General features: G+C 65.4%; 210 protein-coding genes, 2 tRNA genes and 1 pseudogene (2 of these 213 cut by a window edge). 102 read left to right on the forward strand and 111 right to left on the reverse strand.

What is annotated here, in order from left to right:
• The 3 genes in view from GO606_RS19550 to GO606_RS19560 are tightly spaced (at most 55 nt apart) and all read left to right on the forward strand, a layout consistent with a single transcriptional unit that may run on beyond the window.
• Window positions 1-852, forward strand: the end of a protein-coding gene (locus tag GO606_RS19550; protein ID WP_169116746.1) for an efflux RND transporter permease subunit. It extends 1,521 nt beyond the left edge of the window; 852 of the gene's 2,373 nt are visible here — the last part of the coding sequence; its start codon lies off the left edge, out of view; the stop codon is at window positions 850-852.
• Between the two features lie 55 nt (window positions 853-907).
• The gene (locus GO606_RS19555) at window positions 908-2,518 is read left to right on the forward strand and encodes a DUF1302 family protein (RefSeq protein ID WP_169116745.1); all 1,611 of its coding nucleotides are present in this window, start codon (window positions 908-910) and stop codon (window positions 2,516-2,518) included.
• A gap of 19 nt (window positions 2,519-2,537) precedes the next feature.
• Window positions 2,538-3,800 (forward strand): DUF1329 domain-containing protein, encoded by a 1,263-nt coding sequence (locus GO606_RS19560; protein WP_169116744.1) that lies wholly within the window; start codon window positions 2,538-2,540, stop codon window positions 3,798-3,800.
• Between the two features lie 91 nt (window positions 3,801-3,891).
• On the opposite strand, the gene GO606_RS19565 is transcribed toward GO606_RS19560, so the two are convergent.
• Window positions 3,892-4,908, reverse strand: coding sequence for an AraC family transcriptional regulator (locus GO606_RS19565; RefSeq protein ID WP_169116743.1), 1,017 nt, complete (start codon window positions 4,906-4,908; stop codon window positions 3,892-3,894).
• A 251-nt stretch (window positions 4,909-5,159) separates the two neighbouring features.
• Here GO606_RS19565 and mobB point away from each other — a divergent pair, with 251 nt between their 5' ends.
• Window positions 5,160-5,726: a molybdopterin-guanine dinucleotide biosynthesis protein B gene (gene mobB, locus GO606_RS19570; RefSeq protein ID WP_169116742.1), complete on the forward strand. Its 567-nt coding sequence runs from the start codon at window positions 5,160-5,162 to the stop codon at window positions 5,724-5,726.
• Between the two features lie 54 nt (window positions 5,727-5,780).
• Here mobB and GO606_RS19575 read toward each other — a convergent pair whose 3' ends face one another.
• From GO606_RS19575 to GO606_RS19620, 10 genes are all read right to left on the reverse strand, one after another.
• Entirely contained in the window at window positions 5,781-7,325 is a 1,545-nt protein-coding gene (locus GO606_RS19575) for an AMP-binding protein (RefSeq protein WP_169116741.1), read from the reverse strand.
• A 184-nt stretch (window positions 7,326-7,509) separates the two neighbouring features.
• Entirely contained in the window at window positions 7,510-9,453 is a 1,944-nt protein-coding gene (locus tag GO606_RS19580; protein ID WP_246979764.1) for an oxidoreductase, read from the reverse strand.
• A gap of 85 nt (window positions 9,454-9,538) precedes the next feature.
• Window positions 9,539-11,302 (reverse strand): acyl-CoA dehydrogenase, encoded by a 1,764-nt coding sequence (locus tag GO606_RS19585; protein ID WP_169116739.1) that lies wholly within the window; start codon window positions 11,300-11,302, stop codon window positions 9,539-9,541.
• Window positions 11,303-11,385: 83 nt separating this feature from the next.
• Window positions 11,386-12,951, reverse strand: coding sequence for a class I adenylate-forming enzyme family protein (locus tag GO606_RS19590; protein WP_169116738.1), 1,566 nt, complete (start codon window positions 12,949-12,951; stop codon window positions 11,386-11,388).
• A 2-nt stretch (window positions 12,952-12,953) separates the two neighbouring features.
• Entirely contained in the window at window positions 12,954-13,631 is a 678-nt protein-coding gene (locus GO606_RS19595) for a hypothetical protein (RefSeq protein ID WP_169116737.1), read from the reverse strand.
• Window positions 13,628-14,029, reverse strand: coding sequence for a cobalamin B12-binding domain-containing protein (locus GO606_RS19600; protein ID WP_211166438.1), 402 nt, complete (start codon window positions 14,027-14,029; stop codon window positions 13,628-13,630). The genes GO606_RS19595 and GO606_RS19600 overlap by 4 nt, the downstream gene beginning before the upstream one ends.
• Before the next feature lie 16 nt (window positions 14,030-14,045).
• The gene (locus GO606_RS19605) at window positions 14,046-15,692 is read right to left on the reverse strand and encodes an acyl-CoA mutase large subunit family protein (RefSeq protein ID WP_169116736.1); all 1,647 of its coding nucleotides are present in this window, start codon (window positions 15,690-15,692) and stop codon (window positions 14,046-14,048) included.
• Window positions 15,689-17,440 (reverse strand): hydantoinase B/oxoprolinase family protein, encoded by a 1,752-nt coding sequence (locus GO606_RS19610; protein ID WP_169116735.1) that lies wholly within the window; start codon window positions 17,438-17,440, stop codon window positions 15,689-15,691. The genes GO606_RS19605 and GO606_RS19610 overlap by 4 nt, the downstream gene beginning before the upstream one ends.
• Window positions 17,437-19,545, reverse strand: coding sequence for a hydantoinase/oxoprolinase family protein (locus tag GO606_RS19615; protein ID WP_169116734.1), 2,109 nt, complete (start codon window positions 19,543-19,545; stop codon window positions 17,437-17,439). Before GO606_RS19615 ends, GO606_RS19610 begins: the two co-directional genes overlap by 4 nt.
• A gap of 50 nt (window positions 19,546-19,595) precedes the next feature.
• On the reverse strand, window positions 19,596-20,801 hold the full coding sequence (locus GO606_RS19620; RefSeq protein WP_169116733.1) for a thiolase family protein: 1,206 nt from the start codon (window positions 20,799-20,801) through the stop codon (window positions 19,596-19,598).
• Between the two features lie 328 nt (window positions 20,802-21,129).
• Between GO606_RS19620 and GO606_RS19625 the strand changes: the two genes are divergently transcribed.
• From GO606_RS19625 to GO606_RS19645, 5 genes are all read left to right on the forward strand, one after another.
• Window positions 21,130-21,690, forward strand: coding sequence for a winged helix DNA-binding protein (locus GO606_RS19625; RefSeq protein ID WP_169116732.1), 561 nt, complete (start codon window positions 21,130-21,132; stop codon window positions 21,688-21,690).
• 135 nt (window positions 21,691-21,825) lie between these two features.
• Window positions 21,826-23,841: a 3-hydroxyacyl-CoA dehydrogenase/enoyl-CoA hydratase family protein gene (locus GO606_RS19630; protein WP_169116731.1), complete on the forward strand. Its 2,016-nt coding sequence runs from the start codon at window positions 21,826-21,828 to the stop codon at window positions 23,839-23,841.
• 244 nt (window positions 23,842-24,085) lie between these two features.
• Window positions 24,086-26,824, forward strand: a complete 2,739-nt coding sequence (locus tag GO606_RS19635) for a molybdopterin-dependent oxidoreductase (RefSeq protein ID WP_169116730.1) — start codon at window positions 24,086-24,088, stop codon at window positions 26,822-26,824.
• Window positions 26,821-27,468: a 4Fe-4S dicluster domain-containing protein gene (locus tag GO606_RS19640; protein ID WP_169116729.1), complete on the forward strand. Its 648-nt coding sequence runs from the start codon at window positions 26,821-26,823 to the stop codon at window positions 27,466-27,468. Before GO606_RS19635 ends, GO606_RS19640 begins: the two co-directional genes overlap by 4 nt.
• Complete coding sequence (locus GO606_RS19645) at window positions 27,465-28,325, forward strand: dimethyl sulfoxide reductase anchor subunit (protein WP_169116728.1); 861 nt, start codon at window positions 27,465-27,467, stop codon at window positions 28,323-28,325. Before GO606_RS19640 ends, GO606_RS19645 begins: the two co-directional genes overlap by 4 nt.
• A gap of 500 nt (window positions 28,326-28,825) precedes the next feature.
• Here the strand turns inward: GO606_RS19645 and GO606_RS19650 are convergent, their stop codons facing one another.
• Both GO606_RS19650 and GO606_RS19655 read right to left on the reverse strand, forming a co-directional pair.
• On the reverse strand, window positions 28,826-29,341 hold the full coding sequence (locus GO606_RS19650) for a DUF4411 family protein (RefSeq protein ID WP_343316348.1): 516 nt from the start codon (window positions 29,339-29,341) through the stop codon (window positions 28,826-28,828).
• Window positions 29,338-30,219, reverse strand: a complete 882-nt coding sequence (locus GO606_RS19655) for an ImmA/IrrE family metallo-endopeptidase (RefSeq protein WP_246979766.1) — start codon at window positions 30,217-30,219, stop codon at window positions 29,338-29,340. Before GO606_RS19655 ends, GO606_RS19650 begins: the two co-directional genes overlap by 4 nt.
• Window positions 30,220-30,947: 728 nt before the next feature.
• Here GO606_RS19655 and GO606_RS19660 point away from each other — a divergent pair.
• The 3 genes from GO606_RS19660 to GO606_RS19670 all read left to right on the forward strand — a co-directional run bounded on the left by GO606_RS19660 (window position 30,948) and on the right by GO606_RS19670 (window position 33,763).
• Entirely contained in the window at window positions 30,948-32,081 is a 1,134-nt protein-coding gene (locus GO606_RS19660) for an ATP-binding protein (protein WP_169116825.1), read from the forward strand.
• A 114-nt stretch (window positions 32,082-32,195) separates the two neighbouring features.
• Window positions 32,196-33,161 (forward strand): DUF4351 domain-containing protein, encoded by a 966-nt coding sequence (locus GO606_RS19665; RefSeq protein WP_169116725.1) that lies wholly within the window; start codon window positions 32,196-32,198, stop codon window positions 33,159-33,161.
• Between the two features lie 80 nt (window positions 33,162-33,241).
• Window positions 33,242-33,763: a DUF4351 domain-containing protein gene (locus GO606_RS19670; protein WP_169116724.1), complete on the forward strand. Its 522-nt coding sequence runs from the start codon at window positions 33,242-33,244 to the stop codon at window positions 33,761-33,763.
• Between the two features lie 275 nt (window positions 33,764-34,038).
• Here the strand turns inward: GO606_RS19670 and GO606_RS19680 are convergent, their stop codons facing one another.
• Window positions 34,039-34,545 carry a type II toxin-antitoxin system YhaV family toxin gene (locus GO606_RS19680; protein ID WP_169116723.1) on the reverse strand — a complete coding sequence of 169 codons (507 nt, stop codon included), beginning with the start codon at window positions 34,543-34,545 and terminating at the stop codon, window positions 34,039-34,041.
• Window positions 34,542-34,871: a type II toxin-antitoxin system PrlF family antitoxin gene (locus GO606_RS19685; RefSeq protein ID WP_169116722.1), complete on the reverse strand. Its 330-nt coding sequence runs from the start codon at window positions 34,869-34,871 to the stop codon at window positions 34,542-34,544. The genes GO606_RS19680 and GO606_RS19685 overlap by 4 nt, the downstream gene beginning before the upstream one ends.
• A gap of 467 nt (window positions 34,872-35,338) precedes the next feature.
• Here GO606_RS19685 and GO606_RS19690 point away from each other — a divergent pair, with 467 nt between their 5' ends.
• The 3 genes from GO606_RS19690 (at window position 35,339) to GO606_RS19700 (ending at window position 37,203) form a co-directional block, all read left to right on the forward strand.
• On the forward strand, window positions 35,339-36,328 hold the full coding sequence (locus GO606_RS19690) for a DUF4351 domain-containing protein (protein WP_169116721.1): 990 nt from the start codon (window positions 35,339-35,341) through the stop codon (window positions 36,326-36,328).
• Window positions 36,329-36,352: 24 nt separating this feature from the next.
• A complete protein-coding gene (locus tag GO606_RS19695) occupies window positions 36,353-36,604 on the forward strand; it encodes a DUF4351 domain-containing protein (protein WP_169116720.1) in 252 nt (83 codons plus the stop codon).
• Window positions 36,605-36,681: 77 nt separating this feature from the next.
• Window positions 36,682-37,203: a DUF4351 domain-containing protein gene (locus GO606_RS19700; protein ID WP_169116719.1), complete on the forward strand. Its 522-nt coding sequence runs from the start codon at window positions 36,682-36,684 to the stop codon at window positions 37,201-37,203.
• A 216-nt stretch (window positions 37,204-37,419) separates the two neighbouring features.
• On the opposite strand, the gene GO606_RS19705 is transcribed toward GO606_RS19700, so the two are convergent.
• Entirely contained in the window at window positions 37,420-38,085 is a 666-nt protein-coding gene (locus GO606_RS19705; RefSeq protein ID WP_169116718.1) for a hypothetical protein, read from the reverse strand.
• A 328-nt stretch (window positions 38,086-38,413) separates the two neighbouring features.
• Window positions 38,414-38,848: a tetratricopeptide repeat protein gene (locus GO606_RS19710; protein ID WP_169116717.1), complete on the reverse strand. Its 435-nt coding sequence runs from the start codon at window positions 38,846-38,848 to the stop codon at window positions 38,414-38,416.
• Window positions 38,849-39,076: 228 nt separating this feature from the next.
• Here GO606_RS19710 and GO606_RS19715 point away from each other — a divergent pair, with 228 nt between their 5' ends.
• The 11 genes from GO606_RS19715 to GO606_RS19765 all read left to right on the forward strand — a co-directional run bounded on the left by GO606_RS19715 (window position 39,077) and on the right by GO606_RS19765 (window position 48,761).
• Window positions 39,077-41,188: a flagellin N-terminal helical domain-containing protein gene (locus tag GO606_RS19715; protein ID WP_169116716.1), complete on the forward strand. Its 2,112-nt coding sequence runs from the start codon at window positions 39,077-39,079 to the stop codon at window positions 41,186-41,188.
• Window positions 41,189-41,266: 78 nt separating this feature from the next.
• On the forward strand, window positions 41,267-41,695 hold the full coding sequence (locus GO606_RS19720) for a flagellar protein FlaG (protein WP_246979768.1): 429 nt from the start codon (window positions 41,267-41,269) through the stop codon (window positions 41,693-41,695).
• Window positions 41,696-41,725: 30 nt separating this feature from the next.
• Entirely contained in the window at window positions 41,726-43,114 is a 1,389-nt protein-coding gene (fliD, locus tag GO606_RS19725) for a flagellar filament capping protein FliD (RefSeq protein WP_169116715.1), read from the forward strand.
• Window positions 43,115-43,142: 28 nt separating this feature from the next.
• Window positions 43,143-43,547: a flagellar export chaperone FliS gene (gene fliS, locus GO606_RS19730; RefSeq protein WP_169116714.1), complete on the forward strand. Its 405-nt coding sequence runs from the start codon at window positions 43,143-43,145 to the stop codon at window positions 43,545-43,547.
• A 13-nt stretch (window positions 43,548-43,560) separates the two neighbouring features.
• On the forward strand, window positions 43,561-43,896 hold the full coding sequence (locus tag GO606_RS19735; RefSeq protein WP_246979770.1) for a flagellar protein FliT: 336 nt from the start codon (window positions 43,561-43,563) through the stop codon (window positions 43,894-43,896).
• Window positions 43,897-43,944: 48 nt separating this feature from the next.
• Window positions 43,945-45,144 (forward strand): flagellar hook-length control protein FliK, encoded by a 1,200-nt coding sequence (gene fliK, locus GO606_RS19740; protein ID WP_169116713.1) that lies wholly within the window; start codon window positions 43,945-43,947, stop codon window positions 45,142-45,144.
• Window positions 45,131-45,481, forward strand: coding sequence for an EscU/YscU/HrcU family type III secretion system export apparatus switch protein (locus tag GO606_RS19745; RefSeq protein WP_169116712.1), 351 nt, complete (start codon window positions 45,131-45,133; stop codon window positions 45,479-45,481). The genes fliK and GO606_RS19745 overlap by 14 nt, the downstream gene beginning before the upstream one ends.
• A 28-nt stretch (window positions 45,482-45,509) precedes the next feature.
• Window positions 45,510-46,286, forward strand: a complete 777-nt coding sequence (locus GO606_RS19750; RefSeq protein WP_169116711.1) for a flagellar brake protein — start codon at window positions 45,510-45,512, stop codon at window positions 46,284-46,286.
• A 221-nt stretch (window positions 46,287-46,507) separates the two neighbouring features.
• Window positions 46,508-46,855: a helix-turn-helix domain-containing protein gene (locus GO606_RS19755; RefSeq protein ID WP_246979772.1), complete on the forward strand. Its 348-nt coding sequence runs from the start codon at window positions 46,508-46,510 to the stop codon at window positions 46,853-46,855.
• Window positions 46,856-46,857: 2 nt separating this feature from the next.
• The gene (locus GO606_RS19760) at window positions 46,858-48,192 is read left to right on the forward strand and encodes a type II toxin-antitoxin system HipA family toxin (protein ID WP_169116709.1); all 1,335 of its coding nucleotides are present in this window, start codon (window positions 46,858-46,860) and stop codon (window positions 48,190-48,192) included.
• A 236-nt stretch (window positions 48,193-48,428) separates the two neighbouring features.
• Window positions 48,429-48,761: a helix-turn-helix domain-containing protein gene (locus GO606_RS19765; RefSeq protein WP_169116708.1), complete on the forward strand. Its 333-nt coding sequence runs from the start codon at window positions 48,429-48,431 to the stop codon at window positions 48,759-48,761.
• A gap of 94 nt (window positions 48,762-48,855) precedes the next feature.
• On the opposite strand, the gene fliE is transcribed toward GO606_RS19765, so the two are convergent.
• From fliE to GO606_RS19780, 3 genes are all read right to left on the reverse strand, one after another.
• Window positions 48,856-49,176 (reverse strand): flagellar hook-basal body complex protein FliE, encoded by a 321-nt coding sequence (gene fliE, locus GO606_RS19770; protein WP_169116707.1) that lies wholly within the window; start codon window positions 49,174-49,176, stop codon window positions 48,856-48,858.
• 85 nt (window positions 49,177-49,261) lie between these two features.
• Complete coding sequence (locus GO606_RS19775) at window positions 49,262-50,683, reverse strand: sigma-54-dependent transcriptional regulator (RefSeq protein WP_169116706.1); 1,422 nt, start codon at window positions 50,681-50,683, stop codon at window positions 49,262-49,264.
• The gene (locus GO606_RS19780; RefSeq protein WP_169116822.1) at window positions 50,680-51,843 is read right to left on the reverse strand and encodes a sensor histidine kinase; all 1,164 of its coding nucleotides are present in this window, start codon (window positions 51,841-51,843) and stop codon (window positions 50,680-50,682) included. Before GO606_RS19780 ends, GO606_RS19775 begins: the two co-directional genes overlap by 4 nt.
• Window positions 51,844-52,004: 161 nt before the next feature.
• On the opposite strand from GO606_RS19780, the pseudogene fliF reads away from it, so the two are divergent.
• The 13 genes and pseudogenes from fliF (at window position 52,005) to fliR (ending at window position 63,482) form a co-directional block, all read left to right on the forward strand.
• Window positions 52,005-53,653: pseudogene (gene fliF / locus GO606_RS19785) on the forward strand (flagellar basal-body MS-ring/collar protein FliF).
• Window positions 53,650-54,651, forward strand: coding sequence for a flagellar motor switch protein FliG (gene fliG, locus GO606_RS19790; protein WP_169120895.1), 1,002 nt, complete (start codon window positions 53,650-53,652; stop codon window positions 54,649-54,651). The pseudogene fliF and the gene fliG overlap by 4 nt, the downstream one beginning before the upstream one ends.
• A gap of 256 nt (window positions 54,652-54,907) precedes the next feature.
• Entirely contained in the window at window positions 54,908-55,399 is a 492-nt protein-coding gene (locus tag GO606_RS19795; RefSeq protein WP_246979774.1) for a FliH/SctL family protein, read from the forward strand.
• On the forward strand, window positions 55,399-56,796 hold the full coding sequence (gene fliI / locus GO606_RS19800; protein WP_169119973.1) for a flagellar protein export ATPase FliI: 1,398 nt from the start codon (window positions 55,399-55,401) through the stop codon (window positions 56,794-56,796). Before GO606_RS19795 ends, fliI begins: the two co-directional genes overlap by 1 nt.
• A 113-nt stretch (window positions 56,797-56,909) precedes the next feature.
• Window positions 56,910-57,371, forward strand: coding sequence for a flagellar export protein FliJ (fliJ, locus tag GO606_RS19805; RefSeq protein ID WP_169119975.1), 462 nt, complete (start codon window positions 56,910-56,912; stop codon window positions 57,369-57,371).
• 589 nt (window positions 57,372-57,960) lie between these two features.
• Entirely contained in the window at window positions 57,961-58,881 is a 921-nt protein-coding gene (locus GO606_RS19810; protein WP_246979776.1) for a flagellar hook-length control protein FliK, read from the forward strand.
• A 97-nt stretch (window positions 58,882-58,978) separates the two neighbouring features.
• The gene (locus GO606_RS19815) at window positions 58,979-59,542 is read left to right on the forward strand and encodes a flagellar basal body-associated FliL family protein (protein ID WP_169119978.1); all 564 of its coding nucleotides are present in this window, start codon (window positions 58,979-58,981) and stop codon (window positions 59,540-59,542) included.
• 14 nt (window positions 59,543-59,556) lie between these two features.
• Window positions 59,557-60,564, forward strand: coding sequence for a flagellar motor switch protein FliM (gene fliM / locus GO606_RS19820; protein ID WP_169119980.1), 1,008 nt, complete (start codon window positions 59,557-59,559; stop codon window positions 60,562-60,564).
• Window positions 60,557-61,033 (forward strand): flagellar motor switch protein FliN, encoded by a 477-nt coding sequence (gene fliN / locus GO606_RS19825; RefSeq protein ID WP_169119982.1) that lies wholly within the window; start codon window positions 60,557-60,559, stop codon window positions 61,031-61,033. Before fliM ends, fliN begins: the two co-directional genes overlap by 8 nt.
• A 179-nt stretch (window positions 61,034-61,212) precedes the next feature.
• Window positions 61,213-61,635: a flagellar biosynthetic protein FliO gene (fliO, locus tag GO606_RS19830; RefSeq protein WP_246979779.1), complete on the forward strand. Its 423-nt coding sequence runs from the start codon at window positions 61,213-61,215 to the stop codon at window positions 61,633-61,635.
• Complete coding sequence (gene fliP / locus GO606_RS19835; RefSeq protein WP_169119984.1) at window positions 61,625-62,389, forward strand: flagellar type III secretion system pore protein FliP; 765 nt, start codon at window positions 61,625-61,627, stop codon at window positions 62,387-62,389. The genes fliO and fliP overlap by 11 nt, the downstream gene beginning before the upstream one ends.
• 16 nt (window positions 62,390-62,405) lie before the next feature.
• On the forward strand, window positions 62,406-62,675 hold the full coding sequence (gene fliQ / locus GO606_RS19840; RefSeq protein ID WP_053422432.1) for a flagellar biosynthesis protein FliQ: 270 nt from the start codon (window positions 62,406-62,408) through the stop codon (window positions 62,673-62,675).
• Window positions 62,676-62,702: 27 nt separating this feature from the next.
• On the forward strand, window positions 62,703-63,482 hold the full coding sequence (fliR, locus tag GO606_RS19845) for a flagellar biosynthetic protein FliR (protein WP_169119986.1): 780 nt from the start codon (window positions 62,703-62,705) through the stop codon (window positions 63,480-63,482).
• A gap of 13 nt (window positions 63,483-63,495) precedes the next feature.
• Here fliR and GO606_RS19850 read toward each other — a convergent pair whose 3' ends face one another.
• The 12 genes from GO606_RS19850 to flgB form a co-directional block, all read right to left on the reverse strand.
• Window positions 63,496-63,942, reverse strand: a complete 447-nt coding sequence (locus tag GO606_RS19850) for a hypothetical protein (protein WP_169119988.1) — start codon at window positions 63,940-63,942, stop codon at window positions 63,496-63,498.
• A 6-nt stretch (window positions 63,943-63,948) separates the two neighbouring features.
• Window positions 63,949-64,851 carry a flagellar hook-associated protein FlgL gene (gene flgL, locus GO606_RS19855; RefSeq protein ID WP_169119990.1) on the reverse strand — a complete coding sequence of 301 codons (903 nt, stop codon included), beginning with the start codon at window positions 64,849-64,851 and terminating at the stop codon, window positions 63,949-63,951.
• Between the two features lie 14 nt (window positions 64,852-64,865).
• Complete coding sequence (gene flgK / locus GO606_RS19860; RefSeq protein WP_169119991.1) at window positions 64,866-66,281, reverse strand: flagellar hook-associated protein FlgK; 1,416 nt, start codon at window positions 66,279-66,281, stop codon at window positions 64,866-64,868.
• A 75-nt stretch (window positions 66,282-66,356) separates the two neighbouring features.
• Window positions 66,357-67,343 (reverse strand): flagellar assembly peptidoglycan hydrolase FlgJ, encoded by a 987-nt coding sequence (flgJ, locus tag GO606_RS19865; protein WP_169119992.1) that lies wholly within the window; start codon window positions 67,341-67,343, stop codon window positions 66,357-66,359.
• 2 nt (window positions 67,344-67,345) lie between these two features.
• Window positions 67,346-68,410 carry a flagellar basal body P-ring protein FlgI gene (locus tag GO606_RS19870; protein WP_246979854.1) on the reverse strand — a complete coding sequence of 355 codons (1,065 nt, stop codon included), beginning with the start codon at window positions 68,408-68,410 and terminating at the stop codon, window positions 67,346-67,348.
• 97 nt (window positions 68,411-68,507) lie between these two features.
• Window positions 68,508-69,200 (reverse strand): flagellar basal body L-ring protein FlgH, encoded by a 693-nt coding sequence (locus GO606_RS19875; RefSeq protein ID WP_246979787.1) that lies wholly within the window; start codon window positions 69,198-69,200, stop codon window positions 68,508-68,510.
• The gene (flgG, locus tag GO606_RS19880; protein WP_169119993.1) at window positions 69,197-69,979 is read right to left on the reverse strand and encodes a flagellar basal-body rod protein FlgG; all 783 of its coding nucleotides are present in this window, start codon (window positions 69,977-69,979) and stop codon (window positions 69,197-69,199) included. Before flgG ends, GO606_RS19875 begins: the two co-directional genes overlap by 4 nt.
• Before the next feature lie 139 nt (window positions 69,980-70,118).
• On the reverse strand, window positions 70,119-70,859 hold the full coding sequence (gene flgF, locus GO606_RS19885) for a flagellar basal-body rod protein FlgF (RefSeq protein ID WP_169119994.1): 741 nt from the start codon (window positions 70,857-70,859) through the stop codon (window positions 70,119-70,121).
• A gap of 80 nt (window positions 70,860-70,939) precedes the next feature.
• The gene (flgE, locus tag GO606_RS19890; protein ID WP_169120648.1) at window positions 70,940-72,265 is read right to left on the reverse strand and encodes a flagellar hook protein FlgE; all 1,326 of its coding nucleotides are present in this window, start codon (window positions 72,263-72,265) and stop codon (window positions 70,940-70,942) included.
• Between the two features lie 25 nt (window positions 72,266-72,290).
• Window positions 72,291-72,968: a flagellar hook assembly protein FlgD gene (locus GO606_RS19895; protein ID WP_169120650.1), complete on the reverse strand. Its 678-nt coding sequence runs from the start codon at window positions 72,966-72,968 to the stop codon at window positions 72,291-72,293.
• A gap of 19 nt (window positions 72,969-72,987) precedes the next feature.
• Window positions 72,988-73,392, reverse strand: a complete 405-nt coding sequence (flgC, locus tag GO606_RS19900) for a flagellar basal body rod protein FlgC (RefSeq protein WP_169120652.1) — start codon at window positions 73,390-73,392, stop codon at window positions 72,988-72,990.
• 16 nt (window positions 73,393-73,408) lie between these two features.
• A complete protein-coding gene (gene flgB, locus GO606_RS19905) occupies window positions 73,409-73,813 on the reverse strand; it encodes a flagellar basal body rod protein FlgB (protein ID WP_169120653.1) in 405 nt (134 codons plus the stop codon).
• A gap of 337 nt (window positions 73,814-74,150) precedes the next feature.
• Here flgB and flgA point away from each other — a divergent pair, with 337 nt between their 5' ends.
• From flgA to GO606_RS19925, 4 genes are all read left to right on the forward strand, one after another.
• Window positions 74,151-74,798, forward strand: a complete 648-nt coding sequence (gene flgA / locus GO606_RS19910) for a flagellar basal body P-ring formation chaperone FlgA (RefSeq protein WP_246979788.1) — start codon at window positions 74,151-74,153, stop codon at window positions 74,796-74,798.
• A gap of 146 nt (window positions 74,799-74,944) precedes the next feature.
• A complete protein-coding gene (gene flgM, locus GO606_RS19915; RefSeq protein WP_169120657.1) occupies window positions 74,945-75,247 on the forward strand; it encodes a flagellar biosynthesis anti-sigma factor FlgM in 303 nt (100 codons plus the stop codon).
• The gene (locus GO606_RS19920; RefSeq protein ID WP_169120659.1) at window positions 75,244-75,717 is read left to right on the forward strand and encodes a flagella synthesis protein FlgN; all 474 of its coding nucleotides are present in this window, start codon (window positions 75,244-75,246) and stop codon (window positions 75,715-75,717) included. The genes flgM and GO606_RS19920 overlap by 4 nt, the downstream gene beginning before the upstream one ends.
• Before the next feature lie 253 nt (window positions 75,718-75,970).
• Entirely contained in the window at window positions 75,971-76,483 is a 513-nt protein-coding gene (locus GO606_RS19925; protein ID WP_169120661.1) for a retropepsin-like aspartic protease family protein, read from the forward strand.
• 177 nt (window positions 76,484-76,660) lie between these two features.
• On the opposite strand, the gene tnpA is transcribed toward GO606_RS19925, so the two are convergent.
• Entirely contained in the window at window positions 76,661-77,074 is a 414-nt protein-coding gene (tnpA, locus tag GO606_RS19930; protein WP_169118628.1) for an IS200/IS605 family transposase, read from the reverse strand.
• Window positions 77,075-77,096: 22 nt separating this feature from the next.
• On the opposite strand from tnpA, the gene GO606_RS19935 reads away from it, so the two are divergent.
• A complete protein-coding gene (locus tag GO606_RS19935) occupies window positions 77,097-77,597 on the forward strand; it encodes an RNA-guided endonuclease InsQ/TnpB family protein (protein WP_281503932.1) in 501 nt (166 codons plus the stop codon).
• Window positions 77,598-77,599: 2 nt separating this feature from the next.
• On the opposite strand, the gene GO606_RS19940 is transcribed toward GO606_RS19935, so the two are convergent.
• The 3 genes from GO606_RS19940 to GO606_RS19950 are packed head-to-tail and all read right to left on the reverse strand — an operon-like array spanning window position 77,600 to window position 80,801.
• Window positions 77,600-78,610 (reverse strand): site-specific integrase, encoded by a 1,011-nt coding sequence (locus GO606_RS19940; RefSeq protein ID WP_169120826.1) that lies wholly within the window; start codon window positions 78,608-78,610, stop codon window positions 77,600-77,602.
• On the reverse strand, window positions 78,607-79,554 hold the full coding sequence (locus GO606_RS19945; RefSeq protein WP_169120824.1) for a tyrosine-type recombinase/integrase: 948 nt from the start codon (window positions 79,552-79,554) through the stop codon (window positions 78,607-78,609). The genes GO606_RS19940 and GO606_RS19945 overlap by 4 nt, the downstream gene beginning before the upstream one ends.
• A complete protein-coding gene (locus GO606_RS19950; RefSeq protein ID WP_169120822.1) occupies window positions 79,551-80,801 on the reverse strand; it encodes a tyrosine-type recombinase/integrase in 1,251 nt (416 codons plus the stop codon). Before GO606_RS19950 ends, GO606_RS19945 begins: the two co-directional genes overlap by 4 nt.
• 153 nt (window positions 80,802-80,954) lie before the next feature.
• Here GO606_RS19950 and GO606_RS19955 point away from each other — a divergent pair, with 153 nt between their 5' ends.
• The 5 genes from GO606_RS19955 to GO606_RS19975 are packed head-to-tail and all read left to right on the forward strand — an operon-like array spanning window position 80,955 to window position 84,013.
• Window positions 80,955-81,974: an RNA-guided endonuclease InsQ/TnpB family protein gene (locus tag GO606_RS19955; protein WP_281503937.1), complete on the forward strand. Its 1,020-nt coding sequence runs from the start codon at window positions 80,955-80,957 to the stop codon at window positions 81,972-81,974.
• A 53-nt stretch (window positions 81,975-82,027) separates the two neighbouring features.
• Entirely contained in the window at window positions 82,028-82,519 is a 492-nt protein-coding gene (locus GO606_RS19960) for a hypothetical protein (protein WP_169119350.1), read from the forward strand.
• Between the two features lie 21 nt (window positions 82,520-82,540).
• Window positions 82,541-83,110, forward strand: coding sequence for an RNA polymerase sigma factor (locus GO606_RS19965; RefSeq protein ID WP_169119349.1), 570 nt, complete (start codon window positions 82,541-82,543; stop codon window positions 83,108-83,110).
• The gene (locus tag GO606_RS19970) at window positions 83,103-83,558 is read left to right on the forward strand and encodes an anti-sigma factor family protein (RefSeq protein WP_169119348.1); all 456 of its coding nucleotides are present in this window, start codon (window positions 83,103-83,105) and stop codon (window positions 83,556-83,558) included. Before GO606_RS19965 ends, GO606_RS19970 begins: the two co-directional genes overlap by 8 nt.
• Window positions 83,555-84,013 (forward strand): periplasmic heavy metal sensor, encoded by a 459-nt coding sequence (locus GO606_RS19975; RefSeq protein WP_169119347.1) that lies wholly within the window; start codon window positions 83,555-83,557, stop codon window positions 84,011-84,013. Before GO606_RS19970 ends, GO606_RS19975 begins: the two co-directional genes overlap by 4 nt.
• A 192-nt stretch (window positions 84,014-84,205) precedes the next feature.
• Here GO606_RS19975 and GO606_RS19980 read toward each other — a convergent pair.
• The 4 genes from GO606_RS19980 to GO606_RS19995 all read right to left on the reverse strand — a co-directional run bounded on the left by GO606_RS19980 (window position 84,206) and on the right by GO606_RS19995 (window position 87,392).
• A tRNA-Pro gene (locus GO606_RS19980) sits at window positions 84,206-84,282 on the reverse strand.
• A 14-nt stretch (window positions 84,283-84,296) separates the two neighbouring features.
• Window positions 84,297-85,265, reverse strand: a complete 969-nt coding sequence (ispB, locus tag GO606_RS19985) for an octaprenyl diphosphate synthase (RefSeq protein WP_169119346.1) — start codon at window positions 85,263-85,265, stop codon at window positions 84,297-84,299.
• 53 nt (window positions 85,266-85,318) lie between these two features.
• A complete protein-coding gene (gene ugpQ / locus GO606_RS19990) occupies window positions 85,319-86,119 on the reverse strand; it encodes a glycerophosphodiester phosphodiesterase (protein ID WP_169119345.1) in 801 nt (266 codons plus the stop codon).
• Between the two features lie 16 nt (window positions 86,120-86,135).
• Complete coding sequence (locus GO606_RS19995) at window positions 86,136-87,392, reverse strand: extracellular solute-binding protein (RefSeq protein WP_169119352.1); 1,257 nt, start codon at window positions 87,390-87,392, stop codon at window positions 86,136-86,138.
• Between the two features lie 223 nt (window positions 87,393-87,615).
• Here GO606_RS19995 and GO606_RS20000 point away from each other — a divergent pair, with 223 nt between their 5' ends.
• The 4 genes from GO606_RS20000 to GO606_RS20015 all read left to right on the forward strand — a co-directional run bounded on the left by GO606_RS20000 (window position 87,616) and on the right by GO606_RS20015 (window position 92,128).
• Window positions 87,616-88,020 carry a hypothetical protein gene (locus tag GO606_RS20000; RefSeq protein WP_246979793.1) on the forward strand — a complete coding sequence of 135 codons (405 nt, stop codon included), beginning with the start codon at window positions 87,616-87,618 and terminating at the stop codon, window positions 88,018-88,020.
• Between the two features lie 101 nt (window positions 88,021-88,121).
• Window positions 88,122-89,228: a 23S rRNA (cytidine(2498)-2'-O)-methyltransferase RlmM gene (rlmM, locus tag GO606_RS20005; RefSeq protein ID WP_169119344.1), complete on the forward strand. Its 1,107-nt coding sequence runs from the start codon at window positions 88,122-88,124 to the stop codon at window positions 89,226-89,228.
• A gap of 221 nt (window positions 89,229-89,449) precedes the next feature.
• Window positions 89,450-90,925 (forward strand): DEAD/DEAH box helicase, encoded by a 1,476-nt coding sequence (locus GO606_RS20010; protein WP_169119343.1) that lies wholly within the window; start codon window positions 89,450-89,452, stop codon window positions 90,923-90,925.
• A gap of 87 nt (window positions 90,926-91,012) precedes the next feature.
• Window positions 91,013-92,128, forward strand: a complete 1,116-nt coding sequence (locus tag GO606_RS20015) for a PAS domain-containing protein (RefSeq protein ID WP_169119342.1) — start codon at window positions 91,013-91,015, stop codon at window positions 92,126-92,128.
• A 105-nt stretch (window positions 92,129-92,233) separates the two neighbouring features.
• Here GO606_RS20015 and GO606_RS20020 read toward each other — a convergent pair whose 3' ends face one another.
• From GO606_RS20020 to GO606_RS20030, 3 genes are read right to left on the reverse strand one after another with little or no spacing between them, the layout of a single operon-like run.
• The gene (locus GO606_RS20020) at window positions 92,234-93,607 is read right to left on the reverse strand and encodes an NAD(P)(+) transhydrogenase (Re/Si-specific) subunit beta (RefSeq protein WP_169119341.1); all 1,374 of its coding nucleotides are present in this window, start codon (window positions 93,605-93,607) and stop codon (window positions 92,234-92,236) included.
• Window positions 93,604-93,906 carry an NAD(P) transhydrogenase subunit alpha part 2 gene (locus GO606_RS20025; RefSeq protein WP_169119340.1) on the reverse strand — a complete coding sequence of 101 codons (303 nt, stop codon included), beginning with the start codon at window positions 93,904-93,906 and terminating at the stop codon, window positions 93,604-93,606. Before GO606_RS20025 ends, GO606_RS20020 begins: the two co-directional genes overlap by 4 nt.
• 15 nt (window positions 93,907-93,921) lie before the next feature.
• Window positions 93,922-95,046: an NAD(P) transhydrogenase subunit alpha gene (locus tag GO606_RS20030; RefSeq protein WP_169119339.1), complete on the reverse strand. Its 1,125-nt coding sequence runs from the start codon at window positions 95,044-95,046 to the stop codon at window positions 93,922-93,924.
• Between the two features lie 277 nt (window positions 95,047-95,323).
• Between GO606_RS20030 and corA the strand changes: the two genes are divergently transcribed.
• The gene (gene corA, locus GO606_RS20035; RefSeq protein WP_169119338.1) at window positions 95,324-96,421 is read left to right on the forward strand and encodes a magnesium/cobalt transporter CorA; all 1,098 of its coding nucleotides are present in this window, start codon (window positions 95,324-95,326) and stop codon (window positions 96,419-96,421) included.
• On the opposite strand, the gene GO606_RS20040 is transcribed toward corA, so the two are convergent.
• Window positions 96,309-97,253, reverse strand: coding sequence for a PP2C family protein-serine/threonine phosphatase (locus GO606_RS20040; RefSeq protein ID WP_343316350.1), 945 nt, complete (start codon window positions 97,251-97,253; stop codon window positions 96,309-96,311). The two genes, corA and GO606_RS20040, sit on opposite strands and share 113 nt — an antisense overlap.
• Before the next feature lie 71 nt (window positions 97,254-97,324).
• Here GO606_RS20040 and GO606_RS20045 point away from each other — a divergent pair, with 71 nt between their 5' ends.
• The gene (locus tag GO606_RS20045; RefSeq protein ID WP_169119337.1) at window positions 97,325-97,768 is read left to right on the forward strand and encodes a MaoC family dehydratase; all 444 of its coding nucleotides are present in this window, start codon (window positions 97,325-97,327) and stop codon (window positions 97,766-97,768) included.
• A 21-nt stretch (window positions 97,769-97,789) separates the two neighbouring features.
• Here the strand turns inward: GO606_RS20045 and glcF are convergent, their stop codons facing one another.
• The 5 genes from glcF to GO606_RS20070 are packed head-to-tail and all read right to left on the reverse strand — an operon-like array spanning window position 97,790 to window position 102,531.
• Complete coding sequence (glcF, locus tag GO606_RS20050; protein WP_169119336.1) at window positions 97,790-99,034, reverse strand: glycolate oxidase subunit GlcF; 1,245 nt, start codon at window positions 99,032-99,034, stop codon at window positions 97,790-97,792.
• A gap of 2 nt (window positions 99,035-99,036) precedes the next feature.
• Entirely contained in the window at window positions 99,037-100,119 is a 1,083-nt protein-coding gene (gene glcE, locus GO606_RS20055; RefSeq protein ID WP_169119335.1) for a glycolate oxidase subunit GlcE, read from the reverse strand.
• Window positions 100,103-100,249, reverse strand: a complete 147-nt coding sequence (locus GO606_RS20060) for a hypothetical protein (RefSeq protein WP_169119334.1) — start codon at window positions 100,247-100,249, stop codon at window positions 100,103-100,105. The genes glcE and GO606_RS20060 overlap by 17 nt, the downstream gene beginning before the upstream one ends.
• A gap of 18 nt (window positions 100,250-100,267) precedes the next feature.
• Window positions 100,268-101,779 (reverse strand): FAD-linked oxidase C-terminal domain-containing protein, encoded by a 1,512-nt coding sequence (locus tag GO606_RS20065; protein WP_169119333.1) that lies wholly within the window; start codon window positions 101,777-101,779, stop codon window positions 100,268-100,270.
• The gene (locus GO606_RS20070) at window positions 101,776-102,531 is read right to left on the reverse strand and encodes a FadR/GntR family transcriptional regulator (RefSeq protein ID WP_169119332.1); all 756 of its coding nucleotides are present in this window, start codon (window positions 102,529-102,531) and stop codon (window positions 101,776-101,778) included. Before GO606_RS20070 ends, GO606_RS20065 begins: the two co-directional genes overlap by 4 nt.
• A 170-nt stretch (window positions 102,532-102,701) precedes the next feature.
• Between GO606_RS20070 and GO606_RS20075 the strand changes: the two genes are divergently transcribed.
• From GO606_RS20075 to GO606_RS20100, 6 genes are all read left to right on the forward strand, one after another.
• Window positions 102,702-104,408 (forward strand): SulP family inorganic anion transporter, encoded by a 1,707-nt coding sequence (locus GO606_RS20075; RefSeq protein ID WP_169119331.1) that lies wholly within the window; start codon window positions 102,702-102,704, stop codon window positions 104,406-104,408.
• A gap of 113 nt (window positions 104,409-104,521) precedes the next feature.
• Window positions 104,522-104,734, forward strand: coding sequence for a 30S ribosomal protein S21 (rpsU, locus tag GO606_RS20080; RefSeq protein WP_011238288.1), 213 nt, complete (start codon window positions 104,522-104,524; stop codon window positions 104,732-104,734).
• A 94-nt stretch (window positions 104,735-104,828) separates the two neighbouring features.
• Window positions 104,829-105,275, forward strand: a complete 447-nt coding sequence (locus tag GO606_RS20085; protein WP_169119330.1) for a GatB/YqeY domain-containing protein — start codon at window positions 104,829-104,831, stop codon at window positions 105,273-105,275.
• 37 nt (window positions 105,276-105,312) lie between these two features.
• Window positions 105,313-107,142 (forward strand): DNA primase, encoded by a 1,830-nt coding sequence (gene dnaG / locus GO606_RS20090; protein WP_169119329.1) that lies wholly within the window; start codon window positions 105,313-105,315, stop codon window positions 107,140-107,142.
• 49 nt (window positions 107,143-107,191) lie between these two features.
• Complete coding sequence (rpoD, locus tag GO606_RS20095) at window positions 107,192-109,183, forward strand: RNA polymerase sigma factor RpoD (protein WP_169119328.1); 1,992 nt, start codon at window positions 107,192-107,194, stop codon at window positions 109,181-109,183.
• 43 nt (window positions 109,184-109,226) lie between these two features.
• Window positions 109,227-109,302, forward strand: a tRNA-Ile gene (locus GO606_RS20100).
• 249 nt (window positions 109,303-109,551) lie between these two features.
• Here GO606_RS20100 and GO606_RS20105 read toward each other — a convergent pair.
• From GO606_RS20105 to ffh, 13 genes are all read right to left on the reverse strand, one after another.
• Window positions 109,552-109,770, reverse strand: coding sequence for a hypothetical protein (locus GO606_RS20105; protein WP_169119475.1), 219 nt, complete (start codon window positions 109,768-109,770; stop codon window positions 109,552-109,554).
• A gap of 613 nt (window positions 109,771-110,383) precedes the next feature.
• Window positions 110,384-112,477, reverse strand: coding sequence for an AAA family ATPase (locus GO606_RS20110; protein ID WP_169119498.1), 2,094 nt, complete (start codon window positions 112,475-112,477; stop codon window positions 110,384-110,386).
• Window positions 112,474-112,644, reverse strand: a complete 171-nt coding sequence (locus GO606_RS20115) for a hypothetical protein (RefSeq protein ID WP_169118142.1) — start codon at window positions 112,642-112,644, stop codon at window positions 112,474-112,476. Before GO606_RS20115 ends, GO606_RS20110 begins: the two co-directional genes overlap by 4 nt.
• Before the next feature lie 96 nt (window positions 112,645-112,740).
• The gene (locus tag GO606_RS20120) at window positions 112,741-113,085 is read right to left on the reverse strand and encodes a hypothetical protein (RefSeq protein WP_169119497.1); all 345 of its coding nucleotides are present in this window, start codon (window positions 113,083-113,085) and stop codon (window positions 112,741-112,743) included.
• Between the two features lies 1 nt (window position 113,086).
• Entirely contained in the window at window positions 113,087-113,272 is a 186-nt protein-coding gene (locus GO606_RS20125; protein ID WP_169119496.1) for a DNA-binding protein, read from the reverse strand.
• A 151-nt stretch (window positions 113,273-113,423) separates the two neighbouring features.
• Window positions 113,424-114,233 (reverse strand): hypothetical protein, encoded by an 810-nt coding sequence (locus GO606_RS20130; protein WP_169119495.1) that lies wholly within the window; start codon window positions 114,231-114,233, stop codon window positions 113,424-113,426.
• Window positions 114,234-114,335: 102 nt separating this feature from the next.
• Window positions 114,336-115,751, reverse strand: a complete 1,416-nt coding sequence (locus GO606_RS20135) for a tyrosine-type recombinase/integrase (RefSeq protein ID WP_169119494.1) — start codon at window positions 115,749-115,751, stop codon at window positions 114,336-114,338.
• 297 nt (window positions 115,752-116,048) lie between these two features.
• Window positions 116,049-117,236 (reverse strand): cyclopropane fatty acyl phospholipid synthase, encoded by a 1,188-nt coding sequence (gene cfa, locus GO606_RS20140; protein WP_169119493.1) that lies wholly within the window; start codon window positions 117,234-117,236, stop codon window positions 116,049-116,051.
• Window positions 117,237-117,465: 229 nt separating this feature from the next.
• The gene (gloA, locus tag GO606_RS20145) at window positions 117,466-117,849 is read right to left on the reverse strand and encodes a lactoylglutathione lyase (protein WP_169119492.1); all 384 of its coding nucleotides are present in this window, start codon (window positions 117,847-117,849) and stop codon (window positions 117,466-117,468) included.
• A gap of 9 nt (window positions 117,850-117,858) precedes the next feature.
• Window positions 117,859-118,635 carry a M48 family metallopeptidase gene (locus GO606_RS20150; RefSeq protein ID WP_169119491.1) on the reverse strand — a complete coding sequence of 259 codons (777 nt, stop codon included), beginning with the start codon at window positions 118,633-118,635 and terminating at the stop codon, window positions 117,859-117,861.
• On the reverse strand, window positions 118,632-119,381 hold the full coding sequence (locus tag GO606_RS20155) for a competence/damage-inducible protein A (RefSeq protein ID WP_169119490.1): 750 nt from the start codon (window positions 119,379-119,381) through the stop codon (window positions 118,632-118,634). Before GO606_RS20155 ends, GO606_RS20150 begins: the two co-directional genes overlap by 4 nt.
• Window positions 119,382-119,391: 10 nt before the next feature.
• Window positions 119,392-120,156, reverse strand: a complete 765-nt coding sequence (locus tag GO606_RS20160) for an EI24 domain-containing protein (RefSeq protein ID WP_169119489.1) — start codon at window positions 120,154-120,156, stop codon at window positions 119,392-119,394.
• A 16-nt stretch (window positions 120,157-120,172) separates the two neighbouring features.
• The gene (gene ffh / locus GO606_RS20165; protein WP_169119488.1) at window positions 120,173-121,531 is read right to left on the reverse strand and encodes a signal recognition particle protein; all 1,359 of its coding nucleotides are present in this window, start codon (window positions 121,529-121,531) and stop codon (window positions 120,173-120,175) included.
• A 42-nt stretch (window positions 121,532-121,573) separates the two neighbouring features.
• On the opposite strand from ffh, the gene GO606_RS20170 reads away from it, so the two are divergent.
• From GO606_RS20170 to nudB, 11 genes are all read left to right on the forward strand, one after another.
• The gene (locus GO606_RS20170; RefSeq protein WP_011238276.1) at window positions 121,574-122,398 is read left to right on the forward strand and encodes a cytochrome C assembly family protein; all 825 of its coding nucleotides are present in this window, start codon (window positions 121,574-121,576) and stop codon (window positions 122,396-122,398) included.
• 116 nt (window positions 122,399-122,514) lie between these two features.
• Complete coding sequence (gene pilB / locus GO606_RS20175) at window positions 122,515-124,236, forward strand: type IV-A pilus assembly ATPase PilB (RefSeq protein WP_169119487.1); 1,722 nt, start codon at window positions 122,515-122,517, stop codon at window positions 124,234-124,236.
• A gap of 16 nt (window positions 124,237-124,252) precedes the next feature.
• Window positions 124,253-125,488 carry a type II secretion system F family protein gene (locus GO606_RS20180; RefSeq protein ID WP_169119486.1) on the forward strand — a complete coding sequence of 412 codons (1,236 nt, stop codon included), beginning with the start codon at window positions 124,253-124,255 and terminating at the stop codon, window positions 125,486-125,488.
• A gap of 70 nt (window positions 125,489-125,558) precedes the next feature.
• Window positions 125,559-126,410 carry a prepilin peptidase gene (locus GO606_RS20185; protein ID WP_169119485.1) on the forward strand — a complete coding sequence of 284 codons (852 nt, stop codon included), beginning with the start codon at window positions 125,559-125,561 and terminating at the stop codon, window positions 126,408-126,410.
• Window positions 126,411-126,543: 133 nt separating this feature from the next.
• On the forward strand, window positions 126,544-126,810 hold the full coding sequence (locus GO606_RS20190; RefSeq protein WP_169119484.1) for an FmdB family zinc ribbon protein: 267 nt from the start codon (window positions 126,544-126,546) through the stop codon (window positions 126,808-126,810).
• A gap of 15 nt (window positions 126,811-126,825) precedes the next feature.
• A complete protein-coding gene (locus tag GO606_RS20195; protein ID WP_169119483.1) occupies window positions 126,826-127,452 on the forward strand; it encodes a DUF502 domain-containing protein in 627 nt (208 codons plus the stop codon).
• A gap of 44 nt (window positions 127,453-127,496) precedes the next feature.
• Entirely contained in the window at window positions 127,497-129,296 is a 1,800-nt protein-coding gene (gene aspS, locus GO606_RS20200) for an aspartate--tRNA ligase (protein WP_169119482.1), read from the forward strand.
• A gap of 169 nt (window positions 129,297-129,465) precedes the next feature.
• Complete coding sequence (locus GO606_RS20205; RefSeq protein ID WP_169119481.1) at window positions 129,466-131,088, forward strand: response regulator; 1,623 nt, start codon at window positions 129,466-129,468, stop codon at window positions 131,086-131,088.
• Window positions 131,089-131,152: 64 nt separating this feature from the next.
• The gene (locus GO606_RS20210; RefSeq protein ID WP_169119480.1) at window positions 131,153-131,518 is read left to right on the forward strand and encodes a guanyl-specific ribonuclease; all 366 of its coding nucleotides are present in this window, start codon (window positions 131,153-131,155) and stop codon (window positions 131,516-131,518) included.
• On the forward strand, window positions 131,515-131,958 hold the full coding sequence (locus GO606_RS20215; RefSeq protein ID WP_169119479.1) for a barstar family protein: 444 nt from the start codon (window positions 131,515-131,517) through the stop codon (window positions 131,956-131,958). The genes GO606_RS20210 and GO606_RS20215 overlap by 4 nt, the downstream gene beginning before the upstream one ends.
• A complete protein-coding gene (gene nudB / locus GO606_RS20220; protein WP_169119478.1) occupies window positions 131,958-132,428 on the forward strand; it encodes a dihydroneopterin triphosphate diphosphatase in 471 nt (156 codons plus the stop codon). The genes GO606_RS20215 and nudB overlap by 1 nt, the downstream gene beginning before the upstream one ends.
• Here nudB and GO606_RS20225 read toward each other — a convergent pair.
• The gene (locus GO606_RS20225; protein ID WP_169119477.1) at window positions 132,425-132,649 is read right to left on the reverse strand and encodes a cysteine-rich CWC family protein; all 225 of its coding nucleotides are present in this window, start codon (window positions 132,647-132,649) and stop codon (window positions 132,425-132,427) included. The genes nudB and GO606_RS20225 overlap by 4 nt on opposite strands.
• Before the next feature lie 129 nt (window positions 132,650-132,778).
• Between GO606_RS20225 and GO606_RS20230 the strand changes: the two genes are divergently transcribed.
• The 3 genes from GO606_RS20230 (at window position 132,779) to GO606_RS20240 (ending at window position 135,504) form a co-directional block, all read left to right on the forward strand.
• Window positions 132,779-133,198 (forward strand): Hsp20/alpha crystallin family protein, encoded by a 420-nt coding sequence (locus tag GO606_RS20230; protein WP_169119476.1) that lies wholly within the window; start codon window positions 132,779-132,781, stop codon window positions 133,196-133,198.
• A gap of 161 nt (window positions 133,199-133,359) precedes the next feature.
• The gene (gene argB / locus GO606_RS20235) at window positions 133,360-134,211 is read left to right on the forward strand and encodes an acetylglutamate kinase (RefSeq protein WP_169116703.1); all 852 of its coding nucleotides are present in this window, start codon (window positions 133,360-133,362) and stop codon (window positions 134,209-134,211) included.
• A 126-nt stretch (window positions 134,212-134,337) separates the two neighbouring features.
• Window positions 134,338-135,504: a right-handed parallel beta-helix repeat-containing protein gene (locus GO606_RS20240; protein ID WP_169116687.1), complete on the forward strand. Its 1,167-nt coding sequence runs from the start codon at window positions 134,338-134,340 to the stop codon at window positions 135,502-135,504.
• Window positions 135,505-135,524: 20 nt separating this feature from the next.
• On the opposite strand, the gene GO606_RS20245 is transcribed toward GO606_RS20240, so the two are convergent.
• From GO606_RS20245 to cysD, 6 genes are all read right to left on the reverse strand, one after another.
• A complete protein-coding gene (locus GO606_RS20245; protein ID WP_169116686.1) occupies window positions 135,525-136,673 on the reverse strand; it encodes an acyl-CoA dehydrogenase family protein in 1,149 nt (382 codons plus the stop codon).
• Entirely contained in the window at window positions 136,673-138,241 is a 1,569-nt protein-coding gene (locus GO606_RS20250; protein WP_169116685.1) for an amino acid adenylation domain-containing protein, read from the reverse strand. The genes GO606_RS20245 and GO606_RS20250 overlap by 1 nt, the downstream gene beginning before the upstream one ends.
• Window positions 138,242-138,247: 6 nt before the next feature.
• Entirely contained in the window at window positions 138,248-138,505 is a 258-nt protein-coding gene (locus GO606_RS20255) for an acyl carrier protein (protein WP_169116684.1), read from the reverse strand.
• A 22-nt stretch (window positions 138,506-138,527) separates the two neighbouring features.
• Window positions 138,528-141,065, reverse strand: coding sequence for a membrane-bound O-acyltransferase family protein (locus GO606_RS20260; RefSeq protein ID WP_169116683.1), 2,538 nt, complete (start codon window positions 141,063-141,065; stop codon window positions 138,528-138,530).
• 266 nt (window positions 141,066-141,331) lie between these two features.
• Entirely contained in the window at window positions 141,332-143,239 is a 1,908-nt protein-coding gene (gene cysN, locus GO606_RS20265; RefSeq protein WP_169116682.1) for a sulfate adenylyltransferase subunit CysN, read from the reverse strand.
• Window positions 143,239-144,138, reverse strand: a complete 900-nt coding sequence (gene cysD / locus GO606_RS20270; RefSeq protein ID WP_169116681.1) for a sulfate adenylyltransferase subunit CysD — start codon at window positions 144,136-144,138, stop codon at window positions 143,239-143,241. The genes cysN and cysD overlap by 1 nt, the downstream gene beginning before the upstream one ends.
• A gap of 117 nt (window positions 144,139-144,255) precedes the next feature.
• Between cysD and cysQ the strand changes: the two genes are divergently transcribed.
• Together cysQ and GO606_RS20280 are read left to right on the forward strand one after the other, a co-directional pair.
• Window positions 144,256-145,059 carry a 3'(2'),5'-bisphosphate nucleotidase CysQ gene (gene cysQ / locus GO606_RS20275; protein ID WP_246979797.1) on the forward strand — a complete coding sequence of 268 codons (804 nt, stop codon included), beginning with the start codon at window positions 144,256-144,258 and terminating at the stop codon, window positions 145,057-145,059.
• Window positions 145,060-145,093: 34 nt separating this feature from the next.
• Window positions 145,094-146,821, forward strand: a complete 1,728-nt coding sequence (locus GO606_RS20280; RefSeq protein WP_169116679.1) for an SLC13 family permease — start codon at window positions 145,094-145,096, stop codon at window positions 146,819-146,821.
• Here GO606_RS20280 and GO606_RS20285 read toward each other — a convergent pair.
• Complete coding sequence (locus GO606_RS20285) at window positions 146,773-147,102, reverse strand: acyl carrier protein (RefSeq protein WP_169116702.1); 330 nt, start codon at window positions 147,100-147,102, stop codon at window positions 146,773-146,775. The genes GO606_RS20280 and GO606_RS20285 overlap by 49 nt on opposite strands.
• 159 nt (window positions 147,103-147,261) lie before the next feature.
• Between GO606_RS20285 and GO606_RS20290 the strand changes: the two genes are divergently transcribed.
• From GO606_RS20290 to GO606_RS20355, 14 genes are all read left to right on the forward strand, one after another.
• Complete coding sequence (locus tag GO606_RS20290; RefSeq protein WP_169116678.1) at window positions 147,262-148,857, forward strand: acyl-CoA ligase (AMP-forming), exosortase A system-associated; 1,596 nt, start codon at window positions 147,262-147,264, stop codon at window positions 148,855-148,857.
• A 45-nt stretch (window positions 148,858-148,902) separates the two neighbouring features.
• Window positions 148,903-149,217, forward strand: coding sequence for a nucleotidyltransferase domain-containing protein (locus tag GO606_RS20295; RefSeq protein ID WP_169116677.1), 315 nt, complete (start codon window positions 148,903-148,905; stop codon window positions 149,215-149,217).
• Window positions 149,210-149,638, forward strand: coding sequence for a HEPN domain-containing protein (locus GO606_RS20300; protein WP_169116676.1), 429 nt, complete (start codon window positions 149,210-149,212; stop codon window positions 149,636-149,638). Before GO606_RS20295 ends, GO606_RS20300 begins: the two co-directional genes overlap by 8 nt.
• A 59-nt stretch (window positions 149,639-149,697) precedes the next feature.
• Window positions 149,698-150,942 (forward strand): pyridoxal-dependent decarboxylase, exosortase A system-associated, encoded by a 1,245-nt coding sequence (locus GO606_RS20305; protein ID WP_211166426.1) that lies wholly within the window; start codon window positions 149,698-149,700, stop codon window positions 150,940-150,942.
• 196 nt (window positions 150,943-151,138) lie between these two features.
• Complete coding sequence (locus tag GO606_RS20310; RefSeq protein ID WP_169116674.1) at window positions 151,139-152,329, forward strand: hypothetical protein; 1,191 nt, start codon at window positions 151,139-151,141, stop codon at window positions 152,327-152,329.
• Window positions 152,330-152,395: 66 nt separating this feature from the next.
• A complete protein-coding gene (locus tag GO606_RS20315) occupies window positions 152,396-153,865 on the forward strand; it encodes a lipopolysaccharide biosynthesis protein (protein WP_169116673.1) in 1,470 nt (489 codons plus the stop codon).
• Between the two features lie 162 nt (window positions 153,866-154,027).
• Window positions 154,028-154,891 carry a class I SAM-dependent methyltransferase gene (locus GO606_RS20320; RefSeq protein WP_169116672.1) on the forward strand — a complete coding sequence of 288 codons (864 nt, stop codon included), beginning with the start codon at window positions 154,028-154,030 and terminating at the stop codon, window positions 154,889-154,891.
• Window positions 154,892-154,935: 44 nt separating this feature from the next.
• Window positions 154,936-156,579, forward strand: coding sequence for an MBOAT family O-acyltransferase (locus tag GO606_RS20325; RefSeq protein WP_246979799.1), 1,644 nt, complete (start codon window positions 154,936-154,938; stop codon window positions 156,577-156,579).
• Entirely contained in the window at window positions 156,579-157,646 is a 1,068-nt protein-coding gene (locus tag GO606_RS20330; protein WP_169116671.1) for a hypothetical protein, read from the forward strand. Before GO606_RS20325 ends, GO606_RS20330 begins: the two co-directional genes overlap by 1 nt.
• An 88-nt stretch (window positions 157,647-157,734) precedes the next feature.
• Window positions 157,735-158,544, forward strand: coding sequence for a polysaccharide deacetylase family protein (locus tag GO606_RS20335; RefSeq protein WP_169116670.1), 810 nt, complete (start codon window positions 157,735-157,737; stop codon window positions 158,542-158,544).
• Window positions 158,541-159,494 carry a glycosyltransferase family 2 protein gene (locus GO606_RS20340; protein WP_169116669.1) on the forward strand — a complete coding sequence of 318 codons (954 nt, stop codon included), beginning with the start codon at window positions 158,541-158,543 and terminating at the stop codon, window positions 159,492-159,494. The genes GO606_RS20335 and GO606_RS20340 overlap by 4 nt, the downstream gene beginning before the upstream one ends.
• Window positions 159,495-159,685: 191 nt before the next feature.
• Window positions 159,686-160,579: a sulfotransferase domain-containing protein gene (locus GO606_RS20345; protein ID WP_169116668.1), complete on the forward strand. Its 894-nt coding sequence runs from the start codon at window positions 159,686-159,688 to the stop codon at window positions 160,577-160,579.
• 220 nt (window positions 160,580-160,799) lie between these two features.
• The gene (locus GO606_RS20350; protein ID WP_169116667.1) at window positions 160,800-161,726 is read left to right on the forward strand and encodes a glycosyltransferase family 2 protein; all 927 of its coding nucleotides are present in this window, start codon (window positions 160,800-160,802) and stop codon (window positions 161,724-161,726) included.
• Window positions 161,680-162,516 (forward strand): TylF/MycF/NovP-related O-methyltransferase, encoded by an 837-nt coding sequence (locus tag GO606_RS20355; protein ID WP_169116666.1) that lies wholly within the window; start codon window positions 161,680-161,682, stop codon window positions 162,514-162,516. Before GO606_RS20350 ends, GO606_RS20355 begins: the two co-directional genes overlap by 47 nt.
• A gap of 42 nt (window positions 162,517-162,558) precedes the next feature.
• Here the strand turns inward: GO606_RS20355 and GO606_RS20360 are convergent, their stop codons facing one another.
• A complete protein-coding gene (locus GO606_RS20360; RefSeq protein WP_169116665.1) occupies window positions 162,559-163,656 on the reverse strand; it encodes a glycosyltransferase family 4 protein in 1,098 nt (365 codons plus the stop codon).
• A 167-nt stretch (window positions 163,657-163,823) separates the two neighbouring features.
• On the opposite strand from GO606_RS20360, the gene GO606_RS20365 reads away from it, so the two are divergent.
• From GO606_RS20365 to GO606_RS20375, 3 genes are read left to right on the forward strand one after another with little or no spacing between them, the layout of a single operon-like run.
• Entirely contained in the window at window positions 163,824-164,783 is a 960-nt protein-coding gene (locus GO606_RS20365) for a sulfotransferase family protein (RefSeq protein WP_169116664.1), read from the forward strand.
• A complete protein-coding gene (locus GO606_RS20370; protein WP_169116663.1) occupies window positions 164,776-165,672 on the forward strand; it encodes a glycosyltransferase family 2 protein in 897 nt (298 codons plus the stop codon). The genes GO606_RS20365 and GO606_RS20370 overlap by 8 nt, the downstream gene beginning before the upstream one ends.
• Window positions 165,673-165,703: 31 nt before the next feature.
• Entirely contained in the window at window positions 165,704-168,850 is a 3,147-nt protein-coding gene (locus GO606_RS20375; protein WP_169116662.1) for a sulfatase-like hydrolase/transferase, read from the forward strand.
• A gap of 45 nt (window positions 168,851-168,895) precedes the next feature.
• Here GO606_RS20375 and GO606_RS20380 read toward each other — a convergent pair whose 3' ends face one another.
• The 6 genes from GO606_RS20380 to GO606_RS20405 form a co-directional block, all read right to left on the reverse strand.
• Window positions 168,896-172,138 (reverse strand): fibronectin type III domain-containing protein, encoded by a 3,243-nt coding sequence (locus tag GO606_RS20380; protein WP_169116661.1) that lies wholly within the window; start codon window positions 172,136-172,138, stop codon window positions 168,896-168,898.
• Between the two features lie 32 nt (window positions 172,139-172,170).
• On the reverse strand, window positions 172,171-173,445 hold the full coding sequence (locus GO606_RS20385; protein WP_169116660.1) for a hypothetical protein: 1,275 nt from the start codon (window positions 173,443-173,445) through the stop codon (window positions 172,171-172,173).
• A complete protein-coding gene (locus tag GO606_RS20390; protein ID WP_169116659.1) occupies window positions 173,442-174,677 on the reverse strand; it encodes an NHL repeat-containing protein in 1,236 nt (411 codons plus the stop codon). The genes GO606_RS20385 and GO606_RS20390 overlap by 4 nt, the downstream gene beginning before the upstream one ends.
• Window positions 174,678-174,785: 108 nt before the next feature.
• On the reverse strand, window positions 174,786-175,604 hold the full coding sequence (locus GO606_RS20395; RefSeq protein ID WP_169116658.1) for a tetratricopeptide repeat protein: 819 nt from the start codon (window positions 175,602-175,604) through the stop codon (window positions 174,786-174,788).
• Between the two features lie 10 nt (window positions 175,605-175,614).
• Complete coding sequence (locus GO606_RS20400; protein ID WP_169116657.1) at window positions 175,615-176,766, reverse strand: glycosyltransferase family 4 protein; 1,152 nt, start codon at window positions 176,764-176,766, stop codon at window positions 175,615-175,617.
• Entirely contained in the window at window positions 176,763-178,046 is a 1,284-nt protein-coding gene (locus GO606_RS20405; protein WP_246979802.1) for a hypothetical protein, read from the reverse strand. The genes GO606_RS20400 and GO606_RS20405 overlap by 4 nt, the downstream gene beginning before the upstream one ends.
• Window positions 178,047-178,206: 160 nt before the next feature.
• Between GO606_RS20405 and GO606_RS20410 the strand changes: the two genes are divergently transcribed.
• On the forward strand, window positions 178,207-180,066 hold the full coding sequence (locus GO606_RS20410; RefSeq protein ID WP_169116656.1) for an asparagine synthetase B family protein: 1,860 nt from the start codon (window positions 178,207-178,209) through the stop codon (window positions 180,064-180,066).
• On the opposite strand, the gene GO606_RS20415 is transcribed toward GO606_RS20410, so the two are convergent.
• The 16 genes from GO606_RS20415 to GO606_RS20495 form a co-directional block, all read right to left on the reverse strand.
• The gene (locus GO606_RS20415; protein WP_169116655.1) at window positions 180,014-181,360 is read right to left on the reverse strand and encodes a putative O-glycosylation ligase, exosortase A system-associated; all 1,347 of its coding nucleotides are present in this window, start codon (window positions 181,358-181,360) and stop codon (window positions 180,014-180,016) included. The genes GO606_RS20410 and GO606_RS20415 overlap by 53 nt on opposite strands.
• Complete coding sequence (locus tag GO606_RS20420; RefSeq protein ID WP_169116699.1) at window positions 181,348-182,724, reverse strand: phenylacetate--CoA ligase family protein; 1,377 nt, start codon at window positions 182,722-182,724, stop codon at window positions 181,348-181,350. Before GO606_RS20420 ends, GO606_RS20415 begins: the two co-directional genes overlap by 13 nt.
• A gap of 8 nt (window positions 182,725-182,732) precedes the next feature.
• On the reverse strand, window positions 182,733-183,032 hold the full coding sequence (locus GO606_RS20425) for a hypothetical protein (RefSeq protein WP_211166424.1): 300 nt from the start codon (window positions 183,030-183,032) through the stop codon (window positions 182,733-182,735).
• Window positions 183,025-184,278 carry a glycosyltransferase gene (locus GO606_RS20430; RefSeq protein ID WP_169116654.1) on the reverse strand — a complete coding sequence of 418 codons (1,254 nt, stop codon included), beginning with the start codon at window positions 184,276-184,278 and terminating at the stop codon, window positions 183,025-183,027. Before GO606_RS20430 ends, GO606_RS20425 begins: the two co-directional genes overlap by 8 nt.
• 1 nt (window position 184,279) lies before the next feature.
• Complete coding sequence (gene xrtA, locus GO606_RS20435; RefSeq protein ID WP_169116653.1) at window positions 184,280-185,875, reverse strand: exosortase A; 1,596 nt, start codon at window positions 185,873-185,875, stop codon at window positions 184,280-184,282.
• Complete coding sequence (locus tag GO606_RS20440; protein ID WP_169116652.1) at window positions 185,872-187,077, reverse strand: TIGR04063 family PEP-CTERM/XrtA system glycosyltransferase; 1,206 nt, start codon at window positions 187,075-187,077, stop codon at window positions 185,872-185,874. Before GO606_RS20440 ends, xrtA begins: the two co-directional genes overlap by 4 nt.
• 3 nt (window positions 187,078-187,080) lie before the next feature.
• Window positions 187,081-189,009: an XrtA/PEP-CTERM system amidotransferase gene (locus GO606_RS20445; RefSeq protein ID WP_169116651.1), complete on the reverse strand. Its 1,929-nt coding sequence runs from the start codon at window positions 189,007-189,009 to the stop codon at window positions 187,081-187,083.
• 16 nt (window positions 189,010-189,025) lie between these two features.
• A complete protein-coding gene (locus GO606_RS22005; protein ID WP_343316354.1) occupies window positions 189,026-191,443 on the reverse strand; it encodes a TIGR03087 family PEP-CTERM/XrtA system glycosyltransferase in 2,418 nt (805 codons plus the stop codon).
• Between the two features lie 2 nt (window positions 191,444-191,445).
• Window positions 191,446-192,483, reverse strand: coding sequence for a FemAB family XrtA/PEP-CTERM system-associated protein (locus GO606_RS20460; RefSeq protein ID WP_169116650.1), 1,038 nt, complete (start codon window positions 192,481-192,483; stop codon window positions 191,446-191,448).
• A gap of 2 nt (window positions 192,484-192,485) precedes the next feature.
• A complete protein-coding gene (locus tag GO606_RS20465) occupies window positions 192,486-193,349 on the reverse strand; it encodes an XrtA system polysaccharide deacetylase (RefSeq protein ID WP_169116649.1) in 864 nt (287 codons plus the stop codon).
• A complete protein-coding gene (wecB, locus tag GO606_RS20470) occupies window positions 193,346-194,500 on the reverse strand; it encodes a non-hydrolyzing UDP-N-acetylglucosamine 2-epimerase (protein ID WP_169116648.1) in 1,155 nt (384 codons plus the stop codon). The genes GO606_RS20465 and wecB overlap by 4 nt, the downstream gene beginning before the upstream one ends.
• Complete coding sequence (locus tag GO606_RS20475; RefSeq protein ID WP_169116647.1) at window positions 194,493-195,572, reverse strand: XrtA/PEP-CTERM system-associated ATPase; 1,080 nt, start codon at window positions 195,570-195,572, stop codon at window positions 194,493-194,495. The genes wecB and GO606_RS20475 overlap by 8 nt, the downstream gene beginning before the upstream one ends.
• 11 nt (window positions 195,573-195,583) lie before the next feature.
• A complete protein-coding gene (locus GO606_RS20480; protein ID WP_169116646.1) occupies window positions 195,584-197,125 on the reverse strand; it encodes a TIGR03016 family PEP-CTERM system-associated outer membrane protein in 1,542 nt (513 codons plus the stop codon).
• Window positions 197,094-198,089 carry an XrtA-associated tyrosine autokinase gene (locus GO606_RS20485; protein WP_169116645.1) on the reverse strand — a complete coding sequence of 332 codons (996 nt, stop codon included), beginning with the start codon at window positions 198,087-198,089 and terminating at the stop codon, window positions 197,094-197,096. Before GO606_RS20485 ends, GO606_RS20480 begins: the two co-directional genes overlap by 32 nt.
• A 13-nt stretch (window positions 198,090-198,102) precedes the next feature.
• Complete coding sequence (locus GO606_RS20490) at window positions 198,103-199,647, reverse strand: XrtA system polysaccharide chain length determinant (RefSeq protein ID WP_169116644.1); 1,545 nt, start codon at window positions 199,645-199,647, stop codon at window positions 198,103-198,105.
• A gap of 78 nt (window positions 199,648-199,725) precedes the next feature.
• Entirely contained in the window at window positions 199,726-200,358 is a 633-nt protein-coding gene (locus tag GO606_RS20495; protein WP_425532228.1) for an XrtA/PEP-CTERM system exopolysaccharide export protein, read from the reverse strand.
• A gap of 33 nt (window positions 200,359-200,391) precedes the next feature.
• Here GO606_RS20495 and GO606_RS20500 point away from each other — a divergent pair, with 33 nt between their 5' ends.
• A complete protein-coding gene (locus GO606_RS20500) occupies window positions 200,392-201,354 on the forward strand; it encodes an N-acyl amino acid synthase FeeM domain-containing protein (protein ID WP_246979805.1) in 963 nt (320 codons plus the stop codon).
• 253 nt (window positions 201,355-201,607) lie between these two features.
• Here the strand turns inward: GO606_RS20500 and GO606_RS20505 are convergent, their stop codons facing one another.
• Entirely contained in the window at window positions 201,608-202,711 is a 1,104-nt protein-coding gene (locus GO606_RS20505; protein ID WP_169116643.1) for a porin, read from the reverse strand.
• Between the two features lie 441 nt (window positions 202,712-203,152).
• Between GO606_RS20505 and rpoH the strand changes: the two genes are divergently transcribed.
• Window positions 203,153-204,004, forward strand: coding sequence for an RNA polymerase sigma factor RpoH (gene rpoH / locus GO606_RS20510; protein WP_169116642.1), 852 nt, complete (start codon window positions 203,153-203,155; stop codon window positions 204,002-204,004).
• Window positions 204,005-204,046: 42 nt separating this feature from the next.
• On the opposite strand, the gene GO606_RS20515 is transcribed toward rpoH, so the two are convergent.
• From GO606_RS20515 to GO606_RS20535, 5 genes are read right to left on the reverse strand one after another with little or no spacing between them, the layout of a single operon-like run.
• Window positions 204,047-204,634, reverse strand: a complete 588-nt coding sequence (locus GO606_RS20515; protein ID WP_169116641.1) for an SCO family protein — start codon at window positions 204,632-204,634, stop codon at window positions 204,047-204,049.
• Window positions 204,635-204,666: 32 nt separating this feature from the next.
• Window positions 204,667-205,581, reverse strand: coding sequence for a heme o synthase (gene cyoE, locus GO606_RS20520; protein WP_169116640.1), 915 nt, complete (start codon window positions 205,579-205,581; stop codon window positions 204,667-204,669).
• A complete protein-coding gene (locus GO606_RS20525; protein ID WP_169116639.1) occupies window positions 205,547-206,584 on the reverse strand; it encodes a COX15/CtaA family protein in 1,038 nt (345 codons plus the stop codon). The genes cyoE and GO606_RS20525 overlap by 35 nt, the downstream gene beginning before the upstream one ends.
• 37 nt (window positions 206,585-206,621) lie before the next feature.
• Window positions 206,622-207,191: an SCO family protein gene (locus GO606_RS20530; RefSeq protein WP_169116638.1), complete on the reverse strand. Its 570-nt coding sequence runs from the start codon at window positions 207,189-207,191 to the stop codon at window positions 206,622-206,624.
• Window positions 207,188-207,880, reverse strand: a complete 693-nt coding sequence (locus tag GO606_RS20535) for an SURF1 family protein (RefSeq protein WP_169116637.1) — start codon at window positions 207,878-207,880, stop codon at window positions 207,188-207,190. Before GO606_RS20535 ends, GO606_RS20530 begins: the two co-directional genes overlap by 4 nt.
• A 60-nt stretch (window positions 207,881-207,940) precedes the next feature.
• Here GO606_RS20535 and GO606_RS20540 point away from each other — a divergent pair, with 60 nt between their 5' ends.
• Window positions 207,941-208,141, forward strand: coding sequence for a twin transmembrane helix small protein (locus GO606_RS20540; protein WP_169116636.1), 201 nt, complete (start codon window positions 207,941-207,943; stop codon window positions 208,139-208,141).
• On the opposite strand, the gene GO606_RS20545 is transcribed toward GO606_RS20540, so the two are convergent.
• The 6 genes from GO606_RS20545 to coxB form a co-directional block, all read right to left on the reverse strand.
• The gene (locus GO606_RS20545) at window positions 208,136-208,987 is read right to left on the reverse strand and encodes a cytochrome c oxidase subunit 3 (protein ID WP_169116635.1); all 852 of its coding nucleotides are present in this window, start codon (window positions 208,985-208,987) and stop codon (window positions 208,136-208,138) included. The genes GO606_RS20540 and GO606_RS20545 overlap by 6 nt on opposite strands.
• A gap of 18 nt (window positions 208,988-209,005) precedes the next feature.
• Window positions 209,006-209,257: a DUF2970 domain-containing protein gene (locus GO606_RS20550; RefSeq protein ID WP_169116634.1), complete on the reverse strand. Its 252-nt coding sequence runs from the start codon at window positions 209,255-209,257 to the stop codon at window positions 209,006-209,008.
• Window positions 209,254-209,811 carry a cytochrome c oxidase assembly protein gene (locus GO606_RS20555; protein WP_169116633.1) on the reverse strand — a complete coding sequence of 186 codons (558 nt, stop codon included), beginning with the start codon at window positions 209,809-209,811 and terminating at the stop codon, window positions 209,254-209,256. Before GO606_RS20555 ends, GO606_RS20550 begins: the two co-directional genes overlap by 4 nt.
• A complete protein-coding gene (locus GO606_RS20560) occupies window positions 209,808-209,921 on the reverse strand; it encodes a cytochrome oxidase small assembly protein (RefSeq protein WP_210147504.1) in 114 nt (37 codons plus the stop codon). The genes GO606_RS20555 and GO606_RS20560 overlap by 4 nt, the downstream gene beginning before the upstream one ends.
• An 8-nt stretch (window positions 209,922-209,929) precedes the next feature.
• Window positions 209,930-211,507: a cytochrome c oxidase subunit I gene (ctaD, locus tag GO606_RS20565; protein WP_169116632.1), complete on the reverse strand. Its 1,578-nt coding sequence runs from the start codon at window positions 211,505-211,507 to the stop codon at window positions 209,930-209,932.
• A 65-nt stretch (window positions 211,508-211,572) separates the two neighbouring features.
• A complete protein-coding gene (gene coxB / locus GO606_RS20570) occupies window positions 211,573-212,451 on the reverse strand; it encodes a cytochrome c oxidase subunit II (protein ID WP_244856955.1) in 879 nt (292 codons plus the stop codon).
• Between the two features lie 442 nt (window positions 212,452-212,893).
• Here coxB and rfaE2 point away from each other — a divergent pair, with 442 nt between their 5' ends.
• On the forward strand, window positions 212,894-213,382 hold the full coding sequence (gene rfaE2, locus GO606_RS20575; RefSeq protein ID WP_169116630.1) for a D-glycero-beta-D-manno-heptose 1-phosphate adenylyltransferase: 489 nt from the start codon (window positions 212,894-212,896) through the stop codon (window positions 213,380-213,382).
• Between the two features lie 83 nt (window positions 213,383-213,465).
• A complete protein-coding gene (gene recQ, locus GO606_RS20580) occupies window positions 213,466-215,298 on the forward strand; it encodes a DNA helicase RecQ (RefSeq protein ID WP_169116629.1) in 1,833 nt (610 codons plus the stop codon).
• 29 nt (window positions 215,299-215,327) lie between these two features.
• On the opposite strand, the gene GO606_RS20585 is transcribed toward recQ, so the two are convergent.
• Window positions 215,328-216,704 (reverse strand): fused MFS/spermidine synthase, encoded by a 1,377-nt coding sequence (locus GO606_RS20585; RefSeq protein ID WP_169116628.1) that lies wholly within the window; start codon window positions 216,702-216,704, stop codon window positions 215,328-215,330.
• A 349-nt stretch (window positions 216,705-217,053) separates the two neighbouring features.
• Between GO606_RS20585 and GO606_RS20590 the strand changes: the two genes are divergently transcribed.
• Entirely contained in the window at window positions 217,054-217,569 is a 516-nt protein-coding gene (locus tag GO606_RS20590; RefSeq protein ID WP_169116627.1) for a hypothetical protein, read from the forward strand.
• 21 nt (window positions 217,570-217,590) lie between these two features.
• Here the strand turns inward: GO606_RS20590 and GO606_RS20595 are convergent, their stop codons facing one another.
• The 5 genes from GO606_RS20595 to GO606_RS20615 form a co-directional block, all read right to left on the reverse strand.
• Window positions 217,591-218,544, reverse strand: a complete 954-nt coding sequence (locus GO606_RS20595; protein ID WP_486187737.1) for a cation diffusion facilitator family transporter — start codon at window positions 218,542-218,544, stop codon at window positions 217,591-217,593.
• Between the two features lie 107 nt (window positions 218,545-218,651).
• Window positions 218,652-219,689 carry an SWIM zinc finger family protein gene (locus tag GO606_RS20600; RefSeq protein ID WP_169116626.1) on the reverse strand — a complete coding sequence of 346 codons (1,038 nt, stop codon included), beginning with the start codon at window positions 219,687-219,689 and terminating at the stop codon, window positions 218,652-218,654.
• A gap of 9 nt (window positions 219,690-219,698) precedes the next feature.
• Window positions 219,699-222,398: a DEAD/DEAH box helicase gene (locus tag GO606_RS20605; RefSeq protein WP_169116625.1), complete on the reverse strand. Its 2,700-nt coding sequence runs from the start codon at window positions 222,396-222,398 to the stop codon at window positions 219,699-219,701.
• Between the two features lie 140 nt (window positions 222,399-222,538).
• Window positions 222,539-223,591: a Glu/Leu/Phe/Val dehydrogenase dimerization domain-containing protein gene (locus GO606_RS20610; protein WP_169116624.1), complete on the reverse strand. Its 1,053-nt coding sequence runs from the start codon at window positions 223,589-223,591 to the stop codon at window positions 222,539-222,541.
• Between the two features lie 180 nt (window positions 223,592-223,771).
• Window positions 223,772-227,416 carry an indolepyruvate ferredoxin oxidoreductase family protein gene (locus tag GO606_RS20615; protein WP_169116623.1) on the reverse strand — a complete coding sequence of 1,215 codons (3,645 nt, stop codon included), beginning with the start codon at window positions 227,414-227,416 and terminating at the stop codon, window positions 223,772-223,774.
• A 382-nt stretch (window positions 227,417-227,798) separates the two neighbouring features.
• Between GO606_RS20615 and GO606_RS20620 the strand changes: the two genes are divergently transcribed.
• A protein-coding gene (locus tag GO606_RS20620; protein WP_169116622.1) for a type I restriction endonuclease subunit R crosses the window boundary here: on the forward strand, window positions 227,799-228,402 show its start. 2,177 nt of this gene lie beyond the right edge of the window; only the first 604 of its 2,781 coding nucleotides appear in the window; it begins with the start codon at window positions 227,799-227,801; its stop codon lies off the right edge, out of view.

A 228,402-nucleotide genomic window follows, 5' to 3' on the forward strand; every position in this document is an offset into this window, starting at 1 on the left:
CCGGTCGTCAATAGCACGCTGCGGGAAGGCAACCCCCGCTATCTCGAGTTGGGCGACACGCAGCAGGTCAACGGCAGCCTGATGGGGATCCTCGACTCGGTGTCGGAGCCGGGCGACATCGACCGCTTCGCCGACAACCAGTACGCGAACGGCGCGGTGACCATGATGTTCCGCGACCGCCAGGGCGAAACGATCCGCACCGCAGTCGCCCGCGTGAAGGAGTTCATCGCACAGAACCCGCTGCCCGAAGGCCAGTGGCAGCTGGCCGGCGGGCTGATCGGCGTCATGGCCGCGGTCAACGAGGTGATCCTGTCGAGCCAGATCGAGGCGGTCGCGCTCGCACTGCTGGTGCTCGTCGTGATCTGCACCGTCGTCTATCGCTCGACTGTCGCGGGGATGCTGTTCATGGTGCCGGTGATCATCTCGAACACGCTGACTTTCAGCTTCATGGCGTGGAAGGGCATCGGCATGAACATCAACACGGTGCCGGTCGCCGCGCTCGGCATCGGGCTCGGCGTCGATTACGCGTTCTACATTGCCGACCGCATCAAGGAGGAAATCGCCGCGGGAAGCACGCCCGAGCACGCGATCCACCAGGCGCTTCATTCAGCAGGGATGGGCGTGATCGTCACCGCGAGCGTGCTGATCTTCAGCACGCTGTTGTGGTGGGGATCGTCACTGCGCTTCCAGGCGGAAATGGGCCTGTTGATGGCGATCTGGCTCGGCGTCTCGGCAATGTCGGCGCTGTTCGTGATGCCTTCGGTGATCTACGTGTTCCGTCCCGCGTTCATCTTCGGCCACCGCGAAGCACCGGTACTGGGCAGGCTGCGCCCGGCGATCCAGCCGGTTTGATGCGGGAGGGACGGTTTCTGTGCGCTGCGCCTCTTCGATATACAAGGGAGAAAACATGAAAAACAAGGAAGAGTTCGGGGCGCGCAAGCGTACCCGCCTGAAAAGACTTGCGGCCGCGGTGGCAATCGCCACGGCAGGGGTGCCGGCGTATGCGCTTGACGAGAGCATCCGCGTCGACGGCTACCTGCGCCAGGAGCTGTCATGGAATACCGAGAACTGGGTCGACACGCCCGGCTACGACGACCGCGGCAAGCTGTCGATGGCGCGCACGACCGCAAGGCTGAACATCGACTGGAAAGCAACCCAGGACGTATCGGTCGTCGCGAAGCTGCGCGCAGTCGGCGAGTTCGAAACCGGCTTTCTCGAGCATCTCGAGAAGATGGGCGCGAACAATTACCACTCGGGCGCGCGCGGCGACATCATGAAGCTCTACAACCGCAACGACATCGGCGACGTCGTGCGCGAGCTGTATATCGACTTCCCGCTTGGCGAGCGCACGCGGATGCGATTCGGCAAACAGCAGATCGCGTGGGGCGAGACCGACTTCTTTGCCGCGAACGACATCGTTCACGGCTTCGATTACACGTGGCGGACGTTCCTCGAGCCAGCCAACGAAGAACTGCGCAAGACCAACATCATGTTCAAGCTGAACATCGACGTCCCCGAACTCGACGGCGGGGTCGAGATGTTCCTGCGCCCCGGCTGGGACCGCAAGGAAGATATCGGCACCGAACTCGACATCTACGGCGGACGGTGGTCCGGCCATCCGTACGCCGGCGTCGATTTCCGCAACATCGACCCGTACGACTTCGACAACAAGGAAGGGGACTACCGCGACCCGACCGGCGGCATCCGCTGGAGCGGGCTGGCCGGCGACATCAACTATTCGGTGTCGTACCTGAAGACGTTCTGGCCGAGCCCGATCATGAACGGCACGAGCAAGTTCAACGGCATGCCGGGCACGAGCCCTGTCGACACCGTCGGGCGGGCCGACACGACGGGCCTGTTCGGCAACGTGATCTATCCGATGGTCGACGTATTCGGCTTCACCGGCAGCGGCTACGCCGAGTGGGCGGATGCGGTATTCAGCACCGAGGTCGCGTACGTCAAGGACTTGCCGTACCAGATCTCGCTGATCCCCGGCTCCTTCGCGTCGCAGGTCGTCGCGCCCGGTTTCGACGGCATCGAGCGCAAGGACGTGCTGACGTGGATGCTGCGCATGGACAAGAACATCGCGGCGACGCAAAGCCTGCTTGGCACCGAGAAGCCGATGTTCTTCTCGCTGCAGCTGTTCGACAAATGGATCCAGAACTACGACCGCGACGACCGGCTGCTGAACAGCGTCGGCTGGGGCGCACGGACGAAGGAACACTCCTTCCTGCTGACCGGCATCTTCGGCCTCAGCTACGACAACGGGCGCGTGAAGCCCGAGCTCGTCGTCGGCAAGGACCTGACCTACGGCGGCGGTTTCGCGGTCCCGTCGGTGACGATGGAGCTTGCGAAGGACTGGCGCTGGAAGGTCGAGTACGACGCATTCTGGTCGGACAAATGGCGCGACACGCGCGACTGCGCGCCGCCGAACGCCGGCCTCTGCGACGACACCGGCCTTTTCGGCGTCTTCCACAAGCGCGACCAGTTCTACACCAGCCTGACCTACCTCTTCTGACAGCGGACGGACAACGACGATGACTTTGCACACCCCCCTGCGCGGCGCACTCGGCGTCGCACTGATGACGGCAACGTTCGCGGCCGGTGCCGCGGAGCTCCCCGAAGGCACGGTGATCTCGGCCGAGAACATCGACAAGATCAAGAGCGATACCTTCGAGGGCCACACGATCGGGAACCTGCTGTCCGAGCGCATGGAATGGCGCATCCGCAACAACGGCTGGAAGCTGCCGCTGGCGAAGTCGAAGGCAGTCCCGCTCGACGCGAAATGGACCAAGGCCTCACAGGCGAACGCCGGCAAGACGAAGATCAACGCCGACACCTGCCAGGTTGACGGCTGGGCGGCCGGCCAGCCGTTCCCCGACATCGACATGAAGGATCCGCAGGCCGCCGAGAAGGTCGTGTGGAACTGGCACCTCGGCCAGCTCTCCGGCGACGTCGCCTATGTGCCGTACTTCACTCAGGTGCTGATCGACGGCGAGAAGGGCGTGCACGCCGAGCCGGTCGCCGAATTCACGCGCTACGCGATGAAAGGGCGGCTGTCGGGCGAGCCGGTCGAAGGCGACGGCGCCGAACGCAGCCGACAGCTTCTCTACTTCAAGGCGCCGTCCGACATGAAGGGACTCGGCACCTTCAGCATCATGTACGACTCGACCAAGGTCAATGACGTCTGGGCGTACATCCCGGCAGTGCGCCGCGTGCGCCGGCTGTCGGGAGGCGCGTGGATGGACCCGATCGGCTCGTCCGACCAGTTGCAGGACGACCTCGAGATCTTCAACGCGCGACCGTGCTGGTACCCCGGCTACAAAATGCTAGGCAAGCGCTGGGTGCTCGCGGTCGCGAACAGCAAGACGCCGCTGTGGAACAAAAATGGCAAGGACTTCGCCGAGAAATACCCGGTGCTCGAAAACGCCGTGCCGTACTGGAACATGAACCACAACCGCTTCGAGCCGCGCGAAGTGTACGTTATCGAAGCGACGACGCCGTCCGAACATCCGTACAGCAAGAAGGTGCTGTATGTCGACACGAAGTACCCGCGCATCTATTACGGCGAGGCGTACAATCGCAAGGGCGAGTTCTGGAAGTTCATGGAGTTCCATTCGTACGCGGCGCAGGCCGAGGACGGCTTCACCGACGTGCGCACGAGCGGCGGCGCGATCATCGACTTCCAGCGCAACCACGCGACCGTGTTCCTCGTTGATTCGCCGTCGTGGAAAACGAACATCCCGAGCGTGAGTTCGAAGGACTACTCGCTGCAGACCCTGCAGGCGGCGGGACGCTGATCCCCAGGGAGTGCCGGCCCTCCGGTTCTCCCCGCCTCCCCGGCCGGTCGTTGACGGTCGGGGAGACGACGAGAAAAAGGGAGTGGACGGCTCATCGACCCAGCGTTGCCGACGGACTCTCGCCGAACGCGCGTTTGTAGTCCGAGGTGAAATGGCCGAGATGCGAAAACCCCCACTGCATTGCGACGTTGGTCACCGTGGTCGAGTCCGGTGAAGCCTGCAGCAGCACCTCCCGGACCCGCTGCAGCCGCACGTCCTTCAAATAGTGCATGGGCGTCGTGCTGCGGTACTTGCGGAAGCCGGCGAACAGCGAGCGCGTGCTGACGCCGGCGTGCTCGGCGAGTTCGCCGATCGTCAGCGGCTCCTGCGCGTTCTCATCGATGAACCGTTCCACCTTGCGGATGAAATGCGGCGCGATCGACGGTCCGTTATCTTCGAGACGCTCCGAGTAGTTGTGCGGCTGGCTCAGCAGCAAAGTCGCGATGACCATCTGCTCGATCTGCGCCGAAAAGAGCGGCGAGTCGAGGATCGTGTCCTCGCCGCTACGCTCCTGCCCGACCTCGTCGCACAGCCAGTTCATCAGCCGCACCCACGAGAGGCTGCGCGGGGCGACCAGCGACATCTCGGGCCGGAATTCAACTGGCTGCCGGAGATTTCCGCCGAGGTGCTGGCGGCAGTGACGCTCGAGCGCATCACGGTCGATCTTGACGACCAGCTTCTCAGTGTCGGCGCCGTGACGCATCCTCACCGGCAACGTCGGGCTCACCACCGACGCCACGTCTGGGGTTGAATTGACGGTCTCCCCGCCATGCTCGACGACCTCGGCCCCCGAGATCGGCATCTGGATCAGCGCGAAACTGTCGAGCTGTCCCGGCTCGATCACGACACTGGCGCCATACAGTATGCGCCCGACGCCGATCCCCCGGATCTGCCGAAAGTACATCTCTGCCCCGATCGGACCGCGCTCGCCGACGACGCGCAGCCGATGCGAACAGAACACGCGCGATACGCGATCGCGCGCCTCCTCCAGGTCCGACGTCCGAAACAGAAGCGAATTGGCCAGCACGGGCACAGATGCGGCGGCCCCGAAACGATGTTGTGTCTCCACGACTGCTCCTCCACGCTATCCTGCTTGAGCAGGTTTTTTTATGTCTGGGTTGATGATGCTTAATTTAATTCAAGCTTCTAGTTCATCCTCGTCGCGTCATCCTTTCATGGCCACCCTCCCTCATTGGTGCCGTTCACCACGATCCGCAACGCCTGAATCTGCACCACTCGGATAGGCGCTTCGTTAGACGGATAGGCAGTCCGGGCCGCTGCCTTTAATCTGCCTTCACCTTCCCGACACGAGGTGTGCAGATGAAAGCGTTCGGTTTCACAGGTTACAGCGGTGCGGGGAAGACGACACTGATCGAGCGCATCATTCCGTGTCTGGCGAACGAGGGCCTGCGCGTGTCGCTGATCAAGCACGCGCACCACACTTTTGACATCGACCACCCCGGCAAGGATTCGTGGCGCCACCGTCAGGCCGGCTGTGGCGAGGTCCTGATCGCGTCGCAGAAGCGCGTCGCGCTGATGCGCGAATTGCGCGGCGCGCCCGAGCCGGACCTGGACTGCCTCGTGAAGATGCTCGCGCCATGCGATCTCGTGCTGGTCGAGGGCTACAAGCACGCGCCCTTGCCGAAGATCGAAGTGCGCCGCGCCGCGCGCCCTGCCGCGGCGCTTCATCCGACCGACCCGTGGGTCGTCGCGGTCGCGAGCGATTGCGACGAGGAGACGCATCTGCGCACCTTCGATCTCGACGAGCACGAAGCGATCGCCCGCTTCATCTGCCGGTATCTCGCGCTGCCGCGCAGGCCGCGCGAACATGCCACGCGAGAGCGAGCAAAACGCAGCGGCGCGGTTCTGCGTTTGACGCCGCGGTGAGCGCGGCGGCGAAACGGAGCCGGGGCGTCGGCCACGGCAATAACGGGAACGGGTTCAAGACCCGATTCCGGGCGGATCGACCTGCCTGAGCCGGTCGCGCAGCCGGTTCTTGTCGATTTTGCCGACCGCGGTCTTCGGCAGTTCGTCCACGATCGACACGAGCGCGGGGATCTTGTATTTCGCGAGGTTCGCCCCGCAGTGTCCCGTCAATTGCTCGGGTGTCGCCATAGCGCCCGGCCGCAGCGCGACGATCGCATGCACGAGTTCCCCTCGGTAAGCGTCGGGAACCGCGACAACCGCGGCTTCGCGCACCGCCGGGTGGAGGTACAGGACCTCCTCGATTTCGCGCGGGAACACGTTGAAGCCGGACACCTTCGCCATCTCCTTCTTCCGGTCGCGAATGTACAAATAGCCGTCGCTGTCGAACTCTCCGACGTCGCCGGTATATAACCAGCCGCCTCGGATCGTCGCTGCGGTTTCGTCCGCCAGGTTGCGGTAGCCGGACATGATCTGCGGACCGCGGACGCGGATTTCGCCCTTTTCCCCGACGCCGAGCGACCGCTCGCCATGTTCAAGGTCGACAACCTCGATCGCGGTGTCCGGCAGCGGCCGGCCGACCGATCCCGACTTGCGCTCACCGTGCAGGGGGTTGAACGTCAGCACCGGGCCGGTTTCCGACTGGCCGTAGCCTTCGAGCACGGGCGCGCCGGTCGCGCCTTCCCATCGCCGCAGCAGTTCCTCCGGCAACGCGGCGGAGCCGGAGTACGACAGGGACAGATCCGAGAAATCGGCACTGCCGAACCGCGGGTGCGCCAGCAGGCTCGTGAACAGCGTCGGACTGCCGGCGATGATCGTGATGTGCTCGCGAGCGAGCAGGTCGAATACGGCATCCGGGGTGTAGCGCGGCACGATCACAAGGGTGCCGGCTGCGTACGTCATGTTGTGCAGACACATCGCCACGGCATAGATGTGGAACAGCGGCATCACGCACAGCAGCCGCTCGCCGTCCTTGCGCGTCGGCAGCAGCGCTTCGCGCTGACTGACGTTGGTCGCGATGGCATCGTGGCGCAGGTTCACGCCTTTTGCGCGGCCAGTGGTGCCACCGGTGTACTGCAGCGTCGCGAGCTCGTCGCCGGCTGGCAGCGGCTGCGGCAGATCGCGGTCTGCTGCGTCCCGCCATGCGGTCAGACGACGTGCGCCCGCGCCGATACAGATGCGGTGCGGGATGCCAAGCTCGTCGGCGAGCGGCTCGACGATCGCGCGTTTGTCTTCGTCATAAACGATGACGTGCAGGCCAGCGTCCGCAAAGAGCGCGCGCAACTCGCGAGCAGTATAGAGCGGGTTGAACGGCGCCGCCTGCGCGAGCGCGGCCTGCGCACCGAACATTGCGACACAGATGTCGGCCGAATTGCTCAGCACGATCCCGACACGTTGGCGCGTCGCGCCGAGACCGACCAGTTCGTCGGCAAACCAAGCGACACAGCGCAGATATTCGCGATACGTAAGCCGCTCTTCACGGCATACGAGCGCCTCGCGGTCGGGAGCGCACTCGGCCGCGTGCGCGAGCATATGCACGACGCTCGGGTAGACGGTTGGCATTTTCGACATCATCTCCTCCTTGTTGCCGCAGCCCGGCTCCCGTGCGCGCGACGCAGTGCGCGGGGCGCGGTATCGCCGCGGCGGGACCGCTCATCCTGACGGCCTCGCCGCATCGCTGCCAGCCATGCGCTCCAGCCGCTATCCGTGTAATACGGGTTTCGGTCCTGAGCGCGGCGGCCATGGATCAAAGTCGGCATCCCGCCCGGTACCCGGCATGCATCGCGTCATAGACCTTCGCGGTGCGCACGCAGTCTCCGACCTCGTACACGGCCATGCCCCCGCCCTCGCGCAACGCCGCGGCGAGGCCGTCACGATTCGGGCCGTACCCGAGCGCGGTGACAACCGAATCTGCTTCAAACTGGCGCGTCCTGCCGTTACGGTCGGCCGCGGTCACCCGTCCGCCCGAAATTTCCGTGGCCTGCAGGCCGGTGATGATCTCGATGCCGGCTCGGGCGAGCATCTCGCCGTACGAGATCTTGTCGGTGATCGTGCAATCACGCGCCATCAGCTCGTCGCGCCGGTGCAGGATCGTCACCTCGCGGCCGGCTTGCTGCAAGTAGAGGGCGACTTCCACCGCGGTCTCACCGCCGCCGAGCACCAGCACGCGCCGGCCGGGCGTCGCGCCGCCGTTGAAGACATCGATCGCATCCATGACGCGCGGACCGTCAATCCCGGGGATTGGCGGTGCCGAAGCCTGCCCCCCGATCGCGATGACCGCCGCGTCGAAGCGGCCGACGATGTCCGCGGCTTCGGCGCGGCGCCGCACAACGTCGACGCCGAGCTTGTCCATCTGCGTCGCCAGGTAGTCGTTGAGGAAGCGCAGATCCGACTTGAACTCCGCGACCGAACCTTCCTGCAGCACGCCGCCGAGGCTGCGTTTCTCGAACAGCGTCACGCGGTGGCCGCGCAGCGCGGCGACGCGGGCCGCCTCCATGCCGGCGACGCCGCCGCCGACGACCGCGACCTTCTTCGCTTGCCGAGCCGGCGTCACCTGCAGGTCGCCCTCGCGCCCGATCTCCGGGTTGACCGAACAGCCGACGGCGCGGAAGCGGAAAAAGGTCCGGTCAAGACAGCCGTCGTTGCAGCGGATGCACGGCCGGATATCCTCCTGCCGGCCTTCGCGGGCCTTGTTGGACCATTGCGGGTCCGCCCACAGCGGCCGGCCGAGCGAGATGAAGTCGCCCTTGCCATCGGCCAGAATCTCTTCGGCGAAGTCCGGCAACGTGATCGAGCCCGACGCGATGACCGGGATGCCGACCGCCTTGCGCACCGCCTCCGCCGCCCACACGTTGTGGAGGCGTGGCACGGACATCGGGCTGACCTGGTGGATCATTTGATGATGGTCGCCGCCCGATACGTGGATCGCGTCGATGCCGAGCGATTCGGCGATCCTGGCGACCTCGATCGTCTCGTCGATGCCGAAGCCGTCCGGCTCGTAGTCGGTGCCGCTCAGGCGCAGCGTCAGCGGGAATGCGTGGCCGATCTTCGAGCGCGCACTCTCGATGATCTCGACAAGCAGGCGCGTGCGGTTCTCGAACGAGCCGCCGTAACGATCGGTGCGCTTGTTCGTGTGCGGCGACAGGAAGTTGGTGATCAGATAGCCGTGGGCACCGTGGATCTCGACGAGGTCGAAGCCGGCCGCAACCGCGCGCCGCGCTGCGTCGCCGAACGCCTCGACGATCTGCGCGATCTCGTCGATCGACAGCTGCTCCGGGATCGCCTTGTCGCCGCTGCGCGCCTTCAGTGCGAGCCACGGCACGGCGGACGCGGCCTTGATCGGCGGCGTGCCGAGAAACTTCTGCCGCCCGCAATGTTCGATCTGGATGCCGGCGCGCGCACCCTGCTCCTTGATCGTCTCGGCGAGCAGCGTCAGGCCGGAAATATGCTCGTCGCTGCTGATGCCGAGCTGGCAGTGCGCCGACTTGCTCGCGATGTCATCGACGTAGGCATACTCGGCGATGATCAGCCCGGTCCCGCCTTTCGCGACTTCGCGGTAGTGGCGGATCAGCCGCTCCGACACCGAGCCATCAATGTTGCTCATGCCGGTCGACGTCGGTGCCTTGATGATGCGATTGGGCAGTTCGAGGTTGCCGATCCGCCCCGGGGCAAACAGCTTCGGATATCTCATGTCCATGAACCTCCTCGTGTTGACGCGTCTGTTCTGTTAACCACCTTGCCTCGGCGTGCGGCCGTCCGACGCCGACCGCGGTTCGTTACCTGCCGCCCGTGAGCGTCTCGGCGTCGAGCGTATCGAGGCTCGCCGCACCGAGCAGCGCGCGACGCTGCAGCGTGAGCGCTTCAGGCATCAGGTATTCGGCGTAGAAACGGGCGAGCGCACGCTTCACCTCATGCAGCGGCGAATCTCCCGACGCTGCGGCCGCCATCCGCAGCCACATCCAGCCCCCGGCCACGAGCCCGACGAGCGCGAGATACGCACTCGCGCCGGCCTCAGCGTCGCGGCTCACATTCGCGACTCGCTGGGCGATTGCATCGGTGCAGGCGTCGAGCCGCAAAAGGCCGTCGACGACCGCGTCACGGATCTCCCGCAATTCCGCGCAGCCCGAGTTGCGATCGAGGTCGGCGCGGATGCGGGCGGCAAAAAGGCTGTAACGCTTGCCGTTGTCCTGCGGCAGCTTGCGCATCACGAGATCGAGCGCCTGGATGCCGTTCGCGCCCTCGTAGATCGACATTACGCGGCTGTCGCGCACGTATTGCTCGACACCGGCGTCGGCGACGTAGCCGTGGCCACCGAACACCTGCACCGCGAGGTTCGCGACTTCGAAGCCGGCGTCCGACCCGCACGCCTTGCACACCGGCAGCAGCCATTCGGCGAGGGCGAGCGCATCCGCCCGGGGTGCCTCTGGTCCGGCCTGCGCGAGGTCGAGCTGCAACGCGGCTTCGAGCACCAGCGCGCGCATCGCCTCGGTGCGCGCGCGCATCAGGTACAGCATCCTTCGCACGTCCGCGTGCTCGACGATCGCCACCGCGGGCGCGTCCGCCCGACCGCCCTGTGGCCGCTCCAGCGCGTAGCGCAGCGCCTTCGCAGTCGCCGCGCCTGCGACGGCGACACCCTGCATCGCGACTTCGAGGCGCATTGTGTTCACCATCGTGAACATCGCCTTCAGGCCGGCATTCTCCTGCCCGACCAGGTAAGCCTGTGCACCGTCGAAGTTCACGACACAGGTCGGCGAGGCTTTGAGGCCCATCTTGTGCTCGACGCGCGTCACCGTGACGCCGTTGCTGGCGCCCGGCGTGCCGTTCGCCTGAAGCGCACGGGCCGGGACGAGGAACAGGCTCAGCCCGCGCGTTCCCGGCGGCGAACCGGGGATGCGGGCAAGCACCATATGGATGATCTGCTCGGTGAAATCCTGGTCACCGTACGTAATGAAGATCTTCGTGCCGGTCACGCAGTAGCCGCCGTCGGACTGCCGCTCGGCGCGCGTCGCGATGCGGCCAACGTCGGAGCCCGCCTGCGCTTCGGAGATGCAGATCGTCGCGCCCCACCTGCCGGTCGCAAGCGACGGAGCGACGACATCGACGAGCCCCTTCGGCGCATGCGCGACCAGCAGCCGCGTCGCCGCGCGCTCCATCAGCGGCAGCATCCCGAATGCGACGCAGGCGCCGTTGACCATTTCTGCGCACGCCGCCTGCAGCGTCACCGGCAGCGCCTGGCCGCCGAATTCCTGGGGCATGTCGAGACCGGGCCAGCCGGCCTCGACGTAGTGCCAGTACGCGTCGCGAAAGCCGGGTGGAGTCACGACACGTCCGTTCTCGAGGCGACTGCCCTGCTCGTCGCCGGTTGCGTTCAACGGCGCAAGGACGCCTGCGGCGAAGCGCGCGGACTCGGCGAGCACGACGTCGGCGAGCTCGACATCGGCGTGCTCGAACGCAGGCAGGGAGAACAACCGGCCGTAGTCCAGCACGTCGTCGAGGACGAAGCGCAGGTCGTTCAGCGGGGGGAGGTATGAATCATTCATGGCCACTACCAGTCTCCGGAAAGATGAATGCAGCGCGGGCGCGTCACGTCACGTCACGTCACGTCACGTCACGTCACGTCACGTCACGCCACGCCACGCCACGCCACGCCGGCCCCGCTCCCGAGAAGGCGCCGCAGTTCCCGCTTGAGGATTTTTCCGCTGGGATTCTTCGGCAATTCATCGAGGAACACGACCGCGCGCGGCTTCTTGTAACTTGCCAAGGATCGCCGGCAGTGCTCGATCAACTCGCCCGTCGACGCGGACATTCCCGGCCGCAGCACGACCGCCGCCGTGACGACCTCGCCCCATTCGTCGTCGGGCAGGCCGACGACCGCGGCTTCGAGGATCGCCGGGTGGTCGTACAGCACGCTCTCGACCTCTTTCGTATAGATATTGACGCCGCCGCTGACGACCATGTCCTTGAGTCGGTCAACCAGGAACAGATAGCGCTCATCGTCGAGATACCCGAGATCGCCAGTGTGAAACCAGCCGTCGCGGAGCGCCTTCGCGGTTTCGTCCGGCATGCCCCAGTAGCCCGAGATCACCGAGTGGCTGCGTACCAGCACCTCGCCGACTTCGCCGGTGGCGACGTCGCGGCCGTCAGCACCAACGACGCGCACCTCGGCGCCGACTGCCTCGCGCCCCGCCGAGGCGAGACGCTTTTGCTGTTGCGCGCTGCCGTCCGGCACGTGGTCGGCGGCGACGAGGAAGGTCGCTTCGAGCGTCTCGGTCAGGCCATAGCCTTGGGTAAATCCGCAGCGCAGACGATCAAGCGCGCGCTGCAGCACGGCGGGCGGCATCGGCCCACCGCCGTAGAACACCAGCCGCAGTGACGAAAGGGGCGACACCGCGAGATCGGCGTGATTGACCGCCGCATTGATCATCGTCGGCACGAGCAGCGCCACCGTCACCCGATGCCGCCGCACGGCCGTGAGCCACGCCGCCGGCTCGAAACGTTCGATGATCACCTGCGTGCAGCCAAGCATCATGTACGTGACGCCCATGAATACGGCGCCCATGTGATAGAGCGGGGTGGACACGAGGTTGATGTCGTCGCCCCGGCTGCCATCCGCGACGAACTGGTTGAACGCGTTGGCCTCGAGGTTGCGATGCGACACCATTGCCCCTTTGGGCAGGCCGGTCGTGCCGCTGGTGAAGAACACCGCGAAGGTGTCGTCCTCCCCTGCGGGGGAATCGAGCGGCCCGGCGGCAGCGTCCTGCACCGCCTGCTCGTAGCGCTTCGCGCCGGCCAGCGTCCCCCCGCCGACCATCCAGGGCTGCTGCAGGCCCGGAAGCAGCGTCTCGAGTTCACGCGCCGTATCGACGAACTCAGCGCCGACGACCAGCAGCGACGGCCGCGCGTGGCCGAGGATCTGCGCGAGTTCCGCGGGAGTGAGCCGGTAATTGAGCGGCAGCGCGACGAGCCCCGCCCGTGCGATACCGAGATAGAGCTCGATGAATTCCGGGCAGTTGGAAAGCAGGATTGCGACGAACTCGCCGCGCGCGAAACCGCAGGCGCGCAATGCATTGGCCACCCGGTCCACCCGTCCGTCCAGTTCCAGCCAAGTCTGGCTTCGCTCACCGAAGACGATCGCCGGCTTGTGCGGAAAGCGCAGCGCGTTGCGCCGCGCGATCAGATCGAGAGTCATCGTCACGCCCTCCGTGCGGGGCGGGGCTGCTTGTAGATCCGGGTGACGCAGGGCTCGTCGACCGGCTGCCCGTCGTCGTCGAACTGCCTGCCGAAGCTCGACTCGAAGACATCCCAACCCCATTCGCGCGGCAGGATGTCCATCCACAACGGCGTATGGACGCAATAGGCGGACAGCGTGCGGCCGAACGTTCGCGGCGCCGGTTGCTTCAGGACCGCGATGTTGATCGGGTGGCGCGCCGAACCCTCGTTCTTGCCGTCACGCATCAGCATTCCGCCGCTCGCGCAAAAGTGCAGGATGAAGGTCGTCTTCTCGTCGTCCTCGACGACGGTGAAGCGGTGTCCGTGCGCGCGCAGGAACTGCGCGTACATCTCCACGAGCAACGCCGTCGAGCCGCTCTCCCTCGCCTGCATCAGGATCGGCTTCCATACCTGCTCGCCGACGAAGCGCCAAACGTCCTCGACGGCGTCCTCGCCGAGACGGTCGCGGATGTAGGTACAGAAGAGTCCCGACATCTCGACGTAGAGGTCGTGCAGCGGCCGCCACTCGTCCTGGATCGCGCGGCACTGCTTCAGGGCCTCTTCGCGGTCGCCGTTCCGGATCGCGGCTTGGCACTTGTCGAGCGCAGTCACCGCGAGCTCGTGCCGCTCGATGGCAACCTCGGATGCCGGCCGGCTCATGCCGCCTCCCGCGCGATCAGGCGATCCACGCGGTGCGCGACCTCGTCCGACAGCAAGCCGGGCAACAAGACGTCGGCGACGCCCATGTCCTTCAGCGCCTGCACATCGTCCTCCGGTATGACGCCGCCGCAGAACACCGGGACGCGCAGGCCTTCCCGCTGCATCTGTTCGATCAGGCGGCGCATCTGCGTCATGTGCTGGCCGGACAGGAAGCTGATGCCGATCGCGTCGACGTCCTCTTCGAGCGCGGTCTTGACGACGCGGTCCGCGAAATTGTGCAGACCCAGATACACCACTTCGTGGCCGGCGTTGCGCAGGATGTTGGCGACGGTGACGATACCGGTGTCGTGGCAATCCAGGCCCATCTTCGCCAGCAGAATGCGTTTGTGCATGCTCATGATGAATCAGCCCTCCTCAGCGAAAAGACCAGCTCTGCGCCTGCCGCATGGCCTCGTGGCACTCGCCCATCGTCACCTTGTTCTTCACCGCGTTCATCAGCACCGGCACCATGTTCTCGCCGGCTTTCCAGGCGCGGTCGATGTGCGCCATCGCGTCCGCCCACGCCTGCGGATCGCGGTCCGCCCGGTACTGCCGCAGGTACTCACCCCGGCGCGCGCCCCAGACGTCGGCCTGGATCTTGTGAGTTTTGATCGGGATTTCCTCATCCGGCGCAATGCGGAAGCGATTGACGCCGACCAGGTTGCGCCGCCCCGAGTCGATGTCGTCCTGGTTCCTGACGCGCTCGCGGTTGATCTGGCGCTCGAGCCACCCTTCCCGGATGCAGGCGATCATTCCGCCCCGCTCGTCGATTTCCGCGAGTTGCTTGCGGATCGCCGTCTCCATGTCGTTCGTCAGCGACTCGACGTAGAACGAGCCGCCGAGCGGGTCCACCGTCTTCGTGATTCCACTTTCATAGGCGATGACCTGCTGCGTGCGCAGCGCCATGCGCGACGACTCTTCGGTCGGCAGGCCGTGGGCCTCGTCGTATGAGCACAGATGGATCGACTGCGCGCCGCCGAACACTGCGGCCATCGCCTCGACCGTCGCGCGAATGACGTTCACCTGCGGCTGCTGACGGGTCAGCGTGTTGCCTGCCGACTGCACGGAGAAGCGCAGGCGCCAGCACTCGGGGTTCGTCGCGCCGAACTCCTCGCGCATGGTCCGCGCGTAGAGTCGGCGCATCGCGCGGAATTTCGCGATCTCCTCGAAGAAATCGATCGAGCACGAGAGGAAGAACGACGCCCTTCTCGGGAACAGGTCGATATCCAGCCCGCGTTCCCGGGCGCGCCGGAAAATATCGAAGGCATGGCCGAGGGTAAAGGCGCCGTCCTGGATCGCATTGACGCCGGTTTCCCTCAGGTTGTAGCCGTTGGTCACCATCCAGTTCAGGCGCGGCATGTTCTTCGAAATGAATTCGATGTTGTCGACGCACAGGCGCAGCGTGCCGTCGAGCGGAAAGAACTGTGTCACCGTCTGCAGCGGCCCGCCGCTCATCTGGTAGAAGGGATCGTTCTGCTGCGTGCCGATCACCTTGTCGAACGGCACGCCCTTGCGCTCGGCGACCGCGGCGAGCATCGCCAGCGTCACCGACGACACCGGCGGACGGATCGACAGCGCGTACGACACCGCGTCCGGGCCGAAGCCGTCGTAGAGCGTCTCCATGTCATCGAGCGTGCTGATCGGCACTCCCGTGACGCCGACCTCGCCGTCGCCGATCGGGTCGTCCGAATCGAAGCCGTACGACGTCGGCAGGTCGATCGTGATGACGAAGCCGTTGGCGCCCTGCCCGTGCAGGTACTTGATGCGCTCGTTGGTTTCCTGCGGCGACCCGAAACCGACCTGGAAGCGGCGCGTCCAGATGCGCTCGCGGTACATGCCGGGATACGGGCCGCGCGTGAAGGGGTATTCCCCCGGCACGCCGAGGTCCCGCTCGACGTCGAAATCCCCGGCATCGGCGGGCTCGTACAAGGGCTTGATCTCGATTCCGGCGCCGGTTTCAAACACCTGCTCCTCGTAATCGCGTGCCTTTCCGGACGGCTTTTGCAGCAGCGTGTCACTCATGCCTTCCCCTCCTTTCTCAAGCCCTCGGTTGCAGCGTGGTCGAGTTCCAGCGTCCTCGGATTGACGACGACGCCGTAGTTGTCCTCAGCGCTCTGCTGGGAAACGTAGCCATAGCAGACCTCGCGCGCGACGAGTTCAGCCGGCCGCCGGCGCGGATCCCCGTAGCCGCCGCCGCCGCCGGCAACTTGGTACCAGCGCGTCCCTTTCGGAATTCCGGATACGACTTCCTTGCTCCTGCACTTGTGCACGCTGCCGTCCGGATAGCGCAGCTCGCCGCGATTGAGGATGCCGGCGCCGCCACCGAGAATCCCCTGCGCCTCCGAGCCCGGATCGATGCCGTCGCCGAACGCGCTGATGAGGTTGCCGCCGTTGAGAAACTCCATCTCCATCTCGACGCCGAGCCCGCCGCGCCACTGGCCCGGCCCGGCCGAGTCGGGCATGTACTCGAAGCGGTGCAGGAACAGCGGTTCCTTCATCTCGAACATCTCGGGATCTTGGGCGAGCAGGCCGCCGCCGCACGCGATCAGGCCAATGTGGTCGTAGCCGTCGGCCCCCTGCGTGCCGCCGCCGCCGCCCTTGAGCCCGTTGAACAGGATGTCGACGAACGGCTGGCCGGTGCGGTCGTTCGTGCCGACCGCGGCGATCGCGAACAGCGGATTCCACGCCGCGGTGACACGCTCGGGCAACGCTTGCGACAGCGCGTCGAAGATCGCCGCGGAGATCTGGTCGGACAGGTGGTTACCGAACGTACTCGCCGCCGGGAAGCGCGGGTTGAGCATCGAGCCTTCCGGAATATGCGCGGTGAGCGGTCGCACCATTCCGGCGTTCTGCGGAATGTTCGGGTCCTTCAGGCACATCAGCAGCGTCAGGATCACCGACGTCATGCTCGAACCGAGCGGCGCGTTGACATAGCCGGGCGTCTGCGGCGCCGTCCCCGTGAAGTCGAAGTGGATGTCCTCGTCCTTGACCGTCACCGCGACCTTGATGTCCATCGTCGAACCGACGTTGAAGCCGTCGTAATGAACGATCGAGGCGCCGTGATACGTGCCGTCCGGAATCGCGCGGATCTCGGCGCGCATCTGCTGCTCGGTGGCGTTGTAGAGGTGTTGCAGGTGCGCATCGAAGCGTTCCCAGCCGTAGCGCTCGACGAGCTTCCCGAGCTCGCGTTCGCCGACCGCGCAGCCGCCGATCGCGGCCTGGATGTCTTCCTGGACGATCGGGAAGCGGATGTTGCCGAACACCAAATCCCACACGTCCTGGCGCTTGCGGCCTTTCTCGTACAACTTGACCGGGGTGATCCGCAGCGCTTCCTGCCAGATCTCCGTCGCGCCGGGGTTGTACGCGCCGGCGACCGCGCCGCCGACGTCGGCTTGGTGGCCGTTGATCGCGGAGAAGCCGATCAGCCGGTCGGCCGCGAAGATCGGCCGCACGATCTTGACGTCGGCCGCCTGGTTGCCGCCGGTGAAGGGATCGTTATGGATGATCACGTCGCCCGGGTACAGCTCGTCGCCGTAGTAGTCGACCATGTACTTGATACCGAGCGGCACCGCGAACGCCAGGATCGGGATATAGGCCGTCTGCTCCATCATCTGGCCGCGCGCGTCGTAAAGACCGGTGACGAAATCGCGTGCTTCGCTGAGGATCGGCGAGCGCGCGGTACGCAGCATCACCAGTCCCATCTCCTCGGTGATCGCCTTGAGCCGGCGCTGGATCACCGTCACAAGGATCGGATCGATCGCGTTCGTCATTCGAAAACCCTCCGCAAATAGGTATGCCCGATTTCCTTATGGAAGAGACAGAAGGTGCCCGCGCGGTCGACGACGAAGTCGTACTCGGGCGACACCAAGGTCGTCGTCGTGACCTGCTCGATCAGCGCCGGGCCGCTGCCGATGTTGCCGAACACCATCGCCTCGCCGTCATAGACGGGAATGTCGCGGAACGCCCGCTCGCCGGCGAGATACACCTGTCGCGTGCCCTTGCGGCAGCACTCCGCGCTCTCGTCGCCGCGCTCCATGAATTGCATCGCCGGCTTCGCCGTGATGCCGACGACCGTCACGCGCAGGTTGACGACCTCGATCTCAGTCGCGGTCCCGGCCAGCGAATAGCCGTAGAGACGGTCGTGCTCGCGATGGAGGGCGTCGCGCAGGTAGTCCATGCCATCGGCTTCGAAGCGGATGATGTCGAAGCTGCAGGTGATCTCGTTATGCTGGCCGAGGTAACGCATGTCCGCCGCGTAGTCGACGCGCACGCGGTCGCGGTCCTCGACTTTTTCGTCGTGCAGCACAGCCCGCCCTTCCCTTTCAAGCTCCCCGAGAAGCTGCGTCATCAGCCTCGCATCCGCCTTCGACGCCAGCGCGTGGTAGGTGCGCACGTAGCTGTGCTTGAAGTCGGATCGCAGCATCCCGCTCGCGCAGAAGATCGAGGACTCCTTCGGCACCAGGATCACCGGCAGATCGAGTTCGAGCGCGATCATCGCTCCGTGGATCGGCCCCGCTCCGCCGGCGACGACAAGCGGGAATTCACGTGGGTCGATGCCGCGGCTGACGGTGATTTCGCGCAATCCCGCCGCCATGTTGACGTTGACGAGGTGGTACATGCCCGCCGCCGCCTCCTCGACCGTGAGGCCGAGCGGCTTCGCGATATGCGTGTCGATCGCGGTCCGCGCCGCCTTGACGTCGAGCTTCATCCGGCCGCCGAGGAAATACTCGGGATCGAGATAGCCAAGCACGAGGCTCGCGTCGGTGCAGGTCGGCAGCGTGCCGCCGCGCCCGTAGCACGCCGGTCCCGGATCGGCGCCGGCGCTCTGGGGTCCCATCCGCAGCAGCCCGCCGTCGTCGATCCAGCCGATCGAGCCGCCGCCCGAGCCAATCGTGTGGATGTCGAGCATCGGCAGCGCAAGCCGCTGGCGGTTGATCCAGCCTTCGCTGCGCAAGAGCGGCACGCCGTCCTGCACAACCGCGGCGTCGAACGACGTGCCTCCCATGTCGACCGTCATGCAGCGGTCGTAGCCCTGGACACCGGCGAACGTGATGCCGGCCGTCGGGCCACTCGCCGGCCCGGACAGCAGTGTCATGACCGCACGCTCGTCGGTCGAAGCCGGCGTCGCGACGCCGCCGTTCGACTGCATGATCAGCAGGACGCCTTCGAAGCCGATCCCTTTCAGGTTCTCGAGCAGCGCGTCGAGGTAGCGCCGCAGGATCGGGCCGACGTAGCTGTTCAGCGCCGCGGTCGACACGCGCTCGTACATCCGCGCCTGCGGCAGCAATTCGGATGACGTCGTGAGGTACGCCCCCGGAAGCATCTCGGCGACCATCCGCTTCGCCGCCTGCTCGTGCGCCGGATTCGCATAGCTGTGCATGAAGCAGATGGCGACCGCGTCGACCTCCTGCCGCTTCAGTTCCTCGACCGCCGCGCGCAGCGACGACTCGTCGAGCGGCGTCACGACCTCCCCGGCGGCATTGATCCGCTCGTTGACCGGAAGGCGGCGGTCGCGCGGCACCAGCGGCGGCGGCGGCGTGAGCTTGTTGTTGTACAGCTCCTCGCGGTAGCCGCGCCGCATCTCGAGGATGTCGCGAAACCCCGCCGTCGTCAGCAGTCCGGTCTTGACGCCCCGGCCGGTGAGGACGGCGTTCGTCGTGACGGTCGTGCCATGCACGACCAGCTCGACCTTCGCGACGAATTCACCGAGGCTCAAGCCAAGCTTGTCGGCCATCTCCCGCAGGCCGTTGAGCACGCCGATCGACGGGTCCTTCGGTGTGCTCGATGTCTTGAACACGCTCGAATTGCCGTGCGAGTCGATGAGGAGGAAGTCGGTAAACGTGCCCCCGACGTCCACGCCGATTCGATAATTCATCCGGAACCCTCCTTTGGTTTTCGGGCGGCCCGCCTCCAGGCCGGTCCCGGTCAGCGGTCGCCGACCTGCAATACGACGGCCATCGCACTGTCGCCGGCCGCACAGCCGGTGAAGAGGCCGTAGCCACCGCCGCGCAGCACGAGTTCCTCGATCAGCTCGATCACGGATCGCGTCCCCATCGGCGCCTGCGGGTGGCCCCAGACCAGCGAGCAGCCCCAGTTGTTCATGTGCTCGAGATCCGCACCGGTTTCCCGTGCGAACACGATGTCGTTGAGGGCGAACGGGTTGTGAGTCTTGACCGCATCCATCTGCGCGATCGAGAGCCCGGCTTGGTCGAGCGCCCGTCGCGCGGCCGGAACGGACGCTTCCGGCATGTACGCAAGGGGCACACGCGCCTGGCCGAATCCGAGCAGGCGTACGACGATCGAGGGCTGCGACGAGAGTTCCCGCGCCCGGTCCGCGTTGGTGACGACGATCGCGGCATTGCCGTCGGCGGGATGGGTCTGGCAGCCGTAGGTGACGCTGCCATCTTCGAGCACCGGACGCAGACGTCCGAGCCCTTCGGGCGTCGAATGGTTGATGCCCTCGTCGCCGTCGAGCGTCGCCGCGTTCTTCCTCAAATCGGGCGTCGGCACCTCGAACGGCAACGTCATGAAGCGCCGCAGGAACGCGGAGTCGTCGACGAGCGCGTCCCGGTACTGCGCTTCGCGGCGCAAAACGAGTTCATGCTGCTGCGACATCGAAATACCGTGCTTTTTCGCGACGTTCTCGGCGGTCGCGAGCATCGAGTGGCCGCCGAGGGGATCGCACGCGAAGTTGTCGAGCACCCAGTTTTCGCTCGCGCCCGTACCACCCGGCGACCGTGGGTCGGGGTAATAGAGATGCGGACCGTTCGAGGTGCGGTCGCAGGTGACGGTCAGCACCGCGCCGGCGAGGCCCAGCTCGATTTCCTGCGCCGCGGCGAGCAAACAGCGCACGCCGGTCGCGCAGGCCTGCATCACCGTCGGGCCGGCCACCTGCCTCGCTCCGACAATCCCGGCGAGCCAAGGCAGGCCGTAAAACGCGTGGCGCTGCGGCACAGACATGCCGAGCACGCCGTAATCGAAGGTTTCCGCTGGAATGCTGCGCCGCATGAGCTCGCACTTCGTCACATGCGCAGCAAATTCGACGCTGTGCAGTGCGGCGAGGCTGCCCTGCCAGCGGGCAAAGGGCGTACTCCAGTACGCGCCGTAAGGTATCTCGGCCTTGAGTGCCATTGTCTCCTCCTTTTGTCGTCTCTCGCTGCCCCGCGCACCGCAGCGCGGAGGTGAGCTCGGACTTGTTGGTGCCAACTTTGATACCTGTTCGATTGAAAGTCAATCGATCATTTTAATTATTTTGATCGGTTTTTCATTAAACACGATCGAGGGTGGGATGGCATCGCGGCCGGTCATGCGGGCGCGCCGAGGACCGGGTGCGCGACGGAGGGGACGTTGACAACGCCGAACGGCAGCAGATACAGTGAAAATCGATTGAAATTACGTTCACAGCAAGCGAGCCATTTTGTCTACAGTCATCGCCACCACGCACGTCGAGGAAACGGAATTGGATCAGAGCTACTACAAGGGCTGGCATCTGGGGGGCACGCACCACGATGCGATGACCACAGAGTTTGAGTGGGCAATACTGCGTTTCGAGCAGGCGTTCCAGCGCTTCATGCTGCAGGTCGCGAGCATGTGCGGGCTCGGTGAGCTCAGTTCCGCGGAGCTCGTGCTTCTTCATGTCATTCGCATGCAGGAGGGCCCCAAGACGGCTGCCGTGCTCGCGCGCCAGCTCAACCTGGACGGGATCACGAACGTCCAGTACAGCCTGCGCAAGCTGCTCAACTTCGGCCTCGTCGACAAGATCAAGGGCGGAAACAGCAAGATCTGGACGTACGCCGTCACCGAACGGGCCGCAGCGATGCTCGACGACTACACGCGGATCCGCCGCGAAATGTTGACCGACCAGACGAAGAACATCGAGCACATCGACAAGAAGCTATACGAGACCGCGAAGCTGCTCAGCATGCTCACTGGCACCTACGACGAAGCGAGCCGAATCTCGGCGACTTATTGCCGCGTCACGCCTCCGGCGGACGGCGAGAAGGGCCGGACCTCGGCATGATCCGCCGCCGGGGCTGCGCGGCCCCGCGCTCCTGCAGCGAGTCATGCAGGAAACCGAATTCGACCGGTAGCGGACAAGAGACGGTCTGCGCCGGGGCAGTCGACCGCCTCACAAAAAACCAAGGAGCACCGCGCCATGTCCAGGACCTACTCGAATCCCCTGCTGTATCGTCCTGCCCGCCCGGCGCCGCGCCACGTCGCCGTCATAGGCGCCGGGACGATCGGCCCGGACATCGGCTATTACCTCAAGAGCGCCCTGCCGCATATCCGGCTCACGCTCGTCGACGTCGCGCAGCCCGCGCTCGACCGCGCGCTGCAGCGCTGCGACGACTACGCCCGCAAAGCGGTTGCGCGCGGCAAGATGAGCGAGGCCGAAGCCGCAGCGGTGAACGCCGGCATCGTCGGAACGCTCGACTATCACGCACTCGCCGACTGCGACTGGGTGATCGAGGCGGCGACCGAGAACCTGTCGCTTAAGCAACGTATTTTTGCTGACGTCGAGCGCATCGTCTCGCCGCACGCGGTCATCACGTCAAACACAAGTTCGCTGCCGGCGCAACGGATCTTCGCCGAGCTCGAGCGCCCGGACCGCGCGACGATCACGCACTTCTTCGCGCCGGCGTGGCGCAATCCGGCCGTCGAGGTGATCGCGTGGGAGAAGCTCGATCCCGACGTCCTCGCATATCTGAGGTGGATTTTCGCCGTCACCGGCAAGGTCCCGCTGCTGACATCCGACGTCGTCTGCTTCATGCTCGACCGCGTCTTCGACAATTGGTGCAACGAGGCGGCGCTGCTGCTCGACCGCGCGACCGCGGCCGAGGTCGACAGCGCGGTCGCAGCGTACGTCCACGCGGGTCCGTTCTTCGTGCTGAACCTCGCTCGCGGCAATCCGATCATCACCGAGACGAATACGCTACAGGCGGAGGAGGAAGGCGAGCACTACCGGCCGGCGCCGATCTTCCGCTCAGTCGACACCTGGCTCACAGTCGCACCGGGCAAGCAGGTGGAGATGGGTCCGGAGACTGCCGCGGCGACGCGGGATCGCCTGCTCGGCGTGCTGTTTTCGCAGTCCGTCGACATCCTCGATCGCGGCATCGGGAGCGCCGCCGATCTCGATCTCGGCTGCAAGCTCGCACTCGGCTTCAAGCACGGGCCGCTTGAACTGATGCGGGATCTCGGCGAGCCGAAATCGCACCGCATCTTCGAACGTTTCGCCGCCGAACGCCCCGGCATGCCGACGCCGGCGCGCCCGCTCGCCGACTACCAGCAGTTCTGGCGGCACCTGCTCGTCGACGATGTCGATGGCGTCAAAGTCATCACGCTGCGCCGCCCCGAGGCGCTCAACGCGCTGCACGACGAAATGACGGACGAAATCCTCGCGGTGATCCGTCTGTACGAGGCCGATCCGGCGGTGCGAGGTTTCGTCATCGTCGGTTACGGCACGAAAGCGTTCTGCGCCGGGGGCGACATCGGCCGCTTCCCGTCGATGCTCGGCGATCGCGAAGCCTCGGCACAATACGCGCGCGACTGCTCACGACTGCTGGTGCATCTGGACGCAATGGAAAAACCGGTTGTCGCCGCACTGAACGGCATCGCGATCGGTGGCGGCTTCGAGCTCGCGATGCGCTGCCACGGCATCGTCGCGCTTCGCCCGGCCTGGATGCAACTGCCCGAGATCACGCTCGGCATCGTGCCGGGTATAGGCGCGATGGTCGTACCGTATCGCCGCTGGCCGGACGCTGCCGCGGTGTTCCACGGCATGTTGCGCTGCGCCGACCGCCTTGAGGCGCCGCGCGCGTTCGAACTCGGGATTGTGGACCGGCTGGCCGAGGATTACCCCGCCTTGATCCGGGCGGCCGTGGAACGGGTCGACACGCTCGCGGGGCGACACACGGGCGTTCAGGACGGAAAAGTGCGGATCGCAGCGTTCGAACCGATCGAACCGAAAGCCGCGAACGGGCAACTGCTGAGCGCTGAGGTGATCGGAATCATCGAAACCGCGGTCGCGGAAGCGGCGGCGGCCGCGACCTTTTCCGAAGCGCTCGAAGTCGGCTACCGCGCGTGGGGGGATAGCGCCTGCACCGCGGCGGCGCGCGAAGGCATCACCGCATTCCAGCAGAGGCGCAAGCCGGACTTCACGAAGACGTCCTGAGCCGCACACTGCCGCCTTTTCGCCCAAGCCGAAATTCATCCTGGCGGTCGACGGCCGAATCCGCGTGTCCGCCGCCGTTCGGCATTCCCGCAGGTCGGCGCCCTCGCCTCCCGGTGAAACATGCAGCACCGGGACAGGCGCTGCGGCCATCGGATAGTCGTGCGCGACCCCGCTCCCTAGTCTGGGGCAACACGTGATAGGGCTGCGAAGCCATGCCACGTCCCGGCGACCCAGCAAGGAGTGGATGAAGATCATGAGCAGCACGCACAAGGTTTCGACTTACTGTTATCAGTGCGTCAACGGTCCCGACATGCTCACGGTCGAAGTGACCGACGGCATCGCGACGACCGTGGCCCCGAACTTCGCCGCGAAGGGCTATCACCCGGCCGACGGCAAGGTCTGCGTGAAGCCTTACGGCCTCGTGCAGAAGATCTACAACCCGAACCGGGTGCTGAAGCCGCTGAAGCGCACGAACCCGAAGAAGGGACGCAACGAAGATCCGGGCTGGGTCGAGATCGAGTGGGAGGAGGCGCTCAACACGATCGCGCAGAAGCTCAATGCGATCCGCGCGACGAGCCTCATCGACGAGCAGGGCTACCCCCGCGTTGCCTTCACGACTGGCGGCGCGGCGACGCCTTACTTCTACATGGGCACGTTCGCGTCCTTCCTCGCCGCGTGGGGGCCGGTCGACCAGAGCCTCGGCGCGGGCGGCACGGTCAAGTGCTACCACACCGAGCATGTCTACGGCGAGCTGTGGCATCGCGCCTTCACCGTCTGCCCGGACACGCCGCGTTGCGAATACATCGTCTCGTTCGGCAACAACATCGACGCCTCGGGCGGCGTCACGAGCGTGCGCCGCCACGCGGACGCCCGCGCGCGCGGCATCAAGCGCATCCAGATCGAACCGCATCTGTCGATCACCGGGGCATCAGCGAGTGAATGGATCCCGATCCGCCCGAAAACCGACCCGGCGTTTCTCTACGCGATGTTGCACGTGCTGCTGCACGAGCGCCCGCTCACCGATCTCGACGTGCCTTTCCTGAAGGCGCGCACCGGTTCGCCGTACCTTATCGGACCAAACGGCTTCTTCCTGCGCGACCCGGCGTCGAAGAAGCCGCTGATGTGGGACGCTGCCACCGGCCGCGCGCTGCCGTTCGACACCCCGGGCATCGATCCGGCGCTCGTCGGCAGCTTCACGGTCAGCGGCATGGAGGTCGGCGCCGACGGCAAGACGTGGGAGCACGACGCGATCGAAGCGACGACCGCGTTCGAGGTCACGCGCAGACTCGTCGCGGCGCACACGCCGGAATGGGCGGCGCCCGTCTGCGACGTCGCCGCGTACAGGATCCGCCGCGTCGCGAATGATTTCATCGCGCATGCGCGCATCGGCGAGACGATCGAGTTCGAGGGCCGAACGCTGCCGTTCCGCCCGGTCGCGGTGATGCTCGGCAAGGGCGTCAACAACGGCTGGGGCGCGTACGAATGCGTCTGGGCGCGCACGATGCTGATGGTGCTCGTCGGCGGCCTCGAAGTGCCCGGCGGGCTGCTCGGCAGCACGGTGCATATCTCCGGCATGGACTTCGACCGCATGGGCTCGGTCGCGCCGCACCCGGACGGCTTCCTCGACTACCCGTTCAACCCGACCGACAAGGAGCACTGGGCCGCGCAGCCGCAGGTGCGCCACGGCCACACGACGTTGATTCCGATCATCGGCGGCGGCCTCACCAGCCAGTTGATGGGCTCGACGGTGCTCTCCTGGATGCGCCTGCAGGGCCGCGCCGCCGACAGCTGGGGCCAGCCAAAGCCGCCCGACGTGTGGTTCGTCTATCGCTGCAACCCGAACATCTCGTTCTCCGAAACCGACCGGATTGGCGAGACGATGGCGACCTTCCCGTTCACGGTCGCGTTCTCCTATACGCAGGACGAGACGAACCATTTCGCCGACCTCGTGCTGCCCGAGGCGATCGACCTCGAAAGCACGCAGCTGATCCGCATCGGCGGCACGCACTACTTCGAGCAGTTCTGGGACACGCAAGGCTGGGTGCTGCGCCAGCCCGTCGTCCCCCCGCGCGGCGAGGCGAAGGACTTCACGTGGATCGCGACCGAGCTGGCAAAGCGCACCGGGCTGCTGGAAGCCTACAACGCGATGATCAACTTCGGCGCCGCCGGTCTGCCGCTGAAGACCGATGCGTACGACTTTTCGCTCGACGTCACGCGCGCGCACTCGGTGGACGAGACCTGGGACGCGATCTGCCGTGCCGCGAGCGCCGACGTCACCGGCGGCACCGCGAGCGACGGCCTCGCGTATTTCAAGGAGAAAGGCTTCCGCGTCAAGCCGTTCCCGAAGATCAACTGGTATCTGTACCCGCGCATGGAGGATCTCGGGCTGCGCTTCGAACTGCCCTACCAGGAACGGATACTCCGCATCGGCCAGGAGCTGTCCGCACGGCTGCACGAGCAGGGCGTCACGTGGTGGGACCGGCAACTGCACGAATACGAGCCGCTGCCCACATGGAAGGACCTCAACGAGCTGTGGGCGTCGGCGTACGAACGCGCTTACGGCATCAAGGCCAGCGACTACCCGTTCTGGCTGCTGACCGCGCGCAGCATGCAGTACGCGTGGGGCGGCAATGTCAGCCTGCAGATGATCCGCGAGGTCGCGGCGAACATCGCCGGTCACGACGGCATCATGATCAATGCGCAGGTCGCCGAGCAGCTCGGCATCGAGCAGGGCGACCGCATCGAGGTCACGTCGCCGATTGGCGTGACGAGCGGCCGCGCGCTGCTGCGTCAGGGCGTGCGTCCCGACACGATCGTCATGGTCGGCCAGTTCGGTCACTGGAAAACCCCGTACGCCAAGGACCTCGACATGCCGAGCTTGAACAACCTCGTGCCGATGAACATGGATTTGGTGGACGGAACCGGCTCGGCGGTCGACGCGGTGCTCGTCAATATCCGCAAAGTCGGGAGAAAATCCAAATGACCCGCTATGTAATGGTCGCCGATCTGAACCGCTGCGTCGGCTGCCAGACCTGCACCGCGTCGTGCAAGCACACGAACGCGACGCCGCCGGGCGTGCAGTGGCGCAAGGTTCTCGACGTCGAGATGGGCGAATACCCGAACGTGGAACGCCTGTTCATGCCGGTGGGGTGCCAGCACTGCTCCGATCCCCCGTGCATGGAGGTCTGTCCGAGCACCGCCACCGGCCAGCGCAAAGACGGCATCGTCACCATCGACTACGACCTCTGCATCGGTTGCTCGTACTGCGCGGTCGCCTGCCCGTACCAGGCGCGTTACAAGGTCGAGGAGGCCCGCTTCGCGTATTCGGACGGCCCGACCGAAAACGAGGCGCTTCGCTTCGACGAGCGCCGCATCGGTGTCGCGCAGAAATGCACGTTCTGCTCCGACCGCGTCGATGCCGGGCTCGAGCGCGGGCTGACCCCTGGCATCGATCCCGACGCGACACCCGCGTGCGCAAACGCCTGCATCGCGAACGCGCTGACCTTCGGCGATCTCGAGGACCGGGAGAGCAACGTGTCGAAGCTGCTGACCGAAAACACGTGGTTCCGGATGCACGAGCACTTGGGCACCGACCCCGGCTTCTACTACCTGTGGGAAGAGAAATGAAACCGACCAAGTTCTCCCGCTTCGGAACCTCGCATCAGGCGATCTGGGACTGGCGTGCCGCCGGCAACTTCATCTGCGGCGGCGCCGGTTCATCCCTGCTCGCGGTGAGCACCTTCGCGGCGTTCCCCGGCGTCGCCGATGGCCGCCTCCTGCTGCTCGCGGTGCTGCTGATCGGCGCCGGTCTGGCATTCGTCTGGACCGAGATCGGCCGCCCGTGGCGCGCGTTCAACGTGCTGTTCCATCCGCAAACGTCGTGGATGACGCGCGAAGCATACGTTGCCGCGCTGATCGTCGCGCTGCTCGCAGCCGGCGCCGCGACCGGGGTCGCGTTCCTGTCGCACATCGCCAGCCTCGCGGCCCTGCTGTTTCTCTACTGCCAGGGGCGCATCCTGAAGGCGGCGCGCGGCATTCCCACGTGGCGCGAGCCAGCGATCGTCCCGTTGATCGTTGCGACCGGGCTTGTCGAGGGTCTGTCGCTGCTCGTGCTGATCGTCACGATGCAGGGAGCAGCGGTTCCCGCGATGTTCGCCGCGTTGATATTGCTCGTCGCACTGCGCGCCGCCGCCTGGCTGCGCTACCGCAGCCGGATGAATGCATCCGACATGCCGCTGTCGACGCGCCGCGTGCTGCAGTCGTCGCACCTCGCCGTGCTGGGAGTCGGCACGGCTGTGCCGCTCGTCGCCGCCGCGCTCGCACTCGCGGTGCCGATGGCAGCACTGGCCGGCGCGCTTGCCGCGCTCGCAGCTGCAGTCGCGGGGTGGCATTTCAAACTGCTGCTGATCACACGTGCGGCGCAGGTACAGGGTTATGCGCTTGGCAACAAGCTGCGACGCGGCCATCCGTTCGCAGCAAGGTAGGCTGAAAATATGGCATCCGACGTAGAATTGCACGAGCGGAGGACACGGATGAACCGATGCCTCGCAGGAACCTGCCTTGCCCCCTTTGCGAAACGGCAAGGTGAAATTCGGGCTGCAAGCTCAGTTTTCCGCGTGCTTGAACGTCTGCACGCTCTCTTGTAGCTGATCCCCTTCAGCGCCGGCATCACGGCGTGGAACCCGAGTGAAACGCTGAATGCGGTGCTAAAGCGCGCCGACCCCTCGATCGCGGTGTATCCGTAGGGGGTGTGCGCCCGTCCCACGACGGATCAACTCGAAGTGTGGGCCGAGCGCGTGCTCGAGGCGCGCACGCTCGACGACGTCTTCGTGGAGAACTGAGTTCCGCCGGAAGGAGAACGCAAAGTGAGACACGTCACCAGCGTCAAGCGCGCGCAGGGTTTTCCGGTTCTACGGAAAGACGCAGCCCAACTGTCTTGAGGACGGCCACCAGCGTCTTGAGCGTTGGGTTGCCCTTGGGGGAGTCACCTTGCCCACGCGGTCGAGAACCCCAGCGTCCTGAGCATTGCGAACGTGTCGCAACAAGGGACACCCAACGACCGACAAACGTCAGGCACTTTCCTATTAGCCCGCTGCTTCGAAGGTTTAGAAACCTCGTTGGACACGATACAGCGACCTTCCGTTACCAGCCCATATGAAATCAGAAACGGATCGCGTCCAACCTGCTCGATTTCTGTGTCATCAAGGTCTGGTGCATAGGCATTCATGACCGATCTTAACGCGTCCGAATCTACCTCTTCCGCCAGGACCAGTGCACTCACAACATCCGGCCGATACAACCACTGGTTCAACAAATCCTTCTTCGCATCGTCGCCCCCACGAACCTCTTCGAAGGTTTCAAGAGGCATTGCGACGAGACCCCTGTCTGCGCAGTGGAGTAACCAGTCCCAGAACTCGGGAACCATGTCGACGGGGTAATACTTGTTGTGCGCTTCAATCAGGACGTTAGCATCAAGAAGATAGAGGCGACTCCCCATCATGCGCCGCCCAGTAGAGTGGTGACATTATGAGGGCGAACTCCCAACACTTTTCCAGCCTTGGTGGGCGTCAAGATTCCCTCAGAAAGATTGCGTCGCACCACATCAAGCAGAGCGTTGCCCATACGATGCCGCCGCACTACAAAGTAGTCTGGGCCGCTCGTCCCTTCCCCTGCGCGCCGCGCCGTGACCTTTTCATGCAACCACAATTCACGGAAACGTTGAGTAACGGTCTGCCATTTCACCTTGGATATAGCACCGGCTTGATAAAGCCGATAAGCAACCATTGCGCCACTGATCTTTCGGGTTCGGGAAAATTCGCCAATATCCAGCACTAGCCGTTCCGTGTCCCCATCTCGAATCGGGAATTCACCTAATTCATTAGCGGGCAAAAGAATACGGCTCGCAACGTCGTTGCAGAACCGCTCTACGCCCTGCTCGATTTCGCCGCCGCTTACGCCCGTCTTACCCAGCCATATGTGTACAAGTTCGTGAAGAACAGTGAAGCTCCAGGCAGGTTTCGCATCTTGATCGTTAATGACGATGAATGGCGCAATCTCGTCGGCTAGAGCGAATCCTCGGAAAACCTCTGGGCTCACGTTCGAATGATGGCTACCCAGGTTTCCGATCAGAAGCACAAAAATGCCCGTTTGCTCGATTTTGCCCCTAAGGTATCCAAACGCATCCTCAACACGTCGGTGACGCCGAAACTCAGCCAGATCGAAGCCAATTCCAGAACGGATCAGACCGCAAACCTCCTCAATACCTTGAGCTTGACGGACGCACCCGACAAATCGATGACGCGTTGCCTCATCAGCCTCTTCAAGCGTCGTCTTGATCAGCCGCTGGCGCACGTAGACGTCACGCACCAGCGCATCCAACTGTCCACGACTCTCCGCTAGGCGCTCCCCCGGCAATGATCGAAAGTCCTCCCCTCGCTCCCCTCGTTTTGGGGGCTCGGCAAGATAGAAGGCTAGCAACGGCCGCCGATATGCCTTGGCCATTTTCAGGAGCAACGGACGACTGGGCTCCGCAGTCCCATCCTCATAGCGACGTATCAAGTCCTCGCCCGAAGTGCGAACGCCCCCAATGCTGAGAGCACGAGCAGCCTCCTCCATAGACAAATTGGCAGTCTCGCGTGCCCAACGAAGGATTTCAGGATTTACGTGTGGCATCGTGGTCGGTCAGTGAAACTAAAGTAGAACATGGCGAATCGGCAGCATCTCGCAGCAATCTTACCGGTGTTAAAGCGCTCTAGGGCGGACCAGGCGCTGAGAAGTTGGACCTCACTCAAACCTTGGTTGCTCCCCATCACTTTCAGCGCCGACATCCCCGGATGGAGCCCGTGCGAAACCCTCGACGCCGTGCTCAAGCAGGCCGATGCTGCGATGTACGAGGCAACGCAGGCAACAACAAGGTCGTCGCCGTCGGACCTGGCACCGACGGCATCCCCGGAAATGAAGCCCATCAGGAGTGAGCGCCCAAACTGCGGAACGGCGGTCGTAGACGGCTCTGTCGACCATCCAGCCATCGCGTCCATTCCCGACCTAATTTCTGCATATTGAAAAAAAGTCGCGACTTTTATGCATTAGTCGATAAAATAGTCTTCATGAAGCGCTATCTCGACGAACAGGTTTCCAAAGATCTGCAAAGCAAGGCGGTCGTGCTTACCGGTCCCCGACAGGTGGGCAAAACGACCCTCGCGCGTCAGTTGATGCAGACCTTCCCGTCCGCTCAGTATCTGAACTGGGACGTCGCCGCTGACCGGGCCATCCTCCAGCGGCAAAGCTGGAGCCCACGTGCGCGCCTGCTGGTACTTGACGAAATCCACAAGATGCCCGACTGGAAGAACTGGCTGAAAGGCATCGTCGATGGCAAGCCGTCGGAACAAGCCCTCCTCGTCACCGGCAGCGCCCGCATGGAAACCTTCCGCCAGAGTGGAGAATCGCTCGCCGGCCGCTACTTCGCGCTGCGCCTGCACCCGATTTCGGTACGCGAGTGTTGCGAGATGTGCGGCGATTCCCCCGACGCGGCCCTCGACCGCCTGATCGCGCGCGGCGGTTTTCCGGAACCCTGCCTCGCGGACGATCCGGTGGATGCCAACCGCTGGCGACAGCAGTACTTCACCGACCTCATCCGCGAAGACGTGGTGGAGTTCTCCCGCATCCACGAAATCAACACCATGCGCCTCTTCGTCGAGCTGCTGCGCGAACGCGTCGCCTCACCGCTCTCGCTGGCGTCGATCGCGCGCGACCTGGCGGTCTCGCCTGGCACCCTCAAGCGTTACCTCGATATCCTCCAGGCCCTCTTCATCGTCTTCACCGTCCAGCCCTGGCACCACAATGTCGCCCGCGCCATTCTGCAAACGCCCAAGGCCTACTTCTTCGACACCGGCCTCGTCCGTGGCGACGACGGCGTGCGCTATGAGAACGCCGTCGCCACGATGCTGCGCAAGCACGTCGACTTCCTCCATGACACGCAGGGCATGAACGTCGGGCTGCATTACATTCGGACGAAGGACGGCGCCGAAGTCGACTTCGCCCTGTCGGAGGAGAATCGCCTGACCCAACTCATCGAATGCAAGCTCGCCGACACCACGCCCCATCGCGCGCTTGCCGGCTTCGCCGAGCGTTTTCCCGACGCCCGGGCGGTGCAACTGGTGCGCGAACTCAGGCAGGAGGAACTGCGCGGGCACATCGAGGTGGTCCGGGCTGCGCCCTGGCTGGCTGGACTGGCTGCCTGAACACTGCGGTGGTCCGCCTGCAGCACGAACTCATCCGCACATACTTCCCCGCCGGCGACAAGAAGATCCTGTTTTGCCATTAACATATCCGGCTCCCTCCCCCCGAGCCCTGCGATGGCCTTCCCCGCCGACGACTACGACAACCCGTGGAAAAGCGCCCTCGAACACGCATTTCCAGAATTCATCGCTTTCTACTTCCCCGACGCCCACCGCCGCATCGACTGGTCGCGCGGCCACGACTTTCTCGACCAGGAACTGCGCCAGGTCGTGCGCGACGCCGAACTCGGCCGCCGCCATGCCGACAAGCTCGTGCGCGTGCACGACCACGACGGCCGCGAGGACTGGGTCTATATCCACATCGAGATCCAGGGCCGCCGCGACAGCGGTTTTGAAAAGCGCATGTTCGTCTACAACTACCGTATCTTCGACCGCTACGACCGTCCCGTCGCGAGCCTCGCCGTGCTCGCCGACGACGATCCGCGCTGGCGCCCGGCGCGCTACGGCTTCGAACTCTTCGGCTGCCGCCACGCGCTCGACTTCCCCGTCGCCAAGCTCACCGATTTCGATTCCCGCGCCGACGCGCTCCTCGCCGACCCGAACCCGTTCGCCCTCGTCACCGCCGCCCACCTCCACACCGCCCGCACGCGCCACGACCCGCAAAACCGCTTCGAGGCCAAGCGCCGCCTCGTCCGGCTGCTCTACGAGCGCGACTGGAACAAGCGGCGCATCCTCGAATTCTTCGGCGTGCTCGACTGGATGATGCGCCTGCCCAAAGAGCTCGAAACCAAACTGTGGCACGATATCGAAACCATTGAAGGAGAACGCAAAGTGAAATACGTCACCAGCGTCGAACGCCTCGCCCTCGAACGCGGCAAGCGGCAAGGGCTGGAGGAAGGATTGGAGGAAGGGCTGATCAAAGGCGAGCGGGGGGCGCTCGAACGTCTCCTCACTCGCCGCTTCGGGCCGCTGCCGCCGGCCGTTGCGGAGCGTCTCGAGAAGGCAACGGGCGAGCAGCTCGAACTGTGGCTGGACCGACTGCTCGACGCGCGCACGCTCGACGATTTGTTCGTCGGGAATTGACAACGAGAGCACGCGAGCTCCCGTCGTTCGCGGCCTGCGCGCGAGCAGCACGACATTCCCGACCATCGAAGGACAACCCCATGGCGAAGTACATCACCAGCATTGAGCGCATCGGGCGCGTCGAAGGCAAGCGGGAAGCGATCCAGTATCTCCTTACTCGCCGCTTCGGGCCGCTGCCGCCGGCTGCTGCGGAGCGTGTCGCGCAGGCGAAGCGCGAGCAACTCGAACTCTGGCTGGATCGGTTGTTCGATGCGCGCACGCTCGATGATTTGTTGGACCCGGATTCGCTGGATTACGGAGAAATGAGGTACACCACCAGCGTCGAGCGCCTCTCCTTCAATCGGGTGCTGCAAGAAGGATTTCAGGAAGAACTTCTGAAATCGCATCGGGAGGGATTTCGGAAAGGGTTCCTGGACGGGTTTCACCAGGGCCGGACCGAAGGCACCCGCAGCGTCCTCAGCCGCCTGCTCACTCGCGGTTTCGGGCCGCTCCCGACGGAGGTCGCTGAACGTCTGGGAAATGCCCCGGTCGAGCAACTCGAATGGTGGGCGGAGCAGATCGACAACGCCCGCAAGCTCGACGACGTGTTCGTCGGAAGGTGAAGCGCCGCCTTCGAAGCCGGGGGGGATACTCCGGCTTCCGCCGCCTGCGAAATGTTGATGTTCAACGACTTCGCTTCGGCCAGCAGCGATTCGCCGAGCGTCACGTTCGTGCCCTGGCGCGCCGATCCCTTCGTTGTCGGAACGCCAGCGTCGCAAGGTTTTCAGGCCGACCTTCCATCGGCCGGCAACCTGCTTCCGGTCATCACGGGGTAGCGCATCTTCTTCTCCAAGACTGATGACCCCATGACAACGCTGCTCGCCGCAGAAGCCAAGCCTTACGGCGTGACGCCAGCGGCGAACCGCTGCAAGCGCTCCCCCTCGGCCCGGGCCTCGGCCAGCAACTGGTTCCAGTCATCCGGCGGATGGCCGCTTTCCAGCATCTTGCGAAACACCCGGTAGGCGTCGTCGCTGCTCTCATAGGCGCGCTTGGTATCCTCGTCGTTGACCCACGCGAACACGATCACCTTGCCGGGCGCGTGGTACCGGAAGAAGAGCCGGTACTGCTGGAAGAATTTCGCCCGGAACCAGTGCTTGTGATCGTCGCCAAGGGTGCCGCCTTGGCGGTATTCAGGACGGGCCGGGTCTTGCGGGACGACGTCGAAAGCGAGCTTGGTGATCGCCGCAAGGCGCTTGCTGGCGTTCTTCTTGTTGTACCCGGTCGGATCTTTCTGTTTCAAGGCCTCGACCTGATGCGCCAGCGCTTCAATCTGTGCGAGGAATAGCGGGTGGGCAAAGATCGTCCAGCCGTGAATGACCAGGGGCGCGTGCTTGCCCGTGCTCATTCATCGTCTGCTGACAGGGCAGCATCAAGATCGACCTCGATGCCACCGACCAGCGACTGGAGCCGTTGGACAAGGCCCGCATCCACCGCCTGCAGGCGCTCGGGATGGCTGGCAATGTCGCGGGCCAGAAAGCCCAGGAACTGCCCGAGCACCGGGTCGTCACCTTCGTGGCTTGCAGCGCGGGTCAGCACCACCTCGCCACTGGGGCGGATGCTGTAGTGAATCTTGTCGCGCTTGCCCAGCCGCAGGGCGCGACGCACGGTTTCCGGCACCGTGGTTTGATAACGGTCGGTCAACGTGGATTCGACGTCGAGGGTGGCAGGCATGGCGCTCTCCGGTCAAAGGATGGATGCCTTGCATGGTAATGCAACCACCTTGTCTGGTCAATGCATATGCATTGTCTGCGGTTGCTGCCATCCTGTTCGGAGTTTCGGAGGGCGACTGGCTACCAGGGGGCGTATCGAACGCTGACCACCAGGTCCGACCGATGTCCGCCGAACCTCCGCCCTCAACCTCTTCGTCATGTCTGCCCTCCATGCAACTGTTTGTGTCGGGAACAGGGAACATGACGTCGCTGAGAATGGGAAGTCAAATTGATTATGGAAGCGTGCTCGGAACCCGGTGCCCTTGCGCGCCGATCCCTTCGTTGCGATCGTTCTCATGGCAATTCTCTGATGAGAGATGTACGAATGTTGGCTTACATGTGCATGAATCGCACCAGCAGCGCGTTACATCGTGGCGACGCTTTCTGTCTATTGGTTTAACATAATCGCCTTTCATCGCGAAAGCCCCCATGGCCCTCCCCGCCGACGACTACGACAGCCCGTGGAAAAGCGCCGTCGAACACGCTTTTCCCGAATTCATCGCTTTCTACTTTCCCGACGCCGGCCGCCGCATTGACTGGTCGCGCGGGCACGACTTTCTCGACCAGGAACTGCGCCAGGTCGTGCGCGACGCCGAACTCGGCCGCCGCCATGTCGACAAGCTCGTGCGCGTGCACGACCAGGACGGCCGCGAGGACTGGGTCTATATCCACATCGAGATCCAGGGCCGCCGCGACAGCGGTTTTGAAAAGCGCATGTTCGTCTACAACTACCGCATCTTCGACCGCTACGACCGCCCCGTCGCGAGCCTCGCCGTGCTCGCCGACGACGATCCGCGCTGGCGCCCGGCGCGCTACGGCTTCGAGCTCTTCGGCTGCCGCCACGCGCTCGACTTCCCCGTCGCCAAGCTCACCGATTTCGATTCCCGCGCCGACGCGCTCCTCGCCGACCCGAACCCTTTCGCCCTCGTCACCGCCGCCCACCTCCACACCGCCCGCACGCGCCACGACCCGCAAAACCGCTTCGAGGCCAAGCGCCGCTTGGTCCGGCTGCTCTACGAGCGCGACTGGAACAAGCAGCGCATCCTCGAATTCTTCGGCGTGCTCGACTGGATGATGCGCCTACCCAAAGAGCTCGAAACCAAACTGTGGCACGATATCGAAACCATTGAAGGAGAACGCAAAGTGAAATACGTCACCAGCGTCGAACGCCTCGCCCTCGAACGCGGCAAGCGGGAAGGGCTAGAGGAAGGTCGTGAGGAAGGTCGTGAGGAAGGTCGTGAGAAAGGCCGCGCCGAAGGCGGAAGCGCGCTGCTCGGCCGCCTGCTCGCACGCCGCTTCGGGCCGCTGCCGAAACCCGTCACCGAGCGCCTTGCCCGTGCCACGACGGATCAGCTCGAAGTATGGGCCGAGCGCGTGCTCGATGCGCGCACGCTTGAGGACGTCTTCGTGGAGAACTGATTCCCGCGGGAAGGAGAACGCAAAGTGAAATACGTCACCAGCGTCGAACGCCTCGCCCTCGAACGCGGCAAGCGGGAAGGGCTGGAGGAAGGATTGGAGGAAGGGCTGATCAAAGGCGAGCGGGGGGCGCTCGAACGTCTCCTTACTCGCCGCTTCGGGCCGCTGCCGCCGGCCGTTGCGGAGCGTCTCGAGAAGGCAACGGGCGAGCAGCTCGAACTGTGGCTGGATCGACTGCTCGACGCGCGCACGCTCGACGATTTGTTCGTCGGGAATTGACAGCGAGATCACGCGAGCTCACGTCGTTCGCGGCCTGCTCGGAAGCAGCGCTACATTCCCGGCTATCGAAGGACCCCATGGCGAAGTACATCACCAGCATTGAGCGCATCGGGCGCGTCGAAGGCAAGCGGGAAGCGATCCAGTATCTCCTTACTCGCCGCTTCGGGCCGCTCCCGCCGGCTGCTGCGGAGCGTGTCGCGCAGGCGAAGCGCGAGCAACTCGAACTCTGGCTGGATCGGTTGTTCGATGCGCGCACGCTCGATGATTTGTTGGACCCGGATTCGCTGGATTACGGAGAAGTGGGGTACACCACCAGCGTCGAGCGCCTCCCCTTCAATCGGGTGCTGCAAGAAGGATTTCAGGAAGAACTTCTGAAGTCGCATCGGGAGGGATTTCGGAAAGGGTTCCTGGACGGGTTTCACCAGGGCCGGACCGAAGGCACCCGCAGCGTCCTCAGCCGCCTGCTCACTCGCGGTTTCGGGCCGATCCCGACGGAGGTCGCTGAACGTCTGGGAAATGCCCCGGTCGAGCAACTCGAATGGTGGGCCGAGCAGATCGACAACGCCCGCAAGCTCGACGACGTGTTCGTCGGAAGGTGAAGCGCCGCCTTCGAAGCCGCGCTCTTCCGCAGCGGCCGGTTCTTCCTTTGCGCCCTTTGCTTCTGACCGCGTCGCGGCTCGATCCCACGGCGAGCGTTCCCCGTGAATCCGCGGCAGTTCCTGCGGGTTTCGGCGATAACCCCCGCCCCCTCCCTCAAGCTGTTCGTCGGGAACTGGGCCGATTCGTTCGCCCCGCCTCGGGCCTGAGAGACGCGCCTAGACCTTCTTGGCTCGGGTTGCCCGCTGCCGCTCCTGCATGACCAGTACGACTCCGGGGGAAACTCGCGCCTTCCGGCCCTGGAACCGTCTGGCCTCTTCAGGGAACACCCAGGCGAGTGCATCGTATTCGACTTGCTTTTGGACGTCGTTCAGCCAGGAATCCAGAGCCTCATCGACTGTATCGACTTCCTTCAGCGGCATTCTCGGCATAACAAAGCACGCCGCCACGCGCTTGTCACCTTCGCTGCGATGGAGTTGCCCCGCATCGCGCCAGGCCTCGGTGAATTGCGCGTCGAGCCTGTTCAAATTTTGGGAAACACGCTTACCCATGTTCTGCCGCGTCTGTTTGGCCTCGAACGCGAACGACATGCCTTCTTCGTCCTTGTTCAGGAGATACAGATCACAGCGTCCGTTCCTGGGCTGGCCCTGAACACAGCGCTTGCTCGTGGAGTATTCCTCCAGCGCCAGCCATCCTTTGGTTCTCCACGCCGCGCCCGCCAGCACGCCAACGTTTGCGCGTTCCGTATAGGACCAACACGCATCCTCCTCGAATGCGTTCGTATATTCCTCCACCGTCTTGATCCAGTTCCGAAGCACCGGCTCCAGCGGTCGCAGGCCGCTTCCGTCCCGAAAACGAATTCCCCAACTCAAACCTCCGGCCATTCTTCACCCTCCGTGTAACTTATTGTGACGAGAGAATATGACCCGGGCGAGACAGCGAAGTCAAATTGGCTATGTGAAGCGGAGGAGGAAGCGCACCAAGGGCGGCCATCCCGGTATTTCGTGTGAGCAGCATCGCCACGGCGCAGCAACGAGAGTTCGCTCGCCTCCAACGCGGCCACGCACGCCTTCTCCAGCCAAGCAGGGCTTCGGTGGGGCGATCCAGGGTGTAGTAGTGCTTCGGCGAGCACGGCGAGCAGCGTGACCTTCTCGCCGAAACGGGCAATCTCATCCTGGGCTTGCACAGCCAGGTCAACAAGTCCCGATTCAGCTAAGGTGTGTTAGCCAAGTCCGGCCGGGTTGCCCAAGTAACGGAAATGCGTGCTTCCAGCAAATCCGCGTCCTCCCCGTCCAGCCCAGCCGAGCGCCCGGTTAACATCACCTGTAGCGCGTCATCCGCCCGGCCCACAGCGAGCAGGGCGTCGGCAAAACTCAGCCAGCATTGCCGGTTCTGCGGCTGCGCCTCCAGCGCCGCTTGGAACCAGGGCAAGGCGGCCAGCGGATTGCTGCACTGCATCTGCACACATCCCAAATTATGCAAGGCATCGGGATGGGCAGGCTCCGCCTGCACAATCGCCAGGTACAGGCGCTCGGCATCGATCAGGCGCCCTTCCTGGTGCGCGGCCACCGCTTGCTGCAAGGCCTGGCGGGTTGTCAGGCTGGCAACAGGCGCGGAGGTACCTGTTTCGAGTGTCACGGAAGGCATGGGCACTCCATACGATGATTCGAAAGGCTGGATGATACCGGGAACGCGACCGCCCACCGAGACATCACGATCGCAATCAGCTCGCATGAAGTCCACGAGAAATGCCTAAAGATTCTCGTGCCGTCGTCGTAAATGGAGCCAAGAGCACAGCAATTGCTCGGCGCCCGCCGAATCAAGCGTTGATCCGACCGGGCACGTGACCCCACCTGACATACCCAGGAGACCATCATGTCCCAAGTCATCAACACCAACATCGCGTCGATGAACTCGCAGCGCAATCTCGTGTCTTCCGGATCCTCGCTCGCCAGCTCGCTGCAACGCATTTCCTCCGGCCTGCGCATCAACAGCGCGAAGGACGACGCCGCCGGCCTGGCGATCTCCCAGCGCATGACGGCTCAGATCAAGGGCCTCAACCAGGCCACGCGCAACGCCAACGACGGCATCTCGATGGCGCAAACCGCCGAAGGCGCACTCAACAGCGTCGGCGAATCACTGCAGCGCATGCGCGAGCTCGCGGTGCAGGCCTCCAACGCCACCAACAGCACGGCCGACCGCGCCGCCTTGCAGGGCGAAGTCGATCAGCTCGTCGAACAGATCAACACCGTCGCCAGCCAGACCTCGTTCAACGGCATCAAGCTGCTCGACGGCACCTTCAACTCGCAGTCCTTCCAAGTTGGCGCCAACAAGGGCGAGACGATCAGTATCTCGTCCATCGCCAGTGCGAAGGCGGATTCGCTCGGCGTGGGCACCACCTCCTCCTACCAGACCAAGATCGACGAAGGTGTTGTCAGCAGCGGTCGCATTTCGTCGGGCGGCATCACGGTCAATGGCTACGGAATCGGCCCGAGCGTCGCCGACGGCGTTTCCTACGAATACGCAGCGGTCTCGACTGGAACCGCAGATGTTCCTGCGGTTGCGAGCGAAAGAACTGGGGGAAACATTGGCGCAGTAGGTGCTGCGGACGGCGATGACATCACCTTCGACGTCAATGGATACGAATTTACAGTCACCTTGGCCAACAGCGACAGCATCGCAAACGTGAAAACCAAAGTTTCTGATGCTTTTGATGCAGCGAAGGCGACTGGCGCGGCGGAGCTTCAGAACATCACCCTCGACGACGCGGGCGCAGATTTCGAGTTCAGCAAGTCCGACGGCGGAGCTTTCTCGGTAAGTGCTACGGGATCCGCCGCGCTTCAGACGGCAGTCGGCTTCAACGGCACCCCGAACACAACGGAGACGGGCACCCCTCTTGACGCCGGGCTGGTCGACATCAGCTTCGGCGGCGAAGACCTGAATAACATTAACCTCGGGGACATCGCCGCCGGAACGACTGCGGAAGACGCGGCGAAACAGATGGCGGACACGATCAACACTGCGATCGCTGCCAGCGGTATGAGCGACACCTTCAAGAACTCTGTCAGCGCAAGTGTTGAAAACGGCCGGATCACGATCACCGGACAGGGTGGCGATATCGTTATCGGCGATACGAACGCGGTCGGAATCAAGACGGGCACCGCCTCCGCACAACTCGCCAGCAGTCAGTCGAGCGCTATTTCAAAGGCTGCCGCATTCAATGCGGTGACAGGACAAACCGGCGTCAGTGCGAAGGCAACCGCGACCACCCTGACCGGCGATGCCGTGACGACCGGCGCGATCGCCGGAGACGATGACGACTACATCTCGGTGAATGGCGTCAAGCTTGGCGCCATCGCCCAGGGAGCCAACGCCGCCGCCCAAGCCAATAACACCGCTGCCGCAATCAACGCCGTTTCGAATCAGACCGGCGTTACCGCAACCTTCGACAGCAGCGGGAAAATCACGATGACTGCCGCGGACGGGCGAAACATCGCTCTTGAGACGAAGGGCACCGGGGAAGCCGTCTCCGGCCTGGCATCTGGTACGACTTATGGCGGTTTGACGCTGAACTCAACGAGCGCGAACGGTATTACGCTGGGCGGCGCCGATCTGGCTAAGGCCGGTTTGTCTGATAAAGCAGGAACTAACGCTGCCGACACCACCTTCGGTACCGGCGTGTCGACGATCGACATCTCCACCGCCGACGGCGCGCAAAACGCGATCGCCACCATCGACGCCGCGCTGCAGAACATCAACAGCAGCCGCGCCTCGCTGGGTGCAGTCCAAAACCGGTTTGGCTCTGTCGCATCGAACCTGCAAACCAGTTCGGAGAACGTCTCGGCCGCTCGCAGCCGCATCATGGATGCCGACTTCGCCGCCGAAACCGCGAACCTGAGCCGCGCGCAGATCCTGCAGCAGGCGGGTACCGCGATGCTGTCGCAGGCGAATTCGATTCCGCAGAACGTGCTGTCGCTGCTCCGTTAAACGCTGGTCGAAGGCTAGAAACTGCTCGGCGTGGGGCTCGCAAGGGTCCCGCGCCGTTTCCCATACAGGAGGCACCTCGTGAGCATTCCATCCGTTTCTGGCGGCCCGCCGCCGATCGACCCTGGCCAGGTTGCGGTTCGGCCCAATCCGCCGAAGGATTCCGCTGCCGGCAATTCCCCGATCACCGCCATGGGCGTGGCAGGAGCAATCGAAGGAGCACGCGCTGCTTCATCCGTGGACCCGGCCGACGCGGTGCAACACGCGCGTGCGACTCAGGAACCCGGTCGGGAGACCCTGCTGCAGGCCGTCGAAGAGGTGCGCAACGCGATCAAGCCCGTGGCACAGGATTTGCTTTTCTCGATCGACGACGAGACCGGGCGCACCGTGGTCAAGGTGGTGGACTCGACCACCGACGAGGTGATCCGCCAGATTCCGTCGAAGGAACTGCTGGCCATCTCGAAGGCGCTGGACAAACTGCAGGGTGTGCTGATCAAGCAGGAAGTGTGAGGGCAGCCCCCCAACCGTAAGGAGGCCAACATGGCCCTGACTGCAACCGGACTCGGTTCCGGGCTCGACATCGACGGCATGATTTCGCAGCTGATGTCACTCGAGCGCCGGCCGATTACCCTGCTCGCCACGCGCGAGGCGAGCTTCCAGGCGAAGCTGTCGGCCTTCGGCCAGCTCAAGAGTGGGCTGTCGGCGCTGCAGACGGCAGCCAACGGCCTCAAGGACGCGGCAAAATTTTCCGCCACCAAGGCGACAGTCAGCGCCGACGCCGGCTTCAGCGCCACCTCCGGCACCACTGCCGCCTCCGGCACCTTCGCGGTCGACGTGACGCAGCTCGCGACCACCCAGCGCGTGGCGAGCGACGCCGCCACCGAGTTCGTGCCGGCCGACGGCACCACGACGGCCAGGACATTCGAAATCGAGTTCGGCAAGGTCAGTGGCGGCGCCTTCGACGGGGACGGCACGGTCAAGACGCTGGAATTCACCGGCAGCACCATCGAACAACTGCGCGACGCGATCAATGGCGCCGATATGGGGGTGACCGCCAGCATCATCGACAACGGCAACGCCAGACAGCTCGTGCTCGGCGGCAAGAGCACCGGCAGCGCGCAGGCGTTTCGCATCGGCGGCGATGTGGGGTTGAGCTACGATCCGGCCGCGCCCGCCGGCTCGGCTTCGGTCACCGAAGTGCAGGCGGCGCAGAACGCCAAGCTCAAGGTCGACGGCATCAGTATCGAGCGCGGCACCAATGCCGTGTCCGACGTGCTGGCCGGGGTCACGCTGACGCTCGCCAAGGCCGGCAGCGGCACGCTGACAGTGGGCCAGGACACCAGCGCCGCGCGCAGCGCGATCGACGCCTTCGTCAAGGCCTACAACGATGCGAACAACACCATCAAGGGCCTCACCAACTACGACGCCGACAACCGCAAGGCCTCCACCCTCACCGGCGACGCCACCGCGCGCGGCGCACAGGCGCAGATCCGCAACATCGCGGGCGGTGCATTCAGCGGGCTCGGCAATACCTCACGCCTGTCGGAGATCGGCATCACCTTCCAGAAGGAAGGCGGCTTGGCGATCGATTCCGCCAAGCTAGACGCTGCACTGAAGGATCCGACGCGCGACGTGAGCGCTTTCTTCGCCGGCGCCAGCGGCGTGAAAGGCTTTGCCGAAACGCTCGCCGCTGGTCTCGGCACTTATGTCGATGGCACCGGCCTGATCGCCGGCCGCACCGACGGCATCAGCGCTTCGATCAAGTCCATCGACCGCCAGCGCACGGCGCTCAACACCCGCATGGAAAGCATCGAAGCGCGCTACCGCGCCCAGTTCACCGCGCTCGACACCGCCATGGCGGGCATGACGCAAACCAGCAACTACTTGGCCTCGCAACTCGCCAATCTGCCGCTGAGTGGCTCGAATTAATCTTCGGAAAAACCAGGGAACCCCAACCATGTTCGGCTCATTTGCCAACCGTGCCTCCGCTTATGCCCAAGTCGGCATCGAAACCGGCGTCGCTACCGCCGATCCGCACAAGCTGATACTGATGCTGTTCGACGGCGCGATCCTGTCCATCGCCGCCGCCGCGGCGGCGATGGACGGCAAGGACATCCCCGCCAAGGGGCAAGCCGTGTCGAAGGCTATCGAGATCATCACCAATGGTCTTAAGGCGAGTCTCGACCGGGACCTCGGGGGCGAACTCGTAGACCGACTCGCGGCCCTCTACGATTACATGGCCGAACGGCTGTTGTACGCCAACCTGCACAACAACCGCGCCGCGCTCGATGAAGTCAGCGGCCTGCTGCACAGCCTGCGCGAAGCGTGGGAAGCAATCGTGCCCGAGACAGCTCCCGCGTAAGACCTGCGATCCCATGGACATCCTTCCCCTCTTCGACGCGATGTGCGACCTATCCAACGGCATGGTCGAGGCCGCGCAGGCCAACGACTGGGACCGGCTCGTTGCGCTGGAGCACGAGATGGCGGACATCCGGGCTGAACTGATGCGCATCGCACCGGACGGTCGCCAGGCCGCCGACCTGACCGAAGCGGACGCAGCGCGCAAGGCGTCGCTGATCACCGCGATGCTGCGCAACGACGAGGAGATCCGCCGCCACGTCGAGCCGTGGCTCGCCAGCACGCGCAAGCTGCTCGGCAGTGCGCAGCGCGACCGCGCGGTGCGCAGCGCCTACGGCGCCTTCGGCCCGTAAGGCCGCGGCGCTTTCCGCGGACGGTTTTACGCCGCAGGAGCGACCCCGATGATTCCGTCCGATCTCGCCGCCCGGCTGCGCATGCTCACCGAAGCAAGTTTTTTCGACAGCGAGCCGCCGGTCAGCGGGCCGGCGCGGGTGCGCGAAATCCAGGCGCGGCTGCCGGAGATCGTGCCGGGCCAGCGATTCACCGCGACGCTGGAGCGCGCGCTGCCGGACGGGACGTTCCAGGCGATCGTCGCCGGCAAGCACTACACGCTGGCGCTGAACCATGCGGCGAAATCCGGCGACACGCTCGAACTGATTGCGACGCAGAACACGCCGAAGGCGGTGTTTGCGCAGCTTGCGAACGTCGCGACCGCCCAAACCGGCGCGGACGCCGCCACCCGCCCGACGCTCAGCGCGACCGGGCGGCTGATCGGCTTCCTGCTGACCGGACAACCCGCGTCCACGCCGGCCGCCCTCGCCGGCGGCAAGCCGCTGCTCGATGCGCCGCCGGCCAACGGCGCCGCCACGCTCGCCCCCGCGCTGCGCCAGGCATTGACGCAAAGCGGGCTGTTCTACGAATCCCATCAGCGGCAGTGGCTCGGCGGCAAAATCGACACCGCAGCGCTGCAGTTGGAGCCGCAGGGCCAGCATGCGCCGACACGCGACCCTGCCGGGAACGCGCCGGCGGCGCAGCAGACCGCTACGGCCGGCGAACCGCCGTCGACGCCCGACTCCGGGAGCGCCGCGGCCGGGGCCATGCGTGCGGCTTCCGGCACGGTGTCGAACGCCCAGGGGATCGCGGCGGGCGCCGCCGCTGAAATCGATGAACAGGCGGACATCCGCGGCACCGCAGCGGCACCGAACCCGGCCCGCGCCGCCGCGATACCCGAGCGGCTGATGCCGGTCGTGCACCAGCAGCTCGACGCGATGGCGACGCAGAATTATGTCTGGCACGGCCAGGTGTGGCCGGGCCAGAACGTCGAATGGGAGATCGAGGATCCGCAGCGCGACCAGCGCGGCGACAGCGACGAGGTGGCGGAAAACTGGAACACCACACTGCGCCTGACGCTGCCGCGGCTCGGCGGCATGGAGGCGCATCTCGTCGTGTCGCCGGCCGGTGTCGCGTTGCGCCTCTTGGCCGACGACCCCGGCACGGTCGCGGCGCTCGACGCTGCGCGCGCCGGGCTCGACGATGCGCTGGCCGCGGCGAACCTGCCGCTCACCGGCTTTGTCGCGGAGCGTCGCGATGACGAGGGATGAGTCGACGCAGGGGCCGCCGCAGCTGCCAACGCACCTGTCACACCAGGAAGCGGTCGCGCTGACCTACAGCGCCCATGACGCCGCGCCGCGCGTCGTCGCCAAGGGGCGCGGCCTGATCGCCCGCGAGATCATCGAACGTGCGCGCGAAGCGGGCGTGTTCGTGCACGAATCGCCCGAACTCGTCGGCCTGCTGATGCAAGTCGACCTCGACGCGCGCATCCCGCCCGAACTCTACGTCGCGATCGCCGAGCTGCTGGCATGGCTGTACGCCATCGAGCAGGGGACGAACGCCGGGGTGCGTCCCGCGGAGACCGGCGCGCACCGGTCCGTGCTATAAGAGCCGCTTTCGATTCGACACATTCTGCATGAGCGACCCGAACGAAGGCGCGACCCGCCCCCGCCCGTTGAACCCTGAGGCCTTCTCGCGCTTCGCCGTGCGCGACCCGCGCGAGATCGTCCAGCTGCTCCGGGCGCTGACCGAAAAGCGCGCACTGATCACCGGCCATCTCGACGAGCGCACGTCGTTCATCACGGTCATGCTCGCCCTGGACCGGAACGGCGCGGCCGTCGTCCTCGATGCAGCGCCCGAGGCCGGCATCAACCAACGTGTCGCAGCCGCCCCGGAGCTGATCTGCATGACCCGGCTCGACAACGTCCGCGTGCAGTTTTCGCTCTCCGCGGTCGAAGCGGTCCGCCACGACGGCCAGGCTGCGCTATGTGCGAACCTGCCGACCAGCGTCCTTCGCCTGCAACGCCGCGAGTTTTTCCGGCTCGCCGTGCCCAGATCGGCGCCACCGGTCTGCACGATCGCGCAAAACCAGCTGGACGGACGCAAGAAGATGGTCTCGGTGCGGATACTCGACATCAGCGGCGGCGGGCTCGCGATCCTCGTGCCCCCGCAAGAGCTGCACTTCGAACCCGGCATGGACTTCAACCACTGCACCCTGGTCCTGCCGGAAGGCGAACCCCTTCCGGTCCGGCTCACGGTGCGCAACCTGTTCAACATCAAGCAACCGAACGGCACCCGGGCGCGCCGCGCCGGTTGCCAGTTCGTCGGCCTGTCGAACAGCGTCATGGCACGCCTGCAGCGCTACCTCTTCAAGCTGGAACGCGAGCGGCACGCTCAGGACGCAGGGTGCTGACCCGGTGGGCGGCAAGCCTCGGGTTCAGGCCCTTTTAGTCAGGTCCGCCGCATTGCTGATTTCGTACTTTTTTCTGCCACCAGCCTCGAACAAATACAACCCAAGGTATGTATTTTAACTTTACAAACCTTATTTTGTATTTTACATATACAGCCCACAGGCTGTTAATGTAAAATACAGCTCAAATCCTGTAATCCAGAAGGGGCATGGTTGTGGAGGCAATGATGACTTACCCGATCAAGACGCTAAATCAGCTTCCTCTGGTTCTCAAAGCGTTTCGCAAGGAACAGGGGCTGACCCAGGCGGTCATGGCCGAAAAGCTGGGCATCACCCAGCAAAGCTATGCCTACTTTGAAGCCAAGCCAGCCACAGTCACCCTGGAACGCCTGTTCACGGTACTGCGTCTGTTGAACGTCGATATCTCGCTGGACCGGTCATCCCCGACACCCGCACCGGAGATCGAGGCGCTGCCTGCACAAACCACTGATAGCCGGTCGGCAACGACTCGTACGCGCTCCACCAAGACCACCCCACTTGCCGTACCGTCGAAGAAGAAAGAAAGCTGGTAACCATGGGCCGCCGCGCAAAAACCCAGCGCCTGAACATCTGGATGAATGGCATCCCGGTCGGCTATTGGGAAGCCGGCCGACAGGGAGACCGCCTGGCTTATTTCGATGACTGGCTGAGCGATGAGCAAACCCGCCCATTGTCCCTGTCCCTGCCCTTTTTGCCGGGGAATGCACCCCATCGTGGCGACATGGTCAGCCACTACTTCGATAACCTGTTGCCAGACAGCGATGCGATTCGACGCCGCCTGGCGCAGCGTTACCAGGCAGGCGGCATCGACGCCTTTCAATTGCTGCGCAAACTGGGGCGCGATTGCGTCGGGGCAATACAACTGCTACCCGAAGACGAATCACCCACCGACATCTACGAGATCAATGGCGAAGAACTGACTGTCGCCGCGATCGCACAGCGCTTGCGCAATATCCCTTCGTCCCAAATCCTCGGGCAGCAGGACGACCAAGGTGACCTGCGCCTCTCCATTGCTGGCGCCCAGGAAAAAACTGCCCTGCTCCGTCGCAATGGAAAATGGCTGCTTCCCCATGGCAGCACCCCGACCACGCACATCTTCAAATTGCCTTTGGGGCTGGTTGGCAACATGCAAGCCGACATGCGCAGTTCGATCGAGAACGAGTGGCTGTGCTCAAAGATCCTGGCGGCCTACGGCATTCCCATCGCAAGCTGCGAGATGGCCGTTTTCGAGGACCAGAAAGCCCTCGTCGTCGAACGTTTCGACCGCCTGCCATCCAGTGACGACAGCTGGATCATCCGTTTGCCGCAGGAGGACCTGTGCCAGGCCACGGGCACCTCCCCCCTGCACAAATACCAGGCAGATGGCGGACCGGGGATCACCTCAATCATGGCAATCCTGCTCGGCTCGGAACACGCCGAACAAGACCGGATTCACTTCTTCAAAACGCAAATTCTGTTCTGGTTGCTGGCCGCCACTGACGGTCATGCCAAGAACTTCAGCATCGCCCTCCGGCCTGGCGGGCGCTACCGCGCAACGCCCATCTACGACGTACTTTCAGCACATCCTGTGATTGGCAAAGGCAAGAACCAGATCGCTCCACACAAAGCCAAACTCGCGATGGCGATTCGAGGCAGCGCCAACTATTACCTGATGGACAAAATCCAGCGGCGACACTGGATTGCACAAGCGCAACAAGTTGGGCTCGGAACGGCCATGGCAGAGCACCTGATAGAGGAAGTCATTGGTGCGACAGATACGGTCATCAATGAAGCAGGCAAGTTGCTACCCATTGATTTCCCCATGGATGTTGCGGAATCAATTTTTGAGGGTATGCGCAGGCAATCCGCACGATTAACCACCGAGCCTTGAAGATGGCAGCGCTTTAAACATCCTTGAAAACGAACCCAGGCGCCAATCCAATCGGGATAGGGGCGGTCAGGATACCTGGCCGATCCCCTCCCACACCACCCGGCATGCGGGTCCGCACCGGGCGGTTCGAGCAGTTGAGGTTATGAGAGCCGAGGCACGCCGAGCCGGTCGAAGTCATCTCGTTATACAGGACAAGAGCATTGCCGCGCCGTGGTCAACGCGAGGAAGGCACAGAAATGAAGATCGACACCGAAATCCGCCATGTGACGAAGCCGGGAGCGAACCTCTTCCTGGAGCTTGGCTTCGCGCCCGAAGAGGCCGAACGCTTGCAAGTGGCCTCCCGTAAGCAGATCAACGACATCCAGTTGCTGAAGCAGCAGTTGATGAACGAACTGTCGACCTGGATCGCCGAGCATCACCTAAAACAAGCCGAGGCCGCCGAGATCCTGATGGTCTCGCGTCCGCGCGTGTCCGATGTAGTGAACAAGAAGACGGCCAAATTCACTATCGACACGCTGGTGGAAATGCTCAGCCGCATCGGCAAGCCGGTCAAGCTGGCGATCGGTTGACATCGAGACTCGCCATTCTCTATGAACAGTGCTGAAACTCAAGTTCCTTTCTTTTCCTGAACTTGGCCGAACCGTGAGACCGCTTGAGACGCCGTTAAACCGGCATGTTCATGATGTCCTGATACGCGGTGACCAGCCGGTTGCGCACCTGCACCATCTGCTGGAACGACAGGCTCGCTTTCTGCAGGTTCACCATCACGTCCTGCAGGTTGACGTTCGGGTCGCCGGTGGAGAATTCCTGCGCCATGCCGCGCGCTTCCTGTTGCGCGGCGCTGACGTCCTTGAGCGCCCCTTGCAGCACTTCGGCGAAGTCGACGCCGCCGGCCGCCTGCGCACCCTGTGCCGGCTTGCCGGCCGCGGTCTGCGCCGTGGAGCGCAGCTCGCCGATCATCTGTTCAATTCCGCGCATATCCATGATCTCGACCCCGCAGAGCGAGTGATTGTTGTCCGCAGTCTAGCAGAGCAATCGTCATGCCAACAGCGCCGAATCCGGCCCCACGTCACACCTCGTGCCCGTCGTCACGGTATTGCTGCAGCTTGTATCGCAAGGTCCGTTCCGAGATCCCGAGCCTCTCGACCGCCCGCTTGCGCGAGCCGCCCTGCTCGCGCAGCGTCGCGAGGATGTGCTCGCGTTCCAGGTCCTTCATGTTTACGGGGCGCGGCGGTTCGACCGGGACCCGCGCAGCGGTGCTGGCAAGGCTTCCGATGACCGGGGAAAGACCCGCCGGCAGGAAGGCGGGCGCTGGGCAGGACGCACTGTCCGGCCGGCTTTCCGCGACGCCGGGTGCCGCGGCCCAGTGCGGCAGGCAAAGATGCACGATGTCGGCGCCGATCGTGTCGCGGCTGGCAAGGATCAGCGCGCGCTGCATCGTGTTTTCCAGTTCGCGCACGTTGCCCGGCCAAGCGTGGCGCACGAGCAGGGATTCGGCGTCGGCGAGCAGATGCGCGCTGCGCTTGAGCCGCTCGGCGTGGCGCGCGAGGAAGTGCCGGGCCAGCGGCAGGATGTCGGCGGGCCGTTCGCGCAGGCCGGGGATTGCGAGCGGGAACACGTTGAGGCGGTAATACAGGTCTTCCCTGAAGCGCCCCGCCGCGACCTCCGCCGCCATGTCGCGGTTGCTCGTCGCCACGACGCGGATGTCGAGCTCGACCGGCTTCCTGCCGCCGACGCGCTCGACTTCGCGCTCCTGCAGCACGCGCAGCAGCTTGGCCTGCAGCGCGAGCGGCATCTCGGAGATCTCGTCGAGCAGGATCGTGCCGTCCTGCGCCTGCTCGAACTTGCCCGGCTGCGCCGTCTGGGCGCCGGTGAAAGCGCCTTTTTCGTAGCCGAACAGCGTCGCTTCGAGCAGGTTCTCGGGAATCGCCGCGCAGTTGATCGCGACGAACGGGCCGTCGCGGCGCGCGGAACGGGCGTGGATGTAGCGCGCGAACACTTCCTTGCCGGTGCCGGACTCGCCGGTCAGCAGCACCGTCGCGTCGGTGTCCGCGACGCGCGCGGCGAGCGCCAGCAAGTTGCGCGTGCGGCAGTCCTCGGCGATCGTGTCGTCGGCCGACGGCGGCGTTGCGGCGTAGCGGCGCACATGCGCCAGCAGCACGTCCGGCTCGAACGGCTTCATGAGGAAATCGCACGCCCCGCCGCGCATCGCGGCCACCGCCTTGTCGACGTCGCCGTACGCGGTCATCAGCAGCACCGGCAGCTGCGGCAGGCGGGCGCGCAGTTCGGCGAGCAGTTGCAGGCCGTCCATCGGCTGCATGCGCAGATCGCTGACGACGAGGTGGAACGCCTGGCAGCCGATTTCCTGCAGCGCGCCGGCGCCGCCGTCGACGCCGGTGACGCGGTGGCCGCCGATCTCGAGCGTCAGGCACACGGCGTCGCGCAGCGCGGCATCGTCCTCGACGACGAGGATGTTGATCTGTTCGATCATGAGGTTTCCTTCGATGCCGCTCCCGCAGCGCTGTCATCCGCGCGCAGCAGCGGCAGGCTGAGCGTGAACAGCGAGCCCTTGCCCGGCGTCGATTCGAACGCGATGTCGCCGCCGTGACCCCGCGCGACGCCGCGCGCGATTGCCAGCCCCAATCCGGTGCCTTCGGCGCGCGTCGTGAAGAACGGCTCGAACACCCGGCCCTGCCGTGCCGGTTCGATGCCGCGCCCGTTGTCGGCGACGCGCAAATTCACGAATTCGCCGTCGCGCACCGCGCTGAGCGACACCTCGCCCGCGGCGCCGGTCGCCTGGATTGCGTTCTCGATGAGGTTCGTCAGCGCCCCGCCCAGCGCCTTGCGATCGCCGAGCAGCGTCAGATCGCCGCAGTCGCAGCGCGATATGAACGACAGCTGCCGCGCCCGCGCGAGCGGCTCCAGCGTGTGCACGATTTCGCCGACCAGCTCGCAGATGCCGAAACGCTCGCGGCCGAGGCTGTCGCCGCGGGCGAACAGCAGCATGTCGCGGATGAGCCGCTCCAGGTAGCGCAGGCGCTCGATCGCACGGTCGGCGACTTTCGCGCGATCGGCTGGCCCCAGCTCCGGCTGGCGCAGGTTGCCGGTGTAGAGCAAAGCGGCGGCGAGCGGCGTGCGCAATTGGTGCGCGAGCCCGGCGACCATCTCGCCCATCGCCGCGAGCCGCTCGTTTCGCTCGGCCTGCAGGCGCATGCGGTGGGTGTCGGTGACGTCATGGAGCAGCACGATGCGGCCTTCGCCGGATTCGAGCGCAGTGTCGGACAGCGACACGCGGCGTGCGCCCGGTTCGGTGCCGACGCTCAGCTCGCCCGGCGTCCCGGTGTCGCCGAAGCGGCGCGCGACCGCGTCCCAGCGCTCGCCCGCGAGCCCGCCACCGAGCAGGCTTTCGGCGGCGCGGTTGAACTGCACGATACGCCCGGCCCGATCGAGCATCACGACGCCAGCCGGCAGCGCGCCGAGCAGCACGTCGAGCCGCTCGGTGAGCTGCGACACCTGCCCCTGCAGCGCGTTGTAGGCCGTCGACAGCTCTTCCGAGGCGCGCGAAAACAGCGCGAACGCCTCGGCGAGCTGCGCCGCGTCGAGGCGCTGGCCGGCGATCGGCGGCCGGGGCGCCTCGGATTCGGCCGGCATCGTGACGGAATCGGTTTTCACGACGGGCAGATTAGCCGCCCGGCGGCACCGCGCAACCGGCAAATAGGCGGCAAAAACTGCCGCTTATCCCGCCGGGAAAGTTGCATCCGCGAGCGGACAATGCATCACCCGAAAAAGTCGGACGATTGAAGGACTCGACCATGTCTACCGACGTCACCGCCGTCGCGCGGGAAACGCTGCCGGCACCGCAGCAGGTGTTGCAGCGCTTCAACGAACTCGGTCAGCGCCAGAAGCTCGCGGCGGCCGCGGCCGTCGCGTTTGCGATCGCGGTCGTGGTCGGCGTGTGGCTGTGGAGCCGTGCCCCCGAGTACGCGGTGCTGTTCTCGAATCTCGAGGAACGCGACGGCGGCGCGATCGTCGCCGCGCTGCAGCAGCAGAACGTGCCGTACCGGTTTTCCCCGGGAGGCGGCGCGATCCTGATCCCGTCGCAGATGGTCCATGACGTGCGCCTGCGGCTCGCGGCGCAGGGCTTGCCCAAAGGCGGCCTGGTGGGTTTCGAGCTGATGGAAAACCAGAAGCTCGGCGTGTCGCAGTTCCACGAACAGGTGAATTTCCAGCGCGCGCTCGAAGGCGAACTGGCGCGCACGATCCAGTCGATCGCGTCGGTCGCGTCGGCGCGCGTGCACCTGGCGATTCCGAAACAGTCCGGCTTCCTGCGCGACGAGCAGAAGCCGACCGCCTCGGTGATGGTGAACCTGCACCCGGGGCGCACGATGGACGCGGCGCAGATCGCCGGCGTCGTTCACCTGATCGCGTCGAGCGTGCCGCAGCTCGCGAACGAGCGCGTCAGCGTCATCGACCAGAGCGGCACGCTGCTGACGACGCGTGCCGACCCGCTGCGCAACGCCGGGCTCGACGCGACGCAGCTCAGCTACGTACGCGAAGTCGAGGCGAGCTACATCCGCCGCATCGAGGCGATCCTGACGCCGATCGTCGGCGCCGCCAACTTCAAGGCGCAGGTCACCGCCGACGTCGATTTCAACCAGGTCGAACAGACCGCCGAGACGTACAAGCCGAACCCGTCGCCCGACCAGGCGATCCGCAGCCAGCAGAGCAGCGAACAGGAAACGCGCCAGACGGGTCCGCAGGTGGCCGGGTGCCCTGACGAACCAGCCGCCCGCCCCGGCCACCGCCCCGATCACCAATCCCCGTTCCGGGCACTGCAAACGCCGGCACGCCGTTGAACAGCAACCGTTCCTCGACGCTGAACTACGAGCTCGACCGCACCATCCAGCACACGCGCCAGGCGCTCGGCCAGGTCCGGCGGCTGTCGGTCGCGGTCGTCGTCAATCACCGCGGCGAGACTCTGCCGAACGGCCAGACGCGCGCCGTGGCGCTGACGGATGAGGAGGTCGCGCGGCTCACGAACCTCGTGCGCGAAGCGATGGGCTACAGCCAGGCACGCGGCGACAGCCTGAACGTGTCGAACGCGCCGTTCGCCGCGCCGCAGGAAGAAGCCGAAGCGGCGCTGCCGATGTGGAAGGATCCCGCCATGATCGAACTCGGCAAGGAGTTGCTGAAATACCTCGCGCTCTTCGCCGCGCTCGCCTTCGTGTATTTCGGCGTGATCCGGCCGCTGTTGCGCAGCGTCGCGCCCCCCCCCAAAGAGATCGAGGCGACCGTAGAAGGCGACGACGAGCACGCGCTGCTCAGCGTGTCGGCAGCCCCGCGGATCGAAACCTTCGACGAGAAGCTCGTCCGCGCGAAGGAGCTCGCGCAGTCCGACCCGAAGGTGGTCGCGAACCTGATCAAGGAATGGATGGGTGCGAACGATGAGGCCAAGAAATGAACACCCCTGACGAAGGACTCGCAAAAAGTGCCACGCTGCTGCTCGCGCTGGGTGCGGACCACGCCGCCGAAGTGCTCAAGCTGCTTGGCCCGAAGGAAGTGCAGAAGCTCGGCACCGCGATGGCCGGCCTGCCGTCGCAGCAGCGCACGCGCGTCGAAGCGGTGCTCGACCAGCTCGACGAGCACCGGCTCAAGGGCGCGCCGGTCGAAGCCGACGAAGAGCAGATCCGCGCGATGCTGACCAAGGCGCTGGGCGACGAACGTGCCGGCCACATCATCGCGCGCGTGCTGCAGGGGTCGGACACCGCCGGCATCGAGAGCCTCAAATGGATGGACCCGCTCACCGCCGCCGACCTGATCAAGAACGAGCATCCGCAGATCATCGCGACGATCCTCGTGCACCTCGAATTCGACCAGGCGGGCGAGATCCTGAAGCAGTTTCCCGACCGCCTGCGCAATGACGTGATCCTGCGCATCGCCACCCTCGACGGCGTCCAGCCGACGGCGCTGAAGGAACTCAACGAAGCGCTCGGCCGCATGCTGTCGGGCGCTTCGGCGGTCAAGAAGGCGTCGATGGGCGGCGTGCGCCATGCGGCCGAGATCCTGAACTTCGTCGGCGTCGGCGCGGAAACCGCGGTGCTCGACAACGTGCGCGAATACGACCCGGACCTCGCACAGAAGATCCTCGACGAGATGTTCGTCTTCGAGAACATCATGGACATCGACGACCGCGGCCTGCAGGCGCTGCTGCGCGAAGTGCAGTCGGACTCGCTGGTCACCGCATTGAAGGGCGCGGCGCCCGAACTGCGCGAGAAAGTCTTCAGGAACATGTCCCAGCGCGCGGCCGAAATGCTGCGCGAGGACCTCGAATCGAAAGGTCCGGTGCGCTTGTCCGAAGTCGAGGCCGAGCAGAAGGAGATCCTCAAGATCGTCCGCCGCCTCGCCGAGGAAGGCCAGATCGTGCTCGGCGGCAAGGGGGGCGACGATGCGTTCGTGTAAGCCGTGCGGATCGCGCGATCCGCGCCGCCGGGGTCGGCGATGAGCATTTCACGCCACCAGGCCGTCGGGGCGTACCGCCGCTGGGAGCCGCCCGCCTTCGGCGGCGAGTCCGCGCCCGACGCCGACGCGCCGCGCGCCGCCGACCCGCTCCCCGCCTGCGCCGCCCCACCCCGAACCCGAACCCGCGCCGCCACCCGATCTGCCGCCGGACCCCGAACCGCCGGTCCGCCTGCCGACCGCCGCCGACATCGAGTCGATGTTCGAGGACGCGCGCCGCGACGGACACGAGGCCGGCTACCGCGAAGGCGCCGAACAGGCGCGGCAGGAAGCGATGCGGATCGCCGCGCTCGCCGACGCCCTGGACGAAGCGCTCGCCCGCCTCGATCGCGACGTCGCCGAGGAGCTTGTCGGGCTGGCGATGGAAGTGGCGCGGCGCATGGTCCGCAACGCGCTCGCGGAGCAGCCGGAGGCAGTCATCGAGACGGTGCGCATGGCATTGAACCAGTTGCCGCAGGCGCAGGCCCGCATCCACCTGCATCCCGACGATGTCGCGCTGGTGCGCGCCTATCTCGCCGAGCAGCCCGGACACGGCCACCCGACGCTGATCGACGACGACGCGATCAGCCGCGGCGGCTGCCTCGTGCAGACCGTCGGCAGCCAGCTCGACGCGACGCTCGAAACCCGCTGGCGGCGCGTCCTCGAAACCCTTGGCCGCCCGGACACCGGCTGGCAGGAGTCCGGGCGGTAATGCGCCACGCCGACGCGTGGAGCGCCTACCTGGCCGAGCACCGCGACCTGGCGGCCTCGGCAGCGCCGTTCGAAGTGTCCGGCCGCCTGACCCGCATCAACGGGCTCGTCATGGAAGCGTCCGGCCTCAAGCTGCCGCTGGGCGCCGACTGCCGCATCGTCGCGAGCGGCGGCGGCACTGTCGAGGCCGAAGTGGTCGGCTTCAGCGGCGACCGCCTCTACCTGATGCCGACCGACGACGTGTTCGGGCTCGCGCCCGGCGCGCCGGTGCTGCCGCTCGAAGTCCACCCCTCGCGCCCGACCGTCGGGACCACGTCGCCGCCGCGCCGGCGCACGTCCGATCGCGCCAAGCACCTGCCGGTCGGCGAGAAGCTGCTCGGGCGGGTGCTCGACGGCGCCGGTCGTCCGCTCGACGGGCTCGGCCCGCTCGGCACGACGGACGCCCGCTCCCTGCAGAGCCGCCCGTTCAACCCGCTGACGCGCGCGCCGATCGACACCCCGCTCGACGTCGGCATCCGCGCGATCAACGCGCTGCTGACGGTCGGCCGCGGCCAGCGCCTCGGCCTTTTCGCCGGCTCCGGCGTCGGCAAGTCGGTGCTGATCGGCATGATGGCGCGCTACACGTCGGCCGACGTCATCGTCGTCGGGCTGATCGGCGAACGGGGGCGCGAAGTCAAGGAATTCATCGAGCACAACCTCGGCCCTGAGGGCCGCGCGCGCTCGGTCGTCGTCGCCGCGCCCGCCGACACCAGCCCGCTGATGCGGCTGCAGGGCGCCGCGTACGCGACGACGATCGCCGAATATTTCCGCGACCAGGGCAAGCAGGTGCTGCTGGTCATGGATTCGCTGACGCGCTACGCGATGGCGCAGCGCGAGATTGCGCTGGCGATCGGCGAGCCGCCGGTGACGCGCGGCTACCCGCCGAGCGTGTTCGCGCGTCTGCCGGCGCTCGTCGAGCGCGCCGGCAACGGGCTCGAAGGCAGCGGCTCGATCACCGCGTTCTACACGGTGCTCGCCGAAGGCGACGACCAGCAGGACCCGATCGCCGACTCGGCGCGCGCGATTCTCGACGGCCACTTCGTGCTGTCGCGCTCGCTCGCCGACCAAGGCCACTACCCGGCGATCGACATCGAACAGTCGATCTCGCGTGCGATGCACGGGCTCGTCACGGCCGAGCATTTCGACCTCGTGCGGCGCTTCAAGCAGATGTTCTCGCGCTACCAGCGTGCGCGCGACCTGATCGCGGTCGGCGCCTACCAGGCCGGCTCGGACCCGATGCTCGACCGCGCGGTGGCGATCTACCCGAAACTCGAAAGCTTCCTGCAGCAGCGCATCGACGAACAGGAAACCTGGACGCAGGCGACCGCGAATCTGCGCACTTTGTTCGCCGGCGGGTGACAAGTGGCACGGTTGCGCGCGCCTCCAGGCCGTAGAATGGCGACCCCTCTTCGACCCCGGCCGGGCATGCAAACCCCATTCGCGGCGCCTGATCCGCGTCGCAAACCAATCCGATGAGCCAACCTTTTCCGCTACAGCCTCTGCTGGACCTCACGCAAAACCGCATGGACGACGCGGCGCGCCGGCTCGGCGAGCTGGTCGCCAGCGAGCAGGAAGGCAGCCGCAAGCTCGAGTTGCTGCAGAACTATCGCGCCGAGTATGAATCGCGCTTCCAGGAAACCGCGCGCAACGGCATCAGCCCCGACGCGTGGCGCAACTACAGCGCGTTCATCGGCCGCATCGACGAGGCGATCGCGCTGCAGACGGCGAATGTCGCCAACGCGCACCGCCAGACCGCCGCCGGCCAGCACGCGTGGATGGCGCAGCGGAACAAGGTCAAGGCTTTCGGCACGCTGCAGAAACGTCACGAAACCGATGAGGCCCGCAAAGCCGCGCGCCAGGACCAACGCCAGTCCGACGAGCACGCCGCGAAGCGTTTCCGCGACCGCGACCAGGACGAGGCCGCCGGTATTTGAGCCGCGGTGGCACAAGGCTTGCTGAATCCCGACCAATCGCCCCCATTCGCCACGTCCCCATTCGCCGCGGAAGAGAACCCGACATGCCGGATCCCCTGTTGAACAAGCTGCTCCTGACGCCCGCACCTGCTGCCGCGGCAAGTTCCGGCCGGCCCTCGCCCGCTGCGGGCGCCTCCGGGAGCGCGTTCGGCGACAGCTTTTCGAATGCGCTCGAACGGCGGATGAGTGCGGCCGAGCGCGAGCCTGTACGCACACGACCCGCCGCCACCGGGCCTTCGCCCGAGCGCCCGGAAGCACCGCCACCCCGGGACCGGAGCCGGGACCAGGGCCGGGAACTCCGCCGGGAGGAGATACGGCGACCGCGGACCGGGCGCAGGAGGTTCCGCACGGCATCGGCCGCGACGCGCCCGCCGAAGCCGCGAGTGCCACATCCGGCGACGACAGCGGAGCAGGCTGCGAGGATCGGGCGAGCGCTGCGGATGTCCAGCAGCCGGCCTCGTCGCTCGCGCCCGCAGCCGAAAGCATCGTCACAGGCGAAAGCGCAGCCCCGCCGGCCGATGCAGCACTCACGGCAAGCTTTGCCGGGCTCGTGCCCGGTCCTGCCGCCGTGACCGCCGGGGTTGCCGCCGGGGTTGCCGCCGGGGTTGCCGCCGGGGTTGCCGCCGGGGTTGCCGCCGGGGTTGCCGCCGGGGTTGCCGCCGGGGTTGCCGCCGGGGTTGCCGCAGCGGCCGGCGACGAGGCCGTTTCGGCGCCCGTGCTGCAGGACGGCACCGAACGCGGCTCTGCAGCGCCGCTGCTTGAAAAACTGATTGCCGAAGCCACCGCCGCGACGGGCGAGGCGCATGCCGGAGCCGGCGAGCGCCTCAAAGTTGCCGGCCGATCCCCGCAAGGAGATGCGAATCCCGGTTTGGCCGCTGTACTGCCGGGGCGCGTCGAAGTGCAACTTCCCGACCCTGCCGGAGCGATTCCCGGCCCACCGGCCGACGCGCCCGCCACCGGTGGCCCCACCACCGGTGTGCCCGGCGCCGGGTTCAACGCGGCCGTGCGCAGCGAACCCGTGTCACAGCTGCCGGTACACACGCCCGCCGGCCAGCAGCGCGCGTGGGCCGAGGAGGTCGGAAATCGCGTGGTGTGGCTCGTCGGACGCAACGAGTCGAAGGCCGAGCTCGTCCTCACACCGCCACAGATGGGCAAACTCGAAGTCTCCATTCACGTCAGCGGCGACCAGACAGTCGCCCATTTCGTCGCCGCGACGTCCGCGGCACGCGACGCCCTCGAACAGGCGATGCCGCGCCTGCGCGAGATGATGCAGCAGGCCGGCATCAGCCTCGGCGAGACCAGCGTCGGCACATCGGGCGGGCAGCAAGCCGGCCAGGAAAGCTCGTCCGGACGCCACGCGCGAGGCCCTGCATCCGGCACCGCATCCGGCGGGGCTGAAACCGGTGCGACGGCACCGATATCCGTCGACTGGTCGCGCGTCGGCACGGGAAGGGTCGATACCTTTGCTTGAAGCGTCTGAATTGCGGGCGCTGTACCCCACTTTTCGGCCCTTCGCGGGACGTCCGCCGCGCACATACTCTCAATTGTCGACACTGGAGAAATGATTCATGGCTAAGGCTCCCCCTGCCGCCCCGGCAGATGCAGCAGCAGCGGAACCTGCACAGGTGCGCAGACGACCGAAGAAGCTCGTGATCATTGTCGTTGTGCTGGCCGTGATCCTCCTCTTGCTGGCTGCAGGAGTCGTCGGCCTGCTGATGCTGAAGAAAAATAACGCCGGGGCTGACGAACACGCCGAGGAGCACGTCGCCGCCCCGGTCTTCGACCTGAGCAAGCCGCCGACTTTCATCGCGCTCGAACCGTTCACCGTCAACCTTTCCCCCGGAGAGGGCGAGCGCTATCTCCAGGTCGTGCTGGCGTTGCGGATCGCGGACGCGAAAACCGGCGAAAGCCTGAAGGGCTTCATGCCCTCGATACGGCACGAGATCAACCTGTTGCTCACCGGCAAGCTGCCGTCCGAACTTTCGACACCCGAAGGTCGCGAAGCGCTCGCCGACGAGATCGTCGAACGCACCAACAGCACGCTCGGCGCCCCGCCGTCCAAAGGCGGCCGCGGGAACGGACCGGCCGGCCCGATTCAGGCTGTGCTCTTCGACTCGTTCATCATCCAGTAGGAGAAACGGCGGCGATGTCTTCCGATTTTCTGTCCCAGGATGAAGTCGACGCCCTGCTGAAAGGCGTCGCCGGGGAACCGGAGGAACTCGAAGAGGATGCCGTCGAGCCGGGAGGCGTGCGACCGTACAACCTCGCGACGCAGGAACGCATCGTCCGCGGGCGCATGCCGACGATGGAGCTGATCCACGAGCGCTTCGCCCGCTACCTGCGCATCGGGTTGTTCAACTACATGCACCGCAACGCCGAAGTCTCGGTCGGGCCGGTGAAGGTGCAGAAATACGGCGAATTCGTCCGCAACCTCGTCGTGCCGACGAACCTCAACCTGGTGCTGGCGAAACCGCTGCGCGGCACCGGACTTGTGGTGTTCGACCCGAACCTGGTGTTCCTCGTCGTCGACAACATGTTCGGCGGCGACGGCCGCTTCCATTCGCGCGTCGAAGGGCGCGATTTCACGCCGACCGAGCAGCGCATCATCCAGGGCATGCTCGGCGTCGTGTTCGCCGAATACTCGCGCGCGTGGGCACCGGTGTTCAAGCTCGAGATGGAATACGTGCGCTCGGAGATGAACTCCCAGTTCGCGAACATCGCGACGCCGTCCGAGATCGTCATCTCGGCGAGCTTCTCGCTGGAGTTCGGCGGCTCGCAGGCGGACATGCACGTGTGCTTCCCGTACTCGATGGTCGAACCGATTCGCGACCTGCTGTACTCGACGATGCAGAGCGACCACCTGACCCAGGACAACCGCTGGATCAAGCTGCTGACACGGCAGCTGCAGGCGGCCGACGTCGAACTCGTCTGCAATCTCGGCAGCGCGCGAATCTCGCTGCGCGATATCGTCAACATGCGCGTCGGCGACGTGATCCCGATCGACATCCCGGAACACGTGCACGGCGAGGTCGACGGCACGCCGATCCTCGAACTGGGCTACGGCCGGCAGGGCGCCAAGTACGCCGTGAAGGTCGAACGCTTCCTCGCCGGCGACAATGCCGACCACCCACCACTCGGAGGCCACCATGGCTGAGCACGACAACGATGGCCAGATCACCGAGGACGACTGGGCCGCGGCGATGATGGAGCAGTCCGCGACGGAAACCGGCGCGGACGCCGAAGCGCGGCGCGTGACGGCCGACCTCGCGGCCGCAGCGGCGGCTGACTCGCCCTACCAGGCGAAGCCGGCCAGCCACCTGTTCCCCGACTTCGGCGCACCCGGCCCGCGCTCGGGCGGGCTGAACGATTTCGACATGATCCTCGACATTCCCGTCCAGCTGACCGTCGAACTCGGGCGTACGAAGATCTCGATCCGCAACCTGCTGCAGCTCGCCCACGGGTCAGTCGTCGAGCTCGACGGCCTCGCCGGGGAACCGATGGACGTGCTCGTCAACGGCACGCTGATCGCCCAGGGCGAAGTCGTCGTCGTCAACGACAAGTTCGGCATCCGCCTGACCGACATCATCACGCCGGCCGAACGGATGCGGAAAATCCGCAGCTGACGGCAGCGGCAAAACGCCCTCGCATCACGACCCGGCGCCCGGCTGTTCCGGCCGGCAGCGCCTGGGCCGCGGGTGCAGGCGAAGCACCGAATAATCACCCTTTTGCCCGTCTTATCGCAGGCTGGCGGCGACGCGGCGGCGCTTAAAGTTCATCCATCCGCACAGCCGCCGAGCAGGTCGTGAACGCACGCAGCATCCTTCTCCTTTTCCTGTCGACCGCCGCCCCTGCGCTGCAGGCCGCCGACACGAGTCCCGACCTTGCCGGCAGCCTCGGGCAGACCCTCGTCGGACTGGCGATCGTCATCGGCCTGCTGCTCGCCAGCCTGTGGCTGCTCAAGCGCCTGTCGGCGCCGCGCGGTGCCGCGGCCGGCCTGAAGGTGCTCGGCGCGGTCGCGGTGGGACCGCGCGAACGCGTCGTCCTGGTCGAAATCGCCGGGCAGGTGCTGGTGCTCGGCGTGACGGCGTCGAACGTTCGCACGCTGCATACCGTCGCGGCCGCCGACCTCGCCGACGCAGCGCTTGCCGAGCCGCCGGCGCAGGCCGCCGGCGACTTTCCGGGCTGGCTCCGGCGGGCGATGGAGCGCCGCAACGATGCGCGCTGAGCGCCCGATGTTCGCCCGCGCCCTCTCCCGTGCCCTCGCCGCGCTGCTGCTGCTCGCGCCGCTGTCCGCCGCGGCGCAGGGCCTGCCCGCGATCACCGGCACGCCCGCCCCGGGCGGCGGCACGACCTACAGCCTGAGCGTGCAGACGCTGCTACTGCTGACTTCACTGAGCTTCCTGCCCGCGGTCGTGCTGATGATGACGAGCTTCACGCGCATCATCATCGTGTTTGCGCTGCTGCGCACCGCGATGGGAACGCAGACCTCGCCGCCGAACCAGGTGCTGCTCGGCCTCGCGCTGTTCCTGACTTTCTTCGTCATGTCGCCGGTCGTCGAGCGCGTCTATGCCGACGCCTACCTGCCGATGTCGCAGGGCACGATCGGCTTCGACCAGGCACTGGAGCGCGGCACGGTGCCGGTCAAGGCGTTCATGCTGAAACAGGTGCGCGAGCCCGACCTCGCGCTGTTCGCCCGGCTGTCGAAGACCCCGCCGGTCGAAAAGGCCGAGGACCTGCCGATGCGCGTCGTCGTGCCGGCCTTCGTCACGTCGGAACTCAAGACCGCGTTCCAGATCGGCTTCGTCGTCTTCATTCCGTTCCTGATCATCGACATGGTCGTCGCCTCGGTGCTGATGTCGATGGGCATGATGATGATGTCGCCGGTGATCGTGTCGCTGCCGTTCAAGATCATGCTGTTCGTGCTGGTCGACGGCTGGACGCTGCTGATCGGCTCGCTGGTCCAGAGTTTCGCTCCCTAACCCCCAAAGGCAAGCCATGACCCCGGGCATCGTCGTCGATATCGGCCGCCAGGCCGTCGAAATCACGCTGCTGATGGCGGCGCCGCTGTTTCTCGCCGCGCTGGTCACCGGCCTCATCGTCAGCGTCTTCCAGGCTGCGACGCAGATCAACGAAATGACGCTGACCTTCGTACCGAAGCTCGTCGCGGTCTTTGCGACGATGGTCGTGGCCGGGCACTGGATGATCGCGCTGATCACCGATTTCACCCGCCGCCTGTTCGAATCGATCCCGACGCTGATCGGCTGAACCCATCGCGCAACACTCGCGGCGACGATGATCAGCCTGACTTCCGCCCAGCTCGATGCGTGGATCGCGGCGCTGATGTTCCCGCTCGCGCGCCTGCTCGGGCTGGTGTCGGCGGCGCCGCTGTTCGGCAACCGCATGGTGCCGGTGCGGGTCCGCCTGGCCGTCGGCCTGGCGATCGCGATGGCTGTGCTGCCGGCGCTGCCGCCGATGCCCCCCGTGCCGGGAGGCTCCATGGAGCAGCTGGCGATATTCGCGCAGCAGGCGTTCATCGGCATCGCGATGGGTTTCGTGATGCGGCTGGTGTTCGCGGCGGTCGACGTCGCCGGCGAGATGATCGGCCTGCAGATGGGCCTGTCGTTCGCCGTGTTCTTCAGCCCGCAGACCGGCGGGCAGACTTCGGTGATCGCGGAATTCCTCGGCCTCGTCGCGCTGCTGGTGTTCGTCGCGCTCGACGGCCACCTGATGCTGGTCCAGGGGCTCGTCGCGAGCTTCGAGTGGTTGCCGGTCGGGGCGGTGCCGGGTGCGGACGGGTGGCTGCTGATCGTGCGCTACGCCGCAGTGATGTTCGCGTCCGGCCTGATGATGGCGTTGCCGATGGTCGCGGCGCTGTTGATCACGAACACCGCGCTCGGCGTGCTGACGCGCGCCGCACCGCAGCTCAACCTGTTCGCCGTCGGCTTTCCGGTGACGCTGTCGGTCGGGTTCCTCGTGCTGCTGCTGAGCCTCGACACGCTCGCGCCGGTGCTGCAGAGCCTTTTCGAACGCGGCTTCGGGGCGATCGACGAGCTGTTCCGCGCGTTCGGCTGAGCGACCCGCGCCGCTACATTCCCGGCCAGATGCGCGAGCGCACGAGACGCACTTCGCCGACCGCGGTGCGCTGGGCGAACGGCCAGCTCGATTCCACGCTCTCCTCGAAGCGCACCACGTCGAACCCGGCAAACCCTCCCGCCTCCGCGAAGCGCTGCGCCGCCCGCGCGAACACCTGCCGCGCCTCGCCTTCGCCGCCGGTGACGAGCGACTTCATGCGCAGGTCGAAGCGCACGCGCTCGGCGTCGAGCCGCACGACGCCCAGGTCCCAGGCGGGCGACTGCGAGTCGTGGGGCAGATACGCCACCGGAGGCGGCGTGGGGTAATCGGCGTCGTTCAGGCGCGGCGCCGCGGCGCTTTCCCCCGCTGCGCCCGCGCCGGCATAACGCGGCAGCGGCAACGCGAGGCAGCCGCCGGCGAGCGGGAAAATCAGGCACAGCGCGATGCGGCGGAACGTCACTGTCGCTCAGCGCAGCAGATCGAACAGCGACAAGCCGGTCGTGCGGACATACGACTGCTGCGCGGCCTCCAGGACCGCCTGCTGCTTCGAGAAACGGGAGTACGCCTCCACATAGTCGAGGTCCTGCAGCCGCGACAGCGTTTCGGCATACTGCACGCCCTGCGTCGCCGACATGTCCGCGAGCGCGTCGAGTTCGACCATCCGCGAGCCGACCGACGCGCGGAGCGTGTTCACCTTGTCGAGCGCGGCATCCATGCCGTCGATCGCGTTCGCGACGACGGCCGAAACGCCCCCGGCCGGCGGATTGCGCAAGCCGGCGATGAAGTCGGAGATCGACGCGAACGTTTGGGATTGGCCGTTCGCGTCGACCCTGAACACGTCGCTTCCCGGCACCCCCACCGGCATCGTCCGCGACGCCGCGACCTGGATGCTGCGCACTCCGCTGTCGCCCCGGTAGACAAGGTCGGCGGGGAACGGCTCATTCCCCGACTGGTAACCGGCAAACCGGTATTCGCCGGTGCCGTCCTTGCTGTTCGCGATACCGACCAGCGCCTTGAACTGCGCCTCGATATCGACCGCGATCGCCTCGTGCTCCGTCGGTGACAACGCCGCGTTGCCGGCCCGGATCGCCTGCGTGCGGATGTGCGTGAGAATGTCGCCGATGCCGCCTAAGCTGCTTTCGAGCGAGGCGAGCGCGTCGTTCGCATCGCCCTGGTTCGTCTGGAACTGCTCGTTGATGCTTATGGTCTGCGAAACCTCGAGTGCGCGCGCCGCCGCGATCGGGTCGTCGGACGGCGCCAGCACGCGCTTGCCGGTCGAGAGCTGCTGCTGGGTATGCAGCCAATCCGCGCTTTGTCGCAGCATCGCGTCGCGGCCGGAGTCGAAGATCATGCTCGTGGAGATTCTCATGGTGTCACTCCGGTTCAGCGCGCGATCGAGAGGATTTCGTCGAACAGCGTGCCCGCGACCGACATCACGCGCGCCGCCGCCTGGTAGGACTGCTGGTAACGGATCAGGTTGGCCGCCTCTTCGTCGAGATTGACGCCCGAAAGCGCTTGCTGGGCGGCGGTCGCCTGGTCAAGCTGGGCTTTCTGGGCCTTCAGCCCGATCTGGACTTCACGCGCCTTGTTGCCGACCGAACTGACCAACTGGGAATACGCCGATCCGGCGGTCGCCGTGCCGGAGCCGACCGTTACGACCGACTTGTCTGTCTGCAGCGCCGCCAGTGCCAGCGCATTCCGGTTGTCCGAAGGGCCGACGGGCGCCGTTCCTGAAGCGGCAGCAGCAATGGCTCGCGGATCCGAGATCGCTACGCGCATCGCGCCTGCAGCGCCGGATACCTGCCCCATTGGCGTGAAGAACGCGCCGCCATCAGCCCCTGCCAGGTCGCGGCCATTTTGGTGCGTGCTATTGAACGCGCTCGCGAAGTCGAAAGCGATCTGGTCCAGTTTGTCGCGCGCGGGGTCGAGCATCTCGCTGCGGAACTTCAGCAGTCCGCCGAGTTGTCCGCCTGTGAACAGCGAATCCGGCAGCGGCACCGCGCCGCCGCCGGCCGTCCTGAGCTCGATCGTGCCGTGCAGCGGGTCGGACGGATCGGGCCTGACGGCGAGTTCCGAAGCCGTGGTGCCGACGACGAGCGCCTGGCCGGTGCCGACGAACACGCTCAGCGAGCCGTCCCGCTCGGTCACCGTGCTGACCTTCACGAGCTTGTTGAGCTCGGCGACGAGCGTGTCGCGCTGGTCGAGCAGATCGTTGGCCTGGAGGGAGGGCCCGGCGACCTGCACCGTGCCGATCTGCTGGTTCATTTCGGCGATCTGGCGCGCGTACGTGTCGATCGACTCGACCGCGCCGGCGATCTGGCCTTCGGTGAGGCTGCCGATCTCGTCGAGCCGCGCATCGAGGCCGTTGAAGCGCGACGCGAGCGACTCAGCGCGGGAAATCAGCGCCTGGCGCCCCGGGATGCTCGCCGGGTTGGTCGCGACGTCCTGCACCCCCTTGAAAAAATCGGATAGCGCCGGCGCGAGGCCCGCCAACGGATCGGCGAGCAGGTTGTCGAGTTGCGTGAGCTGCGTGTTGTATGCGGACAGCTCTTCCTTGCGCGCCGACGCACTGAGCACCTGCTGGCCGAGGAACTGGTCGTACTGGCGGCGCACGGTCTCGACTCTCGATCCCTGGCCGAAAAAACCCGCCCCGGTGAAGTGAGGATCGTTGGTCGTGACGATCGCCGTCTGCCGGTTGTACCCGGGGGTTTTCGCGTTGGTGATGTTGTGGCTGGTCGTCAACAGGTTCGCTTGCGAACTGTTGATGCCCGTCAGGCCAATACCGAGGAGTCCGGCCATGCTCGTTTCCTTTTTCCCGCTGCGCTCGATGCATCTCTAAGCAAGACTTTTGCCAGACTGTACGGCCCTGGCGATTCAACCCGCGAGCGCCGTGCGCAGCGTGTTGCCGCCGATGATCCGCGTCAGCTTGTCGGCATACATCGGGTCGGTCGCGTAGCCGGCGTGCTGCAGGCTGCGGGCGAAACCGGCGGCGTCGGTCTGGCCGAGCACGGCCGCGTAGCGCGGGCTGTTGCTCAGCAGGTTCGCATAGTCCCGGAAAGCCTCGGCATACGAACCATAGGCACGAAAGCGCGCGTTTTCCGTGTACGCCCGGCCGTTCGCATACTCGGTGACGGGCACTTCCACCACTGCGCCCTTCCAGTCCGCCCCGGCCTTGATATTGAACAGGTTGAAGCTCGGCGTGCCGTCGGCGCGGCGCAGTTCGCCGCGCCCCCAGCCGGTTTCGAGCGCCGCCTGCGCGACCATGAAATGCGCCGGGATGCCGGTTGCGCGGCTCGCGCTGCCGGCGTGCGGCCACACGCGGTCGACGAACTCGCGGGCGCCATTCGGCACGGCGCGTGCAGCGGGGTCGGCAAGAGCCTGCGCCGCCTTGGGTGGAGTGGGCAACTCGGCGGGCACGTCGCTCATTGTGCCGGCGCCATCGCCTCCCTCGGCGGCGGCATTTGCCGGGGTGGGAGGGCGTACGGCAAGGATTGCCGTGCGCGGCGGCACGGGCGGCGCGCCCGCGGCGGCAGTGTCGTGCGTCGCTGCCGGTTTCTCCAGCGCTTCGCCGCCGAGCTGGCGAAAGATCACATCGGCCAGCCCGGTACCGCGGCCCTGGGCCATGTTCATCGCGGTCTGCTGGTCCTGCATCGCCTGGAAAAGCCGCGTCTGGTCGCTGTCGAGCATCCCTTCGGACGGCACCGCGTCGCGCATCGACTTCAACACCATCTGCAGGAACAGCGCCTCGAACTGCTTCGCCGTCGCGCGCAGCGCCGCGGGCGAGTCGCCGTCGCGCGACAGGCGCTTCAGGTCGGCGAGCGCGTTCGGGTCGATCGCGTTGATCTGCGCGGGGATCGTCATCCTCAGATCACCTCGAGTTCGGCGCGCAGCGATCCCGCCGCCTTCATCGCCTGCAGGATGCTGACGAGGTCCATCGGCGTCGCGCCGAGCGCATTGAGCGCCTTGACGACGTCGGCGAGGTTCGCGCTGGCGCGCACGTTGTGCAGGCTGCCCTGATCCTGCTGGATGTCGACCGAGCCGCGCTGCGTGATGACGGTTTCGCCGCGCGAGAACGGCTGCGGCTGGCTGACCGCGGTATCCACGCCGACCGTCACTGTGAGGTTGCCATGGGCCACCGCGACGTTCTGCAGCGTCACGCCCTGGTTCATGACGACCGAGCCGGTGCGCGAATTGACGATGACCTTCGCCGCCTGCTGCACCGGGGTGACATCGAGGTTCTCGAGCTTGCCGAGGAAGCCGACGCGATCCGAGACATCAAGCGGCGCGCGCACCTGGATGCTGCGCCCGTCGAGCGCCTGCGCGGTGCCGGCGGAGGTTGCGAGGTTGATCGCATCGACGACGCGCCGCGCGGTGCCGAAGTCGTTGTCGTTGAGTTCGAACAGCACGAATTCGCCCTGTCCGAGCATCGTCGGCACCGCGCGTTCGACGGTGGCGCCGCCCGGCACGCGGCCCGCCGACAGGTGGTTGATCGTCTGCGACGAGCCGGCCGCCGACGCGCCGGCGCCGCCGACCAGCATGTTGCCCTGCGCCATCGCATAGACCTGGCCATCGGCCCCTTTCAAGGGCGTCATCACCAGCGTGCCGCCACGCAGGCTCTTCGCGTTGCCGACCGACGAAACCGTGATGTCGAGTTGCTGGCCCGGACGCGCGAACGGCGGCAGGCTCGCGGTCACCATCACCGCGGCGACGTTCTTGAGCTGCAGGTTCGTGCCGGGCGGCAGCGTGACGCCCATGTTGCCGAGCATGTTGATGATGCTCTGCACCGTGAAAGGCGTCTGCGTCGTCTGGTCGCCGCTGCCGTCGAGGCCGACGACGAGGCCGTAGCCGACGAGCTGGTTGTCGCGCACGCCGGCGACCGACGCGAGATCCTTCAGCCGCTCCGCGCCCGCCCCGCCGTAGCCGAGCATCAGCCCGAGCGCGCAGGCAGCGGCGCGAAAGAGCTTGCCCGGAGTCTTCTGCGCGTCATTGCGAAACATCATTCACTCCCCGATCAGCAGCGGCCAGTCAGAACGGCAGCACGATGTTGAAGAAGCGCTGCATCCACCCCATCGTGTTCGCCTCGTCGATATAGCCGCTGCCCTTGTATTCGATCCGCGCATCGGCGACCTGCGTCGACTGCACGGTGTTGGCGGCAGTCACCGTGGTCGGGTTGACGACGCCGGAAAAGCGGATGAACTCGTTCCCCTGGTTGATCGCGACCTGTTTTTCGCCCGACACCAGCAGGTTGCCGTTCGGATACACCTCGATGACGGTGACGGTGATCGTGCCGTTGAACTGGTTGTTCGCCTTCGACGCGCCTTCGCCGGAGAACTCGGACTCGACGCCCGCTTCGACATTCATCCCCGCGAGCCCGGCGAAAGGCACACGCGACGCCGCCGTGATGCCGCCTTTGACGTCCGAGTCGCGCGTCGCGCTGCTGTTCGCGGCCTTCTGCGCGGCATTGCGCTCGACGAGGTTGATCGTCAGCGTGTCGCCGACGAGCCGCGCTCGCCTGTCCTCGAACAGCGGCCTCGCCTGCCCCGGCTGGAAGATCGCGCCGGTTACCGGAGCGCTCTGCGCCCGCCCTTCCGGCCGCGCGGTCATCGGTTGATGCACGGCCGTCGGCGGCGTGGAATAGATCGACGCGCAGCCGGGCAGCAGCGCGGCAACGAGTGCCGGAAGGACAGCCCGCCCCGCCTTCGTCGCGCGAGCGCTCACAGCTGCGTCAGCCTGCCGAGCATCTGGTCGGAAGTCTGGATCGCGCGCGAATTGAGTTCGTAGGCGCGCTGCGTCGCGATCATGCTGACGAGCTCCTCGGCGACGTTGACGTTCGAGGTTTCGACATACTGCTGGTTGATGACGCCGGCGCCGTTCGTGCCCGGCGCATTCGGAGTCGCGACGCCGCTCGATGCAGTCTCACGGAACAGGTTCTCGCCGGCGCTCGCGAGTCCGCCCGGGTTGACGAAAGTCGCGAGCTGGATGTTGCCGACGACGGTGGGCGCCGCCTGACCGGCCTGCAGCACGCTGACCGTGCCGTCCTTGCCGATCGTCACCGACTGCGCGTCGTTCGGGATGATGATCGCCGGTTCGAGCGGATAGCCGCTGGCGGTGACCATCTGTCCCTGCGCGTCGAGCTGGAACGCGCCGTCGCGCGTGTAGCCCGACGTGCCGTCGGGCAGCGTCACCTGGAAGAAACCGGCGCCCTGCACCCCCATGTCCATCGCATTGCCGGTCTGCTGCAGGTTGCCCTGGGTGTGGATGCGCTCGGTCGCGACCGGACGCACGCCGGTGCCCAGCTGCAGGCCGCTGCCGATCTGGTTCTGCTGCGTGTTCTGCGCGCCGGGCTGGCGGATCGTCTGGTACAGCAGATCCTCGAAGATCGCGCGCGAGCGCTTGAAGCCGTTCGTCGAGACATTCGCGAGGTTGTTCGAGATCACGTCCAGCTGCGTCTGCTGGGCCTCGAGGCCCGTCCGGGCGATCCACAATGAACGAATCATGATGCTGGCTCCCTTTCCTGGGCAGGCAGGCGATCTGCCTGCAAGTGTGGTGGCCAGTCTAGGCGGCGGCCGGCCGCTTCAATCGCCGGAACACCCGCCCAAAAGGCCCGTTAATTCCGACGCCAGACGACGCCGCCGGCTAGCGGGCCGCGAGCACCTGCGCCGCCGCCTGGTCGTTCGACTGCGCGGTCTGCAGCATCTTGGTCTGCATGTCGAACTGGCGCGCCAGCGCGATCATCGACACCATCTGGTCGACGACGCTGACGTTGCTGCCTTCGAGGTAGCCGCCGGCGACCTGCACGGCCTCGTCACGGGGTGCGGCTCCGCCGTCGCGCAGCCGGAACAGCCCGTCGTCGCCGCGCACGAGCGAAGGCTCCGGCGGATTGACGAGCTTCAGCTGGCCGAGGTTGTTCACGACGTTCTGCGCACCGCCGCCGCGCATCGCCGAGATCGTGCCGTCCTTGCCGATCAGCACTTCGTTGTCGGGCGGAATCGTGATCGGCCCGCCGTCGCCCAGCACCGGCAGTCCGTTGCGCGTCTGCAGCACGCCGTTCGGGCTGACTTCGAGGCTGCCGTTGCGCGTATAGCCTTCGGAGCCGTCGGGCAACTGCAACGTGAGCCAGCCCTTGCCCTCGACCGCGACATCGAACGCACGCCCCGTCTGCTGCAGCGGCCCCGGTTCGAAGTTCGTCGCGATGCTCGCATCGACGACGAACGCGCGTGTCGGCAGCCCCTCGCCTTGCACCGGCACCGCGCGCAGCTTGTGCATCTCGGCGCGAAAGCCGGTGGTGGTCGCGTTCGCGAGGTTGTGCGACACCGCGGCCTGCTGGCCCATGGTGTGCTTCGCCCCGGTCATCGCCGTGTAGATCAGACGATCCATGGCCCGCTCCTTTTTCTTTCCCTCTCCCTGCCCGCCACCGCCGCCACCCGGCACGACACCGGGAGTCATTCAGGCGGTATTTATCCGAGATTGACGATGGTCTGCAGGATGGTGTTCTGGGCCTGCACGGATTGTGCGTTCGCCTGGTAGTTGCGCTGCTGGACGATGAGCTGCACAAGCTCCGCGGTGAGATCGACGTTGGCTTCCTCGACTGCGCCCGCGTTGAGCAGCCCCAGGTTGGCACTGCCGGGCACGCCGACGCTGGACGGCCCCGAGGCCGGCGACTGGGCCCACATGTTGCCCCCCAGCGACACCAGGCCGTTCGGACTGCGGAAGTTCGCCAGGACAACCTGCCCCAGATCGCGGGACTGGTTATTGCTGTAGCGCCCTTCAATGACACCATCATCGCCGACGGAGACGCCCGTCAGCCGGCCCGGCGCGAATCCGTCCTGGTCCGAGGGGACATTGATCCCGAACTCGCCGCCATACTGGGTCGTACCGCTGAAGTCGATCCGCAAATCAGGGGTTGCGAGACCGGGCACAAGGTTGGTGCCGAAGAGATCGGCAAAAGCGGGACCGGTCACCGGCAATGACGTAGTCAACGCGCCGCCGGTATTGAACGACAGCGTGTGGTTGAACGTCGGGTCCCCGATGTCCTTGCCATCGAGCTGATAATGGACAGTCCAGTTGTTGGTCAAGACTTCGGCCGTCGGGGGGGTGGCCGCCGGATCCGCGCGTGTGCCGTTGCGGACGAAATACATCGTCAACGTCTTGGGGTTGCCGAGGCTGTCGTACAGGGTCGCCGACGTGGCGTTGTTGTATGACTTGGGGTCCGCAGCGGAAAACACCGGCACCTCGGGCAAGTGTTTCCTGGAGTCGAGATTGACCCCGAGGCTAAGCCCCGCCTTGTTGTTAGTGGCGGTCTGCGTGACGCCGGTTTGTTGGGGGGCCCCTCCCGCCAGCGACGGATTCACGACGATGTCACTGACTACGCCTGTCAGGATGTCCCCATTGGCATCGGTGCCATAGCCGGACAGCCGATATCCTTGAGCATTGACGATGAACCCGTCCTTGCTGATGTCGAACTGGCCGTTTCGCGTGAAAGCTTCCGTTCCATCCGGCCCGGTGACGCGAAAGAAGCCGTTGCCGTTGATCGCGAGGTCCAGCGGGTTGTTCGTGACGGTCACGTTACCCTGGGAGAAGTTCTGGCTTACGGCAGCAATCGTCGTCCCGATTCCGACTTGCGAATTGGCCCCCGTACCATTGAAAGAAGCAGCGAAAACATCCGCGAACTCCGCACGCCCGGCCTTGAAGCCGATGGTATTCGAGTTCGCGACGTTGTTGCTGATGACGTCGAGCGCCTTCGACGCCGAAGCGAGGCCGCTCAATCCTTGCTGGAATGCCATGATCCTGTCCCTCGAAGTTCGGTAATCAGAGAATCTGCCGGATCTCGGACATCGTGAAGATGCCCAGATCGCCTATCTGCAGGTCGGTGCTTTTCGGTCCACGCACCACGCTCGACACCGCGCCGAACTCGAGCGATTCGGCCGCGGCAGTCGTGTCGCCCGCCGTCGCGGCGAGGCTTACGGTGTATTTGCCGTTCGCCGCACGGGTGCCGTCGGCGGCGGCGCCATCCCACTGGAAGTTGTGCGTGCCGGCATCGAACGCGCCCAGATCGACGTTCGCGACTTCGAGGCCGTTCGCATCCTTTATGCTCATCGTGACCTTGTCGGCGGGCGCATCGAGCGAGAAGCCGCCGACCGCGCCGGCTTCGGTGAGCAGCAATCCCTTGCCCGGCACCAGCACGCCGCGGCCGACGAGCGACGCCGCCTGCATCGCCTCGGAGGACTGCTGGCCTTCCATGATCTGGCCGAGCATCGTGTTGAGCCGCTCGATGCCGTCGACGGTGCTGATCTGCGCCAGCTGCGAAGTCACTTGCGCGTTGTCGAGCGGGTTCATCGGATCCTGGTTCTTGAGCTGCGTGGTCAGCAGCTTCAGGAAACGGGTCTGGCTGAGCTCCTCGGATTTTTCGGGGGCCGCGCTTTTGCGCGCGAGGTTCGACATCACGGCATCGGCCGCCGAGGAGGTCGCGCTATTGACGGTTGTCATGATTGCTCCGGTCGCCCGCTCACTGGCCGATCGCCAGCGTGCGTTGCATGAGGGTTTTCGCCGTGTTCATGACTTCGGCGTTGGTCTGGTAGGCGCGCGAGGCCGAGATCATGTTGGTCATCTCCTCGACGACGTTGACGTTCGACATCTCGACATACCCTTCCGGGTTGGCCGCGGGATTGGCAGGGTCGTAGGTGAGGCGGCCCGCCGCCGCGCTCTCGACGACCTCCGTGACCCGCACTCCCACTCCGCCCGGCCCGGCCACCGGCGTCGCGGTGAACACCACCTGCTTGGCGCGGTACGGCTGGCCATCCGGGCCCGCGACGCTGTCGGCGTTCGCGAGGTTCGACGCGGTCGCGTTGAGGCGGGCGGACTGCGCATGCAGCGCCGAGCCCGCAATCGTGAAGACGTTCAACATGCTCATGATCTGCCCACCTCGCTCACTGGCCGTTGATCGCGGTCTGCATGCCGCGCAGCAGGCTGTTGATGAAAGTGACGCTCGCTTCGTATTGCACCGAGTTCTCGGCAAATGCCGCGCGCTCGACGTCCATGTTCACAGTGTTGCCGTCGACGCTCGCCTGGAACTCGCCGCGATAGCCGACATGAGGCTCGAGGGGCGTCCCCTGCCCGCCGGGGAGGTGGCGCGCCGAAGTGCCCGCGAGCGCCAGCGGTCCGCTCCGCCCGCCCGTCGCACCCTTCAGCGCGGCGGCGAAATCCAGGTCGCGCGCCTTGTAATTCGGCGTGTCGGCGTTCGCGATGTTCGACGCCAGCATCTGCTGGCGCCGGGCCTGCACGTTGAGCGCCGTCTGATGAAACTGCAGCGCGCTGTCGAGTCGGGATTTCATGGCATCACCTCAAGGTCCTGCTGTAACCGCCGTTACCGAAGGCAGGTGCGGGCATTGATCCATCGCACCTTCCATGCCAGCGATCTTAGTCGTCACATCACAATGGGCTTGCGCCGATAAGACTGGAAATTACCGGTCAATTTCGCCGCTTTCGCTGCCGGCTTCGGCGTCGTGCCTGCCGGCCGGCGGAAAAACTTGCCGCCCGCGAAGGGGGCGAAGCGGGAATGCGGCGGCGGTTGCCGGGCGCACGCAGGCGTGGTGCAATCGCCCCATGCTGAAAAATCGATCCCTCCTTTGCCGATTTCCTGCCGCCGCTATGGCGGCCGTCACGACCGCAATGCTGCCCCTGCCGGCAGGCGCGCAGCAGCCTCCCGAACCCGTCGAGCGGACAGTGACGGCATTTCTCGAGCAGCAGACTGCCGGCCTGCCGGGAAAAGTTGAAATCTCCGTCAGCGCGTTCGATGCGCGGAACAGTCTCCCGGCATGCGCAGCGCTCGAAGCCTTCCTGCCGGCCGGCATACGGGCGTGGGGACAGATCAACGTCGGTGTGCGCTGCGACTCACCGGCCCCCTGGACCGCCTATGTGCCGGCGCGGGTCGCGGTGATGGCCGAGTATCTCGCCACCGCCCGCGCGCTTCGCGCCGGCCAGACCCTCGGCCCGGCCGATATCGAACGGCGGCACGGCGATCTCGCGGCGGAACCGCCCGGCACGCTGACCGACCCGACGCAGGCGGTCGGGCACCCCGCCCGTTACGCCGTCGCCGCCGGCAGCACGTTGCGCGCCGGAATGCTGCGCCTCCCACCCGCGGTGCGGCAGGGCCAGGCGGTAAAAGTCGTCGGCAGCGGCAACGGCTTCAGCGTATCGAACGAAGGACGCGCCCTCAATGCCGCAGCCGAAGGCGAACCCGTACGGGTACGGATCGGCAATGACCAGGTCGTTTCAGGCCTCGCGCGCGCCGGCGGGGTCGTCGAAGTGCAATTTTGAGTGCAGGGCCGATGAGCAAGCGGAACAGCCCTTGCTTTCGATCGCCCGGGTTCCCGATCGGCCCCGGTCGCCCAGCGCCACGGGGTTAAAGTTTTCGCTGCGCGGACCGTTGACACGGTTAGAGAATATTCAATGGGAGTTGCGCCGTGAAGATCGAAGGTACCCCGAAGCCGGCCGGCTCCGTACCTGCCGCGGAGAGCCGGCCACGGTCGCAGCCCGTGGCGTCTAAACCCGTCGGCGACGACGAGAAGGTGCAGCTGTCGTCGCTGTCATCGAGCTTGAACAAGGCCGAAGCGGCAATGGCTTCGACTCCGGTCGTCGATCGTGGCCGCGTAAACGAAATCCGCCAGGCAATCAGCGAAGGGCGCTTCAAGGTGGACGCCGACCGCATCGCCGAAGGCCTGATCGACTCCGTGCGCCAGATACTCGACGCTCGGCGCGAATCGTGACTCCGCAACCGGAACTGCAGCGCCTGGCGACGCTGATCGACACCGAGGCGGCGCTGCTGCGTGCCTTTCTCGCGCTGCTCGAACGCGAGGAAACGCTCCTGATCGCCGGCGAGGCCGACGCGCTGCTCGCTCTGACACAGGAGAAATCGCAGCGCCACCAGCAGCTGCAACGCGTGCACAACGACCGCGCCTTGCTGCTCGGCCGCTTGCGGCGCCCGAACGACGAGGCGTCGATTCGCGAACTATGCCGGCCGCTGCCCGACACCCTGGCCTGCTGGGACGAGATTCGCGAACTCGCGCGCAACGCACAACACCGCAACGAGAGCAACGGCAAGCTGATCGTCGAACGGATGCAGCACAACCAGTCAGCGCTCACCGTGCTGCTCACGGCGGCCGGCCAACCCCAGCTCTACAATGCCGCAGGCATGACGCGCCCCCGCAGCAGCGGGCGCCATCTCGGCAGCGCCTGAACTCCGCCAGATCCCTCGCCTTCCCCGCCGCACCGGCTTCGCTCGCCCTCAGCCATTCCGCTCGTCCCCCTGTCACCCCGGTGCTGCGACAGTGCGGCGCGGGCAGGTGCTGGTGGGCTCCCCCGCTTTGAGCCACTGTTACACACTGAGTGTTTGACTTTCTTTCAATCTGTTGCTTTCATTATTGCCTTTCGTCCTGCGTCCGATCCGCTGGACGCTCACCACGCGACGCCGATTTGACGAGGACGATCCGATGCAGAAGTTCATGTGCCTGCTACTCACGTTTTGGGCGGGCACCTTTTCCCCTGCCTGGGCCGGGCAATTCGATACCACTGTGGCCATGCGCGCGAACAGCGCCACGACTTTCTACGTGCAGGGAAATATCGGCGGGCTGGGTCCTGTCGACCTCATGGTCGACACCGGTTCAGGCTACATGACCATCAACGAGGAAATGCTGGCCACGCTTCAGGGCGCAGGCCAGGCGCAATACATCAGGCAACTGCGCGGCCGGCTCGCAAACGGCAGCGAACTGGACGTGCCGGTCTATACGATCAAGGCCGTGAGCATCGGGAACGGGTGCTGGATCAATAACGTCGAAGCGGCCGTATTCCCCGGAAAGACCCGCGCCATCCTCGGGCTCAATGCCCTGCAGCGCGCGGCGCCGTTCATCTTCTCTTTCGATCCGCCGCGCCTCGTCCTGAGCAATTGCGGCGCCACCACTGCCGCCCAGACGAAGGCTGCCGACCTCGCAGCCTTCGATCATTGAGGCAACCCGCTTACGGCAGTGGCTCCCGGCAGGGGGTCCCTGTTCATATCGCTGACCGGCGTCCGGCCTGCCCGCTCGGCGTTTCGGCTATGCGCCACCGCCTTGACCCGGTGCGCGGCAAGCCTCGGCCTTCAGGCCGGGGAAGGATAGCGCGGGCGGCGTAGCCGTCCTTGGGTTTCAGTGTGGGCTCTGCTGTTGTTCGATGTACTGGCGCACGATGGAAATCGGCGCCCCGCCGCAGGACGAGGCGAAGTAGGAAGGCGACCACAGCACGCCTTTCCAGTAGCGTTTCTCGATGTCGGGCCGCTCCTTGCGCAGCAAGCGGCTGGACACGCCCTTGAGGCTGTTGACGAGGTGGGAGACGGCCACCTTCGGCGGATATTCCACCAACAGGTGAACATGATCGTCCTCGCCATCCATCTCGATCAGTTGCACCTCGAAGTCAGCGCAGACCTTGGCGAAGATCGTGCGCAGCCGATTGATGGCGTCGCCATCGAACACTCTGCGGCGGTATTTCGCCACAAAAACCAAGTGGGCGTGCATCTTAAAAACGCAGTGCCGTCCATGTCGAATATCGTTGTCATCGCTCATAGACCAAGAGTATGATTGAGCCATGCAACGACTTCAAGCCTTCAAATTCGAACTCAGCCCGGACGGCCAGCAGGAGCGGCAGATGCGCCGCTTCGCTGGCTCGTGCCGGTTCGTGTTCAACAAGGCGCTGGCGCTGCAGAAAGAACGCTACGAGCAAGGCGAGAAGAAGCTCGGTTATGCCGGGCTGTGCAAGCGGCTCACCGAGTGGCGCAACAGCCCGGATACGGGCTGGCTGTCCGGCGCCCCCGTTCACCCTCTGCAGCAGACGCTCAAGGATCTGGAGCGGGCTTACGCCAACTTCTTCTTGAAGCGGGCCGATTTCCCGCGCTTCAAGAAGAAAGGCCAGGCCGACAGCTTCCGCTATCCCGACCCGAAGCAGATCAAACTTGAGCAGGCGAACAGCCGCCTGTTGGTCTTATCGAAATGTTTCGATAACCGGAATTATCCTCGGTCAACTATTAGGCAAGGTCTGCCGCCGGGATCGGCCACTTGTGTGGCGGGCCGCGTACTTGAGTTTGCATAATTTCAGAGGCTTTCGAGGAATTTGAGGACAGCGTCGCTTGGGCGGTAGCGTTTGCGCTTGGTCTCCGGCGGCGCGAGCGTATCGAGGGCACGTTCCTTCATTGCCAGGTCGGCCTCGACGTAGCCATGGGTCGTGACCGGGCTCTCGTGCCCCAGCCACAAGGCGATGACCGTGATGTCGACGCCGGCCTGCAACAGATGCATGGCGGTCGTGTGCCTCCAGGAATGGGGCGATATTCTGCGCCCCGCCAGCCGCGGACACTGCGTCGTCGCCGCCGTGATCGCGAGGGCAAGTCGCTCGGCGACATTCGTGCGGGTCATCGCTCGCCCGCTGCGGTTGGGGACGAGGGGCTGGTCGGTGCGCAAATCTGCATACTTCAACCAGTGACGGATTTCGGCCGCCGTTTCTTTCCACAGCGGCACGGTTCGTTGCTTGCGGCCCTTTCCATGCAGACGCACCGAGGACGTCGCGCCGAGCGTGACATCGGCGACCCGGATGCCGATCATCTCGGAAACCCGCGCGCCGGTGTTGTAGAGCAACGCGAACATCATCCGATCACGACGACCACACCAGGTGCTCGTGTCGGGGGCGGCGAGAACGGCTTGAACCTCATCGCGGGAGAGATACTCGAGCAGGGGCCGCTCGAAGCGTTTCATGGGTATTGCCAGAATCTGCTGCGCGAGTTGCAACGCCGGCGGGCATTGCAAGGCCACGTAATGGGCAAAGGCGCGCACCGCAGCCAGTCGTGCGTTGCGGCTGCGCACCGTGTTGCGGCGCTCGGTTTCGAGGTGGGCGAGGAAGTCGAGGACCAGTGCCGCATCGAAATCCCCCAGCGTCAGCTTGGCCGGTGGCTTGCCCCGTTCTCGTTCTGCATAGGTCAGCAGCAGCCGGAAGGTATCGCGATAGGCCACAACCGTTCTCGGACTGGCGTTCTGTTGCTGGATCAGACGTTCGGCAAAGAAGCGCTGGAGCAAGGTGGCGAAGTCGGCGGGAACTGCGAGCAAGGGGTTCATCGCGTCGCTCCCTCGGTGTAACGATGGAAGCGTTCGGCGGCAATCGCCATCAGTTCTGGAATACCGGTGAAGTACCAGTAGGTGTCGCTCACCTTGGCATGTCCGACGTACGTCGATAGCGCCAGGACGGCCCGGTCGACATCGATGCCCTGCTCGTAGAAGCGCAAAGTGCTCCTGACTATGAAGGTGTGCCTCATGTCATGCAGGCGGTGATGCGGGTAGTCGCCGCGGGGCTGCCAGCCGAGTTGCTGACACAGCGCCTGCAAGGCGTACAGGATGTCGCGCCGATTCGCACAATGGCCGTCATCGCGCAGGAAGAACCGGTCGCAGGCGGGTCGAGGCACGAGCCGGTCACGCTGAAGAGCATATGCGTCCAGGTACTCAGTTACGGTCAGATGAAGCGGCACCAACCGCTGCCGGTGGAACTTGGCTTCCCGGATACGGAGGATTCCGGCCTCGAGGTCGACGTCGGCGCGTGTGAGCCCGAGCGCTTCGGAGATGCGCAGGCCGCTGGCGGCGAGCAAGCCGAAGATGCACCGGCAAGTCGCCGGCCGCAAACCATGCTCCGGCGCCAGGCCATTGGCTGCATCGAGCAGCGCGATCAACTCCGCCTCGGTGTAGATATGCGGCACCAGGCGCCGGTGCGCCGGGCCGAAGAGACCTCGTGGTGGCATCTCCGTCGCCGGATCGTCGCGCAGGCAGAAGCGTGCGAAGCCACGCAGAACGTCGATACGGCGTGCCCACGTGAGCGGATTTGGGCGCTGCGAAGACCGTGCCCATGCGCTGGCCAGCGCCACCGTCAGGTGATCTGCGGTACCACATCGGTCAGCAAAGCGGGCAAAGGATCGAAGCTGCGTGGCATCGATGCTGAGCTCGAATCCGTGACGGCGGCGATACGCCAGATACGTCTCGACCCGAGTCATCCAGGAAACCGGGGCGTTCATGACCGACTCCCGGGCCACGGCAGGGCCACGGCCCGCAAGCCTTCCAGATCGACGCGCGCGTAGCTGTTGGCCGTGTCGAGGCTTTGGTGGCGCAGGAAGTCGGCGATTTCTTTGACGGAGGCCCCTGAGCGCTGCAGATGCGTCGCCATGGTCCGCCGAAGTACATGGGTGTTGCAGAACCGATCGCTCAGCCCGCAGCGAACAAAGGCGCGATTCATCGAATTACGGATCGCCGGTACGCCCAACGGTTTGTCGAAGGGCGCGCGGTGTCGTACGAACAATGCCCGGTTCACGGTCTGCGGTCGTCCCCGCCGTAGGTACTGAGCGATGGCTTCGCCGGTGGACTCCGGCAGGGGCAACTGCTGCACGCGTTTGCTCTTGGTGCTGCTGATCGTCAGCGTTGCGCTGCGCCAGTCCACCGACTCCAGGGTCAGGTAGGTGACTTCATGGCCGCGCAGACCAAGATCGAGCAGGCAGCGCGCGATGGCGTAATCGCGCAGTCCGACAGGGTCAGCGCGATCGAATGCCTTCAGGAAGGCATCCAGTTCGGCGTCCGCGAGCACTTTGGGCAGAGTGGTGCGGCGCCAGTCCGCAATTCTTGGCAGGGAGGCCGCCAAGGCAGCGGTCGACTCACCCAGCAGGGCACGGTAACGAAAGTAGCTGCGCAGACTGTTGCCGACGACGCGCAGCGATGACGGCCGCAAATGTGAACTCAACTCGGCAAAGAATGTATCCAAGCGCGCTGCGGACAGCTGCGCGATCACGGGAGTTGAAACTCCAAACTCGCGAACAAGGAAGGTGCCGACATGGTGAACTCGGCGGTCACGGGTGACGGGAGCCAACCCACAAATGTTCGAGAGGTACTCGCCAAACCGCTCGAGTTCAACCGCCACCGGATCCGTCAATGTCGCTGCCGATGGGTCGCCGGGCAGCAGGCGGAGCATATGCCGTAGCGCTGCGCCTGAACTGGCGGCAGAGGGATAGCAAGGCGCCGGGCATGTGCAGGCAGGGAGGTGGTCGTGCAAGAAGCGCTTGATGAGCGCAGCATCAAGGCGCGACATCCTGATCTCGTCAGTCTTGATCCAGTGGCTGAAATGGGCCAGACCGCCCAGATAAGCGCGGATGGTGTGATCGGGATAGCGCTGGTTGCGCAACGCTTCGATGTAGGGGGCGACGACGTCGTTGAGCGGGCCGTCAGTCAGCCAGTCGCGACGAGCAAAGTTCGTCAGGCACGCATCCGTAGGCATGGTGTGCTCCTGTGGTGAGGGATCGGACTCACAGGAAACACCAATTCTTATGGCAGGTTCGCCGACAGCAATGAGAGCTGAGACCCCCGATGGCCCTAGGCTTCGCGGACGGTAGCGAGCAAACCTTGCCTAATAGTTGACCGAGGATAATTTCTGCCGAAGCTCGGCTGGTTGCGTTATCGCAACAGCCGGGACGTGCTGGGCACGGTGAAGAACGTCACTGTTAGCCAGTCGTGCGGCAAGTGGTATGTGAGCGTTCAGACGGAGCGCGAGGTCGAGCAGCCCCTCCCCAACGGCGGTGCGGTTGGCATCGACATGGGCGTGGCGCGCTTCGCCACGCTTTCGGACGGCACGTTTTACGCTCCGCTCAACAGCTTCAAACGGCATCAGACCGCTTTGCGCCGCGCGCAACAGGCCATGAGCCGCAAAACGAAGTTCAGCAACAACTGGAAGAAAGCCAGGGCCAAGGTCCAGAAGATCCATTCCCGCATCGGTAACGCCCGCCGCGACTACCTGCACAAGACCTCAACCACGATCAGCCAAAACCACGCGATGGTGTGCATCGAGGACTTGCAGGTGCGGAACATGTCGAGGTCGGCGGCAGGCAGTAGCGAGCAACCGGGGAAACAGGTTCGGGCCAAGTCGGGCCTGAACAAAGCCATCCTCGATCAAGGCTGGGCCGAGTTCCGACGACAACTGGACTACAAGCTGGCGTGGAACGGCGGACACCTCATCGCCGTGCCGCCGCGCAACACGAGTCGAACCTGTCCATGCTGCGGCCACGTGTCGTCGGCCAACCGCCAGACGCAAGCCCGGTTCGAGTGCGTGGAATGCGGCTTCGAGGAAAACGCCGACGTGGTTGGCGCGATCAATGTGCTAAGGGCGGGACACGCCCGGTTAGCCTGTGAAGTGAACGGTGCGGTCATGCCGTCAGCAGCAGGAACCCACCGAAGCGACTCAGGGGCGGCTCAATGCCCGCGCCTGAGCGCAGCAGGAATCTCCGGCCTTCAGGCCGGGGAGGATGTCAACGAACCGATTTCCTGGCCGCCCGGCCCGGCGACACCCCTCCTGCGCAGTTCTCGTGGCGTCATCGTGCACCGTCACAGCATTCTCATGGAACATTCTCTCCTCCCGTTCGTTTCATTTAGCAGCACAGCAGGGACGCCGGCATAGCTGCCGGGTCGCAGCTGGCTCTTTTCAACGAACTCGAGTGGGAATATCAGAAAATGAAAACACGCACTGCCACGGCCTTGCTCGCAGCCGGCCTCATAACCGCAGGCCTCGCCGGATTCACTCCCGCGTTTGCGGCTGGTGGCCATGATCACGACGGCGGCACAATCGTCCTCAAGCTCAATGCCGGCAGCAAATGGCATACTGACGCCGCCCTGCAACAGGGCATGCTGAAAATCCGCGCCGCCGTCGAACACAGTCTCCCGGCCGTTCACGGCGGCACGTTCACCGACGACCAGTACCGGTCCCTGGGCCACACCGTCGAAAAGGAAATCGCCTACATCGTGCAGAACTGCAGACTTGCGCCCGAAGCCGATACGGTGTTGCACGGCATCATCGCCGAACTGGCCGACGGTGTTGAAGTGGTCACTGGCACGAAGGCCGGCGGCGACCGCAGCAAGGGCGTGCTGCATCTGGTCGGGGCACTCGATAATTACGGTACCTACTTCAGCCACCCGGCGTGGACGCCGGTGGCTACCGGGCACTGAACCGCCCCGCCGGACAGAGGGATGGACGATGCGGACACGGAGCGGGACAACGCCTCCATCGTCCGTGCGCGTGCCGGCGATACGCGTGCGTTCGGCGAGATCGTGCGGCGCCATCAGGATCGCGTATTCAGCTTCATCCTGCGGCTCACCGGAACGCGCGACGAAGCCATGGACCTCACCCAGGAGGTGTTCATGAAAGCGTGGCAGGCGCTGCCCGAATGGCGTTCCGAGGCGCGTTTTTCCACGTGGCTGCTGCAGATCGCCCGCAACCTCAGCATCGACCTGCTGCGCCGCCGGCAGGTTATCCAGTTCGCGCCGCTCGACGACGAACTCGACATCGCGGACACCGCGATGGGCCCGGAAGCCTGCTACGCCACCTGCCAGCGCGACGCGCAGCTTGCGCGGGCACTGCAACGGATCCCGGCCGGGCAGCGGGAAATCCTGCTGCTGCGCGAGGTCGAGGACCTCACCTACACCGATATCGCGCGCACGCTCGGCATCCGCCCCGGCACGGTGAAGTCACGCCTCGCGCGGGCGCGTGCGGCCCTGCTGGAACGGCTTGGGCGCAAGGCAGGAGAGGATCATGGCTGACCATTGCCCGCGCACGCTCGCGCTGTCGGCGTTGCTCGATGGCCAGCTCCAGCCGCGACAGCGCCGGGAGCTGCTCGCGCATATCGACCGTTGCGCGGCTTGCGGGGAAAGGCTGCGCGAACTGGAAACGCTGCGCAGCCGGTTCCAGGCACTGCCGCAGGAGCGGCTCGGGTTCGATCTCGGCGCCGTCATCGAAGCCCGCCTCCGGGTCCAGCCCCGCCCATCCCGGACCGCGCGACGGCCCGGAATGCGCTGGCTCCTGTTTCCGCTGAGCGGCGCCGCGGCCCTGACGCTGGGTCTCTACCTCGGGAGCACGCTGATCCGGTCGATGGCCGGCGACATGCCCGCGGGCCCGCCAATGCTGGCGATGGCGGTGTTCGATCCGATCCCGCCCGGCAATCTTTGCCCCGTCCCGAAATCGTGCCCTTCCGGAAATGGCTTCAGATGAAACCTTCCACGCTGCGCTTCGCCTTGATGTGTTCGGTCCTGGTCAACCTCGGCGTCGTGGCTGCGGCGGGGGTCCACGTCCTGCGTCCGGCTTCGACAAACGCCGGGGCAGCCCCCTCCCTGCCGGTCCACCTCGGCCTCGACGCGCGCCAGCTCGAACGCTGGCACGCGGCCGAGCAACCTTTCCTGCGCCAGTTCGGCGACGCCGCTGCGCGCATCGACGCTCATCGCACCGAAATGATCCACGCAATTTTCGCGCCGAACGTGGATCGCAAGGCGATCGAAGCCGAACGCGTCGCCATCGCGCGCCTGCAGCACGAGCAACAGCGCCTGATGATCGAGCAGTTGCTGGCCGAGCGCGAGATCCTCGACGAAGCGCAGCGCGCCCGTCTTGCGCAACTCCTGCTCGCGCAGCCGGCCAAACCGTCACTGCTGGAGGATCTGCACGCCCGGTAACGGTGAACGATTTGCAGTTAACGAGCCGGGCATGGCCACCCCGAGAGATCGTTCCCGATGCGGTCTTCACGGGAAAGAGCCTGCACGCAAAATCGGGATAGGGCGGCCAGATTACCTGACCGTTCGTCCGCCCATGCTGGGCGCCCCATAACAAAAAAGCCACTCTTGCGAGTGGCTTTTTGCGGGAATTCTTGGTCGGGGAAAGAGGATTCGAACCTCCGGCCCCTGCGTCCCGAACGCAGTGCTCTACCAGGCTGAGCTATTCCCCGACGCCTTGCAGCAATCAGTGATTCCTGACAACTGCAAAGTCCGATAATTGTAGCAGCGCATCTTTGAAAATGGAAGGGGGGAGTGCATCGAGAGCGTCGATCGCGAGCTGCGCCTCGGCACGCGCCCAGCGGCGCGCCTCGTCGAGCGCGCCGGTTTCGCGGATCGCGGCCAGGACTGCCTCGAAGTCGTCGCGCCCGCCGCTCTCGATGGCGCTGCGCACCCGCGCGGACTGCTCCGCGGTGCCATGCTTCATCGCGTGGATCAGCGGCAGCGTGGGCTTGCCTTCGGCCAGGTCGTCGCCGAGATGCTTGCCGGTGGCCGCTTCGTCGGACGAATAGTCGAGGACGTCGTCGATGATCTGGAATGCGGTGCCCAGATGCATGCCAAACGCCGCCATTCTTCGTTCCTGCTCTTCGTCCGCCCGTCCAAGGATGGCTCCAAGCCGCGTCGCCGCCTCGAAGAGTTTCGCGGTCTTGTAGCGGATCACGCGCAGATAATCCTCAATTTCGACATCCGCGTTGTGACAATTGAGCAGTTGCAGAACCTCGCCCTCAGCGATGACGTTCGTCGCGTCGGCCAGCACCTGCATCACGCGCATGTCGTTGACGCCGACCATCATCTGGAAGGCACGCGTGTACAGAAAATCGCCGACCAGCACGGAGGCGGCGTTGCCGAACAGGGCGTTGGCGGTCTTGTTGCCGCGACGAAGCTCGGATTCATCGACGACGTCGTCGTGCAGGAGCGTGGCGGTGTGGATGAACTCGACAACCGCCGCAAGCTGGTGATGCGACTGCCCCTGGTAACCCATCGCGCCCGCGGAAAAGAGCACCAGTGCAGGCCGCAGCCGCTTGCCGCCGCTATGGATGATGTATTCCGCGACCTGCCGGATGAGGACGACGTCCGAATGAAGGCGTTCACGAATGACCGCGTCGACCGCCTGCATGTCGGCGGCAATCGGCGCGTAGAGCTGCTGGGTCAACAAGGCAGGGTGCTCGCGGGAAAAAGGCGGATGTTATGGGGGTGGCCGGCGCGGCGTCAACACGACCGCGCGTGCAAGCCGGCCGGATATCCCGTCGGGGCGCTGTGTTGCGGCAAAAATGCGCGTACGGCGTCGGGCCGATCGGTGATGATGCAATCGACGCCCCAATCGAACAGGGTTTGCGCATGGCCGGGGTCGTTCACCGTGTAGGTCGCCACCCACAGGCCCGCTCCGCGGGCTTCGATCACCGTCGCCCGATCGAGGTATCGGGCATGCGCATGCAACGCTGCCGCACCGACTCGGCGGCAGCGTTGCAGCCAGTCCGGCGGAACCCGCTCGACGAGCAGGCCCCGCGGAAGATGCGCGGCAAGCTCTGCGGCAACTTCCAGCGCGGACTCGGAAAAGGACGACAGCAGCGGCGGAACTGCGGCGCCCGCCCACAGTTCGCCGGCTCGGCGCGCGACGACGCGGGCGGTTTCTTCGTCCTGTCCCGTCGATGGCTTGATCTCGAGGTTTACGGACAACCCGAGCGAAATGCATCGCACCGCGGCCTCCTCGAGCGTCGGCACCCGTTCGCCGGCGAAACACGCGTCGAACCACCTTCCCGCGTCAAGCGCGCGGAGGTCTTCGTCCCGTGTCCCGGCGACGCGTCCGTGGCCGTTCGTGGTGCGTTCGAGGGTTTCGTCGTGGATCAGCACCGGCGAACCGCTGCCGCTGAGCATCACGTCGAACTCCACGCCGCCGCACCCGACCTTCGCCGCCGCCGCGAAGCCTGCCAGCGTATTCTCGGGCGCGAGCAGGCCACCGCAACGATGGGCCAGCACCGGGGCGAGAGGCCAGGGGCGTGAAAGCGTCATCGCTCTTGCCAACGCATCAGCGCAGGACGGGCGCGACACCCGCCTGAACTCGCGCCACTGCGTTGTCCAGCGCTTCCTTCGCCGGTTTGCGATCCGCCCACACCGCGCTGAGTTCTTCGTCGAGGATATCGAGCATGCGGGCATGGCCGCCGAGCGGCGACGCGCTCGATTCGACCGTGGCTGGCTTGTTGTTCAGTTGGGAGACGGCGACCTTGATGTTCTCCAGATCCGGCCCCAGCACCTCGCTCTGCGCCGCGAACACGCCGGCGCGGTTCAGCGGCAGGTAACCCGATTCACGCTGCCAAGCGACCTGGTTATCGGGCTGCAGCCAGAAGCCGACGAAGCGCGCGATCGCCTTGTACTCGCCCGGCTGCTTGCCGGCGGCGACCCACATCGCGGCCCCGTCGGCGAGAGTGTTCTGCGGGGCTCCGGGAAAATCCTCGTGGTAGGGCAAAGGCGCGATGCCGACTTCGAACCCCGCCTTGCGCCGGAAATCGGTCCAGCTCGCCGACGGCGCGGCGATCACCGCGCATTCTCCGCTCGCGAACCGTTGCTCGGCCTCGCTCTCGGCGCCGAAGATGCGCAGATAGCGGGCGCGGTGCCAGCTCGCCATCATCGCCACGTGCTTGACCTGGAGCATGCCGTTGAACGACGGACGCTCGCTCTTGCCCTGGCGCGCCGACACCGGCTCGTTGTGCCAGGCGCTGGTGTTCTCGATCATCACCCGGCCGGGCTGCGAAACCGTGTAGGGACACGTCGAGCCCGAATCGAACAGCTGCCCGAGCGCCTGTTGCAGTTCGAACCAGGTTTTCGGCGGCGCATCGGGATTGAGGCCGACGCGACGGAATTCGCCGCGATTGATGTACAGCACGGGCGTCGACAAGCCAACCGGCAACGCGAGCAACTGGCCCTTCGTATCGACCAGCGCACGCGCCATGATCGCCGGCGGCTTGAGTGCCGGCAGCGGCACGCCGCCTTCGCGCATGACCGCCGAGATTGCCTTGTAGCGCGGCTTCCCGGTGAGAAAGCGTTCCATGTCCTCGCCTGGCAGGATCATCAGGTGGGGGGAGCCGTCATCGCTCCAGGTGCCCGTCCTGACGTTGAGCCGATAGTCCTTGTTGCGCTCGTTGAAGCGCAGGACGAGCTGCTTCAGCGCCTCGTCCCGCTCCGGGCCGAGCTGATGGACGAGGTGGATCTCCTTCGGCTCGCTCGCCACCACCGCCGCAGGCGGACGCACCACCGCCTTGGCCGCATGTACGGCCCCCGTACCCATCGCCAGCAAGCCTCCTCCGCACAGCAGCAGCGCGGCCCATTTCCTTGCGATTCCCGTCAGCACTCTCATTCTCCAGTCCTTCACGTGACACCTGCACCTCGAACCTTCACAGTATAGAGTCCGCCGACGTCGCCGGCAGTCTGCTGCATGCGGCCGAGCCATCAAGATTTCCGCGGCGATGACGTTAACCGCTTCAGCTTCCCGCCCCGGTGTCCTCCTGCCCATGCTCGCGCAACGCCTGATTCCCCTCCTGCTGCTCGTCGCACTCGGCGGCTGCGAGCAGATCGGCACGCTGCTCGAACTGCCCGATCCGAAAAAAGAGGCGGCCGTCGCGGAAGCCGAAGGCAAAGCCATCGGTGGCGCATGCCGCCATTCCGGGCGTTCGCTCGAGGACTGCTACCTGCTCAATGCCAAAGCGCAGAAGGCCGCGGTGTTCGCCGGCTGGCGGGAAATGAACGACTACATGATGCAGAACAACATGCAATCGGTACCCTCGCAGCTTGCGCAACCCAACGCCCCGTCGGCACCTTCGCCGGGCGCGGCCGACGCGAAGGAAGTCGACGAAACCGCTGCGCCGGCCCCGGCGGGCGGGGAACATCGCCCGCGCCGCTCGCGCACCACGTCCTGAAACGGCCCGGGGCGAAAAGAAAACTTGCCCTCGCCCGGGCGCCGACTTGCCTTATCATCCGCGGCGACCCGAAACAACACGCTTGCCGCAAAACGGACCTGATGCCTGCCACTCCACCGAATCGTCTCGGCCTGACCGCCTCCGGCCTGCTCGCGCTGTGCCGCGCAGGGTTCGAAAAGGAAGTCGCCGCCGAACTGGACGACTTCGCCGCCAGCATCGGGCTGACGGGCTTCGTCCGCACCCGCCCCGGCAGCGCGTTCGTGACGTTCGAGACCCACGAGCCGGTCGCATTTGCGGACCTTGCCGAACACTGCGACTGGCGCACGTTGATTTTCGCGCGCCAGCTGCTGCCGTGGTTCGCCCGGGTCGACGATCTGCCCGAACGCGACCGGGCCACGCCAATCGCCGCCGCGACGCGCAACGCCGGCCAGCGCTTCGCCCAGCTGATGCTGGAAACCCCCGACACCGACGAGGCCAAGCAGCAATCCGGCTTCTGCCGCCGCTTCGCCGTGCCGCTGCAGCATGAACTCGAAAGGATCGGCGCGTTTCGCGAAGGCGCGAAAGGCCTTCCCGAACTGCACATCCTCTTTCCCGACACCTCCACGGCGTGGCTGTGCGCCGCCCTCCCCGGGCAGGCCGCGCTGTGGCCGATGGGGATTCCGCGCCTGCGCATGTTGCGGGAGGCCGCCAGCCGTTCGACGCTCAAGCTCGCCGAAGCGATCTTCACGCTGCTGACCGAAGCCGAGCGCAACGCGAGCCTGCGTGCCGGGCTGCGTGCCGTCGACCTCGGCGCCGCGCCCGGCGGCTGGACGTGGCAGCTCGCGCATCGCGGCCTGCGGGTGACTGCGGTGGACAACGGCCCGATGGCGCCTTCGGTGATGGCGACCGAGATGGTCGAGCACGTGCGCGCCGACGGCTTCACGTGGCGCCCGCCGCGGCCGGTCGAGTGGATGGTGTGCGACATGGTCGAACAGCCGGCCCGGATCGCGGCCCTCGTCGCCGACTGGATCGCGACCGGCCGCTGCCGCAGGACGATCTTCAACCTCAAGCTGCCGATGAAAAAACGCCTCGAGGCCGTCGAACAGTGCCGCGCGCTGATCACCAAGCGCCTCGCCCAGTCAGGTCCGTTCGAGCTGCGCTTCAAGCACCTGTACCATGATCGCGAAGAGATCACCGGCTACCTCGCCTTGCGCGCCGCGGCGGTCTGATCCGCCTCCCTCTCTCCGGCGCGGTCTGCCATGTCGGGAAATCACTTGCGCCGTCAGAAGCCGTCGAGTTGTACGGGTATGTATAATGGCCGGTTTAAAGCACCCGGCCTGCCGGATGGCACGAGCCCTCCCGGTTCCGTTCCGTTCCGGATACCGTTCATGCAATCGCCTCTCCTGGCATCGCATCTCGCGCGGCAGGCCCCTATCGAAGAAAGGCGCCTATGAGTTTCGCCGACCTCGGACTGACCCCCGAGTTGCTACGTGCAGTGGCCGAATCCGGCTACACCACCCCCACCCCGATCCAGCAGCAGGCGATCCCGGTGGTCCTGTCCGGCCGCGACGTCATGGGCGGCGCCCAGACCGGCACCGGCAAGACCGCGGGCTTCACGCTGCCGCTTCTGCAGCGCCTCGCGCGCCACGCCAGCACTTCGACGAGTCCGGCGCGCCATCCGGTGCGGGCGCTGATCCTCGCGCCGACGCGCGAACTCGCGATGCAGGTCTTCGAGTCCGTCAGGACCTACAGCAAGTACGTTCCGCTGCGCAGCACGTGCATCTATGGCGGCGTCGACATGAAGCCGCAGATCCAGGACCTGCGCAACGGCGTCGAGATCGTCGTCGCGACGCCGGGGCGGCTCCTCGACCACGTCCAGCAGAAAACCATCCAGCTCGGCCAGGTCGAGATGCTCGTGCTCGACGAAGCCGACCGCATGCTGGACATGGGGTTCATCCCGGACATCCGCCGCATTCTCGACCTGCTGCCCGCCGCGCGCCAGAGCCTGCTGTTCTCGGCGACGTTCTCGGACGAGATCAAGAAGCTCGCCGACCAGATGCTGAAGGAACCGCAACTGATCGAAGTCGCGCGCCGCAACATGGTGTCCGAAACGATCACCCACCGCGTGCACCCGGTTTCAGCGGGCCTCAAGCGCAACCTGCTCGCGCATCTGCTGCGCCATGAGCCTGATACGCAGGCGCTGGTGTTCGTCGCGACGAAGCTCGCATGCGCCCGTCTCGCGCACTTCCTCGAGCGCCACGGCATCGCCGCCGACGCGATCCACGGCGACAAGGGCCAGGCGCAACGCACCGACACGCTCGAAGCCTTCAAGTCCGGCAAGCTGCGGGTGCTCGTCGCGACCGACGTCGCCGCACGCGGGCTCGACATCGACGACCTGCCGTCAGTGATCAATTTCGAACTTCCGCATACCGCCGAAGACTACGTGCACCGCATCGGCCGCACCGGACGCGCCGGGCGCCAGGGCAACGCGGTGTCGCTGGTGAGCGTGGAAGAAAAGCACCATCTAGCGGAAATCGAAAAACTCATCAAGCTGCAGATTCCGCAGGAAATCGTGCCGGGCTTCGACCCCGAGCCGGATTTTTTCGAAACCGCCAGCCGCAGCCGGCATGGCCGCCGCACTGCCGCCGCCAGCGCTCCCGAAGCGGCGAAGGAAACCGGCCCGAAAACGGCTCCTGCGCCGCGCGCTGCCCGGCCGGCATCGTCCGCCCGGAGCGGGGAAGTCCGCCGGCGCCCGGGAAGATCGACGATCGCCGCGGACGGTTTCGACTACACCAAGCCATACGAACCGGCAGCTTCGCCAACCGACCCGAATCGGCTGGCGGATCAGGCCGCAAGAGAGGTCGGTTCGCCGCGTCGCAACCAGCGTCCGATCGCGGTGCTGCTCGGCGGCCTCGGGCGGAAATAGGCCTCGCAAACCCGCCTATTCCGGGCCTTTCCAGCGGCGGGCTTCAAGTAATCTGGGCTTACACCGATAAGCCTCGGAATCCTTGGAATGCCCGCCCAGATGAACGCCGTCCGTCGCCCCGAGGGCAACGATGATCCCGAAGAGCCCTTCATTCCGGATTTTTCCGAGGGCATGGAGACGGGCCTGTATCTGGCCCTGTTCGAGCTCTTCGACGAAGGGCTCGTCATCACCGGTGACGAAGTCGTGCTCGAAGCCAACAGTGCGGCGTGCCGGCTGCTCGAACGCGATTATCGGCAGGTCGCCGGTCGACCGCTCGCCGATCTGTTTCCATCGGAACGGGAATTCCTCGACGCGCGCGCCCGGCTTTTTATCCGCGGGGAAACGCGCGGCAGCCTGCGTGTCTCGCTGCCGCAAAAGCGCGACCGGGAACTGCGCTTCGTCGCGGCCGCGCGCCTGCGGCCGGGGATTCACGCACTGATCCTGAGCCCCGCACGGGGAGCCAACACCCCTTCCGCTCCGGTCGACACTGTGTGGCCGCGCCTTGCTGCGGCGCTCGAACAGCCGGTCATCGTCATCGACGATCAGGGCCGCATCGCTGCCGCCAATGCGGCGGCACTGGGCACGCTCGGATTCGCTCGCGCCGATCTCGTCGGACACGCCCTGGACTCGCGACTGGGGGTGACATGGCCCGGGCGCGGCGAGCCGCAGTTCGCCCGCATCGACGCGCCGGGCCATGGCGAACCGCTGTCCGGGCGCATCCTGCCCGGGCCGAAACCCGGCTGGCAACTGTTGATACTCCCGGCAAACAGCGGGAAGGCAACAGGTGCGCTTGCGACAGCGCATCATCCGGACGCGCCGCCGCAGCGCGCCGCATTGAACGACGATGTGTCGGTCGAGCGGCTGTTCGCGGACTGCCCGCTGCCGACACTGCTGTGCGAAGGCCCCGAGCTGCGTATTTTTGCCGCCAGCGCCAGCGCGGTGAAAGCGTATGGCTATCCCTACGAGCGCCTGTGCAGGATGCGCCTCGCCGATCTGCGCTGCGAAGCGGAAGACGGCCGCAGCCTCGCCGAATCCGGCCTCTGGCGCCACCGCCACGCCAACGGCACGACATTCGACGCCGTCATCGTCGCCTATCGGGTCGATGCCGCAGGCCATCCGGACGCGATGGTCGTGATGCATGGTCATCCCGCGGCGGCGCCGTGAACATCGCGGGCGCTGAGGCGGCCGGTTCCGGCGCGAGGACCAAAGGCGTAAACGCCACCGGCCGGCCCTCCCGAGGAAGGACCGGCGGCTGCTTTCACGACATGCTCAGACTTCGAGCGCCTTGACGTGCGTGATCACCTCGCCGATCGCCTGTTGCGCGCTGCCGTACAACATGCGGCAGTTGTCCTTGTAGAACAGCGCGTTCTCGATGCCGGAGTAGCCCGCACCCTTGCCGCGCTTGACGACGATGACGTTCTGCGCCATGTCGGCGTTGAGGATCGGCATGCCGTAGATCGGGCTCGACTTGTCGGTGCGCGCGACCGGGTTCACCACGTCGTTGGCGCCGATCACCAGCGCGACATCCGCCTGCGCGAAGTCGGCGTTGATCTCCTCGAGGTCGAAGATCTTGTCGTACGGCACGCCCGCTTCGGCCAAGAGCACGTTCATGTGGCCCGGCATGCGCCCGGCGACCGGATGGATCGCGAACACCACCTCGACGCCGCCTTCTTCCAGCAGCTGCGCCATCTCCCACACCTTGTGCTGCGCCCCGGCAACCGCCATGCCGTAGCCCGGCACAATGATGACCTTGGAGGCGTAACGCATCACGGAGGCCGCATCGAGCGCCGAGAACTCCTTCATCGAGCCCTCGATCGCCTCGCCGCCGCCGGCCGCCTCGCCGGTGATCGGCGTGAAGATGACGTTCTTGATCGGGCGGTTCATCGCTTTGGCCATCAGCTGTGTCAGCAGCGTGCCGGACGCGCCGACGACAATGCCCGCGACGATCAGCGCCGGATTGCCGAGTACGAAGCCTTCGAAGCCGACCGCAAGACCGGTGAAGGCGTTCAGCAGCGAGATCACGACCGGCATGTCGGCGCCGCCGATCGGGCTGGTGAGGATCACGCCGAGTGCGAGTGCGACGATGAAGAACGCGATGATGAGCGCGGGCACCGGCGTGCCGCTGATGACGATCGCGAGTCCGAGCAGCACGGTGAGCCCCGCGAGCACGATGTTCACGATGTTCTGCTGCGGCAGGCGCCAGGTCTTCGTCATGATCCCCTGCAGCTTCGCGAACGCGACGCACGAGCCCGAGAACGCGACGGAGCCGATCAACGCGCCGAGCACCGCGAGGGTCGCGACGCCGGGACTATGGACGCCGCCGCGGGCGAACTCGAGCGCCGCGATCGCTGCCGCCGCGCCCCCGCCCATGCCGTTGTAGATTGCGACCATCTGCGGCATGTCGGTCATCTTGACCACCCGGCCGCTCCACCACGCGACACCGCCGCCGAGCACGATCGCGGTAATCATCAGGCCATAGTTCTGCATGCCGGGCGTGTAGAAGGTGACGAGCGTCGCCGCGATCATCGCGTAGCCGGCCCAGACGATGCCGCGCCGAGCGGTCACCGGCGAGCTCATCGCCTTGAGGCCGAGGATGAAGACGACCGCCACCCCGAAATACGCCAACTGGATCAGCGTGTTCATTTCGCACCTCCCGGCTTGCGGTCGGACTTGAACATCGCGAGCATCCGTTCGGTGACGACGTAGCCGCCGGCGGCGTTGGCCGCGCCGAGGAACACCGCGACGAAACCGATCGCGAGCTGCACCGGGTCTTCCGGGTCGGCGTGGCCGAGCACCACCATCGCACCCACGAGCACCACGCCGTGGATGAAGTTCGAGCCGCTCATCAGCGGCGTGTGCAGGATCACCGGCACGCGCGAGATCACCTCGTAACCGGTGAACGCGGCCAGCATGAAAACGTACAAAGCAGTTATGCCATCCATGATTGCGTCCTCCGATTAGAGCCCGAGTACCTGTTTGACGCCCGCATGCCTGACCTCGCCCTGATGGGTGAGGCAGGTGCCGGCCAACACTTCATCTTCCCAGTCGAGCGCGAGCGTGCCGTCCTTGATGAACGGGGAGATGAAGTTGAACAGGTTCTTGGCATACATTTCGGAGGCGTGGACCGGCATGCGGCTGGCGATGTTGGCCGGGCCGATGACGAGCACGTCGTTGATCCAGGTCTTCTCGCCGGCGACCGTGCCCTCGACGTTGCCGCCCGATTCGGCCGCCATGTCGACGATCACCGCGCCCGGCTTCATGCGCCGCACCATGTCGGCGGTGATGATCTTCGGCGCGCGCTTGCCGGGGATCGCCGCGGTCGTGATCAGCGCGTCGCACTGCGCGACCGCCTTCGCGAGGCGCTCGGCCTGTTTCGCCTTCTCCTCGTCGGTGAGTTCGCGCGCATAGCCGCCCGTGCCGGCGGCCGCGACGCCGGTGTCGACGAACTTCGCGCCGAGCGACTCGATCTGCTCGCGCGTCTCGGGGCGCACGTCGTACGCCTCGACCATCGCGCCGATGCGCCGCGCGGTCGCGATCGCCTGCAGGCCTGCGACCCCGGCGCCGATGACGAGCACCTTGGCGGGACGGATCGTGCCGGCCGCGTAGGTCAGCATCGGGAAGAACTTCGGGCTGTGGTCGGCGGCGATCAGCGCGCATTCGTAGCCCGCGACCGCGGCCTGGCTCGACAGCACGTCCATGCTCTGCGCACGCGAGATCCGCGGCAAGAGCTCCATCGCAAAGGCGGTGATGCGCTTATCCATGAGCAGCTTCACGCGTCCGGCATCCGACCACGGCTGCAGCAGCCCGATCAGCACCGCGCCTTCACGCAACGCCTTGATGCGTTCGGGCGATAGCGGCTGGACGCAGAACACCACGTCGGCGGCCGCGCACACCTCGTCCGCGGAAGCGGCGAACCTCACGTCGATAAAGGTCTCGTCGCGATAGTGGGCGGGCTGGCCGGCGCCAGACTCCACCATGACTTGCGCGCCGAGGTCCAGGTACTTCTTGACCACGTCCGGGACGACCGACAAACGTCGCTCGCCCGGCACGGTCTCCGCAGGCACTCCGATCAACAGAGCCATAGGCCGTTCTCCCTGAGAGGTTTGTGTGATGAACCTTGCGCAGATCAAACCACGGCCGGCGACCGACAAAAAAACCGGGAGGCAGCAACCGCTGCCACCCGATCGGGTCCATCGCCCGCCCTCCCCCTGATCTGCGAGTATTCGCGGGTGACTGCGCCGTCACCCTGTTGCTTTTATGAATTTCTTGCTCTGCATCAAGGCCGATGCGTGAGCAGCGCATACGGGATAATACTGATACCCTACTCCAACGCAATACCGTTTTTTTGCAGTGCGACAGATGAGTACGACACGAGCGAACACGAAACGTCGCAAATCGAAGTCGCTGACGGCGCTCAAGGCGGGCCTGCCGCCGGGCACGCTGGTGCATGTCGGCGCAGTCAAGACGGACCGCCCGCTGATTTCGCTGCTCGCCTACGACGATGACGGAATCGAGGAGCATCGCTTCGAGAGCATCGCCGAATCGCGCGAATATCGGCCGCAGCACAAGCGGCTGTGGCTCAACGTGTACGGTCTGCAGGACCCGGAAATCCTCGGCGAGATCGGACGCCGTTTCCGGCTCCATCCGCTGGTGCTCGAAGACATCCTGAATACCCACCAGCGCCCGAAGATCGAAGACTACGGGACGTATCTCTACTGCGTGGCGAGGGTGTTCGAATATGACGGCGCGACGCGCACGCTCAGTTCGGACCAGGTCAGCATCGTTCTCGGCGAAAATTTCGTGCTGACGTTCCAGGAACGGCGCAGCGGCACTTTCGAACCGATCCGCGAGCGGATGCGCATCCCCGGGGCGCCGTTCCTGCAGCACGGCACCGACTATCTCGCCTACACATTGCTCGACGCGATCGTCGACCAGTATTTCGTCATCGTCGATCGCCTCGGCGACACCGCCGAGGATCTCGAAGACGATGCGCTCGCCAGTCCGACGCCGGCGCTGCTGAAAACGATCAACCTCGTCAAGCACGACACGCACCTGCTGCGACGGGCGATCTGGCCGCTGCGCGAGGTGCTGAACGGCCTGATCCGGGGCGAGAGCAGGTTCTTCAGCGCCGACACGCGCCTGTACCTGCGCGATATCTACGACCACCTGGTCCACGTCATCGAGACGCTCGACGCCGTGCGCGAACTGCTCGGCGACCTGATGGACATCTATTTGTCGTCGGTCAGCAACCGCCTCAACGTCGAGGTACGGATTCTCACCGTGCTGACGACGCTGTTCCTGCCGGCGACGCTGATCACCGGCATTTTCGGCATGAACTTCCAGGTCATGCCGCTGCTCGATGAGGACTGGGGCTTCTATGTGGCAATGGGGATGATGGGATCGGTGGCAGTGGGCATGGCGGCGATTTTCTGGCGACGCAACTGGCTGCGGCTGTAGCCTCGGGCCGTCCGCCTGCCCGCGCCGCACCGCTGCACACCTTCATGATGACGAGCGAGATGTTGTCACCGCTTCCGGCCGCCCGCCGGCGCGCCAGCCGGACGAGCGTCTCGGCCGCGTCCCGCGCCGGGTTCGCGGCGATCACCGCGGCCAGTTCGTCGTCGGGAAAATGGCCCCACAGGCCATCGGAACACAGCAGGAAATTGTCGCCGGCCCGTGCGGGAGCTTCGCCGAACGCGATCTGCGGCGGCCGGTGATCGCCAAGGCACGACAACAGGACGCCGCGCTGCGGATGAAACGCCGCCGCGGCCTCGTCCAGCCGGCCCCGGCGCTGCAGTTCGGCGACCAGCGAATGGTCCTGGCTGCGGCACACTGTCTCGCTTCCGCGGAAATGATAGACGCGGGAATCACCGCAGTGGATCCAGTTCGCCCGCCCGGCCCGCAGCATCAGCGCAACGGCGGTGCTGTGCGGATCCTTCCCGGTGCTGGCGCGAACCCGCCGGATGCCCCGGTGGGCGTCGGTGACGATTTCCTCCAGCAGTTGCCCGGGACAGCCGGCGTCGGGAATGTAGGCTTCGAAATTCCGCCTCGCCTGGAGCACCACCTGTTCAGCCGCGAGTTCGCCGCCGGCGTGTCCGCCCATGCCATCGGCAAGAACGGCCATCATCGTGCCGTGCCGCGACGGGTGCCCGAACGCCGCGACGCGATCCTGCTGCTGGTTCCGATCCCCGATATGCCGTGCGATGCAGGTTTCGACGATGAGTGGCATGGTGACGACCGGAATTGACCGCCGGCAATAATAGCCAGCGGCGCCCTTCTGCGGTACGTTCATGCCGATCTGCTACGTCTGCTGCGTGAAATGCATCACGCCGCATATCCACTCATATTACGAAGGAGATAGGCATGCATTCAGGACGCGGTTACAACGAGGTGCGCATCGGCGACGCATTCGAAACCTCGATGACCCTGACCGAAACCCACATTGTGCTCAGCGCGGGCCTGTTCGGAGACTTCAATCCGCTGCACGTGAACCAGCTCGTCGCAGGGCAGAGCCGGTACGGCAGCCGGATCGCGCACGGCTACGTGACGACCTCGTTCATGGCTGCCCACCTCGGCATGGTTTTTCACGGCACTGCGATCGCCTACGTCGAGCACACGTCGCGGTTCATCGCGCCGGTCGTCGCCGGCGACACGCTGACGATGGTGTGGACAATCGACGCGCTGGATGACAAGCCGAAACACCAGGGCGGCATCGTCAGCCTGTCCGGCGCGTGCACGAATCAGGACGGCGTGAAGGTCGCCGAAGCCGAGGCGAAGATGCTGGTCGCCGACAATCCGGGACGCTGAACACGACGGCCGGGGTCGCGCTCAGAGCACCGTGCCGTTCAGCCGGCTGTCGATGAGCTCGATCCAGTGCCGCACCGGCGTCGTCGTGCCGGCCTGAAGATGGCCGATGCAACCGATGTTGGCCGAGGCGATCAGCGGCGCGCCGCCTTCGCCGAGCGCGGCCAGCTTGTTGTCGCGCAGGCGGTGCGACAGTTCGGGCTGCAGCAGCGAATAGGTGCCGGCTGAACCACAGCACAAATGGGCGTCGCGCACCGGTGTCGGCGAATACCCCGCGGCGGCGAGCAGGTTTTCGACGACGCCACGAATCCGCTGCCCGTGCTGCAACGTGCACGGCGAATGAAACGCGACCGGCTCCGGCTCGCCGCGACGACGCACGAGCAACCCGCGCAACCGGTCGCTTTCGGCGGCGAGGATCTCGGCGACGTCGCGGGTCAGCGACGCGATGCGCGCCGCCTTGTCCGCATAGGCCGCGTCCTGCGCGAGCAGATGAGCATAATCCCTGACCTGCACGCCGCAGCCCGAAGCGGTCATGACGATCGCCTCGACCTCGCCGCGCTCGACGGCCGGCCACCACGCGTCGATGTTGCGGCGCGCATCGTCCCGCCCGCCTTCCTGGTCGTTGAGGTGATAACGCACCGCGCCGCAGCAGCCGGCGCCCGGCATCTCGACGAGCGACACGCCCAGCGTGTCGAGGACGCGCGCAGTGGCCGCGTTGATCGACGGGGCCATCGCCGGCTGGGCACAACCGGCCAGCGCGATCATGCGTCGCGCGTGGCGCGGCGCGGGCCACGGCCCGGCGGGCCGGAGTTCGGCGACTTTCTCCTGCAGCGCCGGCGGCAGCAGGCTGCGCACCGTGCGGCCGGCCTTCATCGCGGCGCCGAACAGCCCGGCGCGCGGAACGAACTCGCGCAGCGCCCAGCGCTTCGCACGGTCCACGCCGGTGCGCGGCACGCGCTCTTCGACGAGGTGACGGCCGATGTCGGCGAGGCGGCCGTACTGCACGCCGGACGGACAAGTGGTCTCGCACGAGCGGCACGTCAGGCAGCGGTCCAGATGCAGGCGCGTCTTTTCGGTGACGTCGTGCCCCTCGAGCAACTGCTTGATCAGGTAGATCCGCCCGCGTGGCCCGTCCAGCTCGTCGCCTAGAAGCTGGTAGGTCGGGCACGTCGCGGTGCAAAAGCCGCAATGCACACAGCTGCGCAAAATCGCTTCGGCCTCGCGGCCTTCGGCAGTGTCCTTGATGAAATCGGCAAGCTGGGTCTGCATGTTCAGAGTCCGTCGTAGAGGCGGCCGGGATTGAAGATGCCGGCCGGGTCGAAGGCGTGCTTGAGGCGGCGATGGATCGTCATCAGCGGGGCCGGCAGCGGGTGGAAGATCTGCCCGTCGCGCGCCCCCCCGCGGAACCGCGTCGCATGGCCGCCGAGCGCCGCCGTCCGCTCGCGGATCGCTTCCGCCGCGACCGTCGACCGCAGCCAGCGCAGCGCGCCGCCCCACTCGATGAGCTGATGCCCGTCGAGTTTCAGCGGCGCGGCGGCGCTCGGCACCGACAGCCGCCACAGGGAAGTGCCGGACTCGTCGAGCGCGGCGTCGCCGAAGAAGTCCGCAGTCTGTTCGCGCAGCCCGCCCCAGAACGCATCGGCCGCATCCGCTGCGACCACTTCCCCGCCGAGCCGCGCGAGCGCCGCGCGCACCGCGGCTTCCGCGCCCGACAGGCGCACGTTCAACACCCCGTCACTCCACGCCGACGCCGACAGCGGCAGCGGCTGGCCGCCCCATTCGTTGAGCCGCGCGATCGCCTCGGCTTCGCTCATCGCGAGGCTCAACGTCGCTTCCGCGACCGGCCGCGGCAGCACCTTCAGCGACACTTCGAGAATCACACCCAAGGTCCCGAGGCTGCCCGCGATCAGCCGCGAGACGTCGTAGCCCGCGACGTTCTTCATCACCTGGCCGCCGAACGTGAGCACGTCGCCGCGACCGTCGAGGATCTTCACGCCAAGCACGAAGTCGCGCAACGCACCGGCAGCAGCGCGGCGCGGCCCGGAAAGCCCGGCTGCGACACAGCCGCCGATCGTCGCCGTGGCGCCGAAATGCGGCGGCTCGAACGCGAGCATCTGCCGGCTGTCGTCGAGCAGCGCCTCGAGTTCGGCGAGCGGCGTGCCGGCACGCACGGTAACGACCAATTCGGTCGGCTCGTAGCTGACGATGCCGGCATGGCCGCGCACATCGAACAGCTCGCCTGCCGGCGCGCGCCCGTAAAACGCCTTTGTCCCGCCGCCACGGATCTGCAGCGCAGTCCCGGCCGCCGCGGCTGCGCGCACGCGTTCCTGCCACTGCTCAATCAAGTCGCTCATTTGCCTCTGCCCTGGTAATTGCCTTGTGTTCGGTCCCGGATTCGCCTCGCCGCGCGCCCCGCTGCGCGACCGCCCGCAGCGCCAGCCACGAACCGATCAGCGACAGCACCGGCACGCCGACGAGCAGCAACTGGATCCACCTTCTCCATCAGAAGCGGGGGATATCCGGGTACGGCACGTGCCCCTTGCTGACCCGCTCGCGGCCGTACTCGGCGCAGCGGTTCAGCGTCGGGATCGCCTTGCCGGGATTGAGCAGCCCGGCCGGATCGAAAGCCGCCTTCACGCGGAAGAACGTCGTGATCTCGGGCCGTGAAAACTGGCTGCACATCTGGTTGATCTTCTCGATGCCGACGCCGTGTTCACCGGTGATCGTGCCGCCGAGGGCAACCGACAGCTCGAGGATTTCGGCGCCGAATTCTTCCGCCCGCGCGAGTTCGCCCGGCTGGTTCGCATCGAACAGGATCAGCGGATGCAGGTTGCCGTCGCCGGCGTGGAAGACGTTGATGCAGCGCAGGCCATGCTTGCGTTCCATCGCCTGGATCGCCTCGAGCATCTCGCCGAGGCGCTTCCTCGGGATCGTGCCGTCCATGCAGTAGTAATCGGGCGAGATGCGCCCGGCGGCCGGGAACGCCGCCTTGCGCCCGGCCCAGAAGCGCATCCGCTCGGCCTCGTCGCGCGACACGCGGATCTCGGTCGCGCCGCCCGCATCGAGGACCGCGCGGACGCGCGCGATCTCCTCGGCAACCTCTTCGGGCGTCCCGTCCGATTCGCACAGCAGGATCGCCTTAGCAGAGAGCGGATAGCCGGCGTGCACAAACTGCTCGACCGCGGCGGTGGCCGGCTGGTCCATCATTTCGAGTCCGGCGGGGATGATGCCTGCCGCGATGATCTCGGCGACCGCATTGCCCGCGCGGATAACGTCGTCGAACGCAGCGAGCACGCACTGCGCGAGCTGCGGCTTGGGCGTGAGCTTGACGGTCACTTCGGTGATGACGGCCAGCATCCCTTCCGAGCCGGTGACCAGCGCAAGCAGATCGTAGCCGGGCGCATCCAGTGCGTGATTGCCGATCTCGACGATCTCGCCTTCGATCGTCACGCCGCGCACGCGCAGCAGGTTATGCACCGTCAGGCCGTACTTCAGGCAATGCACGCCGCCCGAGTTCTCCGCCACGTTGCCGCCGATCGTGCAGGCGATCTGCGACGACGGGTCCGGCGCGTAATACAGTCCGTGTGGTGCCGCCGCTTCCGAGATCGCGAGGTTGCGCACACCCGGCTGGACCACGGCGGTGCGTGCATGCGGGTCGAGCTGCAGGATCCGGTTGAAGCGCGCGAGCGACAGCACGACGCCGTGCGCATGCGGCAACGCGCCGCCCGACAGCCCGGTCCCGGCGCCGCGCGCCACCACCGGCACGCGCATCGCGCTGCACGTGCGCAGGATCGCGACGACCTGCTCCTCGCTCGTCGGCAGCGCGACGATGAGCGGCAGCTGCCGATACGCGGAAAGACCATCGCACTCGTAAGGTCGCAGATCCTCAGGGTCATACATCAGCGCCCCGGCAGGCAGCACGCGCGCCAGCGCTTCGACCAGCCGCACCTTGTCGACCGCGGAGAAATCCACGTCCCGCTCCCCCGGTGTCGGCGCTTCGGCGTCAAAGTTCATTCAGCCCCCTCCAGTTGTTCATTACCCCAGCGCGACGGATCGAGCCCGAGGCGGCGCGCGGCGCATACCAGGTGAGCCTGCGCCGCCGCCCGCGCGGCGTCCGCGTCGCCACAGGCGATCGCGTCGAAAATCCTTGCATGTTCGGCCTGCGCCTGCCGCGCGCGTCCGCTGCGGTGGCCCTCGCCGCTCCACGTCGGCGCCCGGGAATCCGAGAACTGCCGTCCCATGAAAGCCTGGAAGCGCTCGATATGCGGATTCTGCGTCGCCGCCGCGATGGCGACATGGAACGCGTCGTCGTCGCCCACCGCATCGGATTCCGCCGCCAGCGCCTCGTCCATCCGCGCCAGCGCTTCATGCATGCGCGTCAGGTCCGCCGGCGTGCGGCGCAGCGCGGCGCGCTCGGCCGCGCCGGTTTCGACGAGACAGCGGAGCTCGAAAACGTCCGAGATCTCGTCCGTCGGGATTGTTGCGGAAGGCGACGGTCCATGCAGCAGGCGGAAACTGCCCTGCCCCGGACGGGCGGCGACATACGCCCCGGAGCCCTGGCGCGTCGTCACGCATCCATCGGCCTTGAGTCGCGAGATCGCCTCCCGGATCACGGCCCGGCTCACGCCGAATTTCTCGCACAGCAGCTTTTCCGTCGGTAACTGCGCGCCCCTCGGAAGCCGCTGCTCGCTGATCCAGCGCTCGAGCTGCCGGGCGACCGCGGCGCTGAGATGAGGAGGACGTTCGGGTATCGGGGTAGCGCTCATCGCTCATGTCTTCGCAAAGTTGTCTGACAACTTTCAGATGCTAACCTCCAAACGTTCCGATGTCAGCATCGGGACTTACCCTGATGCGCCGCCCGCGGATTGCGCCCACGCACCCATCTGCCATTTGCTACCATCGGTTTCCCGCCCGCCGCCCCGAGGCTCCGGTTTCAATGACCCCGCCGCTGATCGACCGCCTGCGCCCCTTCCTCGCATGGCGCCGGCAATGGTCGGCAGCCTCGCTGCGGGGCGACCTGATCGCCGGCGTCACGGTTGCGCTGATGATGATCCCGCAGTCGCTGGCCTACGCACAGCTCGCCTCCCTGCCGCCTCATGTCGGGCTTTACGCCGCGCTGCTGCCGGCAATCGTCGCGGCGCTCTTCGGCTCCTGCGCCCAGCTGTCGACCGGTCCCGTCGCGCTGACGTCGATTCTCAGCGGTGCGAGTCTGCTGCCGTTCGCCGACCCGGCTTCCCCGGCCTTCCTGACGCTCGCGATCCTGCTCGCGCTGCTGTCGGGACTCATCCAGTTGGCCCTCGGTGCGCTGCGCGCCGGCTGGCTGCTGAATCTGCTCTCCCGTCCGGTGCTGACCGGCTTCATCAACGCCGCGGCCCTGATCATCGGGCTGTCGCAGTTGCCGGCGCTGCTCGGCGTGGTGATGCCGCAGTCGACGCATTTCCTGATCGACTTCTGGACGGCGCTGGAAGCCCTCGACACCGCGCACCCGCTGTCCGCGGCCTTCGGAGCAGGGGCGCTGCTCGCACTGCTCCTGCTCAAGCGTTTTGCGCCAGGATTCCCGGCGGTATTGATCGTCGTCGCCTGCGCGACCGCGACCTCGGCGGCAGTCGGCTACGGGTCCCGTGGCGGCGCGGTCATCGGAGCGATCCCGGCCGGCCTCCCCGTCCTCGGCGTTCCGGAGTTCGACTGGAATGCAGCGGTCGCGCTGATTCCGGCCGCCTTCGTCATCGCGCTGGTGAGTTTCATGGAAGCGACTTCGAGCGCAAAGTTGATCTGCGGAAAAAACGGGCAGGACTGGAATCAGAACCAGGAACTGATCGGCCAGGGCCTGGCGAAAATCGCCGCAGCAATCAGCGGCGCGCTGCCGGTCAGCGCCTCCTTCTCGCGCTCGGCGCTCAACTACGTATCTGGCGCGAGGAGCAGCCTTTCGTCGCTGATCACCGCGGCGGGCGTGCTCGTAACGCTGCTTTACCTCACGCCGCTCCTGTGGCATCTGCCCAAGCCGGTGCTCGCCGCAATCATCCTGAATGTCATCACCGGCCTGATCGATTTTCGCGCGCTCGGCCGCGCCTGGCAGGCCGGGCGCGACGACGGCCTCGCCTCGACGCTCACCTTCGTCGGCACGCTGGTGTTCGCGCCGAACATCCAGAACGGCGTCGTCGCGGGATTGCTGCTGTCGCTGGCGTTGATGCTCTACCGCGAGATGCGCCCGCGCACTGCCCTGCTGGGCCTGCATCCCGACGGCACCTACCGCGACCTCGCACGCTTCGGACTCGAGCATCCCGACCCCGCCATCGTCATCCTGCGCTTCGACAGCCCGCTCACGTTTGTCACCGCTGCGGCCTTCGAGCGCGCCGTACTCGCAGCAGCGGCCGCCCACTCCGGCGTGCACACCGTGCTGATCTCCGCAGCCGGCATCAACATGATCGATGCGACCGGCCTGCACACGCTCTCGATGCTGATCGAGCGACTGCGCGGGACAAACAAGAACCTGGCTTTCTGCAGCCTGAAAAAACAGGTCATCGACGTGATGCAGAAAACCGGCCTGTGGCTGCGGCTCGGCCCGCACGCCGACTACCGGACTGAACACCAAGCCCTCGAAGGCCTGCGCCAGGACGCGCCGGAGGCCACGCCGAAGCGCTGACTCTATTCCGCCAAGTGGCGCCAAAGGGCGCCAAAGTTTAGGGCTTGGCTTGGCGCCTGCCAGTCGTTATAATCCGCGTTTTTCCGCCTACAAGACACACAAGGACGTTCGCAATGCCGGGTATTCGCGTCAAGGAAAACGAGCCGTTTGAAGTCGCCATTCGCCGCTTCAAGCGCACCATCGAAAAAACCGGTTTGCTGACTGAGCTTCGCGCCCGCGAGTTCTACGAAAAGCCTACCGCGGAACGCAAGCGCAAGTCGGCCGCCGCGGTCAAGCGCAACCACAAGCGCCTGCGCAGCCAGACCCTGCCGCCGAAGCTGTACTGATCCGTCCCCGGTTCAGCCGGCCGGCACCACGCCGGGCGCGAGTCATCGGATTCGCGCCCGGCGTGGCTTTTGCATTTTCGAGCTGGAGTACATCATGTCTCTCAAGGAACGCATCCAGGACGACATGAAGACGGCGCTGCGCGCGAAGGATAGCGCACGTCTGTCCGCAGTCCGTCTGCTGCTCGCTGCGGTCAAGCAGCGCGAGATCGACGAGCGGGTCGAACTGGACGATGCCGCGATCACCGCCACCGTCGAAAAACTGGTCAAGCAACGGCGCGACGCAGCCAGCCAGTACGAAGCCGCAAATCGGCCGGAACTGGCTGCCGGCGAACGCTTCGAGATCGAGGTGCTGTCAGCCTATCTTCCCGAGCCGCTGTCCGACGCCGAACTCGACGAGGCGATTGCCGCCGCCGTCGGCGAATCCGGCGCCACGGGTCCTGCGGACATGGGACGCGTCATGGCGCTGCTGAAGCCACGCCTGGCGGGCCGTGCCGACATGACCGAAGCGTCGCGCCGCGTGCGCGCGAGGCTGTCGAGCTGATTGCCTGCCGCCTCGGCGGACGGGTAGGCGCCCGGCCATGATTCCGCAGTCGTTCATTCAGGATCTGCTCGCCCGGGTCGACATCGTCGACGTCATCGAGCGCCACCTGCCGCTGAAAAAAGGCGGCGCCAACTACTTCGCCTGCTGCCCGTTCCACGGCGAGAAGTCGCCGTCGTTTTCAGTCAGCCCGACCAAGCAGTTCTACCACTGCTTCGGCTGCGGCGCCCATGGCAGTGCAGTCGGGTTCCTGATGGAATACAGCGGGCTGCCGTTTGTCGAGGCAGTCAAGGAATTGGCCGCCCAGGCAGGCCTGCAGGTCCCGCAGGAACGCGGCCCGAATTCCCGCAACGACACGAACCCCGCTCACGCAGCGCTGATCGAGGCGATGACTGTCGCCGCGCGGCACTACCGCGACCAGCTCAGGCAGGCGCCCGCGGCGATCGACTACCTCAAAAGACGCGGCGTCAGCGGTGAAATCGCCGCGCGCTTCGGCATCGGCTATGCTCCCGACGACTGGCAGGGCTTGCGCAACAGCTTCCCGGACTACGACGCCAAGACGCTGCTCGAAGCCGGACTCGTGATCGAGAATGAAGCCGGACGACGCTACGACCGCTTTCGCAACCGGATCATGTTCCCGATCCAGGACCGGCGCGGGCGCATCATCGCGTTCGGCGGACGCGTCCTCGACAGCGGCGAACCGAAGTACCTGAACTCGCCGGAAACGCCGCTGTTCGAAAAAGGTCGCGAACTCTACGGGCTGATCCAGGCGCAGAAGTCGATCCGCGACGCCGGCCATGCGATCGTCGTCGAAGGCTACATGGACGTCGTGGCGCTCGCCCAGCACGGCATCGGCAATTCGGTCGCGACGCTCGGCACTGCGACGACGACGCACCATATCAGCGTGCTGCTGCGCCAGTCGCAACGCGTTGTGTTCTGCTTCGACGGCGACGCAGCGGGCCGCAAGGCCGCTCGACGTGCGCTCGAATCCTCGCTCGAAGCCCTGCGCGACGACGTCACCCTCGCCTTCCTGTTCCTGCCCGAGCAACACGACCCCGACTCGTTCGTGCGCGCCCACGGCGCCGACGCGTTCCGCCAAGCCGCTGGCGCCGCGACGACGCTGACAAATTTCCTGCTGCGCGAACTGCAGACGGGCTGCGCGCTCGATACTGCAGAAGGACGCGCGCGCCTCGTTCATGAAGCGAAACCGCTCGTCACGCGGATCACGGCGCCAATGCTGCGGCTGCAGATCGTGAAGTCGATCGCCGAGGCAAGCCAGTTCAGCCAGGGCGAAATCGAGCGGGCGTATGGGCTGTCGGCAGAGGGTCGCGAATGGCCGGGCGAACGCCCCGCCGCCGGCGTTGGTCATCGCCCTGCCGCTGCCCCGTCCCCCCGATCAGGCCAGGGTATGCGTTCACGCCGCAAACCGCCTTCGGCGGTGGGCACGCTCTTGCGGCTCGTGCTCCAGCACCCCTCCCTGGCCGCGCGACTGCCGGTCGACCTCGTCCCGACACTGAACGCAGAGGGCGAAGCGCTGGTCGCAATCATCGACGCGACAAACACCGGCGATCTCGCCGCGAACGTCGGGCTCGGCGCACTGGTCGAACGCTTCCGGGAAACCCCGCACGGGGAAACGCTGGCGAAAACCGCGGGCGAACTTGTCGACGCGGAGTTCGACGATACGGTCGTCGAGATACTTTTCGAGGACACGCTGCGCAAACTGCACGCCGACGCGATCGCCCGTGAAATCGCCGGACTGACCACCCGGGAGCGCGAATCCGGCCTGTCGTCGATCGAGCGGCACCGGCTTGCAGCGCTCCTAATTGAAAAAATGAACCTCGTCAATCTCGGCAAAGTCCAAGATTTTTAGTATTATTGCAGGTTACCCAATTCATTTCTCGCCCGAACCAAGGAGTACCATGGCCCGCGAAAAAACCAAGGATTCGCGCAAGGACAGCCCGAAGGGACGAGCTTCCAGAGCCAAAGACAAAGCGGTGCTGGTAGCTGAAGGTCCCCAAGTGGCACCTCTCGACGCCGAGGTTCGCCGCACCCGCCTCAAGACCCTGATCACGCTCGGCAAGGAGCGCGGCTATCTCACCTACGCCGAGATCAGCGACCACCTCCCGGATGATGTCGCCGATGCCGAACAGATCGAAGGCATCATCGCGACCTTCAACAACATGGGCATCCGTGTCTTCGACGAGGCTCCGGCTGCCGAAGACCTGCTGATGTCGGACGCGGTGCCGAGCAGCGTCGACGAAGACGTTGCCGAAGAAGAGGCCGAGCAGGCATTGTCGTCGGTCGACTCCGAGTTCGGTCGCACCACCGACCCTGTACGCATGTACATGCGCGAAATGGGCACGGTCGAACTGCTCACCCGCGAAGGCGAAATCGAGATCGCGAAGCGGATCGAGGACGGTCTGCGTCACATGGTCCAGGCCATTTCCGCCTGCCCGACGACGATCGCCGAAATGCTCGAGATCACCGACAAGGTCGCGCGCGACGAGATGCGCATCGACGAGTTGATCGACGGGCTGATCGATCCGAACGCGGCCCAGGCGCTCGAGGCGCCGGCGGTCGAGGCAGCCGATGACGAAAGCGCCGCCGACGACGAAGTCGAGAGTGAAGACGTCGGCGACGACGACGACGAAAGCGACGAAGACAAAGAAGCCGCGGCGAACGCCGCGACGCTGCTGCAGTTGAAGAATGACGCGCTGGTGCGTTTCGCGATCATCCGCGAGTTGCACGAGCGGAAGATGGCGGCGCTGGCAACAGCCGGGTCTCAGGACCGCACGTATCTCGACCTGCAGCAACAGATTTCCGGCGAACTGCTGAACATCCGCTTCACCGCGAAAGCGATCGAACGCCTGTGCGACTCGGTGCGCCACATGGTCGAACAGGTTCGCGGCCATGAACGCCACATCCTGCAATTGTGTGTCGACCGCGCCGGCATGCCGCGCCAGCACTTCATCAAGGTGTTTCCCGGCCGCGAGATCGATCTCGACTGGCTGAAGGACGAAATCGGCGCCGGCAAGAACTACGCCGAAGGGCTGATGCGGGTGCACCCTGCCGTGCTCGAGGAACAGCAGAAACTGATCGACCTGCAAACGCGCATCGGCATCCCGCTCAAGGAACTCAAGGACATCAACCGCCAGATGTCCACCGGCGAAGCGAAGATGCGCCGCGCCAAGCGCGAAATGACGGAGGCCAACCTGCGCCTCGTGATCTCGATCGCCAAGAAATACACAAATCGCGGCCTGCAGTTCCTCGACCTGATCCAGGAAGGCAACATCGGCCTGATGAAGGCCGTGGACAAGTTCGAATACCGCCGTGGCTACAAATTCTCGACCTACGCGACGTGGTGGATCCGGCAGGCCATCACGCGCTCGATCGCGGACCAGGCGCGCACGATCCGCATCCCGGTGCACATGATCGAGACGATCAACAAGATGAACCGCATCAGCCGTCAGATCCTGCAGGAAACCGGCCAGGAACCCGATCCGGCGACGCTCGCCGAGAAGATGGAGATGCCCGAGGAGAAGATCCGCAAGATCATGAAGATCTCCAAGGAACCGATCTCGATGGAAACGCCGATCGGCGACGACGACGATTCGCATCTGGGCGACTTCATCGAGGATCAGGCCACCCTCGCGCCGGCCGACGCCGCGATGTACTCCAGTCTGCGCGACGCCACGGGCGAAGTGCTCGACTCGCTGACCGCGCGCGAAGCGAAAGTGCTGCGCATGCGTTTCGGCATCGAAATGAACACCGACCACACCCTCGAGGAAGTCGGCAAACAGTTCGACGTCACCCGCGAACGCATCCGCCAGATCGAAGCCAAGGCGCTGCGCAAGCTGCGTCATCCGAGCCGTTCCGAACGGCTGCGCAGCTTCCTCGACAGCGACGCCTGACCCCCACGCCGCGCCCGCCCTCATGGCGGGCGCTCCCCTTTCCGGGCCCATAGCTCAATGGTTAGAGCAGAGGACTCATAATCCTTTGGTTGCAGGTTCGAGTCCTGCTGGGCCCACCATGAGAATCAAGCACTTGCGCCAATCCTTCGGGGTTGGCGTTGTGCTTCCGGGGACGGGGGACGACTGGGGGACGAATAGAAAAATCGACAGAGGGCGGCAGGGCGCAGCAGACAAACGGAAAGCCCGGCGCGCGGCCGGGTCGGGGATGGGGGCGGGTCAAAACTCCACGCGTTCAGGGGCCGTTATCGGCTGGCTCCATCGCTGCGTAGGACCGCGAAATGCGGCGGTTTTTCAACGGACCGTCTTGGCTACTTGGCGGGCGTGCTTTGCGTCAGATAGGCGACAATCTCCGCCGGCTTCGCGCCATTGGCCCTCAAACGCTCCAAATCGGCCAGCAGGCGGTTTTTGACGGCTTCCTCATACGCGAGCCCTTCCGCATGCGCGCGGCGGTTCAGAGCGGTTTTGATGCTTCTCGGGTAGTTGTGCATGATGATGTTCTCCTGCGCGCGCGAGCGGATGTCGCGCACGATGTTTCGGGTTAGCGATTGCTCGGCACTTACCGGGCGGTTACCGGGGTTGAAACGCCAGACTTTCGACCCGCCCCCGTCCTTTTTTGGTTAGGCATTGCACGGGAGCGGGAACCGGGCGGTTGAGTGGGGCGAAGGGCCAGACTTTCGACCCGCCCCCCGTTTGCTGATTTGAATTCGCTCGGGAGGGGGATTTTTTCCGCGCGTGAGAAACCGTGCGGTTTCCCGCCTTGAGGGGTTCCGAAGTTTCGATGCCCCCTACCCTTGTCCGGCAGGCGGCCGGGCGGTTTGCTGAAAAGGTGCAGCGCCATGGGTGAAGCGTTTTCCGACTTCCCCCGGCACCTCGAAGGGGAGAGAAAAGCCGAACTGTGCGGCTTTCTCTTCCCCCGTAAGGGGGCACAGTTGCACAGTTCGTTTTTCCCTTTTAAATCAATGACTTGCAAACTGTGCAGGGCTTCGGCACAGTTCGATTTCGGCACAGTTCCATTGTCATAAAAACGGGCCTGAAACCCGCGCCAATACTGGGAGTGTGCTTCGCTTCCAAACTGTGCAGGGCTTGGTACTGTTCCGAACAGTTCGGATTCCTGCACAGTTCGGCACAGTTCGCCGGGCGTCATTCCGTCACCTCTGGCGCGACGTGTTCGGCCTCTGGCGTTGCCCCTTCCGGCGGGGTCGGTACGGCGGTTTCCGCATCAGCCGGCACGAGTCGCGCGCCTCCCCGGTAGCTCAGGCGCTTGATGTTGCCTTCGGACAGCAGCTTGCCGGCCTGTTCCTCGAACCATTGGCGCGGCTTCTCGTGGAAGCTCTCGGGCAGCTCGAAGCGGCGGCTATGCAGACCGTTGCTGCCTTGGCTCGCGGCGAAGGCTTCCCCGCGCTGCCACGCTTCCCGGATGGCGCGCAACAGGTCATTGCGCATGGCGTCGGTGTCGCCCCCGGACAGGGCGTTGTATGCCTGCGTGCGGTCGGTCAGGATGCCGCGCTCGTTACGGACGAACACGGAGCGGTCGCGCCTCGCATCCCCGCAGGCTTTCGCCACGAGCCCGAAGGCAACGCGGCCTTCCTTGAACTCGGTGCCCAGCACCTCGCACACGTTGCGGCCACCATCGGCCGGCGGCCACAGCACGTAGGCGGCTCGCGCGCTGCCGGCAATGGCTCCGCTTCCCCGGATGGCTTCCATCGCATCCAGCGCGCTCCTGATTTCCTTCGTGCTGCCCTTGGCGACGTGGTGAATCAGCACGACACAAGCGCCGGTCGCGCGGGCCAGCGCGGTTGCTTCGTTCATCAAGGGTTGCGTGGCCTGCGTCGTGTTCGTGTCGCCACTCGTCAAAGCTTGCAGCGTGTCAAGAATCACGAGGCGCACGTCCGGCAGCGCGCGGATTTCGTCGGCAAGCTCGGACCATTCGCGGGTCGCGCGGAACTCCTTCGTCATCGGGTCGGGCTCGATGATGCCGAAGTGCCCCACGTCCGGCAGGCTCAGGACATGCAGCTTGTCGGGCATGTCGTTGCCGCACAGGGCATGCAGGCGGCGGTGAATCTCGAGCTCGTCATCCTCGGCACTCACATACACGGCGCGGCCATGCGCGGCCACCAGTGCACCGAAGGCTACCGGCGGGCACTCCCCGTCCCGGCGGCCGGCGACCTTCGCGGCCAGCTCAAGCGCGAGGAAGCTTTTCCCGACGTTCGGCGGGCTCGCCAGCAGACAGGTCACGCCAAGCGGGAAAATCCCTGTCACCAGCCAATTGACCGGCGGCGGCTCGCCTTTGAACAAGCGCGCGGCGGTGCGCTCGGCCAGCTTGAAGCGGCGCGGCTCCACGGTGTCACGCATCAGCCGGGCTACAGCCTCGCGGCCGGCCTGCTGCGCCATGTCGTTGAAGTCCGTCCCCTGGTCGCCGTCGAAGCTCGGGAATACCGTGATGGCATTCACCAGCTTGGCGGCCTCAAGGGCTTTCGTGCGGCCGGGGTTGCCCTCGGTCTTGCGGTCGTCGTCGCCGGCAATCACCAGCTTGGCGCGCGGGAATCGCTCGCGCACGTCGCAGGCCACCGGGCGAAGGTTTCCGGCGGTGAAGGTCACGCATACCGGCCAGCCGGTCGCCTCGCGGAGACTCGCGCCAGTCGCGTAGCCCTCGCACAGCACCAGCGGGCCGGCGTCGGTCGGTTCGCCAAGCCAGCAGCGGCCGCCGGTCATCTTTCCGCCGGGCATGAACCGCTTTTCCCCGGTCGGGCTCACGCTCTGCACGCTCTGAACATTGCCGTCGTTGTCGAATACCGGAATGACGAGCGAACCGTTGCGCTCACGGGCGATATGCGGGCCGATTCCCTTCGTGGATAGGTAGGGGTGCCCTTTCGCCTGTTCGGCCGCCTGAAGCGTTGCAGCGGCCTTGCTGGCGGCCTGTCGGTAGCCTTCCTCGCGCTCGGCTTCGGCTTCCTTGCGGATGCGCTCGGCATTGGCGCGGATGCGGGCCAGTTCGGCGGCATCGGGAGCGGGGCCGTCCTTCTCGCGCTGCCACGTCCAAGCGGTTCCGTCGCGCCAGCTTCCGAATACCGCGCCGTCTTGGTCAGGGAATACGCGCAGCCAGCCGGCGGCATCGTCCTTGCGGCCATTGGTCGAGAATCGCGCAAGGCGGCCGGGCTCGGGCTCGCGCTCGGGGAACGGCAGGCCGGCGCGCTCGAAGGCGTCGGGCAGGGTCGGGGCGAATACCAAATTCATGCGCGCTTCCCTCCCATCGGAATAGCGTCCGTCGCCAGCCGGAACCGGGACAGCACAACGTCCTTCGTGACCGGCATGTGAAGGCGAACTTCCTTCTGCTTCTGCTCGAACTTGCACAGCCAGATGCGGGCTACCGGCGGGCGAACAGGATTCAGCGGCGCGCGCATCGGCTACCTCCGTCCAGAAGCGCCAGCACGCGCAGCAGGCTCAGGCCGGACAGCCAGCCGTTGAACCATGCGCGAATTGCGGCGTTGCGGATGGCGTTACGCATAGCGACCACCTCGCAGGTGCATCCAGCGGCTCACCTTGCGGCGGTCGGCTCCGGTCAGGTGATAGACGCCGGGGCGGCAGGGGTGGCCGTCGCGGTCGATAGCCGACACGCGCTCACAGGGCACGTCGAGGCCACGGCGGCGCAGTTCGGCCACCAGTTCCGGCGCATTGCTGCATCCGGCGCGGGCGTCGAGTTCTTCGCGCTTGGCGGGGCGTTGCAGCAGCAGCGCGAGGGCGCGAAGGTGTCGCGGGTTGTCAGTTCCCTGAAACCGGCCTGCGGTAGAATGGCGCTGTTCGACGGCGCTCGGGACTGCGGTATGGGTTCCGGGCGTTTTCATGTCAAACGCCCTCCACGCCACCGGTCAGCCGGGCTACTGCATCAGCGGGCCACAGAAGGCGACCGGATGGCAATTTGAACGGCTTTATGTTCTGGAAGTGTCCGTTGCGCCAGACGGCGGTACGGATGCTGGCGGGCTTGTACCCGATGCGCTGCGCGAGTGTCGCGGTCTGAATCGTTTGCTGCATGGCTGTATGCCCTCGTCTATGTGATGTGACGAGAGAAAATCTCAGCCGGAAAAAGCAAAAGACGAACTCCGAAGAATTCGCCTCTTTTCAATCACTTGCAGCCGGAAAAGTTTTTCCGGGCTTCGTTTTCCGGGTTTTCCGGGTTTTCCGGTTACTCGGGAACAGGCGGCTCCCATCCTCCGTTCCGCTTCGGGCTCAGAGCATGGCTCACGATGTAATCAGCCGTGATGCGCGCTCGTCTGCGAGTCACCATCTTGTCATCGCGCCAAAGCCGGCTGGCAATCTCTGGCGCAATGCTTTCCTTCGCCGGTCGCTTGTTGTTCTCCAGCTCGCGCAGCCAGATATTGTCGGCATGTTCACGGGCGCGCACTATCCACGGGTCGGGCGCTCCGCTCGGCTCTTGCGCGTCCTCTGCCGCAGGCGGGGCGGGGGCGGTGTCAGCCGGCGCGCCCTCGTCATCAACATACGCATCAGCCAGCGCATGCACGTCGTACACAGTCACGCGGCAGTCATCTAGCACGGTTTCAAAGTCGGGCTCGTCATCGGTCAGCCGGCCTTCGGTGAAGATGTACCAAAGGTCATCCCTAACCACGAATCCGTCGAACGTGCGCCAAGATGCGCGGCCTGTGCCGGCGAGGTGCCCGCATGCCGTAAGAGGCAAGGTCGGGATGGCGCCTTTCGGCACGGTGTTTTCGTCTGGCTGCCCTTGGTTGCAGAAGATGCCTCCGTCGTGCTTCTGCACCTTTGCGCTCGCGTGGACAATCGCCCGCAAGCGAATCTCGCCACGCGCAGCAGCGCGCAGGAAGTCCGCCACGGTCACCTCCTGCCCGGAATGCTTGCTCGCCTCTCGCGCGGCCTCGTCCAGCGTCACCGGCGGGTCTGAATGTACGATTCTGCCTCCACGCCACGGCGTGCGCGGCTCCAGCCGGTCAAACATCCGCAAAAAGTACTTGGTCGTCATCGTTCGCGCTCCATCTCGCGCACCATCGGTAATAGGTGCCGCACCGGCCGGGCGATGGTGTCCCGGTTTTCCCTCCGTCGAGGTAGGCGCGGCATTGCTCGGTTAGGCCACTACGCGCAAGCCGGCCTGTTCTTCTACCGGTTGCACGATGCCGGCCTCGGCCAGAATCCAGCCTTCAATCTTCGTGTGCCACTGGCGCAGCAGGTCGAGCGGTCGGCGGCGGTAATGCTTCTCCGCGATGGCGGACGGCTTGTGCCCCATGATTTGCGCGACGATGCCGGCCGGGACTTCCACCCATTCCGCCAAGGTGCCGAAGGAACGGCGCAGTCCGTGCAACGTCAGGTCCGGCAGGCCGGCGGCGGTTAAAGCCTTGTTGTGCCCGATGCGGGGCTCCTGAAGCCTTCCAGACGCGGCTGTAGGGCTGGCGAACACCCAGGGCGAAGGCTCCCATGCGTCGAGGTCGTTCTTGATGCGCTTGCCGTGCAGGATGCGGTACTCCGGCGGCGGCGTGTCATTGCGGGCTTTCAGGCCGCGCAGCAGGCCGGCGACATAGGGCGTTAGCGGGATGGTGCGCACGCCCTCCACCTTGTCGCGGATGCTCAGGCTCTTCCACTGAAAGTCGACGTCCTCCCACCGCAGGCCGGTCAGTTCTTCCCGTCGCGCTCCGGTCAGCAGCAACGCTTGCAGATAGGCAGCGTGCATCGGGTTGTGCAGGGCTCGGACATGCTCAAACCATAGCGGCAACTGCTCGCGCTGTAGGCAATCGTCCTTGGCGGCTCTCTTCGGCAATTCCTCCCGCACTGCTTTGGATGCGCAGGCGTTCGGCTGCACTTGGTCGCTGTACTCGGGGCGGTCGGCGCACCAGTTCAGGAAGCCACGCAACAGGCGGAAGGCCAGCGCGGCATGCGTCGGGCGCTTGGCGGCCTCGTCGGTCAGCCATGCGCGCACGCGGCCAGCATCGATTTGCGCCAGCGGAAGCAGCAGCAACGGGCGCAGGGCTCCCGGCTGCGTCATGCCGTCCTCGGTCGTTTTCCGGCCGCGCGTTATCGGTTTGCCCCCTTCCTTGCTCACGCGCTCATGGTCGCGGATGGTCAGCTCGCCCCACTTCGGCCGGCGGGCGTCAAGGTAGGCGCGCCATGCATCCATCGCGGGCGCTTGGTTGCGCTCGGCTTCCCGCTTGGTGGCCTCTTGCGCGGCATTGGCGGCGGCCTCTTCGGCGGCGCGGGCCTCTTCCATCTCTCGCAGCACGTCGCGCGGGTCGCGTCCCTCGTCAATCCACCGTTGAAACTTGCGGGCCTCGTCGCGGGCGGCCTCGATGGTCCATGCGTCCGTGCTGCCGATGGTTACGCGGATGTTCTGGTAGTCGAGCGTCCCTTTGAACAGGAAGGACTTTGACCACTTTGCGCCAGAGGGACGGGCACGCACGCCAAGGCGGGGCATGTCCTCATCCCACAGAATGCTTTCGGTCTTCGGCTTGAAAGCGTCGATGCGCGGATTGGTCAGACGTTGGCGGGGCATGGCGGCATCCTTGGGGGACGACTGGGGGACGAATGAATGTGATTTTCGTCTATTCCCGTCTATTTCGCAAGTCGGCAATATCGGCCTGATTCCCTTTGCTGGTGCGGCTTTTTGTCTTTTCTGTCGCTTACCGTCTATGCCCAGTAAAAGCGGTTTTTCCGGAACTCATAATCCTTTGGTTGCAGGTTCGAGTCCTGCTGGGCCCACCATGCGAATCAAGCACTTGCGCCAATCCTGCGGGGTTGGCGTTGTGCTTTCGACCGTCGCGGATCCGCGCGTCGATGCATTTTTCAGCTTTCAGGCGCCGACCCCTGCCGCCGGATTATTGCCGGGGCGCCGGTATCCTCCAGGGACGCCTTCCGGCGAAAATACCCACTGCCACAGTTGTATGTCGCGCGCACGGAATGCGCCGGCGCAGGACAGCAGGTAGTAGCGCCACATGCGGCGGAAGCGCTCGCCGAGCCGGTCCCTGAAGCGTGGCCACGCGGCTTCGAAGTTGCCATACCAGGCCATGAGCGTCCTGTCATAATCGGCGCCGAAGTTGTGCAGGTCCTCGACGACGAAGAGATCGTCGACGGCGTCGCCGATCTGGCCCACGGACGGAAGCTCGCCGTTGGGGAAAATGTATTTGTCGACCCACGCGTCGGACACCACGTCGCGTTGGTTCTTGCCGATCGTGTGGAGCAGGAACAATCCGTCGTCAGCGAGACAACGTCGCGCAACTTCCATGAAAGTGCGGTAGTTCTTGCGTCCGACATGCTCGAACATGCCGACGCTGGCGATGCGGTCGAAGCGCTCGTTGACCGATCGGTAGTCCTGCAGCCGAAACTCCAGCGGCAAGCCGGCGTAGCGCTGCTGCGCCCACGCGGCTTGCTCCTTCGATACGGTGATCCCCACGCAATCGACTCGGTAGCGCTCGGCCGCATACCCCATCAGGCTGCCCCAGCCACACCCGATGTCGAGCAACCGCATGCCGGGTTCGAGGCCGAGCTTGCGGCAAATGAGGTCGAGCTTGGCCTCCTGCGCCTGCGCGAGATCGTTCGCGCCCTCCCAGTAGGCGCAACTGTAAGTCATGCGCGGATCGAGCATCGCCGCGTAGAAATCGTTGCCGAGATCGTAATGCGCCTCGCCCACTCGCCAGGCCCGCTTCAGACTTTGCCGGTTGAGCAGGCGTGTGCGCAACGCATGGAAGGCCAGGCGCAGCGGCTGCACTTTCCGGTCCAGGTGGGCGCGCAGGATATGACTGAAGAACTCGTCGAGTTGGTCCGCTTCCCAGTGGCCATCCATGTAGGCCTCGCCGAGACCGACGTTGCCCATCGAAAAAACCCGCTCGGGAACCTTGGCGTCGAAGACGCGAATATCCCAGGGACGGTCGCCGCCGATGCGCACGTCAGCTTTTTCCAGCAGCTCCACCAGCATCTGGTGGAGGCGGGATTCCTCGCTGGCATTATGTTCGCGGCGCTCGCTTGATGTCGGGTCGGACATGGGAAGTTTCCTGTCACTTGCACTCCGTTACCGGTCACGCATGCTGCAAGCGTGGACACCCCCGGACGGTGGAAGAGTTCCGCCCACGCGGCGGCCGCCTTGGCAGGACCACCGATGCGCGTGGCCGACGACTGGCTACGGGTGCACGGCCGGACAGGGGTCGAGCTGCGGCGGAGCGCTCGACAAGGAAACGGTGGCAGCAGTTCGCCGCAGCGGCTGCGGCAGACGGTTAGCCGCGCTGGATCAGTTCGATTTTGTAGCCGTCCGGATCCTCGACGAAGGCGATCACCGTGTTGCCATGCTTCATCGGGCCGGCCTCGCGCACGACTTTGCCGCCGCGCGCACGAATGTCGTCGCAGGCCCGCCGGGCATCGGGGACAGCCAGCGCGATGTGGCCGAAGCCGTTCCCGAGGTCATAGGCCGACACCTCCCAGTTATGCGTGAGCTCGATCACCGCGCTGTCGGCCTCATCGCCATAGCCGACGAAGGCGAGCGTGAATTTTCCTTCCGGATAGTCCTGGCGCCGCAGCAGGCGCATGCCGAGAACTTCGGTATAGAAAGCGATCGAACGGTCCAGATCGCCCACTCGCAGCATTGTGTGAAGAATTCGCATCGGCAGTCCTCAGTCTTCGTCCAGGGTTTCGTCACCGCTTCCGGGCTCGATAAGGGGCAGCGTTCGTCCGGCCGCCCGCAGCCGGGTGCGCGCCGTTTTCCAGTCGGGATAAAGCCGCGCGACCACGGCCCAGAATCGCGGCGAGTGGTTCATTTCGACCAGATGCGCCACCTCGTGCGCGACGACGTAGTCGATGAGTTCGGGAGGCAGATGGATCAGCCGCCAGTGCAGGCGAATGCCGCTGACCGAACTGCAGCTGCCCCAGCGCGTTCTCGCCGACGACAGCCGGACGGGCGGCGTGCCGCACCCGAGCCCGAGGCAGTAGGCGGCGACGCGTTCGGCAAACCACGGCAACGCCCGCTTGCGCAACGCGCGCATGATCGCGCCGCGCGGATCGCCCGTCTTCCCGAGGACGAGTTCTTCCGTGCCATCGGGACTTCGCCGCCAGTGCGACGAGCGTCCGGGTTCGCCGACGCGCAGACGACAGCTTTCGCCCAGAACCGGCAGGCACGCGCCGTCGACCGGCTCGAACGGCGGTGGCCCCGACTGGGCCTGACGGGCCGCGATCTTGCCGAGCAGCCAGTCCTGGTGCCCGGTGATGAAACGTTCGACATCCGCCTCACGCGCCGGCCGCGGCACCGCGACCTTCACGCCGCGATGATCGATCTGCAACGCGAAGGTGCGCCGCACCGAGCGGCGCAGCACATAAGGCACGTCCTGCCCCGCGAGCTGGATCACGCGCCGCTCCTCGGTCGCGGCAGGACGGCGCGACGAGGGCGGTTTCAACGCTTGTCCTGCCACTCGTAGCCGCGCGTAGCCACTTCCAGCCGGATTTTCGCCATCGCGGCGGCGACGCAGGCGGCAGCACCTTTCATCCCGAGCTCGATCGAACGCCGCTCGCCCGGGACGGCAACCGTCGGCAGGCTGAACAGCGTCGCGTCCGGATAGCGCGCCGTGACGGTTTCCATCAGGTCGATGAGCTGACCCTCATAGGCGTCCCACACGGTGATGGCTTCCTCGACGTAGTCGTCGGCGTGGTGCAGCGCGTGAAACTGCGTATCGAGCACCCATTCGACCATCGGCCACGCCATGACGGGAAATCCGGGCACGAAAAAGTGGCCCCGGATCGAAAACCCCGGGATGCGGTTATAGGAATTCGGCACGATTTCGGCCCCCACCGGAAACATTCCCATCTGCAGCCGGTGCGCGTTGATCTCGCTGCCGAACCGCTCGCGTATCAGCGCCTCGGCTTGCGGATGCAGCGCCAGATCCACCCCCAGCGCCGCCGCGGCCGACTGCCGCGTGCGATCATCCGGCGTCGCGCCGATGCCGCCGAAGCTGAACACGATGTCGCCGCTGGCGAACGTCTGGCGCAGCGTCTCGACGAGGCGCGGCGCGCCGTCGCCGACATACCGCGCCCACCCGAGCTTGAGCCCGCGAACGCCCAGCAGTTCGATGAGCCTGGGCAGATGCTTGTCGGCCCGTCGCCCGGACAGGATCTCGTCCCCGATGATGACTGCGCCGAAAACCATCACGGACTCCCTATGACGGAGCGCCGGGCAGCGCGTCGAGCACCGTGACGCCGCGGGCGATGCGTTCGCGGCGCAAGGATTCGAGCATGAAATGCACGAAAGCCAGGCCGCAGAACGCCGGCGCCAGCAGGTTCACCAGCGGCACATACGCCAGCAGCGCGCAGCCGCCGCCGAGCAGCAGCATCGGCGGGCGCAGCACCCGCGGCAGTCGCGCCAGTTCCTCGCGGTCGGCGTGCAGCATCAGCGCGTCGTAACCGAACGCGCGCTGGTTGAGCCACGCGGTCAGCACCAGCGAAACCACGATGCCGACGCCGGGGATCAGCCAGAACGGCAACGAAACAAGCAGGCCGAGCAGGAACAGCAAGCCGGCGACCAGCGCATTCCACGCGCTGCCCAGGTTCGAGCCGCCTTTTCGCCGCTCGAGATCGGCGTAATCCCGCGTCGCCACACGCTCGAGGATCATCGGCAACGCAAACACCGCGACCAGCAGCGCGGCCGTCACATAGACCAGCGGCAGCAACGCGAGCACCAGGGCGATCTTCACCAGGGTCAGCACCGTCGCAGCACCGATTTCGGACCCGGTCAGCCAGTCGCGCGCGAACGCCCAGCTGTCGATCCACGCCATCACGCCTTCGACGGCCGGCGTCCACAGGAAGACCGCGGCCCCGATCCACAGCAGCAGCGCGACGAGGCCCGGCCATAACAGATGCACCAGCACGCCGCGGCGCGTAAGGCTGCGCAGCGCCCGGCCGAAGGCAATCAGGATTTCGCTCATGGTGCGACCCGCGGGCTCACCGCATCATGCCCGGCAACATGCCTTTCATGCCTCGCATCATCTTCTGCATGCCGCCCTTGGAGAATTGCTTCATCATCTTCTGTGTCTGTTCGAACTGGTTCAGCAGGCGGTTGACTTCCTGGACGGTGACCCCGGCGCCCGCGGCGATGCGCCGCTTGCGGCTTGCCTTGAGGATCTCCGGCTTCGCGCGTTCGGCCGCGGTCATCGAGTTGATGATGCCTTCGATGCGGCCGATCGCCTTTTCCTCGCCCCCGCCCTGCAGCTTGCCGGCGGCCTGTGCAAACTGCGCGGGCAGCTTTTCCATCATCGACGACAGCCCGCCCATCTTGCGCATCTGCGCGATCTGCTCCTTGAAGTCGTTCAGATCGAAGCCCTTGCCGGTCTTGAGCTTCTGGGCGAAGGCGCGCGCCTTGTCCTCGTCGACGCCCCGACGTGCGTCCTCGACGAGGCCGAGGATGTCGCCCATGCCGAGAATGCGGCTCGCCATCCGCTCGGGATGGAACTCCTCGAGCCCGCTGAGCTTCTCGCCGACGCCGGCGAACTTCAGCGGTTTCCCGGTGACGTGCCGCACCGACAGCGCGGCGCCGCCACGCGCATCGCCGTCGAGCTTCGTCAGCACGACGCCGGTCAGCGGCAACGCCTCGTTGAACGCGCGGGCGGTATTCACCGCGTCCTGGCCGAGCATCGCATCGACGACGAAGAGCGTCTCGACCGGCCTGGCAGCGGCGTGCAGCGCCTTGATCTCGTCCATCATCGCCGCGTCGATTGCCAAGCGGCCGGCAGTGTCGAGCAGCACCACGTCGTAATAATGGCGGCGCGCGTGATCGATCGCGGCGAGCGCGATATCGACCGGCTTCTGGTCCGGCGTCGACGGGAAGAAGTCGATTCCCGCTTGCGCCGACACCGCCTTCAACTGCTCGATCGCCGCCGGGCGGTACACGTCGGCCGAGACCGCCAGCACCTTTTTCTTCATCCGCTCGTGCAGCAGCTTGCCGAGTTTGCCGGTGGTGGTGGTCTTGCCGGCGCCCTGCAGGCCGGCCATCAGGACCACTGCCGGAGGCTGGGTCGCGAGGTTCAGCCCGACATGGGCGCCGCCCATCAGCGTCTTGAGTTCGTCATGAACGACGCCGACCAGCGCCTGGCCCGGCGTCAGCGAACCGATGACTTCCTGACCGACCGCCTTTTCGCGGACGCGGGCGACGAAATCCTTGACCACCGGCAGCGCGACATCCGCTTCGAGCAGCGCGAGACGGACTTCGCGCATCGCTTCCTGGATGTTGTCCTCGGTGAGCCGGGCTTGCCCGCGCAGGGTCTTGACGACCCGGGACAGACGCTGAGTGAGATTGTCGAGCATGTTGGCTGGGGCCCTCGCCCATGGAGTAAACTATGAAAATCTATGCAGACGATTCTACTTCATCTACTGGCCGCCTCGCTGTACGCGATCCTCGGCATCTGGCTGTGGCGCCGCCAGCAGATGCCGCCGGCAAAACCCCGGGAAGGCATGTCGAGGGCGGAGCGCGTCATCCTGCTGGGTGCGCTGGCGGCCCACGGCCTGGCACTGCGTGGAGCGCTGTTCCCCGGCGAGGCGATGCATTTCGGATTCGGGCTGGCCGTGTCGCTGGTCGTGTGGCTCGCGATCTGCTTCTACTGGGTCGAAACATTTTATGCCCGCCTCCACGGACTCCATGCGATGGTCATCGCGGCTGGGTTTGCCGGCAGCTTGCTGGCGCTGCTTTTCCCCGGCGAGCACGTCCTTGCCAACGCCGGCTCGGCCATGTTTCGAGCGCACTTCATCATCTCGATGCTCGCCTACAGCCTGTTCACGCTCGCGGCGCTGCACGCGACGCTGATGGCAGTCGCGGAGCGGCAGCTGCATAGCGGTCGCCTGACGCGCACGCTCTCCAACCTCCCGCCGCTCTTGACGATGGAAACGCTGCTGTTCCGCCTGATCGGCATCGCCTTCATCCTGCTGACGCTGACGGTCAGTTCGGGAGTGGTGTTCTCCGAAGCGCTGTTCGGCCAGCCTTTCCGGCTCGACCACAAGACCGTTTTCGCGATCATCTCGTGGCTGCTGTTTGGCGCGCTGCTCGTCGGGCGCTGGGTGCGCGGGTGGCGCGGCCGCGTCGCGCTGCGCTGGACCCTGGCGGGCTTCTTCATGCTGGTGCTGGCCTATGTCGGCAGCCGCTTCGTCCTCGAGGTTCTCCTCGGTCGAGCAAATTGAACTCGCTGCCACTGCACCACCGGCATCTCCGCTCCCGCCGGCCTCCGGGCGTTGCAAATCTTTACAAGCAGCAGACCGGCATGCAACATCGGACGTCCGTCAGTTAAGAGCGGCACATGGCAGCAGCAGCCTCCCCGGCCGCACTCAGCGGCCTCGCACGAGCGATGATCCAGCACGGCCGGTTGTCCGAAGCCGACGCCATGTCATGCACGGCAGGCGCTGCCCCCCAAGTGCCGAACGGATTCATCCTCGAGCTTGCCCAGCGCAAACTGATGACGAACCGGGCGGTCGCGTGGTTCGCCGCCGAAACGTTCGGCTACCCGCTGCTCGACATCTCGGCCGTCGACAGCGCGAGCATTCCCCGCGACGCGATCGACCGCAAGCTGATGAGCAAGCATCAGGTCGTCGCGCTGGGCAAGCGGCAGAACCGGCTGACGATCGCCGCCGCCGATCCGTCGAACATGCGCGCGCTCGACGAGATCCGTTTCCAGACCGGTCTCCAGGTGGACCTCGTCATCGTCGAAGCGGACCGGCTCGCGCGCCTGGCCGAGTCCCTCGCCGAAACCGCCGAACAGACGCTGCGGGAACTCACCGGCGAAGAGTTCGACATGGAGCTCCTGCAGCAGCAGGAAGGTCTCGCGGAAGCGCCAGGCGAGGACACGCAGGAAGTCGATGACGCGCCGGTCGTCAAGTTCATCCAGAAAGTGCTGATCGACGCGATCAACGAAGGCGCTTCCGACATCCACTTCGAGCCATACGAGAAGTATTACCGCATCCGCGTGCGCACCGACGGCGTGCTGCGCGAAATCGCCCAGCCACCGCTGATCCTGAAGGAAAAGATCGCCGCCCGGATCAAGGTGATCTCGCGCCTCGACATCTCCGAAAAACGCGTCCCCCAGGACGGCCGGATGAAGCTCGTGCTGTCGAAAAACAAGTCGATCGACTTTCGCGTCTCGTCGCTGCCGACGCTGCATGGCGAAAAGATCGTGATGCGGATTCTCGACGCCTCGTCGGCGATGCTCGGCGTCGATGCGCTGGGTTACGAACCGGAACAGAAGAAAATCCTGCTCGACGCGATCAAACGGCCCTACGGCATGATCCTCGTCACCGGGCCGACCGGCTCGGGCAAGACGGTGTCGCTCTATACCTGCCTGAACCTGCTCAACAAGGCCGGCGTGAATATCTCCACGGCTGAAGACCCGGCCGAAATCAATTTGTCCGGGATCAACCAGGTCAACGTCAACGACAAGGCCGGACTGACTTTCGCCGCATCGCTGCGGGCCTTTCTGCGACAGGATCCGGACATCATCATGGTCGGCGAAATCCGCGACCTCGAAACCGCCGAGATTTCGATCAAGGCCGCGCAGACCGGCCACCTGGTGCTGTCGACGCTGCATACCAACGACGCGCCGACGACGCTCGAGCGCCTGAAGAACATGGGCGTGGCGCCATTCAACATCGCCTCGTCGGTGATCCTGATCACGGCGCAACGGCTTGCGCGGCGCCTGTGCACGTGCAAGCAGCCGGTCGACATCCCGATCGAAGCGCTGCTGCAGGCGGGTTTTCCCGCCGACGAACTCGACGGCAGCTGGCAGCCGTACGGCCCGGTGGGGTGCGAGCGCTGCAAGGGCAGCGGCTACAAGGGGCGGCTCGGGATCTACCAGGTCATGCCGATCACCGACGAGATCGCGCACATCATCATGACCAACGGCAACTCGATGGACATCGCGGCGCAGGCCCAGCGCGAAGGCGTCAAGGATCTGCGCCGGTCCGGACTGCTGAAGGTCAGGCAGGGCGTCACATCGCTCGAAGAAGTACTCGCTTCCACCAACGATTAGGGAACGCACAAGCCTCATGGCGACGACAACGCGAGCCGGACGCGCGGCACCTGCGCGGTCCAGGGAAACGCTCTACAGCTGGGAAGGCAAGGACAAGAACGGCAAGCTCGTGCGCGGGGAGATGCGCGCCGGCGGCCCGTCGCTCGTGCAGGCGACACTGCGCCGCCAGGGCGTGCTGGTGAGCAAGGTCAGAAAGCAGAAAATGTCGCGCGGTCACAAGATCACCGACAAGGACATCGCGCTCTTCACCCGCCAGCTCGCGACGATGATGAAATCCGGCGTGCCGCTGCTGCAGGCCTTCGACATCGGCATCAAGGGTTCCGGCAATCCGAGCCTCGCACGGCTGTTGAACGAGGTGCGCACCGACGTCGAGACCGGCTCGAGCCTGTCCCAGGCGTTCGCCAGGCATCCGCTCTATTTCGACAAGCTGTTCTGCAATCTCGTCGCCGCCGGCGAGCAGGCGGGAATTCTCGACGGCCTGCTGGACCGCATCGCGACCTACAAGGAAAAGGTTCTCGCGATCAAGGGCAAGATCAAGTCGGCGATGTTCTACCCGATCGCGGTCGTCGTCGTCGCAGCGATCGTTGTCACCGTGATCATGCTGTTCGTCGTGCCCGAGTTCAAGAAAGTGTTCACCAGCTTCGGCGCCGACCTGCCCGCGCCGACGCTGATGGTCATCGCCATATCGGACGCGTTCGTCGCGTACTGGTACATCCTCTTCGGCATCATCGCGGCAACAGTGATCGGCATCGGCGCGATGTACAAACGCTCGGACGCGATGCAGATCGCCGTCGACCGTGCAGTGCTGCAGCTGCCGGTGGTCGGCGCCATCATCCGCAAGGCGACGATCGCGCGCTGGACACGCACGCTGGCGACGATGTTCGCCGCCGGCGTGCCGCTCGTCGAAGCGCTCGACTCGGTCGGCGGCGCGTCGGGCAACCACGTCTACGTCACGGCGACGCGCCAGATCCAGACCGAGGTCAGCACCGGCACCAGCCTCACGGTCGCGATGCAGAATGCGACGGTGTTCCCGAGCATGGTCGTGCAGATGGTGTCGATCGGCGAGGAATCCGGGCAGCTCGACTCGATGCTCGGCAAAGTCGCGGACTTCTTCGAACAGGAAGTCGACGACGCCGTGGCCGGGCTGTCCACGCTGCTCGAGCCGATCATCATGGTGTTTCTCGGCGTGGTCATCGGTGGTCTCGTCGTCGCGATGTACTTGCCGATCTTCAAGCTCGGCCAGGTCGTCTGAAGTTTTTCCTCCTGCCCGGTCCGGCGTTTCCGCAGCGCCGCCGGGTGGATTCAATCAAGCCTCCCGCCCGATGCCCGACCTCTTTCACGACCCTCTCCTGTTCACCGCGCTCGCGACGTTCGTCGGCCTTTTCGTCGGCAGCTTCCTGAACGTCGTCATCCACCGGTTGCCGCGCATGATGGAGCGCGAATGGCACGCCCAGGCTGCCGAGCTGCGCGGCGAATCGCTCCCCGAGCAGGAAACCTACAACCTGGCGGTGCCGCGCTCGCGCTGCCCGCACTGCGGCCACCTGATCACCGCATTCGAGAACATCCCGGTCGTCAGCTATCTTGCCCTGCGCGGGCGATGCCGTCACTGCAGCGCGCCCATCGGCCGCCGCTACCCGGTCGTCGAACTGCTCACCGCGGTGCTCTCGGGCTACGCCGCGTGGCACTTCGGCTTCGGCCTCACGGCCGCCGGCGCAATGCTTTTCCTGTGGGCGATGATCGCGCTCGCCTTCATCGATCTCGACACCCAGCTGCTGCCCGACAGCCTTACCCTCCCGCTGCTGTGGCTCGGCCTGCTCTTCAATCTCGACGGCACGTACAGCGAACTCCCGCAGGCCGTCGTCGGCGCGATCGCCGGTTACCTCGCGCTGTGGGCGGTGTACTGGCTGTTCAAGCTCGCCACGGGCAAGGAAGGCATGGGCTATGGTGACTTCAAGCTGCTCGCCGCGATCGGGGCGTGGCTGGGATGGCAGATGCTGCCGTTGACGATCCTGTTCTCGTCGCTCGTCGGCGCAGTCACCGGCCTCGGCCTGATCGTTTTCGCCCGGCACGGCCGGGACGTGCCGATTCCGTTCGGCCCCTATCTCGCCGCGGCCGGCGTGCTGGCGCTGTTCTGGGGCAAGCCGCTCACCGAGTTGTACCTCGGCAGTCTGTAACCAGCCCCGCAGGCTTGAAACGAACGGCGTCGCCCTCATCTACGGCGCGACAGCGGGCCGAGTCCCGCCGTCGCTCACTTCTCGCCCATGATGCGTTGCGTTAGACTTACGCGCTTGCTTTCCGGAGGTTGCCATGCCCATTTACGAATATCGTTGCGACAGTTGCGGGTTCCAGAAGGAACATCTCCAGAAGATGAGCGACGCGCCGCTCACTTCCTGCCCGAGCTGCAATCAGGGCACCTACGTCAAGCAGGTTTCGGCCGCGGGCTTCCAGCTCAAGGGTACCGGCTGGTATGCGACGGACTTCAAGGGCGGCGGCACCCCGGCACCCCGGCCAGCCGAAACCGCGAGCGCTCCTGCCGGCGGCTGCGGCGGGGCGTGTGCCTGTCACGCCGGCTGAGCGCGGCCGCGGCGCGTGAAGAAATACTTCATCACCGGATTGCTGATCTGGATCCCGCTGTCGATCACCTTCATGGTGCTGGCGTGGATCGTCGGCACGCTCGACCAGATCATCGAGTGGCTGCCGGACGGCCTGCAGCCGCGCAACGCGATCGGCTTCAACATTCCGGGCGCGGGCCTCGTCGTGGGGCTGCTGATCGTGCTTGCGACAGGCCTGGTCGCCGCGAACGTCATCGGCCAGAAGCTCGTGCGCTACTGGGAAGCGCTGCTCGCCCGCATTCCGGTGGTGAAGTCGCTGTACTACGGGGTCAAGCAGGTCTCCGACACCCTCTTTTCCAGCACCGGCCAGGCTTTTCGCAAAGCCCTGCTGGTGCAGTACCCCCGCCATGGATCGTGGACGATCGCCTTTCTCACCGGCGCGCCGGGCGGGGATGCCGCCAATCACCTGAAAGGCGACCACGTCAGCGTCTATGTGCCGACGACGCCGAATCCCACGTCCGGTTTCTTCCTGATGATGCCGAAGGAAGACGTCATCGAACTCGACATGAGCGTCGATGAAGCCCTCAAGTACATCATTTCGATGGGGGTGGTCGCGCCAGCCGTGCGCAGCGCGCGCCCCCGCCCTGCCCTGCTCAGTGAGTAACCACGCGGCCCCACCGCCCGCGCTTCGTTTCCGGAACCAAACCCATGCGAACCCATTACTGCGGCCAAGTCACCGCCGCCGACCTTGACCAGACCGTCACGCTGTGCGGCTGGGTGCATCGCCGCCGCGACCACGGCGGCGTCATCTTCATCGACCTGCGCGACCGCGAAGGCCTCGTGCAGGTGGTGTGCGATCCCGACCGCGCCGAGACGTTCCACACCGCCGAATCGATCCGCAACGAGTTCGTCATCGAGCTGACCGGCAAGGTCCGCCGCCGCCCGGCCGGCACCGAGAATGCGAACCTCGTGTCCGGTGAAATCGAAGTGCTGTGCCACACCATCGCCGTCCTCAATGCTTCGGTGACGCCGCCATTCCAGCTCGATGACGACAATCTGTCGGAAAACGTGCGCCTCGCGCACCGCGTCATCGACCTGCGCCGCCCGCAGATGCAGAAGAACCTGATGCTGCGCTACAAGGTCGCGATGGCGTTCCGCCGCTTCCTCGACGCGCAGGGCTTCATCGACGTCGAGACGCCGATGCTGACCAAGAGCACGCCGGAAGGCGCACGCGACTATCTCGTGCCGTCGCGCGTCCATCCGGGCCAGTTCTTCGCGCTGCCGCAGTCGCCGCAGCTCTTCAAGCAACTCCTGATGGTCGCCGGCTTCGACCGCTACTACCAGATCACGAAGTGCTTCCGCGACGAGGACCTGCGCGCCGACCGCCAGCCGGAATTCACGCAGGTCGATATCGAGACCTCGTTCCTCAACGAGACCGAGATCACCGCGATCATGGAAGACATGATCCGCTACGTGTTTCGCGAAGCGCTCGCGGTCGAGCTGCCGAATCCGTTCCCGCGCATGACCCACGCCGAGGCGATGCGCCGCTACGGCTCCGACAAGCCGGACCTGCGCGTCACGCTCGAGCTGACCGACGTCACCGACGCGGTGCAGGATGTCGCCTTCAAGGTGTTCAGCGGTCCGGCGACGAGCGGCGGACGCGTCGCGGCGCTGCGCGTGCCGGGCGGTGCCACGCTCACCCGCGGCGAGATCGACGAATACACCAAGTTCGTCGGCATCTACGGCGCGCGGGGCCTGGCGTACATCAAGGTCAATGACGTCACGAAGCCGAACGACGAAGGCCTGCAGTCGCCGATCGTCAAGAACCTGCACGAAGAGGCGCTGCGCACGATCCTCGAGCGTACCGGCGCCGAAAGCGGTGACCTGATCTTCTTCGGCGCGGACAAGACCAAGGTGGTCAACGACGCGCTCGGCGCGCTGCGCACGAAGCTCGGCCACGAGAAAGGCTACGTCAGCGGCGCCGCCTGGACGCCGGTGTGGGTCGTCGATTTCCCGATGTTCGAATACGACGACGAGAACAAGCGCTGGGTCGCGTGCCACCACCCGTTCACCGCGCCCAAGGACGAGCACGTCGAGCTGCTCGAATCGGCTCCCGGCGAATGCCTCGCGAAAGCGTACGACCTCGCGCTCAACGGCTGGGAGATCGGTGGCGGCTCGGTGCGTATCCATCGCGCCGACATGCAGAGCAAGGTGTTCCGCGCACTCAACATCGGCGACGAGGAAGCGCAGCTCAAGTTCGGCTTCCTGCTCGACGCGCTCAAGTACGGTGCACCGCCGCACGGCGGACTAGCGTTCGGCCTCGACCGCGTCGTGACGCTGATGACCGGCGCCGAGTCGATCCGCGACGTCATCGCGTTCCCGAAGACGCAGCGCGCCCAGTGCCTCTTGACCGATGCGCCGGGTGAAGTCGACGACAAGCAACTGCGCGAATTGCACATCCGCCTGCGGCAGAAGATCGAAACCCAGGTCGAAGTGGCGAAGGCCTGAGCGGCGCCGAATACCCGAAGCGACACGGGGCGGGTGGGACACCATCTGCCCCTTTTTTGTTTGCCGTGACGAACGGCACCGGCGAAAGGACCTAAAAATCGCGCTCCCGATGCCGTAAGCTTCGGCACGGCCCGTTTCCCGGCGCCCTCCACGATCCCGTCGCACCCTCATGGCAGACCTCGACCGCATCACCGTCCTCATCATCGAAGCCAACCAGGGCATGCGTGGCCAGTTGCGCACGATGCTCAACAACATCGGCATCGCCACGGTCAATTTCGCGCCATCCGCAGGGATGGCGATCACCCGCCTGCGTGAACGGCGCTACGACCTGGTCCTGTGCGAATACAACCTCGGTGACGGCCAGGACGGGCAGCACCTGCTCGAAGACCTGCGAACCCGGGACATCATCCCCCTCGACACGCTGTTCATCATGATCACCGGCGAGCGCAACTACGAGCGGATCATCAGCGCTGCCGAGCTCGCGCCGAACGATTACATTCTCAAGCCGCTCACCCCCGACACCCTCCATTCGCGCCTGGTGCGCGCGTTCGAAAAGCGTGAAGCCTTTCGCCCGGTGTATCGGCTGATGGAAGCGGGGGAAACGCACGACGCGATCGAGGCGTGCATCAGCGGCCGCAGCGAACACGCCCGCTACGGCATCGACTTCATGCGGCTTGAAGCTGAACTGCATGGCGGACTCGGCCACACCGACGCCGCCGAAGAGCTCTACCGGGAAATCCTCGCTGCGAAGGCCATACCCTGGGCGCGTCTCGGCCTCGCAAAAATGCTTTTCGCGAGGAAGGAATACCGCGAAGCCGAAGAAATCCTGACGTCGCTCGTCGCCGAGAACCGCCGCTATATCGACGCCTACGACTGGCTCGCCCGGACCCGCGAGGAAAGCGGCCGCATCGACCAGGCCCGCGACGTTCTTGCCAGCGCGGTCGCGCTGTCGCCGCACAGGATCGGGCGCCTGCGCCACCTGGGCAACGTCCTGCTCGCGGTCGGCGACCACCAGGGCGCCGAGCGCACGCTCGCCGAAGTGGTGCGCAAAGGCAAATATTCGGATTTTCGCGACCCGGAGGACCACGTGCGGCTGGTCCGGGCGCAACTCGGCCAGGGCCGGGTCAGCGAGGCCGAATCGACGATCCGGGATCTCGAACGCTCGATGGACGGACTGCCGGCGACGGCGCTGTGCAGTTCGCTGTCCAAAGCCCTGTACCACAACCAGACGGGCTCGCCCGCGCGCGCCCAGGCCGCGCTCCAGGCCGCGATCCGGGACGGCGCGGACGTCTCCAGCCTGTCCGTCGGGATGAAGCAGGAGCTCGCCAAAGCCTGCCTGGACAACGATCTCGAAACCGAAGGCAGCATGCTGGTGATGGACATCCTGCGCAATTCCGCCGATGAGCGGACAGTCGAGACGACGCGGGCGATGCTGCGCGCGAAGGGGCGCGAGGACATGTCCGAAGAACTCGAACAACGGGTGCATGTTGAAGTGAAAGGTCTCATCGCGGCCGGCGCGGACAAGGTCAGGAGCGGCGATTACGACGGCGCGGTGCAGGAAATGCTGAGCGCGGTGCAAAAAATGCCCGGCAATCCGCATGTGCTGTTCAATGCGGCGCTCGCGTTGCTGCGCCACATCGAGAACCGTGGCTGGAACGAGCGCCTCGCCGCCCAGGCCCGCAACCTGATCGCCCGCACGCGCAGGCTCGATCCGGCCAATCCGCGCCTCGAGGCGATCACGGGTTTCATGCAGCAACTGACGAGAAAATACGGCGTTCGCCCACCAGCCTGACGCCCTTCCCCAGCCACTCCTCCATCGATTTCCAGGCCGGAAGAGGCCACCCACGGGAGACCCGATGCGCCGACTTGCACTCCAATTCCTACTGTTCCTCGCGGCCACGCTGGTGGCGCTGCCCGCCTGCACGCGCGACGCGCCGCCCGCCGCCGGACTGCACGGCTTGCCGCCCGAGGCGATCGCGACGCTGCAGCTGATCGAGCGCGGCGGCCCGTTTCCTTATCGCCGCGACGGTGTCGTGTTCCAGAACCGCGAGCGGCTCTTGCCGCAGCGCCCGCGCGGCTACTATCGTGAATATACCGTGCCGACACCGGGTTCCCGGGATCGTGGCGCACGGCGTCTCGTCACCGGCGGGGACCCGCCCGCCGTGTTCTACTATACGGATGACCATTACCGCAGTTTCCGGAGAATCCAGCCTCAGCCATGATCGCCGAAAACGAACTCGCATCCGTCCTGCAGCAGCCCGACCGCGCCGGCGTCTACCACCTGCCGCAGCGCGGCGCCGAGGCGATCACCCGCGCCGCGCGCGAGCTTGATTTCCCGGTGTTGCAGGTCGATCTCTCCGGCTGCGCGGACAAGGGAGATTTTCTCGCCCGGGTCGCGGCCGGCCTCGAGTTTCCGGACTGGTTCGGGCAGAACTGGGACGCGCTTGCCGACTGCCTTGCCGACATGGCGTGGCTCCCGGCGGACGGCTACGTGATCATCCTCGAACATGCGGATCGTTTCCGCGTCGCGGCCGAAGCCGACTTCATCGCCGCACTGGAAACCTTCGACGAAGCTGCGCGCGAACGGGCTGCGGACGGCATCCCGATGTGGATTTTCGTCGGGCTCACGGCAAACGGCATCGTGCACCTGCGCACGCTGTGATGGCGGGACTGCCGTACAAACGGCCGATCTCGGTCCTCGTCGTCATCCACACTGCGACGCTCCAGGTGTTGCTGCTCGAACGGGTGGTTCCCCCCGGCTTCTGGCAATCGGTGACCGGCAGCCTCGAAGCGGACGAATCGCCACTGCAGGCGGCGATTCGGGAAGTGAACGAGGAAACCGGCCTCACAGTGTCTTCGGACCAGCTGCGTGACTGGCACCTCACCAACCGTTTCGAAATCCTCAAGGACTGGCGCGCGCGCTACGCGCCGGGCGTCACGCACAACACCGAACACGTGTTCAGCCTCTGCGTCCCCGCGCCGCGACCGGTCAGGCTCGCGTCCGCCGAACACCGCATGCAGCTGTGGCTGCCGCTCGCGGAAGCCGCCGGGAAAGCGTCGTCGTGGACCAACCGCGACGCGATCCTGATGCTGCCGCGCCTCACTGCGCAGCAACCGGACGCTCCCGGCTAAAGGGCTGCGGGCCGCTCGCCCGCCGCGCGCAGCAGCGTCTTCAGGCAGTTCGGACAGTAGCACCCGATCCCCGCGTCCGGAATCGCCTCCATTGACGGCAGCGCGGCGCACCAGCACGCCGGCAAGCCGGCCTCCATGCCGCAGGTAAAGGCGGCGCCGCAACGCGGACAATTGTTGGTGGCCACGTCGTTCGCGATCGTGCTCTCGATGATGTCGCTCATGTGGAAATGCTCCGGACAGGACACGAGATATTACGTTCTTCGCGCTGGCAGAAGCTTGAAAAGCCCCCTCCCACCCCTATATTGGCTACGTAAGCGGTTCAAACCCATGATGACGCACAGGAGGAAAACATGAGCAATCTCATCCGTCGCGACCCGTTCGACGATCTGCTGCGCGGGTTTTTCGTTCGTCCCGTCGACATGACCGCCGGCCTCCAGGGCGAAGCGCCGCAGATGCGTGTCGACGTCAAGGAAGACGAGAATGCGTACCAGGTGCACGCCGAGCTGCCGGGCATCAAGAAGGAGGACATTCACGTCCACATCGACGGCCCGGTCGTGTCGATCAGCGCCGAGCGCAAGCAGGAAAAGGAAGTCAAGGAAGGCGAGCGCATCCTGCGCACCGAGCGTTATTTCGGCAAGGTGTCGCGCAGCTTCCAGCTCGGCCAGGAGATCGACGAAGGCAAGTCGAGCGCGAAGTTCAATGACGGCGTGCTCGAACTGAGCCTGCCGAAGAAAGCGCCCGAACAGGCCAAGCGCCTGACGATCGACTGATCCCCGGCCCTCCCTCGCGCGTGAAGCCGCACTCCCTCGTCGAGGGGCTGCGGCTTCTGCTTTGTGGCCCGACTCTTTAGAATGGCGCGAGTCCACCGCCAGGAACCCCCGATGCCCCCGCCCCCGCCCCCACCGACGTCACCCCCGCCCGCAAGGCCGAAATCCTCGCCGAGGCGCTGCCGTACATCAAGCGCTTCTTCGACAAGACAGTCGTCATCAAGTACGGCGGCAACGCGATGACCGACCCGCACCTGAAGGACTGCTTCGCGCGCGACGTCGTGCTGCTCAAGCTCGTCGGCCTGAATCCGGTCGTCGTGCACGGCGGCGGGCCGCAGATCGAAACCCTGCTCGCGCGCGTCGGCAAGAAAGGCGAGTTCATCCAGGGCATGCGCGTCACCGACGCCGAGACGATGGAAGTCGTCGAGATGGTGCTCGGCGGCCAGGTGAACAAGGAGATCGTCAGCCTCATCAACCAGCACGGCGGCAAGGCCGTCGGCCTGACGGGCAAGGACGCGAGCTTCATCCGCGCGAAGAAGCTGCTGATGCAGAAGGAAGACGCGGCGCCCGGCGACGTCGTGGACGTCGGCCAGGTCGGCGAGATCACGAAGATCGACCCGAGCCTGATCGCCTTCCTCGACCAGGGCGACTTCATCCCGGTGATCGCCCCGATCGGTGTCGGCGAAGCGGGCGAGACCTACAACATCAACGCCGACGTCGTCGCCGGCAAGCTCGCCGAGATCCTGAAGGCGGAAAAACTCGTGCTGCTGACGAACACGCCGGGCGTGCTCGACAAGGCCGGCAACCTGCTGACCGGCTTGACACCACGCCAGATCGACGACCTGGTCGCCGACGGCACGCTGTCGGGAGGCATGCTGCCGAAGATCAGTTCGGCGCTCGACGCGGCGCGCAACGGCGTGAAATCGGTGCATATCATCGACGGCCGCGTCGAACACTGCCTGCTGCTGGAGATCCTTACCGACCATGGGGTGGGGACGATGATCAAGAGCAAGTGACGCCTTCTGGCGGACTGCGTGGCGGGAACATCCACGGCAGTCCGCCGGCAGCGCTGCACTCAACCGTGCCGGCAGGGGCACCGCTCGACGACCCGCCTGCCGATCACCTCGCCTCGGCCTCCTTCCATGCGCCTGCGCGCTGTAGTCGTCAGCTTGCTGTGGCTGGTCCTTGCTGGTACTGCGCATTCCGCGACGCTTCGTGTGGGTCCGGACGAGGCAATCACCTCCATCGCAGAGGCTGCACGTCTCGCCCGGGACGGGGACATCGTCGAAATCCAGCCGGGCGAGTATCGCGGCGCCGTTGCCTCATGGACGCAACGGCGACTGACGATCCGCGGCGTCGGCGAGCGGCCGGTACTGATCGCCGACGGCAGGAGCGCCGAGGACAAGGCGATCTGGGTGATCCGCAATGGCGACTTCGTCATCGACAACATCGAGTTTCAGGGCGCCCGCGTCCCCGACGGCAACGGCGCGGGCATCCGTTTCGAGCGGGGTAAGCTGCACGTCCGCAACTGCGCATTCGTCGACAACCAGACGGGGATCCTCACCAGCAACTTCATCGACGCCGAATTGCGCATCGACGACAGCCTGTTCACCGACGCGCCGCGCCAGGAGCACTCCCTGCCCCATCTGCTCTACGCCGGGCGGATTGCGCGACTCGAGATCTTCGGCAGCCGCTTCCATAACGGATACCGCGGCCACTTGATCAAGTCGCGTGCACGACGCACTGACCTCCGGTACAACCTGATCTATGACGGGCGCGCCGGCGAAGCCTCATACGAAATCGACCTGCCCAATGGTGGCGACGCGACGCTCGTCGGCAATGTGATCGGTCAAAGCGCGAGGACGCACAATCCCGTCGTTGTCGCCTACGGTGCCGAAGGGCATGCCTGGCCGGAAAACGCGCTTGTACTGTCGCATAACACCTTGACGAGCGCCCACACCTTCGGCGCCTGGTTCCTGCGCGTATGGAGGGATCGTATCGGCGCGGATGTCCGCGTGCGGGGCGTCAATAACCTGGTGGTTGGGCTCGGCGCCTTCACGCTCGGCGCCAGCGGCGAATTCCGAGGCAACTTCCCGGCGCTGAGCGGGATGCTGAACGATATCGAAGCTCTCGACTTTTCGCTCGCACCCGGCTCGCTGCTGCGTGGACGTGGCGAAAACGTCCCGACCAGCCCGGACGGCGACGTCGTTCCCGACGCCGAATTCCAGCTCCCGATCGGCCGGCGGCCGCTCACCGCCCCCGCGCACTGGACACCCGGAGCCTTCCAGCGCGCTGGCGATGCGCGATAGCTACAACAGGTTGAACGAGCCTACAGCCCGAGCCAGCGTCCGATGATGTTGCGCTGCATCTCGGAGGTGCCCGAATAGATGGTGCTGCCGACCGCGTCACGCAACGCGCGCTCGACCTCGTACTCGACCATATAGCCATAGCCGCCGTGCAGATGGACCGTGTCGAGGGCGGTCCGGAGCAGGGACTCGCTGACCATCAGCTTTGCCATTGCGGCATCCAGCGACGCATTGCGCAGGTTCTCGAGCCGCCACGCGGCGCGGTAGGCGAGTAGCCGCGCGGCTTCGAGCTGGACCTTCATGTCGGCGATCTTGTGCGCCACGGCCTGAAACTTTCCGATCGCCTGGCCGAACTGGTTGCGCGTGCGCGCATAGGAGATTGACGTCTCGAGGAGCCGCTCGATGGTTCCGACATGGCTCGCGACCAACAGGCAGCGCTCCCAGTCCATCGCCGTGGAGAACACAGCGGAACCGCCCCCGACCTGACCGAGCACGGCCGACGGTGAAACATACATGTCGGTGAACACCAGTTCTCCCACCGGCGACGTCCGCAGCCCGAGCTTCTCGAACTTCTGTCCCGCGGAAAAACCGGGGGTATCGCTTTCGACGAGAAACGCGGTCACTCCGCCGTGAAAACCCTTGGCCGGTTCGGTGACCGCGAACACCACCGCAACGTCGGCGACCGGACCGTTGGAGATGAACGTCTTGGTGCCGTTGATGCGCCAGCCGTCGCGGTCGCGCTCGGCATGGGTGCGCATCGAAAAGGAATCCGAACCGGAATCGGGTTCGGTGATCGCGTGGGCGCCGACCAGGGTGCCGTCGCACAGCCCCGGCAGATAACGACGCTTCTGTTCCTCGCTGCCATGCCGCCATACCGGCACCACACAGGCGAGCAGGTGGGCGCACAGCGAAAACACGAGTCCACCGTCCCTGCACCCATAGCCCAGCGCCTCCAGCACCATCGCGCATGACAAGGCATCGAGGCCGGTCCCGCCATACGCTTCGGGAACCGGCAGGCCCTGAATGCCGACGTTGGCACATTCTCGCCACAGGTCGCGGGAAAAGACCTGCTCGCGATCGCGCTCAACAACGTACGCATTGAGCGAGCCTCGGGCGAATTTGATGATGTTGTCGCGCAGGAGTTTCTGCTCTTCGGAATAGGCGAAGTCCATCAGCCCAGCTCCTTGAGTCGCTGGTAGTCCGTCTTGTCCGTCGACGTCTTCGGCAGGGCATCGAGCCACTTGAAATGGTCGGGGATCATGTACAGCGGTATCCGCTCCGCGCAGAAGCGCTTGAGTTCGATCAGGGAGGCCTTGTCCGTCCCCTTGCTGCTCAGGAATGCGCTGATCCGCACACCCGCTTCGGCATCCGGCACGGCGACGACGGCAACCTCCTTGACCAGCGGATGCTGATACAGCCCCGCCTCGATTTCACCGAGCTCGACCCGGTAGCCGCGCCGCTTGACCATGCGGTCGCGCCGGCCGCGGTAGATATGGTTTCCGTCGGCTGCTTCGACGACGATGTCGCCGGTCCGGTACCAGCGCGTTCCGTCGTCATCGACGAGGAAGCTTTCCGCGGTGCGCTCCGGCAACGACCAGTAACCCTGCATCACGCCGCTGCCGGTAATGCACAGTTCGCCCTCTTCTCCCGGCTTCACCGGCGCGTTGTGCTCGTCGACGACCTTGCCACGCAGGTGCTCGCACACCTTGCCGATGGGATAGGGCGACGTACGCTCGTCAGGCACCGGCGGAACAACTTCGTAGTAGGTGCAGACGTTGGTTTCGGTCGGGCCGTAGAGGTTGAAATAGCGGGGTTGCGGCAACTGCGAACACAGCGTCCGGAGATGCTTGACCGGGAACACCTCGCCCGCGAACAGGACGAGGCGCAGCGAAGAGCAGTCCTGGCTGCGGAGATCGCCGAACTGCGCCATCAGGCTGAGGATCGACGGCGCGGAGTACCAGATGCTGATCCTTTCCTCGGCAATCAGCCTGGCCAGATGCAGCGCGTCCTTGCCCCGTTCCTCCGGGATCAGCACGAGGGCCGCGCCATGTTTGAGGGCGACATGGATGTCGAGGATCGAGAGGTCGAAATGCAGCGGCGCGTGAGACGAGAAGCGGTCATCCGGCTGCGGTTCGAACACCGCGGAACACCAGTCGACGAAACTCACGGCGTTGTCGTGCGAGAGCATCACGCCTTTCGGCTTTCCGGTCGAGCCCGACGTGTAGAGGATGTAGGCGAGATCTTCGGGCGGCGACATCGCGTTCTTCGCCGCCGCGGCCGGCCGCTGCGCGTCCGCTTCGTCCAGCAGGCGGGCGAGCGGACCGCCACCGCCGGCTCCGTCGAGCAGCAGCAACGGCGGCAGCTCTCCGAGCTCGAAAAATTCCGTGGAAAAACGGTCCTCGAGGCGCCTCTCCATGACGACCGCCCGCACGGCGCAGTTGTGCATGATGTAGGCATTGCGAGGGGGCGGCGCGTCGGGATCGACCGGCACGTAGGCGGCACCTGCCTTGAGAATGCCGTAGATCGCAGCGATGGCGTCGATCGACTTGCGCAGGTAGAGACCCACCCGGTCGCCGGGGCGCACGCCGAGGGTGACGAGCCGGTCACGCAACCGGTCGGACAACGCGTCGAGCGCGGCATAGCTGATCGCCCCCCGCTCAGGCTCGACGACTGCGATGCGCGACGGATGGAGGGCGGCCGCGTCGCAGAGGAATTGATGCAGCGGGCGTGGATTCGACATATCGCGCTACCTCGCCTTGGAGGTGAGGAGACTGGCGATGCTGCGGATCGTGTCGAGGTGTTCCTTGTCCGCTTCGTGGGCCTCGAGCACGATGCCGTACTGCTCCTCGAAATGCAGAACCAGTTTGAGCGTGGCGATCGAATCGAGGATCCCGCCGCTGATCAGCGGCAGGTCATCGGTCAGTTCATCCGGATTCTCGCCCGGTAGAAACTCTTCGAGGATGTAATCCTTGACGATCCTGCGGAAGTCGATGCTGGTCTCCATCGCTGCCTCACTATCAAATCAATCAGCGCCCGGCTGGTTGGAAAATGACCTCGCGCTTTTCCGCCAGGCCATCGAAGAGTCGTTCCGCGATCAACTGGTGACCGCGCACGTTCGGATGATCATCCCACTCGGCGAGCCGAATTTCGTCGATGTTCCGCCCCTTGTAGACGTCCTCCTGGTTAATCACGACGAAGCCCGCCGCGTCGGCGACGGCGACCGCCTCGGCCGTCTCTTCCTGCCAGCTACCTTCCCGCACCTGGGGCAGGAAGATCCACACCGGCACGCTGCCGTGTTTGCGCGACTCCTCAGCAATGCGGCCATAGACATAGGTAAGCACCTCCCGACGATAGGGCGTTAGTCGCTTGCGAGCCTCTCCCTCGTCCATCCCGACCGTGACACCCGCTTTGCTCGCAATGTCCCGCAGACCGTCATAGGGAATGTCGATGCCCTTATTGACAGCTTCGGCAAGGTAGGCCGCCGCACGGGAAATCTCGTGCCCGGTTGCAATATAGAAGATTGCATGCGGCTGGAATTCGAAGGCCTTCTCTGCCATGACCAACTGCTGCGGCGGTTGATAACCGGGCACGCCCATGTTGAGCAGTTCGTACTTGTCGAACGCTCCACCGGCCCATTCCCGGTTCAACCGGTCCTCCACCACCGCCTCGAAAGTCTGGCCGTCACCCACACCCCAGCCCATCACCGACGACGCCCCCAGGACGACTCCCCGGAAGGTGCCGGCGGCAGGCAGGGCTTCGTAATCCCGATCGCGCATACCGAAACGGTTGATGCTGATCGTGCCGTGCTTGGTGGTCTGAACAAAGGACGGAATCAGTTCGGTCTGCGCGAATCCTCCGACAAAGTGCTTCAAGTTCGTGCTCTCGACATCCAGCCAGTTCTTCGGCTTGTTCATATAGACCTCCCACAACTGGGAGTTGAAGCGATCGACCGACAGCAAGTTCTCGTAGTAGCCCCGCTCCAGTTGCGCGGTATCGAGTCGGCTCAGTTGCCCCGAACGCAGCGAATGCACGAAGGTGCCGAAATCCTTGCCGAGCTGCAGGTGCAGCGCTTCGACGCTCACGGTGAGGAGCGCGAACAGTGATGCAACGGTGACAAGGCGGCTCCGCATCCAGGTGCGATCATCCTGAGCGGAGGCACGCACATTGCGCAGGGACTCGCGCGGGATGCTGCCGGCAATGATGACCGCCAGCACCACGGACGGATACAGCAGCATCCGGGCGGTGTACTCCCCACCCAGCGCAGCCCACAACGAGACCCACGCACCGAGCGACTCGGTCGTCCAGAATGACCACAGCACGCAAATGAACCAGAACGTGGCGTAGGTCTTGAACACCAGCACAGCGGTCGTGCGCCACGTTCGGGTCGGCGTCCCGAGGCTGCGGGCACGACCATGCCGCATCTCGTAAAGCGAATTGGCCACCACCAGCAAGCCGAGGATGCCCCAGAACAGCATGTCCTGCGCGACGAGCAGCATCGTCCCACGCAGCCAGAACCACTGGTAGGCGTGCAGGAACCACGTCATGAGAAAGACGTACAGCGTGGCAAGCACCAAGGCCTTCTCCGTACCCAGCTTGCGCAGTTTGAATACCGCCGGGTAATAGAAGACCTTCTGCATGAACTCCTTCCAGTAGATATTGATGCGCCGCCAGAAGTCCGTAAAGCTCGACGCCAGCAAGTAGCGGTTGTGCGTCTCGGGCAGACGAAAGCCGAACAGATAGAGCATTCCGACAATCAGATGGAATAGACCGGAAACACGCAGGTAGAGGAGGAAATTCGATACGAGGTACTGGATCAACTCGGCCGGATTGGCGACCTCGTGCGGCGCCAGCGTCAGGTAGTAATAGACGATGCGGTAGAGGATCAGATGCATCACGCCACGCACCATCCAGTCGATGCCGACCTGGTAGATACGATACGCATCGTCGTCGAAGTAGTTGCGCCGAAAGGTCTTGAAATCGATTACGGGGAAAAGCGGAAAGCAGGCATTCGGCAACATGAAGAAGTAGGCCAGCGACTGCGCAGGCGACGGGGGGGTCTTGTCATGGCGCAGATCATAGAAATAGCCGATCAGCCGGAACATGAACATCGCGCCGAGGATCGGCCAGATCGCGTCCGACCACGGAAACGGCAGGTGGCCGGCACGTTGCAGTGCAAGGATGCCCGCTGCGCCCAACAAGAGCGCCCCGCGCCACGCGAAGGACACCGGAAGATGACAGATACCGACCAGAGCGAGGCTGATCGTCACGAGCCATGCCGCATTCACACCGCCCATGACGACGCCGATCCCGGCCAGGCTCAGCATCACAAAAAACGGCAACCGCATGCGCAATGGCAGCCAGGCGTGGATTGCGAAACCTGCGAAGGCGAGCATGGCAAGCCGCAGAAACGCGGCGGATTCGATCTGGAACTGGCGCAGAAGCAGCAGCAGCAGTGCGAGCTGTGCGACGACAAGAAAATAATTGACCAGGCTGATCTGTCCCTTTTCTGCCGCTTCACCGGCAATCTGGCCGGGCGCCCGCGCAAGAACGGCCGTCAAGGTCATCGCAGTCTCCAATTCAAAGATTGGCTCCAGACGGCGCTGTCGGCGTGGCCCTGATACCAATGCGCGCCGCAGTGTCAGGTCAGGTCTTTTTTCCCCTTTGTCATTCTAGGAACAGCCGCTTGAATTGCTCAAGAATTTTCTGGCGCAATTTCCTTCCGTTACATCTTTAGCATAGAAGCTGCCATGAGCCGGATAGACGTCGCCCCCCGCTGCTGCGCCGAGCCCGTCTTGCGCTTGACATGCTCCATGTCGCCTGTTCGCACCCGTCACGCCGACAGCGCTCCACGCCGCTGCAGCTCGAGCACCAGATACTCGGCCGCATCGTCCGGGCCAAGGCGCGTCGTGTCGATACGGATCTCCGGGTTCTCCGGCGCTTCATACGGCGAGTCGATGCCAGTGAAGTTCTTCAGTTCGCCGCGCCTTGCCTTCTTGTAGAGGCCTTTCACGTCGCGCTGCTCGGCAACATCGAGCGGCGTGTCGATGAACACCTCAAGGAACTCGCCCTCCTTGAGCAGCGCGCGCGCCATCTGCCGCTCGGCGCGGAACGGCGAGATGAACGCGGTGATGACGATCAGCCCTGCATCGACCATCAGCCGCGCGACTTCACCGACGCGCCGGATGTTCTCGACCCGGTCCGCGTCGGTGAAGCCCAGATCCTTGTTCAGCCCGTGCCGCACGTTGTCGCCGTCGAGAAGGTAGGTGTGGCGGCCGAGCGCATGCAGCTTCTTCTCGACGAGGTTCGCGATCGTCGACTTGCCCGCGCCCGACAGGCCGGTGAACCACAGCACGCACGGCCTCTGGTGCTTCAGGCGGGCCCGCGCCGCGCGGTTGACGTCGACGTGCTGCATGTGGATGTTCTGGCTGCGGCGCAGCGCGAAGTGCAGCAGGCCGGCGCCGACCGTGTCGTTGCTGAGGCGATCGATGAGGATGAAGCCGCCGGTGTCGCGGTTTTCGGCATAGGGGTCGAACGCGACCAGGCGGTCGAGACTGAGGTTGCAGACGCCGATTGCATTCAGCTCGAGCGTCCTCGCGGCGATGTGCTCGAGCGTGTTGACGTTCACCTGGTACTTGATGTGTGTCACTGCCGCGGTGACGGTCTTCGCACCGATTTTCATCAGATATGGCCGACCGGGCAGCAACGGTTCGTCGCGCATCCACACCAGCGTGGCTTCGAACTGGTCGGCCGATCCGGCGGGCGCGGCGGCGGCCGAAATCACGTCGCCGCGGGAGATGTCGATCTCGTCCGCGAGCGTCAGCGTGATCGACTGGCCGGCGACCGCGCAGTCGAGATCGCCGTCGCGCGTGACGATGCGCGCGACCGTGCTCTCCTTGCCGGACGGCTGCACGCGGATGCGGTCACCCGGCTTGACGATGCCACCGGCGATCGTGCCGGCGAAACCGCGGAAATCGAGGCTCGGCCGGCTCACCCACTGCACCGGCAGCCGGAAAGGCTGCTTTTGCAGGCGGTTCTCGTCGATTTCGACGGTTTCGAGATAACCCATCAGCGTCGTGCCGTGGTGCCACGGCATGTGCTCGCTCGGCGCGGTGATGTTGTCGCCCCTGAAAGCCGACATCGGGACGAAGGTCACGTTCTTCAGCCCGATTTGCTCGGCAAATGCGCGGTAATTCTCGACGATACGATGGAAGACGGCCTCGGAATAATCGACGAGATCCATCTTGTTGATCGCAACGATGATGTGGCGGATGCCGAGCAGCGACACGAGGTAGCTGTGCCGGCGCGTCTGCGTCAGCACGCCGCGGCGCGCATCGACCATCAGCACGGCGGCGTCGGCGGTCGAGGCGCCGGTCACCATGTTGCGCGTGTATTGCTCGTGCCCGGGCGTGTCGGCGACGATGAACTTGCGCTTGTCGGTCGAGAAGAAACGGTAGGCGACGTCGATCGTGATGCCCTGCTCGCGCTCCGCCGCGAGCCCGTCGACGAGCAGCGCGAAATCGAGCGCCTCGCCCTGCGTGCCGTATTTCTTCGAATCGGCCTCGATCGCCGCGAGCTGATCCTCGAACAGCATTTTCGATTCAAACAGCAGGCGGCCGATCAAGGTGCTCTTGCCGTCATCGACGCTGCCGCAGGTGATGAAGCGCAGCAGGCTTTTCTTCTCATGTGCCCGCAGGTATTGCTCGATGTCGGTGGCGATGAGATCGGAGCTATGAGACATCAGAAGTACCCCTCCTGCTTCTTCTTTTCCATCGACGCGGCCGAATCGTGGTCGATGACCCGGCCCTGGCGCTCGGACGTTTTGGTCAGCAGCATTTCCTGGATGATCGCCGGCAGGGTGTCGGCGTCGGACTCGACCGCGCCCGTCAGCGGATAGCAGCCGAGCGTGCGAAAGCGCACCTTCTTCATCATCGGCACCTCGCCGGGTTTGAGCGGCATGCGCTCGTCGTCGACCATGATCAATGCACCGTCGCGCATCACCACCGGCCGCTCGGCCGCGTAGTACAGCGGCACGATCGGCACGCGCTCGAGATGGATGTACTGCCAGATGTCGAGCTCGGTCCAGTTCGACAGCGGAAACACCCGCATCGACTCGCCCTTGTGCTTCCTGGCGTTGTAGAGCTTCCACAGCTCCGGGCGCTGGTTCTTCGGGTCCCAGCGGTGCTGCACGGTGCGGAACGAGAAGATGCGCTCCTTGGCGCGGGATTTCTCCTCGTCGCGCCGTGCGCCGCCGAACGCAGCGTCGAAGCCGTATTTGTCGAGCGCCTGCTTGAGCCCCTCGGTTTTCATGATGTCGGTGTGGATCGCCGAGCCGTGCGTGAATGGGTTGATGCCCTTCTCGACGCCTTCGGGATTGACATGGACGATCAGGTCGAGCCCGAGTTGGCTGACCATGCGGTCGCGAAACGCATACATGTCGCGGAATTTCCAGCGCGTATCGACGTGCAGCAGCGGGAACGGTGGCTTTGCCGGATGGAAGGCCTTCACCGCGAGATGCAGCATCACCGCGCTGTCCTTGCCGATCGAGTAGAGCATCACCGGGTTTTCCACCTCGGCGACGACCTCCCGCATGATGTGGATGCTTTCGGCTTCGAGCCGCTGCAGATGGGTAAGTGACATCGTCGTCCTCTTGATGACGCAGGATTACATTTTGCGCGTCCGCGGCACGAACCGGCCCGATGAAAACTGCCTACAATGGCCGTGGTACCGAGTTTAGCAACTGTCCGGAGTGCCTTTGTGACCGATTCCGCCTTTGTGACCGATTCCCATTCCCGCGGCAAGCTGCTCGAAACGCTCGTTCCGCTCGCGAGACGCGCCGGCGACGTGATCATGTCCGTTTATGCGACGGACTTCGAGATCCGCGGCAAGGACGATGCATCGCCGGTCACCGAAGCCGACGAGCGGGCCGAGGCGGTGATCCTCGCCGGCCTCGCGGCGCTCGCGCCGCAAATCCCGGTGATCGCCGAGGAGGCGGTCGCGGCCGGCTGCATCCCGGAAATCGGCGAGCGCTTCTGGCTCGTCGATCCGCTCGACGGGACGAAGGAATTCATTCGGCGCAACGGCGAATTCACCGTGAACATCGCGCTGATCGAAGCCGGGCAGCCGGTACTCGGCGTCGTGCTGGCGCCGGCGCTCGGACGGCTTTACGCGGGGGCCGTCGGCGCCGGCGCCTTCGTCGAGGACGATCGCGGTCGCCGCCCGATCCGCTGCCGCCTGCCGCCGGACGAGGGACTCACCGTCGTCGCCAGCCGCTCGCACGGCGACGCCGCGGCGCTCGACGCGTTCCTTGCCGGACGCAAGGTCGCGAGCCGCGCCAGCGCCGGCTCGTCGCTGAAGCTCTGCCTCATCGCGGCCGGCGAAGCCGATCTCTATCCGCGGCTCGGGCGGACGATGGAATGGGACATCGCCGCCGGTCACGCCGTGCTCGAGGCGGCGGGCGGCCGCGTCAGCCAGATCGACGGCCGCCCGCTGCACTACGGCAAACCCGACTTCGCCAATCCGCATTTCGTCGCCTCCGGATTCGCCGACCCAACCGTCTGACCCCACTGCTGCGCCCGCCCGGCGCGGATACCGCATGACTGCCTATGTCGTCCTGCTGTCGATCGTCGTCCTGCTCGCCTTGCTGATACGCGGACGGACCTCGCCCGCCGTACTGTTCACCGCGTGGGCGGCCGGCTACTATCTGGCGGGCCTCGTCGACGAGCGCAAGTGGCTGACGAGTTATTCGAACCCGGCGCTGGTAACACTGATCGTGCTGCTGCTGGTTTCGCTCGCGCTCGAGCGATCGCCACTGCTCGACCGCTTTGCCGGCGTAGTCCTCAAGGGCCGGCCGTCGATGGCGGTCCTGCGGCTGTCAGTCGTCACCGCGCTGGTGTCGGCCTTCCTGAACAACACCGCGGTCGTCGGCGCGCTGCTGGGCGTGATCTCCCGGCAGCGCCATCTTCCCGCGTCGAAACTGCTGATTCCGCTGTCGTACGCCGCGATTCTCGGTGGCATCACGACACTGGTCGGCACTTCGACGAACCTGGTCATCAATTCGTTCGTCATCGGCGCCGGTCTGCCGCCCCTCGGGATGTTCCAGTTCACCGCCGTCGGCGTGCCTGTCGCACTCGCCTGCATCGCAGTGATGGCGCTCGGTTCGCGGCTGTTGCCGGCCCATGAGACGGCATCGAAGGAGAACCGCCAGGCGTATTTTCTCGAAGCACAAGTCACCCCCGGCTCGCCGTTGGCAGGCAAGAGCATCGAGCAGAACCGCCTGCGCAGCCTCGACGGGCTGTTCCTGCTCGAGATCGAACGCGACGGCCGGCTGATTTCGCCGGTCGGGCCGGATGAAACATTGCGCGAAGGCGACGTCCTCGTGTTCACCGGCGAGATCGGCAAAGTCCAGGCGCTGCAGCAGTTTTCCGGCCTGCACGTGTTTGGCACCCGCGCCGATACGCTGCTCGGCTCGAACCTTGTCGAGGTCGTCATCTCGAACGAGTCGATGCTGCCGAACCGCACATTGCGCGACGTCGATTTCCGCTCGCAGTTCGACGCCGGCGTCGTCGGCATCCGCCGCGGCGACAAACGCCTGACCGGCCAGCTCGGGCGCATCCCGCTGCGCGTCGGCGACTGCCTGCTGCTCGCCGTCGGCGCCGACTTCGCCCAGCACCGCAACATCGACCGCAACTTCCACCTGCTCGATGGCGGCCTGCTGCGACCAAAACTCACCAGCCATCAGAGCCGGATCGCGCTGTCGGGCTTTGCACTGGCGATCGCGCTGTCGGCATTCGACGTCTGGCCGCTGCTCAATGGCCTGCTCGCGCTGCTCGCGGCGCTGCTCGCCACCCGCATGCTGACGATCGACGAGATGCGCCGGCGGTTTCCGTTCGAACTGCTGCTGATCATCGGCTCGGCGCTGACGATCGCCACCGCGCTGGAATCCTCCGGCGCCGCGCAACTGGTTGCCAATTCGATGCGCAGCGCCTTCGACGGCTACGGGGTGACCGGCGCCTTCATCGGCGTCTATCTGATCACGCTGGCACTGACCGAGGTGATCACGAACAACGCCGCCGCAGCACTCGCCTTTCCGATCGCGATATCGACCGCACGCGCTTTCGGCGTCGACCCGATGCCCTTCGTGATGGCGGTGGCCTACGGGGCCAGCGCCGGTTTCCTGATTCCGTTCGGCTATCAGACGCACCTGATGGTGATGTCGCCCGGAAGCTACCGCATCACCGACTTCTTCAAGGCTGGCGTGCCGGTCAGCCTGACCTATTCGGCCGTCGTGCTGCTGCTGGTGCCGGTGTTCTTTCCGTTCTGATCCTCCAGGCGGGCAGACAGACGGGTCACGAACTCGACCACCGTTCCGACGGTTGCAAACGAACTGCCGTCGATCTCGTCATCCGGCACCTCGATCGCGAAACGTTCCTCGATCGTGTGAATCACCGCGAGCACCGCCATCGAATCGAGCTCCGGCACACTCCCCAGCAGGGGCGTTTCGGCATCGAACTGCAATCCGCGGCCATTGAGATTCAACACCTCATCGAGCAGCGACAAGACTTCTTCCTGGATATTCAAGGCACTTACTCCTTTGCGCGCCATTACATGCCGGCGATCCGAGCGATCGGTCGACAGCGCTAAACTGCGCATTATACTTGCCGCCTCACTGTTCCCTGTGCGATCCCTGCGGGCCGCGACGAGCACGAACCGCTGCTTTCAGGCGCGCGCCACACCCCCGATGCCGACCGGACGCCGAGCACGATGACTTCCGCCCACCTGCTTCACGAGCTGATTTTCGCCTCGGCCGGACGCGCCGGCGATGATCCCGCCTTGACCAGCGGCAAGCGCAGCGTCTCCTATGCCGACCTCGACGAACGCTGCCGGGCGTTCGCATCCGGCCTCGTCGAGCTTGGCCTCGCGCGCGCGGAACGAGTCGGCGTCTATCTGGACAAGCGCATCGAATTCGTCGTCGCGGCCTTCGGCAGCGCTGCCGCCGGAGGGGCGTTCGTCCCGCTGAATCCATTGCTGAAGCCCGACCAGGTGGGCCACATCCTGCGCGACTGCAACGTCCGCGTGCTGGTCACCAGCATCGAGCGGCTCGCGCTGCTGCAAGCGGTGCTTGCGCAGTGTCACGACCTGCGCCAGGTCGTCATCGTCGATGATCCCGCCGAACTGCCCGCGGTGAGCGGCGCCAGTGCCCATCGCTGGAGCGAGCTCGAGGACGTTGCGCGACGGGCCGGCCATCGCGTCATCGACACCGACATTGCCGCGATCCTCTACACTTCCGGCAGCACCGGCCGGCCCAAAGGCGTCGTGCTGTCGCACCGCAACCTCGTCGTTGGCGCACGCAGCGTCGCGCAGTACCTCGGCAATCAGGCCGGCGACACCCTGCTCGCTGCGCTGCCATTGTCCTTCGACGCCGGGTTTTCGCAGCTCACGACCGCGTTCCACGCCGGCGCGCGCGCGGTGCTGATCAACTACCTGCTGCCGCGCGACGTGCTGAACGCGGTCGTGCGCGAACGGGTCACCGGCCTGACCGCGGTGCCGCCGCTGTGGATCCAGCTGGCCGGACTCGACTGGCCGGAAACGACCGGCGAGCATCTGCGCTACATCGCGAACACCGGCGGCCGCCTGCCGCTCGACACGCTGAAGACCCTGCGCGCAAAGCTGCCGCGCGCCCGCCCCTTCCTGATGTACGGCCTGACCGAGGCGTTCCGCGCAACCTATCTGCCGCCCGAGGAGGCCGAGCGCCGCCCCGACTCGATCGGCAAGGCGATCCCGAATACCGAAGTGCTCGTGCTGCGCGAGGACGGCAGCGAATGCGCACCGAACGAACCCGGCGAACTGGTACAGCGCGGCGCGCTGGTCGCGCTGGGCTACTGGAACGATCCGGAAAAGACGGCCGAACGCTACCGGCCGTTGCCGGCGGGCGTCGCGGGGCGCGAAGGCGGCCTGGTGATTCCCGAAATCGCGGTGTTCTCCGGCGACACCGTGCGCCGCGACGAGGAAGGTTTCCTGTACTTCATCGGCCGGCGCGACGAGATGATCAAGACCTCCGGCTACCGCGTCAGCCCGACCGAAGTCGAGGAGATCGTTTACTCGACGGCGCTGGTCGGCGAGTGCGCCGCCTTCGGCCTGCCCCACCCGACGCTCGGCCAGACGATCGGCGTCGTCGCGACACCGGCGCACGGCACCACGCTCGACACCGCGGCGCTGCTCGCCGAGTGCCGCCGGCGCATGCCGGCCTACATGGTGCCGGCCCGCATCGAACTGCGCGACGGCGCGCTGCCGCGCAACCCGAACGGCAAGATCGACCGCAAGGGGTTGGCAGCAGAATACCCGGCCTATAATTCATAATTGATTGTGCGTTTCCACCGCCGAAAAAACAGGAAAAGGCCTTTCATGGTCAGCGAAGACATGCTGAAAGAGATTTCACGGCGCATTACCGCGCAACTGCATCCGGACAAGATCATTTTGTTCGGCTCATACGCATGGGGTAATCCGTCGGATGACAGCGACCTCGATCTGCTCGTCGTGGTGCCCGATTCCGCCGAATCGGCGCACGCCAGGGCCGCTCGCGTTCATCGCGCGCTGCGCGGGATACCGGTCCCGTGCGACGTGATGGTGCGCACGCGCGCGGAGATTTCGCGGGTCAATCCGGCACGAAGCTCCTTGCTGTATCGCGCGCTCCACGAAGGACGAGTGCTGCATGCCTGAGCCGGGGCTCATTGAGGCGCAGCTTTGGCTCAATCGCGCGCGCGACGATCTGGGAGCAGCTGCGAAGCTGTTGCGCGGAAACGACGCATACCCAGCGACGGCCTCCTATCATTGCCAACAAGCCGCGGAAAAGGCGCTCAAAGCCGTGCTTGCTACCGGCGATCAACCAATTCCGAAAACTCATGACCTGCGGGTTCTGGTAGAACGCGCCGCCGGAATTGACCCGGATCTGCTGATGCTACAGGACATCGCCGAGCAACTGACGCCGCTCGCAACCGAGTTCCGCTATCCAAGCGATGTTCCGGACCCGACCCGGGATGAGGCTCGGCGCGCACTGAACATGGCGCGCGAGTTGTTCAGGGTGATTGCGGAACATATGGGCGCACGCATGGACTCCCCGGATAACACCAATACCGCCTGAATCAGTGACGGGGAAGGCACAACGTGCCGACCGGAACAGGCAAACACATGAACAATTCCATGACTGCCCCCCAAAGAACTCCCCCTGTGCACGCCCCGATGAGCCAGTTCCCGGTCGAGAACGGCGAACTCGTCGTCGGCGGCGTGCCGCTCACGCGGCTCGCCGCGCGCGTCGGGCAAACCCCGTTCTACGCTTACGACCGCGCGCTGCTGTCCGCCCGCGTCGCCGAACTGCGGCAGGCGCTGCCGGCGGCGATCCAGCTCCACTATGCGGTGAAGGCCAATCCGATGCCGGCGCTGGTCGGACACATGGCCGGATTGGTCGACGGGCTGGACGTCGCCTCGGCGGGCGAGCTTGCGATCGCGCTCGACGCCGGCTGTGCGCCCGCCGACATCAGCTTCGCCGGCCCCGGCAAGCGCGACGCGGAGCTCGCCCAGGCGGTCGCGGCCGGCGTGCTGCTGAACGTCGAATCCTTCCGCGAGGCGCGCGCGCTTGCCGAAATCTCCACGCGACTCGGCTGGCCGGCGCGCGTTGCCGTGCGCGTCAATCCGGATTTCGAGCTGAAGAGTTCGGGCATGAAGATGGGCGGCGGACCGAAGCCGTTCGGTGTCGACGCCGAGGAGGTGCCTGCGCTGCTCGCCGAAGTCGGCCGGCTGGGACTCGCGTTCGAGGGCTTCCATCTCTTCGCCGGCTCGCAGAACCTTCGCGCCGAAGCGATCGTCGAGGCGCAGCAGAAGAGCTTCGAGCTCGCGCTGCGCCTGGCCGATTCCGCCCCGGCTCCGGTTCGCGTGCTGAATCTCGGCGGCGGCTTCGGCATTCCGTATTTCCCCGGTGAGACGCACCTCGATCTCGCCCCGATCGGCGCGAACCTCGCCGGGATCGCAACTGCCGCGGCGACCCGGCTGCCGGGCGCCGCGCTGGTCATCGAACTCGGACGCTTTCTCGTCGGCGAAGCCGGCATCTATGTCTGCCGCGTGATCGATCGCAAGGTGTCGCGCGGTCAGGTGTTCCTCGTCTGCGACGGCGGACTGCACCATCACCTGTCCGCGTCCGGCAACTTCGGCCAGGTGCTGCGCAAGAACTATCCGGCCGCGATCGGCAATCGCCTCGAAGCGCCGGGCACCACGCCCACCTCGGTCGTCGGCCCGCTGTGCACGCCGCTCGATCTGCTCGCCGATCGCATGGCGCTGCCCGACGCCGGGCCGGGTGACCTCGTCGTGATCTTCCAGTCCGGCGCCTACGGCGCGAGCGCGAGTCCGCAAGCCTTCCTGGGCCATCCCGCCGCGATCGAAGCGCTGGTTTGAGCAAGACCTCCCGCCGGCGCGGTCTTCTATCTTCTATTCATACTCCGCTCGTCCGGAAGCCTTCGCGCACTCCGGCGTGCAAAACGGATGCTTCCGGACGTCCGGCCAATAACCGGACATCTCCGGCACGGCCATGACGCAAGCTTTGCTATGCTTGGCGCTGCCGTTTGCCCGAACCGAATTGGGAGGCTTTCTGATGCGCACCGTCATCGATGCCGTACGTCCAGCCTGTCACGTCGTCGCCTGTGCCGCCCTCGCGTTCGGCATGTCCGTGCGGGCGCAGGCCGCCGACCTCAACACTGCGCTCCTCGACATCTCCCCGAATCGCTGGGTGCGGCTTCATACGCCGGCCGTCAAGGAATGGTCGCGCCAGGCGCACGCCGGCATGGCGTACGACAGCAAGCGCGGCACCCTGCTGATATTCGGATCGAACACGCACGGCCTGGACTGGGACAACACGGTGCATGAGTTCGACCCCGTCACGGCACGCTGGGTCACGCATTACCCCGAGGCGCCCCAGGCGAGCTATCGGGCCGACGACAAGGAGCGCGCGATTGCCGGCGGGCAACGACGCCTGCCCTGGGCGATGCACACCTTCGCCGGGGTGGCCTACGATCCGCAGCGCGACGGCCTGATCGTTGCCGCACGCCCCGAGCACAACCCGATCGGCAAGAAGACCCCGGCAGCAAAAATCCACCCCTCGTGGTTCTATAGTCAGACTCGCCGCGAATGGCAGATGCTGCCGGACAGCGATCAGGCAGCTCCAAAATTCTTCGGCGCCGCGGCGGCGTATGACGAGCGGCGCAGGGTCGCCGTTGCCTATCGCTGGGGGATTTGGGAACTCCTGCCCCAACGCGGAACCACGAACGGCCCCGAAACTGCGTGGGTGAAGGTGAGCAGGGAAAACCACCACCAGATGCATCACAGCATGGTGTACGACAGCCGCCGCGGCAACTTCGCCGTGTTCGGGGATTACCGCAGCACCAATGACGTCTGGATTTACAAGCCTGGCGCGCGGCGCGGCGAAGAAGGCCGCTGGGAAAAGCGCACGCCGGGCGGCGACGCTTGCCCCCGAGCCCAGCATTTTCCGGTCGCCTTCGACCGCGATCAGGGTGTCTTCCTGCTGGTGCCGGGGAACACGGAATTCGAGTCGCTTCCGAACGGCCGCGAACGCGCGCGCCGGCCGAAATCGAACAGTACTTTCGTGTACGACCCCGACGCCAACCGCTACCTCCGTCTGCCCGGCGCCGACATGCCGGCGCTCGGAATGAATTTCATGATGGCCTACGACCCTCGCCACAAGGTCTTCCTGCTGGTCAGCGGAGGCCCCTCCGAAGCGCCGACGGTGTGGGCGCTGAAGCTCGATCTCGCCGGCCTGAAGCGATGACGCCGGGCCGCGATCTGCCCGCGCACGATCTGCGAGCACCGATCGGCGGCATCGGACGGAGCGCACATGTCCCTCGGTGACAGCATTCGGCGCGGGGCGCTCTGGCTCTTCGTCGGCAACACCGGCAGCCAGGTGCTGACCTTCGCATTCGGGATCATCCTCGCGCGGCTGCTGACGCCCGAGGACTTCGGCATGCTGGTCACGATCCAGGTATTCACCGGTCTGGCCGGTTTCGTCGCCGGTGGCGGCATGGGCCAGGCACTGGTCCGCGCCAGCGAAGCGACGAAACAGGATTACGACATCGTGTTCACCCTGCAGCTCGCGATCGGCTGCGCGATCTACGCGGTTTTCTATTTCGCCGCCCCCTGGTTCGCGAGCTGGTACGACACGCCGCTGTACGCGAATCTGCTACGCGTCTCCGCGCTGTCCTTCATCATCCGGCCCTTCGTCAACCTGCCTGGCAGCGTCCTGCATCGGGAAATGCGCTACAAGGCGCAAGCCGCCGTGAGGATCACGACGCTGGTGGTGTCCAGCACGGTCAGCATCGGCATGGCGTACCGGGAACAAGGGGTGTGGAGCCTGATCATCGGCGGATTTGCCGGTTCGATGTGCAGCATGGCGATGCTGATCCGGCTCTCGGGATGGCGCCCGGGGTTTTCCCTCGACATCCGGCGCGGAAGGAAGGTCGCACGTTATGGCCTCCTCGTTTCCATCAACGACATCGTGACCTATCTGCGCAACCAGGCGACGAATTTCCTGCTCGGGAGGACACTGGGCGCCGCGCCGGTCGGACTGTTCAACAAGGCTGACAGCCTCGCGCGAATGCCGCACGGCATGATCACCGGCCCCGTCTATCAGGTCCTTTTCAGGGCATTGGCGAAAGAGCAGGCCAATTGGGACAAATCGCGCTATCTGTTCTTCCGCAGCCTGAGCCTCGTCGCCGTATACGTCACCCCACTTTATGTCGGCGTTTACTGGACCGCCGAGCCGATGATTGCCCTGCTCTATGGTGCGAAATGGGCCGAGGCTGCCGCCCCCCTCGCCATACTCGCGCTCGCGGGGCCGTTTCTGACGATCGCCAACCTGTCCGGCTGCGTCCTCGCGGCCCGCAACCAGCTGGGCCGCGAACTCGTGGTACAGCTCATCGTGCTCGCACTGACCGTCGCCGCAACCCTCGCCGGACTGCGATACGGACTGCGCGGCATCGCCGGCGCACTCGTGCTCGTGACAATCTACAACGCCCTGCACATGTACCGACTCGCCTCGCAGTGTCTGAACGCGACGTGGAAGCAGTTGCCGGTGTCGATGCTCCCCGCCGCAACGCTGAACGCCATTCTCGCAAGCGTCCTGTTCGTCCTCGACCATTACATGCCCGGCACGGTTCGCGACAACAATCCGGCCTATCTCGCAGTCGTGATGGTGACCGGCGCCCTCACCTACGCGCTCTGCTTTCTCTATTTGCCCATTGCGTCACTGGGCTCCGAGCAGCACCGCTGGAAACAGAAGTTGCGACTGGTATCAAGCACCGTTCCATAATCAATCACGCAAGTCGGGTATTGCATCTTTCGCCGCTTCGTGAAGAATCGATGTAACCCGGTCTGTCGCGCCAGTGGCCGGATGGCTGCGAGCGCTTGTGTCTGCCATACGAACGCTCAGGCCGGGGAAGACCGGTCATTCGCGATCGATGAGGATTACGGGATGGAACAACACCTTGCGCGCAGCCTGCTCCTCGGCGTCGGCGCTGCCGCTGCGGGAGGCTCGATCACCGCAGCCGGCGCGGCCCTCGGGCTCACATCCTTCGAAGCGGTGTGGCCGGTGCTCACAACCTGCGCCGTCGCCGCCGCTCTCGTCCACAACACCAAGCAGGCTGTCACCGGCCTCGTCGACAACCGGACGCATACACTGCGCAACCGGATCGAGCGTATCCGTCGTGACGTCGGCGACGTACACGGGCTGGTTCGCCTCGCCCCCTACACGCTTGAACTTCCGCTGCCCGTCGGCGGCGGATGGGCTTTGACGGGCGATTCCGCGGCTTTGCTGGCGCGCGAAACGCTGGAGCGCAAACCGGCCGCCGTCCTCGAACTCGGCTCCGGCGCCTCGACGTTGATCCTTGGGCAGATCCTGCGAAAAAACGGACGCGGACGGCTGCTGTCGATCGATCACGATCCGATGTGGGCCGACCAGACCCGCCGTTACGTCGATCTCCTCGGGTTGGGCGATGTCGTCACCGTCGTCGATGCGCCGCTGAAGTCGGTCACGCTGGGCAACCAGAGCTACGACTGGTACGACATCCCGACACACCGCCTCGACGAGTTGGGGCCGATCGACCTGCTGCTGGTCGATGGTCCGCCCCAGATGCGGGCCAACCCGGCGCACGCCCGATATCCCGCGTTTCCGCTGCTCCGCGAACGCCTGTCCGCCAACGCAGTGATATTCGTCGACGACGCCAGCCGGGCGACCGAATCGAGAATGGTCGAGACCTGGACCGACGAGGAGGCCGGATGGATATCTCGCTGGTTCGACACGATCGACGGGATGTGCATGCTGACCAGGAAAGCCTGATCTCCGGCGACGGACGGATACGGTGATACCGGTCCCGCAAAGGCATGCAAGGCCCCGACGAAGCCGCGTTCGGGGGCAAGCGGCGGACTCTCAAGCAGTGGGACACGACCACGGCGGGATTCATAGCGATGTTATTTAACTCTTACGAGTTCATCTTCTTTTTTCTGCCGATCGCGTTCGCGGCGTTCTTCTGGATTGCGCGATACAGCCGCCCGCTTGCTGCGCTCTGGCTGTTTGCGGCATCGCTGTTCTTCTATGGCTGGTGGAATCCGGTTTACGTCGGCCTGCTGGTCGGCTCGATATTTTTCAACTTCGCGATCGGCACCGCGATTTCGAGGGAGCACAGACGCGGTGCCCACGTCCGGAGGAGACTGCTTGTATGGATCGGAGTTTCTTCAGATCTCGCGCTGCTCGCGTATTACAAATACGCGAATTTCTTCGTCAGTAACGCGAATCAGCTTCTCGGTACAGCGTGGCACACCGAAGCCATCCTCCTGCCCCTCGGTATTTCGTTTTTTACCTTCACACAGATCGCCTTCCTCGTCGATGCATATCGCGGCGAAGTGAAGGAAAGCAACTTCGTCCACTACGGACTCTTCGTAACGTATTTTCCCCACCTTATTGCAGGACCAGTGCTGCATCACAAGGAGATGATGCCGCAGTTCTCGCTGGATCGGACCTATCGTCTGCAATGGGACAACCTTTCCATCGGACTGACCGTATTCGCGATCGGACTATTCAAGAAAGTGGTCCTCGCCGACGGCGTTGCCCCGTTCGCGTCCCCGGTTTTCAGCGCCGCCGCCAACGGCGCTTCGATCACATTGCTGGAAGCCTGGTGCGGTGCGCTCGCGTATACGCTGCAGTTGTATTTCGACTTTTCCGGCTACTCGGATATGGCCATCGGCCTGTCGCGCATATTCGGAATCCGTTTGCCGCTCAATTTCGATTCGCCGTATAAAGCTACCAGCATCATCGACTTCTGGCGGCGCTGGCACATGACGCTGTCACGATTCCTGCGCGACTATCTGTACTTCGCTCTCGGCGGTAACCGCAAGGGTGCGGTGATGCGCCACGCCAATCTCATGATCACGATGCTGCTCGGCGGGCTATGGCATGGCGCAGGGTGGACATTCGTCATCTGGGGCGGTCTACACGGCATCTATCTTGTACTCAACCACGCGTGGCGGCGGTTTCGCTTCGTCGTATTCGGCACGCGCCCGGCGGGAAGCATCGAGCGCTTCGTAGGCCGGTTTCTGACATTTCTGGCGGTCGTACTTGGCTGGGTTTTTTTCCGCGCCAGCGATGCCGGAGCGGCGTTATCCGTCATCGGGGCGATGGCGGGAGCGAACGGTTTGATGATCCCGAGCAACTGGCCCGGGGCTTGGTACGCCAACGCGCTGCTGGAACGGTTCGGGTTCGACCCGGCGCTTGGTGTAGCGGTAAATCAGTTCGACCCTTCCGGCACCGGTCCATACTGGATCGCGGCATTGCTCGCAATCGCGTGGTTCATGCCCAATACCCAGGAATTCATGGCTCGCTTCGCCCCGACCCTCGAGCGGCCCGCGAGCCCGCAAGGATTGCCTTCATGGTCGCCTCATGCGGGCTGGGCGGTTGCTACCGGGACCCTCGGCGCGCTGGCCCTGCTTAATATGTCCCACGTCAGTGAATTTCTGTATTTTCAGTTCTGATGAAATACGAAACCGACTCCCGCCGCCACATGATTTATGTCATATGTATGATTCTCGCATGGGGGCTGTCGAGCCTGCTCGTGCTCGCTGCAAACATTATTATTGACCCGCTCTGGTATCACCGGGGCAACCTCATCACCGGCAAGAATTTCGGATATGACGAACGCCAAGCCAAATTGAACCGGCTGTTGCGCGAGCCTTCGGAATACGACTGCCTGATTTTCGGAAGCTCGCGGACGACGCTGCTCCCAGGGTCGGCTTTCGCACCCTATCGCTGTTTCAATCTCTCGTTTTCCGGGGGCCTGATCGAGGAATTCATCGCGTTCTCGGAGTATCTCCGTGAGTTCGGAGTGCGCCCCAAGCTGATCGTCGTCGGCGTCGATGGATTCAACTTCATGGTGAATGATAGAGACCCGCCAAGCATTCCAGACTATGTGATCCGCAAACAACCGGCGCCGGCTTTGCTGCGCACCTACCTGTCTATCGACAGCCTCTCGATGTCATGGCGCACGCTACGGGGGGACACCGGGCGTCCGCGCTACTATGACCGGAACTTCGACGCGGTGATCCGCGCAGATGCTCCTGTGTTTCGCCCACGGCGGAGCCTTGACGCGGAGGGTCTCCGCCGCGTCGACACCGAAGCATGGCGCAAACGGGGTTACAGCCCCGACAACGCAATCCTGTTCGGAAAACTGGTGACCGTTTTTCCAGGCGCGCAGAGCATCGCGTATGTCCCACCGATCAGCGCCTGGCATGTTCGAGCGATGGAACAAAATGGCACGCTCGAGAGTTATCTTGACGCCCTTCACGCTACAGCCCGGAATTTTCCGGTCTTCGTGGACTTCTCGATTCCGTCACCGGTCACTTGGCGCACGGATAATACTTACGACGGTTCTCACTATGCGCCTTCGGTCAATCGCCGGATCGCGCACGTCATTCTGACGGCGGACGAGCCGGAATGGGGGCTCAACGTAAACCAGGTCGACAGGGCAAGCTACGTAAACCGATACCGAAGCGCACTGGCCGAATTCGAAACTGTCAACGCGATGCTGAAGGTATCGCAATGACCATATCGTCCGTGAACGACCGCATAGGCTGCCGCGTCGCGAACCCGTCTCCGGTGCCGATCCGGAAGTGTCAGGAATGCATGGTCCCATGATCGATCCGTTGTCCCGTTTCTTCGAGCGCGCGGCCGGTATGCATGGTCCCGTGATGCTGATGTACCACTCCGTCACGGACGGCGGTGGCACTCCGGAATGGCCGTGGGCGGTTTCGCGGCGTCGCTTTCGGGGGCAACTAGATTATCTCGCCAACGAGGGCTGGGCCACGCCGACGATGAGCGAACTGCTCGCGGCGCCGACGAGTTGGCCGCAGCGTACGGCGGCTATCACCTTCGATGACGGCTACGCAAACAACCTTGCTGCATGCGCAGAACTAGAGAAACGCGGCATGTGCGCGACCTGGTTTATTGTCTCGGGCTCGATCGGGCAAGCTCCGTCATGGCCGGCGACGGGCCGCCCCGAGGGTCGACTGCTCAACGCGGTCGAATTGCGCGAGATGCGGTCCGCGGGGATGGAGATCGGCTCGCACACGGTCAACCATGTTCGCCTCACCGAACTCGACGAAGATCGCCAACGCTTCGAACTCGAATGCTCCCGGCGCCAGATCGAGGACGTCCTGGGTGGCACGGTACGCAGCTTCGCCTATCCTTACGGCGCATGGGACGACGCCTGCGTGACTGAGGTTCGCGAGGCCGGCTATCAAAGCGCCTGTACGACGCGCACCGGTTGGGCGCTGCGCGACGGCAATCCGTTCCTGCTGCGCCGCCTGACGGTGTTCAATACGGACACCGTGGGGAGCCTGATCCGCAAGCTTTGTTTCGGGAGTAACGATGTTTCATGGACAAGCCTTACGAACCAGACGCTGCGAAGCGCGCTAGCGTGGCTCCGCCGCAGTCCGCGATGAACCCCCTCCTTTCCATCGTCATGCCCTGCTACAACGCCGCGCCACACCTCGCGCGCAGTGTCGGCAGCGTGGTCGCACAAACCCTCGGCGACTGGGAACTGGTCGTCGTCGATGACGGCTCCACGGACGATTCATGGCTCGAACTGGAGCGGCTGGCCGGCTCGGATGGCCGCATCCACCCATTCCGCCAGGCAAATAGCGGGGCTGCCGCCGCGCGCAACCATGCGCTGCGTGAGGCGCGCGGCGACTACGTCGCGTTTCTCGACGCCGACGATACCTGGCATCCGGAATTCCTCGAATCCATGCAGGCCGCGCTGCACGACGCATCGGGCCCCGTCCTTGCGTATTGCGGCTGGCAGAACCTCGGCCTCGGCGGCGGGCGCGACGTGCCGTTCGTGCCGCCCGACTATGAGGACGGCAACAAGGTCGAGGCGCTGCTCGGCGGCTGCCGCTGGCCCATCCACGCGGCGCTGGTGTCGGCGGACGCGATCCGCACAAGTGGAGGCTTCGACGAAAAACTCAGTTCGTGCATGGACTATGACCTGTGGCTGCGCCTCGGGACGGTCCATCGCCTGATCCGGGTACCGCGTGTGCTGGCCTACTATCACCACCATGGCGGCGAGCAGATCACGAAGAACCGCGCACGGATCGCGCTCAATCACTGGCGCGCACAGCAGAAGTTCCTGGCTGCCAACCCGGCAGTCGCGGCCGGCCTGGGCGCGCGCAGGGTACGCGAACTGACCGGCGGCGAATTGCTGCGGCGGGGCTTTGAGTGCTACTGGAAAAGCGATCTTCCGGCGGCCCGTCAAATATTTCGCGCCGCGATGAAAGAGGGCTATGGCAGCCTGGGCGAATGGAAATACATGCTTCCCGCCTTGCTGCCGGAATCCTGGCATCGCCGGCTAATCAATCATAAGGATCAGACCAGCCCAAAACCTACCCCTGATTGAATACGATGGGTTGTCGAAGTGTTGTAGAACAGTGACAGGAGTAGAAACCATGTCAATATCTCATCGTCAAACAGTGAATGTTTAGAGGTCTATGCGTCAATGGTCAAATAATTTGCGATTCAGAGCGGTGGTAGCATCAGCACCAAGCTTTGCGCCAATGATTTTTATGAGCCAACTCTCGAGTACCTTTCATGCCTAATAGGAAACCAGATTTCATCATCATCGGCGCTGCCAAAGCCGGCACCACTTCGCTATATCATTATCTGGCGCGGCACCCGAATATTTTCATGTCAGAGCCAAAGGAACCGACCTATTTTGCGCGAGACGAGCGATACCGAAAAGGTGAGATCTGGTACCTTTCCCTGTTCAACGACGCCAAACCGCACCAGCTGTGTGGCGAAGCCTCGACCAACTACACCAACTGGCCGCTATACCCCGCCACAGTCGCACGCATGGCGGAACTGGCGCCGGATGCGAAGCTCATCTACATCCTGCGCCATCCCGTAGACCGTACCTACTCGCATTACATACAACTGATTCAGAATATCCGGACCGATGACCCAGACTACAAGTTTAATAAAACTTTTGAAGAACACATCGCTGGAGACGACAGTGTCATCCAGAGCAGTAACTACATGTTACAGATCAATCAGTATCTGACGCGATTTACCTGCAACCAGATGCTGTTTCTCGTTTTCGAGGACTTCGTCCGAGATCCACGAACGTCATTGATCCATGTGGCAGATTTTTTGGGGATAGACCCGAGTTTCGATTTCATGAACGAAGGTGTAGTTAAAGAAAACGTCAACCAGAATAAGGAAACTTGGCTGGTTCGCTCACGACTCACTGCACCGCTCAAGGCCCTGCCCGGTGGGCAGTTCATTTCCGATCATCTGCCGTTGTCGGTGCGGGATCGCATCTATTCGTGGCTGAGGCACTTGCCACAGCGCAAGCAGATAGAACTTGAATATATCCCACCGAAAATGCATCCGGACACCCGAGCGAGGCTGCTCGATTATTTTAAAGCTCCTAATGCGCAACTTATGCAATTCCTGGATAGGGATCTCGGCATCTGGGCTAATTAATATCCGACATAACCGATTCGCATTCATTATTTTTACGTCACGATGCCAAACCGAAGCGCGAAAGGTCAACAATAGTGAGGGCTCCTTCGAGCGGCCATGCCCCTGACTGATTGATTCCCTTCAATATCATGCTGCCTCCGATCCAAAGCAACATTTATCGTCCAGTGCATTGAATCAACGAGCACCTCAATAATTCAAACCCGCCGCCTGAGCAACCACCATGCAGCGACTCACATTCGCTTTCTGCACCTTCAACCGCGCCGACCGCCTCGACAAGCTCGTCGGCGCGATGCGCGAGCAAGCCTGCCCGGTTTCGTTTGAGATTCTCGCCGTCAATAACAACAGCAGCGATGCAACGCCGGAGGTGCTCGCCCGGCTCGCGAACCAGCCCGGCCCGCCGCTGCGCTGGGTAACCGAGACGACCCAAGGTATCGTTCCGGCTCGAAATCGCGCAATCAGGGAGGCGATTGACAGTTCGATCTTGGTATTCATTGATGACGATGAGCTCCCCCAACCCGGACTATTGAACGCTGTTACTGACGCGATACTGAATGAAGGGGCCGACTGCGTTGGGGGCCCTATCGCAATCGATTTCGCCCCGTTCGCCCCCCCCTCTTGGCTTGATAATGAGCTATCCGGATTTCTCGGAGCTCTTTATCACGGTCCATCTCCATTCTGGATCACGAGCGACCATGCGCCCATCTGGAGCGGTAATGTCGCCTATAGGATGCAACTATTTCGGGAGAACTCTGTGCTGCGCTTCGATCTCCGGTACAACCGGGAAGGCATTGGCATTGGGGGTGGATCAGACGCGATTATGTTTCGTACGCTGCTCGCACTCGATTTCAAGATTCGTTACAGACCCGATATGGCGATTACCCATTCGGTTGATCGATGGAAACTCACACGCCGGTATTTCCTCAAGCTGCATTACCGCGCCGGATTGCGCCGCGGCCGCTATCAACTGCCAGACTATCCTCGCACGGTGTTCGGTATTCCGCCGTTCCTTGCGTCGCACTTTCTGCGCCAGGCAGCCGACGCACTGTGGATGCAGGTGGCTCAGCGTCCCGGCGCGCTGCGCCAGGCAATGAACGCGACGAATGCCCTCGGCTGCCTGGTCGGTTACGGCCAGCGCGGCAAGCCCTGATCCCCCTACGACCACGACTGCAGGAGTCCGGATAATGCTCAGATCCCACGTCAAACAGGTATTGCGCAGATTCGGCTACAAGATCGAAAAAATTGATGCGCTCGAAGAAAGCATTCCGGCAGCCTACAATCGCTCGCCGTTCCTGCCGCGGGTTTATCGCGGCGCGCTCGACCGCTATCTGTATTTCAAGGAGATGCTCGAATCGGTCCGCGATGTCGAAGGCGACATCGTCGAATGTGGTGTATCGATCGGCCATGGCGCTTTGCTGTTCAGCCTGCTCGGCGAATATATCGGCGTCAATCGCACCTATTATGGATTCGATTCGTTCGAAGGCTTTCCCGATCCGGTCGAAAAAGACGAGAAAACCCCGATCAAGGGGCGGGGTTTCTGGGCGAATCCGCCAGACACTGTAATGAAGGTGCTGCGCGACGGCCGCCTTTCCGACGAAGTCATCCGCAATCGCATCCGGCTGATGAAGGGCTGGTTCCACGAAACCCTGCCCCGCTATGACGGCAGGATCGCTCTGCTGCATCTCGATTGCGATCTGTACGAATCCTACAAGCTGTCTCTCGAAGAACTGTACGAAAAGGTGCGGCCCGGTGGCGTCATCATGTTTGATGAATACAATGATGACCGCTGGCCCGGCGCAACGAAGGCGATCGACGAATTCTTCGCCGGCAAACCCGAAAGCGTCCAGGCGCACCCGAAATGCCACTGGAAATACCATGTGCGCAAGGCCGCTGACGGGTCCGCGATGGCGCTGCGGAGCAGTGCGGATGCACTGGAATGAAATTCGGACTGAAGCGGGCGGGGCATGTCGCTGCCGCACCGCTCAGCCGCTGCAGTATCTCAACAGCAGGTCCTCGAACTGGCGCACGGGCAAGGTCGTGAATTCGGCCTCAATACGGCGTCGGCCGGCTTCCCCCATTTTCTGTCGTAACGCGGCGTCGCCAATCAACGATTCGACCCGCTCCGCCAGCGCTGCGACATCCCCGGCTTCGACGAGGAAGCCGTTGACGCCGTCGTGCACCGCTTCCGGAATGCCGCCGACTCGCGTCGCAACCACCGGCTTCCGGCAAGCCCCGGCTTCGAGACTGATCAGCCCGAGCGGTTCCTGCCAACGCGACGGCATCACGATCACATCGGACGTGCAGTAGACGTCCTCGACCCTCGCCACATAACCGAGATAACCGATGCGCTCGTCGTCGCCGATCATCGCCCGCAGATCTTCCCGGCTGTACGAGCCGGCGAATTTCTTCGGGTCGCGACACTCGCCGGCGATCAGGAAATGCGCATTCGGCGTAAGGATGCGCTTGGCCATCGCGATGAAATCATGAACACCCTTGACCTCGCGAATCTGGCCGAGAAAACTCACGACGACGACCTCATTGGACAGCCCGAGCTCTGCGCGCAAGCTGCGCCCCGCGTCAAAGCGATCCAGGTTGATCGGATTGTAGATCACCGGCCGTTCAAGCCCCGCCGGCAGGGAGTGGTCCGCCGTGTAGTGCGACACACTGACCGCCGCGCGGCACAACCGCATGAATGGTCCCGGCCGTGCATTGATGACGTGGTAGTGCGCGACGATCGGAATGCGCAGCACCCAGGCCGCGAGCAACTCGGCCGGGCGCCAGAAGTTCGAATGATTGACGTGGATCACCGCAACGCGCTCGCGGCGGAAAAAGGCCAGCGCCCGGAAAAATGCCCTCAGGTACGCGAGGGGATTGCCAGGCTCGGTGAGTTGGCCCCAGACCAGGTGGCGCAAGCCGCATTGTTCCAGCTCGTTGACGATGGGTCCATTACCCGGGAGGAGCAGCAACGGCTCAAGGCGAGTCGTGTCAATCAGTCGGAGGTTGGTGTACAGCACGCGACTCGCGCCGCCCCAGTCTCCATGGCTGCCGGTGATGAAGCAGATGACGGGCCTGGTATTCATCGCGAAATGACCCCCGGGTCTGAAAGAGGTTGTTACGGACATGACAGCACAGGAGGCAGCAGATGGCGTTCGTGTAACATTCTATGCGCCAACGCAGGCGATTATTCGAGTTTGACACTTACGCTTACCTGTAACGATCCCGCGCCAAACTGAACCAGGAGTTCCCGATGCCGCCGAGTCTGACCAGTCTGCCGAAACTGCTCGACCGCGAGGTGCGCGAGAAGAACCTGCGCCTGCTCGGCTGGCGCGCGAAGGAGCTCGCCTGGTCGATGATCCGTCCGGCGATGCCGGACCCGGTTTTTGTCATCGGCTGCTCGCGCTCGGGAACTACGGTGACCTTCGAGACGATCGCCGCCTCGGGCCACTTCCTGCATTTCGATTACGAGATCCCGCAGTTCTGGAACGCCCTGCACGGCCCGCTGACGAACGGCTGGGAGTCGGAGGCCGCCGACGCGAAGGACGCGCGCCCCGAGCACCGCGACCGCGCGCTCGCGCATTTCTATGCGCGGCTCGGCGCCGGGCCGGTACTCGACAAGACCTGCATCAATACGCTGCGGGTCGGGTATCTGCATGCACTGTTCCCGCATGCGAAGTTCGTGTTCATCCAGCGCGACGGCCGCGACAACGTCAGCTCGATGATCGACGGCTGGCGCCTCGGCCGCAGTGACGGGGGTTTTGGCCTGGATCAGTTTTTCGGCCCCTCGCCGGTACCCGTCGCGATCAACGCTGGCGAGTTTCGCGAATGGCACTTCTTCCTTCCGCCGGGCTGGCGCGACTACAACCGCGCGAGCCTCGAGGAAGTGTGTGCATATCAATGGCTCACGGCGAACCGCCTTGCGCTCGATGCGGCACGGACGATTCCGGCTCAGCAGTGGATACGCCTGCGCTATGAAGACATCTTCGAGCACCCCGTCGAGATGTTTCGCGAAGCTTTCGAGCGCCTCGAAGTACCGTTCGACGCGCACATGGAAATGCGCTGTGCCAGTCTTGCCGAGCGGCCGACGAGTATCGTCAAAGGGACGCCGATGAAGCAGAAGTGGAAGGAGCACAATCCCGCGGCGGTCGAGCGGATCTTGCCACTGATCGCGCCTCTGATGCGTGAAATGGGGTACGACCCCGATGACTGACACTCCAAGGGTCAGCGTGGTGATACCGGCCTACAACGCAGCTTGGTGCCTGACTCGCGCGATCGGCAGCGTTCTGACACAAAGTTTCCGGGATTTTGAACTGATCGTCGTTGACGACGGCAGCACAGATGAAACGGCCGAGATGCTGTCACGTTACGGGGACGTGTTACGAATAGTCTCGAAGGAGAACGGCGGCATGGGCAGCGCCCGAAATGCCGGCATCCGCACAGCTCGAGGTCGCTATGTCGCCTTTCTCGATGCAGATGATTGCTGGCTACCAGAAAAGCTCGCGCGACAGGTCGCGCTACTCGAGGCACATCCTGACTTGGCATTTTGCGCCGTCGTCGCGACGCTCGAAGACCCCGCCGGCCTGAAGATCGGCGAATGGCGTGGACACAGCGGCTCATGCGCGGGCATCAGCGAAGTCTTCGCCAATCACGCAGCGGTCGCGGGCGGTGCCTCGGCTGTCGTCGCGCACCGGCAACTGGTCGTGGAACTCGGGGGGTTCGACGAAACACTCGCCGGCGCAGAGGACACCGATTTGTGGATACGCCTTGCCGGTCGCGGCGATTTCGCCTGCATCGACGAACCGCTCGTCGTTGTGCTGCGACGGCCGGGAAGCGCAAGTCGTAGCCTGGACGCAATGCGGCGCGGTGCGCTGGAGATGACGCGCAAGAACCGAAATCTGCTCCCCCCCGGGAAGCGGCACGCATTCTGGCGCAAGACCTACGCCGGATTGCTGTGCGACTACGCCAAATGGGCGTACCGGGAGGGGCGACATGGAGCGGCCATGAAAGATCTGCTCACGGCGTTGTGCATGTCCCCGTTCGGCCGCGGCCGCCTGGCATTGGGCCTGATGGCCGCCGTCCTGAGAGGGCAGCGTGTCTAACCCCCAGGAACTGAGGATGCATGGAAACGGAATGCCGGACGGTAGCGCCGCCGCCGATCCCGCAGCTTCGCTCACTGTACTGATATGCACGCACAACCGTGTAGAACTGCTGTCGCGCGTTATTGCGTCGCTCAACGCAGCGCAACGGCCGCTGGATACACGAGTGCGTCTCTTCGTCGTCGCGAACGCATGTACCGACGGCACCCATGAGTTTCTCGCCCAATATAGCGAGACGAACGAGATGTCCCACAGCCTTCCTCTCGAATGGATCGCCGAACCGACGCCAGGCAAGTCGCAGGCACTCAACCGTGCGTTGCCAATGCTCAGTGATTCATTGATTGCATTCGTCGATGATGACCATCGCGTCGATTCGGGGTATCTGAAATCGATTGTCGATGCCGCCCGGGCCTGGCCCGAGGCGGGCCTTATCTGTGGTCGCATCCTGCCAGACTGGGACGGCACGGAACCCCCATGGGTACATGACGACGGACCATACCGGATCTATCCGCTGCCGGTGCCGCGCTATGATCAGGGCGACAAGCCGATGCGCGTGGACCTCGACGGCGGAATTCCAGGTGGGGGCAACCTCGTCGTCAGGTTGGGAGTGGTGCGCACGACGGGACCGTTTCTTACCGAACTTGGCCCTACGGGCCATGACCTGGGCGGCTCGGAAGATGTTGAGTGGATCCGCAGGACGTTGCGAAACGGCGCAGTACTGCACTACGCCCCTCAGATCGTCCAGTATCACTATGTCGACGGCGAGCGATTGAAATTTTCGTATTTGATAAGAAAGGGCTTCCACCGTTCCAAGTCCGTGATGCGCTTCCGGCATGCCGAAGGAGGAGTACCGCTCTACATGTGGCGCAAGGTCGGCGGCTATGCGCTACGTAGCGGCCTGGCGCTCGACGCGCAGGCACGGCGCTTTTACCTGGTGCGGCTCGCATCCTCGCTCGGCGAAATGAGCGGCATGTACGAGGCAGGGCTGCGACGGGGACGACGCACCAGGCTCTCACGGCTACCGTCTCAGAACCAGTTGGGACTTGCAGCTGCGCTCGGCGCGGGCGGGTTCGCGCTTGCCGGCCTGCTGGCCGGACAGCGCTTCGACGATGCCGTCATGCCCGCCATTGGCGTCGCCCTCGTGCTGTCGATCGCGCTGATGCTGAAATCGATGCTCGACTTTTCGCAGACCGGTCCGCGGATGCGCGACGAGATCACGCGTCGTTACCGATTCCATGTTCCATTTGCGATGGCCCGCCTGGGCTTCTGGACGTTTGCGGTCGGCCTTTTCTTCGCGCTGCCCGGCTCGCTTCTCGCGGTGGCCGCAGCGGACGCCCTCGTAGTGCGCGACAATTCATATTTCACCACGGTGGCTGCCGCGCTCAGCTTGGCGCTCGCCACCGGCTACGTCGTCTGCCATACGCTCATCCACAATCCGGGACTGATCGTCGCCTCGTGGCAGTATCGCGGCGCCCGGCTGCACCGAGTATGGGGCCTGTTGTCGGTGCGCGGGTTGCGCTGGACCGCGATCATTGGAGTCGGCGGCGTCAGCCTGCTCTGCGGTCTGCTCGCGGCGTCGCTCGCGATCGGCGATGCGGCCAGAATGGCTACCGCGCTCCTTTGCATGATGGTCGGCTATCTGGGCGTACTGGCGTTCGCACTTAAGGAACCCGATTCGCCCGTGCCGGCGCCGCGCCGCAATGGCGCTCCCAACGTGCTGATGATCGGATCGGACACGCTGCGCGCCGATCGTGTCGGCGCGCAGCGGAACGGCCAGCCCCTTACCCCCAACATCGATGCGCTTGCCCGGCTCGGCACCCGCTTCGGCGCCTGCTATGTGCCCTGCGCGCGCACGGCGCCGAGCCTGATCTCGCTGTTGACCGGCACTTGGCCGCATACGCACGGGATTCGCGACAACTTTGTCCCCGACGAGGAAACCAAACTCGACCTGCCCGCCTTGCCGAGCATCCTCGGCGCGCTCGGCTATCGCACCGCCGCGGTGTCGGATTGGTGCGGCGCTGACCTCGGCAAGTTCTCGCTCGGCTTCGACATCCTCGATCTGCCGGATGACCAGTGGAACCTGAAGTACCTCATCCGTCAGGGGCCGAAGGACATCCGACTGTTTCTTTCGCTTTTTCTGCATAACCGCATCGGCCGGCTGCTGCTCCCCGAGTTGTATTATCTCGGCGGCGTTCCGCAGACGGAGCAGCTCGGAAGGCGCGGGCGGCGGATGATTTCGCGCCTCGCGGCGACCGGTGAGCCGTTCCTGCTGAACCTGTTCTATTCGACCACCCATCCACCGTTCGCATCCGAATTTCCTTACTACGTCCGCCACGCGAATCCCGCCTACGCCGGAGAATCAAAGTTCGCCATGGCGCGGCTGACCGAGCCGTTCGAAATCATCCGCCGCCAGGGAGAGCCACGCGAGGAGTTCGACCTCGACCAGATCCTCGATCTTTACGACGGTTGCGTCGCACAGTTCGACGACGAAGTCGGCCGGACGATGCGCCATCTGGAGGCCAGCGGCCTCACTGAGAACACCATCGTCGTCCTGTACAGCGATCACGGCATGGAGTTTTTCGAACACGGCACATGGGGCCAGGGCAATTCCGCGCTCGGCGACTTCAGCGCGCGCATTCCGCTGATCATCGCCGACCCGCGCCAACCGGGCGGGCAACGGGTCGATCAGGTGGTACGCACGATCGACCTCGTCCCGACGCTGCTCGAGTTGCTGCAGGCGCCGTCGGTCAAATGTGACGGTTCGTCGCTCGTCCCGGCGATGCTCGATCCGGCGTTCGACCTGAAACTGAAGGCATACAACGAGACCGGCATCTGGATCACGCCGGTGCCGGGCCTGCCGCCCCGGCACCTGAGCTACCCTGACCTGCTGCAACTGCTCGACGTGCCTGACGATGCCAGCGGGACGCTCGCGATCAAGTCCGAGTACCACGACATCGTCTTGCTCGCTAAGGACCGCATGGTGCGCGACGGGCGCTGGAAGCTGGTGTATCAACCGCTCGAGTCGGGCATGCTGCTGGCGCTCTACGATGTTGAAGCGGATCCGGGATGCACGCGCGACCTTGCCGAAGATCACCCGATGGAGGTCGCGCGCTTGTGGGCGGAACTGCGCAAGTGGATGGAGAAGGATCCGGTGCTGCGGCGGCACGGGCACGCGACCTGAACGTTCTTCGCCAAGGCTGCGTTCGCGGCAAAGGCCGCACGGGCATTACTTCAATTCGAACTTGACGACGTTCGACGGGCGACTGAGGTTGCGGTCGGTATCCCAGGAGCAGATCGCCACATAGTAGGTACCCGGCTTCAGGCTATCGAGCGTCGGCTGGCTCGGGGCGCCGAACGCCTCATGTGGCAGGAGTTCCCGGATGATGAAGGTCTCGGCGCTGCCGGCCGCAGCAGGGACCGGCTCACCGGCAACGTGCTCGGCCATCCAGAACGCATTCACCTTGTCCCAGTTCGGATCCTGCCGCGGCGTCCCCTCGCTCTCGGCGGTGAATTCGCTGCGGTCGATGCGCGCCTCGAGCTTTGCCTTTTTCTGCCGCGCGAGGATCACCGATTCCACTTGGGACACTATGCGCTGCTTCTCGGCCTCGCGCTGCGGGTTATCCGTCGGGGCGAATTCGACGATCGGCTTGTCGCTGTACTTGACGAAGTAACGCGCCGGCCGACCGGTCGGCCCGTCATCTCGCGGAGCAGTCCATGCGAGCGTGACGCCACCGCGGCCGGCCTGGACGACCCGCAGATCCGTGATCGGCTCCGGCGGCGTCGTCGAACGCTTGGCAACATTGGCGCGCTCCCATGCGATGACCTGCTCGAAGCGCGCATCTGTCCACTTGTCACCCGGCCCATTGACGATGCCTTCGTAACGCCGCCGCATCTCCGGCCAGCCGGTGTAATGGTAAAGATACGGGAACGCCTGCAACAGGTGGTCGTGGCGGCCCGGAGTCACGGACTTTTCACCCGCCCCGAAGTATTGCGAAGGCATGGTCGTCCAGTTGTTGATCATCCCGAGCCGGGGGTAGAAGAGCACGTGATGCGAGAAGTAGTCGGCCTGCCCCCACAGGCCGTCGAGGATGCGCTCGTCGTCGTAGGTCTTGTAAGCTTCATGCAGCGCCAGCACGCCTTGCGCCTCCATCCAGGTTTTCGCGCTGGAGATCTCCATGGGGCTGTCCCTGAGGAATTCGAGCATTTTCCCCATGACCTGCTCCTCGCGCTTGATGCTCGTTAGCTGCCCATGGCGATGGCGCAGCACGCCGAGCATGCGGCGCACCTGCCAGCGCGCGAACTCGTCGAAAACCGGGCTGCCGGTGGCATGGAAACCGGCGAGATTCGTGTACAGCATCCACGTGTAGACGCGGGCATAATGCCCCCGCCACAGTGCGCCGGGATCCTTGTCGAAGAAACCCGTATTGCTCAGCGGCTGCATCCGCCCCTTGAAAAGATGCACTTGCTGGAAATTGATGTCCCAGTTCACGAAACCATGGATTGCGTCGAGCGTGCGGCGATCGCCAGTGAGGTAGTAGTACTCGAACAGGCGGAACAGCGCGTAATGCTCCATGTCGGGCAGGATCTTGTAGCCGTTCAGGTAGCTCCACCCGCCGGCCTGCCTCGTAACCGGGCCGCGCGGCGTCTTCACCACCTTCTGTCGCTCGCTCTGCCAGGTGTAGAAATCCTTCGGGCCGAAACCGGCGAGAACATTCCAGTCGGCCAGCGCGCGATCGACGGCCGTGAGGCGCTGCGCGCCCTCGCCGAAGCGGATCACGTTGTCGCGATAGGCCCAACCCGGATTCTGGGAGATGCTCCAGCGACCGTACGCCAGGTTCTTTTCCAGTTCCGACAACAGGCCGGTGCTCAGGAAGGCGAGCCAGCCGGAGCTCAGGCTGTCGTGGTGGCCTCCCGAGTTGTAGCTGCTGTTCTGACCATGCGCGCGGAGGCCGGCCCCGTCGGGCGTCCAATGCCCGTCACTCATCCTGTTTCGCGGCGGGTCGGCCCGATCTCGCGCGATCTCGAAATACCAGGTCTCTGAATCGGAATACCAGGCCGGCGGCGCATGCGCGAACAACGGGTACTCGAACGCCTCGGCAACTTCCGCGACCCGTGCTGTGCGCGCGTCGGCGCGGTGAAAGTAGTACAGGATGTCATGGACATTGCGGCGGCCGAAGTCGAGGTCGTATTCCGGGCGCAATCCGTCGCGGGGTTCCGCATGGCCGGGGCTGTCGGCCTGCAGCACGACCCGCAGGCGCCCGGACGACGCGGCGATCGCCCGCGGCGCGTGTTCCCACAGATAGCGCATCGCGACCGCCAAGCCGCGGGTCGAGTCCGAGATATCGAGAAAACGTCCGCGCTTGCCGGCGGCGAGCGGTTTTTCGATCTGCCCGTCGCGACCAATGCCGATCTGATAATTCCCCTCGCTGACGACAACGCGCCCGTGCTTTTTCTCGGATTCCGCGGCGCCTTGATAGAGCCAGGCCTCTTCGGTGCCGGCGAGGCGGGCCGAGACGGTGGCCGGCAGGCCCGATTCGGCCCCAAGCCCGCCCCCGGTAACGGTCGGCTCGCCTTCCAGACGCAGCGCATGTGCAAGCCCGGCTTCGCGGAACATGTGGTTATACAGCGGCGGCGTGCGATCGGAGTTCTCGACGGCATGCTCCACCTTGACGAAACTGTGGCCGCGGAAGAAATGCAGGCGCGTCGTGTAGTTGTACATACCGTCGCGGAGGATCCCCTTGCCGGACTTCCCAGGCAGATGGCGCCCGCGGATCAGCACCACGGTGCGCAGCGGACCGCTGGTCTCGACCACCACTTCCTTCGGCGGGCCTGACCGGTACACATGCTCGGCGATGTCCACCTCTTCGACGCTGCGTGTCTTGTCCCAGCCGTGCGTGTTCCACGCCGAACCGGTGTTGCGCTCCATGCGCCCGACCTCACCGGAGCGCAGCCACGGACCATCGTCCGGCTGTGCGCGCAGGATCTCGCGATCGTCGATGCTCACCGACTTGAACAGCGAACCGTCCTTGGTCGAGACGCGCGCGGTCAAAGGTCCTGATTGAACGGTGATGGCGTCGCCCTCCTCGCGCAGGCGGAGCGGATCGGCGATTGCATGCTCCGGGCGGCGGTTCTGAAGATATACGACAGCCTTGCCGCCGGCCGCCAGGCTGACCTGGAAGTCGAGCAAGACCCAGCGAATCGACTTGTCGCGCGCCCAATGCCGGCTGAGCACCTCCGCCTGGAGCGGAAGCTCCCGTCCGCTCTCATCGACCAGGCGCAAACCGGCGACGTCCTGAACCACGCCATAAGGCAGCGGAACACCGGTCGTGACCGGCCAATTACGACGCTCGACACCTGAGTTGTCCTTGATCGTCAGCGGCACCGAAAATTGCCCGTCGCGCGACTCGTAAGCGCGCCCGGGCGCCCCGGGCAACGCCGCAGAGCTATGCCCGGAAAGCACAACGCTCAACAGCAGACCCGCCACAAACCGCAATAAAGGGATCATCGCAACCTCACACTTTTCGCAACCAGCCGCTGGTTTCCGGGTCCGTCGTCCTGTTCGAACACGAGCACGAATCCGTCCGGCCCGGCGGCCAGCGCGGGATTCGCGACCGACGAGTCAGTCTCGTGCAGCAACAGCAGCTTGTCGGGATCATCGAGACGCACCCCCGCAGGCGACAGGCGCGAACCCAGGATGCGGCTTCGATACGGCGGCCTAGCGGCCCCCGTCTGCCGGGCGGCCACCAGAAACGCGCCGTCGCCGAATGCCGCAACGACTGGCCCGTCGATCTGGATACGGGTCGAAAACAGAGTCATTACCTGGCGGGGATTCCAGCTGGACGATTGCAATTCCGGTTCGGTATTCGGATTTGCAAGCGCGGCAGCTGATTTTGCGCCAAAAACCGCTCCAACCGATATGCGGTGGCCCCGACCAATATCGCCCCACGCAGTGTAGAGGGCGCTCCCCGCCAGATCGCTTGCGAAACGCCCCCCTTCCCTGCCGAGCGAAGCGGCAGGCGCACGCTCGACGTCCACTACTTCGGGATCAGGCCCGTTCAGGCGGAGACTGGCAAAGTAAAGGGTGATGGTGCTACCCGATTCACTGCGGCTCCACTTGCGTTCGTCCTTCCACGACATCACCCAGCGATCACCGAAGCTGGCGATCGACAGATCGCCGCCGTGCAGGGTTTCGCCGTGGAATGCCAGCGCTCGCGCCGGCCCGCGCTTGCCTGACGCGCCGATGAACGCGCCATGAACCTCGTAGTAGCGACCCGCGTAATGTTGCCAGAGTGCGAGCGCGCCGGTCGGGGCTGCGGCGATTGCAGGACTGGCCTGATTCGCCGCACCGCCGGCGACGAGAAAGCCGTCCTCATCGCGCACCGTCCCGTCGACGCCGACGCGTGCGGCATAGACGTCCCAGTCGCGTCCGTTGCGCAGATCGTGCCACGCGATGATGAATACGCCGTCCGAAAAGATGACTTTCGGGCGCTCCTGGCTCCCCTTCGCGACGCATACCGGAATCGGCTGTCCCAACGGACGTCCGGCCCCGTCGAGCCGCAGCGCGAAAATGTCTGATTCCTGCTGCTCGAAGTAGTTTCTGCCCTGTTGCCAGACGAGCAGGAAGTTTCCGCGCCCGTCGGATGCGAGCTCCGGATTCACTGCGGGCCTCGCGTCGGGGGCCGGCAGCGGAAGCGATTCCGGGGTCGCCGCGCCATGCGCTGCGGGGGCGCAACAGAGCACGGTGGTCAGCACCCACGAACAGGCCCTGGCATTCATGGCGCCCCCCGTGCGGGCGCACGCCGCAGGCGAAAGAGCCGCGTCCCGAGCAGACCGTGGCCTTCGACGAACTGCGTCATGCCGGTCCAGAAATTGATCGAGCCATACAGGTTTCCGTCGGCATCTCGACCGATGAGATGGCTCACCATCAGATCGGTGAGTTCTCCGTCGGGTCGCAGGCGGCCGCTCGCCGATGGCTTCACGACGGCCGGCCCGCGGCTGCGATTCGGATGCACCGAGGCGATGCCCCAGCGGCCGTTGTTCATCAGCGTCGCCGTCGTCCCGCTGCCGTCGGCCGGCACACGGCGGATGTCGTACTCGTCGCCACCACATACATAGACGGCGGAACCGTCAGGCTGCACGGCCAGGCTGGTCGGCGTATCGAAGAATGCCTCGCGCGGCGGACCGTCGCCGATTGTCACCTGTGTCCGGGTTTCGGCGAAACGTCCCGCCAGATGCACCACCGTGTCGTCAGGATCGATACGCACGACAAAGTTCGGCGTGCGCGAAACGAAATACACGAAGCCGCGCGAATCGGCATCACCCATCATGACATTGAGTTTGGGCGCGCGATCCGGGCCGCGTGACATCGTCATCGACCAGGACCCGACATAGCGGATCGTCCTGCCGTCCGGGCTGACCCTATAGTAGCCGGCGTCGTCGGCAATGGTCACCTCTCCATTGACGGTTACGGCGACCGAAAACGTGCCGCGGAACGTCACGTCCCGCGCCCCGGCGGTGTCGCCAGGGTTCAGCCGGCGCGAACCGCCGCCGGCCCAGGTATCGACCTGCCACTTGCCGTCGCTCTTGTGGATGCGCCGAATCCGCCGATTGCCGCCATCGGGCACGAACACGCCGTTCGGGCCGCAGGCGAGGTTGTGAGCGCCGTAATAGGACCTGAAACCGAGCCGAAACTGCGCCTGGTGCGCGGGGCCGTCGCGGTACCCCGGCTCGCCGGTGCCGGCAAGGCGGCTGCGCATGCCATCGCGGCTGACGACGTCGATGAACTGTCCGCTGCTCAGAAACAGGCGGCCGGACTCGTCGCCGCACAGTGCATGGACGCCACCGCCCGCCTGAGCGAGCGGCCCGCCGTCGGGACCGTTGCCGAGAACGTTGGTGAAGTCCTCGACGATCCAGCGCTCGTCCCGCCAGTCGGCAACGGCAGGCGTCGCCTGCAACACGATCCCGGTCAGCGTCAGTCGCACCAGCCAAGCCATCGTCATGGGAGACATTCGCGCGCTCCGCATCTGAATTCCGGCAAGATTCAGCCAATACCGGACAGTGACATCATCGAGGCTGCTTGCCGCCAGCCATTCCCTTTACGCGGCATTCTGCGCCGCCTATTCCTGCCCGCCCTTGAACGATTTCTCCCACTTGCGCTGAATCTCTTCAGGCGGGCAGAAACGGCAGCCGCTCGTCGGCGCCGGCGCCGATCCGCCTGGCGCCTCGAGACCGGATGTCACGGCGGCCCCTTCGGCTGTGGTAACCGCAGCGCCGGCGGGCGTCCCGGCTGGGTCCGGCTCAGGTGTCGAGGACGTCTCCGGCGGAACCGGCGCGGCTTTCACGACGGGTTCCGGGAACGGCTCCTTGCCGCCCAGTTCGAGATAAGCCTTCTTCAAGGACCGCGAGTCCGGAATGCGCTGCAGTCCCGCCGTCGCCACCTCGAGGCCGTCCTTGGCACGCCCGCTCTGCCGCTGCAAGTCGATCAACGCATGGTAGGCAGGTTCATATGCAGGATTGAACGTGATCGCCTCGTTGAACAGGCGTACCGCGTCGCCGGCCTCTTTCAACTGGAGAAGGACCTTCCCGAGTTCGACGTAAATCTGCGGGCGCATCCAGAACCGGGGCTCGGTCGCGTTGATGACGTACAGATAGTTGTTCTTCGCGAGCCCGAGGTTATACAAACGATTTTTCTTCTCGTGCGCGCGCGTCGCGCGATTGACGAAATTCACCGCGAAGCAGTAATGATGGATATGCAGATAGTTCGCCTTGCCGAGCCGCGCGGCCGAGGCGACGTTTTTCCCGCCCGACCCCTTTTCAAGTCGGTCGGTGCAGAACGGCGGCAGCATCCGCAGTTCGGCAGCGCTGGGTGAAAATTGCTCGACGGCGGTGGCGCACAGCGGGCAGGCCAGCAGGCCCGCGATCAGCAAGCGTTTCATTGCACTCTCCTCAGCTTTGGTTCTGCCCCAGGGCCAGCGTACGGGCCGCAACCGCGTCCCAGCTCAGCGACTCGCGGGCGCGCACAAGCCCCGCAGCGCCCAGTGCCTCGCGTCGGCCGTCATCACGCAAAATGGCCGCCAGCGCCGCGGTCACCGCCAATTGCGAGTCGCCATCGATGCGCAGACCGGTAATGCCTTCCAGCACCGCGGACCCGGTTCCCCCCGCCCGCCCCGCGACGACAGCCTTGCCACAAGCCGCAGCCTCGATGAAGACGATGCCGAAGCCCTCGGTGTCGCCGGCGATATCGCGATTCGCGAGCACGAACAGGTCGCACGCGTTGTACCAGCGCGGCAAATCCTCCAGCGGCACGTGGCCGAGGTGATGCACCCGAGCGCCGACGCCGAGTTGCTGCGCGAGACCGGCAAGGTAGTCGTTGTCTTCACCGATTCCGATAATCGCGTAATGCACGTCGAGCCCGGCCGCGACGAGTTCCGGCAGGCAGCGGATCACGGTATCGAAGCCCTTGCGGCGCTGCAGCCGACCTACCGACAGCAGCAGCTTCGCGTGGGGCGACAGACCCAGGCCGCTGCGCAGGTCCCGCGATGGCAGCCCGGGACGGAAGCGGCCGGTGTCGACGCCGGGATGGATGATCGAGATCCGCCGCGCCGCGACCCCCATGTCGGTCAGCACCTGGCGCGTGAAGTCGCTGTTCGCGATGACCCGGTCCGCGTGGCGCAGGACGAAGCGCATCGCCCGGTATTTGTTGCCGCGGCCCCAGCCGGTCAGTTCCTCGCCATGCGCATAGATCGCGACCGGGCGGCCGGTGAGTCGCGCAACCAACCAGGCCACCAGCCCCTCAGGCAGCGCCCGGCCGGCGTGGACGGCGTCGAAGCGGTGGCGTAGCGCCAGCGCCAGCGACCGGACGAAGAGCTTGAGGTACATCCCGAGCGATTCCGGCCGCAGCCAGGTGACGCGGCGCAGATCGAGGCGATGCACGCTGTTCGGGTGCGCGGCGTCATGCGCCGCGGCGCCCGGCACGGCGGCGGTGACGATATGGATCTCCTTGCCGCCGAGACGCCGATAGACTTCATCGAACCACACGGCAGTACCGCCCTTGGTGGGCAGGAACAATTCGGTGATCACAAGGTAGCGTTGGGTCATCGATCGGTGCGCCCGCTCAGGGGAGTCGACGAACTCTGGCCAGTCCTGGCGGCAGGAGTCCCGTTCCGCGCCCGCATGCCGAGCAGCCACCCGGCAAACCGCAGCGGCCAAGCCAGACCGGTTGTCTTCAGCAGTCGGGCACACGGCGGCTCTGCCTGCAGGCGGCGCAGCCAGACGCGCAGCCGCATCGGCAGCCCGCACGCGAGCAGCGGCGACGCCGGATCACCGAAGTGGCAGGCGAGCTCGGCGGTGCGCATGAAGCACAGCGCCGGGTGGCGCGCGACCGCGCCGCGCAATGCGCGCTCGAGTTCGCTCAACGCCGCCCGCGCATCGCCGGGCGCGGCGATGAAGCTCTCGCGATGCATCTCCAGCAGCGTCGGCCGGCCCTGCGCCGTTCGTGTCGCAACCGCCTGCCACACCCGCTCCGCGCGGTGCCCGCGAATCGGCTCGAAATAGTCGTTGCGCACCACGTAGCGCAGCCCGCCGACACCGCATTCGCCATTCCGGATGCGGCGCGTCGGCGGCCCGAGATTGCCCGCCGCATCGCGCCCCTCGTAACGGCAGCCGGGCGTCACCACGCAGCGCACGCCGTGCGCCGCCCAGGCCCGCTCGAGCGCATCGTCCCAGACGAAGGTATTCGGCACCGCAACCTCCGGCAGTTCACCGAAAACCTGCTTGAAAAGCGCGGCCTCCTCACGCACCGCGGCTTCGATCGCGGGCGGCGCAAGCGGCGTGCTGGGCAGGCGTGCCGAATCGACCCAGCGGCTCTGCAGCGCCGCCGGCAGCGCTTCGCTGCGCGTCGACGGGTCGGCAAGCCATTCGCGTAGCGCCTCGTCGTCGGCGAGGCGCGCGAGCAACGCAGCCGGCCAGAAATGCTCCAGACCGTGCCGCTGCAATGCGAACACCCGCGTCGCACAGCCGTCGCGGATTGCCGCGACGATCGGCGCGAATTCGGGTTCTGCGAGGCTGCGCCGCGCATAGACTTTCCCCTTGCCGGCGAGGATCGCCGCTCCGTCGGGCACCCCCAGCACTATGCCGAGCGTCATCACCGCCGGCCGGCCGGATCGGTCGCGGATCGCGTCGAGACTGGCGGCGATCGCGCGCAGGATCCCGGCGTCCGTCCCAGGGCCCGGGCCCCAGTCGTCGCTCTCGACGATCACGACCGGCCGCGTCAGCACCGGCTCGCGCCATAGGGCCCGCAGCAACCGTCCATGCATCGCCGTGAGCAGGCCGGCCGAAACGACGACCCACAGCAGCAGCAAGGTCAGAACCGTACTCATCGCCGGGTTGCTCCACAGCCCGCGCCACGGCCGTCTTTCGCGATCATGCCGCCCTCCCCGCACGCGCGCACACGCACGCAGCCCGGGTCGCGCTGCACTTTCCTCGCATATCATCGGCTACCATGGCAGCAGCCCCGATCAACCAGAAGGAGCCGAAGCGATGAAAACCTCCCGAATCCTGTGCGGCTGGGCAAATCTCGGCGGGGGCAACGACATCGCGCCCGCTGCACTGGAAGCGATGCTCGGCGCCGAAGGCATCGCCAGGCCCGCCCACGCGCTGGAGCTGCCCGGCGCAAGCCGGATCGCGGCGGGTCCGACTGCGGCCTGGACCGACTACGACGCCGCGGCGCAGTGCGCTGTGGCGATCCTCGGCAGGCCACGCTGGGGCGACCGCGCGACTGCGACCCTCGCGAACGACCGCGGCCACGCCACCGCTGCGATGGCGCGTTACCGCGCGCACGGCGATCGCATGCTCGCGGACCTGTTCGGGAGCTTTGCGCTGGTGCTGATCGACTTTGCTCAGGGGCGCGTCGTGCTGGCCGTGGACCGCACGGGCGTGGAGCGGATGTGTTTCGCGCGCGTCGGTCCGCTGCTGGTCTTCTCGACCAGCGCCCGCGCCGTCGCACGGCACCCGGCTGTCGGTGCGCGGGTGAGCCGCCAGGCGCTGTATGACTATCTCTACTGCCACATGGTACCGAGTCCCGGTACGGCATTCGCCGGCGTCGAGAAGCTGCTGCCGGCGCAACAGCTTGTCGCGACCCCGCACCACGCGACGCGCAGCTTCTACTGGGCGATGCGCTTCGAGCCTGCCGCCACGGCGTCCGCGAATGGACAGCAAGAATCCTTCAGGGACCTGCTGCGGCAATCCGTGCGACGCCAGATTGATGAGAGGCCGACCGGTGCGTTTCTTTCCGGCGGTACCGACAGCTCGACGGTGACCGGGCTGCTCGGCGAGATCAGCGGTCGCCCTGCACGCACCTTTTCGATCGGCTTCGACGCGGAAGGCTTCGACGAGCTGGAGTATGCACGCGTCACCGCGCGGCACTTCCGCGCCGAAGCCCGAGAGTTCTACGTCACCCCGGAGCACGTCGCCGAGGCCGTGCCGCTGATCGCCAGTGCCTATGACGAACCGTTCGGCAATGCGTCGGCGGTACCGACATACTTCTGTGCCCGGCTCGCGCGGCAACACGGCGTCGAGGTGATGCTCGCCGGCGACGGCGGCGACGAGTTCTTCGGCGGCAACGTGCGCTACGCGAAACAGGGAATATTCGAACACTATCAGGCGCTGGGCCCCGCGCTGCGCCGCTTGATCGAACCGGTCGTGCTCAACTTCCCGCGCGGGGCGTCGCTGCCGCCGGTGCGCAAGGCGCAAAGCTATGTGCGCCAGGCACGGATCCCGCTGCCCGACCGCCTCGAAACCTATAATTTCCTGCACCGGGACCCGCTCCACGAGATCCTCGAACCCGAGTTCCTCGCCGCGGTGGATACCGGAAGGCCGCTCGATCTGATGCGGGACGCCTATTCGAGGACGGAGTCGGAAGACCCGGTGGACCGGATGATGCACCTCGATCACAAGTTCACGCTCGCCGACAATGACCTGCGCAAGGTCGGCCGGGTGTGCGAACTGGCGGGCATCGATGTGCGTTACCCATTCCTCGACGACGATCTGGTCGAATTCTCCGGCACGCTGCGCGTCGCGCAGAAGGTGAGTGGCAACAGGCTGCGGGTGTTCTTCAAGGACGCGCTGCGCGATTTTCTGCCGGGCGAGACGATCGCGAAGTCCAAGCACGGGTTCGGCCTGCCGTTCGGGCTTTGGCTCGGCACCAGCGAGCCGCTGCAGACGCAGGCGAGGCAGGCGCTCGGGCGCCTCGGGGAACGCGGCATCGTGCGCCCGGATTATCTGCAACGCCTGTGGCGGGAACATTCGAGCAGTCATGCGACTTATTATGGCGTCATGATCTGGGTGCTCACCCAGCTCGAGCTCTGGCTGCAGCAGAACGATCGGGCACAGGGCCGATAGGCATGGAGCATCCCGGCGCCGGCGATGCGTCCCGCGCTCGCCTGACCTTCGCGTCGCCGAGCACCCCCTCCCGGCGCAGAATCGCCTTCATGATCACGACGATCAGCACCAGGTTGTAGTAATAGTCGAAATACGCCATGCCGAGAAAGGCGCCGGCCGAGAGGTAGGCGATCAGGCTGGCCTGGACCATCTTGGCCAGATCTCCCATCCAGGCGCGTTCCGGGACTGTCCTCACCGCGTGCGCCACGGCGTCCGCCGAGCGCCACGTCAAGACCGCGAGCAGCAGGAACAGCCCCAGGCCGACGAATCCGTGCTCTCCGAGCACCTCGAAATATACGCTATGGACGTCCCGGGCGTTCGTGGGATCGGGCGCATAGAGCGCGAACATTCCGCGCTGAAAGGTTTCGAACCCGCCGCCGAGCGGGCGGTCCTTGGCGAGATTGAAGGCCATCCACCACGCATTGACGCGCCCCATCGCCGACTTGTCTTCCTCGTAGCTCTGGATCGTGTGCATGCGCTCATACCATGCTTCGGGCATGATCTGCACGACGGCGAGGGCCGACGCCGCAGCGAGCAGCGCAACGAGGAACTTCTGTCGCGACTTGAGCCAGAACATCAGGCTCATCGCGGCCATGCCGAGCAACGCGCCGCGCGACTGCGTCCCGATCGCGCCGAGCGCGGTGAGGACCGTCGCGGCATAGATTCCGCTACGCAGCCATTTTCGGTCGATGCTCCGGGCGAGGAAATAAAGCAGCGGGATCGTCATCGCCAGTGCGAGTCCGATCTCGTTGTTGCCGCCGATGAAGGTCCCGGGCGGCCCCTGTACCCGAAAGACGCCGCCGTGCAGGATCGTGAAGATGCCGCCCTTGACACCATAGAACGCCAGTGACAGGGCGATCGTCCATACCAGCAGCTTCAGCCGTCCGGGGGTCGTAATGAGCATCATCGCGACGAGGATCATCAACTGGATCTTGATGACCTTGTCGAACTGCACCCATGCCAGCCCAGGGTAGACGGCGAAGATCGTCGTGATGAACATCCACCCGACGAAGAGCACCAGGATCACCGTCTCGCGCTCCCACGGAATGCGTTTCTCCTCTTTCGAGAACAGCATCGCGAGCAGCGTCGTCAGCGCCACGATCAACGCGAACGGCATCGTCGTGCTGAACCCCCATGCCATCCGGTGCGGATTCATGAAACCCAGCCACGTCCACACCAGGATGCCGATCCACGGCCGTCTGAGGATAAAGGGCAGCGACCCGAACACCGCCAGTGTTACCGCTATGTCGCGCATCGAGAGGCTCCCTGGACATTCACGCGGCTCACGACGTAACGATACTTGCCGGATTTTTCCGGCGTAACGGCGGGCACGCGTTCGACCTCGACGCTGACGCCCTGGCCGAGGCGGCTGCCGACGCCGTGGCGGATCCTGTCCTCGGTTTGGCTGCTGAAACCAGGCCCGGGCACGACCATCACGCGGGTCAGTTCGGTGCTCTCCTGCACGATCTTGAACGCCGTGACCTCGGGCAGGTCGCGCAGGACGTAGATCAGCGCGAGGCCGTGCATCACGGTCCCGTCGCGCGCGACGACGAAGTCCGTCGTCCGGCCCTGGATTTCCTTGAGCAGCGGCAGGCCGCGCCCGCAGGCGCACGGAGCCGGATCGATCGCCGCGACGTCGCCGGTGCGATAGCGGATGAACGGAAAGTCCCGCGTCGCCAGGTGCGTGACGACGATCTCGCCCGACTGCCCGGCCGGCACCGGCCGGCCCTGCGTGTCGACGATCTCGACGACCATGTCCTCGGCGGTGAGGTGCATCCCGCCCGACGGGCATTGATGCGCGATGAAACCGGCGTCGCGCGCGCCGTAGCCGTCCGCCACCCGGCAGCCGAAGACGCGCTCGAGCTTCGTGCGCTGTTCATCGTAGAGCCGCTCGGACGTGCAGAACGCGACCTTCACGCCGAGATCGTCCATGCGCTGTCCGCGCGCTTCGGCGTGCCGTGCGATCAGCGACAGCGCCGACGGGTATCCGAAAAGCATTTTCGGGCGACGCCTGCGGATGCGCTCGACGAACGCATCGAGCCGGCTCTCCGACATCTCGAACGCCGGCAGAAGTTCAGTGCGCATCAGCGCGTCGCGCCACTGACGGATGCGATCCTGCGTGCCCAGTTCGATCGGCGAGCCCCACACGACGATTTCCGGGTCGCCGATATCCACGCCCCACCAGCGCGTCGCGCGCCATTTGGCTGCGACGTCGTGACTCACCCGTTCGCCGCCGATGAAGAAGATCAGCGGCTCGCCGCTCGAGCCGCCCGTATTGAAGCGGGCGAGATCGCGCGCCTGGTCCGACTTGAGCGCGTCCACATTCGCGCGAATCTCGGCCTTGCCGAGGAACGGCAGCCGCTCGAGGTCGCGAACATCCGTCAGGGCGTCGGCATCGAATCTGGAGCGGGAAAATAGCTCGCGATAGTATGGAACGTGGCGCTGCGCATGCGCGAGCAGAGCATGCAGGCGGTCGAACTGCAGGCGCTCGATGCGCAAACGGTCCCACCACTGGGTCTCGTCGAGCTGCCTGCGCAGCCGCAGCGTGTCGTGCCGCTTCGCGCGCTCCTGTGCCGGGAACAGCAGCTTCGAAACGAAGACGGTATACATATCGTTGATCACGTCGTTCATGGCCGGGCATCCAGTGCATGGCAAGAACCGAACCGCTGCGCGAGATCCTGGCACAGTTGCGCGGCTGCCGGCTCGATCCCGGACACCGGTTTGTGCCGGATCGAACTCGCGAAGACGCCGCGGGTGATCTCCTTCGAATACGGGACCCCGAGGAAACCGAAAATCGAAGCGCACTCCCGCTCCGGCTGCTGCGCGGGCGAACTGCGCCGCACCCATTGATACGCCGACTTCGACGCAACGAACATCTTGTACTCGAGCCGCTCGCGAACGTGGCTCACGCTCAGGCGTTCAACCATGCGTCTGCCCCTCCGCTTGCGCGTGCCGCCGCGAAGCTCCGGTACGCGGCGCGAGCGCGGCGAACTCCTCGATCAACTCGGCGACGCGTCTGGACCATTCGTTTTCCCGCGCGTACGCGCGCAGCGCGTCGCGATCCCAGACTTTCTCCAACGCGGCTTCGGTCGCGCGCAGCAGCGCCGCGCGGTCGCCGAACGCGACGACAGTCCCCAGCTCCGGCCGGCTCACGACTTCGCGATTGCCGCCGACATCGGTCGTCACGACCGGCAGCCCGCATGCCATCGCCTCGAGGAATACATTCGCCCACCCCTCGTTGCGGGTCGCAAGCACGAAGACATCGGCCGCCGACAGTGGCAGCTTCAGATCGTCCGGTTCGACGACGCCAAGAAAGCGGACAGCGTCCGCCAGTCCGAGCTCCTGCACCGACTGCTCCAGCCGCGCGCGCCAGTCGCCTTCGGCACTCGCGCCGCCGACGATCAGATAGACGAGCCCGGGAAATCGCTTGCGCAAGTCGGGCAGCAACTCGATCACCCGGTGAAAGCCCTTGCGCTCGGTGAGCCCGCCGACCGAGATCAGCACCCGCGCGCCGGCGGGTATACCGAGGGCAGCACGCGCCTGCAACTGCGGCAGCGGCCGAAACCTGGACGTATCGACGCCATTGCCGACGACGCGGACCTTGTCCGCAGCGACGCCCAGCCGCAGCGCGAGCGCGCGCAGCGATCCGGAGACGGAAAAGATGCGGTCGGCACGCCCGAAGGTGCGACCGATCCGACGCGCCAGAATGGGCGTTGCCGCATGTCGAACCTCGGTGCCGCGCAACGTGACCGTCACCGGCCTCCGCAGCCAGCGCCCGATCAGGGTCGCGGCATAGCCGTCGGGGTACGCGAAATGCGCGTCGAGGACGTCCAGCCGTCCGGCGCGTTTCAGCCGCCACAGCGCGGGCAGACAGCCAAGCGCCAGGAAAATCCCGTCGAGTCCCTTGAAAAAGCCGGGAAAGCTGAAGAATCGCGGATGAATCACTTCGACGCCGCTCTGCATCTCGCGCCGGGGCACCGCCGGACGGAAATGGGGTCGCCACCAGCGGACAAGGGACTGGAACGGAAACCAGGCCACCGGCGCAATGACGGTCAGAGGCAGGAATTGACCGACCCGGAACATTCGCTCGCGGATGAACAAGCCGGCATGGGGCTGGGCGACGTTCGGGAACAGCGTGGAGAAGACCACGACATGCACCTTGTCGGTCCGCATGCTAGCGCTCCATCGCGGTCGTCAGCATTTCGTCCACCGCCGGCCCCATTTCGCGCATGAAGGATTCCAGCGCCGCCTCGGCCCTGCCGCGTTCTTCGACAGCGAACGGGGCATAGACCATCACTGCGGCAGAATCGTCACCGCTGCCGCCGAGCCTCGACGCCACGAGATAGAGCTTCGCGACGTAATCGTTCGTCGTCCATCGGCCTCCGATCCAGTACCCGTGCCACACGAGCAGCCGCCCGTCCGCACTCGCCATCTCGATGCTGCCGACCTTCACGCCGCGCGCGCCGACTTGCGCTTCGTGTTCGCCATAGGCCTTCATCATCCACACCGGATCCTTGCTCTGCAATACCCGGTTCTCGGAATTGATCAGTTCCTCGCCCGGCATCTGGTCGCGGTAGTAAGCGATATAGAGCCCGACGGGCTGCCCGTCGGCCTCCCACGCCGCACGCGATTCGCTGCGCATCCCCGAATAGCGCGGTGACCACACGGGCAGGCGATCGGCTGCCGCCGGCTGCCACGCTCCCTGAGGCTGCAGAGCGGAAAGCCGGACCGAACCATGTTGCCCCTGCTCATTGAGCATCCCGAGCGCCGGTTTCCAGCCCAAGACTGCCGCGAGCGCGACGAAGAGAAAGCCGGCGACCATCCACGGGGCGGCAGCCGGACGCACGCCACCTGCCGTTGCGCTTGCGGCGGGCGGGGCGACCGGCACCTCGTCCTCGCGCCATCGTCCCCCGATCCAGAACAGCATGAGCATGACGACACCGAAGAACACCCAGCCGTAGACCAGATGATCAACTCCCGCCGCGATCCGGTTGTTACTGAAGTGGGCGAGCATGACGATGCCGTAGGCGCGCAGCCAGTTCGCGAGGATCGGCAGGAGCACCGAGAGTCCGATGAAGATCAGCCGGCGGCGCAGCGAGCGGTAAGTCAGATAGGCGTACAGGCTGCCGACGACCACCGACGCGATCAGGTAACGCACGCCGCTGCAACCTTCGACGATCGCCCAGTGGCCGGAGGGGATCACCAGGTCTCGCCCTTCCGCATACACCGGCACACCGGACAGGCGCAACCCCCAGACAACGAAATCCGCCGTGCGATCCATCATCGACGGGAACAGAAATTCACCGAATGGCACGGAGAAGAACAGGAATCCCAGCGGGAAGGCCAGCGAGCGGGCGATCGCGGTGCCGGCGATCGCCCACACCAGCGCGATGATCATGCCGACGAACGCAAACTGCGACACGCTCGCGACACTCGCGAGTTCGCCCAGCATCCAGGCGAAACCGGCGGCGGCGGCGGCGAGCGCGCCGGGCAGCGAAGGCGCCAGCGGCAGGCCGCGCAGCCGGGCGCGATTTCGCCATATGAGCCAGCAGGTGATCGGCGCGACGATGAAGCCGTGCGCGTAGGTATCCGAGCGGCTCCAGATGGCCAGGAGGGAGCCGACCGTATCCCGATACCAGAACAACAATAAGGCGAGTGCGGCGACCAGCACAGCCAGATGAAACGAGCGGCCGAACGCATTGCGGCCATCTTCGCCCGCCGGTACGGCGGAATCGTGCGAGAGTCTCACATCGTGCTCAGGGGCGCTCATGGGGTGATCTCCGGTGCCAGTCTGCTGTAAGGGATGCGGTAAGCCTCGACGCTGTTGCGCCAGTTGCGCTCCGACTCGACGAAGCGCCGGCCGGCTGCGCGGTAGTCGCGCCATCGCCCGCGCTGCGCAAGCATCTCGCCGACCACGGCAGTCAGCGCCGAGGCGCTGCCGGCGCGGAACAGCCGTCCGGTTTCGCCGTCGCGGATCAGTTCCTGGTGGCCACCGACGTCGGAGGCCACGAACACCCGCCCCTGCGCCATTGCTTCGAGCGGCTTGAGCGGCGTCACGAGTTCGGTCAGGCGCATCGAATGACGCGGGTAGGCGAGCAGATCGATGAGGTCGTAGTAACGGCTGACCTCATCGTGCGGCACCCGCCCGGTGAAGATGACACGGTCGCCGATGCCGAGCCGGGCCGCCTGTGCCTTCAGGTTCGCCTCCTGCGGACCGCCGCCGACCAGCAGCACGCGCAGGTCGGGTTGGCGGACAAGAATCCCGGGAACAGCGTCGAGCAGCAGGTCCAGGCCCTCGTAGGCATAGAACGAACCGACAAAGCCGATCACCGTCGTGGCATCGAGTCCGAGGCGCGCCCTCAGCGCGGCGTCCGGAGCACCCGACAACTGGAAGGACTCGATATCGACGGCATTCGGGATCACGGTAACGCGGTCGGCGCGGATTCCGCGCGCCAGGATGTCGGCCCGCAGCCCGGCGCAGATCGTGAACGCATGGTCGACGCGGCGCAGCGCGTATGTCTCCAGCGCACGCGTGAGCCGGTAGCGCAAACTGCCCTCGTTCGTCGTGCCGTGGTCGACCGCCGCATCTTCCCAGAAGGCCCGGATCTCATATACGACCGGGATCCCGAGGCGCCGCCCGGCCCGCAGCGCCGGCAGGGCGTTGAGGACCGGCGAATGGGCGTGGATCAGGGCCGGACGCAGCCTTGCGGCGATCTCGCTGATGCGCGCCTCGAGCGCGCGCATCAGCGCGACCTCGCCGATCACCGGGGGTGCGGGCGCCTGCTGCGGGGTCCGGAAGAAGCGCAAGCCATCGACCTCCTCCTCGGCCGCAGCCACCTTACCCTGCTTCGGCGACGTCAGATGGAAGGTCTCCCACCCGAGCGCCCGCTGCTCGCGCAGGATCGCTGCGGAACGGAAGGTGTATCCGCTGTGCAGCGGGATCGAGTGGTCGAAGACGTGCAGGATGCGCATGAGTCATCCCGCCAGTCGCACAGGCTCGGCCGGCGCTGCGAACGCGTCGTTGTGGCGCAGGAAGGCCTCGAACATCAGCAGCGACCACAACGACGCACTGTAGTCACGCACGCCGGCCTGGTGGGCATCCACCAGATGGCGCAGATAGTCGGGATTGAAGAGGCCGGTGCCGACCAGGGTTTCGCCGAGCATCGCGTCCCTGACGCGTTGCTTCAATGGCCCGCGGAACCAGCGCGCGAGCGGCACTGAAAACCCCATCTTCGACCGGTACAGCACGTCGTGGGGCAGCAGGGGCTCCATCGCCTTCTTGAGCAGGTATTTACCCTCCTGCCCCTTCACCTTGAGGCCGGACGGCAGCGTCGCGAGCCATTCGACGAGCGGATGATCCATCAGCGGCTCGCGCACTTCGAGCGAATGGGCCATGCTCGCGCGATCGACCTTGGTGTTGATGTCGCCGACGAGATAGGTCTTGAGGTCGAGATACTGCACGAGGGCGAGCGGATCGTCGGTCTGTGCGGCCGCGCCGTGGCGGCGAAACACCTCCAGAGCGCTGTAGCCGCCGAGCTGCGCCTTGAAGCCGCTCGAATAGAGCCGCCTGCGCATGTCGTCGCGCAGGATCGACACCGAATGGAAATACGCCTGCACGGAATCGCGCGCGAGCGCCTGAAACGTCGTCTTCGCGCGGAACACCCGCGGCGCCCAGTCCGCCTTGGGGTAGAGACGGCCGAGCATGCCGAACATCGGCCGGCGTACGCCGAGCGGCAGGCTCGCGCGCAGCTTCTCCTCCAACATGTGCAGGCGGTAGCGGCGGTAACCGCCGAAGCTCTCGTCGCCGCCGTCACCCGACAGCGCCACGGTGACCTTCTTGCGCGCGAGCTGACAGACGCGGTAGGTCGGGATCGCGGAGCTGTCGGCGTAGGGTTCGTCATACAGCGCGGCGAGCGTGTCGATGAGGTCGATGTCGTCGGACTGGACCGTCTCGACGTAGTGGCTCGTCCGGTAGCGCTCCGCGACCTTCCGCGCGAATTCCGATTCGTCGAAGAGCGCGTCGTCGAACGCGATCGAACAGGTGTTGACGGGCTCGGCCGACAGACCCGCCATCGTCGCGACAACTGCGCTGGAATCGACGCCGCCGGAGAGAAACGCGCCAAGCGGCACGTCCGAGATCATTCGCAGACGCACCGATTCACGCAGCCGCCCGGTGAGCTCGGCGAGCGCGTCGGTCAGGCTGATCGGGTTGTCGAGCGTGAAGCGAACGTCCCAATAGCTTTTCGGTGCCGGCATCGGCTCGCCGCGACGGATCGTGAGGGTCTGCGCAGGGCCGAGCTTCTTCGCTCCCTCGAAGATCGTGCGCGGTTCGGCGATGTAGCCGAGCGCGAAGTATTCTTCGACCGCGCACGGGTCGATGCGGCGATCCAGCGCCGGGTGCTGCGTCAGCACCTTGAGTTCGGAACCGAAAATGACAGTGCCGTCGGCCAGCACGGCATAATGCAGCGGCTTCACCCCGAGGCGGTCGCGCGCGAGGAACAGCGTGTCGCGGCTGCGATCCCACAGCGCAAACGCGAACATGCCGCGAAAACGCCGCACGCAGTCTTCACCCCATTGCTCCCAGGCGTGGACGATGACCTCGGTGTCGCTGCGGGTATGAAACCGGTGGCCGCACCGTTCCAGTTCGGGCACCAGTTCGCGGTAGTTGTAGATTTCGCCGTTGAACACGACCGCAACCGAGCCGTCCTCGTTGAACAGCGGTTGCTGGCCCGTCGACAGATCGATGATCGACAGGCGCCGGTGGGCGAGCGCGACGCCGGGCTCGAAATGCATCCCCCCTTCGTCCGGCCCCCTGTGAAGCTGGATGTCGTTCATCCGCTGCAGCAGATCGCGCGGAAACTCACGTTTGTCGCGGGTGTGAAACAATCCGGCAATTCCGCACATCGACGCCCCTCCCCGCTCAGGTTGCGAGCACCGGAAGCCCGGCCGCACCCAGAAGCGATTCGTAAAGATCGGCGTAACGCCCGACCATACCATCGATACTGAACTCACCCTCGACGCGCCGACGCGCCGACCGCCCGCGCGCCGCGGCCATCGCCTCGTCAGTCGCATAATACGCCAGCGTATCGGCGAGGGCTGCGGCGTCGCCGGGCGGGACCAGCGAGCCGGTTTCGTCGGCAAGCACGAGTTCGGGATTTCCTCCCACGTGCGTCGCGATCACCGGCAGTCCGCTGGCCATCGCTTCGAGGATCGTGTTCGAGATCCCTTCCGCCCGCGACGGCAGCACGAAGATATCCATCGCCCGCATCAGCTCCGGCACATCGTCGCGTTCGCCGGCCAGCCACACCCGATCGCCGATGCCCGCAGCGGCGATTTCCGCTTCGACCTCGCCCCGCAATGGCCCATCGCCGACGATCATGAGACGCAGCCGCTGCGCCAGCGCGGGGTCACGCGCCGCGAGCAGCGCAAACGCATGCACCAGATTGAGCGGATCCTTGATCGCCTGAAGCCTGCCGACCGTGCCGACGACCCGCAAGCCGGATTCATTGAATGACGAGCCGTCGAGCTGATGCCGGCCTGCGGTCGCGGGGCGAAAACGCGCGGTATCGACGCCATTGCAGATCCGTGTGACACGGTCCGGCGCCACCCCGATATTCTCTGTCAAGTACGTCCGCAGGTGGTTCGACAGGGCGACGTAGTGCGTGACGAAGCGCCGGTATGCCTGACGAATCAGGCGAAACCGCGGGCGGAGGCCATGCGGATCGGAGACATCCCAGCCGTGTTCGCCATGAATCCGCACCGGCACGCCGGCCGCCCACGCCGGCACAACCGCTTCGAGCGCGGCGAGGTTGCGCGTATGCACGATCGCCGGACGCAGCGCCCGAAACAAGCGGTACAGTGCCGGATACAGCCTGATGCCATGCCCCGGCTCCTTGTGCAGCGAGATGAACTGCACGTCCTCATGCACCACGCGAGCGCAGAAATCCGGTGAACAGTCGGTCAGTGCGACAACCGCGTGGCGGAAACGCGCCGCGGGCAGATGATTGATCAGGTTCGCGACCCCGTTTTCCAGCCCGCCGACGTGGAACGCATACACGACATGGACGATCAACGGGCGAGCGTCGGTGTCGGACCACGCCCGGCGCGCGCGCTCCCGCGGCCGCCCGGCGTCGGGACGCTCGCCCAGCAGCCGATCGAGCCGGGCCAGGTGGGCGTCCCAACTGTAGTCGGCCAGCACGCGCGCGCGCGCGGCCTGCCCCATTTTCCTGCGCCGTGCCGCATCGCCAAGCAGTATATCGGCGCGCTCGGCAAACTCGGCGGCGCCGCTGGCAATGTCGAAATCCAGCCCCGGACGGCCCTCGAGGCCCGCGGCGGAAGCCGTGGATATGACAACCGGTTTGCCCATCGCCATCGCTTCGAGAACCTTGTTCTGGAGGCCGCGTGCAATGCGAAGCGGCGCCGCGACGAGATCGGCGTGCGCGAGCCAGGGGCGCACATCGGGCACACTGCCGGTGATGACAACTGCCGGTCCGGCCAGCGCGACAACCGCCGGCACGGGATTCATGCCGACGACGTAAAAACGCAGCGCAGGCCGCGTGCGGTGAAGCACCGGCAGAATGTCGCGCACAAACCATGTCACCGCGTCGATATTCGGCCAGTAGTCCATCGCGCCGGTAAACACCACCGCTTGCCCGCGGTCGGGATAAGGGTTGGGATATTCCCGTCCGGGCGAAAAAAACTCCGCATCGACGCCATTCGGCATCGACACGACGCGATCGGCCAAGCCCGGCACCGCACGGCAAAAAAGCGCGGCCTCGGCGTCGGTCACGAACAGGCTCGCCGCCGCGGCGCGCGCCGCCGTGCGCTCGAACACCAGCAGGCGTTCGCCCTCACGCCGGTATAACCAGGACATCGGCCAAGGCCGCTGGGCCGCGTACTGGGTCCACTTGGCCGAATCGAGATCGCAGAAATCGACGATGCACCGCTCCAGATCGGGCGCATCAAGGTATTGCGCCATCGGACCGGAAAACGCCACCGCCCGCCGGATGCCATGGCTCCGGACGGTGTCGCGCACCCATGCCCGCAAGCCGTCGTCACGGTAATACGGCAAACTCAGGGCTTCTCCGGTGCATAGCCCGCGGAGGCTGGCAAGCCGTGCGCGTCGTGGCTTGAGTTCGACGACATGCATGCCGGCACACCACTGGCCGAGTCGCTCGATGTATTGCCGGTCATCGGGATGATCGACGAAAGTGCCGAGGTAGACGTGATGGCTGCGCGCAAGATGGCGCAGGATGTTGAACGAACGAACCTTGTCGCCCTTGTTCGGCGGATAGGGGATGCGGTGCACGAGGTAGAGCAGCCCAGGCCGGGAATCCATGATCAGCCGAGATTGCGCACGATATGCGGCCCGATCGCGTTCGCCACGCGTATCGGCAGCCGGCGCCACAGCGCGATGAAGGCGCGGTATTTCGGATTCATCGGATTGTTCTGCGGCACCGAGTCGCGCCTGTAGAGGCGATATTCGTACGACAGCGGCTGCGGCTCGAAGCCCCAGTTCTTCTTGAAGCTGAACGGCCCGGTGCCGATCTTGCTGCGGCCGAAATCGAACAACCGGCAGCCGCGCGCGCACGCGCGGCGCAGCAGTTCCCAGTATTTGAAATCGTTGGCCGCAACGTCGCGCGCCATCACGGCATCGCCGGCGTAATACGGCAGCACTTCGTCGCGAAAATAGAAACTCAGCACGCTCGACAGCGCATTTCCGTCCGGATCGCTCACCGTGAGCACTTCGCAGTCCGGCCCGAAGTCCTTCATCAGGCGTGCGAAAAATGCTTTCGGCAACGCCGGCGTACCATGCCGCAAGACGTTGTCGGCATACAGCGAGAAAAAGCGCTCAACGTCCGGATCGGCCCGGCTCGTCAGTCCGTGCCGGATGCCCTTGCGCACCATCGCCCGCTGCTTGCGCGGGATCGCGAGCAGGTTCGCGTCGTCATCCGCCTGGATCTCCTTGCGGAACGTCACGTACAGGTCCTGCCGCGGCCAGTCCGCGTGGCGAGGCGCGAGGTTGCGCAACTCCAGGTGCTGGACGCGCAAGCGGCGCGCGAGCGTTTCGGCCTCGGCTTCGACGAGCGCAACGCCTTCGGGATCGCCGGCCGGGCCGCCATAGACGCAGAAAGGCAGGGACGTCAGGGCGTGGCCGAACAGCCGGCTATTGACCTCGGCGAGCGGCAGCACGGCGATGATGTCGCCGGCGCGTTCCGCGTACAGGAAGAAGGTCCGGTGGCGGAAAATTTCGCGGATGATCCCTTGCCATGCCGACAGGTGGAAGAACGTCGCCTCCGGGCAGCCGCCGACGAATGCGTCCCAACGGTCGAGATCCGTGTCGGTGAGCTGCCTGACGACCACCGGAACCCGATCCATCGTCAGTGCTCCCGGGACGACGGGCTTCCGGCACCGGAGCAGAACACGTGGTCGGCCCGCCCCCAGGAAAAGTCACCCAGCAGATGACGCAGGCGCTCCTCGGTGCGGCCGAGGTTGAGGTAATGGCGAAAACGCGTCCGCGCCGACGCCGCCGCGACCCGCGGCTGGCCGGGATCGATCTCCCACGGGTGGAAGTAGAAGATCGCCGCGCGGTGGTCGTCGCGATTGACCTTGCCGATCTGCCAGCGCGACACCGCGTAGGGCAGCAGGCGGAAGTACCCGCCTCCCCCGGCGGGCCAGTTGCGCCCCAGCCAGTGCATCGTCGTGAGCGGGACTTCGAGCAGGCCGTTGTCCAGCCGGTACGGGAAGCGCGGCGCGTCCGGCATGCCGTAGTGATCGTGCCGCACCGGATACACGCTCGAACTGTAGGCGTATCCGGCCTGCGCGATGCAGTCGTGCGCCCACAGGTTGGTCTTGCCGATCGAGAAGCTCGGCGCCCGATAGCCGGTGACCGGCTGGCCGGTGAGGTCCTCGAGCACGCTCCTCGCCCGCACGATGTCGGCGAGGAAGGTTTCGGGCGACTGGGCGCTGGCGCGCTCGTGCGCGTAGCCGTGGCTCGCCACTTCATGACCGGCTGCCGCGATGCGCTGCACGAGCAACGGATAGCGCTCCGCGACCCAGCCGAGCGTGAAAAACGTCGCCCTCGTCCTGTGTCGATCGAGGAGTTCGAGGATCAGTTCGACGTTGCGCTCGACCCGGCACGGTATCCGCTCCCACTCGCTGCGCGGGAAATGCGGGGCGAGCGCGGACACCTGGAAATAGTCTTCGACATCGATCGTCAGCGCGTTCACGATCGCCGTGCTCATGCCGGCTGCGCCTGTTTTTCATGCGCGTCGAGCCACGCCGCGAGGTGCGCGGCGATACGCTGCGCCGCCCGGCCGTCCCAGTATTCCGGTATGCGCCCGCGCTTGCCCCCGCCCTCGAGAACCGTGTCGACTGCCGCCCGCAGCGCCGCCGGATCGACGCCGACCAGCGTGTTCGTGCCCTGCTCGACGGTGATCGGGCGTTCGGTGTTCTCGCGGATCGTCAGGCACGGCACGCCGAGCGCGGTCGTCTCCTCCTGGATGCCGCCCGAATCAGTCAGCACGACCGTCGCCCCCGCCATCAGGCCGAGCATCTCGAGATAGCCCTGTGGCGGCAGGATGACGAAACCCGGCGCGCCGAGCCGGTCGAGCATGCCGAACCGTTCGAGGTTGTTGCGCGTGCGCGGATGCAGCGCGATCACCAGCGGCAGGCGCGTGCTGATCTCGCGCAGCGCCTCGATGATCGGCCCGAGCGTTTGCGGATGATCGACGTTCGACGGGCGGTGCAGCGTCACGACGCCGTAGCCGCCGGCGAGCCGTTCCGACGGATACCCCACGGCCCCGAGCAACGCGGCTGGTGGCGCGGCCTTCGGCAGATTGGCGAGCAGGCTGTCGATCATGACGTTGCCGACGAACACCATGCGCTCGGGCGCAATCCCTTCGCGCGCGAGGTTGTCGTGGGCGCTGCGTTCGGTCGTATACAGAAGGTCCGATATCTGGTCCGTCAGGACGCGATTGATCTCTTCCGGCATCCTGCGGTCATGGCTGCGCAGGCCGGATTCGACGTGCGCCACCGGCACGTGGCGCTTGACCGCGACCAGCGCGCACGCCAGCGTCGAGTTCACGTCGCCGACCACCAGCACTGCACGGGCGCCGTGTTCGTCGATCACCGGTTCAAAACGCCTCATCACCTCGGCGGTCTGCACCGCATGGCTGGCCGAACCCACTTCGAGGTTCACCTCCGGGTGCGGCAGATCGAGGTCGGCGAACAGGCGCTCGTTCATCGCGCTGTCGTAGTGCTGGCCGGTATGCACGAGCAGCGTCCGCAGCGGCGGCCGATGCGCCGCGAGGGCGCGGATGATCGGCGCCATTTTCATGTAGTTCGGGCGCGCCCCGACGACGCAGATCACCGGCGCCGCCCCTGGCTCAATCATGAGGCGAATCCTCCGTCGTGCCGTCGCGCCGCACCGCCGCCAGGAGCTGGTTAAGGACGTCGAGAGTGGCCGACAGCGAATGTTCGAGCCCGGCAATGCGCGCCTCGATGCGCTGCACGTCGAAGCTGGCCGCCATGCCGGCGACCTGCCCGGCCAGCCCGTGGGGAACCACCAGGCGAGCCGGATCGATCGATCCCGGGGCAAAGGCGCCGCCCTGGAACGGAACCGGTTTTCCGTTCGTGCCCTTCCGCGGCGCGGGGTCGAACTCTTCCTTCAGTTCGGCGACGATTTCGCGCACGTCTTCACCGGACACTTCGTGACGCTCGGCGAGGAACGCGGACAGCATCAGCCTGTCGCACAGCGCGTTGATGCGCCGCGGGATGCCGCCGGTGTAGCCATAGATCGCATCGAACGCCGCGGGGGCAAAAACCGGGTCGCTCTCCCAGCCGACGTGATGCAGGCGATGCTCGATATAGGCGCGCGTCTCCTCAGCGTCCATCGGACCGAGATGATACGAAGCGATCACCCGCTGCCGCAGCTGCTGCATCTGCGGACTCTGCATGACCTCCCTGAACTCGGGCTGGCCGACGAGGAAGCTCTGCAACAGCGCGTGATCTTCGAGCTGGAAGTTCGACAGCATGCGAAGTTCCTCGACCGCTTCCTCGTAGAGGTTCTGCGCCTCATCGACGATCAGCAGCGCCCGCTTGCCGGCGGCGGCGAGCGACACGAAATAGGTTTCGAGCGCGAGCAGCAGGCCGGCCTTGTCGAGACCCCGGCTGGGCACGCCAAACGCCACCGCGACCATGCGCAGGATGTCGTTCTGATCGACCTGCGTGCTGACCAGGTTCGCGGCGATGACCTTGCCCGGATCGAGACGTTCGAGCAGGCTGCGCACCAGCGTCGTCTTGCCGGCGCCGATTTCACCCGTCACGACGATGAACCCCTCGTTCTGGTGCAGCCCGTATTCGAGATACGCCATCGCCCGTCGATGACCCCGGCTGCCATAAAAAAAAGCTGGATCGGGATTGAGCTGAAAGGGTTTTGCGCGGAGCTTGAAATACGATTCGTACATTCGACCCCCGGTCAGAACTGCATGCCGATATTGGCAGTGAGTACGTTTTCGGTGAAGTCGGACGCCCCGTCCGCTTGCTGGAAACGGTACGTCAATCCGCCCGTCGTGTCCGGGCCCAGCCGGGTGCTGATTCCGACGGACAGCAGGTTGCGGTTCGTGTGCGCACGGGACGGCCCGGAACCGCTGGAGCGGGAACGCACGAAGCTCGCGTTCATCGTCGCCAGGGGAGACAGGCTGTGGCTCAGCGCCACCGTGCCCGACTCCGTGCTGACGGTATCAAAGGAGGAGAGATCATCGCGGGGATCGCTGACGAGCGGGCTCCCCAGGCGGGAACGCTCGGAGCTTTGCAGCGCGAACGTCAGCACGTTGCGTACGCCGCGCAGAGACACGCTGGCGCGCAGGACACGGGCCAGGAAGAAATTGTTGGTCACGAACGCGTCGCGCACGCCGGGCGCCGGGTAACCGAGTTGCTGGCGGACGAACGCCTCCCGGTCGAACGGGTCCGGTATTTCGCCCGCCAATGCGTCAAAGAGGCTTCTGAACGCCGGATCGTCGAAAACGCTTCCGGTGGTCTGCAGCGACGACGAGATGTCGCGCGAAAACGATACATTCCACACCGACAACGCCTGCCGATGACTGACGCTCAGATTGTAGCCCCGACCGAAGATACGGTTCTCGGTGGCACCCGAAACGACGGTCCGGTCCGTCGGATACCAGTCGAACCCCATGCCGGTGATGTCGTCGCTCTCGCCGGAGCGGACCGAGTAATCGTTCGACTCATGGCCAACAATGCCGCGCAGGCGCAGTTGGGGTGTGACCGAAAAAAGCAGCGAGGCCCGCGCGGTTTCCTCGCTCACCTCATTATTCGCCGCGTCATCGTAGCTGCTGTCGGTACGGGAGTAATCCAGCGCCCAGCCCACGCGGCCGAACGCCAGCGGATTGCTGAGCTGGCCGCGCCAGTCTCCGACCGTGCGCCGGACTGTCGCACCGCCGCCATCGAACCAGCGAAACGCATAACTGACAACCCCCTGGGTCTCGCTGCCCAGCCTGAAATGCAGGCGGGGGCCGATCGAAAACAGGCGTGTCTCGTTGGCGCTGTCGGTCCCGAGAAAGTCTTCCGACGCGCGACCAGTCAACCCCGAGCGGTTGTTGCGGCTGATCGTTGCACCCATGTCGACGAAAAACGTCCGTTCGACCGCTTCGATCTGCCCAAGCCCCTGCAGCGCGACGAAAGTCGCGTTGCGATCACTGTCGCTCGCGTGCGCGGTGTTGCGCAGCCGGGCATTGAGGTTTCCGCTGATACGACCACGATCGCGCGAAATGACAATGGCGGGCGACACCTCCCCGATCCAGTCGGCTTTCTTCTCCCCGGAGGCACTGGAATTGTCGGTAAAGGTCAATCGGGCGTCGACAGATGGCCTGACCGTGACGGTTTGCGCAGTCGCATTGGCGAACACAACCATCGCGCCGACAAGCGCCAGTGCCTTCGCGCTTCCCGCCCCGCAAACGCGCGGGTCGCGATCAGGCCGCCGCGTCCGTCCGGGAACCGGCATCCTGTCCTTCCGATCGATAACCTCCACCGTAACCATAACCATAGCCGTAACCGTATCCATATCCGTAAAGGCTGCCACGTCCGCCTGCGTCCGCCTTGTTGAGCACCAGGAGCTTGACCGGGCAGGCTTCGATCGTCGACAGCGCGTGCTGGACGGCACCATGGGTCGTCCGCTCGGATTCGACGACCACCACGACCTGCCCCATGTGGGTCGCAAGCACACGCGCCTCGGTGGTTGCCAGCAGCGGCGGGGAATCGAACACGATGATCCGTTCCGCGTAACGGCTGGCCATCTCCTCGAGCAGGCGGTTCATCGCATCCGAAGCGATCAGTTCGGTTGCCCGCTGATGAACCATTCCGGCGGGGAGAATCGAAAGCTTCTCGACATTGGTTCGCAGCAGGACTTCGGAAAGATCTCCGACGTCGCCAACCAGCACGTCCATGAGACCTTTCCTGGGCGGCAGGCCAAGGCGCGAAAGTATCGCCGGTCGAGAAAAATCGGCATCGACAAGCAGGACCGTGTGGTCAAGCTCCATCGCGATGCTCATCGCCAGATTGATCGCGGTAAACGATTTGCCTTCGCCGGGCAGCGCACTGGTGATCATGATCAGGTTGCCATTGACCACCGCCGCTGCACCCTTGCCCTGCGCATTGTGAATCAGCGGGCGCTTGATCACCCGGTATTCCTCGGCGATCACCGAGCGCGGCTGGTTCGGCGTGACGAGTCCGAGCTGGGTCAGGCGGTCCAGATCGAGTTCGATGCTGGCAGCGTGTGCAGCGACCCACTGCGCCTCCGCTGCACGTTCGCTCCGCGCGGAGCGCGCAAGCAATGCGCCTGATGCCGCAGCGCTGGACTCCGCCGGCTTTTCGGCTCCGCCGGCGTTGTCGGCCTCCCGCTCCGGCGCTTGCGCATCGGCGCGCTGCAACTGGCTGAGCCGTTCCACGGCTTTTTCGATGAGACTCATGGTTTGATCTCTCCTAGCCCTGCAGCAACTGCACCATTGCCGTCATTCCGGCAACCGCCATGACGAACCCGGTAACACCTCCGCCAAACGCCAGCAGGCCACGCCGCCTTCTTCTTTCGAACACCGGGTCGGCCAGCAGCGAAACCGCCCCGAGCACCGGCAAGCCGGTGATTTCCCGCAGCGAACGCACATCGCCGAAGGCCGGGCGAAGCTGCGAGAGCAGGAAAGTCAATGCGATGCCGGCCACCAGCCCGACCAACCCGGCAAGCGGCATCAGCAGGGCGCGGTTAGGTGCCGCGGGCTTGTTCGGCAGGCTCGGCGGATCGATCACCCGGAACTCGGTAATCCCGCCCTGGGCGGTCATTTCCACCGACATATTGGCCGACTCGCGGCGCGTCACCAGCGATTCGTAGTTGCGCTTATGCACTTCGTAATCGCGGTTCAACTGCGTCTGCTCGGCTTCGATCTTCGGCAGGAGTTCGGCCGACGAGCGCAACTGCGCGAGCCGCGAGCCGAATTCGGCCACCCGCGCCGCCAGCGATGCGACCCGCGCCTCGGCCTCGGCGAGCGAAATCTTCATCTGCTGGACGACGGGGTTCGCAGTCGGGGCCCACGGTGCGCCCGCGTCGGCCTTCTTCATCGCTTCGACTTCCTTCTGTTTCTGCTCCTCGAGCTGCGCAATCACGCGCCGTGCGCCGACTACGTCGGGATGTTCGTCGGTGTAGCGCAACAGCAGGCCGTCGAGGTTCTTCTTCAGCAAGTCGATCCGCCCGTCGATCTCGGGCAACGAGACCGGCGACGAGTTGGCCGGCGGCTCCAGCAGCACGGGGTCCTCGCCGGCCAACTGGCGCTTGAGCGAATCGCGGGAATTCTCCGCTTCCTTGAGTTCAAGTTCCGCCTGTCGCAGTTGCGCGGACAATTCCGTCATCTGTGAAACGTAGTCGCGCCCGCCGTCCCCAAGGAGCGCCATGTTGCGCAGGCGAAAGTCCTTCAGGCGGTTTTCCGCTTCGGTGAGCTTTTGCTCATAACTGGCGATCTGCTCGTCGATGAAGCGCCGCGCCGAGGTGGAATCCTGCCGCTTCCCCACCAGCCCCGACTCCACGAACAGCGACACCAGCGCCTGGACGATGCGCTGGGCGCGCTCGGGGTGAACGTCCTGGTAGGCCAGCGTAAACAGGTTGTCCCGGCCTGCCCCCAGAATCTGCAGCCCCCCGGTAAGCTCGGCGATGAGCGCCTCACGCTCACCGGGAGTGCGTGCAGCCAGATCGAGGTCGGCCATCGTGATGAGTTTTTCCACGTTCGGGCGCGTGATCAGTGTGCGGCTCAAAATCGCGATCTGCTGGTTGGTGTTCGGCTGAACCGCGAGGCCCGACATCAACGGGCGCAGCACCGACTGCGTGTCGACGTAAATGCGCGCCGTGGATTCGTAACGATCGGGCATCGAATAGACCGCAAAGCCTCCCGCAATCCCGGCGATCCACGCAAATGCGAGCCCCCACCAGCGGAAACGCCACATTCCGCGCAGGTACCCGACCATCTGAGAAAAGAGTTCTTCCATGAGCGCCCCCGTCCCTTGTTACCGTCCGAATCGATGTGTCCTGCCGTGTTGCGCAGGCACACAGCTCAAATCAGGGAATCAGAACCAGCTCTGGGGAATGATCAGCACGTCACCCGGCCGCATTTCGACGTTCGCGGACACGTCGCCTCGCTTGATCAGATCCTCGATGCGAACGCTGTACTGCTTGTTTCCTTCACCGGTACGGAGAATCGACGCGCCGTTGCCGTCGGCAAACTCGGTGATGCCCCCCACCGCAATCATCACGTCGAGCAGCGTCATCTTCTGCACGTAGGGCAGAGTCTGCGGCGTTGTCGCCTCGCCGACCACGCGGATCTGTTCGCTGTAGGGGCCGACAAAACCGGTCACGATCACGGTTACGACCGGCTCGCGAATGAACTTCGCGAGCGCCTGCTCGATATCGCGCGCCAGCGTCGAGGAGTCCTTCCCGAGCGCGGGCAGGTCTTCGACGAGCGGCGTCGTGATCTTGCCGTCGGGCCGCACCGGCACCGCCATCGACAACTCGGGGTTTCGCCAGACGACGACATTCACGTTGTCGCCCGGCCCGATCACGTAGTTGTATGCAGCATCCGACGCGACCGCCGGAGCAGGTGGAAACGAGGACGTCGCGCACCCCGACAACAGCCCCGCTGCAACCGTGAACCCAAGGAACTTGCGGACACTGTCCCCCGCCATCGATGCACTCTCTACCATCATCTATGCTCCCCTTCTGGATCGGCGCCCATCATGCCCCGAGCAAACTTCCTTCATGCTACGAATCGTAACCCCTTATGCCGCAGGAAAAAATACACAACCGCTTACAGTGTCCCTAATCCCCTGCCGGTAGAGTTCGGCGCGCGGCCTGAAACGGATCGCGCTCTTCTTGCCCCCGAATTCGTCCGGGCGGTTTTCTCCTCCAACGACGAGGCGCGAACACAAATGACAGAATCAGCTTACCACGCCGAGGGCATTAAAAAAGCGAAGCAATCCCGCTTGAAACCGTCGCTTTCAATCGTCGACGACAGGTTCGGCGCGATCGACCCGGGCTTCGCGATCACGCGCGATGGATATCACGTTCGAATTGTCCATGACGACATGGACGGCATGCACGGCAAAATCAGCAAGCTCATCCAGCGAATGTATTCATGGCGCGGGCTTGCGACGGATCAGCCGGCGAAGCTGTCGAAACACGCCGGCCAGACAACGCTGGCGGCTTGCAAGGGAGACCTTCTTTTCGGCACCTTGACGGTGGGCATCGATTCGCCCCGCGGCTTACTTGCCGACACACTTTACCAGGGCGAGATCGACGAGGCGCGCAGCAATGGCGCACGGGTATGCGAAGTGACCCGGCTGGCAATGGACCCGTCGCACAGTTCGCCGGAAGTGCTGGCGTCGGTTTTTCACCTCGCCTTCATGATCACGCGCCTCGTGCATCGCATGACGGATCTCTTTGTCGAGGTGCATCCCCGGCATACGGTTTTCTACAATCGCATGATGGGCTACGAGGTCGCGGGGCCGGAACGCATCTGCCCGCGCGTCGGCGCCCCCGCAGTGCTGATGCGGCTTTCACTCGAACACGCGGAACGCGAAATCCGGCGCATCGGCGGAAACGAGTCGGCGCGGGACCGCAGCCTCTACCGCTTGTTCTTCTCGCCCGCCGAACAAGACAGGATGCTGCGCGACCTGCAAGGTCTGCGCTTCGCAGTCTGAATCGACGGCGCCACATCGGGCGCCAGTCAGAATCGGTCCTCCACGTTTATTGTTCCTGACCAGCGGGACGATCTCGCGGACGAATTCCGGCAAAGCTTCACACGATTCTCCGCAGCGTCATGGCGGCCGCAGTCGCCTCATGACGGTACAGGTCAGTCGTCCTCGCATGCGCAACGAGCGCATTCTTTCGGGGGTAAGCAGAAAAGAAAACGGGCGCCGAAGCGCCCGCGGGTTTCGAATCGTCAGGAGACGATCAGAAGGCGTGGTTCAGGCCGATCAGGAAGTTGCGGCTGTCTTCGTCGTTGTTGGGAACGGTGACACCATTGACAACTTCCGTGCCGCGCGCGAGGACCGAGTAGTTGGTCGCATCATCGTTCTGGACTTGCGTGTAACCCACGTAAGCGAGCGTGCGCTTCGACAGGCTGTGCGAGTACAGCAGCGACCAGGCAGCGGCGTCGCTGTCGTTCGTATCCGCGTCCGTGCGACCATAGGACAGATGGACCTTGCCGACCGAGCTGACCGGGACCACGCTGCCGACCTGCCAGACCTTGTTGTCGTCTTCCGCAGCGGTGGCATCCTTGATGATCTGGTACGAGCCCATCAGCTTGAACATGCCGAAGTCGTAGGCGGCGCCCAGATACGCTTCCTTCTTGGTTTCGTCAGCAACCCCGTTGAACTTCTCGGTCGCAATCGCGCCGGCGTCCTGCTTCACCTGGCTGTAGACAAGGCCGATGGCGAGCGGACCGTTCGCGTAATCGGCGCCGATCGCTGCGAGGTCACCCGCTTGGCGGTTGTTGTCCTGGTTCTCTTCGTTGAAACCATAGATCGCGTTCAGCGTCAGGCCGCCGAAATCGGGCGACTTGTAGTTGATCGAGTTGCTGACGCGCGCCGCACTGCCCGCGACGATGTTCGAACCCTGAGCACCCGCGAGAATGAACTGCGGGCTGAACGGAACGACGTTGATCGCGTCGTACTTGAGGACGTAGTAGCCCGGCGAGTACTGGCGGCCGAGGCCGATGAAGCCGAAGCCGCCCTGCAGACCGACGAACTGCTGACGCGCGCGCGTAGTACTGTTGGCGGCGGTGCCGCGGCTGCCGACGCCTTCGTTCTGGTCGATATCGATCCCGTACTCGAGCGTGAACACGCCCTTCAGGCCGTTGCCGAGATCTTCGCTACCCTTGAAGCCTATGCGGGAACCCGCCCAGCCGCCGCTATTCACACCGGTGAACTTGTTGTCGTCCATCTTGCCGTAGCCGAAGTAGGCATCGGCAACGCCGTACACGGTGACGTTCGATTGCGCGAAAACCGGGGCGGAGACCAGGCCGGCAACGGCCAGGGCAATCAGTTTCTTCTGCATGTATGTTTCTCCTCTAATTTGAAGCTGAGACCGGGGAATCCACCACGGCCCGACTTACCTCTCAAGCGAGAAGTTGAAGCGATTGTGCAAAACGGGAGCATGCAGGCGCAAGTCAAGCAGGCCCGGAATGCACCCTGTCGGCAAAAGATGTTGCACCGACGCAACATGGATACCCGATGCAGCACACTCGGGCATTGCAGCCCTTTTCCGAGGGCGCGCCGGGCATATACCTTCGGCATTGCTGCACTGCGGACGCAACGTGATGCGCATGCCTGCGGAGTCCGGCGAAACCGGCAGACGGCAAAGATTTTCGGCGCCACGGACGTGGCGCCGCCGGTGCGGCACACCCCAATGCCGGATGCCCGCCACCGGAACTCGGGCATGCGCTTAGCACTCTCAGGCCATGAGTGCTAACATTGGTTTCGAGGAGGACCCGTACATATGAGCCAAGCCCTGTCTTTCCCGGTACCTTTTGCCGTCGGCAGTATCGACCAGTACATCCAGTCGGTGAATCGCATCCCGCTGCTCACCGAGCAGGAAGAGGTGAATCTGGCCACGCGCCTGCGCCACGAAGGCGATCTGGAAGCTGCCCGCGGGCTGGTGATGTCTCATCTGCGGCTGGTGGTCGCGATCTCGCGCGGTTACCTCGGCTATGGCTTGCCGCACGCCGACCTGATCCAGGAAGGCAACATCGGCCTGATGAAAGCGGTGAAGCGCTTCGACCCCGATCGCGGCGTGCGGCTCGTTTCGTTCGCGATCCACTGGATCAAGGCCGAGATCCACGAGTACATCCTGAAGAACTGGCGCCTCGTCAAGATCGCGACGACCAAGGCGCAGCGCAAGCTGTTCTTCAACCTGCGCAGTCTCAAGCAGGACACCGGCACGCTGAATCGGGACGAAGTGGTCGCGGTCGCGAAGCAGCTCGGCGTAAAACCCGAGGAAGTCGTCGAGATGGAGACCCGGCTCACCGGGCGGGACGTCCAGCTCGAGGGCGGGGCCGACGACGACGAACATCACTTCGCGCCGATCGCCTACCTGCCCGACCCGCACGCCGAGCCTTCGGAAGTGCTCGAACAGGCACAACTCGCCCGCCTGCAGGACGAGGGGTTGAGCGACGCGCTCGCGAGCCTCGACGACCGCAGCCGCACGATCGTCAAGCGGCGCTGGCTGACCGAAGGCGACAGTGCGACGCTGCACGAACTCGCCGCCGAATACGGCGTATCGGCGGAACGCATCCGCCAGATCGAGGCCAAGGCGATGCAGAAGATGCGGGGCTTGCTGGCGGCTGCGTGAGAGTCGGAGGCGCGAGCATGCGGCCTCACGCCGGAGGACCCGTCACTTCGGCGGCAGCAACGTCCTGATGTCCGCCGCGATGTTTTCGGCGGATTCTCCGTGCCGTACGTACAGGCGCAACTGCCCTGCCGGATCGAAGACATAGGTCCCTGCGACGTGGTCGATGGTGTAGTTCGCACCTTCGGTATCGCCGCTTTTCTGGTAGAAAACCCGGAAATCCTTCGCCACCGCCTGCGTCTGCGCGGCATCGCCATACAAGCCGAGGAAGCGCGCGTCGAACTGCGGGACGTAGTTCGCGAGCAGCGCCTGCGTGTCGCGCTCGGGGTCGACGGTGACGAACAGCACTTGCACGCGCTCGGCGTCCGGCCCGAGCCGGCGCATCACTTCGCTCATCGTCGACAGCGTCGTCGGGCAGACGTCCGGGCATTGCGTATAGCCGAAGAACATCGTCACGACCTTGCCGCGGAAATCCGCCAGCGTGCGCGGCGTACCGTGGTGGTCGGTCAGCGAAAAGGTGCTGCCGTATTCGGCACCGGTGATGTCCGTGGCGTGGAAAGAAGGCTTGGGCGCGGAGGAATCGGTACAACCCGCGAGCGCAAGCGCGGTCGCGAGGATCAGGGTGCGTAGCATCGGGACGTCGGCGGGCTGCAAGGGCAGCGGGATCAGAACGGGAGGTAATGATCCGCCAGGAGCGCTGCGAAGAGCAAGAACAGATACAGGATCGAGAAGCGGAACGTGCGCCGCGCGAACGCGTCGCTGTAATCGACGTACAGACGCCAGGCGTGGCGCAGGAAGGCGCAGCCCAGCGCGATCGCGCAGACGAGATACAGCGGACCGCTCATCCGCGTCGCGAACGGCAGCAGCGTGACGCCAAACAGGATGCAGGTGTAGAGCAACACCGACAGCCGGGTGAATTCCGGCCCGTGGGTCACCGGCAGCATCGGCAGGCCGGCGCGCGCATAGTCGGCGCTGCGATAGAGCGCCAGCGCCCAGAAATGCGGCGGCGTCCAGGCGAAGATGATCAGGAACAGCAACAGGGCGTCGGCGCTGACTTCGCCGGTGACGGCGGCCCAGCCGAGCACCGGCGGCATTGCGCCGGATGCGCCCCCGATGACGATGTTCTGCGGCGTGCGCGGCTTGAGCAGGACCGTATAGACGACAGCGTAGCCGACGAAAGTCGCGAGCGTCAGCCACATCGTCAGCGGATTCACCCATTGATGCAGCACCGTCAGCCCGGTGCCGCCGAGCACGCCGGCAAAGAGCAGCGTCTCGGCCGGCGCAAGTTCGCCGCGGGGCAGCGGACGGTGGCGGGTGCGCGCCATGCGGGCGTCGATGTGGGCCTCGATGAGGCAGTTCATCGCCGCGGCGGCGCCGGCGACGAAGGCGATGCCCAGCGTCGCGGCGGCGACGCTCTTCGGATCCGGCAGTCCTTCGGGCACCGCGAGGAACATCCCGATCACCGCGCAGAACACGATCAGCGTATTCACGCGCGGTTTCGTCAGCACGTAGAACGCATGCAGCCGCCGGCCGGCGGCATGGCGGTCAAGCGTAAGAGTTCTTGTGTTCAGCACGCTCATGTTCGCTTCTCCCCACTGCGGCCAGGCGGGGCATGGCGCGCATCCGGTAGTTGATCGTCACCATCACGCCGACCAGCAGCGCCGCGCCCGCGTTGTGCGCGACGGCAAGCGGCAGCGGCAGGCTGAACAGGACATTCGCCACGCCGAGCGCCGTCTGCAGCGCGAGCGCGGCAAACAGCGCGAGGCCCGCCACCCGCGTCGCCCGACGCCGGGACAGCGCCCACGCGAGCAGGGACAGCACCAAGGCGGTCAGCGCGGCCCCCAGCCGGTGTGACCAGTGGATCGCGGTCAGTGCGGCAAACGACAGGATCTGGCCGTCGGCGGTCATGCCGAGTTCGCGCACGACATGGAACGCACCGGCGTAGTCCGCAGGCGGCCAGAAGCTTCCCTGGCACGCAGGAAAATCGCTGCATGCGAGTGCTGCATAATTCGTGCTGGTCCAGCCGCCGAGCATGATCTGGACCGCGAGCAGCACGAACGCGAACCGCGCCGCACCCCGCAGGCTGCGCGACACGGTAACGGGCGGCATCCGCCACGCCTTCAGCGTGAGCCACGCGAGCAATCCCAGCGTCGCCAGGCCGCCGAGCAGATGCGCGGTGACGATCGCCGGCTTGAGCAGCAGCGTGACGGTCCATTTGCCGAGCAGCCCCTGGAAGATCACGATGCCGACGAGCGCGGCGGCGACCCGTGGCGAGCTCGCCGGGTCATCGCGCCTGCGCCACGCGAGCACGGCGATGGCAATGATCAGCAGCCCGAGGCTCGCCGCCAGATAGCGGTGGATCATCTCCTTCCACGCCTTGGGCAGGCTCACCGGTCCGTGCGGATCGGCAGCATGCGTGTGCAGGATGTCCGTCGCCGCGTGGTGCGGCGTGAGCCGACCGTAGCACCCGGGCCAGTCGGGACAGCCGAGGCCGGCGTCGGAGAGCCGCACATAGGCGCCGAACACGACCACCAGCGTGGTCAGCGCCAGCGCAGCCAGCACCAGGCGGCGGTAGAACGTCATCGGTGCCTCCTCGGCAGCGTTCGCAGCGCGCACGTCGTCATCCCCGCCCGAGCCCGGAATACTTGAGCAGGCGCTCCAGGTCCTTGATCACCCCCTTGATGTCCGTCGGGACAGGGAAACGCATCATCACGTTGCCCAGCGGATCCACCAGGAACACATGAACGCCCCGCGCTGCGCCGGGAAAGCGGACGAGCCACGGCGAGCCGGCGCGCGCGACACGCAAGCCGTCGTGCCGGCCGAGCAGCGCCGCCGGCGGATCGACGTCGTCGGTGACGAGCCACAGGCGCGCGACGCGCGTCATCTCCTTGCCCTGCGCGAGACGTGACTGGCGCACCGCGTACAAAGCCCGTTCACAATCGGCCCCGCAGGCGCCGGAGCCGGCATAGACGAGCGTCCAGCGGCCGTCCACCGCCTCTCGTCCGAACGGCGGCTGGCCGGCCACGCCGGGGAAAACCGCGTCGGGCAGTGGCGCGGGCGGAATCAACTCGCCGTAATTCACCTGGCCCTGCGGCTGCCACACGTAATAGGCGAAATACGACGCCGCAACAGGAAGGGTGCATACCAGCACAAGCGCGGCGAGCGTGAGTTTTGCACTGCGTTGCGTCACGGCCTGAGCCTCCTGAAGACATACACGCCGGTCATCACCAGCGACAATCCGGCGAGCGAGTACCACTGCAGCGCATAGCCGCGGTGGCGGTCGATGCCGGCGTCCGGTCGCGGCCAGTCGCGCTGCAGTCCATCGGCGGCAGCCGAGGTCTGCTGGACGATCCAGTCGCGCACCGCGAGCCCCGACAGCGCGCGATAGCGCTCCATGTCGAGGTACTGCCAGACTCGCCCCTGCGCAGCCTCCGGTGCAAGGGTGAAGGGGTCGACCTGCGGCATGCGGACGATACCGGCAAGGTTCACGCTCCCCGCCGCGGGCGCCGCATCGGGCAATACGGCGCGGTCCGCGCCCGCCGCGATCCAGCCGCGATTCACCAGCACCCAGCCCGCATCGCCTTCCAGGCGCAGCGGTGTCAGGACTTCGTAGCCTGCACGGCCGCGATGGACGCGGTTGTCGAGATAAATCGTCGCTGCCGGGCTCCATTCGCCGTGCAGGCGGACCGGCTGCCATTCGGCCATCTGCATCGATGCCGAAGGCGAAACCGGGGCGGTGGCAGCCGCGGATTCGATGCGCGCCTGCAGCGCGGTCTTCTCGGCCGCCCGGCCCAGCTGCCAGTTGCCGAGCTGCGCGGTCAGCAGCGCTAGCGCGACGCCGGCGATCAGCGGCAGCGGATGAAAGCGGTCGAAAATCATCGCCGCCGCCGTCCGTTTCGACCAGAATGGAACTCTTCGCCAGCTCGCCGGAGTCCCGTCATGCACGTCGTCGTGATCGTCTTTCTGGTGCTCATCGTCGGCAGCCTCGCGTCGGCGCTGGTGTTCCTGCTGCGCGACCAGGGCAAGGGCCGGCGCACCGTGCATGCGCTTGCGCTGCGCGTCGCGCTGTCGATCGCGCTGTTCGTGCTGCTGATGGCGGGGTTCGCGTCGGGGCTGATCACGCAGCGCCTCGGTTCATAGCCAATACACGACGACGAACAGCATCAGCCACACGACGTCGACAAAGTGCCAGTACCACGCGGTCGCCTCGAAGGCGAAATGGTGCTCCGGACTGAAGTGGCCGGCGAGCACGCGGCCGAGCGTCACCGTCAGCATGATCGCGCCGATCGTCACATGCAGGCCGTGGAAGCCGGTCAGCATGAAGAAGGTCGAGCCGTAGATGCCGGTGTCGAGCTGCAGATTGAGTTCCTGGTAGGCGTGGACGTATTCGTAGATCTGGAAGCCGAGGAACGTCACGCCGAGCAGGATCGTCACCAGCAGGCCGATCTTGAGCTGGCTGCGATTGTCTTTCAGCAGGCCGTAATGCGCCCACGTCAGCGTCGCGCCTGATGACAGAAGGATCAGCGTGTTCAGCGCCGGGATGCCCCAGGCGCCCATCGGCGTGAAAGGGTCCACCAGATAGGGGCCGTCGGACGGCCAGGCGCCGGTGAAACCCTGCCAGATCAATGCCTCGTTCGCGCCGCTCGCAAGCCACGGCACGCTCAGCACGCGGGCGTAGAACAGCGCGCCGAAGAACGCGGCAAAGAACATCACCTCCGAAAAAATAAACCAGCCCATCGACCAGCGAAACGAGCGGTCGACCTGCTTGCCGTACTTGCCGCTCTGGGATTCGCGGATCACCTGTCCGAACCAGCCGAACAGCATGTAGACGAGGGTCGCTGCGCCGAGGAACAGCACCCATCGCCCGGCGCCGATCCTGTTCAGCCACATCACCGCGCCGGACGCGGACAGCAGCAGCGCAATCGAGCCGAAGATCGGGTACTTCGACGGCTCCGGCACGAAGTATTTGTCCAGCGTGTGCGTCATGACTGCCTCCCAGGCCTTCTATGCTCCGACGACGAAGTGCACGACCGTGACGAGGCCGAGCACGAACAGCAATCCCGCCAGCAGCCCGACCGCGACGACCAGTTTCGGGTCCAGCGAAGTGGCGTCGCGGTGGTAGGCGTCGTGCCGCCGCACACCGAGAAACGACCACAGCACGGCCCTGAACGTCGCCCAGAAACCGGCCCGGCGCGGCTCGCCCCGCGGTTCCGGCCCCGGCCCCGGCAATGCGCCGTCGTCCCGCTCATCGCTCAAGACGCGGCTCCGCCTCCGGGCGCGCCGACCACCCGCCGACCCGCGATCTCGAAGAAGGTATAAGACAGCGTGATCGTCGTGATTTCGGCAGGCAGCTCGGCATCGACGACGAAGGCGACCGGCATCGTGCGCTTTTCGCCAGCCTGGAGCGTCTGCTGCGTGAAGCAGAAGCAGTCCAGCTTGCGGAAGAACTTCCCCGCGCGCTGCGGCCCGTAGCTCGGCACGGCCTGTCCGGTGACCGGCTCGTCGCGGGTGTTCGACACTTCGTACGCGATCGTCACCAGTTCGCCGGGGTGGACCTTCACGGCCGCCTGCAGCGGGCGAAAGCGCCACGGCAGGTCGTGGGTGTTGGCATCGAACTGCACGGTGATCGTGCGCGAGGCGTCCACCTGCGAGTTCGCGACGCGGTCCGGCCGCAGCAGGTTGTTGACGCCGGCGACCTCGCAGATCTTTTCGTAGAACGGCACGAGCAGGAAGCCGAAGCCGAACATCACCACTGCCGCCAGCGCGAGGCGGAACAGCAGCCGGCGGTTCTCGGCAGCAATCATGCTCATCGCGCGAACACTCCGTACTTGAGGATGACGGCGATGAAGAACGCGAGGGCGAGCGCCGCCAGCACCAGTGCGGTGCGGACGTTGGCCGAGCGGCGCGGATCCCTTGCCATGTTTCTCATCACCTCACGACCGGTGCTTCCTCGAAGGTGTGGTACGGCGCCGGCGACGGCACCGTCCATTCCAGCCCGTCGGCGCCCTCCCACGCACGCGCCGCCGCCTTTGCGCCGCCCCGCACGCATTTCACTGCGACGACGATGAAGATCAGTTGCGACAGACCGAAGCCGAACGCGCCGATCGTCGCGAGCATGTTGAAATCGGCAAACTGCAGCGCGTAGTCCGGGATGCGCCGCGGCATGCCGGCGAGCCCGAGGAAATGCATCGGGAAGAACGCAATGTTGAAGAACACCATCGAGCACCAGAAGTGGATTTTGCCGAGCCGCTCGTCAGGCATGTGGCCGGTCCATTTCGGCAGCCAGTAGTACGCGCCACCGAACAGCGCAAACAGGCTGCCGGCCACCAGCACGTAGTGGAAATGCGCGACGACGTAATAGGTGTCCTGCACCTGGATGTCGATCGGCGCGACCGCGACGATCAGGCCGGTGAAGCCGCCGATCGTGAACACCAGGATGAAGCCGACCGCCCACAGCATCGGCGGCTCGAACGACAGCGAACCACGCCACATCGTCGCCACCCAGTTGAACACTTTCACGCCCGTCGGCACCGCGATCAGCATCGTCGCGTACATGAAGAACAGTTGCCCGACGGCCGGCATGCCGGTCGTGAACATGTGGTGTGCCCACACCGAGAAGCTCAGGATCGCGATCGCCGCGGTCGCATACACCATCGACGCATACCCGAACAGCGGCTTGCGGGCGAACGTCGGGATGATCTGGCTGATGATGCCGAAGGCCGGGAGAATCATGATGTACACCTCCGGGTGGCCGAAGAACCAGAAGATGTGCTGGTACATCACCGGGTCGCCGCCACCCGCGGCGTTGAAGAAGCTCGTGCCGAAGTGGCGGTCGGTGAGCACCATCGTCACCGCGCCGGCGAGCACCGGCATCACCGCGATCAGCAGATAGGCGGTGATGAGCCATGTCCAGCAGAATAGCGGCATCTTCATCAGGGTCATGCCGGGCGCGCGCATGTTCAGCACCGTGACGACGATGTTGATCGCGCCCATGATCGAGCTGATCCCCATGATGTGCACCGCGAAGATCGCCATGTCCTGGCCGATGCCCATCTGCACCGACAGCGGCGCGTACATCGTCCAGCCGGCCGCGGTGGCGCCGCCGGGAACGAAGAACGAGCCGATCAGCAGGATCGCCGCCGGCGGCAGCAGCCAGAAGCTCCAGTTGTTCATGCGCGCGAAGGCCATGTCGCTGGCACCGATCATCAGCGGGATCTGCCAGTTCGCGAAGCCGACGAAGGCCGGCATGATCGCGCCGAAGATCATCACCAGGCCGTGCATCGTCGTCAGCTGGTTGAAGAATTCCGGCTGGACGATCTGCAGGCCGGGCTGGAACAGTTCAGCGCGGATCGTCAGCGCCAGCACGCCGCCGGACAGGAACATCACGAAGCTGAAGATCAGGTACATCGTGCCGATGTCCTTGTGATTCGTCGTCGTGACCCAGCGCATCAGCCCGGTCGGGCCGTGATGGTGGTCGTGCAACTGATCGGGGGTTACCGCGGCCATGCTGCCTCCTTGACGTTCCGCTCCGGCTTGCTGGCCCGGACCGGTTGCTGCGCTCGTGCTGCCGTTCAGTTGCCTGCCGGGGCCGCGTTCGCCGGGGCGGGTTGCGCAGCCCCCTCTTCGGCAGCCGGTGCGGCCGGCATCGGGGTGGCGCCCTGCGCCGTTGCGCCTCCCGTGGCAGGCGCCGCCGCCCCTGCTGCAAGCTGGCGGGCGACCCATTCGGTGTAAGCCTGCTGCGACACGACGTGCACTTCGACCGGCATGAAGCCGTGGTCGCGGCCGCACAGTTCGGCGCAGTTGCCGCGATATACGCCTTCGGTATCGGCGCGGAACCACGCGTCGCGGATGAAACCGGGGATCGCATCCTGCTTGACGCCGAACGCCGGCACCCACCACGAATGGATCACATCGTTGGCCGTCGTCAGCACCCGGATGCGCTTGCCGACCGGCACGACGAGCGGGTTGTCGACCTCGAGCAGGTAATGCTCGCCTTTCGGCGCATCGCCCTCGATCTGGTCGCGCGGCGTCGACAGGTTCGAGACGAAACGGATCCCCTGGCCTTCGCCCTGCAGGTAGTCATAGCCCCATTTCCACTGATAACCGGTGGCCTTGATCGTGATGTCGGGGTCCGCGGTGTTCTTCATGTCCAGCACCGTCTTCGTCGCCGGCCACGCCATCCCGAGCAGGATGAACACCGGGATGATCGTCCAGGCGATCTCCACCGACGTGTTCTCGTGGAAATTCGCCGCCACCGCGCCGCGCGACTTGCGATGCCGGAATACCGCCCAGAACATGACGCCGAACACCGCGACGAAGATCACCAGGCAGATGATCAGCATCAGGTTGTGCAGGTCGTAGATCTGGGCGCCGATCGGCGTGACGGGCGGCGGGAGGTTGAATTTGCTCGGTATGCTCTGCGCGACGGCAGCGGAAGCTACGGGGAGCAAGATGACTGGAGCTGCAACGCGACCGGCAAGACGCATGTCCCAACCTCTATCGAATGCAGTGTCGGCGTCGCCCAAGGAGGCGGAATCGCATCACGCGCGAGCCCGCTTCCCGAGCCGTGACGGCCGGCGCCGGAAGCCGCGGATCGGGGCGAACCGGCGAGAACCAACCGCTACCCGGAAGGAATCGCAGCCTTGATGATGAAAGACTTTTCCGTGTAGTCGAACTGATCATGCCATAGCAAAATCAGCGTTCGCAATACGGGTTTTTGAGCATCATCAATATTTTGCAGCGCAATACGTGCTAGCCGCTTACTGCCCGCAAGGAATGGCGAACGATGTCGGGGTTTTCCCGCAGGGGTGCGCACTGCAGTGCGCAACGGGCTGCCAGGCCGCAGAGGGTTCCGGGCTAGAATCGCGGGGCCCGTCCACTGCGACACGAAAAATGCGCTATTCCCGCCCCGCTTTCGAGACCAAGATCTGCCCGCCGGAGGAACTCGCGGTTCGTGCCGCGGCGCTCCCCCACCCGCTCGTATTCACGAACGGCTGCTTCGACATCCTGCACCGCGGCCACGTCACCTACCTCGCCCAGGCGCGCGCGCTCGGCGCCGCAATGGTCGTCGCGCTGAACACCGATGCGTCGGTGCGGCGCCTGGGCAAAGGCGACGAGCGGCCGGTCAATCCGCTCGAGGATCGCGCCGCGGTCATGGCCGCGCTCGAATGCGTGGACCTCGTGACCTGGTTCGACGCAGACACGCCGCTCGCGTGCATCCTCGAAGCCCGCCCGGACGTGCTCGTCAAGGGCGGCGACTGGGCGCCCGAACGGATCGTCGGCGCGGCCGAAGTGCGCGGCTGGGGCGGCGCCGTGCATTCGATTCCGTTCGAGCACGAGCGCTCGACGACGGCGCTGCTCGGCCGCATCCGGGGCGGCTGAAATCGCGCGCCGCAACGGCTCCGGTCGCCGCTGCGGCGGCGACGGCCCGATCGGCCGCCCGCCGGCGCACGAGCGCCGGTAAAATGCCGCCGATGACTCCCGCTTCAGCTTCCCCCTCCTCGCTCCACCTTCTCGAACACGTCTTCGGCTACACCGCATTCCGCGGCGAGCAGGAGGCGATCGTCGAACACGTCGCCGCCGGTGGCGACGCGCTGGTGCTGATGCCCACCGGCGGCGGCAAGTCGCTGTGCTTCCAGATCCCGGCGCTGATGCGCGCGGGCACCGCGGTGGTGGTGTCGCCGCTGATCGCGCTGATGCAGGACCAGGTCAGCGCGCTGCGTGAAGCCGGCGTCGCGGCCGCCTATCTGAACTCCAGCCAGGCCGCCGACGAATCCACCGCGGTCGAGCGCGACCTCGTCGCCGGACGGCTCGACCTGCTGTACGTCGCGCCGGAGCGCCTGTTGACCGGGCGCCTGCTCGCGACGCTCGACCGGCTGCACGAGGCCGGACGCATCGCGCTGTTCGCGATCGACGAGGCGCACTGCGTGTCGCAGTGGGGCCATGACTTCCGCCCGGAATACCTGCAGCTGTCGGTGCTGTCCGAACGCTTCCCGGCGGTGCCGCGGATCGCGCTGACCGCGACCGCCGACCCCGAAACCCGCGAGGAAATCGCCCAGCGCCTCGCGCTCGGCGACGCGCGCCGCTTCGTGTCGAGCTTCGACCGGCCGAACATCCGCTACCGCATGGTCGACAAGGACAACCCGCGCGCGCAGCTGCTCGCGTTCATCCGCGACGATCACGCCGGCGAAGCGGGCATCGTGTATTGCCTGTCGCGACGCAAGGTCGAGGAGACCGCGGCATGGCTCGGCGAACAGGGCATCCGCGCGCTCGCCTACCACGCCGGCATGGCGCAGGAAATCCGCGCCGCGCACCAAAGCCGCTTCCTGCGCGAGGACGGCATCGTCATGGTCGCGACGATCGCGTTCGGCATGGGCATCGACAAGCCCGACGTGCGCTTCGTCGCGCACCTCGACCTGCCGCGCTCGATCGAAGGCTATTACCAGGAGACCGGCCGCGCCGGTCGCGACGGCCTCGCGGCGCAGGCGTGGATGGCGTGGGGCGCGCAGGACATCGTGCAGCAGCGGCGCATGATCGACGAATCCGAAGGCGCGGACGACTTCAAGTGGCGGGCGCGGGCGCGGCTCGACGCGCTGGTCGGCCTGGTCGAGACGACCGGCTGCCGGCGCCAGTTCCTGCTCGCGCATTTCGGCGAAGAGGGCGAGGCCTGCGGCAACTGCGACAACTGTCTCGAGCCGCCGCGCACGTGGGACGCGACCGACGCGGCGCGTCGCGCGCTGTCGGGCGTGTTCCGCACCGGCCAGCGCTTCGGCGCCGGCCACGTCATCGACGTGCTGCGCGGCGAACTCACCGACAAGGTGCGCGACTGGAAGCACGACCAGGTCAGCACGTTCGGCATCGGCGCCGAGCTCGACGACAAGACCTGGCGCACGCTGTTCCGCCAGCTCGTCGCGCGGGGGCTGCTCGCGGTCGACCACGACCGCCACAGCGCGCTGACACTGACCGACCTCGCCCGCCCGCTGCTGCGCGGCGAAGCCGAATTCGCGCTGCGCCTGGCGCCGGAAAAGCGGCGTTCGAAGCGCAGCCGCAGCACCCGCCTGGAGATACCCGACGGCGTGCCGCTGACCTTGTTCGACCGCCTGCGCGCGTGGCGAGCGGCGACCGCGCGCGAACGCAACGTGCCTGCCTACGTGATCTTCCACGACGCGACGCTGCGCGAAATCGCGCTCGCCCGCCCGGTGAGCCTCGCCGAACTCGCGGGCATCTCGGGCATCGGCGACCGCAAGCTCGAGGCGTACGGCGCGGACATCCTCGCCGAGATCGCGCGCGAAGTCTGAAACGCCGGTGCGCGCCCGCCTGCTGCCCGCTAGCGCGAGCGCAGCAGGTCGAGATCCGCGCGGTTGCGCTCGTCGGTGTAGGGCTCGGCGGCCGGCGGCGGGGCGCCGGCAAAGCATTGCACCAGGACGTTCGAGAGCGGGCGGTCGCGGAACAGGATTTCAACCGCGCAGGGGCCATATACCGACTGGATCGTGGCCAGCAGGTTGCGCGCGTACGGCGTCGCGAGGCGCGAATCGAGGATCAAGTTCGCGAACATCACGCCTTGCGGGGCCAACACGCGCTGCGTCCCCTGCCAGAATTCGCGCGTGACCAGGTGCGCGGGAATGCTCGTGAGCGCGCTGTAGGCGTCGACGACGACCGCGTCGAAGCGCTCGTCGGTGTCGGCGACGAAACGCCGCGCGTCGGCGGCGACGAAGCGCCCACGGCTGCCGGTACCGAGGAACTCCCGCTCCGCCAGTTCGCGTATTGCCGGGTCGATATCGACGTAGAGGTAGTCGTTGAGCGGTTCGCGATGTGAAAGCGTGAAGCCGCCGGCGCCGAGCACCAGGATGCTCCGGTTGCGAAAGCCCATTTCGTCGAGCATCACCGTGCGCAGCCGCTCGATGTAACGCGTGTAGCGCGGCGGCTCGCTGTCGTCGATTATCGAAGCGACCTGGTTGTTGATCCAGAACACCCGCGGGTCGGTCATGCCGGGCAGCGCCACCGGGCCGACCCTGTAGGTGGCGTAGGCGGTTTCGATCTGTTGCGGCAGCAGCACGTTGCCACTGAACGCCGCGACGGCGACCAGCGCGATGATCGGCAGGTCGGCCGCCACCGTCCGCTCCCGGGCATCCTGCAGCCATGGCACGAGGCAGAGGAGTAGCGCCGCGCAGACGAGGATCGCCGCGGCGACGCCGAGCCACTGCATGACCAGCAGCGATAGCGACAGCGAACCGAGGAAAGACCCGAGCGTCGACCAGTACAACGCTGCGCCGCTGCGCGCCCCGACGCGATCGTCGCGCAGCAGGTTGGTCAGCACCGGCACCGTCTGACCGAGCAGCCAGGCGATCGGACACAGCACGCCAGCGACGAAGATCAGGTACGCGAGCGGCGCGGGAGTGACGTGCGCGAACAACGCGTCGATGACCGGTCCGGCCAGTCCGACTGCGATCAATGCGGCGGCCAGCGCGAAGTTGCGCCGCACGCGCCCGAGGAAATCGCGCTCGACGCGTCCGCCCGCCTGGTATCCGAGCGCGAGCGCGAGCAGGAAGAAGCCGATCGTCGGCGCCGTCACGGTGATCGCGCTGCCCAGATGCGGCACCAGGCGGCGCAACGCGATGATCTCCGCGCCGAGCGACGAAAAGCCTTCGACAAACACCGTGGCGAACAGGACGGCCGTGCGGACGGAACTTGCGGAGCGGGTCATCGGGTCGGGCGCATCATGGGGGAAGTTTCCGCAAGCGGGCCGCGCCGTGCGCGCGCGCGGGCGCGTGCCGCGATACAGTACGCTCCGTGCGTGATCTGCTGCATCCTCTCATCTTCATCGTCCTCGTCGCTGCGATCGGGCTCGCGGCGCACATCGGCGTGCGCCGCAGCCGGAAACGGTTCGACGACTCCCGCAAGGATTGAGCCCGGACCGGCGCAGCGTGCATACGGGAGAGCCTTCGCGGGCCCGTTCCGTGCAGCGATCCGGAACGCGAGCCTCCCCGCCGCACTCTATTCCGGATACGGAGAACGCGTGCGACTGCGCACCGTCGGCCGGACAGGAGCACACGATGGAAAACTACCTGCACAGAGTATTGGGTGTCTACGAGACGCGCGCGGCGGCCGAAGCCGCGCTGGAGCGGCTCGTTCAGCGCGGCCTGCCGCGAGACAAGGCGAGGCTGCTGGAACCGGGCCGCAGGCGCGAGAACGAGGACGCCACCGCCGACAGCGACGACGTGCTGAAGGAAGTGCTGCGCGACGGCGCGATCGGCACCGCGGTCGGAACGCTCGCCGGCGCCGCCGGGACTGTTGCGCTGGCGGCGGCGAACATCAGCCTGTTCGTCGCCAGCCCGGTGCTCGGCGCGCTGTCGATGCTCGGCTGGGGAGCGAGCCTCGGCGCGATCGTCGGGGCGGCCGCCGGCGCGGAGAACAGCAAGGGCGACGTCGCCGATCTCGTCAAGGATGCGCTCGCGAGCGGCCACGTGGTCCTCGTCGCGCACACCGCGACCGAGGAGCAGACGACCTGGGCGCGGCAGATCATCGGCGAGTCGATGGCCGAACCGGGAGGGGCCGCGGCAACGACGTGAGCGGCGCGGCGATCGCGGGCGCTACTCGACCGGCTCGATGTGGGTCGTCAGGCGCGTCCCGGTGTGCTTGCGCACGGCGTGCTCGGCCGAGTCGGCGAGGGCGTGGGCATGGGCAACGGTCCACTCTCCCGGCACGCGCAGATCGACATGCGCGAACTGCATTGCGCCGGCGACGCGCGTCTTCAGGTTGACGAAGTGCCCTCCCTCGGTGCAACAGGACTGCAGCACCGCCTCGATGCGCCGGATTTCGGCGTCGTCGAGCGCGCGGTCCATCAGGCCGTCGACCGAGCGGTGCATCAGCCCCCAGCCTTCGCGCAGGATGTTCACCGCGACGCCGGCAGCGACGAGCGGATCGAGCCAGTTCCAGCCGCTGAGGCTCGCCAGGCCTACGCCGGCGACGACGCCCGCGGTCGTCCACACGTCGGTCATCAGATGACGCGCATCGGCTTCGAGCGCGAGCGAACGGTGCGCCCGCCCGACTTGGAACAGGATGCGTGCAACGACCAGGTTGACGAGGCTCGCGCCGACCGACAGCACCGTGCCGAGACCGAGCGCGCCGAGCGGCTGCGGATGGATCAGGCGTTCGACGGCCGTCGCGAGGATCACCAGCGCCGCGACGAAGATCAACATGCCTTCGAAAGCGGCCGAGAAATACTCCGCCTTGCCGTGGCCGTACGGGTGCCCGGGGTCGGCCGGAGCGTGCGCCAACGACACCATCAGCAGCGCGAACGACGCGCCGGCGAGATTGACGAGGGACTCCAGCGCATCGGAGAGGAATCCGACCGACCCGGTCAGCCACCACGCCCCCGCCTTCATGCCGATCGTTATCAGCGCGGCGAGGATCGAGAGCAGCAGGGCCTGGTGCGGAGTGAGGGTGCGCATGATGACGACGGGAACGGAACGGCGGACATGGTAAACCACGCCGGCTGCGGTCCGCGGGGCGATCGCCTCATCCTCGCCCGCATACGGCTGCATCATCTCTCGGACGGCGCGTTATCGAACCGGAAAAGAGGTCATGTCGCTCAGATGGCAGGATCCAACAGCCTGGCGGCCTCTGAACACGGAAAACCAAAGCTCGGCTGTCAGTCGCCTTTCGATGCGCGTACGGTTTTTCCGGTCTTTTCCCTGGCTGGGCTCGTAACCGCTTCCCTGGCCTTTCCACTTGCTGATTTGCTCGGCGTCGATCTGCGCTGCGAAGCAGGCGCTCCCGGGGTGCGCTGAGTGGCGGAATCCTGGGCGGGGGGTTTCGCCGCTACGGGTTTTTTGGATGGTGCAGCCTTCCGGATCGCGGCGGGCTTCTTGCTCGTCTCGGCAGGGGTCCCGCTCGCTGCTTTGGGTGCCCTTTTCGCCCTGTCTTTGGTGGGTGCCGGCGCCTTCCGCGGGCTCGCGTCCTTCGTCGTCAGCGTGGTTTCGTCCAGCTCGATGCCGAACACATCTGCGAGCATCGAATCGTCGAGCACCTTGCCGGCCGCCGGGCCTTTGTTAGATTTCGGCAAACCGGCCCCCGCTTGACTGACGAGGTCCTCGGCATCGACCTGGCGCAAGCGGAAGAGCAACTCGGGCTGTTGATCGAGGCGCGCGCCGACCCCGTAGAGCACGGCGGCAACGTGCTTGCACATCGAGGCCGAATCCGGGCAACTGCAACTGAAGCTGATTTCCTTCGGCGCAGGGAAGAGCCCGGTGCGCGGCGTACAGATACGCTGCATCACCGCCGTGGAAAGTTTCCCCTGGAGAAGTTCAACCAGCGAGTCAATCGAACCTGCGCAATCCGTGCCGATGGCTTGCCACTGTTCCAGCGAAACAGCCGCGACCTTGACGGCGACCTTGTAGAGGCTGGACCCCATTACCTGCGCCTGAACTTCGCCCTGGGCGATCTTGAGGTCGATCACCGAGCCGTTGCGCACATAGGTGCGCCCGCGGGGCAGACGGTTCGCGTAGTCGCTGTAAGCTTCCAGGTTTTCGCTCCAGGCCTTGCCCCAGAATGTTTTTGTGATGGCCCCGCGACAGGGCTCGATCGGCGAGAGGTCGGCGCCCGATTTCCGGGCCTTGGCGGCGACTTTTTCTGCCTGTCTGCGGCGCTCGGCGACCGGAACATAGGGCTTCCATGCGTAATAGCTCATGTGATCACCTCATCCTTCCTGTGCGGTGTGAATGTCGAGCCTGACCAGATCGAGGAGTTCGCGGTCGCTCAATTCGGTCAACAGGAGTTCCGCGCCGCCCTCCAGCACATCCTTGACCAGTTGCTGTTTCGATTCGATCAACTGATCGATGCGCTCTTCGACCGTGCCGCGGCAGACGAACTTGTGTACCAGCACGTTCTTCCGCTGGCCGATGCGGAACGCGCGATCGGTGGCCTGGTTTTCGACGGCGGGGTTCCACCAGCGGTCGAAATGGATCACGTGCGACGCCGCGGCAAGATTGAGCCCCGCGCCGCCGGCCTTGAGCGAGAGGACGAAAAAGGGCGTCAGTTCGTCGTCCTGGAAGCGTTTGACCAGCGCGCGACGTTTGGCGACCGGGGTGCCGCCGTGCAGCACCAGACCATCACGGCCAAAGATGGCGCCAAGAAATGCCGCCAGCGGTTCGGTGGTTTCGCGAAACTGCGTGAACACCAGCACTTTTTCCTGCTTCGCTGCGATCACCTCGGCCAGCTCGCGCAAACGGGCGAACTTGCCGCTGTCGTCGGGTCGCCACGCGCCGTCGCCGAGCCATTGCGAGGGGTGGTTGCAAATCTGCTTGAAACGCATCAGGAAGGACAGCACGATCCCCTTGCGGCCGATCCCGTCGATGTTGCCTTCGGCGTCTTCCAGGGCGGCGGCCAGTTCCGTTACCGCGCGCTGATAGAGCGCCGCCTGGGCCGCACTCAGGTGGCACCAGGCTTTGAGCTCCGTCTTGTCCGGCAGATCGTCGATCACGCGCTTGTCGGCTTTCAGCCGGCGCAGGATATAGGGCTGCACCAGCAAGCGCAGCGGACCGAAATGCTCGGCCTTCGCCAGTCGCTTGGCGAACGTCGCGAACAGCTTGTCCGTGCCCAGCAGACCGGGGTTCGTGAAGTCGAAGATCGACCACAGATCGGACAGGCGGTTTTCAACGGGGGTGCCGGTCAGGGCGATGCGCGCCGCGGCCTTGAGCTTCTTCACCTGCCGCGTCTGCTGGGCTCCCGGGTTCTTGATGGCCTGCGCTTCATCGATGACGGCGAGGTGCCAATCGACGTTTTCCAGCAGCGGCAAGCGCAGCAGCGAGCCGTAACTGGTGATGACGAGATCGGCGCCGGTCAGCGCTCCGGCATCCAGCGCGCGCAGGTCGGCGGCCGGCATTGCCGAAGGGTGCGCGATCAGCACGCGCAGGCCGGGCGCGAAGCGTTCGGCTTCCGATGCCCAGTTGGCCAGCAACGACGCGGGGGCGACCAACAGGCTGGGGCGAGCGTTTTTCTGCTCGCGTTTCAGAACCAGGAGCAGGGACAGCACTTGAATCGTCTTGCCCAGTCCCATGTCGTCGGCGAGACACGCGCCCAGACCCAGCCGGGTCAGCAGATATAGCCAGCGCACGCCTACCTGCTGATACGGCCGCAACGAGGCCCTGAGTTCCGGGCCGGGACTGACCTGTGCCAGGCCCTCGGGTCGGCGCAGCCCCTGCAAGGTCTCGGCCAGCCAGGGGCCGGCCACCAGTTGCGACCAATCGGCATCGGCAGGATCGATGCCATCGTCGTCGAGCGAGGCGCCTGCCATCAGGCGCATCGCCTCGGCAAAAGGCAGACCGGTGTCTGCCGCCGCCTGTTCGATCGCCTGGAAGCGTTCCAGCATGCGCCCAAGCTTGTTGCGGTCCACCTCGACCCAGCGCCCGCGAATCAATTGCAGGCCATCAGTGCCTTTCAGCAAGGCCTTGATCTCGGCAGCACCGAGCCGTTCGCCATCGAGCGTGACGTCGATGCTGAAATCGAGCAACGCATCCTTGCCCAGCAGCGAGGGCGGCCGCGCGCCCAGGCTGGCCTTGACCAGCGGCCGCGCAGGACGGCCCGCCTGCCAGCTTCCCGGCGCGCGCACGACGATGCCGGCGGCTTCGAGCTTCGGCACATCGGTGAGAAACCGGTAGGCCTCGGCCGGCGTCCAGCGCAGCGGGTGGTAGATTTCGCCGGCCTCCACCATTTCACGCAGCCAGCCGCATTGCTCGGCGCCGCCCTGCACCGGCTTGAGCAAGGACAGTAGCCGCGCCTGGCTCTTGCCATCGGAGAATTCGGTCAGTGCCTGCGATAGCGGCAGATGCTGCGCCTTGCCATGGGCCGACAAGCGAGCGGTATAGGTGGCGAGAAAAGCGAACGGCGCTTCCGGATCCTTGCGATTCTCGGCCAGGTTGAAAACCACCCTTCCAACCAGATTCCAGGCGGGATGGCGCGCCTTGAGGAAATCCTGAAGCGGGCACTTCGCGGCGGCAAGCTCGACGCGCAGCGCGGTATCGAGCGCAGCCCACAGGGCATCCAGGACTTCCGCCGTCAGATATTCCGCACCCGTCATCGGTGGCGCATCGGCAATCAGGGCATCGAGCACCTGATCGTCGGGTACGGCAATGGCCACGTCGGCGCCTTCGGGGGTCGCGCACAGCGCCGTCACGTAACGCGAGGCGAAATCCCGCCACCAGCCGAGCGCGGGCGGCAAGACGGACCCGATTTCCGCTGCACCCAGATGAAGCAGACCGTGCCCGGACCCGAGCGCAAAGCTGTCAGCGAGACGACACTGAAGCTCTGCGGGCAAGGGCGGCTCATCGGGAACCGGCGCCAGCAACAGATGGCCTTGCGGCGTCAGCAGCAGCGTCAGGGCTGTGGTGGCGGATGACATGCGTTAATCGGGGTTCTGTCGCATTAACCGGGTGAGTCGGGATTTCGGGGGGCAGTTTATCAATCGCGCAGTGGGTTTGAAGGCAATTGGCCCGCCAGTGCGTGAAATTGAACTGCGAAATGCCGCCGGGGGCTACGGCGTCAGCGCCTGAAGCGTTCTTCGGCGATCGCGTCGGCGACTTCGCCGGTCGGCCGCTCTTCGGCGCGCGCACGCGTGAAGATCTCCAGCAGGCTGTCGTGGATGCCCTCGATGTGCTGCCTGAGCGCCGCCGGATCGAAGTTGCCGGTGCGCTCGTAATACACGTCGATGATGCCGCCGGCGTTGATGACATAGTCCGGCGCATACAGGATGCCGCGGTTCATCAGCGCCGTGCCGTGCCGCGGTTCGGCGAGCTGGTTGTTCGCGGCGCCGGCGACGATCTTCGCCTTCAGCTCGGCGATCGTCCGGTCGTTCAGGACCGCGCCAAGCGCGCACGGGGCGAACACGTCGACATCGAGGCCGAAGATTTCCTCCGGCGCGACGACGGTCGCGCCGAGCTCCCTGCCGGCGGCGAGCAGCGGCTCGCGGTAGAGGTCGGTGACCCACAGCTCGGCGCCCGCCGCCTTCAGCCGGCGCGCGAGATCGAGGCCGACATGGCCGAGCCCCTGCACCGCGACGCGCAGGCCGTCGAGCGAATCGCGCCCCAGCCGCTCCTTCACCGCCGCGCGGATGCCGACGAGCGTGCCGTACGCCGTCGACGGCGACGGGTCGCCGCTGCGCGTGCCGTGCTCGGCCGGCTTGTCGCGGACGCCGCAGACATGCTGCGTGAATTGCGACATGAGCTTCATGTCGGCGACGCTGGTGCCCGAATCCTCGGCTGCGATGTAGCGTCCGCCGAGACGGTCGATCGCGCGCGCGAGCGCTTCGAGCAACGCGGGCGTCTTGTCGGTGCGCGGGTTGCCGATGACGACCGACTTGCCGCCGCCGAGCGCGAGGTTCGCCATCGCCGACTTGTAGGTCATGCCGCGCGACAGCCGCAGCACGTCGCGAGTCGCCTCGTCCTCGTTCGCATACGGCCACATCCGGCAGCCGCCGAGCGCCGGGCCGAGGTTCGAGTTGTGGATCGCGATGATCGCCTTCAGGCCGCTCTTGTCGTCGCTGCAGAACACGACCTGTTCGTGGTCGGCGAAATCGGGAGTGGAAAATACGCTCATGCTGGTCTCCTTCTTGGGTCTCGAGGGTGCGACACGCCGGCCGCCGTCGCTTGTGGCGATGGCGGACGGAAGTGCCGCGGGGGGTGACCGGTCCGGGACGGGACCGGGAAAAACGCCCCCCGTGCAACGTCGGCCTTTCCCTTGCCGGATTGGACCGCTCGCAGCGCGGGAGGTTAGCTCTCAGGCGGGAATCACGGCGATCGTCCTGCGCGCCTTGCGTGGCTCCGCCACGGCAGGCGCCTCCTTGCCGCGGAAGGCGTCGAGCAGCGCCGCCTGGCGCGTCAAAGCGTTCGCCAGATAGCGCTCGCGGATGTGACCGAAACCGCGGATCTGCTCCGGCAGCGACGCGAGTTCGACGGCGGTGTCGTAGTTCGCCGCGGCGAGACCGGCGACGATCTCGTCGACGATGCGCTCGTAGTCGGCGATCAGCCGGCGATCGAGCTTGCGCTCGGCGGTGCGCGCGAACGGGTCGAGCACGCTGCCGCGCAGGCCCTTCATCTTCGCCAGCAGCCGCATCGCCTTCAGCATCCACGGTCCGTAGCTGCGCTTCTGCAGATGCCCCGTCGCGGGATCTGTTTTCGCGAGCGCCGGCGGCGCGAGGTGGAAGACGAGTCGGTAATCGCCTTCGAACTGCTCCCCGATGCGCTTGACGAAGTCGCTGCCGGTATAGAGCCGCGCGACCTCGTACTCGTCCTTGTACGCGAGCAGCTTGTGGTAGCCGCGCGCGACCGCCCCGGTCAGCCGCGTGGCGCCGGGCGCGACTTTCGCCTCGGCCGCGCGCACGCGCTCGACGAGCCGCAGGTAGCGCGCCGCGTACGCCGCGTCCTGGTAGTCGGCGAGGAAAGCGTGGCGCCGCGCGATGACTTCGTCGAGCGTTTGCGACAGCTTGTGATGCTCCGGCGTGCCGTGCTGCGGCTGCGCGGCGCGCGCGACCGCGTCCGGCTCGACCGCGGCGCGCCGGCCCCACTGGAACGCCGCCTTGTTCGCCTCGACCGCCGTGCCGTTGATCTCGATCGCGCGCAGGATCGCGTCGCGCTTGAGCGGCACGAGCCCGCGCTGCCACGCGAAGCCGAGCATGAAGAGGTTGGTCGCGATCGAGTCGCCGAGGATCGCCGTCGCAAGGCGTGTCGCGTCGAGGAACTCGACGTTCCCGCCGCCGACCGCGTCGATGACCTGCCCTTCCATCGACGCGGCCGGGAACTGCGGGTCGGGGTGCTTCGCCACGTCGCCGCTGCGCGCCTGGGCGGCAAAACCGCGGACGAACTCGCTGGTATTGGTCTGGTCGCGATTGATGACGACGCGGGTGTGCCCGGCACGCATCTTCGCGAGCGATTCGTCGCTCGCGGTGACGACAAGGTCGCAGCCGATCACGGCGTTCGCGTCGCCGGCCGCGACGCGCGCGGCGAAGATGTCCTCGGGCCGGTCGGCGATCTTCACGTGCGACGACACTGCCCCGCCTTTCTGCGCGAGGCCGGCCATGTCGAGCACCGACACGCCCTTGCCTTCGAGGTGCGCAGCCATGCCGAGCAGCGCGCCGATCGTCACGACGCCGGTGCCACCGACGCCGGTGATCAATATCCCCCATGCTGCGGTCGTCGCCGGCAGCACGGGTTCGGGCAGCGCGGCGAACACGTCGGCGCCAGCCGTCGCGGCCTTGCCCTTGCGCAGCTTGCCGCCTTCGACCGTGACGAAGCTCGGGCAGAAGCCTTTGACGCACGAGTAGTCCTTGTTGCACGAGGACTGGTCGATCGTGCGCTTGCGGCCGAACTCGGTCTCGACCGCGGCGACCGACATGCAGTTCGACTTGTCGCTGCAGTCGCCGCAGCCTTCGCAGACGAGGTCGTTGATGACGACGCGCCTGGCCGGGTCGGGGAAGGTGCCGCGCTTCCTGCGACGGCGTTTCTCGGCCGCACACGTCTGGTCGTAGATCAGCGCGGTCACGCCGGGAATTTCGCGCAGTTCGCGCTGCACCGCGTCGAGCTCGTCGCGGTGGCGGATCGGCACGCCATGCGGCAGATCGGACGGACCATATGCGCGCGGCGTGCCGTCATTGACGACGACGATGTTCGTGACGCCTTCCGCGAGCAGCTGGCGACTGATGATCGGCACCGACAGCATGCCGTCGTGCGGCTGGCCGCCGGTCATCGCGACCGCATCGTTGTAGAGGATCTTGTAGGTGATGCCGGAAGGCCGCGCGGTCGCCTCGGCGCCGCCGGCCGGGGAGGAGTTGAACGCCGCGACCGCCGCGCGGATCGCCAGTATCCCGGAGTGCATGTAAGTGCCGTCCCCGAGGTTCGCGAACACATGCTTCGTCGAGGTGAACGGTGCCTGCCCGACCCACGGCACGCCCTCGCCGCCCATCTGGCAGAAGGTCTGCGTCGTCTCCGGCGACAGCCAGGTTGCCATGTAGTGGCAGCCGATGCCGGCGATCGCGCGCGAGCCTTCGGGCACTTTCGTCGAGGTGTTGTGCGGGCAGCCGGAACAGTAGTGCGGCACGCGCGCGATCGACAGCCGCGGCTTGGCGAGCGCGGCGTCCTTCGCGTCGAAGAACGCAAGGCGCGCCCTGATCGCGTCCGACGTGTAGAAGCGGCCGATGCGCGCCGCGATTGCGCGCGCGATCATCGCTGGAGTCAGGTCGCCGGCTGCCGGCAAGAGCCAGTCGCCGTGCGGCAGGCTCCATTCGCCCTTCTCGTCGAACTTGCCGATGACGCGCGGGCGCACGTCCTCCTTCCAGTTGTAGAGCTCTTCCTTGAGCTGGTATTCGAGGAACTGGCGTTTCTCCTCGATGACGAGGATCTCGTCGAGGCCGTCGGCGAACTCGCGCACGCCTTCGGCTTCGAGCGGCCACACCATGCCGACCTTGTACAGGCGGATGCCGATCTCGGCGGCGAGCGCGTCGTCGATGCCGAGGTCTTCGAGCGCCTGGCGCACGTCGAGATAGCTCTTGCCCGCGGTGATGATGCCGAGCCTGGCAGCAGGGCTGTCGATGACCGTCCTGTTCAGCTGGTTCGCGCGGCAGTACGCGAGCGCGGCGTACAGCTTGTGGTGCATCAGCCGCTCTTCCTGCACGAGCGGCGGATCGGGCCAGCGCAGGTTCAGGCCGTCGGGCGGCAGCGGGAACTCGGCGGCGGACGGGATCACCGTCTGCACCGCGAACGGGTCGATGTTCACTGACGCGGACGTCTCGACGGTGTCGGTGAGCGCCTTGAACGCGACCCAGCACCCCGAGTAACGCGACAGCGCAAAGCCGTGCAGCCCGTATTCGAGATAATCCTGGATGCCCGCGGGCGCGAGCACCGGCATCATCATCGCCTTGAACACGTGCTCGGTCTGATGCGGCAACGTCGAGGATTTCGCGCCGTGGTCGTCGCCGGCGATCACCAGCACGCCGCCGTGCTTCGACGTGCCCGCGGCGTTGGCGTGGCGGAACACGTCGCCGCTGCGGTCGACACCCGGCCCCTTGCCGTACCAGATCGAGAATACGCCGTCGTACAGCGCGTTCGGGTCGAGAGTGACCTGCTGCGTGCCCCATACCGCGGTCGCCGCGAGGTCTTCGTTGAGGCCGGGCTGAAAGCGGATGTGATGCGGCTCGAGGTATTTCTTCGCCTTCCAGAACTCCTGGTCGACGTTGCCGAGCGGCGAGCCGCGATAGCCGGTGACGAAGCCGGCGGTGTTGAGCCCCGCCGCCTCGTCGCGCAGCCGCTGCATGATCGGCAGGCGCACCAGCGCCTGGATGCCGGTCATGTACGCGCGGCCGGACGTCAGCGTGTATTTGTCGTCGAGCGAGACGGGGGCAAGAGCCCGGGGGGAAAGAGTATTCGTCATGGCGTGTCACCGTCGCGGCCGCTCCTCGGGCGCTCGTGACGCCCGTATCCGGCCTGCCGACGTTGTCTCCTGTGTGGTTGCTGTTATTGCGCGTCCGCAGGTGCGAACGGCATGGCCACATCGTAAGGAGAAAGCGCGGCAAAAAATTTCCTTCTTCGCACCGGAACAGGCGTACCAAGGAAATAATATTTCCGTTTTCAGCGGATTTCGGGCAAGCGGGCAAACGGCAGCGAGTCGAGTCCATCCCGCAACGCCAATGCCATCAGAACTTGCCAAGGGGCCGCTGCGCCGGTTATGCGGGGCTTGGTCGACGTCAAAGCATTTAGAATGCCGATTTGTTGCAAGTCGTGACTGACCAGTGACGGTGGCAAAAGGGGGAGCAATGACGCCTGAAATCAGGGCGCGCCAGCAGATCGACCGGAAGCTGGAGCAGGCCGGCTGGACGATCCAGGATCTGACGCACATCAATCTCGGCGCCGGCGCCGGCATCGCCGTGCGGGAATTTCCCACCGACACCGGCCCGGCCGACTACGTCCTGTTCGTCGATCGGCAGGCGGTCGGCGTCATCGAGGCCAAGCGCGACGAATCGGGCGAGAACATCACGGTCGTGGAGAACCAGACCGCGCGCTACGCGAACGCGACGCTGAAATGGCGCGTGGAAACCAACGTGCTGCCGTTCCTGTTCGAGAGCACCGGCCAGATCGTCCGCTTCACCGACGGCCGTGACCCGGTCCCTCGCTCGCGCGAGCTGTTTCACTTCTTTCGGCCGGACCAGCTTGCACGATGGCTCGCCCAGCCCGACACGCTGCGCCGCCGGCTCGCCGAGCACATGCCGGCACTGCCGCAACGCAATCTGCGCAACTGTCAGATCGGCGCCGTCACCGGGCTCGAAAAATCCCTCGCCCTGAACAAGCCCCGTGCCCTCGTGCATATGGCCACCGGCGCGGGGAAGACCTTCACCGCGATCACCGCCGTGTATCGCCTGC

This window comes from Aromatoleum anaerobium (assembly GCF_012910705.2).
GTDB lineage: Bacteria > Pseudomonadota > Gammaproteobacteria > Burkholderiales > Rhodocyclaceae > Aromatoleum > Aromatoleum anaerobium.

Bases quoted from the DNA above. Each gene is read 5' to 3' on its own strand.
- GO606_RS19555 (WP_169116745.1), top strand. From the start codon at position 908: ATGAAAAACAAGGAAGAGTTCGGGGCGCGCAAGCGTACCCGCCTGAAA.
- GO606_RS19560 (WP_169116744.1), top strand. From the start codon at position 2,538: ATGACTTTGCACACCCCCCTGCGCGGCGCACTCGGCGTCGCACTGATG.
- mobB (WP_169116742.1), top strand. From the start codon at position 5,160: ATGAAAGCGTTCGGTTTCACAGGTTACAGCGGTGCGGGGAAGACGACA.
- GO606_RS19575 (WP_169116741.1), bottom strand. From the start codon at position 7,325: ATGCCAACCGTCTACCCGAGCGTCGTGCATATGCTCGCGCACGCGGCC.
- GO606_RS19580 (WP_246979764.1), bottom strand. From the start codon at position 9,453: ATGAGATATCCGAAGCTGTTTGCCCCGGGGCGGATCGGCAACCTCGAA.
- GO606_RS19585 (WP_169116739.1), bottom strand. From the start codon at position 11,302: ATGAATGATTCATACCTCCCCCCGCTGAACGACCTGCGCTTCGTCCTC.
- GO606_RS19590 (WP_169116738.1), bottom strand. From the start codon at position 12,951: ATGACTCTCGATCTGATCGCGCGGCGCAACGCGCTGCGCTTTCCGCAC.
- GO606_RS19595 (WP_169116737.1), bottom strand. From the start codon at position 13,631: ATGAGCCGGCCGGCATCCGAGGTTGCCATCGAGCGGCACGAGCTCGCG.
- GO606_RS19600 (WP_211166438.1), bottom strand. From the start codon at position 14,029: ATGAGCATGCACAAACGCATTCTGCTGGCGAAGATGGGCCTGGATTGC.
- GO606_RS19605 (WP_169116736.1), bottom strand. From the start codon at position 15,692: ATGAGTGACACGCTGCTGCAAAAGCCGTCCGGAAAGGCACGCGATTAC.
- GO606_RS19610 (WP_169116735.1), bottom strand. From the start codon at position 17,440: ATGACGAACGCGATCGATCCGATCCTTGTGACGGTGATCCAGCGCCGG.
- GO606_RS19615 (WP_169116734.1), bottom strand. From the start codon at position 19,545: ATGAATTATCGAATCGGCGTGGACGTCGGGGGCACGTTTACCGACTTC.
- GO606_RS19620 (WP_169116733.1), bottom strand. From the start codon at position 20,801: ATGGCACTCAAGGCCGAGATACCTTACGGCGCGTACTGGAGTACGCCC.
- GO606_RS19630 (WP_169116731.1), top strand. From the start codon at position 21,826: ATGTCCAGGACCTACTCGAATCCCCTGCTGTATCGTCCTGCCCGCCCG.
- GO606_RS19635 (WP_169116730.1), top strand. From the start codon at position 24,086: ATGAAGATCATGAGCAGCACGCACAAGGTTTCGACTTACTGTTATCAG.
- GO606_RS19640 (WP_169116729.1), top strand. From the start codon at position 26,821: ATGACCCGCTATGTAATGGTCGCCGATCTGAACCGCTGCGTCGGCTGC.
- GO606_RS19645 (WP_169116728.1), top strand. From the start codon at position 27,465: ATGAAACCGACCAAGTTCTCCCGCTTCGGAACCTCGCATCAGGCGATC.
- GO606_RS19650 (WP_343316348.1), bottom strand. From the start codon at position 29,341: ATGATGGGGAGTCGCCTCTATCTTCTTGATGCTAACGTCCTGATTGAA.
- GO606_RS19660 (WP_169116825.1), top strand. From the start codon at position 30,948: ATGAAGCGCTATCTCGACGAACAGGTTTCCAAAGATCTGCAAAGCAAG.
- GO606_RS19665 (WP_169116725.1), top strand. From the start codon at position 32,196: ATGGCCTTCCCCGCCGACGACTACGACAACCCGTGGAAAAGCGCCCTC.
- GO606_RS19670 (WP_169116724.1), top strand. From the start codon at position 33,242: ATGGCGAAGTACATCACCAGCATTGAGCGCATCGGGCGCGTCGAAGGC.
- GO606_RS19680 (WP_169116723.1), bottom strand. From the start codon at position 34,545: ATGAGCACGGGCAAGCACGCGCCCCTGGTCATTCACGGCTGGACGATC.
- GO606_RS19685 (WP_169116722.1), bottom strand. From the start codon at position 34,871: ATGCCTGCCACCCTCGACGTCGAATCCACGTTGACCGACCGTTATCAA.
- GO606_RS19690 (WP_169116721.1), top strand. From the start codon at position 35,339: ATGGCCCTCCCCGCCGACGACTACGACAGCCCGTGGAAAAGCGCCGTC.
- GO606_RS19700 (WP_169116719.1), top strand. From the start codon at position 36,682: ATGGCGAAGTACATCACCAGCATTGAGCGCATCGGGCGCGTCGAAGGC.
- GO606_RS19705 (WP_169116718.1), bottom strand. From the start codon at position 38,085: ATGGCCGGAGGTTTGAGTTGGGGAATTCGTTTTCGGGACGGAAGCGGC.
- GO606_RS19710 (WP_169116717.1), bottom strand. From the start codon at position 38,848: ATGCCTTCCGTGACACTCGAAACAGGTACCTCCGCGCCTGTTGCCAGC.
- GO606_RS19715 (WP_169116716.1), top strand. From the start codon at position 39,077: ATGTCCCAAGTCATCAACACCAACATCGCGTCGATGAACTCGCAGCGC.
- fliD (WP_169116715.1), top strand. From the start codon at position 41,726: ATGGCCCTGACTGCAACCGGACTCGGTTCCGGGCTCGACATCGACGGC.
- fliS (WP_169116714.1), top strand. From the start codon at position 43,143: ATGTTCGGCTCATTTGCCAACCGTGCCTCCGCTTATGCCCAAGTCGGC.
- GO606_RS19735 (WP_246979770.1), top strand. From the start codon at position 43,561: ATGGACATCCTTCCCCTCTTCGACGCGATGTGCGACCTATCCAACGGC.
- fliK (WP_169116713.1), top strand. From the start codon at position 43,945: ATGATTCCGTCCGATCTCGCCGCCCGGCTGCGCATGCTCACCGAAGCA.
- GO606_RS19745 (WP_169116712.1), top strand. From the start codon at position 45,131: ATGACGAGGGATGAGTCGACGCAGGGGCCGCCGCAGCTGCCAACGCAC.
- GO606_RS19750 (WP_169116711.1), top strand. From the start codon at position 45,510: ATGAGCGACCCGAACGAAGGCGCGACCCGCCCCCGCCCGTTGAACCCT.
- GO606_RS19755 (WP_246979772.1), top strand. From the start codon at position 46,508: ATGATGACTTACCCGATCAAGACGCTAAATCAGCTTCCTCTGGTTCTC.
- GO606_RS19760 (WP_169116709.1), top strand. From the start codon at position 46,858: ATGGGCCGCCGCGCAAAAACCCAGCGCCTGAACATCTGGATGAATGGC.
- GO606_RS19765 (WP_169116708.1), top strand. From the start codon at position 48,429: ATGAAGATCGACACCGAAATCCGCCATGTGACGAAGCCGGGAGCGAAC.
- fliE (WP_169116707.1), bottom strand. From the start codon at position 49,176: ATGGATATGCGCGGAATTGAACAGATGATCGGCGAGCTGCGCTCCACG.
- GO606_RS19775 (WP_169116706.1), bottom strand. From the start codon at position 50,683: ATGATCGAACAGATCAACATCCTCGTCGTCGAGGACGATGCCGCGCTG.
- GO606_RS19780 (WP_169116822.1), bottom strand. From the start codon at position 51,843: ATGCCGGCCGAATCCGAGGCGCCCCGGCCGCCGATCGCCGGCCAGCGC.
- fliG (WP_169120895.1), top strand. From the start codon at position 53,650: ATGAACACCCCTGACGAAGGACTCGCAAAAAGTGCCACGCTGCTGCTC.
- GO606_RS19795 (WP_246979774.1), top strand. From the start codon at position 54,908: ATGTTCGAGGACGCGCGCCGCGACGGACACGAGGCCGGCTACCGCGAA.
- fliI (WP_169119973.1), top strand. From the start codon at position 55,399: ATGCGCCACGCCGACGCGTGGAGCGCCTACCTGGCCGAGCACCGCGAC.
- fliJ (WP_169119975.1), top strand. From the start codon at position 56,910: ATGAGCCAACCTTTTCCGCTACAGCCTCTGCTGGACCTCACGCAAAAC.
- GO606_RS19815 (WP_169119978.1), top strand. From the start codon at position 58,979: ATGGCTAAGGCTCCCCCTGCCGCCCCGGCAGATGCAGCAGCAGCGGAA.
- fliM (WP_169119980.1), top strand. From the start codon at position 59,557: ATGTCTTCCGATTTTCTGTCCCAGGATGAAGTCGACGCCCTGCTGAAA.
- fliN (WP_169119982.1), top strand. From the start codon at position 60,557: ATGGCTGAGCACGACAACGATGGCCAGATCACCGAGGACGACTGGGCC.
- fliP (WP_169119984.1), top strand. From the start codon at position 61,625: ATGCGCGCTGAGCGCCCGATGTTCGCCCGCGCCCTCTCCCGTGCCCTC.
- fliQ (WP_053422432.1), top strand. From the start codon at position 62,406: ATGACCCCGGGCATCGTCGTCGATATCGGCCGCCAGGCCGTCGAAATC.
- fliR (WP_169119986.1), top strand. From the start codon at position 62,703: ATGATCAGCCTGACTTCCGCCCAGCTCGATGCGTGGATCGCGGCGCTG.
- flgL (WP_169119990.1), bottom strand. From the start codon at position 64,851: ATGAGAATCTCCACGAGCATGATCTTCGACTCCGGCCGCGACGCGATG.
- flgK (WP_169119991.1), bottom strand. From the start codon at position 66,281: ATGGCCGGACTCCTCGGTATTGGCCTGACGGGCATCAACAGTTCGCAA.
- flgJ (WP_169119992.1), bottom strand. From the start codon at position 67,343: ATGACGATCCCCGCGCAGATCAACGCGATCGACCCGAACGCGCTCGCC.
- GO606_RS19870 (WP_246979854.1), bottom strand. From the start codon at position 68,410: ATGCTCGGCTACGGCGGGGCGGGCGCGGAGCGGCTGAAGGATCTCGCG.
- flgG (WP_169119993.1), bottom strand. From the start codon at position 69,979: ATGATTCGTTCATTGTGGATCGCCCGGACGGGCCTCGAGGCCCAGCAG.
- flgF (WP_169119994.1), bottom strand. From the start codon at position 70,859: ATGGATCGTCTGATCTACACGGCGATGACCGGGGCGAAGCACACCATG.
- flgE (WP_169120648.1), bottom strand. From the start codon at position 72,265: ATGGCATTCCAGCAAGGATTGAGCGGCCTCGCTTCGGCGTCGAAGGCG.
- GO606_RS19895 (WP_169120650.1), bottom strand. From the start codon at position 72,968: ATGACAACCGTCAATAGCGCGACCTCCTCGGCGGCCGATGCCGTGATG.
- flgC (WP_169120652.1), bottom strand. From the start codon at position 73,392: ATGAGCATGTTGAACGTCTTCACGATTGCGGGCTCGGCGCTGCATGCG.
- flgB (WP_169120653.1), bottom strand. From the start codon at position 73,813: ATGAAATCCCGACTCGACAGCGCGCTGCAGTTTCATCAGACGGCGCTC.
- flgA (WP_246979788.1), top strand. From the start codon at position 74,151: ATGCTGCCCCTGCCGGCAGGCGCGCAGCAGCCTCCCGAACCCGTCGAG.
- GO606_RS19925 (WP_169120661.1), top strand. From the start codon at position 75,971: ATGCAGAAGTTCATGTGCCTGCTACTCACGTTTTGGGCGGGCACCTTT.
- tnpA (WP_169118628.1), bottom strand. From the start codon at position 77,074: ATGAGCGATGACAACGATATTCGACATGGACGGCACTGCGTTTTTAAG.
- GO606_RS19935 (WP_281503932.1), top strand. From the start codon at position 77,097: ATGCAACGACTTCAAGCCTTCAAATTCGAACTCAGCCCGGACGGCCAG.
- GO606_RS19940 (WP_169120826.1), bottom strand. From the start codon at position 78,610: ATGAACCCCTTGCTCGCAGTTCCCGCCGACTTCGCCACCTTGCTCCAG.
- GO606_RS19945 (WP_169120824.1), bottom strand. From the start codon at position 79,554: ATGAACGCCCCGGTTTCCTGGATGACTCGGGTCGAGACGTATCTGGCG.
- GO606_RS19950 (WP_169120822.1), bottom strand. From the start codon at position 80,801: ATGCCTACGGATGCGTGCCTGACGAACTTTGCTCGTCGCGACTGGCTG.
- GO606_RS19960 (WP_169119350.1), top strand. From the start codon at position 82,028: ATGAAAACACGCACTGCCACGGCCTTGCTCGCAGCCGGCCTCATAACC.
- GO606_RS19965 (WP_169119349.1), top strand. From the start codon at position 82,541: ATGGACGATGCGGACACGGAGCGGGACAACGCCTCCATCGTCCGTGCG.
- GO606_RS19970 (WP_169119348.1), top strand. From the start codon at position 83,103: ATGGCTGACCATTGCCCGCGCACGCTCGCGCTGTCGGCGTTGCTCGAT.
- GO606_RS19975 (WP_169119347.1), top strand. From the start codon at position 83,555: ATGAAACCTTCCACGCTGCGCTTCGCCTTGATGTGTTCGGTCCTGGTC.
- ugpQ (WP_169119345.1), bottom strand. From the start codon at position 86,119: ATGACGCTTTCACGCCCCTGGCCTCTCGCCCCGGTGCTGGCCCATCGT.
- GO606_RS19995 (WP_169119352.1), bottom strand. From the start codon at position 87,392: ATGGGTACGGGGGCCGTACATGCGGCCAAGGCGGTGGTGCGTCCGCCT.
- GO606_RS20000 (WP_246979793.1), top strand. From the start codon at position 87,616: ATGCTCGCGCAACGCCTGATTCCCCTCCTGCTGCTCGTCGCACTCGGC.
- rlmM (WP_169119344.1), top strand. From the start codon at position 88,122: ATGCCTGCCACTCCACCGAATCGTCTCGGCCTGACCGCCTCCGGCCTG.
- GO606_RS20010 (WP_169119343.1), top strand. From the start codon at position 89,450: ATGAGTTTCGCCGACCTCGGACTGACCCCCGAGTTGCTACGTGCAGTG.
- GO606_RS20015 (WP_169119342.1), top strand. From the start codon at position 91,013: ATGCCCGCCCAGATGAACGCCGTCCGTCGCCCCGAGGGCAACGATGAT.
- GO606_RS20020 (WP_169119341.1), bottom strand. From the start codon at position 93,607: ATGAACACGCTGATCCAGTTGGCGTATTTCGGGGTGGCGGTCGTCTTC.
- GO606_RS20025 (WP_169119340.1), bottom strand. From the start codon at position 93,906: ATGGATGGCATAACTGCTTTGTACGTTTTCATGCTGGCCGCGTTCACC.
- GO606_RS20030 (WP_169119339.1), bottom strand. From the start codon at position 95,046: ATGGCTCTGTTGATCGGAGTGCCTGCGGAGACCGTGCCGGGCGAGCGA.
- corA (WP_169119338.1), top strand. From the start codon at position 95,324: ATGAGTACGACACGAGCGAACACGAAACGTCGCAAATCGAAGTCGCTG.
- GO606_RS20040 (WP_343316350.1), bottom strand. From the start codon at position 97,253: ATGAACGTACCGCAGAAGGGCGCCGCTGGCTATTATTGCCGGCGGTCA.
- GO606_RS20045 (WP_169119337.1), top strand. From the start codon at position 97,325: ATGCATTCAGGACGCGGTTACAACGAGGTGCGCATCGGCGACGCATTC.
- glcF (WP_169119336.1), bottom strand. From the start codon at position 99,034: ATGCAGACCCAGCTTGCCGATTTCATCAAGGACACTGCCGAAGGCCGC.
- glcE (WP_169119335.1), bottom strand. From the start codon at position 100,119: ATGAGCGACTTGATTGAGCAGTGGCAGGAACGCGTGCGCGCAGCCGCG.
- GO606_RS20065 (WP_169119333.1), bottom strand. From the start codon at position 101,779: ATGAACTTTGACGCCGAAGCGCCGACACCGGGGGAGCGGGACGTGGAT.
- GO606_RS20070 (WP_169119332.1), bottom strand. From the start codon at position 102,531: ATGAGCGCTACCCCGATACCCGAACGTCCTCCTCATCTCAGCGCCGCG.
- GO606_RS20075 (WP_169119331.1), top strand. From the start codon at position 102,702: ATGACCCCGCCGCTGATCGACCGCCTGCGCCCCTTCCTCGCATGGCGC.
- rpsU (WP_011238288.1), top strand. From the start codon at position 104,522: ATGCCGGGTATTCGCGTCAAGGAAAACGAGCCGTTTGAAGTCGCCATT.
- GO606_RS20085 (WP_169119330.1), top strand. From the start codon at position 104,829: ATGTCTCTCAAGGAACGCATCCAGGACGACATGAAGACGGCGCTGCGC.
- dnaG (WP_169119329.1), top strand. From the start codon at position 105,313: ATGATTCCGCAGTCGTTCATTCAGGATCTGCTCGCCCGGGTCGACATC.
- rpoD (WP_169119328.1), top strand. From the start codon at position 107,192: ATGGCCCGCGAAAAAACCAAGGATTCGCGCAAGGACAGCCCGAAGGGA.
- GO606_RS20110 (WP_169119498.1), bottom strand. From the start codon at position 112,477: ATGAATTTGGTATTCGCCCCGACCCTGCCCGACGCCTTCGAGCGCGCC.
- GO606_RS20115 (WP_169118142.1), bottom strand. From the start codon at position 112,644: ATGCGCGCGCCGCTGAATCCTGTTCGCCCGCCGGTAGCCCGCATCTGG.
- GO606_RS20120 (WP_169119497.1), bottom strand. From the start codon at position 113,085: ATGAAAACGCCCGGAACCCATACCGCAGTCCCGAGCGCCGTCGAACAG.
- GO606_RS20125 (WP_169119496.1), bottom strand. From the start codon at position 113,272: ATGCAGCAAACGATTCAGACCGCGACACTCGCGCAGCGCATCGGGTAC.
- GO606_RS20130 (WP_169119495.1), bottom strand. From the start codon at position 114,233: ATGACGACCAAGTACTTTTTGCGGATGTTTGACCGGCTGGAGCCGCGC.
- GO606_RS20135 (WP_169119494.1), bottom strand. From the start codon at position 115,751: ATGCCCCGCCAACGTCTGACCAATCCGCGCATCGACGCTTTCAAGCCG.
- cfa (WP_169119493.1), bottom strand. From the start codon at position 117,236: ATGTCCGACCCGACATCAAGCGAGCGCCGCGAACATAATGCCAGCGAG.
- gloA (WP_169119492.1), bottom strand. From the start codon at position 117,849: ATGCGAATTCTTCACACAATGCTGCGAGTGGGCGATCTGGACCGTTCG.
- GO606_RS20155 (WP_169119490.1), bottom strand. From the start codon at position 119,381: ATGGTTTTCGGCGCAGTCATCATCGGGGACGAGATCCTGTCCGGGCGA.
- GO606_RS20160 (WP_169119489.1), bottom strand. From the start codon at position 120,156: ATGAGCGAAATCCTGATTGCCTTCGGCCGGGCGCTGCGCAGCCTTACG.
- ffh (WP_169119488.1), bottom strand. From the start codon at position 121,531: ATGCTCGACAATCTCACTCAGCGTCTGTCCCGGGTCGTCAAGACCCTG.
- GO606_RS20170 (WP_011238276.1), top strand. From the start codon at position 121,574: ATGCAGACGATTCTACTTCATCTACTGGCCGCCTCGCTGTACGCGATC.
- pilB (WP_169119487.1), top strand. From the start codon at position 122,515: ATGGCAGCAGCAGCCTCCCCGGCCGCACTCAGCGGCCTCGCACGAGCG.
- GO606_RS20180 (WP_169119486.1), top strand. From the start codon at position 124,253: ATGGCGACGACAACGCGAGCCGGACGCGCGGCACCTGCGCGGTCCAGG.
- GO606_RS20185 (WP_169119485.1), top strand. From the start codon at position 125,559: ATGCCCGACCTCTTTCACGACCCTCTCCTGTTCACCGCGCTCGCGACG.
- GO606_RS20190 (WP_169119484.1), top strand. From the start codon at position 126,544: ATGCCCATTTACGAATATCGTTGCGACAGTTGCGGGTTCCAGAAGGAA.
- aspS (WP_169119482.1), top strand. From the start codon at position 127,497: ATGCGAACCCATTACTGCGGCCAAGTCACCGCCGCCGACCTTGACCAG.
- GO606_RS20205 (WP_169119481.1), top strand. From the start codon at position 129,466: ATGGCAGACCTCGACCGCATCACCGTCCTCATCATCGAAGCCAACCAG.
- GO606_RS20210 (WP_169119480.1), top strand. From the start codon at position 131,153: ATGCGCCGACTTGCACTCCAATTCCTACTGTTCCTCGCGGCCACGCTG.
- GO606_RS20215 (WP_169119479.1), top strand. From the start codon at position 131,515: ATGATCGCCGAAAACGAACTCGCATCCGTCCTGCAGCAGCCCGACCGC.
- nudB (WP_169119478.1), top strand. From the start codon at position 131,958: ATGGCGGGACTGCCGTACAAACGGCCGATCTCGGTCCTCGTCGTCATC.
- GO606_RS20225 (WP_169119477.1), bottom strand. From the start codon at position 132,649: ATGAGCGACATCATCGAGAGCACGATCGCGAACGACGTGGCCACCAAC.
- GO606_RS20230 (WP_169119476.1), top strand. From the start codon at position 132,779: ATGAGCAATCTCATCCGTCGCGACCCGTTCGACGATCTGCTGCGCGGG.
- GO606_RS20240 (WP_169116687.1), top strand. From the start codon at position 134,338: ATGCGCCTGCGCGCTGTAGTCGTCAGCTTGCTGTGGCTGGTCCTTGCT.
- GO606_RS20245 (WP_169116686.1), bottom strand. From the start codon at position 136,673: ATGGACTTCGCCTATTCCGAAGAGCAGAAACTCCTGCGCGACAACATC.
- GO606_RS20250 (WP_169116685.1), bottom strand. From the start codon at position 138,241: ATGTCGAATCCACGCCCGCTGCATCAATTCCTCTGCGACGCGGCCGCC.
- GO606_RS20255 (WP_169116684.1), bottom strand. From the start codon at position 138,505: ATGGAGACCAGCATCGACTTCCGCAGGATCGTCAAGGATTACATCCTC.
- GO606_RS20260 (WP_169116683.1), bottom strand. From the start codon at position 141,065: ATGACCTTGACGGCCGTTCTTGCGCGGGCGCCCGGCCAGATTGCCGGT.
- cysN (WP_169116682.1), bottom strand. From the start codon at position 143,239: ATGTCTCATAGCTCCGATCTCATCGCCACCGACATCGAGCAATACCTG.
- cysD (WP_169116681.1), bottom strand. From the start codon at position 144,138: ATGTCACTTACCCATCTGCAGCGGCTCGAAGCCGAAAGCATCCACATC.
- GO606_RS20280 (WP_169116679.1), top strand. From the start codon at position 145,094: ATGACTGCCTATGTCGTCCTGCTGTCGATCGTCGTCCTGCTCGCCTTG.
- GO606_RS20285 (WP_169116702.1), bottom strand. From the start codon at position 147,102: ATGGCGCGCAAAGGAGTAAGTGCCTTGAATATCCAGGAAGAAGTCTTG.
- GO606_RS20290 (WP_169116678.1), top strand. From the start codon at position 147,262: ATGACTTCCGCCCACCTGCTTCACGAGCTGATTTTCGCCTCGGCCGGA.
- GO606_RS20295 (WP_169116677.1), top strand. From the start codon at position 148,903: ATGGTCAGCGAAGACATGCTGAAAGAGATTTCACGGCGCATTACCGCG.
- GO606_RS20300 (WP_169116676.1), top strand. From the start codon at position 149,210: ATGCCTGAGCCGGGGCTCATTGAGGCGCAGCTTTGGCTCAATCGCGCG.
- GO606_RS20305 (WP_211166426.1), top strand. From the start codon at position 149,698: ATGACTGCCCCCCAAAGAACTCCCCCTGTGCACGCCCCGATGAGCCAG.
- GO606_RS20310 (WP_169116674.1), top strand. From the start codon at position 151,139: ATGCGCACCGTCATCGATGCCGTACGTCCAGCCTGTCACGTCGTCGCC.
- GO606_RS20315 (WP_169116673.1), top strand. From the start codon at position 152,396: ATGTCCCTCGGTGACAGCATTCGGCGCGGGGCGCTCTGGCTCTTCGTC.
- GO606_RS20320 (WP_169116672.1), top strand. From the start codon at position 154,028: ATGGAACAACACCTTGCGCGCAGCCTGCTCCTCGGCGTCGGCGCTGCC.
- GO606_RS20325 (WP_246979799.1), top strand. From the start codon at position 154,936: ATGCAAGGCCCCGACGAAGCCGCGTTCGGGGGCAAGCGGCGGACTCTC.
- GO606_RS20330 (WP_169116671.1), top strand. From the start codon at position 156,579: ATGAAATACGAAACCGACTCCCGCCGCCACATGATTTATGTCATATGT.
- GO606_RS20335 (WP_169116670.1), top strand. From the start codon at position 157,735: ATGATCGATCCGTTGTCCCGTTTCTTCGAGCGCGCGGCCGGTATGCAT.
- GO606_RS20340 (WP_169116669.1), top strand. From the start codon at position 158,541: ATGAACCCCCTCCTTTCCATCGTCATGCCCTGCTACAACGCCGCGCCA.
- GO606_RS20345 (WP_169116668.1), top strand. From the start codon at position 159,686: ATGCCTAATAGGAAACCAGATTTCATCATCATCGGCGCTGCCAAAGCC.
- GO606_RS20350 (WP_169116667.1), top strand. From the start codon at position 160,800: ATGCAGCGACTCACATTCGCTTTCTGCACCTTCAACCGCGCCGACCGC.
- GO606_RS20355 (WP_169116666.1), top strand. From the start codon at position 161,680: ATGCCCTCGGCTGCCTGGTCGGTTACGGCCAGCGCGGCAAGCCCTGAT.
- GO606_RS20360 (WP_169116665.1), bottom strand. From the start codon at position 163,656: ATGAATACCAGGCCCGTCATCTGCTTCATCACCGGCAGCCATGGAGAC.
- GO606_RS20365 (WP_169116664.1), top strand. From the start codon at position 163,824: ATGCCGCCGAGTCTGACCAGTCTGCCGAAACTGCTCGACCGCGAGGTG.
- GO606_RS20370 (WP_169116663.1), top strand. From the start codon at position 164,776: ATGACTGACACTCCAAGGGTCAGCGTGGTGATACCGGCCTACAACGCA.
- GO606_RS20375 (WP_169116662.1), top strand. From the start codon at position 165,704: ATGCCGGACGGTAGCGCCGCCGCCGATCCCGCAGCTTCGCTCACTGTA.
- GO606_RS20385 (WP_169116660.1), bottom strand. From the start codon at position 173,445: ATGAATGCCAGGGCCTGTTCGTGGGTGCTGACCACCGTGCTCTGTTGC.
- GO606_RS20390 (WP_169116659.1), bottom strand. From the start codon at position 174,677: ATGTCTCCCATGACGATGGCTTGGCTGGTGCGACTGACGCTGACCGGG.
- GO606_RS20395 (WP_169116658.1), bottom strand. From the start codon at position 175,604: ATGAAACGCTTGCTGATCGCGGGCCTGCTGGCCTGCCCGCTGTGCGCC.
- GO606_RS20400 (WP_169116657.1), bottom strand. From the start codon at position 176,766: ATGACCCAACGCTACCTTGTGATCACCGAATTGTTCCTGCCCACCAAG.
- GO606_RS20405 (WP_246979802.1), bottom strand. From the start codon at position 178,046: ATGAGTACGGTTCTGACCTTGCTGCTGCTGTGGGTCGTCGTTTCGGCC.
- GO606_RS20410 (WP_169116656.1), top strand. From the start codon at position 178,207: ATGAAAACCTCCCGAATCCTGTGCGGCTGGGCAAATCTCGGCGGGGGC.
- GO606_RS20415 (WP_169116655.1), bottom strand. From the start codon at position 181,360: ATGCGCGACATAGCGGTAACACTGGCGGTGTTCGGGTCGCTGCCCTTT.
- GO606_RS20425 (WP_211166424.1), bottom strand. From the start codon at position 183,032: ATGGTTGAACGCCTGAGCGTGAGCCACGTTCGCGAGCGGCTCGAGTAC.
- GO606_RS20430 (WP_169116654.1), bottom strand. From the start codon at position 184,278: ATGCGGACCGACAAGGTGCATGTCGTGGTCTTCTCCACGCTGTTCCCG.
- xrtA (WP_169116653.1), bottom strand. From the start codon at position 185,875: ATGAGCGCCCCTGAGCACGATGTGAGACTCTCGCACGATTCCGCCGTA.
- GO606_RS20440 (WP_169116652.1), bottom strand. From the start codon at position 187,077: ATGCGCATCCTGCACGTCTTCGACCACTCGATCCCGCTGCACAGCGGA.
- GO606_RS20445 (WP_169116651.1), bottom strand. From the start codon at position 189,009: ATGTGCGGAATTGCCGGATTGTTTCACACCCGCGACAAACGTGAGTTT.
- GO606_RS22005 (WP_343316354.1), bottom strand. From the start codon at position 191,443: ATGGATTCCCGGCCTGGGCTGCTCTACCTCGTGCACCGCATCCCCTAT.
- GO606_RS20460 (WP_169116650.1), bottom strand. From the start codon at position 192,483: ATGGATCGGGTTCCGGTGGTCGTCAGGCAGCTCACCGACACGGATCTC.
- GO606_RS20465 (WP_169116649.1), bottom strand. From the start codon at position 193,349: ATGAGCACGGCGATCGTGAACGCGCTGACGATCGATGTCGAAGACTAT.
- wecB (WP_169116648.1), bottom strand. From the start codon at position 194,500: ATGATTGAGCCAGGGGCGGCGCCGGTGATCTGCGTCGTCGGGGCGCGC.
- GO606_RS20475 (WP_169116647.1), bottom strand. From the start codon at position 195,572: ATGTACGAATCGTATTTCAAGCTCCGCGCAAAACCCTTTCAGCTCAAT.
- GO606_RS20480 (WP_169116646.1), bottom strand. From the start codon at position 197,125: ATGCCGGTTCCCGGACGGACGCGGCGGCCTGATCGCGACCCGCGCGTT.
- GO606_RS20485 (WP_169116645.1), bottom strand. From the start codon at position 198,089: ATGAGTCTCATCGAAAAAGCCGTGGAACGGCTCAGCCAGTTGCAGCGC.
- GO606_RS20490 (WP_169116644.1), bottom strand. From the start codon at position 199,647: ATGGAAGAACTCTTTTCTCAGATGGTCGGGTACCTGCGCGGAATGTGG.
- GO606_RS20495 (WP_425532228.1), bottom strand. From the start codon at position 200,358: ATGGTAGAGAGTGCATCGATGGCGGGGGACAGTGTCCGCAAGTTCCTT.
- GO606_RS20500 (WP_246979805.1), top strand. From the start codon at position 200,392: ATGCCCCGAGCAAACTTCCTTCATGCTACGAATCGTAACCCCTTATGC.
- GO606_RS20505 (WP_169116643.1), bottom strand. From the start codon at position 202,711: ATGCAGAAGAAACTGATTGCCCTGGCCGTTGCCGGCCTGGTCTCCGCC.
- rpoH (WP_169116642.1), top strand. From the start codon at position 203,153: ATGAGCCAAGCCCTGTCTTTCCCGGTACCTTTTGCCGTCGGCAGTATC.
- GO606_RS20515 (WP_169116641.1), bottom strand. From the start codon at position 204,634: ATGCTACGCACCCTGATCCTCGCGACCGCGCTTGCGCTCGCGGGTTGT.
- cyoE (WP_169116640.1), bottom strand. From the start codon at position 205,581: ATGAGCGTGCTGAACACAAGAACTCTTACGCTTGACCGCCATGCCGCC.
- GO606_RS20525 (WP_169116639.1), bottom strand. From the start codon at position 206,584: ATGACGTTCTACCGCCGCCTGGTGCTGGCTGCGCTGGCGCTGACCACG.
- GO606_RS20535 (WP_169116637.1), bottom strand. From the start codon at position 207,880: ATGATTTTCGACCGCTTTCATCCGCTGCCGCTGATCGCCGGCGTCGCG.
- GO606_RS20540 (WP_169116636.1), top strand. From the start codon at position 207,941: ATGCACGTCGTCGTGATCGTCTTTCTGGTGCTCATCGTCGGCAGCCTC.
- GO606_RS20545 (WP_169116635.1), bottom strand. From the start codon at position 208,987: ATGACGCACACGCTGGACAAATACTTCGTGCCGGAGCCGTCGAAGTAC.
- GO606_RS20555 (WP_169116633.1), bottom strand. From the start codon at position 209,811: ATGAGCATGATTGCTGCCGAGAACCGCCGGCTGCTGTTCCGCCTCGCG.
- GO606_RS20560 (WP_210147504.1), bottom strand. From the start codon at position 209,921: ATGGCAAGGGATCCGCGCCGCTCGGCCAACGTCCGCACCGCACTGGTG.
- ctaD (WP_169116632.1), bottom strand. From the start codon at position 211,507: ATGGCCGCGGTAACCCCCGATCAGTTGCACGACCACCATCACGGCCCG.
- rfaE2 (WP_169116630.1), top strand. From the start codon at position 212,894: ATGCGCTATTCCCGCCCCGCTTTCGAGACCAAGATCTGCCCGCCGGAG.
- recQ (WP_169116629.1), top strand. From the start codon at position 213,466: ATGCCGCCGATGACTCCCGCTTCAGCTTCCCCCTCCTCGCTCCACCTT.
- GO606_RS20585 (WP_169116628.1), bottom strand. From the start codon at position 216,704: ATGACCCGCTCCGCAAGTTCCGTCCGCACGGCCGTCCTGTTCGCCACG.
- GO606_RS20590 (WP_169116627.1), top strand. From the start codon at position 217,054: ATGGAAAACTACCTGCACAGAGTATTGGGTGTCTACGAGACGCGCGCG.
- GO606_RS20595 (WP_486187737.1), bottom strand. From the start codon at position 218,544: ATGCAGCCGTATGCGGGCGAGGATGAGGCGATCGCCCCGCGGACCGCA.
- GO606_RS20600 (WP_169116626.1), bottom strand. From the start codon at position 219,689: ATGAGCTATTACGCATGGAAGCCCTATGTTCCGGTCGCCGAGCGCCGC.
- GO606_RS20605 (WP_169116625.1), bottom strand. From the start codon at position 222,398: ATGTCATCCGCCACCACAGCCCTGACGCTGCTGCTGACGCCGCAAGGC.
- GO606_RS20610 (WP_169116624.1), bottom strand. From the start codon at position 223,591: ATGAGCGTATTTTCCACTCCCGATTTCGCCGACCACGAACAGGTCGTG.
- GO606_RS20615 (WP_169116623.1), bottom strand. From the start codon at position 227,416: ATGACGAATACTCTTTCCCCCCGGGCTCTTGCCCCCGTCTCGCTCGAC.